The 189300-nt window shown below is 70.4% G+C and carries 178 protein-coding genes, 6 tRNA genes, 3 rRNA genes and 7 pseudogenes; 95 read left to right on the forward strand and 99 right to left on the reverse strand.

All coding sequences use genetic code 11. The features are described 5' to 3' along the window. The first annotated feature begins 153 nt into the window (after positions 1–153). The 7 genes from DP107_RS10680 (at position 154) to DP107_RS10710 (ending at position 3423) form a co-directional block, all read left to right on the forward strand. Positions 154–333 (forward strand): hypothetical protein, encoded by a 180-nt coding sequence (locus tag DP107_RS10680; protein WP_144262157.1) that lies wholly within the window; start codon positions 154–156, stop codon positions 331–333. Between the two features lie 117 nt (positions 334–450). After that, a complete protein-coding gene (locus tag DP107_RS10685) occupies positions 451–645 on the forward strand; it encodes a DUF7554 family protein (RefSeq protein WP_144262158.1) in 195 nt (64 codons plus the stop codon). Positions 646–694: 49 nt separating this feature from the next. Beyond that, positions 695–1201: a 2'-5' RNA ligase family protein gene (locus DP107_RS10690; protein ID WP_144262159.1), complete on the forward strand. Its 507-nt coding sequence runs from the start codon at positions 695–697 to the stop codon at positions 1199–1201. A 198-nt stretch (positions 1202–1399) separates the two neighbouring features. Beyond that, positions 1400–1927 carry a cupin domain-containing protein gene (locus DP107_RS10695; RefSeq protein WP_144262160.1) on the forward strand — a complete coding sequence of 176 codons (528 nt, stop codon included), beginning with the start codon at positions 1400–1402 and terminating at the stop codon, positions 1925–1927. A gap of 121 nt (positions 1928–2048) precedes the next feature. Continuing rightward, complete coding sequence (locus tag DP107_RS10700) at positions 2049–2777, forward strand: AzlC family ABC transporter permease (RefSeq protein ID WP_144262319.1); 729 nt, start codon at positions 2049–2051, stop codon at positions 2775–2777. Then, positions 2774–3115 (forward strand): AzlD domain-containing protein, encoded by a 342-nt coding sequence (locus DP107_RS10705; protein WP_144262161.1) that lies wholly within the window; start codon positions 2774–2776, stop codon positions 3113–3115. Before DP107_RS10700 ends, DP107_RS10705 begins: the two co-directional genes overlap by 4 nt. Positions 3116–3186: 71 nt before the next feature. Next, the gene (locus DP107_RS10710) at positions 3187–3423 is read left to right on the forward strand and encodes a DUF2061 domain-containing protein (RefSeq protein WP_144262162.1); all 237 of its coding nucleotides are present in this window, start codon (positions 3187–3189) and stop codon (positions 3421–3423) included. A gap of 51 nt (positions 3424–3474) precedes the next feature. On the opposite strand, the gene DP107_RS10715 is transcribed toward DP107_RS10710, so the two are convergent. Both DP107_RS10715 and DP107_RS10720 read right to left on the reverse strand, forming a co-directional pair. Next, entirely contained in the window at positions 3475–3663 is a 189-nt protein-coding gene (locus DP107_RS10715; RefSeq protein ID WP_144262163.1) for a HalOD1 output domain-containing protein, read from the reverse strand. A 579-nt stretch (positions 3664–4242) separates the two neighbouring features. Continuing rightward, positions 4243–5925, reverse strand: coding sequence for a helix-turn-helix domain-containing protein (locus DP107_RS10720; RefSeq protein ID WP_144262164.1), 1683 nt, complete (start codon positions 5923–5925; stop codon positions 4243–4245). Positions 5926–5997: 72 nt separating this feature from the next. On the opposite strand from DP107_RS10720, the gene DP107_RS10725 reads away from it, so the two are divergent. Beyond that, entirely contained in the window at positions 5998–6315 is a 318-nt protein-coding gene (locus DP107_RS10725) for a hypothetical protein (protein WP_144262165.1), read from the forward strand. Here DP107_RS10725 and DP107_RS10730 read toward each other — a convergent pair. The 5 genes from DP107_RS10730 to DP107_RS10750 all read right to left on the reverse strand — a co-directional run bounded on the left by DP107_RS10730 (position 6268) and on the right by DP107_RS10750 (position 13345). Further along, the gene (locus tag DP107_RS10730) at positions 6268–6951 is read right to left on the reverse strand and encodes a HalX domain-containing protein (protein WP_144262166.1); all 684 of its coding nucleotides are present in this window, start codon (positions 6949–6951) and stop codon (positions 6268–6270) included. The genes DP107_RS10725 and DP107_RS10730 overlap by 48 nt on opposite strands. Further along, positions 6948–8657: a PAS domain S-box protein gene (locus DP107_RS10735; RefSeq protein ID WP_338072728.1), complete on the reverse strand. Its 1710-nt coding sequence runs from the start codon at positions 8655–8657 to the stop codon at positions 6948–6950. The genes DP107_RS10730 and DP107_RS10735 overlap by 4 nt, the downstream gene beginning before the upstream one ends. After that, on the reverse strand, positions 8654–9655 hold the full coding sequence (locus DP107_RS10740) for a PAS domain-containing protein (protein WP_144262168.1): 1002 nt from the start codon (positions 9653–9655) through the stop codon (positions 8654–8656). Before DP107_RS10740 ends, DP107_RS10735 begins: the two co-directional genes overlap by 4 nt. Positions 9656–9712: 57 nt before the next feature. Beyond that, positions 9713–12073, reverse strand: a complete 2361-nt coding sequence (locus DP107_RS10745) for a PAS domain S-box protein (RefSeq protein ID WP_144262169.1) — start codon at positions 12071–12073, stop codon at positions 9713–9715. 825 nt (positions 12074–12898) lie between these two features. Continuing rightward, the gene (locus tag DP107_RS10750) at positions 12899–13345 is read right to left on the reverse strand and encodes a GNAT family N-acetyltransferase (RefSeq protein ID WP_144262170.1); all 447 of its coding nucleotides are present in this window, start codon (positions 13343–13345) and stop codon (positions 12899–12901) included. A gap of 135 nt (positions 13346–13480) precedes the next feature. On the opposite strand from DP107_RS10750, the gene proS reads away from it, so the two are divergent. Beyond that, positions 13481–14947, forward strand: coding sequence for a proline--tRNA ligase (gene proS, locus DP107_RS10755; RefSeq protein WP_144262171.1), 1467 nt, complete (start codon positions 13481–13483; stop codon positions 14945–14947). A gap of 402 nt (positions 14948–15349) precedes the next feature. Here proS and DP107_RS10760 read toward each other — a convergent pair whose 3' ends face one another. The 4 genes and pseudogenes from DP107_RS10760 to DP107_RS10775 all read right to left on the reverse strand — a co-directional run bounded on the left by DP107_RS10760 (position 15350) and on the right by DP107_RS10775 (position 21954). Further along, complete coding sequence (locus DP107_RS10760; RefSeq protein WP_144262172.1) at positions 15350–17044, reverse strand: aldehyde ferredoxin oxidoreductase C-terminal domain-containing protein; 1695 nt, start codon at positions 17042–17044, stop codon at positions 15350–15352. A 78-nt stretch (positions 17045–17122) separates the two neighbouring features. Beyond that, positions 17123–19111, reverse strand: a complete 1989-nt coding sequence (locus tag DP107_RS10765) for an NAD-binding protein (protein WP_394348539.1) — start codon at positions 19109–19111, stop codon at positions 17123–17125. 61 nt (positions 19112–19172) lie between these two features. Continuing rightward, a pseudogene (locus DP107_RS10770) lies at positions 19173–20074 on the reverse strand (MBL fold metallo-hydrolase). Positions 20075–20172: 98 nt separating this feature from the next. Beyond that, positions 20173–21954 carry a hypothetical protein gene (locus DP107_RS10775; RefSeq protein WP_144262174.1) on the reverse strand — a complete coding sequence of 594 codons (1782 nt, stop codon included), beginning with the start codon at positions 21952–21954 and terminating at the stop codon, positions 20173–20175. Positions 21955–22146: 192 nt separating this feature from the next. Here DP107_RS10775 and DP107_RS10780 point away from each other — a divergent pair, with 192 nt between their 5' ends. Next, positions 22147–23250: a helix-turn-helix transcriptional regulator gene (locus DP107_RS10780; protein ID WP_144262175.1), complete on the forward strand. Its 1104-nt coding sequence runs from the start codon at positions 22147–22149 to the stop codon at positions 23248–23250. A 516-nt stretch (positions 23251–23766) separates the two neighbouring features. Here the strand turns inward: DP107_RS10780 and msrB are convergent. Continuing rightward, positions 23767–24171 (reverse strand): peptide-methionine (R)-S-oxide reductase MsrB, encoded by a 405-nt coding sequence (msrB, locus tag DP107_RS10785; protein ID WP_144262176.1) that lies wholly within the window; start codon positions 24169–24171, stop codon positions 23767–23769. A gap of 229 nt (positions 24172–24400) precedes the next feature. Between msrB and DP107_RS10790 the strand changes: the two genes are divergently transcribed. The 7 genes and pseudogenes from DP107_RS10790 (at position 24401) to DP107_RS10820 (ending at position 29185) form a co-directional block, all read left to right on the forward strand. Beyond that, positions 24401–26071: a CTP synthase gene (locus tag DP107_RS10790; RefSeq protein ID WP_144262177.1), complete on the forward strand. Its 1671-nt coding sequence runs from the start codon at positions 24401–24403 to the stop codon at positions 26069–26071. Then, positions 26071–26988, forward strand: coding sequence for a glutamine-hydrolyzing GMP synthase (gene guaA / locus DP107_RS10795; RefSeq protein WP_144262178.1), 918 nt, complete (start codon positions 26071–26073; stop codon positions 26986–26988). Before DP107_RS10790 ends, guaA begins: the two co-directional genes overlap by 1 nt. Then, entirely contained in the window at positions 26981–27301 is a 321-nt protein-coding gene (locus DP107_RS10800) for a DUF7126 family protein (RefSeq protein ID WP_144262179.1), read from the forward strand. Before guaA ends, DP107_RS10800 begins: the two co-directional genes overlap by 8 nt. 101 nt (positions 27302–27402) lie before the next feature. Then, the gene (locus DP107_RS10805; protein ID WP_144262180.1) at positions 27403–27939 is read left to right on the forward strand and encodes a fasciclin domain-containing protein; all 537 of its coding nucleotides are present in this window, start codon (positions 27403–27405) and stop codon (positions 27937–27939) included. 67 nt (positions 27940–28006) lie between these two features. Continuing rightward, positions 28007–28279: pseudogene (locus DP107_RS10810) on the forward strand (ArsR/SmtB family transcription factor); the annotation flags it as partial. A 132-nt stretch (positions 28280–28411) separates the two neighbouring features. Continuing rightward, positions 28412–28693 carry a hypothetical protein gene (locus tag DP107_RS10815; RefSeq protein WP_144262182.1) on the forward strand — a complete coding sequence of 94 codons (282 nt, stop codon included), beginning with the start codon at positions 28412–28414 and terminating at the stop codon, positions 28691–28693. 75 nt (positions 28694–28768) lie between these two features. Further along, positions 28769–29185 (forward strand): CBS domain-containing protein, encoded by a 417-nt coding sequence (locus tag DP107_RS10820; RefSeq protein ID WP_144262183.1) that lies wholly within the window; start codon positions 28769–28771, stop codon positions 29183–29185. Between the two features lie 162 nt (positions 29186–29347). Here the strand turns inward: DP107_RS10820 and DP107_RS10825 are convergent, their stop codons facing one another. Continuing rightward, a complete protein-coding gene (locus DP107_RS10825) occupies positions 29348–30031 on the reverse strand; it encodes an MBL fold metallo-hydrolase (RefSeq protein ID WP_144262184.1) in 684 nt (227 codons plus the stop codon). Positions 30032–30105: 74 nt separating this feature from the next. Next, positions 30106–30438, reverse strand: a complete 333-nt coding sequence (locus tag DP107_RS10830; RefSeq protein ID WP_144262185.1) for a hypothetical protein — start codon at positions 30436–30438, stop codon at positions 30106–30108. 138 nt (positions 30439–30576) lie between these two features. Between DP107_RS10830 and DP107_RS20040 the strand changes: the two genes are divergently transcribed. Further along, positions 30577–30744 carry a hypothetical protein gene (locus DP107_RS20040; RefSeq protein ID WP_185977270.1) on the forward strand — a complete coding sequence of 56 codons (168 nt, stop codon included), beginning with the start codon at positions 30577–30579 and terminating at the stop codon, positions 30742–30744. Between the two features lie 74 nt (positions 30745–30818). On the opposite strand, the gene DP107_RS10835 is transcribed toward DP107_RS20040, so the two are convergent. Further along, on the reverse strand, positions 30819–31685 hold the full coding sequence (locus DP107_RS10835; RefSeq protein WP_394348540.1) for an aldo/keto reductase: 867 nt from the start codon (positions 31683–31685) through the stop codon (positions 30819–30821). Positions 31686–31791: 106 nt separating this feature from the next. On the opposite strand from DP107_RS10835, the gene DP107_RS10840 reads away from it, so the two are divergent. Together DP107_RS10840 and DP107_RS10845 are read left to right on the forward strand one after the other, a co-directional pair. Then, the gene (locus DP107_RS10840) at positions 31792–32247 is read left to right on the forward strand and encodes a universal stress protein (protein WP_144262186.1); all 456 of its coding nucleotides are present in this window, start codon (positions 31792–31794) and stop codon (positions 32245–32247) included. A 51-nt stretch (positions 32248–32298) separates the two neighbouring features. Further along, positions 32299–32592: a DUF6360 family protein gene (locus tag DP107_RS10845; protein WP_144262187.1), complete on the forward strand. Its 294-nt coding sequence runs from the start codon at positions 32299–32301 to the stop codon at positions 32590–32592. A gap of 9 nt (positions 32593–32601) precedes the next feature. Here the strand turns inward: DP107_RS10845 and DP107_RS10850 are convergent, their stop codons facing one another. Next, positions 32602–33030, reverse strand: coding sequence for a hypothetical protein (locus DP107_RS10850; protein ID WP_144262188.1), 429 nt, complete (start codon positions 33028–33030; stop codon positions 32602–32604). A gap of 254 nt (positions 33031–33284) precedes the next feature. Here DP107_RS10850 and DP107_RS10855 point away from each other — a divergent pair, with 254 nt between their 5' ends. Then, positions 33285–34583: an MBL fold metallo-hydrolase gene (locus DP107_RS10855; protein ID WP_144262189.1), complete on the forward strand. Its 1299-nt coding sequence runs from the start codon at positions 33285–33287 to the stop codon at positions 34581–34583. A gap of 28 nt (positions 34584–34611) precedes the next feature. Here DP107_RS10855 and DP107_RS10860 read toward each other — a convergent pair whose 3' ends face one another. The 5 genes from DP107_RS10860 to DP107_RS10880 form a co-directional block, all read right to left on the reverse strand. Further along, the gene (locus DP107_RS10860; protein ID WP_144262190.1) at positions 34612–35337 is read right to left on the reverse strand and encodes a sporulation protein; all 726 of its coding nucleotides are present in this window, start codon (positions 35335–35337) and stop codon (positions 34612–34614) included. Between the two features lie 531 nt (positions 35338–35868). Beyond that, a complete protein-coding gene (locus DP107_RS10865; RefSeq protein WP_144262191.1) occupies positions 35869–36111 on the reverse strand; it encodes a hypothetical protein in 243 nt (80 codons plus the stop codon). 57 nt (positions 36112–36168) lie between these two features. Beyond that, on the reverse strand, positions 36169–36510 hold the full coding sequence (locus DP107_RS10870; RefSeq protein WP_144262192.1) for a hypothetical protein: 342 nt from the start codon (positions 36508–36510) through the stop codon (positions 36169–36171). A gap of 120 nt (positions 36511–36630) precedes the next feature. Beyond that, the gene (tgtA, locus tag DP107_RS10875; protein ID WP_144262193.1) at positions 36631–38151 is read right to left on the reverse strand and encodes a tRNA guanosine(15) transglycosylase TgtA; all 1521 of its coding nucleotides are present in this window, start codon (positions 38149–38151) and stop codon (positions 36631–36633) included. Positions 38152–38205: 54 nt separating this feature from the next. Beyond that, positions 38206–39291: a DHH family phosphoesterase gene (locus DP107_RS10880; protein WP_144262194.1), complete on the reverse strand. Its 1086-nt coding sequence runs from the start codon at positions 39289–39291 to the stop codon at positions 38206–38208. Between the two features lie 140 nt (positions 39292–39431). Between DP107_RS10880 and DP107_RS10885 the strand changes: the two genes are divergently transcribed. From DP107_RS10885 to DP107_RS10900, 4 genes are all read left to right on the forward strand, one after another. After that, positions 39432–39791 carry a cupin domain-containing protein gene (locus tag DP107_RS10885; RefSeq protein ID WP_144262195.1) on the forward strand — a complete coding sequence of 120 codons (360 nt, stop codon included), beginning with the start codon at positions 39432–39434 and terminating at the stop codon, positions 39789–39791. A 2-nt stretch (positions 39792–39793) separates the two neighbouring features. After that, positions 39794–40738, forward strand: coding sequence for a hypothetical protein (locus DP107_RS10890; protein WP_144262196.1), 945 nt, complete (start codon positions 39794–39796; stop codon positions 40736–40738). Positions 40739–40807: 69 nt separating this feature from the next. Beyond that, on the forward strand, positions 40808–41209 hold the full coding sequence (locus tag DP107_RS10895; RefSeq protein ID WP_144262197.1) for a hypothetical protein: 402 nt from the start codon (positions 40808–40810) through the stop codon (positions 41207–41209). A 201-nt stretch (positions 41210–41410) separates the two neighbouring features. Next, the gene (locus DP107_RS10900) at positions 41411–43429 is read left to right on the forward strand and encodes an alkaline phosphatase PhoX (protein ID WP_144262198.1); all 2019 of its coding nucleotides are present in this window, start codon (positions 41411–41413) and stop codon (positions 43427–43429) included. Positions 43430–44163: 734 nt separating this feature from the next. Here DP107_RS10900 and DP107_RS10905 read toward each other — a convergent pair. Genes DP107_RS10905 through DP107_RS10915 form a run of 3 tightly spaced genes read right to left on the reverse strand, consistent with a single transcriptional unit; the run spans position 44164 to position 45460 of the window. After that, the gene (locus tag DP107_RS10905) at positions 44164–44622 is read right to left on the reverse strand and encodes a DUF5807 family protein (protein WP_238330857.1); all 459 of its coding nucleotides are present in this window, start codon (positions 44620–44622) and stop codon (positions 44164–44166) included. Further along, positions 44619–45053, reverse strand: coding sequence for a DUF7112 family protein (locus tag DP107_RS10910; protein ID WP_144262199.1), 435 nt, complete (start codon positions 45051–45053; stop codon positions 44619–44621). Before DP107_RS10910 ends, DP107_RS10905 begins: the two co-directional genes overlap by 4 nt. An 11-nt stretch (positions 45054–45064) precedes the next feature. Next, the gene (locus tag DP107_RS10915; protein ID WP_144262200.1) at positions 45065–45460 is read right to left on the reverse strand and encodes a 30S ribosomal protein S6e; all 396 of its coding nucleotides are present in this window, start codon (positions 45458–45460) and stop codon (positions 45065–45067) included. A 257-nt stretch (positions 45461–45717) separates the two neighbouring features. On the opposite strand from DP107_RS10915, the gene arcS reads away from it, so the two are divergent. The 3 genes from arcS (at position 45718) to DP107_RS10930 (ending at position 49100) form a co-directional block, all read left to right on the forward strand. Next, the gene (gene arcS, locus DP107_RS10920; protein WP_144262201.1) at positions 45718–47547 is read left to right on the forward strand and encodes an archaeosine synthase subunit alpha; all 1830 of its coding nucleotides are present in this window, start codon (positions 45718–45720) and stop codon (positions 47545–47547) included. Positions 47548–47598: 51 nt separating this feature from the next. Further along, on the forward strand, positions 47599–47997 hold the full coding sequence (locus DP107_RS10925; protein WP_144262202.1) for a hotdog family protein: 399 nt from the start codon (positions 47599–47601) through the stop codon (positions 47995–47997). Positions 47998–48164: 167 nt separating this feature from the next. After that, positions 48165–49100, forward strand: a complete 936-nt coding sequence (locus DP107_RS10930; RefSeq protein ID WP_144262203.1) for a DUF106 domain-containing protein — start codon at positions 48165–48167, stop codon at positions 49098–49100. A gap of 295 nt (positions 49101–49395) precedes the next feature. Here DP107_RS10930 and DP107_RS10935 read toward each other — a convergent pair whose 3' ends face one another. The 3 genes from DP107_RS10935 to DP107_RS10945 all read right to left on the reverse strand — a co-directional run bounded on the left by DP107_RS10935 (position 49396) and on the right by DP107_RS10945 (position 51497). Beyond that, the gene (locus DP107_RS10935; RefSeq protein ID WP_144262204.1) at positions 49396–50127 is read right to left on the reverse strand and encodes a hypothetical protein; all 732 of its coding nucleotides are present in this window, start codon (positions 50125–50127) and stop codon (positions 49396–49398) included. A 97-nt stretch (positions 50128–50224) separates the two neighbouring features. Further along, entirely contained in the window at positions 50225–50761 is a 537-nt protein-coding gene (locus tag DP107_RS10940; RefSeq protein WP_144262205.1) for a cupredoxin domain-containing protein, read from the reverse strand. 151 nt (positions 50762–50912) lie between these two features. Further along, positions 50913–51497: an NUDIX hydrolase gene (locus DP107_RS10945; RefSeq protein WP_144262206.1), complete on the reverse strand. Its 585-nt coding sequence runs from the start codon at positions 51495–51497 to the stop codon at positions 50913–50915. Between the two features lie 115 nt (positions 51498–51612). Here DP107_RS10945 and DP107_RS10950 point away from each other — a divergent pair, with 115 nt between their 5' ends. After that, the gene (locus DP107_RS10950) at positions 51613–52479 is read left to right on the forward strand and encodes a hypothetical protein (protein WP_144262207.1); all 867 of its coding nucleotides are present in this window, start codon (positions 51613–51615) and stop codon (positions 52477–52479) included. A 562-nt stretch (positions 52480–53041) separates the two neighbouring features. Here the strand turns inward: DP107_RS10950 and DP107_RS10955 are convergent. Continuing rightward, positions 53042–53114: transfer RNA gene (locus DP107_RS10955), tRNA-Pro, on the reverse strand. Between the two features lie 66 nt (positions 53115–53180). Further along, positions 53181–53768 (reverse strand): tRNA (pseudouridine(54)-N(1))-methyltransferase TrmY, encoded by a 588-nt coding sequence (gene trmY / locus DP107_RS10960; protein ID WP_144262208.1) that lies wholly within the window; start codon positions 53766–53768, stop codon positions 53181–53183. Positions 53769–53889: 121 nt separating this feature from the next. Here trmY and DP107_RS10965 point away from each other — a divergent pair, with 121 nt between their 5' ends. Both DP107_RS10965 and DP107_RS21430 read left to right on the forward strand, forming a co-directional pair. Beyond that, on the forward strand, positions 53890–55995 hold the full coding sequence (locus tag DP107_RS10965) for an STT3 domain-containing protein (RefSeq protein WP_144262209.1): 2106 nt from the start codon (positions 53890–53892) through the stop codon (positions 55993–55995). A 42-nt stretch (positions 55996–56037) separates the two neighbouring features. After that, positions 56038–56367 (forward strand): annotated as a pseudogene (locus tag DP107_RS21430) (hypothetical protein); the annotation flags it as partial. Here the strand turns inward: DP107_RS21430 and DP107_RS20760 are convergent. Continuing rightward, a pseudogene (locus DP107_RS20760) lies at positions 56321–56815 on the reverse strand (UDP binding domain-containing protein); the annotation flags it as partial. The pseudogenes DP107_RS21430 and DP107_RS20760 overlap by 47 nt on opposite strands. A 3-nt stretch (positions 56816–56818) precedes the next feature. Further along, a pseudogene (locus DP107_RS10970) lies at positions 56819–59032 on the reverse strand (nucleotide sugar dehydrogenase); the annotation flags it as partial. Positions 59033–59186: 154 nt separating this feature from the next. Between DP107_RS10970 and DP107_RS10975 the strand changes: the two are divergent. Then, a complete protein-coding gene (locus DP107_RS10975) occupies positions 59187–60350 on the forward strand; it encodes an acyl-CoA dehydrogenase family protein (protein ID WP_144262211.1) in 1164 nt (387 codons plus the stop codon). Positions 60351–60558: 208 nt separating this feature from the next. Here DP107_RS10975 and DP107_RS10980 read toward each other — a convergent pair whose 3' ends face one another. The 5 genes from DP107_RS10980 to DP107_RS11000 form a co-directional block, all read right to left on the reverse strand. Next, positions 60559–61212 carry an SDR family oxidoreductase gene (locus DP107_RS10980; RefSeq protein ID WP_144262212.1) on the reverse strand — a complete coding sequence of 218 codons (654 nt, stop codon included), beginning with the start codon at positions 61210–61212 and terminating at the stop codon, positions 60559–60561. Between the two features lie 78 nt (positions 61213–61290). Beyond that, positions 61291–61686, reverse strand: a complete 396-nt coding sequence (locus DP107_RS10985) for a DCC1-like thiol-disulfide oxidoreductase family protein (protein ID WP_144262213.1) — start codon at positions 61684–61686, stop codon at positions 61291–61293. A gap of 47 nt (positions 61687–61733) precedes the next feature. Next, positions 61734–62219, reverse strand: coding sequence for a cupin domain-containing protein (locus tag DP107_RS10990; protein WP_144262214.1), 486 nt, complete (start codon positions 62217–62219; stop codon positions 61734–61736). Positions 62220–62250: 31 nt separating this feature from the next. After that, positions 62251–62775 (reverse strand): cupin domain-containing protein, encoded by a 525-nt coding sequence (locus DP107_RS10995; RefSeq protein WP_144262215.1) that lies wholly within the window; start codon positions 62773–62775, stop codon positions 62251–62253. Positions 62776–63239: 464 nt separating this feature from the next. After that, positions 63240–63761, reverse strand: coding sequence for an archaemetzincin family Zn-dependent metalloprotease (locus DP107_RS11000; protein ID WP_144262216.1), 522 nt, complete (start codon positions 63759–63761; stop codon positions 63240–63242). Between the two features lie 193 nt (positions 63762–63954). On the opposite strand from DP107_RS11000, the gene DP107_RS11005 reads away from it, so the two are divergent. From DP107_RS11005 to npdG, 4 genes are all read left to right on the forward strand, one after another. Beyond that, on the forward strand, positions 63955–64398 hold the full coding sequence (locus DP107_RS11005; RefSeq protein WP_144262217.1) for a UPF0146 family protein: 444 nt from the start codon (positions 63955–63957) through the stop codon (positions 64396–64398). Between the two features lie 8 nt (positions 64399–64406). Continuing rightward, complete coding sequence (locus tag DP107_RS11010) at positions 64407–65282, forward strand: TIGR01548 family HAD-type hydrolase (RefSeq protein WP_144262322.1); 876 nt, start codon at positions 64407–64409, stop codon at positions 65280–65282. A gap of 39 nt (positions 65283–65321) precedes the next feature. Beyond that, complete coding sequence (locus DP107_RS11015; RefSeq protein ID WP_144262218.1) at positions 65322–65537, forward strand: hypothetical protein; 216 nt, start codon at positions 65322–65324, stop codon at positions 65535–65537. 112 nt (positions 65538–65649) lie between these two features. Further along, complete coding sequence (gene npdG / locus DP107_RS11020; RefSeq protein WP_144262219.1) at positions 65650–66312, forward strand: NADPH-dependent F420 reductase; 663 nt, start codon at positions 65650–65652, stop codon at positions 66310–66312. A 270-nt stretch (positions 66313–66582) separates the two neighbouring features. Here the strand turns inward: npdG and DP107_RS11025 are convergent, their stop codons facing one another. Then, positions 66583–67059 (reverse strand): bifunctional nuclease family protein, encoded by a 477-nt coding sequence (locus DP107_RS11025; RefSeq protein ID WP_144262220.1) that lies wholly within the window; start codon positions 67057–67059, stop codon positions 66583–66585. A 62-nt stretch (positions 67060–67121) separates the two neighbouring features. Between DP107_RS11025 and DP107_RS11030 the strand changes: the two genes are divergently transcribed. Both DP107_RS11030 and DP107_RS11035 read left to right on the forward strand, forming a co-directional pair. Next, positions 67122–67397, forward strand: coding sequence for a hypothetical protein (locus tag DP107_RS11030; protein WP_185977271.1), 276 nt, complete (start codon positions 67122–67124; stop codon positions 67395–67397). Between the two features lie 210 nt (positions 67398–67607). After that, complete coding sequence (locus tag DP107_RS11035; RefSeq protein WP_238330858.1) at positions 67608–67937, forward strand: hypothetical protein; 330 nt, start codon at positions 67608–67610, stop codon at positions 67935–67937. Positions 67938–67980: 43 nt separating this feature from the next. On the opposite strand, the gene DP107_RS11040 is transcribed toward DP107_RS11035, so the two are convergent. Next, positions 67981–68424, reverse strand: coding sequence for a hypothetical protein (locus DP107_RS11040; RefSeq protein WP_144262221.1), 444 nt, complete (start codon positions 68422–68424; stop codon positions 67981–67983). A 110-nt stretch (positions 68425–68534) separates the two neighbouring features. On the opposite strand from DP107_RS11040, the gene DP107_RS11045 reads away from it, so the two are divergent. The 5 genes from DP107_RS11045 to DP107_RS11065 all read left to right on the forward strand — a co-directional run bounded on the left by DP107_RS11045 (position 68535) and on the right by DP107_RS11065 (position 74072). Next, positions 68535–69326 (forward strand): enoyl-CoA hydratase/isomerase family protein, encoded by a 792-nt coding sequence (locus tag DP107_RS11045; RefSeq protein ID WP_144262222.1) that lies wholly within the window; start codon positions 68535–68537, stop codon positions 69324–69326. Positions 69327–69449: 123 nt separating this feature from the next. Continuing rightward, the gene (locus DP107_RS11050; protein ID WP_144262223.1) at positions 69450–70466 is read left to right on the forward strand and encodes a tetratricopeptide repeat protein; all 1017 of its coding nucleotides are present in this window, start codon (positions 69450–69452) and stop codon (positions 70464–70466) included. After that, positions 70463–70759, forward strand: a complete 297-nt coding sequence (locus DP107_RS11055) for a DUF424 domain-containing protein (RefSeq protein ID WP_144262224.1) — start codon at positions 70463–70465, stop codon at positions 70757–70759. Before DP107_RS11050 ends, DP107_RS11055 begins: the two co-directional genes overlap by 4 nt. A gap of 90 nt (positions 70760–70849) precedes the next feature. After that, positions 70850–72898 carry a sensor histidine kinase gene (locus DP107_RS11060; protein WP_185977272.1) on the forward strand — a complete coding sequence of 683 codons (2049 nt, stop codon included), beginning with the start codon at positions 70850–70852 and terminating at the stop codon, positions 72896–72898. 55 nt (positions 72899–72953) lie between these two features. Then, positions 72954–74072 (forward strand): mandelate racemase/muconate lactonizing enzyme family protein, encoded by a 1119-nt coding sequence (locus tag DP107_RS11065; protein WP_144262226.1) that lies wholly within the window; start codon positions 72954–72956, stop codon positions 74070–74072. An 18-nt stretch (positions 74073–74090) separates the two neighbouring features. Here DP107_RS11065 and DP107_RS11070 read toward each other — a convergent pair whose 3' ends face one another. After that, positions 74091–75224, reverse strand: a complete 1134-nt coding sequence (locus DP107_RS11070) for an acyl-CoA dehydrogenase family protein (RefSeq protein ID WP_144262227.1) — start codon at positions 75222–75224, stop codon at positions 74091–74093. A 59-nt stretch (positions 75225–75283) separates the two neighbouring features. Further along, positions 75284–75463, reverse strand: a complete 180-nt coding sequence (locus tag DP107_RS11075; protein ID WP_144262228.1) for a hypothetical protein — start codon at positions 75461–75463, stop codon at positions 75284–75286. A 197-nt stretch (positions 75464–75660) separates the two neighbouring features. On the opposite strand from DP107_RS11075, the gene DP107_RS11080 reads away from it, so the two are divergent. The 6 genes from DP107_RS11080 (at position 75661) to DP107_RS11105 (ending at position 82096) form a co-directional block, all read left to right on the forward strand. Then, entirely contained in the window at positions 75661–76344 is a 684-nt protein-coding gene (locus DP107_RS11080; RefSeq protein WP_238330859.1) for a homing endonuclease associated repeat-containing protein, read from the forward strand. 151 nt (positions 76345–76495) lie between these two features. Beyond that, positions 76496–76607, forward strand: a tRNA-Ile gene (locus DP107_RS11085). A gap of 109 nt (positions 76608–76716) precedes the next feature. Beyond that, positions 76717–77316, forward strand: a complete 600-nt coding sequence (locus tag DP107_RS11090; RefSeq protein WP_144262230.1) for a class I SAM-dependent methyltransferase — start codon at positions 76717–76719, stop codon at positions 77314–77316. Between the two features lie 231 nt (positions 77317–77547). Further along, positions 77548–78018: an Lrp/AsnC family transcriptional regulator gene (locus tag DP107_RS11095; protein WP_144262231.1), complete on the forward strand. Its 471-nt coding sequence runs from the start codon at positions 77548–77550 to the stop codon at positions 78016–78018. Between the two features lie 189 nt (positions 78019–78207). Beyond that, complete coding sequence (locus DP107_RS11100) at positions 78208–79695, forward strand: proton-conducting transporter transmembrane domain-containing protein (protein ID WP_144262232.1); 1488 nt, start codon at positions 78208–78210, stop codon at positions 79693–79695. After that, positions 79685–82096, forward strand: coding sequence for a DUF2309 domain-containing protein (locus DP107_RS11105; protein ID WP_144262233.1), 2412 nt, complete (start codon positions 79685–79687; stop codon positions 82094–82096). Before DP107_RS11100 ends, DP107_RS11105 begins: the two co-directional genes overlap by 11 nt. A gap of 171 nt (positions 82097–82267) precedes the next feature. On the opposite strand, the gene DP107_RS11110 is transcribed toward DP107_RS11105, so the two are convergent. Together DP107_RS11110 and DP107_RS11115 are read right to left on the reverse strand one after the other, a co-directional pair. Then, positions 82268–82669, reverse strand: a complete 402-nt coding sequence (locus DP107_RS11110) for a DUF5518 domain-containing protein (RefSeq protein ID WP_144262234.1) — start codon at positions 82667–82669, stop codon at positions 82268–82270. Positions 82670–82739: 70 nt separating this feature from the next. Then, complete coding sequence (locus tag DP107_RS11115; protein WP_144262235.1) at positions 82740–83144, reverse strand: CBS domain-containing protein; 405 nt, start codon at positions 83142–83144, stop codon at positions 82740–82742. Positions 83145–83229: 85 nt separating this feature from the next. Between DP107_RS11115 and DP107_RS11120 the strand changes: the two genes are divergently transcribed. Next, positions 83230–83457 (forward strand): hypothetical protein, encoded by a 228-nt coding sequence (locus DP107_RS11120; RefSeq protein WP_144262236.1) that lies wholly within the window; start codon positions 83230–83232, stop codon positions 83455–83457. Continuing rightward, complete coding sequence (locus tag DP107_RS11125; protein WP_144262237.1) at positions 83454–83912, forward strand: reverse transcriptase-like protein; 459 nt, start codon at positions 83454–83456, stop codon at positions 83910–83912. Before DP107_RS11120 ends, DP107_RS11125 begins: the two co-directional genes overlap by 4 nt. A gap of 22 nt (positions 83913–83934) precedes the next feature. Here DP107_RS11125 and DP107_RS11130 read toward each other — a convergent pair whose 3' ends face one another. Beyond that, positions 83935–85830, reverse strand: a complete 1896-nt coding sequence (locus DP107_RS11130; RefSeq protein WP_144262238.1) for an ABC transporter ATP-binding protein — start codon at positions 85828–85830, stop codon at positions 83935–83937. A 97-nt stretch (positions 85831–85927) separates the two neighbouring features. On the opposite strand from DP107_RS11130, the gene DP107_RS11135 reads away from it, so the two are divergent. Continuing rightward, a complete protein-coding gene (locus DP107_RS11135) occupies positions 85928–86173 on the forward strand; it encodes a DUF7861 family protein (protein WP_144262324.1) in 246 nt (81 codons plus the stop codon). A gap of 814 nt (positions 86174–86987) precedes the next feature. Here the strand turns inward: DP107_RS11135 and DP107_RS11140 are convergent. Further along, entirely contained in the window at positions 86988–87281 is a 294-nt protein-coding gene (locus DP107_RS11140) for a DUF7123 family protein (RefSeq protein ID WP_144262239.1), read from the reverse strand. A gap of 1028 nt (positions 87282–88309) precedes the next feature. Then, positions 88310–90064: a MutS-related protein gene (locus tag DP107_RS11145; protein ID WP_144262240.1), complete on the reverse strand. Its 1755-nt coding sequence runs from the start codon at positions 90062–90064 to the stop codon at positions 88310–88312. A gap of 333 nt (positions 90065–90397) precedes the next feature. Here DP107_RS11145 and DP107_RS20050 point away from each other — a divergent pair, with 333 nt between their 5' ends. Beyond that, positions 90398–90568 (forward strand): hypothetical protein, encoded by a 171-nt coding sequence (locus DP107_RS20050; RefSeq protein ID WP_185977273.1) that lies wholly within the window; start codon positions 90398–90400, stop codon positions 90566–90568. 214 nt (positions 90569–90782) lie between these two features. After that, positions 90783–91502 (forward strand): hypothetical protein, encoded by a 720-nt coding sequence (locus DP107_RS11150; RefSeq protein WP_144262241.1) that lies wholly within the window; start codon positions 90783–90785, stop codon positions 91500–91502. A gap of 35 nt (positions 91503–91537) precedes the next feature. On the opposite strand, the gene DP107_RS11155 is transcribed toward DP107_RS11150, so the two are convergent. Next, positions 91538–92728 carry a lactate 2-monooxygenase gene (locus DP107_RS11155; protein WP_144262242.1) on the reverse strand — a complete coding sequence of 397 codons (1191 nt, stop codon included), beginning with the start codon at positions 92726–92728 and terminating at the stop codon, positions 91538–91540. A 181-nt stretch (positions 92729–92909) separates the two neighbouring features. On the opposite strand from DP107_RS11155, the gene DP107_RS11160 reads away from it, so the two are divergent. Next, entirely contained in the window at positions 92910–93602 is a 693-nt protein-coding gene (locus tag DP107_RS11160) for a hypothetical protein (RefSeq protein ID WP_144262243.1), read from the forward strand. A gap of 432 nt (positions 93603–94034) precedes the next feature. On the opposite strand, the gene DP107_RS11165 is transcribed toward DP107_RS11160, so the two are convergent. The 3 genes from DP107_RS11165 to DP107_RS11175 form a co-directional block, all read right to left on the reverse strand. After that, positions 94035–94760: a cob(I)yrinic acid a,c-diamide adenosyltransferase gene (locus DP107_RS11165; RefSeq protein WP_144262244.1), complete on the reverse strand. Its 726-nt coding sequence runs from the start codon at positions 94758–94760 to the stop codon at positions 94035–94037. Beyond that, positions 94753–95232 carry a CopG family ribbon-helix-helix protein gene (locus DP107_RS11170; RefSeq protein ID WP_144262245.1) on the reverse strand — a complete coding sequence of 160 codons (480 nt, stop codon included), beginning with the start codon at positions 95230–95232 and terminating at the stop codon, positions 94753–94755. The genes DP107_RS11165 and DP107_RS11170 overlap by 8 nt, the downstream gene beginning before the upstream one ends. Positions 95233–95294: 62 nt before the next feature. Then, positions 95295–95777 carry a hypothetical protein gene (locus DP107_RS11175; RefSeq protein ID WP_144262246.1) on the reverse strand — a complete coding sequence of 161 codons (483 nt, stop codon included), beginning with the start codon at positions 95775–95777 and terminating at the stop codon, positions 95295–95297. A 99-nt stretch (positions 95778–95876) separates the two neighbouring features. Here DP107_RS11175 and DP107_RS11180 point away from each other — a divergent pair, with 99 nt between their 5' ends. The 6 genes from DP107_RS11180 (at position 95877) to DP107_RS11205 (ending at position 102203) form a co-directional block, all read left to right on the forward strand. Continuing rightward, positions 95877–96569, forward strand: a complete 693-nt coding sequence (locus tag DP107_RS11180; RefSeq protein WP_144262247.1) for a DUF7095 family protein — start codon at positions 95877–95879, stop codon at positions 96567–96569. 69 nt (positions 96570–96638) lie between these two features. Continuing rightward, a complete protein-coding gene (locus DP107_RS11185; protein ID WP_144262248.1) occupies positions 96639–97349 on the forward strand; it encodes a phosphoribosyltransferase in 711 nt (236 codons plus the stop codon). A 93-nt stretch (positions 97350–97442) separates the two neighbouring features. Then, positions 97443–98456: a prenyltransferase gene (locus tag DP107_RS11190; RefSeq protein WP_144262249.1), complete on the forward strand. Its 1014-nt coding sequence runs from the start codon at positions 97443–97445 to the stop codon at positions 98454–98456. 50 nt (positions 98457–98506) lie between these two features. Beyond that, the gene (locus DP107_RS11195; RefSeq protein WP_394348541.1) at positions 98507–99160 is read left to right on the forward strand and encodes a YqaA family protein; all 654 of its coding nucleotides are present in this window, start codon (positions 98507–98509) and stop codon (positions 99158–99160) included. Positions 99161–99236: 76 nt separating this feature from the next. Beyond that, positions 99237–101309: a methionine--tRNA ligase gene (gene metG, locus DP107_RS11200; RefSeq protein WP_144262251.1), complete on the forward strand. Its 2073-nt coding sequence runs from the start codon at positions 99237–99239 to the stop codon at positions 101307–101309. 171 nt (positions 101310–101480) lie between these two features. Then, complete coding sequence (locus DP107_RS11205; RefSeq protein WP_144262252.1) at positions 101481–102203, forward strand: ZIP family metal transporter; 723 nt, start codon at positions 101481–101483, stop codon at positions 102201–102203. 31 nt (positions 102204–102234) lie between these two features. Here the strand turns inward: DP107_RS11205 and DP107_RS11210 are convergent, their stop codons facing one another. Beyond that, on the reverse strand, positions 102235–103005 hold the full coding sequence (locus tag DP107_RS11210) for an enoyl-CoA hydratase/isomerase family protein (protein ID WP_144262253.1): 771 nt from the start codon (positions 103003–103005) through the stop codon (positions 102235–102237). A gap of 59 nt (positions 103006–103064) precedes the next feature. On the opposite strand from DP107_RS11210, the gene DP107_RS11215 reads away from it, so the two are divergent. Further along, positions 103065–103718, forward strand: coding sequence for a DUF7114 family protein (locus tag DP107_RS11215; RefSeq protein WP_144262254.1), 654 nt, complete (start codon positions 103065–103067; stop codon positions 103716–103718). Between the two features lie 66 nt (positions 103719–103784). Beyond that, positions 103785–103856, forward strand: a tRNA-Thr gene (locus tag DP107_RS11220). Positions 103857–103867: 11 nt separating this feature from the next. On the opposite strand, the gene DP107_RS11225 is transcribed toward DP107_RS11220, so the two are convergent. From DP107_RS11225 to DP107_RS11245, 5 genes are all read right to left on the reverse strand, one after another. Continuing rightward, positions 103868–104932, reverse strand: a complete 1065-nt coding sequence (locus tag DP107_RS11225; protein ID WP_144262255.1) for a PAS domain-containing sensor histidine kinase — start codon at positions 104930–104932, stop codon at positions 103868–103870. 368 nt (positions 104933–105300) lie between these two features. Next, positions 105301–105513, reverse strand: coding sequence for a hypothetical protein (locus tag DP107_RS11230; protein WP_144262256.1), 213 nt, complete (start codon positions 105511–105513; stop codon positions 105301–105303). A gap of 198 nt (positions 105514–105711) precedes the next feature. Then, positions 105712–107208, reverse strand: coding sequence for a DUF7504 family protein (locus DP107_RS11235; protein ID WP_144262257.1), 1497 nt, complete (start codon positions 107206–107208; stop codon positions 105712–105714). Positions 107209–107496: 288 nt separating this feature from the next. Further along, complete coding sequence (locus DP107_RS11240) at positions 107497–108270, reverse strand: phytanoyl-CoA dioxygenase family protein (RefSeq protein ID WP_144262258.1); 774 nt, start codon at positions 108268–108270, stop codon at positions 107497–107499. A gap of 54 nt (positions 108271–108324) precedes the next feature. Continuing rightward, positions 108325–108975, reverse strand: a complete 651-nt coding sequence (locus DP107_RS11245; RefSeq protein ID WP_144262259.1) for a helix-turn-helix domain-containing protein — start codon at positions 108973–108975, stop codon at positions 108325–108327. Positions 108976–109140: 165 nt separating this feature from the next. Here DP107_RS11245 and DP107_RS11250 point away from each other — a divergent pair, with 165 nt between their 5' ends. Continuing rightward, positions 109141–110121 carry a ferritin family protein gene (locus DP107_RS11250; protein ID WP_144262260.1) on the forward strand — a complete coding sequence of 327 codons (981 nt, stop codon included), beginning with the start codon at positions 109141–109143 and terminating at the stop codon, positions 110119–110121. 476 nt (positions 110122–110597) lie between these two features. Here DP107_RS11250 and DP107_RS11255 read toward each other — a convergent pair whose 3' ends face one another. From DP107_RS11255 to DP107_RS11265, 3 genes are all read right to left on the reverse strand, one after another. Then, on the reverse strand, positions 110598–111740 hold the full coding sequence (locus DP107_RS11255) for a CBS domain-containing protein (RefSeq protein WP_144262261.1): 1143 nt from the start codon (positions 111738–111740) through the stop codon (positions 110598–110600). Between the two features lie 93 nt (positions 111741–111833). Then, a complete protein-coding gene (locus tag DP107_RS11260) occupies positions 111834–112787 on the reverse strand; it encodes an AAA family ATPase (protein WP_144262262.1) in 954 nt (317 codons plus the stop codon). Positions 112788–113401: 614 nt separating this feature from the next. Further along, positions 113402–113992, reverse strand: a complete 591-nt coding sequence (locus tag DP107_RS11265) for a hypothetical protein (RefSeq protein ID WP_185977274.1) — start codon at positions 113990–113992, stop codon at positions 113402–113404. A gap of 174 nt (positions 113993–114166) precedes the next feature. On the opposite strand from DP107_RS11265, the gene DP107_RS11270 reads away from it, so the two are divergent. Continuing rightward, the gene (locus DP107_RS11270; RefSeq protein WP_144262264.1) at positions 114167–115348 is read left to right on the forward strand and encodes a redox-regulated ATPase YchF; all 1182 of its coding nucleotides are present in this window, start codon (positions 114167–114169) and stop codon (positions 115346–115348) included. Positions 115349–115944: 596 nt separating this feature from the next. Here DP107_RS11270 and DP107_RS11275 read toward each other — a convergent pair. The 3 genes from DP107_RS11275 to DP107_RS11285 form a co-directional block, all read right to left on the reverse strand. Continuing rightward, positions 115945–116925 (reverse strand): ornithine cyclodeaminase family protein, encoded by a 981-nt coding sequence (locus DP107_RS11275; RefSeq protein WP_144262265.1) that lies wholly within the window; start codon positions 116923–116925, stop codon positions 115945–115947. A 3-nt stretch (positions 116926–116928) separates the two neighbouring features. Continuing rightward, on the reverse strand, positions 116929–117381 hold the full coding sequence (locus DP107_RS11280; protein ID WP_144262266.1) for a RidA family protein: 453 nt from the start codon (positions 117379–117381) through the stop codon (positions 116929–116931). A 127-nt stretch (positions 117382–117508) separates the two neighbouring features. Next, on the reverse strand, positions 117509–117880 hold the full coding sequence (locus tag DP107_RS11285; protein WP_144262267.1) for a hypothetical protein: 372 nt from the start codon (positions 117878–117880) through the stop codon (positions 117509–117511). A 79-nt stretch (positions 117881–117959) separates the two neighbouring features. Between DP107_RS11285 and DP107_RS11290 the strand changes: the two genes are divergently transcribed. Continuing rightward, positions 117960–118154, forward strand: a complete 195-nt coding sequence (locus DP107_RS11290) for a hypothetical protein (protein WP_144262268.1) — start codon at positions 117960–117962, stop codon at positions 118152–118154. A 50-nt stretch (positions 118155–118204) separates the two neighbouring features. Further along, positions 118205–118774: a tRNA (cytidine(56)-2'-O)-methyltransferase gene (locus tag DP107_RS11295; protein ID WP_144262269.1), complete on the forward strand. Its 570-nt coding sequence runs from the start codon at positions 118205–118207 to the stop codon at positions 118772–118774. A 137-nt stretch (positions 118775–118911) separates the two neighbouring features. On the opposite strand, the gene DP107_RS11300 is transcribed toward DP107_RS11295, so the two are convergent. From DP107_RS11300 to truD, 11 genes are all read right to left on the reverse strand, one after another. Continuing rightward, on the reverse strand, positions 118912–119484 hold the full coding sequence (locus DP107_RS11300) for a peptidylprolyl isomerase (protein ID WP_144262270.1): 573 nt from the start codon (positions 119482–119484) through the stop codon (positions 118912–118914). A gap of 81 nt (positions 119485–119565) precedes the next feature. Continuing rightward, on the reverse strand, positions 119566–120222 hold the full coding sequence (locus tag DP107_RS11305) for an RAD55 family ATPase (RefSeq protein ID WP_144262271.1): 657 nt from the start codon (positions 120220–120222) through the stop codon (positions 119566–119568). A gap of 74 nt (positions 120223–120296) precedes the next feature. Then, entirely contained in the window at positions 120297–120947 is a 651-nt protein-coding gene (locus DP107_RS11310; RefSeq protein ID WP_144262272.1) for an RAD55 family ATPase, read from the reverse strand. 52 nt (positions 120948–120999) lie between these two features. After that, positions 121000–122073, reverse strand: a complete 1074-nt coding sequence (locus DP107_RS11315; RefSeq protein WP_144262273.1) for an anthranilate phosphoribosyltransferase — start codon at positions 122071–122073, stop codon at positions 121000–121002. 123 nt (positions 122074–122196) lie between these two features. Further along, positions 122197–123435 (reverse strand): SDR family NAD(P)-dependent oxidoreductase, encoded by a 1239-nt coding sequence (locus DP107_RS11320; RefSeq protein WP_144262274.1) that lies wholly within the window; start codon positions 123433–123435, stop codon positions 122197–122199. A 283-nt stretch (positions 123436–123718) separates the two neighbouring features. Then, positions 123719–124306, reverse strand: coding sequence for a 2Fe-2S iron-sulfur cluster-binding protein (locus tag DP107_RS11325; protein WP_144262275.1), 588 nt, complete (start codon positions 124304–124306; stop codon positions 123719–123721). 109 nt (positions 124307–124415) lie between these two features. Beyond that, entirely contained in the window at positions 124416–125327 is a 912-nt protein-coding gene (locus DP107_RS11330) for a decarboxylating 6-phosphogluconate dehydrogenase (protein ID WP_144262276.1), read from the reverse strand. A 47-nt stretch (positions 125328–125374) separates the two neighbouring features. Continuing rightward, complete coding sequence (locus DP107_RS11335) at positions 125375–125644, reverse strand: DUF7854 family protein (RefSeq protein ID WP_144262325.1); 270 nt, start codon at positions 125642–125644, stop codon at positions 125375–125377. Positions 125645–125686: 42 nt separating this feature from the next. Beyond that, positions 125687–129346, reverse strand: a complete 3660-nt coding sequence (locus tag DP107_RS11340) for an LAGLIDADG family homing endonuclease (RefSeq protein ID WP_144262326.1) — start codon at positions 129344–129346, stop codon at positions 125687–125689. Between the two features lie 174 nt (positions 129347–129520). Further along, positions 129521–130252 carry a DUF2103 domain-containing protein gene (locus tag DP107_RS11345; RefSeq protein WP_144262277.1) on the reverse strand — a complete coding sequence of 244 codons (732 nt, stop codon included), beginning with the start codon at positions 130250–130252 and terminating at the stop codon, positions 129521–129523. Between the two features lie 125 nt (positions 130253–130377). Beyond that, the gene (truD, locus tag DP107_RS11350) at positions 130378–131799 is read right to left on the reverse strand and encodes a tRNA pseudouridine(13) synthase TruD (protein WP_144262278.1); all 1422 of its coding nucleotides are present in this window, start codon (positions 131797–131799) and stop codon (positions 130378–130380) included. A gap of 484 nt (positions 131800–132283) precedes the next feature. Here truD and DP107_RS11355 point away from each other — a divergent pair, with 484 nt between their 5' ends. Further along, positions 132284–132739: a hypothetical protein gene (locus DP107_RS11355; protein ID WP_144262279.1), complete on the forward strand. Its 456-nt coding sequence runs from the start codon at positions 132284–132286 to the stop codon at positions 132737–132739. Positions 132740–132757: 18 nt separating this feature from the next. On the opposite strand, the gene DP107_RS11360 is transcribed toward DP107_RS11355, so the two are convergent. Then, positions 132758–133297, reverse strand: coding sequence for a GNAT family N-acetyltransferase (locus DP107_RS11360; RefSeq protein ID WP_144262280.1), 540 nt, complete (start codon positions 133295–133297; stop codon positions 132758–132760). Then, on the reverse strand, positions 133294–133662 hold the full coding sequence (locus DP107_RS11365; RefSeq protein WP_144262281.1) for a universal stress protein: 369 nt from the start codon (positions 133660–133662) through the stop codon (positions 133294–133296). The genes DP107_RS11360 and DP107_RS11365 overlap by 4 nt, the downstream gene beginning before the upstream one ends. Positions 133663–133761: 99 nt before the next feature. Here DP107_RS11365 and DP107_RS11370 point away from each other — a divergent pair, with 99 nt between their 5' ends. Further along, positions 133762–134859, forward strand: a complete 1098-nt coding sequence (locus tag DP107_RS11370) for an aminopeptidase (RefSeq protein WP_144262282.1) — start codon at positions 133762–133764, stop codon at positions 134857–134859. Here DP107_RS11370 and DP107_RS11375 read toward each other — a convergent pair whose 3' ends face one another. Further along, the gene (locus tag DP107_RS11375) at positions 134860–136935 is read right to left on the reverse strand and encodes a heme-binding protein (protein WP_144262283.1); all 2076 of its coding nucleotides are present in this window, start codon (positions 136933–136935) and stop codon (positions 134860–134862) included. 118 nt (positions 136936–137053) lie between these two features. Here DP107_RS11375 and DP107_RS11380 point away from each other — a divergent pair, with 118 nt between their 5' ends. From DP107_RS11380 to DP107_RS11390, 3 genes are all read left to right on the forward strand, one after another. After that, complete coding sequence (locus tag DP107_RS11380; protein WP_144262284.1) at positions 137054–137716, forward strand: HAD family hydrolase; 663 nt, start codon at positions 137054–137056, stop codon at positions 137714–137716. A 131-nt stretch (positions 137717–137847) separates the two neighbouring features. Then, positions 137848–138492, forward strand: coding sequence for a ribonuclease H family protein (locus tag DP107_RS11385; protein ID WP_144262285.1), 645 nt, complete (start codon positions 137848–137850; stop codon positions 138490–138492). 117 nt (positions 138493–138609) lie between these two features. Next, complete coding sequence (locus tag DP107_RS11390) at positions 138610–138894, forward strand: hypothetical protein (protein ID WP_144262286.1); 285 nt, start codon at positions 138610–138612, stop codon at positions 138892–138894. Positions 138895–139019: 125 nt separating this feature from the next. On the opposite strand, the gene DP107_RS11395 is transcribed toward DP107_RS11390, so the two are convergent. From DP107_RS11395 to DP107_RS11410, 4 genes are all read right to left on the reverse strand, one after another. Further along, positions 139020–140537, reverse strand: coding sequence for a sodium:solute symporter family transporter (locus tag DP107_RS11395; protein WP_144262287.1), 1518 nt, complete (start codon positions 140535–140537; stop codon positions 139020–139022). Between the two features lie 96 nt (positions 140538–140633). Continuing rightward, entirely contained in the window at positions 140634–140954 is a 321-nt protein-coding gene (locus DP107_RS11400) for a DUF5783 family protein (RefSeq protein ID WP_144262288.1), read from the reverse strand. Positions 140955–141007: 53 nt separating this feature from the next. Then, the gene (locus DP107_RS11405; RefSeq protein ID WP_144262289.1) at positions 141008–143407 is read right to left on the reverse strand and encodes a PAS domain S-box protein; all 2400 of its coding nucleotides are present in this window, start codon (positions 143405–143407) and stop codon (positions 141008–141010) included. Between the two features lie 107 nt (positions 143408–143514). After that, complete coding sequence (locus DP107_RS11410; RefSeq protein WP_144262290.1) at positions 143515–144123, reverse strand: undecaprenyl diphosphate synthase family protein; 609 nt, start codon at positions 144121–144123, stop codon at positions 143515–143517. 124 nt (positions 144124–144247) lie between these two features. On the opposite strand from DP107_RS11410, the gene DP107_RS11415 reads away from it, so the two are divergent. Further along, positions 144248–145591: a DUF92 domain-containing protein gene (locus tag DP107_RS11415; RefSeq protein WP_144262291.1), complete on the forward strand. Its 1344-nt coding sequence runs from the start codon at positions 144248–144250 to the stop codon at positions 145589–145591. Further along, positions 145588–146109 (forward strand): GNAT family N-acetyltransferase, encoded by a 522-nt coding sequence (locus DP107_RS11420; RefSeq protein ID WP_144262292.1) that lies wholly within the window; start codon positions 145588–145590, stop codon positions 146107–146109. Before DP107_RS11415 ends, DP107_RS11420 begins: the two co-directional genes overlap by 4 nt. Here the strand turns inward: DP107_RS11420 and dnaG are convergent. Continuing rightward, positions 146086–147453 carry a DNA primase DnaG gene (gene dnaG, locus DP107_RS11425; protein ID WP_144262293.1) on the reverse strand — a complete coding sequence of 456 codons (1368 nt, stop codon included), beginning with the start codon at positions 147451–147453 and terminating at the stop codon, positions 146086–146088. The two genes, DP107_RS11420 and dnaG, sit on opposite strands and share 24 nt — an antisense overlap. A 237-nt stretch (positions 147454–147690) precedes the next feature. Between dnaG and DP107_RS11430 the strand changes: the two genes are divergently transcribed. Continuing rightward, positions 147691–147984 carry a tRNA-binding protein gene (locus tag DP107_RS11430; protein WP_144262327.1) on the forward strand — a complete coding sequence of 98 codons (294 nt, stop codon included), beginning with the start codon at positions 147691–147693 and terminating at the stop codon, positions 147982–147984. A 46-nt stretch (positions 147985–148030) separates the two neighbouring features. Here the strand turns inward: DP107_RS11430 and DP107_RS20055 are convergent, their stop codons facing one another. Then, complete coding sequence (locus DP107_RS20055) at positions 148031–148192, reverse strand: hypothetical protein (protein ID WP_185977275.1); 162 nt, start codon at positions 148190–148192, stop codon at positions 148031–148033. A 117-nt stretch (positions 148193–148309) separates the two neighbouring features. Between DP107_RS20055 and DP107_RS11435 the strand changes: the two genes are divergently transcribed. Beyond that, a complete protein-coding gene (locus DP107_RS11435; RefSeq protein ID WP_144262294.1) occupies positions 148310–149215 on the forward strand; it encodes an HFX_2341 family transcriptional regulator in 906 nt (301 codons plus the stop codon). A 4-nt stretch (positions 149216–149219) separates the two neighbouring features. Here the strand turns inward: DP107_RS11435 and DP107_RS11440 are convergent, their stop codons facing one another. Further along, positions 149220–150005: a DUF1405 domain-containing protein gene (locus tag DP107_RS11440; RefSeq protein ID WP_144262295.1), complete on the reverse strand. Its 786-nt coding sequence runs from the start codon at positions 150003–150005 to the stop codon at positions 149220–149222. 146 nt (positions 150006–150151) lie between these two features. Here DP107_RS11440 and DP107_RS11445 point away from each other — a divergent pair, with 146 nt between their 5' ends. Next, positions 150152–150895: a DUF547 domain-containing protein gene (locus DP107_RS11445; RefSeq protein ID WP_144262296.1), complete on the forward strand. Its 744-nt coding sequence runs from the start codon at positions 150152–150154 to the stop codon at positions 150893–150895. A gap of 158 nt (positions 150896–151053) precedes the next feature. After that, positions 151054–152361, forward strand: a complete 1308-nt coding sequence (larC, locus tag DP107_RS11450; RefSeq protein WP_144262297.1) for a nickel pincer cofactor biosynthesis protein LarC — start codon at positions 151054–151056, stop codon at positions 152359–152361. On the opposite strand, the gene DP107_RS11455 is transcribed toward larC, so the two are convergent. From DP107_RS11455 to DP107_RS11465, 3 genes are all read right to left on the reverse strand, one after another. Continuing rightward, a complete protein-coding gene (locus tag DP107_RS11455; RefSeq protein WP_144262298.1) occupies positions 152362–153150 on the reverse strand; it encodes a hypothetical protein in 789 nt (262 codons plus the stop codon). 345 nt (positions 153151–153495) lie between these two features. Beyond that, positions 153496–155268 (reverse strand): nitrite/sulfite reductase, encoded by a 1773-nt coding sequence (locus tag DP107_RS11460; protein ID WP_144262299.1) that lies wholly within the window; start codon positions 155266–155268, stop codon positions 153496–153498. Positions 155269–155448: 180 nt separating this feature from the next. Continuing rightward, positions 155449–155790 carry a hypothetical protein gene (locus DP107_RS11465; RefSeq protein ID WP_144262300.1) on the reverse strand — a complete coding sequence of 114 codons (342 nt, stop codon included), beginning with the start codon at positions 155788–155790 and terminating at the stop codon, positions 155449–155451. Positions 155791–156096: 306 nt separating this feature from the next. On the opposite strand from DP107_RS11465, the gene DP107_RS20060 reads away from it, so the two are divergent. The 3 genes from DP107_RS20060 to DP107_RS11475 all read left to right on the forward strand — a co-directional run bounded on the left by DP107_RS20060 (position 156097) and on the right by DP107_RS11475 (position 157157). Further along, entirely contained in the window at positions 156097–156249 is a 153-nt protein-coding gene (locus tag DP107_RS20060; RefSeq protein ID WP_185977276.1) for a hypothetical protein, read from the forward strand. An 86-nt stretch (positions 156250–156335) separates the two neighbouring features. Beyond that, positions 156336–157004 (forward strand): DUF7119 family protein, encoded by a 669-nt coding sequence (locus DP107_RS11470; protein WP_144262301.1) that lies wholly within the window; start codon positions 156336–156338, stop codon positions 157002–157004. Between the two features lie 40 nt (positions 157005–157044). Then, positions 157045–157157: transfer RNA gene (locus tag DP107_RS11475), tRNA-Lys, on the forward strand. Between the two features lie 316 nt (positions 157158–157473). On the opposite strand, the gene DP107_RS11480 is transcribed toward DP107_RS11475, so the two are convergent. The 3 genes from DP107_RS11480 to DP107_RS11490 form a co-directional block, all read right to left on the reverse strand. After that, a complete protein-coding gene (locus DP107_RS11480) occupies positions 157474–158577 on the reverse strand; it encodes a hypothetical protein (protein ID WP_144262302.1) in 1104 nt (367 codons plus the stop codon). 61 nt (positions 158578–158638) lie between these two features. Further along, entirely contained in the window at positions 158639–159724 is a 1086-nt protein-coding gene (locus tag DP107_RS11485) for a PGF-CTERM sorting domain-containing protein (RefSeq protein ID WP_144262303.1), read from the reverse strand. A 325-nt stretch (positions 159725–160049) separates the two neighbouring features. Further along, positions 160050–161258, reverse strand: coding sequence for a hypothetical protein (locus DP107_RS11490; RefSeq protein ID WP_144262304.1), 1209 nt, complete (start codon positions 161256–161258; stop codon positions 160050–160052). A 416-nt stretch (positions 161259–161674) separates the two neighbouring features. Between DP107_RS11490 and DP107_RS11495 the strand changes: the two genes are divergently transcribed. The 8 genes and pseudogenes from DP107_RS11495 to DP107_RS11530 all read left to right on the forward strand — a co-directional run bounded on the left by DP107_RS11495 (position 161675) and on the right by DP107_RS11530 (position 169213). Next, positions 161675–163135 carry an ABC transporter substrate-binding protein gene (locus tag DP107_RS11495; protein ID WP_144262328.1) on the forward strand — a complete coding sequence of 487 codons (1461 nt, stop codon included), beginning with the start codon at positions 161675–161677 and terminating at the stop codon, positions 163133–163135. 4 nt (positions 163136–163139) lie between these two features. Beyond that, positions 163140–164009 carry a branched-chain amino acid ABC transporter permease gene (locus tag DP107_RS11500; RefSeq protein ID WP_144262305.1) on the forward strand — a complete coding sequence of 290 codons (870 nt, stop codon included), beginning with the start codon at positions 163140–163142 and terminating at the stop codon, positions 164007–164009. A 1-nt stretch (position 164010) separates the two neighbouring features. Then, a complete protein-coding gene (locus tag DP107_RS11505) occupies positions 164011–165258 on the forward strand; it encodes a branched-chain amino acid ABC transporter permease (RefSeq protein ID WP_144262306.1) in 1248 nt (415 codons plus the stop codon). Between the two features lies 1 nt (position 165259). Then, positions 165260–166057: an ABC transporter ATP-binding protein gene (locus DP107_RS11510; protein WP_144262307.1), complete on the forward strand. Its 798-nt coding sequence runs from the start codon at positions 165260–165262 to the stop codon at positions 166055–166057. Beyond that, the gene (locus DP107_RS11515) at positions 166054–166812 is read left to right on the forward strand and encodes an ABC transporter ATP-binding protein (protein ID WP_144262308.1); all 759 of its coding nucleotides are present in this window, start codon (positions 166054–166056) and stop codon (positions 166810–166812) included. Before DP107_RS11510 ends, DP107_RS11515 begins: the two co-directional genes overlap by 4 nt. A gap of 167 nt (positions 166813–166979) precedes the next feature. Beyond that, positions 166980–167249 (forward strand): annotated as a pseudogene (locus DP107_RS21435) (calcium/sodium antiporter); the annotation flags it as partial. Between the two features lie 109 nt (positions 167250–167358). Then, entirely contained in the window at positions 167359–168288 is a 930-nt protein-coding gene (locus DP107_RS20770) for a ParA family protein (RefSeq protein WP_144262309.1), read from the forward strand. A gap of 118 nt (positions 168289–168406) precedes the next feature. Further along, complete coding sequence (locus DP107_RS11530; RefSeq protein WP_144262310.1) at positions 168407–169213, forward strand: hypothetical protein; 807 nt, start codon at positions 168407–168409, stop codon at positions 169211–169213. A gap of 104 nt (positions 169214–169317) precedes the next feature. On the opposite strand, the gene DP107_RS11535 is transcribed toward DP107_RS11530, so the two are convergent. The 7 genes from DP107_RS11535 to DP107_RS11565 form a co-directional block, all read right to left on the reverse strand. Beyond that, positions 169318–169393 (reverse strand) — tRNA-Cys (locus DP107_RS11535). 216 nt (positions 169394–169609) lie between these two features. Next, positions 169610–170803: an acyl-CoA dehydrogenase family protein gene (locus tag DP107_RS11540; protein ID WP_238330862.1), complete on the reverse strand. Its 1194-nt coding sequence runs from the start codon at positions 170801–170803 to the stop codon at positions 169610–169612. 253 nt (positions 170804–171056) lie between these two features. Beyond that, a 5S ribosomal RNA gene (rrf, locus tag DP107_RS11545) occupies positions 171057–171178 on the reverse strand. A gap of 114 nt (positions 171179–171292) precedes the next feature. Beyond that, positions 171293–174207: ribosomal RNA gene (locus DP107_RS11550) — 23S ribosomal RNA — on the reverse strand. 194 nt (positions 174208–174401) lie between these two features. Beyond that, positions 174402–174473, reverse strand: a tRNA-Ala gene (locus DP107_RS11555). Positions 174474–174569: 96 nt separating this feature from the next. Next, positions 174570–176040, reverse strand: a 16S ribosomal RNA gene (locus tag DP107_RS11560). The 16S, 23S and 5S rRNA genes sit together here with 1 tRNA gene alongside, the layout of an rRNA operon. Positions 176041–176722: 682 nt before the next feature. Continuing rightward, on the reverse strand, positions 176723–177034 hold the full coding sequence (locus DP107_RS11565; protein ID WP_144262311.1) for a non-histone chromosomal MC1 family protein: 312 nt from the start codon (positions 177032–177034) through the stop codon (positions 176723–176725). 223 nt (positions 177035–177257) lie between these two features. On the opposite strand from DP107_RS11565, the gene DP107_RS11570 reads away from it, so the two are divergent. Genes DP107_RS11570 through azf form a run of 3 tightly spaced genes read left to right on the forward strand, consistent with a single transcriptional unit; the run spans position 177258 to position 179380 of the window. Beyond that, positions 177258–177455 carry a SymE family type I addiction module toxin gene (locus DP107_RS11570; RefSeq protein ID WP_144262330.1) on the forward strand — a complete coding sequence of 66 codons (198 nt, stop codon included), beginning with the start codon at positions 177258–177260 and terminating at the stop codon, positions 177453–177455. A gap of 45 nt (positions 177456–177500) precedes the next feature. After that, entirely contained in the window at positions 177501–178562 is a 1062-nt protein-coding gene (locus DP107_RS11575) for a quinone-dependent dihydroorotate dehydrogenase (protein ID WP_144262312.1), read from the forward strand. 59 nt (positions 178563–178621) lie between these two features. Then, positions 178622–179380, forward strand: a complete 759-nt coding sequence (azf, locus tag DP107_RS11580) for an NAD-dependent glucose-6-phosphate dehydrogenase Azf (RefSeq protein WP_144262313.1) — start codon at positions 178622–178624, stop codon at positions 179378–179380. 382 nt (positions 179381–179762) lie between these two features. On the opposite strand, the gene DP107_RS11585 is transcribed toward azf, so the two are convergent. The 4 genes and pseudogenes from DP107_RS11585 to DP107_RS21680 all read right to left on the reverse strand — a co-directional run bounded on the left by DP107_RS11585 (position 179763) and on the right by DP107_RS21680 (position 186691). After that, positions 179763–180152 carry a hypothetical protein gene (locus DP107_RS11585; RefSeq protein ID WP_144262314.1) on the reverse strand — a complete coding sequence of 130 codons (390 nt, stop codon included), beginning with the start codon at positions 180150–180152 and terminating at the stop codon, positions 179763–179765. Between the two features lie 124 nt (positions 180153–180276). Beyond that, positions 180277–181013: pseudogene (locus DP107_RS21440) on the reverse strand (enoyl-CoA hydratase/isomerase family protein). 119 nt (positions 181014–181132) lie between these two features. Beyond that, positions 181133–182467: a threonine synthase gene (thrC, locus tag DP107_RS11595; RefSeq protein WP_144262315.1), complete on the reverse strand. Its 1335-nt coding sequence runs from the start codon at positions 182465–182467 to the stop codon at positions 181133–181135. Between the two features lie 57 nt (positions 182468–182524). Further along, positions 182525–186691: an LAGLIDADG family homing endonuclease gene (locus tag DP107_RS21680; RefSeq protein ID WP_449405194.1), complete on the reverse strand. Its 4167-nt coding sequence runs from the start codon at positions 186689–186691 to the stop codon at positions 182525–182527. A 116-nt stretch (positions 186692–186807) separates the two neighbouring features. Here DP107_RS21680 and DP107_RS11610 point away from each other — a divergent pair, with 116 nt between their 5' ends. From DP107_RS11610 to DP107_RS11620, 3 genes are all read left to right on the forward strand, one after another. Continuing rightward, on the forward strand, positions 186808–187005 hold the full coding sequence (locus DP107_RS11610) for a hypothetical protein (RefSeq protein WP_144262316.1): 198 nt from the start codon (positions 186808–186810) through the stop codon (positions 187003–187005). A gap of 228 nt (positions 187006–187233) precedes the next feature. Continuing rightward, on the forward strand, positions 187234–188265 hold the full coding sequence (locus tag DP107_RS11615) for an ABC transporter ATP-binding protein (protein ID WP_144262317.1): 1032 nt from the start codon (positions 187234–187236) through the stop codon (positions 188263–188265). A gap of 85 nt (positions 188266–188350) precedes the next feature. Then, entirely contained in the window at positions 188351–189166 is an 816-nt protein-coding gene (locus tag DP107_RS11620) for an ABC transporter permease (RefSeq protein WP_144262318.1), read from the forward strand. Positions 189167–189300: the final 134 nt, after the last annotated feature.

A 189300-nucleotide genomic window follows, 5' to 3' on the forward strand; every position in this document is an offset into this window, starting at 1 on the left:
CGTGGCTGCAAACCTTCGCCGTCTGGTGGAATCGATGCCAAAGTTAACACGACGGTGTTGGGGAGTCGGCCGTGCTATCGTCGGTGGATGGTTTCGTGCAGCGTACGCGCTTCCTCCCACCCCTGAAGGGGTGGGTTTCCGCGCTGTATCTGTATGAACGGGTCCGTCGGGTCGCGGCTGGCCGCACTGGTCGTGGCGCTCGGCGTCGCACTCGGCCTCCTGTGGCTCGGCGCGTGGCTCCTCGACGTCGTGCTGGGCCCGTTCACCCCGCTCCTGACCGCCATCGTGGTCGCCGCGCTGGTGCTGCTCGTCCTCGGGCGGGACGACGGGTGAGCATCGCCCGGACCCCCGGTGTCGCGGCCGGCACCGGGTCGGGCCGGGAGAACGGCTCTCACACCGGTACGTACGGCCACTACCCTTTTGCGCCGCCGGGCGACAGTTTCGACGGTGATGCTCGATAGAGCCGACCTCGACGTGGAAGGGCTGCTGAAGATCATCCTGGCACTGGTCATCGTCTACATCCTGGTGAACCTCGCGTTCGACCTCATCGAGTTCGCTCTCGCCCCGCTGCTCGGGCCGCTGACCAACCTCATCGGGCTGGTCATCGTCGTCCTCATCGTCCTCTACTTCATGGACTACGTCTGACCGGTCCGCTCTCGATACGCTCTTCTTGCCGCGCTCGCTATGGCGGCCAGTGCCAGCGTACAGCCTGAACGTCCCCGTCCCGGCGGACGTGTCCCGCCTCGCGGCCGGACTGGCCGCCGAATGTCGGACCGCCGAGCCCCGCGAACGGCATACGATGGTCCTGAAGCGGCTCGGCGAGGCCGCGGACTACCGCCGACTGATCGGCGAGGCCCGGGACCTGCTGGCGGGGACCGGGCCCATCCCGGCCCGCGCGGCCGGCGTCGAGACGTTCGAGGCCCCGCCGAGCGGCCGCGCCCCGGTCGCCTACCTCGCCGTCGACTCACCGGGACTGCTGGCGGTCCACGAGCGCTGTTGTGACATCGTCGACCCGTTCGGCGAGGTGCTGGAGGGCGACGAGTACGTCCCCCACGTCACCATCGCCCGCGGCGGCGACGCCGGCCGGCTGGCCGGCCGCGACGCCGGCCCGGTCGACTGGGAGATCGACCGCATCGACGTCTGGGACGCCTACCACGAGACCGTCGTCGAGTCCGTCTCGCTGACGGGATCGTCGGGATAGTCGAGTAATATCCGAGATATCCGCCCGCTCCGAACCGTTCGGCTCGTATCTCGGCTCCGCCGCAGACATCACGGACGTTCGGCGCCTGTCGCCTGTGTCGACGCACCCGCCCGCAGGTCCCGTCGGCCCCCTGCACGCGGGCTGGCCCCGGCCCGCTCACGGACACTCTTAGGTGGCGACCGGACGCAGGCCGGAGCGATGGAGCATACCGATATCGACGACGTGCGCCAGGACCCACATCCGATGGGCGTCAACCGTGACCGGCGGCCGGTCACCGACGCGCTGGGGGCCGAGGACGTGACCGTGGTCCGGTACGAACTCGCCCCGGGCGAGCAGTTCTCGGGCGGCCTCCACACCCACCACGACCAGGAGGAGGTCTTCTACGTCCTGGCGGGGACCGCCACCTTCGACATCGGGCCGGAGCCCGAGCCGGACCACGCCGAGGGACACGCCGACGGGCGGCCGGAGACGGAGACCGTCGCGGTCGGGGCCGGCGAGGCCGTCCGGTTCCCGCCGGGGCAGTTCCAGTGTGGCCGGAACGAGTCCGACGGGCCGGTCGTCGGGCTCGCCATCGCGGCGCCGGGCAGCCGGCACGACTGGGCGGCGCTGGAGTCGTTCGCCCCCTGCGGCGAGTGTGACGAACTGACCAGCCACGGGGTGCAGGAGCCGGACGACGGGATGACCGTCTACTGCAACGAATGCGGCACGGAGCTGGACGTCGCCTGAAGTCGGAAGACACGTACCGGACACCCCCGGAGCCTGTGACGTGACACAGGAGGGCGCCGAGCCGGGGATGGAGACGGCGGGCACGGAGTCCCCCGTCACTGTGGGAAGCGACAGCGACACGATGGGGAGCCGCGAGTCGTTCCTCGCCGGCGTCCGGGCCGTCGCGCCGATCATCGTCGGCATCGTCCCGTTCGGGCTGGTGGCGGGCGCGGCCGCGGTCAACGCCGGGCTGACGCTGCTGGACGCCGTCGGGCTGTCGGTGGTCGTCTTCGCCGGGGCCTCGCAGCTCGCGGCCATCGGCCTGTTCGGCGACGGCGCGCCGCTGGCGCTCGTCGTCGTGACGGTGCTGGTCATCAACCTCCGGCTGGTGATGTACAGCGCCAGCATCGCGCCCGAACTCCTCGACGAGCCGCGCCGCTGGCGGGCGCTGTCGGCGTACCTGCTGACCGACCAGGCGTACGCCCTGTCGGTGACGCGGTTCGAGCGCGAGCCGGGGACGAGCCGGCGCTCGTTCTACCTCGGCGCGGCGGCGCCGCTCTGGGCCGCCTGGCAGGTGTGCACCGTCATCGGCGCGGTCGTCGGGGCGCGGGTACCGCCGTGGCTGCCGCTTGACTTCGCCGTGCCGCTCACCTTCCTCGCGCTGCTGGTGCCCGCGGTCAAGGGCCGGGCGACCGCCGCGGCCGCGGCGGTCGGCGGCGGACTGGCGACGGTCGGGGTCGGGCTCCCGCTGGAGGCCGGGCTGATGGTCGGCGCCGTCGCGGGCGTGCTGGCGGGCCTGCTCACCGAGGCGGTCGTCGGTCCCGACGCGGTCGGGGCCGGCGAGGACGAGCCGGGGGGTGGGCACGCGTGAGCACCCCGCCCGGGTCGCGGGTGTGGCTCGCCATCGTCGTCGCCGGTGTCGGCACCTTCCTGCTGCGGGCCTCCTTCCTGTTCCTGTTCGAGCGGGTCGGCGGCGCCCCCCCGCGGCTGGAGCGCGCGCTGCGGTACGTCCCGGCGGCGGTGCTGGCGGCGCTGGTGGTCCCGGCGCTCGCGGCCCCGGACGGGGTCCCTACCGTCGTCGGGAACGACCGACTCCTCGCCGGGGCGCTCGCCGCGCTCGTCGCCTGGCGGACCGAGAGCGTCCTCGCCACCATCGTCGCCGGGATGGTCGCGCTGGTGGCGCTCGGGGCGGTCGGCGGCGCGCTGTAACCGTTTTCGGTTATCGAAACGAATTTTGCAATGTCTGGTGGTTACTTGTCCCCCGCCGTCGAAGGGCAGTTATGCGCTCTACGCTCAGGGGGCTGGTCACCCGACGGCCCCACCAGGCGCTTTCACGGGCCGTCGTGAAGACGGTCTGCTACCGTGCGGTGATGGTCTGCATCACGGTCCTCGTCGCCTACGTCGTCGTCGGTGACGTCTCCTCGGCACTCAGCATCGGCTTCGTAACGAATCTGGTGAAGACCGCGACCTACTACGGCTACGAGCGGCTCTGGGACCACATCGCATGGGGGGTCTGACCCGGTCGCCACGCCGCGAACCCCGTGCCGCCCGCCGCGCGGCACGGCTCCCTACAACGGGTCCCGCTCGATGACGACGCGGACGGTCCGGCCGTATAGAATCGTCACCGCACAGCCCTGGAACTCGAACTCCACGGAGGAAGGCCAGCCGCCCCTGGCGGCCTCGCTTCGGAACAGGCCGTATAGGTTCTCGACGTCAATGAACTCGAAGAGCGGGGGTCTTCGGACAGCTCCGACCACGCCTCGATAGCCGTCCCCACGGTCGAGGTGACGGCGTCGACCATGCTGACCGGACGGTCGAACTCCCTGACCACCTCGGTGTCCGACGTCCATCCGCGCGTTCGCTGCGGGGCCGACTCCCGTGGTTTGCTCATACGTCGTCTAGCGGCGCCGCCGGGCTATGTACTATGCCTCTGCTGTTCGGCCCGTCCCCAGAGATACCGATGCACATCGGTTGGGAACGCCGACCGGGCCGGCAGCGGCGCGAGCTACGCACGGTCGGCAGGTCCGGCCACGAAGCCGAGGGTCGTCAGGCCAGTCCGGAGAGGAGGAGGAACACGGCGGCCAGCACGAGCGCGACGTACAGCCACAGAGCCGCGTGGTGAGCGGCGGAAACCCGCCTCATCGGCGCCTCCCGGTCCCCCGGGACCCACGCTTCGCCCGGTCGGTAATCGACATGCCACATCTAATGGCGGACACGACAAGGCACGTACTGGTATCTATATCGCAACTGCTTGGCGCCCACCGATAGGCATCGGGTCGGGGGCGGTGGGGCCGTCGAGTCGTGGCGACCGAACGGCGGGTGCCCCGCCCCGACGGCTACGAGAACAGTTCCTCCAGAAGCTTGCGCTCCGCCGTCCGGAGATGCTGGCTGAGCGTCGACTGCGCGATGCCGAGCTCCGCCGCGACGGTGTCCGCGTCGGCGCTGCGGGGCCAGTCGAAGTAGCCCGCGTGGAAGGCCGTCTGTAGCGTCTCCCGCTGTCGGTCGGTCAGGCGGGCGTCGACGGTCGCGGCGACCGTCGGGTCGGACTGCCAGTCGACGGACCGATACCGTTTGGCCACCAGTTCGACGCCGTCGATGGCGTCGGTGACGGCCGCCACGTACTCGCGGACCCCGACCTCGTACGGGAGCTGCACCGTCACGGTCACGGCTTCGGAGTCGGGACGAACCGCGACGTCCTGGAGTGCGGCACCGTGGCTGACGAGCCGCCGGATCGGCGACTCCGACCCCACCGTCACGGTACAGGTGATGCCCGTCGTATCATTGCGAAGGACCGACACGCCGGGCCGCTCACGGACCTGCGCCTCGACCCGGTCGCGGTCGCGGTCGGCATCGACCTCGAGGGTCACGAACACCATGCAGGTCCCGTCGTCGTGGTGCGAGATGTCAGTGACGGACGTCGGAGCGTCGACCTCGGTCGCGAACCGCGAGAGCGCCGACTCCGCGTCGACGAGGAAGGTGAGCTCCGTCGACCCGCCGGAGAGGAGGGCGTCCCGCTGTCGGATCGCCCCGATGGCGTGCCCGATGGTCACGCCGAGTTCCGCCAGCGCGTCGACCTCGTCCTCGACCATCCCCTGTGGGCGGTCGAGATGCACTTCGATCGCGCCGAAGCGCGTGGACTCGTGGACGACCGGGACGGCGACGATGCTGTTCGTGCCCCCTCTCAGCCCCCGGTCGCGCCACCAGGCGCCGGCGTCGGCGGTCACGAGGTCCGCCACGGAGACCGGCGACCGCGACTCGTACGCCTGCCGTGCGGGGGTCGGCGGGGCCGACTCGTCCGGGCCCGTCCCGTCGACCTCCGACCCCGCCGGTGGAACGGTGGAGAGGTAGTCGTCGATGTCACCCGCTGAAGCCCGACGGACGGTCCGGTCGGTCGGGAGGTCGACGTCGGCGACCCAGGCGCCGTTGACCCGGTCGATGCGGAGGAGGCGGCGACAGACCTCCGTCTCGACCTCCGCGTGGCTGTCCGCGCCCACCACCGCCGGGGTGATGGACCGGATGAGCCGGTTGATGCGGTCCAGCCGCGAGAGCCGCTCGTTCTGCTGCTCCAGTTCCCGGTCGCGGTCCCGGAGGTTCCGCGTCCGGGCGATCTGTTCGAGCGCCTGGCGCGTGTTCGCGGCCCACGTCTCCGCGAGGGTCCGTCTCGTATCGGAGAGCGACCCCCGGGTCGTCGCCACGAGGAACACCCCCTGCCGGCCGAGCGGACAGAGCGTCCAGTCGGCGAACGCCTCGTCGAGCCAGCCGCCGGACCCGCGCTCCCGGTCGCTCCCGGCGTCGACGCGTTCCGTCCGGTCGGCGAACGCCGTCCAGACCGGGTCGTCGCCCCCGGAGAGCGTCGGCAGGGTCGGGTCCGCGTCCGAACCGGCCGGGCCGCGGGCCGCCGGGGCGAGGTCGCCGGTGCCCCGGTCCCGCGTGAACACCGCCGCGTACGGGAACTCCAGGTCGTCCGTCGCGGTCGTCACCGCCCGCTCGGCGACGGCGGCGGCCGTCTCCGCGGCCATCAGCTCCCGCGTCGCGCGGTGGAGCGTCCGGAGGTACCGCTCGCGCCTGTACCGGCCGGTGATGTCGTGGTAGTGTTCGACCCGACCGCCCGCGTACAGCCCGGTCTCGATCGGTGCGCCCCGGTACTCCAGCCAGCGCTCCGACCGCTCCCCGTCCGCCGGGACGTGGACCGTGGCCTCGAGTTCGCGCTCGCGGTCCGCCAGTCCGGTCCGGATCAGCGACGCCAGCGACTCGTCCCCGGCCTCGACGTCCCGGAGCTGCTCCCCCGCGACCGCGGCGTACTGGCGGCCCCGGACGTCGCTCCGGTCGACCCCGAGGAGCCGCTCCGTCGCCTCGTTGGCCTACACGACGGACCCGTCGGCGTCGACCACGACCGTCGCCTCCCGTGACCCGTCGAGTACGTCCTCCGTGAGCGACTCGTACCGTCGCTCGCTCGTCCGTTCGGCGGCCGTCCGCTGGAGGCGCTCGACGGCGGCGCGGAAGTCCTCCTCCGGGAGGTCGACCAGCAGCGTCTCGACCTCGGTCTGGACGGTCTCGAGGCGGTCGGTGAGCGAGCGGTACTCCTCGCTGGCCTCCAGCACCGCCGGCGGTTTCACCGCCTCGAGCGCGTCCTGTCGCTCGATGAGCGAGAACAGCTCCTGCAGCTTCTCGTCGTACTCCGCACGGGTCAGTGTCCGGTCGATGGTGTCCCGCAGTGCCGCGTCGTCGACCGGCTTCTCCACGTACGCGTCGAACCCCATCTGGACGATGTCGAGGTCCGGCGTGACCGCCGAGACCATCACGACCTGGGGGTCGAAATCGGAGGCCCGGATGGCCTCGAGGACTTCGCTCCCGGAGAGGCCGGGCATCATCCGGTCCAGCAACACCACGTCGACGCTCCCGTCCAGCCGTTCGAGGGCCCCGCGCCCGTCGTAGGCCGTCTCCACCTCGTACGTCCCGCGGAGCCGGTCGGCGAACAGGTCGGCGAGGTCCCGGTCGTCCTCGACCACCAGTATCCGGGCCCGGGGCGACTGTACGGCGGTCATTCGGTCGGCTCGACGGGGGTGGTCGTCCGGGGTCGCCGGTCGGTCGGCAGTCGGAGACGCACCGTCGTCCCGTCGGCCGTCGACTCGACCGACACCTCGCCGCCCGCCTGCGTGACGATCATCCGGACCATCCACAGGCCGAGGCCCTGTCCGTGGTTCAACGGCGTCTCCTCCCCGTTCTCGAGCACGTCCGCCTCCATCTCGGGCATCCCCGGCCCGTCGTCGCGGACGACGACCTCGGCCCAGCCGTCGGTGGGGCCGGTCAGGGCGACCTCGACGGTGGCGTCCCCCCTGGCCTCGACCGCGTTCCGTACCAGTTCGGCGACTGCCTTGCCGAGCGTCGCGGGGGCCCGTATCCAGTCGTCCGGTACCTCCGTCAGGACCGTCGCGTCGTCATGGGCCTCGCGGACCGGGTCGACGGCGTCCGCGATCAGTGAATCGGTCGCTGTCGTGGTTTCCCGGCTGTTCGCGGGCCGGAGGATGCGGCGCATCTCCCGCATCCTCTCGCTCATCCCCTCCCACTTGTCCAGGATCTCCTCGACGGTTTCGAGGTGTTCGGCCCGTCGCTCGGCGTCCGGCTCCTCGCACATGGCCTGCGTCCAGGCGCGGAGTTTCATGAGGTCGTTGCGGATGTTGTGACGCATCACGCGCTGCAGGACCTGCAGGTGGCGTCGCTGTCGTTGCTGGGCGGTGATGTCGCGTCCCTCGACGATCAGCAGGCTGACGTTCCCGTCCTCGTCGTGGACCGGTTTCGCCGAGAAGTCGATCGTCGCGAGCCCGTCGGCGCCGCGGACCTCGGCCTCGTACCGGACGAACTCCCCGGCAACGGCCCGGGTCACCGCGTCGCGGACCGTCTCCCGTTCGGCATCCGAGTGGTCCCACCACGCGAGGTCGGCGATGTGTTCGCCGGCGACCGACTCGCGGTCGCCGGCGCCGAACTCGAGGGCGGTGTCGTTCACCTCCAGGACCGTCCCGTCGGGGCGCAGCAGGCCAGTGGCCTGGAAGGTCCTGTTGAAGATGCCCTCGAACCGCCGGGCACGCTGCTTCCGCGCCGTCACGTTGCGGAGGTAGACCAGCACCCCGTCGATGGCGTCGTCGTCGAGCATGTTCCGACACCGACCCTCGACGTTGAACCAGCCTCCGTCCGGGGACCTGAGCCGGCACTCGGCCGTGGCACTCTCGGCCCCCTCGACGCATGCGAAGAACGTCTCCATCGCCCGCTCCCGTCCGTCCGGGTGGACGTAGTCGAAGAGGTTCTCGCCGACGAGCGCGTCCGGGTCGTAGTCGAACACCCGCTCCGCCGAGCCGCTGACGTACGTGACCGTCCCGTCCGGGTCGACGATGGTCACGACGTCCTCGGACTCCTCGACGAACCGCTCGGTCCGGCGCCGCTGGCGCCGTTGCTCGGTCATGTCGTGGACGACCTTCGCGTAGCCGCGGGACGCCCCGTCCTCGCTCTCGAGCGAGGCGTACCGCACGTCGGCGTAGAACCGCGACCCGTCGGCCCTGACGCGCCACCCCTCGTGGCTGGCCTCGCCGGCGATTCGGGTCTGCTGCAGCAACCGGTCGGTGAGCCCCGATGCCCGGTCCGACTCCGGGTGGAACGCCGCCACCGACATCCCGACGGCGGTCTCGGCGTCGTACCCGTAGAGCTCCTCCGCGCCGGCGTTCCAGGTCCGGATGTCGCCGTCCTCGTCGACGGTCAGGAAGGCGTACTCGTCGACGCTCTCGGGCGGAACCGCTCGCGCTCCTCGTACAGTTCCCGTTCACGCCGCGCCTCGTCGGTGACGTCCTGTGCCAGCAACAGCCCGGCGGCGTCGGTCGAGTCCCCGTCCCCGGTGTCGGTCGGGACGATGTGGACCCGGATGGTCCGGTCGCCGAGCGTCACGCGCCGGTCCGTCCGCTCGCCGCGCAGTGCCGCTTCGAACCGCGGGACGAGTTCGTGCTCGGCGTCTGCGGCGAGCGTTCCGACCGCTGCCCCGACGACGTCGGATTCCTCGACGCCGAACGCCGACAGCAGTTCGCCCGCCGCCAGTTCGTACCGCAGGTCGTCGTCGAACGTGAGGACGGCCCCGTTCGGGATGTTCCGCGCGAGGGTGCGGTACTGGCGGCGGCTCTCCGAGACGGCCCGCTCCTTCTCCTTGCGGTCGGTGATGTCCGTCACGACCGCGAGCACCTCGACCGGGGTCCCGTCCTCGTCACACCTCGGGGTCGCCCGGGACCGCAGCCACAGCGTCTCGCCCGCCCCGGTTCGCACCCGGTACTCGGCGGTCACCAGCTCCCCGGTCTCCAGCATCTCCTCGGTCGCCCGTCGCGCCCGCTCCCTGTCGGCCGGGTGGATGACCGTCTCGAACAGCTCCTCCGCCGTCCCGACCTCCCGACCGACGAGGTCGCGGAACGTACGGTTCAGTGTCAGCTCGTCCGTCTCGACGTCCCAGTCGATGATTCCGGTGTTCGTCGCCGACAGCGTCAGTTCGAGCCGCTCCTGCTGCCGGCGCAGCTCCTCGTGGGCGTCCCTGCGCTCGATCTCGTAGCCGATCCACCGGCCGAGCAGGCTGATGAACGACCGCTCGAACTCCTCGAGCGCCGACGCCCGCGACGCCTCCGAGGCGAAGCAGATCGTCCCGTACGGTTCGTCGTCGGCGGCCACGGTGCCGCCGACGTACGTCTCGAGGCCGAACCGCTCGTACGCCGAATCGGTCACGAGGTCGCTCTCGGCGGCGTCGGTGAGCGCCAGGACGTCGTCGCGGTCGATGGTCCGCTAGCAGTACGACTCCGAGAGCGGGCTCGAGTCGCCCGGCTGGAGGCGGTCGTGCGAGCCGACGGCGTCGACGATCGTCTGGGTCCCGGCCGCGGACCCGGCGTCCCTCTCGACCCGGGTCAGGAAGCCGTGCGGCAGGTCCAGATAGTCACTCCCCGCCGCCAGCAGCCCGGAGATCTTCTCCTCGAGCCCCGTCCCCGGGTCGGTCGTCACCTCGTAGACCTGCCGGAGGAGCTCGACCCGGGCACGGGCCTCCCGCTCGCGCTCCTTCCGCTCCGAGATATCCACGAACAGCGCGCTCGTCCCGTCGGTCCCGTCCTGGCGAGGGACCGCACGCAGAAGCGTCTGCACCGACTCGCCGTTCGCCCCGACCAGTTCGCGCTCGCTCAACTCGAACTCCCCCTCGAGCGCGCGGTCGTACCCCTGCTCTCGGAGTTCCGCCGCGGAGTCGGCGCTGTAGATGTCGGCGAGCGGCCGTCCCTCGACCGCCCCGCGGTCGTATCCCAGCCGCTCTAGGAGCCGGTCGTTGCAGGACTCGACGACCGCCTCGCCGTCGACCTCGCGGGTCTCGACGAACAGCAGCGGCCCCTCGTTCAGGAACTGTCGCAGCCACCGGGCTCGCTCCTTGCGCTCGGTGACGTCCTGCTGGATGCCGATGTAGTTGACCAGGTCACCGTCGTCGTCGTACACCGGCGTGACGGCGATGCGGGCCCAGTACGGGGTCCCGTCCTGCCGGACGTTGCGCAGTTCGAGCGAGACCGGCTCCTCGGCGTCGATCGCCTCGCGGAGCCGGGCGGTCTGCTGGGGGTCGGCCGCCTCGCCCTGGAGGAAGCGCGGGTTCCGGCCGAGTACGTCCTCGCTCGCGAACCCGGTCATCCGCTCGAACCCGTCGTTGACGTACACCAGCGGGTTGCCCTCCCGCGTCGGGTCGGTGATCTGGATGCCGACGGTGGCCTCGTCCATCGCTCGCTCCTTCAGTTCGAGTTCCCGTTCGCGGGCCTTGCGTTCGGTCTCGTCGCGCACCGTACAGACCAGCCGCCCGTCCTCGACGATGGTCAGGGAGAGTTCGGCGGGGAAGGTCGACCCGTCCGGTCGGCTGCCGGTCACCATCCCGCGCCAGTACCCCTCGGACTCCAGCGCCGGGAACGCCTCCGCCTCCAGCCGCGCTATCTCCGCGTCGTCGTACAGCGCCCGCCAGGTGTTCCCCAGCAACTGTGCCTTGTCCTCGAAGCCGTACATGTCGACGTGGGTCCGGTCGACGTAGACGTACTCGTCGCCCTCTAAGATCGCCACGCCGTCGGCGGCCTCCTCGACGGCCCGCTGGAACGACTCCAGTCGCTGCCGGCGCTCCTTGCGAGCGGTGATGTCGCGCAGGACGCCCGCGGTGCCGCGGAACTCCTCGTCGCCGATCAGCGCGAGCCGGTTCTCCACGACGCTGCGGTCCCCGTCCCTCGTTCGCAGTTCGAACTCGGCGGTCGTCGAGCGCTCGTCCCCGGCGAGGAGGTCCTCGATCTGCTCACGGACCCGGTCGACGTCCGCCGCGTCCATGCCGACCGAGACGTGTTTCCCGAGGACCTCCTCGCTGTAGCCGAACTCCCGCTCCGCCGCCGCGTTGAGGAAGGTGAGGCGTCCCTCGGTGTCGAGCGCGTACACCGGGTCGCCGACGGCCTCGAGGATGGTCTCGTACCGCTCCAGCTGGTCGAACCGGCGGCGGCGTTCGATCTCCGTCCCGACCCACTCCGCGACCAGCGTGACGAACTCCCGCTCCACCGGGCGGAACGGCGCCGTGCGGGGGGTCGCCATCGAGAAGTTCACCGTTCCGTACGTCTCGTCTCCCACGACCACCGGCGCCGCGATGTACGCACCGATGCTCCCGGCTGCCGGGTGGTCCCGGTGCTCGGTGTCCGCGACGTCCGCGAACGCCAGCGGCTCCGTCCGGCTCCCGCCGAGCGTCGCCTCGCACATCGTCCGTTCGAGGCCGTACGTCGCACCGACCTCGTGGGTCCCGGTCGCGTCGACCACGGCCTCGGCCTCGTAGTCGCCGCCGTCGATCCGCGCGAGGATACCGGTATCGAGGTCGAAGTACTCGCAGCCGAGCGACAGCAGTCGCTCGACGGTCTCGTCGAACGCACCCGGGGCGACCGTGAGTTCGTTCAGCCGGCGGAGCGCGGCTGCGTCGTCCGTCGCTCCGGCGGCCGAGTGCGGGGCCGCCCTCTGCCGGTCGGTCCGGCGCAGCGCGGGTTCGATGTTCGCCGCGATCCCCTCGACGACCGTCAGCGCCGCCTCGTCGAAGCCGCCGGACTCGCGCGTCCCCAGACGCAGGAGCCACCGGTCGCCGACGGGGGCCCAGCGCCTCCGCACTGATCGACTCGCAGGGGCCGCCGTCGACCGTCGCCTCGGGAACGGCGTCGGTCGGGGCGCCGCTCGTGCGGTCACGGACCCGCTCGACCACCGACGCCGGGACCCCGTCCGCGGGACCGGTCGGTCGGTAGGCGGTCGGATCCGACGACTCCAGGGTGATGAACGCGTCGGAGCCGGGGTCGTACCTGCAGACCGACACCGCCGGCCGGTCGAACGCCGTTTCAGCCACCTCGACCGCGCGAGCGACGGCCGCCTCGACCGTCCCCGCGTGGGTGAGCCTGGCCGAGAGCGAGAGGAGGGCCCCGGGGGATCGGTCGTGCGAATGCGTACTGGACATTGAATCAGTTACACCGAGTAGGGGCAAGTATGCTTCGTCCGTCTGCACGACCTGATACCACTCCGCCGCTTGCCGGCTCCGACGGCGCCCGGCACGGTCGTCCGACGGCTCGAACCGTTCCCGAGACCGCTCGCCTCCCGTCCGAACGGCGAACCGCGCATCGACGGCAGCGGCGGCCGGAACCACCCTGGGCGCACGGGTCGATACGCACGTTCGGAACGGACAGCCCATCGGTCACCCAGGAGGGTGCCGGGTCACGCACGCCCCCAAATGTCACTGCGGATGATGTACCGACTCTAGTCACGACAGGACGCGCCGCTTTCCGGACGCATGAACCTGTACCCGTTCCGTATCGGAGGGGCACGTTCGGATACCGATATCAATCGGGGCGGCCCGGCGCCGGCGGATTCCCTCGGACCACCGTTCCCGAGCACGGCCCGCGAGGGGGAATGGCGGCCTCGGTCCACGCCGTCGTCCGAGCCGTCGGTTCAGTCGAGCACCGGGTCATCGTCCCGAGGGCGGTAGCGGTGACACATCCCCTCGGCGGGCCCGTCGGGTCGCTCGACCGGTGACGGGTACGGCTCGAACCCGAACCGCTCGTAGAACGCGACCAGTCCCTCGCGACAGGTCAGCGAGAGGAACACGTCGTCCAGGTCCGGGTGGGAGACGACGGCGTCCAGCAGTTCCGTGCCCACCCCCTGCCCGCGGTGTGGCTCGGCGACGACCACGTCGTAGCATTTCGCGTAGTAGACGCCGTCGCCGACGACGCGGGCGGCCGCGACGAGGTCGCCGTCGTCCCGGACGCCCAGCGCGACCATCGTCTGCCGGAGCGCCGCCCGGACATCCGCGGCGGAGCGGTCCGCCCACCAGTCGTACGCCTCGTAGAGGGCCGCGAGCTCGGCGGCGGCGTCGGGCCCGAGTTCGACCGTCTCCATGCGAGGGCGTCCGACCACGGGGAATAAATCGGTATCGTCGGAGCGCGGCAGCATCAGCTACGCACCCGGCTCGGGCATGCCCCTGTTTCGCATGGAACGCACCGTGTTTAAGACGCCGCTCCGACACCTACAGGTATGAGTGATACCGACGACGGCGGTGGCCAGGAACTCGGCATCACCGAGTCCAAGGCCCACAAGCCCGGCGAGTGGTACGCCGAGGTCGTCCAGAAGGCCGAACTCGCGGACTACGCCCCCATGGGCGGGTTCATCGTCACCCGGCCGCGCGGCTACGCCATCTGGGAGCGCATCAAGGACCACCTCGACGGCTGGTTCAAGTCGAGTGGCGTCCAGAACAGCTACTTCCCGATGTTCATCCCCGAGTCCTACCTCGAACGGGAGAAGGACATCGTCGAGGGGTTCGACCCGGAGGTGGCGTGGGTGTCCGAGGCCGGCCACGAGGAGTTAGAGGAGCGGCTGGCCGTCCGCCCGACCAGCGAGTCCATCATCACCCCGTTCATCGCGAGGTGGGTCCGGTCGCATCGGGACCTCCCGATGCGGCTGAACCAGTGGTGCTCGGTCGTCCGGTGGGAGGCCACCGACACGAAGCCGTTCTTCCGGACGAAGGAGTTCCTCTGGCAGGAGGGCCACACCGCCCACGCCGACGAGGACGGCGCCTGGACGGAGACGATGGCCCGGCTGGGTCAGTACGAGCGCCTCTACGAGGAGGTCATGGCCATCCCCGGGCTGACCGGGCGCAAGCCCGAGCACGACAAGTTCCCCGGCGCCCACACCACGACGACCATCGAGGCGCTGATGCCCGACGGGAAGAGCGTCCAGGCCGGCACTTCCCACTACCTCGGCACCTCCTTCGCGGAGGCGTTCGACATCACCTACGCCGACGTCGACGAGGCCGAACGCACCGCCCACACCACCTCCTGGGGGCTCTCCTGGCGCGCGATGGGCGCGCTCATCATGACCCACTCCGACGACCAGGGGCTCGTGCTCCCGCCCGCGCTCGCCCCCGAACAGGTCGTCATCGTCCCCATCTGGCAGGAGGACACCGAGGACGAGGTGCTGGAGTACAGCGCCGACCTCGCCGCCGACCTCGACGACGAGTTCCGCGTCCACCTCGACGACCGCGACGAGCGCAACCCCGGCTTCAAATACAACGAGTGGGAGCTGAAGGGCGTCCCGCTCCGCATCGAGATCGGTCCCAACGAGGTCGCGGACGGCGAGGTCACGATGGTCCACCGCCCCGACGGCGAGAGCGAGGTCGCCGACCGGGACGCAGCCGTCGACGCCGTCGGCGAGGCACTGGACACCGTCTACGCCAAGCTCTACGCCGCCGCCGAGGCGACCCTGGAGGAGAACATCCGCGAGGCCCACGGCCGCGACGAGATCCTCGGCACGCTCGGCCAACACGGCGGCTACGTGAGGACCGGCTGGTGCGGCGACGAGGGCTGCGAGACCGAGATCAAGGACCAGATCGCCGCCGAGATCGTCATGCTGCCGCTCGACCGCGACGAGGCGCCGGTCCACGACACCTGTGGCGTCTGTGGCGAGCCGGCCGCGGACACGGCGTACTTCGCGAAGAACTACTAAGGAGCTCTTCCGCGAGCTTTTTTCCCGCTCGGGTGTCCTCTGCTGGCGGCTTCGCCGCCAGCCTGCGGGCACCACTCGCGGCAAAAAACGGTCAGAGAAAAAGCCGCTGGCTCCCTCCGGTCGCCAGCGGTGAAACGCGCGCCTCCGGCGCGCGTATGCACTGGATAAAGAGTTATTTATTGCCCGAAACAAATAGTTGAATCCGAATTTGAATATATAATATCGCGTATTTTCAGTATATAACTGTACTGCATCCGCGAGAGCGGAGCGAGCGTGGTTCTCCGCTCCGAGCGCCGTCAGGCGCGAGGAGCGGCCTCTTTTCTGAACGTTTTTTACGCCGGGTGGCTCCCGCAGCGGCGCCTACGGCGCCGCGAGGAAGCCCGAGGCGTAAAAAAGCTCGTGTCAGTCGTCGGCCGGCGTCGCGCCGCCGCTGCCGGAGACGTTCACGTCGGGGACGGTGCCGTCCTCGTTCCAGCCGCGCAGGTCGTAGTAGTTGGTGAGCTCGTCCTCGAGTCCCTCCATCTCGTAGGGGAGGTCGTTGTCGTCGGCACGGTCGAAGCCGCGCCTGGAGTTGAAATGCCGCTCCAGTTCGACGACCCGGCTACCCAGCTCCATCAGCTCCGCCCAGGAGGCGTCGAACAGGGCCTCGTAGCGCTCGTGGTCGAAGCTGGAGGCGGCGAACTTGCAGAGCACCCCCGAGTCGTGGACGGCGTTCTTGTTCTCCTGTTCGATGAGGTGCTCGGACTTGCCCGCGACGCCCTCCTTGTCCAGGGCCTCGTTCGGGGCGACCAGCGGGTACTCCAACTGGTACATCTCGGCGTACATGTGGTCGGCGCCGCGGTTGGCGGTGGCGAAGGAGAGGGCCTGCCCGTTCAGCGCGCGGCCGTCGTGGGCGGCGAACTCCATCCCCTTCATGCTCCAGTTCTCGACGCCGAGCTCGTCGTGGACCCGGTCGATACCCTCGGCGAGCCGGTCGCCGATGCCCTCGCGATGGGCGATCCGCTCGACGGTCTCGACCATCAGCTCATCGTTGCCGAACTCGCCCTCGCTCTTGAGGTAGGCCGAGACGACGTCACCGCAGGAGATGGTGTCCAGCCCCAGCTCGTCGCAGGCCCGGTTGGCCTCCATGATGGCGACGAAGTCGTCGTTGTCGGCGTTGGAGCCGAACGACATCATCGTCTCGTACTCCGGCCCCTCCGTGACGATGCCGGACGCCTCGTCCTTGGTGGGGAGCTTGCAGGCGAACGCACAGGACGAGCAGGTCCCCTTCTTGTACTTGTGCTCCATGACGGCGCCCGACCCGATCTGGTCGAGATGCTCGTAGGACCGGTCCTCGAAGTAGCGGGTCGGCAGCGCGTTCACCGCGTTCGCGTAGTCCGAGACGGAGACGGTCCCGGCGTCCTTCATCGGGCTGCCGGAGGTGGAGGCCTCCTTGTGGATCTCGGCGCCCAGCTCCTCGTTCAGCTCGATCTCGGGCGCGGAGTCGCCGTCGAAGGTGAGGAACTTCACGTTCTTGGCCCCGAGGACGGCGCCCAGCCCGCCGCGGCCGAAGGCGCGGGACTCGCTGGTGATGATGTTCGCGAACCGGACGCCGTTCTCGCCGGCGGGGCCGACGATGGCGGTGTGGCCCTCGTCCAGCCCGTGTGCGTCCTCGATATGCTCCAGCGTCTCGCTCGTGGTCGCACCCGCCAGCTCGTCGACGGCCTCGAACTCGACGCCCTCGTCGGTGACGTGGACGCCGACGAGGTCGTCGCTGGCGCCCGCGATCTCGACGGCGGCGTTCCCCGTGGCGGCGAACGGCCGGGACATGTAGCCCCCGGCGTTCGAGGAGAGGAGCCCGTCGGTCAGCGGCGAGAGGCCGGTGCAGGACATCCGGCCGGTGAAGGAGGTGTTCGAGGTCTGGAGCGGGCCGATCGCGAAGACGAGCCGGTTCTCCGGCCCGAGCGGGTCGGCGTCGAACGGGATGCGGTCGTGGGCGAGCTTGGTGCCGACGCCGCGGCCCCCCATGAACGTCTCGTTCACCTCGGCGATCGACTCCGTCTCGGCCGTCCGCTCCCCGACGTCGATACTGAGGAGTGGGCCACGATTGTGAATCATCGTTTCAGGGGTGCGGTCCCGCGGTCATAAAACGTGCGCCGCGGAAGCCGGGTCGGTTCATGCCAACTGTGGGTCGGGCTACTCGTCGGGGTGGCAGAACCGCATCGCCTCGCGCACGGCGTCGCGGTTCCCGATGAGGGTGATGCGGTCGCCCTGCTCCAGAACGAACTCGGCGTCGGGCACCCGGGTGTCGCCGTCCCGGGCGACCAGCGCGATGAGGACGCCGCCCGGGAGCTCCGGACCCACGTCCTGGACGGTCCGGCCGACCATCCGGTCGGCGGTGATCTCGATCTCCTGGACGTCGCCGGTCCGGCCGAGCTCGCCCATCCACTGGGAGAGCGCCGGCCGCTCGATGGCGTTGTCCATCGCCTGGGCCGTGGCGACGGCCGAGGAGATGGTCCGGACCCCGAGGTCCTCGAACGCCTCGACGTTGCCCGGGTTGTTCGCCCGGGCCATCACCGTCTCGATCTCGAACTTGCTTTTCGCGAGCTGTGCTATGAGGAGGTTGGCGTCGTCGTCGCCGGTGGCGGCGACGAGGATGCGGCAGTTGTCGGCGCCGGCGGCCTGGAGGACCTCCGTGTCCGTCCCGTCGCCGATGTGGACCGTGTGGCCCTCGTTGCGCGCCGTCTCGACTACGTCCTCGTCGACCTCCACGAGGACGACGTTCTCCCCTCTGTCTTCGAGGCGGTCGGCCAGGGTTCGGCCCACCTGGCCGCCGCCGACTACGATTACACGCATTGGTATCACCTCGAGGAACTCCGCGATTTTCCGGGCGGGGCCGCCCTCGAGCACGACCGTCGCCAGGATGACCAGGAACACCGTACCGACCAGCAGCGTCGAGCCGCTCGCGAGCGTCGCGGCCTCGGCACACAGCTCCGTCGTCGCGCCGGCGGGCGGGCTGGTACAGACCGTCCCGGCCTCGGCGCCGCCGCCGGCGAGTTCGGCCGCCTCCGCCCGCAGCGTGGCGGCCTCCGATTCGAGTTCGACCGCGAACAGCGTCGCCACGGACGCGGGGATGATCCCCCGCGGGCCGACGAAGCTCATGAAGACCCGCTCCCCGAAGGTGAACCGGTCGCCGACCGTCGAGATGAAGACCAGCGCCGGCCGGATGACCAGCGCCACCGCGACCACCACGAGGATGCCGCCCACCCCGAGCCGGAGCAGGTCCTCGAACCGGAGCAAGGCGGCCAGCGCGATGAAGACGAACGAGAGCACCAGCAGCGTGACGTCGCCCTTGAACTCGGAGATGTCCTCCTCGTAGGGGACGTCCAGATTGCCGAGCACGATGCCGGCGACGGCGACCGCAGCGACGCCGGCCTCGGAGAAGACGAAGTCGGCGGCCGCGAACGCCACCAGCGCCCCTGCAAGCACCAGTAGCCGGGCGTTCTGCGGGGCGTTCCCCGGCGACAGGTCCACGTACTGGAGCGCGTAGTAGAGCACCACGGCCACCACCGTCCCGATGACCATCCCTGTCCCCAGTCGCTCGATGAACAGGCGGAGGAACTCCGCGGGGGTCGACCCGCCGGTGACGATGACCTCGAAGACGACGACCGCGAGGATGGCGGCGGTCACGTCGTTGACGATGCCCTCCGTCTCGAGGGCCGCCTCCACCCGGTCGCGGACGGGGACGACCTCCATGATGGGCGTGATGACGGTCGGGCCCGTCGCCACCAGCAGCGCGCCGATGAGGAAGGCGAACTCCCAGGAGGTGTCGGCGAAGGCGAACCGGACGACGACCGCCGTCCCGACCAGTGCGATGACGGCACCGATGGTGACGAGCCGGGTGGTCGCCGCCGGCGTCTCCCGGAACTTCTGCAGCCGGAGATGGAACGCCCCCTCGAAGACGATGATGGCGACCGCGAGGCCGACGATGGAGGGTAGCGCCCCGCCGAACGTCGACCGGGTCACCAGCCCCAGCCCCTCGGGACCCAGGGCGATGCCCGCGCCGATGAGGAAGATGATGCTGGGTACCTCGAAGCGGTCGGCGAGTACCTGTGCGACCACGCCGATGCCGATGATGGACGCGACGAGGTAGAGCCCAGTGTTCGTGCCGGCTGCCATACGCATTGCTCGACACCCGGAGGTTGGTTAAGTCCCGTGACTTGCGCCCGGGCGACGACGGGGTGGGCTACGCCGTCCCCGCCTCGCGGCGGTCGAGGTAGCCAAGCACCCCCCGGACGTTCACCCTGGTCTCGGCGTGGGCCTTCCGCTCGCTCCACACCGCGTCCATCCCCGTGCGCCCGACGACGGCCTCGTCGTCCGCGGGGTCGATGCGGGCCTCGGCGATAGCCTCCACCCGGTCCGTGAGGGTGTCCGCGTACTCGACGAGCCGGTCGCCGGCCGGCACCGGGCCGAAGTGCCCGTAACAGATGGTCTCCGGGCCCATGCGCTGGAGCAGGCGCACGTCCTCGATACAGCCCTCGAAGTCGAGGTCGGCGGGCGGCGAGGTCGGCTCGATGCGCTCCATCCGGGGGACGTAGATGCCGGCCGCGTCGGCCGCGAACACCGCCTCGGCGGCGTCGTCGTGGAACACCAGCTGGTGGGGCGCGTGCCCGGGCGCCTCGTAGGCGTCCAGCCGGCAGTCGCCCAGGTCCACCTCGCTCCCGTCGACTAGCTGGGTCAGGCGGCTGTCGGGGGCCGGCACCGGCTCGACGTAGTAGTCGATCCGCTCGCCTACCGCCGCCCTCGTGCCCGCCCACAGCCGCTCGGGGTCGACGAGATGGCGGGCCCCCGCTCGTGGACCAGCACCGCCGCGTTCGGGCACGCCGTCGCCAGGCAGCCCGCCCCGCCCGCGTGGTCGAGGTGGACGTGGGTCGGGAGCAGCAGCTCCAGCTCCTCGCGGGCGATACCGATCTCGTCGAGTGCGTCGAGCAGGAGGTCGCGGTCGGTGCCGATGCCCGTGTCGATCATCGCCGGGCGCTCGGTGTCGTCGATGTAGACCGCGCCGTAGTTCGGGGTGTCGTACATCCCCGTGTCGACGTAGTAGCAGTCCGGGACCGTCTCGACGGGGGCGACGTCACCGATGGCCATGCCCGAAGGCGGGCCGGGCTCCGTCTCAGTTCGGTCGCTGGGCGCGTGCCGAGCCGCACACGAGCTCGGGACACGCCGCCGTGGACCCCCCGAGCGCGTCAGTCCTCGGTCTCGGTCGTCCGGTCGTCGTCACTTTCCTCGTCGTCGGTGTCGTCATCGTCCTCCACCCCGTCGTCGTCCGTTTCGGTCTCCTCATCCTCCACCCCGTCGTCGTCCGTCTCGGTCTCCTCATCCTCCGCCTCCTCTCCATCCTCGGTCTCCTCGCCCTCCATCTCGTCGTCATCCGTCTCGGTCTCCTCGTCTTCCGTCCCGTCGTCATCCGCCTCGGTCTCCTCGTCTTCCGTCCCGTCATCGTCCGCCTCCTCACCGACATGGTCGCCATCGCCCTCGTGCTCGCTCTCGACGAGGGTCAGCGTCCCGTTGTCGACCCGGTACTCGAGCTCGGCCTCGAACTCGCCCTTGACGAGCTCCAGCTCCAGCTCCTCGGTGTCGTCGGCGAGGGCGAAGCTCGTGGCCCCGCCGGCGTCGGTCGTCCCGACCGCCTCGTCGTTGGCGTACACCGTCGCGTTCCGGACCGGGCTCCCGTCGTAGTCGACGGTGACGGTCACGGTTCCGTCGTCGAGGCTGGCACTCGTCGCGAGCATGCGGACGGCCTCGGAGCGCTCCTCGCCGCCGAGGTCGAACTCCAGTTCGCCCTCGTCGCCGGCGGTCAGCTCGACCTCGCCGCCGGCGGGGAGGGTCACGTCGAGCGTGCCGTTCGCGTCCGTCGTCCCGACCGGCTCGCCGTTCAGCAGGACCGTCACGTCCGTCGCGGGCTCGCCGTCGGCCAGCGCCCGCACCGTGATGGTCTCGTTGGCACCGACGTCGCCCGAGGTGACCAGCAGCGCCAGTTCGCGCTCCTCGCCGTCATCCTCCTCCTCCTCGTCCTCCGGCTCCGCCTCGTTGGCCTCGTCCTCGTCGTCCGTCCGTTCGATCTCCTCCTCCAGCGAGAAGACCTCGCCGGAGGAGCCGTCGACGGCGACCGTCGCCGCGCCGGTCGAGCCGTTCGCGTCCAGGGTGAAGCTGAACCGGTAGGCGCCGTTGCCGCGGTCGACGGCGGCGCTCTGCAGGGTCCAGCTCCCGTTCGTCTCGGAGAGGGACTCACGGGCGGTCGCCAGCGCGTCGGACTGGTCCACCGTCAGCGAGCGGTCGCGGTCGCGGGGGCGCTCGAACTCGCGGGAGCGCTCCCCGTCCTCGCGCTCGACGCTGACCGAGAGCCCGTTGGCCGTCTCGACCTCGACCTCACCGCGGGTCTCGCCGGTGAACCGCTGGAGCAGGGCGTCCGTCCCCGGGCCGGAGACGTTGTCCAGACTCCGGACGGTCTCGCGGACCGCGCTCCCGTTGTAGCCGACGGCCTCCAGCTCCAGCGCCGAGACGGCGCCGGCGCGCTCCTGTAGCCGGTCGTAGCCGTTCACGACGGAGTTCGCGCGGGCGTTCAGCGTGGCCAGCCGCTGGGCGTACTGGTCACGCGTGAGTTCGCCCTCGCGGTAGGCCTCGGTGGCCTCGCGGTAGTCCTCGCTGATGGCCCGGGCCCGCTCGCGGAGCGCCTCGGCACGCTCGGCGATGGCCTCGGCACGGGCCTCCTCGTCCGCGGACTCGTACTCGATCTCGAACGCGGTCTCGTTCACCTCGGCGTCGACCTCCGACTCGGTGACCGCGAGCACCGTCGACAGCTGTGCGCCCGCGGTGACGTTCACCGTCGAGTTGCCGGACTGCTGTGTCGCCGCGTCCGTCGCGCCGACCGCGCTCTGCCCGCCCGTGACCGCCGCAGCGGCGCCGGCGGGCAGCGCGAGCCCGACGGCCACCAGCAGCGTCACGAGCAGTCGTGTAGCGTCTCTCATACACCCCACCCTTCCGCCGGAGCCCACATCAAGCCGGCAGACGCTCCCGACCCTTCGTGGCCGTTCCGGACGTTTGCAGACGTTTGCAGCGACCGCAAGCGCCCCGATAGCCACAGGAGAACCCGTAATGCCCTCTGGTAATACCGCGGTCGGCCACGCCGCTTTTGTCCCTCACTGGAGTACGGGAAGGCGATGCCGACTGGTCGCGCGCTGGGCTGGTTCATGCTCGTTGCAGTTGTGTCGGCGGCCGGCCCCGGTGCCGTTGTGCCGGCCGCCCCCGGGTCGGCCGGGCAGGCGACCACCGAAACGGTCGGAACGGCCGACGCGGCGGGGGTGGTCGATGCTCGGGCGACCGCCCAGGACCAGCCCGCGGCCGACGGGACCGTCACGCGGGTCCGGGTGTACGCCAACGGGAGCGCGCGCTGGACGGTCCGGACCCGGACGCGACTATCGAACGACTCGGCGGTCGAGGCCTACCGGCGGTTCCAGGACCGGTTCCGGAACGACACCGCGCGCTATCTGGACCCGTTCCGCCAGCGCATCCGCGGAACGGTCGCGAACGCCGAGAACGCGACCGGCCGGTCGATGACCGCGACCGGCTTCGCCGCCTCGACGAGCGTCCGGCAGCTCCCGCGCCGGTTCGGCGTCGTCACCTACTCGTTCACCTGGCGCGGGTTCGCGCGGCCGACGGCCGACGGCGTGGCCGCCGGCGATGTCTTCGTCGGCGGGTTCCTGCTGTCCTCGGGTGATACCCTGACGCTCGTCGCGCCGGCCGGCTACACGGTCGCTCGCGCCGAGCCGGCGCCGGACCGCAGCGACGGCGGCCGCCTCACCTGGCAGGGCCCGCGTTCGTTCGCCGACCGCCGCCCGGAGGCGGCGTTCGTACCGGGGGCGACCGACGGCGGGGCGGCGGGTGACGGGGTGGTGAACGACGCCGGCGGGGCCGACGGGGTCCCGTGGTACTACCCCGTCAGCGGGCTCGCGCTCCTCGCGGGCGCCCTCCTCGCCGCGGGCCTGGCCTACCGCCGTCGGGGCGCGTCCGAGGCGGAAGCGACGACCGGCGGGGACGCCGGCGCGGCCAGTGCCGTCCCGGACGAGCCACTCAGCGACGCCGACCGGGTCCGGAAGCGGCTGGCCGAGGCCGACGGCCGGATGAGACAGCAGCAGGTCGCCGAGGCGTTCGGCTGGTCGGCCTCGAAGACCTCCCGCACGCTGTCGGACATGGAGGACGAGGGCGTCATCGAGCGGGTCCGTATCGGCCGGGAGAACGTGGTCCGACTGACGGACGAGGAGTGAGCGGACGTGGCCATCGGACCTCCCGCGGTGACGATAGCGGGTGCGACGACGGGAGTCCCTTCGGAGCCCTCGCGCGCTTGCCCTTCGGGTCCATCAGGAGCGTGGCCCGTGGAGGCGCACTGTGGCCCTGCCCGTCCTCGGGTCGCGAGAGTTCGCGGGCCACTCAGCACGCGCGCTCGGCCCGTGGACCATCGGCCGGCCGGTGCGGAGAGCGCGCGAGCGCGGAGAGGTGTGTGGACGCCCTGCCCGGTCGGACCCCCCGCGAGCAGACGCTCGACGGGGAACAGGGGCCCTGACGGAATCGAAGGGTGTGCGGGTTCGGTCCCTGATGAGGCAAGCACTACAGCGAACAGCGCGAGTGAGGAGCGCAGCGAGGCCCGGAGTCGAGAGCGCGAGGGCTTCGTAGCCGACCTCATCGGCTCCGGCGGAGCCGATGGAATAATGCGGCCTATTACTGTATCATGTCTGTCATAAGGCACATACCGGGGACTCTCGTCCGATGTTACCCTTATATCCTCACTCGTCCTCGTACTCCAGCGCGACGCCGTTGATGCAGAACCGCTTGCCGGTCGGGTCGGGGCCGTCGTCGAAGACGTGGCCGAGGTGGCCGTCACACTCGGCACAGACGACCTCCGTGCGGACCATCCCGTGGCTGCGGTCCTCGCGGAGTTCGACGGCCCCCTCGTTGGCGTCGTAGAAGGAGGGCCAACCCGTGCCGGAGCCGAACTTGGTATCGCCGTCGAACAGCTCGGCGCCACAGCCCGCACAGTCGAAGCTGCCGTCGCCCTTCACATCCAGCAGGTCGCTGGAGAACTTCGGTTCGGTGCCCTGTTCCCGGAGGACACGGTACTCCTCCTCGGTGAGGACCTCGCGCCACTCCTCGTCGGTTTCGGGCAGGTCCCGGGTATCTGACTCGCTCATACCTCCAGTTGGTGTTGCGGCCTTTTGCCCGTTTCCCCCGCACGCGGTCCGGGCGGGCAGGCACGAGTCGGGGGCGACACGAGCCGACGGGCCGATACCGCGACCGTGTTCGCAGGGAGCGATCCACGAACGCCCAGTTCCGGCCCGGAGGCGACAGGCGTTCCGGGAGGGAGTCACACACCGTCGACCCCTCCGTAACCGTTTTGCCCGGCCCTTGCGGACCGTCGGTATGCCGACAGGGCCCGCGGAGTACGACCCCACCCTGGGGAACAAGTTCGTCTTCGTCACCGGCGGCGTCATGTCCGGGCTCGGCAAGGGAATCACGGCCGCCTCGACCGGTCGCCTCCTCGCCAACGCCGGGTTCGACGTGACCGCCGTCAAGATCGACCCCTATCTCAACGTTGACGCGGGGACCATGAACCCGTACCAGCACGGCGAGGTGTACGTGCTGAAGGACGGTGGCGAGGTCGACCTGGACCTCGGGAACTACGAGCGCTTCCTGGACATCGACATGACCTTCGACCACAACGTCACGACCGGGAAGCTGTACAAGAACGTCATCGAGAAGGAGCGCGCCGGCGACTACCTGGGCAAGACCGTCCAGATCATCCCCCATATCACCGACGACATCAAGCGGCGCATCCGCGAGGCCGCCGCGGGCCACGACGTGTGTATCGTCGAGGTCGGCGGCACCGTCGGCGACATCGAGGGGATGCCCTATCTGGAGGCGCTGCGCCAGTTCGCCCACGAGGAAGCGGAGGAGGACATCCTGTTCACGCACGTCACGCTCGTCCCCTACTCGCAGACGGGCGAGCAGAAGACGAAGCCGACCCAGCACTCCGTGAAGGAGCTCCGCTCCATCGGCCTCCAGCCGGACGTCCTGGTCGGGCGCTGCGAGGACCGCCTGGAGAGCGACGTGAAGGAGAAGATCGCGCTGTTCTGCGACGTGCCGACCGACGCGGTGTTCTCGAACCCGGACGTGGCGGACATCTACCACGTCCCGCTGATGGTCGAGGAGGAGGGGCTGGACCAGTACGTGATGGAACGGCTCGGCCTGGCCGACGAGGCGCTGCCGAAGGCCGAGCGGGCCAACCGCTGGCGCGAGCTGGTCACCCGCGACACCTCGGGCACGGTCGAGATCGCGCTCGCCGGCAAGTACGACCTCGAGGACGCGTACATGAGCGTCCACGAGGCGCTGAAGCACGCCGGGCTGGAACACGGCGTCGACGTCGAGGTGCTCTGGGTCGACACGGAGGACATGGACGAGGCACACCGCGCCCGGCTGGAGCGGGCCGACGGGCTGATCGTCCCCGGCGGGTTCGGCGCCCGCGGGACGGACGGCAAGGTCGAGGCCATCCGCTACGCTCGCGAGCACGACCTCCCCTTCCTCGGGCTCTGTCTGGGCTTCCAGATGGCCGTCATCGACCAGGCGCGCAACGTCTGCGGGCTGGCCGGCGCCAACTCCACGGAGTTCGACGACGACACACCACACCCCGTCATCGACATCCTGCCCGAGCAGTACGAGGTGGAGGACATGGGCGGGACGATGCGGTTGGGCGCCCACGAGACGGATATCGAGCCCGGGACGCTGGCCGCGGCGCTCTACGACGGCGCCGACAGCTGCACGGAGCGGCATCGCCACCGCTACGAGGTCAACCCCGAGTACATCGAGCGGCTGGAGGAGAGCGGCCTGGTCTTCTCGGGCACCGCCGCCAACCGGATGGAGATCCTCGAACTGCCGCGCGAGGAGCACCCGTACTTCGTCGGGACACAGTTCCACCCCGAGTTCCGGTCGCGGCCGGGCCGGGCGTCGCCGCCGTTCGTCGGCCTGCTCGATGCCGCCGTCGCGCGGGGGGGCGCGCCGGACAGTCGCGAGGAGCGCGAGGGGGTGAGCGCCTGATGGTCGACGTCGACCAGTTCATCACGGACGCCGTCGCCGAGCTCGAGGCGGAGGTGGGCGACGACGACGCCATCATCGCGCTCTCGGGTGGCGTCGACTCCTCCACCGCCGCGGCGCTGGCCTACGAGGCCGTCGGCGACCAGCTCACGCCCGTCTACGTCGACACCGGGCTGATGCGGAAGGGCGAGACCGAGGAGATCCGCGAGACGTTCGCCTACATGGACTCGCTGCGCATCGTCGAGGCGGAGGACCGCTTCCTCGGCGCGCTGGAGGGGGTGACCGACCCCGAGGCCAAGCGCCACGCCATCGGCGAGCAGTTCATCCGCGAGTTCGAGACCGTCGCCCGCGAGGAGGGCGCCGACGTGCTCGTCCAGGGCACCATCTACCCGGACCGCATCGAGTCCGAGGGGACGATCAAGTCCCACCACAACGTCGGCGGGCTGCCCGACGCCGTCGACTTCGACCGCATCGTCGAGCCGATGCGGGACCTCTACAAGGACGAGGTCCGGGAGGTGGCCCGCGAACTCGGGCTGGACGCCATCATCTCCGAGCGGATGCCGTTCCCGGGCCCCGGCCTCGCCGTCCGCATCGTCGGCGAGGTGACCGCGGAGAAGGTCGAGGTCGCCCGCGAGGCGACCCACGTCGTCGAGGCGGAACTGGAGGAGTACGACCCCTGGCAGGCGTTCGCGGCCGTCCTCGGCCGCGCCACGGGCGTCAAGGGCGACAACCGCGTCCACGGCCACGTGGTCGCGGTCCGGTCGGTCGAGTCCCGCGACGGGATGACCGCCCGCGCCCAGGAGATCGACTGGGAGACGCTCCAGCGTATCCAGTCACGGGTCACCGGCCAGCTCGAGACCGTCTCGCGCGTCGTCTACGACGTGACGCACAAACCCCCGGCCACCATCGAGTATGAGTGAGGCCGTCATCGCCGGGACGGACCCGGAGGGGCTCGGGGAGGCACTCGTCGAGCAGGGCGTGAGCGTCAGGCGGGCGGCCGGCACGGCGGCCCGCGACGACCTGCAGGACGCCGCCATCGTCGACGCCGACCTGTTCGTCCTCACCGACGTCGGGCTGGCGACGGCCATCCCGCTCGCCCGCGAGCTGAACCCCGACGTGCGGGTCGTGGCCTACACCCCCGATTCGCTGCCGGAGTTCGTCGGCGGCCAGGAGGTCGTCGCGATGGACCCCGCGCTGCTGGGGCCCGAGGCCGTCGCCGAGGAGCTGTCGTAGGCAACATTACCCGCTATCGGTGACATTTGGGACCGTTCTGGCCCCGAACTGGCCGTGTTCTGGAAAATATCATAAATGCGTTTGGACTAGATAACCAGTCGATGTCGGACCGACTCACCAACCGACGGACGGTACTGAAGAGCATCGGCGCGGGAACGGCGGTCCTCGCAGGGGGCGTGGGCGTTGCGAGTGCGGCCCCGGGGGGCGAGGGAGGCCCGCCGAGCGAGGGCGACACCATCGTGGACGTCGCCTTCGAGGCGGAGGGGTTCGACGTGCTCGTGGCCGCCGTGCAGGAGGCCGGCCTCGTCGACACGCTCAGCGGCAACCGACAACTGACCGTGTTCGCGCCGACGGACGACGCCTTCGGAGAGCTGGGCGTCACGGCAGACAACGTTGGGGACGTGGACTTCGAGGCGGTGGTCGGCGCATCCCTGACCGAAATCCTCAGCTACCACGTGGCTCCCGGGCGTCGGGACGCCGAATCGGTAACCACCTCCGACGAGATTCCCACGCTGAACGGCGAACTCATCGACGTGGACGGCACCGATCTGAACGGAGACCAAGCGGACATCGTCGCCACGAACATCGAAGCGTCGAACGGAATCATCCACGCTATCGACGGTGTCCTGCTCCCCTGAGGACCGAACCGCCCAACCCTTGCGTCGGCGGGAAGTTTTACCACGGTGACGGACGTTCACACACCTGATGGAGGCGGTGCTCTGGCAGGTCCTCGCGGGGACGCGTGGCGGCCCCAACAGGGCCAGACTCCTCCGGGCGGTCGACGACCGGCCGCGGAACGCGAACCAGCTCGCGGAGGCGCTGGACCTCGACTACAAGACCATCGAGCACCATCTGGAGGTCCTCGAGGAGAACGACGTGGTGCGGTCGACCGACCAGCAGTACGGCGCCGTCTGGCTCCCGTCCCACCGGGCCCGGGACAACTGGGACACCGTCGAGCGCATCCTCGACCAGCTGGACGAGGTGGAGCCGGTCGAGGGGCTGGGGACGACAGGGGCCGAGACGGGAACGGACGCCGCGACCGACGGGGGCCCGGAGTGATACCATGACCGAGACCGACACGAACGCGACCGGCGACGAGGTGGGCGGCCGATGAGCCTGATGCTCGACGTGGCTCGCGTCGCCGCGGGCGTGAACCTGCTGTTGCTGGTGGCGCTGGGCGCGGTCTGGGGCCGGAACTACCTGCAGATCCGGTCGAAACACACCCTCGGGACGCTCGTCTTCGCCGGCTTCCTGTTCGCGGAGAACCTGCTCGCGCTCTACTACTACCTCACGGCCATCAGCCTTCCCCTGGCGGCGGTCCGGCCGATGATGTACCTGCAGGTGCTGGAGTTCGTCGGGATCGCGTTCCTGACCTACGTCACGCTCGACTGAGCCGGCGGCCGCCGGCAAATATTACAGGTGTTCGCGTGATTTATACTGTCCCGAAGAGTTACCATGCCACAAGCGATGCAGACCGCGACAACCGACCGGCCCGTCCGTGAACTGATGAGCACGCCGCTCGAGACCGTCGACCCCGACACGCCCGCCGACACCGTCGCGGCGATGTTGCGCCAGCGGGAGATCGGGTCGCTGGTCGTGACCGAGGGCGGCGCCGTCACGGGCATCGTGACGGAGTCGGACGTGGTCCGGAGCGTCGGCGCGGGGCACGACCCGACGCGGCTGACCGCGGCACGGCTGATGAGCGAGGACGTGACGACGGTCGCGCCGTCGGACACAGTGCAGACGGCCTGCGACCGGATGGCCGACGCCGGGGTGAAGCGGCTCCCGGTGGTCGACAGCGAGCCCGTCGGCATCGTCACGACGACCGACGTGGCCCACGAACTCGCCCAGAGCCTGGACGACGTGCTCGCGGCGTTCGACTGACGACGACGGCGCCGTCTCGGCGCGGGGCCACATCGGGTCGGCCCGCCGGCGGATGCGTGTTGCCAGTTCCCAGGGCGGCAGCCCGGGCGGCCTGACGACCGCGCCCATCACCTGTCGGGCCGGCGTCAGCGCGCTCGCGGCTCGCGACCGCCTCGACGGCGGCTACCGTGCCTCGATGCGCTGGCCGAGTTCGGCGAGGCGGACGGAGCCCGCCTCGACGAAGGGGACGCCGTGGCCCATCCCCAGCACGTCGACCGCGGGGGCGCGGTCCGCGAGGTCGTGGATCGACTCGCGGACGCTCTCCGTGTCGTATGAGATGAACCACGGGGAGGGCGCCAGCTCGCCCTCGTCCTCGACGACGAGGTCGCCGACGAACGCCGCGTCGAGCGCGTCGCTGACGTAGGCCGTGTGACCCGGCGTGTGGCCGGGGGTGTGGTAGGCGACGAAGCTGCCGGCCTCGTCGCCGTCGGCCATCAGTTCGGGGTCGGTCGCCGGCCGGTCGACGAACGGGTCGGTGAGTCGCTGGATCGCGCCCTTCAGCGTGAGCCCGGGCGGCTGCTCCTTGGCCATGAGGAAAGGGGCGTCCGCGGCGCCCATGTGGACGGTCGCGCCGGTCTCGGCCGCCAGCGACGCCAGCGAGCCGACGTGGTCGATGTCGTAGTGGGTGATCAGGATACGGCCGAGGTCGGCCACCTCGAACCCGGCCTCGCGGATGGCGGTTCGGACGGTCGCGCCGTGCCACGGGGTCCCCGTGTCGACCAGCGTCAGCACGTCGGCGTCGGCGAGGTATGCGTTCACCCCGCCACAGTCGATCTGCCAGACGGCCCCCCGGAGGTGTACGAGCATGCCGGCGGGTAGACGGGGGTTCGGTAAGGGTCTACCCATCACGGGCGGCGGGCCCTGCCGTCCCAGTCGGGCGGTCAGTCGGTCAGGTCGACCCGCAGTCGGCGGAACCCGCGGCGCACGCCGTGGTCGGTGACGCCGTGTCCCGCCGCGGCGAGGGCGTCCCGCAGCGACCGCTGGACGCGGTCCGGCCGGCGGCTGCCGACGCGGCATTTCAGCCCGCCGGAGGGCGAGACCCAGAACTCGCGGACCCCGTGCTCCTCGACGGCGGCGACGGCCGCCCGAACTGCCGCGGGGTCCACCCGGTCGGCACAGGTCGTCGGCACCGGGATGCCGGCGACCGGTGTCGTTTCGACGCCGTCCGGGAGCCCCGTCCGCCCCGGGCGGTCGCCGTCGGGCGAGTCAGTCACGTCGGATGTCGGGCCCGGACGGACATAAGCGTTCGACGCGGGCGGTCGCTCTCGGCCGGACCCGGCGCCGGGACCGGGGTCGGCGATGGGTCGACACGCCCCCGGAAACGGTTTGTCGGGGCCGCCCGAAGGCCCGATATGGGATTCACCAAGCATCTCGTCAACGGCGTCATCTCGACGGCTATCAGCGTCGCGATCACCGCGTACGGGACCGACGGCGACGAGTTGAGCACCGACGACCTGCTGCTGGCGGTCGCCCTCTCCGCGTTCCTCTCGGGCTTCTTCACGAGCTACTTCGCGGAGTGAGCGTCAGTCGAACCGGCCGAGGTTGCCGGTCGAACTGATGACCCAGGTGAACCCACCGGCCTCGTACCGGCCGCCTACCCGGTCACGCGGGCCTTCAGGAACCCTTTCAGCGTCTCGTACTTCGATGGGCGGCGGATCTCCCGCATCTCGGCCTCTGTCAGCTCGAAGTCGAAGACCACCATGTTCGCTTCGAGATGCTCGCGGCTCGTGGCCTTGGGGATGGTCGCGACCCCGTCCTGCTGGACGAGCCAGCGGAGCGCGACCTGCGCGGGCGTCTTCCCGTAGCGGCGGCCGATCCGCTCCAGCACCGCGTCGTCCAGCACGCCGCCGTGACCCAGCGGCGAGTACGCCGTCAGCAGCACGTCGTGGACCCGGCAGTAGGCGAGCAGCTCCCGCTGGTCCCAGAACGGGTGGTACTGCACCTGGTCGGTGAGGACGGGCGCATCGCTCAGTTCGCGGGCCTCGTCCAGCAGGTCGATATCGAAGTTGGAGACCCCGACGTGCCGGACCGTTCCGCGGTCGACGAGCTCGTTCATCGCACGGAGCGTCTCCCCGTGGCCCGGCGCCGACGAGAACGGGGTCGGCGGCGACCCCGGCGGCCGGCCGTTGGGCCAGTGGATCAACAGCAGGTCGAGATAGTCCGTGCCCAGGCGGGCGAGACTCTCCTCGGTCGTCCGGAGGACGTCGTCGTAGGAGCGCTCCGGCCCGAGCTTGGTGGTGAGGAAGACGTCATCCCGGGGGACGTCGCTCGCGGCCAGCGCGTCGCCGACCTGGCGCTCGTTCCGGTACACCTGCGCGGTGTCGATGTGGCGGTAGCCCAGCTCCAGTGCCGTCCCGACGGCCTCGCGGCAGTCGTCGCCGGTGAGTCGCCAGGTGCCCAGCCCCAGCCGCGGGAGCTCGACCCCCTGCACCGTGACGGTCCCGATGTCCGTGTCGGTCATGGCGGCGACTGGGGCCGGGCGCGGGGAATAGCTGCCGGCACGGGGAGGGCGAGGCCGGGAGTCGGGACCCGCCGGGTTTTAGCCGCCGGCGTGTCATCCCTCGCGTATGTTCGACCTGCTGGTGGTCGCGACGGACGGCTCGGAGAGCGGCGACCGCGCCGTCAGGACGGCGCTGGACGTCGCCCGCCGGTTCGATGCGTCCGTCCACGCGGTGTCGGTGGTCGATACCGACCGCGCGGGCGCCGCCCCCGCCGAGGAGGGGGAGGCGGGGTCGGAGCGCGCCGCGGCGGCCGCCCGGACCGTCGCCGAGCAGGCCCCCGGCGGGGTCGACGTGACGACCGAGGTCATCGAGGGGCGCCCCGCCGAGGCCATCGTCGCGTACGCCGAGACGGTCGAGGCCGACGGCGTGGCCCTGGGGACCCGCGGTCGCGGTGGTGCCGGCGGGTTCGTGCTCGGGAGCGTCGCGGAGACGGTCGTCCGGACCTGCGAGCGGCCCGTGCTGACCGTCCGCGGCGAGCGCGCCGGCCCGGACGGGACCGACGGCGCCGACGTCTCGGTCTGACCGGCCGCCCGGTGGCGCCACGCTTACGCCCGCCCGACGCCTGCAGTGGGTATGGTCGACCGACTCATGACGGTGAACGCGTACACCACCTTGGACCTGGTGGACGCGGTCGCCGAGGGCCACGAGTTCGAGGAGGAGGCGTACGCCACGCTGAACGTCACGTCGCCGCGCAAGAACCCTGACCACGTCTCCCTGCAGCTGGAGCTGGACAACACGCAGCTGACGGAGCTGCCGGCGCACGCCGAGACGGTGACACTCACGCCCGAACAGGCCCGGTCCATCGCCGCGGACTTGGAGGAGCACGCCGACACGGTCGAGGCCGCGCAGGCCGACGCCGAGGACTGACCCCGCCGGTCACTCCCGGGAGGGCTCGCGCCACGCCTCGCTCTCGGCGCGGGCGCGCCAGTCGCGCTGCTGGCGCTGCTCCGCGACGTGTCGCTTCCCGTCGGCGAGCGCCTCCCGGATGGCCGCCTCCGCCGCGACGATCTCCGCGAGGAACCCGTCCCGGCAGTCGTCGACGAGTTCGTACGTCCAGCGGTCGCCGACCGCGCCCGCCGGGAGGATGGCGTCCCGGAGGTGGGCGGCGAGTTCGTCGTGGCCGGCCGCCCGCAGCTGCTCGCGGGCGGCGTCGAACCGGTCCATCGCGCGCCCGAACTGGTGGTGTGCGGTCACGAGCGACCCGAAGCCACGATCCGCGTGCTCCAGCCCCAACCCGAGCAGGTGGAGCGCCTCGCGCTCGGCTGCCGTGAGCCCCGTGTCGGATGGCTGTTCGCTTCGTGCCATACGGTACCATTCCGCGTGCAGCGGTATAACGGCTCGCCCCGCTCGGTGGAGACCGGGATACGCCGGCCCTCGACGGCGTAGCGCCGCAACGGGCCGTATTATCCACCTTTTCGACGGGTTTCGGCACGATACCACCGATTGCCGAGAGATACGCGCTCCGGAGCGTCGAACCGCGCCGGACGCGCGGACCGGCCGCGGATGTGTCACGAACCGCGGACCGACGGAGGGAAGCGACCACGGGCCGTGAACGGAGTATGGAACTCCAGTTCCTCGGAGGCGCGGGCGAGGTCGGCCGGAGCGCCGTCCTCGTCGACGGGCGGCTCCTGCTGGACTACGGCATGAAGACGGACACCCCGCCCGCGTTCCCCGTGGGGTCGGTCGACCCGGAGGCCGTCGTCGTCTCGCACGGCCATCTCGACCACGCGGGCGCGGTCCCGGCGCTGCTGTCGGGTCGCGACCGCCCGCCCATCCACTGGACGCCGCCGACCCGGGAGCTGGCGCTGACGCTCGCGCGGGACACGCTCAAACTCCACGGCGGGAGCCACCGCTGCCCGTTCACCGAACCCGACCTGAAGCGGGTCGGCGAGGTGGAGGTCCCGCACGGCTACGGGGAGCCGTTCGAGGCCGCCGGTTACGAGGTCACCTTCTTCGACGCCGGCCACATCCCCGGGAGCGCGCACGTGCTGGTCGACGACGGCGAGACGCGGCTGCTGTACACCGGCGACTTCCACGTCGCGACCGGCGACCCCGCCCGGCGGGGCGGGCGGTCGCGGCGCACGGACGGTGACGGGAACCCGCTGCGCGGCCAGCGGCTGGTCGCCGGGACCACGGCCCGGCCGGACGCCGACGTCGTCGTCTGCGAGTCGACCTACTCCGACGTGGCCCACGAGCCCCGGGGCGCGGTCGAGCGGCGGTTCGCCGAGAGCGTCCGGACGACGCTCCACGAGGGCGGCACCGTCGTCGTCCCGGCCTTCGCCATCGGCCGGACCCAGGAGCTGCTGCTCGTCTGCGAGGCCCACGACATCCCCTGCTACGTCGACGGGATGGGTCAGGAGGTGACCCGGATGCTGCGGGGCTACCCCGACTACGTCCGGGACGCCGACGCGCTCCGGCGGGCCAAGTCCCACGCCCGGTTCGTGGGCGGCCGGGACGGACAGCGCGAGCGCATCGCCGACCAGAACGTCGCCATCGTCACCACCAGCGGGATGCTCTCGGGCGGGCCCGCCATGTCGTACATCCCGGCCATCCGGCGCAACCCGACGAACAAGATCACCATGACGGGCTACCAGGTCGAGGGGACGCCCGGCCGGGACCTGCTGGAGACCGGCAGCGCCGAGATCGACGGCCGCGTGATGCCGGTCGCCGCACGGACCGAGCAGTACGACTTCTCCGCCCACGCCGACCGGGAGGGGCTGCTCGAATTCCTAGGGGAGTACCGGGGGGATCGCGTCCTTATCAACCACGGCGACCGCTGTGCGGCGTTCGCCGAGGAACTCCGGGCCGACGGGTACGAGGCGACCGCGCCCGAACTCGGCGAGACGGTGACCGTCTGAGTGGCCGCCGAGGCGGTTCCGTGTCGACTCAGGTGTGTCGCTCGATGAGTTCCCGAAGGTCGCGCTCGATGCCGCCGGCGTCCGCGGTCGTCACGGTGAACGAGGCCTTGCGCTCGTCCGTGTCGGCCATCTCGGAGAGCAGGCCGCCCCGGCGGTCGACCTCGACCCGGACAGTCAGCCGGTCGGGCCCGGGATCGAAGATGAGTTCGAGTTCGTCGAGGTCACCCCGAAACGGGCCGCCGCTCGGTCGGAACTCGAACTCCTGGACGAAGCGGTTGCTGCCCCATCCCGGCACTTCCTCGTTCTTCGCCGTATGGAGCGAGCAGCCGAGCGACTCCGCGGCGTCGAAAACCGCCTGCATCCGGTCGGTCGGCTGGACATCGAGGTAGTCCTTGTCCTCCGGGTCGACACCGGTCACGTCGAGTTCCGTCTCCAGCCACACGTCCACGCCACCCATCGTCAGCGGCGTCCCCCACGGGATCTCGACGGCCGTATCGATGGTCCGTGACCCGTCCGGTTCGACGGTGAACCCGTCGGTCAGGCGGGCCGTGTCGACGGTCCCCTCCCGGCGACCGTCCTCGGTGTGGTAGTACGTCTCGAACTCCAGGTCGATGTGGCGGACCTCCTGCTCGGCGTTGCCCCCCTCGACCCGGACTTCCGCGTCGACCGTCTCCCCCGGTCGAACCGTCTCGGAGGCGAGCACGGTGTCCACGGTCGCGTTGCCGATGCCGACTGTCGCGAGGACCTTCTTCATGACCACGTGAACCTGTGATCGCCTTCATGAAGTGTTTTACCCTCCCTCAGGATTGGTTATTTATCGCTGTATCTGGTTCAAAAAACCTGAACTTATCGAACCATCTATCTCTTTCGTCGATAATCCGGGCAATAGAATCCGAATGCAGTCAGTCGGTGCTTGGGTCATCCATCGCGAACCGTGCCTACGAACGATTCGACCGCTGCTGGAGACGAACTCCGAGGAGGTTCGGGCTGGAGCCCCATCCCCGCCGAACCCGAGTCCGATGGAAGTCGTCTACCGCACCGCCGTCTCCCTCGATGGAGCCAGCTGACGTGAGGCGTCCGACCCCGTAGCACCCTCAAGCGAGTGTCGGGCCGGTCCTCGGCCGCCCGATCGAGCGAGACGGCGGCTTTTGAACGTTTTTTCGGCAAGCGGATTGTGACCGCAGGCCGCAATCTATTCGCCGGTGGCGTAGCCGCTAGCCGGTTGCCACAGACGGCCGGCCACAGGCCGGGCGATAAGCCGACCCGCCGCCGAAAAGAGCTCGCGCTAGAAGGTGTGCTCGTCGCCCTCTTCGCTCATGTCCGCCGGGTCCTCGGCGGTGTCCCACATCTCGGAGGCGTACTCGTCGGCGAGGCCGACCTCGGCGTCGTCCTCCTCGATGTTGTACGCGTCGAGTCCCATCCCGATGAGTTCCTCGTAGGCCTCGCCCTCGGAGATGAACTCGCTCTCGGCGATTCGCTGGAACCGCGCGTACAGGTCGTCCGGCAGCTGCACTTCGAAAGTTGGCATTATGTCCCTGTACGGTACCCCCCCATTTCAGGCTTCGGCCCGCGACTGATGTCCGGGTCACTCCCCGTCCGGCGAGCCGTCCTCGTCCCCGGTCGTCGCCGCGCCCGCGTCGGTCTCGTACCGGCGGACCTGGAACTCCGCGAACCCGCCGGTCGGGTCCCGCCGGCCGAAGGCCAGCTCCAGTGCCCCCAGCCACCAGTTCCATTTCGACGCGAGTCCGTCGTCCGGGGCGTCCCGGAGGTTCTCGGCGACGACCTCGGGCGTGAGGTCGTGCTCGGCCACCTCCCGGTAGCGGCCGGTCACCGCGAGGTCGGCGGCCATGCGTGCTACCGCGCGTCGCTCGCCGGCGGCCGCGTCGAACGACGCGGCGAGCGCCTCCTCGAAGTCGTCTGGGTCCACGGGCGCCTTTCGCCCGCCCCGGACTTAACGGCTCGTCGCTCGCGGACGGCCGTGTTCGGGGCGGAGGCCGGCTTCATGTCGCTGACCGGGGGTGTGTTGGGTGTCCGGCCGTGCTCCGGCTCACTCGCCCGTCGTCCCGTCCTCCGCTCCGTGGTCGCCGACCGCCTCGTCGGGACCCAGCAGCGTCGTCCGCACGTCCTCGGGGAGCGGCGCGAGCGCGCTCTCGGGCCAGTCCCAGTGGGCGAGCGTGAACGCGACCTCCGGATTGGCCTCGGCGAGCGCGGTCACGCCGCGGGCGGCGGCCCGCTGTGCCGCGTGGTCCGTCCGCTGGGGGACCTCGGCGGTGAGCGGGTAGGTCTCAGAGAGTGCCCGCGGGAACGGGCCAAAGGGCGGCACGACGCGCCAGGTCTCGTCGTAGGAGTCGTTGGTGTCACCCTCCGAGAGCAGCACCTCCTCGCCCTCGACCGGGAGCGCGGCGAGCCGCTCGTGGTGGCGCCGGACCTCCGGCCGGCGGGCGCTCTCGGCCGATAGATGGAAGAAGGCGTCCTTGCCGGCCGCGTCGGTCCGTTCGAGGGCGTCCGCGTGGTCCAGGAGCGCGCGATAGCCGTCCAGCACGGTCGGGTGCGAGCGGGCACGGGCCTCGACCAGCTCGAGGAGGTCGCCCGTCCGGATGGCCTGCCGGACCCGGCGGACCTCGGCGAAGGAGACGTGCAGGTTGTGCTCCGCGAGCTGGCGCTCCCGGGCCGTCTCGTCGAGCGCCTGCAGCCCCTCGGCCCCGTGTTCGGCACAGACCGGACACGGGCAGGGCAGGTGGTCGAGGTCGGCCAGGTGCTCCGTCCCGCGGACCGTGAGATAGCGGTCGTCGCGGGCGTACAGCGCGTACGCGGCCGAGTCGAACAGGTCACAACCCGCCGCGGCCGCGAGCGCGAACGTCATCGGGTGGCCGGCGCCGAACAGGTGGACCGGCGCCGCCGGCCCGAGCCCGCGTTTCGCCGCCAGCGACGCCTCGACGGCCTCGGCGTAGCGGTAGTCGTTCAGCAGCGGGACGACCGCCCCGACCGGGAACACGTCGGCGCCGGTCGCGCGAGCGTCGGCGCCGGCCCGCTCGCGCAGATCCGGGTACGTCGAGCCCTGGACGGGCGCGTTCAACAGCATCTCGCCCAGCTCGAGGTCGGTCGCGAGTTCGATGCGCTCCTGGGTCGTCGCCAGCTCCGCGGCGGCCCGCTCCCGGTCGGCCTCGGGCGGCGTCGGGATGTCGACCGGCGTCCCGATATCCGAGCCGATGTCGTACTGGAACCGCAGGATCTCGCGGGTGTCGATGGCCACCTCGTCGTCGCCGTAGACCGAGAGCTGGAACGAGCCCGAGTCCGTGACGATGGCGCCGTCGAAGTCGTAGAGTTCGTGTAGCCCCTCCTCGAGCGCCCGCTCGCGGTAGTCCTCGCTCTCGTAGAGGATGTAGCCGTTCGTGATGAGCAGCTGCGCGCCCAGGTCCGCCATCCGGGCCGGCGCGACGGTCCGGATATGCGGGTTGACGACGGGCATCAGCGCCGGCGTCTCCACCGTGACGCCGGCCCGGGGCACGTCGAGACTCCCGAGACGGCCCGCCCCGTCCCACCGGCGGACCTCGAAAACGTCGGTCATTAGTCCGTCTGTGGCGGGCGCGGCGGTAAGGGTTGCGTGTCGCCGTGTGCCCGGCTATCGCTCCGTCTCCACGCCCCCGTCGGCCTCGGGGTCCAGCGCCCGGAACGCGTCGAGGATGACCTGCTTCGTGACCGCACCCCGCGTCGTCCAGTGGTGGGCGTAGTCCAGCATGTCGTCGTAGATGTCGGGCTTGCAGCCCGCCGCTTTCGGGTGGCCGCCGCCGTTGACCTGGCCGGCGACCTCGTGGCAGCGCTCGAACTCGTCGGTGCCGCGGATGCTGGCCGAGCCGGAGGGCTTGACGACGACGGAGGCGTCGGCGCCCCGCTCGCGGAACGCCTCGGCGACCTCGTTCTGCGAGCAGCGGCCGTAGGTGACGCCGACGGTCCAGCCGTTGACCTCGACGACCCGGCCGCGCTCGACGGCCTGCTCGATGAGCGCCTCCTTCTCGACGCGGCGCTCGGCGAGGGACGCCTCCACCTCGGCGGGCAGGTCGGCGCCGTGCTCCCGGACCGTCTCGACGTACGCCTCGGGGTCGCTCCAGTAGGCGTAGTCCGCGAGGTCGTCGCTCCGGGGGTCCTCCCGGAGCCAGAGGTCGTGGTCCCGGGTGACGGCGGCGAGTTCGGCGAACCGCTCCGCGTCGACCCCGAGTTCCTCGAGCGCCACGTCCGCCGAACACACCTCGTCGGAGGGGCCGACGACGAGGTCGACACCGGCCTCGCGGACGAGCCCCGCGAGGTCGTCGTTCCACTGGTGGTGGTCGAACCAGCTGACCTCGTGGGTCGCGGCGACGTCGCCCAGCGGCGCGATGTCGGCCTCGCCGTCGGGACAGAGGTCACAGACCACGACCCGGGCCTCGGGGTCGGCGAACTCGGCGACGTGAGCCAGCGCGTCGGCGATCTCGTGCGGGCCGGCCGGCAGCAGGGCGGCCGAGCCGAACGCCTCGCGGCAGAGCGCAACACAGGCCAGCCCGTCCGCGTCCGGGTCCGCGATGACGATGGTGGTGGCGCCGACGATGGCCTCGCGGGCCTCGGCCGTCTCGCGGGCCTCGTCGACGGAGTCGGGGATGAAGAACCCCTCGCCCGGCAGGACCGATTTCCGCGAGAGCGAGAGATCGTCGTCGTCGATGAGCGCGTCGTCCATACCGTCGTGAGGGGGCCGAGCGGTATCAAACGGGCGGTTCCCGCTGGACGGTCCGGCGGGTGGACGGGGCGGGGAGCGCCCGGTCGCGGCGGCCACCGGCACGCCCGACGATTTACGGCCGCCCGGAGCGTGTTCCGGGTATGCACCACGTCGCCGACGAGGACCGGCGGGCCGTCGAGGCCGTCCCGGGGGTCCATCTCACGCAGCTCGCGGCCGGCGAGGAGATGAGTGTCCAGCGGTTCCGCATCGAACCGGGGGCCGAGGTCCCCGAGCACGACCACCACCACGAGCAGACCGGCTACGTCGTCAGCGGGACGCTGACGTTCACCGTCGGCGGGGAGACGTACGCCGTCGGGCCGGGTGACTCGTACGCCATCCCGGGGGCGGAACCCCACAGCGCCGTCAACGACGGCGACGAGCCGGTCGTGGGGGTCGACACGTTCGCGCCGCCGCGGCCGGATCCGGACTGGGCGCCCGACGGCGAGACGAACGCGGACTGACCGTGGCGGCACGGAGCGGCCAGCCGGTCGCGGCTCTCGCGGTCGCCGGCTGCCTGTTGCTCGCCGGCTGCAGCGTCGGGCTCCCGTCGGGGGAGTCCACCGCCACGTCGACACTGACGCCCGTTCCGGTCCCCGAGGAGCAGGGGGCGGGCGCGACCGGCGAGGCCGAGATCGCCCCGCCGCGCCCGGTGGACGGGGACCGCATCATGCCGGGCCTCCGGACGGAGGGGGTGGCCGACCCGGCGGCGCTGGCGGGGCTCCACGGCCGGCACCTGGCCGACCGGCCGTACACCCGGGCCGACAGCCGGACGGTCGTCGACGCGAACGGCACTCTCCGGGCGACCCGGACGGACCTGCTGGTGGCGGCCGGCGGGGTCCCGTTCCTGGCCGAGCGGAGCGCCGTCTCCACGCCCCGCTACGACGTCACGTCGGCGTTCTCGGAGGCGACGGTCTACCACGACGGCGGCCGCGCCTACTACCGGGCCGTGGAGGACGAGGTGAACTACGGGACCGACACCATCCCGCCCGGGGAGGTGGTCCCGGATCGGACCGGCCGGGCGGCGGTACGTGAACTGCTCTCCGCGTTCGAATGGGAGGTCCGCCGTGTCGAGATCAGCGGCCAGCCCCACTACCGGCTGGAGTCGACGGCGTTCGTCGACCCGGAACCGCTCGACGACGCCGTCCTGCTCTCCGACCCGCGGAACGCCACGGCCCGACTTCTCGTGGCGGCCGACGGCCGGGTCGACCGCTACCGGCTGGAGTACGAGACCACCTACGACGACCGGACGGTCGGCGTCACGGAGACGGCGCGCTGGTCGAACGTCGGCGAGACGACCGTGCCGCCCCCGAACTGGATCGGTCGGGCACGCAACGCGACGCGGCAGTCGGTGGACTCGCGCTCCGGTGGTCCCGCTGAATCTCCGGAACCACGGCCCCCTGGGGACTAACAGGGTAGTATTGAGACGACCATACCACAATTACGAGCCCTCAAACCGTTCACGGTGTCACGTGGAATCATGAGCCGAACGAGCGACGCTTCCGCGAGCGACGAGCGTGTCCACGAGCAGTACGTGCTCGACGTCTCCATCATCCGCACCCGGCCGGAGGGGAGCGAGAAACCGCAGTACCGGTTCGAGGCGCCCGACCACGTCCCGGTGACGTTCTCGGACCCGGAAATGGCGACGCTGTACGCCGATGTCTACTTCGCAGTCAACGGGTTCGTCGAGGAGGGGACCGGGACCAGAGGAATCCCCCCGGAGGTGGTCCAGGCCGGCAAGCACGCCATGGCGGCGTATCTGGTGACACAGATGTCCCTGTTCTGGGTGTCCTCGTTCTACGGCACGGAGCCGACCCGGATCGAGCGGTACATCGGGCAGGTGCGCGAGCAGGCTGCTTCGATCCGCGCTCAGGCGGGGTAGTCCCGCACTCCGCGCCTCGTCGTCCGACCCTCCCGCCCCGGGGCGGGAGCGACCGCCCGTACCGACCCGTCCCCCAGCATCGAGCACGGAGCCGATACCGCTCCGGTCCTGTACGAACCTATATACTGCTTCTTACGTGGTTTCCACCCAAATATTACAATTAGAACCGTTTACAAGCGTTCTATGCAGGATATCGTCCGTATGCCTGATTTCACTCGGCGACAGCTGATTTCCAGCACAGCCGCGGCCGTGGCGCTCGGTAGCGCGGGCGTCGGTGGGGCGACCCAGCAGACGGACACGGGCGCGCCGTTCATCGACGGGGAGGCCGACCTGTTCGCAACGACGGCGCTCGGTGCGGAGGTCACCGGTCCGTACGTGTTCGACACCGACGAACTGCTGTTCAGCCTCCAGCATCCCAGCACGGACAACCCCGAGCCGTACTCGAAGGGGGCGATCGGGGTCATCGAGGGGCACCGGTTCGACGCGGACGGAGCGAACGACGACTTCGATGAGCTCTCCATACCGACGACCAAAGCCGAACAGCAGCGACTCCGGGTCGCGAACGGCCGGTACAAGATCCTCGCGAGGGAGAACGACACCATCGACGGTGGCGACGCCAACCTCGGGGTGCCGCGGACGCCCGACGGCGAGCGTGTCGACTCGTTCGACGGCTCCCGCTACTCGGACCTCGGGCACAACCCGGATATGAACCAGTTCGTCCCCACCAACGAGGCGGGGACGGAGGGGTACCTCTTCACGAACTTCGAGCAGAGCCCCGGTGAGGTCAGCCGGATTCCACTCGCCCGCACGGACGACGGGTGGGAGGCCGACCTGGAGAGCGCCATCAACCTCTCCAGCCTCGACGCCTTCCGCGAGATGGGTGGCACCCGCATCGACTGTGGCGGCGACCTCAGCCCCTGGGGAACGCCGATGCCCGCAGAGGAGGAGTACTCCCACCCCCTCACCACCGGGACGGCCAGCGTCAGCGACATGCTCGACGCCGGGACCGGCGTCGGTATGCGCGGTGCCGGCCACTTCTTCAACCGGCCGAACCCGACCGGTATCCAGGGCGCCGTCGAGGAGCTGTACGGCGACAGCTCGTGGTACGTCCAGGGCTACTGGGCGTTGAGCGGGGTCGAACTGCTGGGGTACTACCTCGGGGCCGAGCCGTACGACCAGCGCGGCGGGAACGACACCGGGAGTCCGGGGCTCCTGTTCGGCGGGGGCTTCCCGAACAAGTACCGCTACGGCTACCTGCTCGATATCCGGGAGCCGACGGCGGAGCAACCGGAACCGATGAAGTACTACGTGATGGGCCGCGCCTCGTGGGAGCTGTCCGAGGCGGCCGCCGACCGGCGGACCGTCTACGGTACCTCCGACGGGCAGGACAAGGGCGGCCTCTACAAGTTCGTCGCCGCGGAGCCGATCCCCGACTACGACGACCCGGCCGACATCCGTGGGACACTGTACGCCCCCAAGCGGACGAACCCACCGGAGGGGAAGGAGGACCCCAGAAACGCCGTCGTCGAGCTGGAGTGGCTGCCACTGGGAACCGCCACCAACGGCGAGGTCGAGTCGTGGGTCGCCGAGTACGACGACATCGATCAGTGGGACTACATGGACCACGCCGAGACGGACTGGTGGGAGGACTTCGACAGGGCACTCGCCGAGGCGGACCGCGAAGTCGCGAAGAACGGCAACAAGGACTTCATCTCGGACGAGATGGTCGCCGAGTGGGCCCGGCAGTACGAGCGGAACGGCCCCGAGGGTGTCGACGAGCGCCTCCGCCGCGTGCCGTTCCTGGAGACCCGGGCAGCGACCCGCGAGGTCGACGGGACCGTCGAGTTCCGGAAATCCGAGGGCATCGATACGGACGGGAGCCGCGGCGGCGCCGAACCCGGCGATAACATGTACATCGGGCTCTCGGAGGTCAACGCCGGGATGGCCGACGACACCGGCGACATGAAGCATCAACAGGTCGACGGAGGGATGGTCTACCGGGCGACCGTCGAGGACGACTACAACGTGACCCGGCTCGAACCCGCAGTCGTCGGCCCGAACGCCGACGATCCGGCGTCGGTGGCCGACAAGACGCCGCTCAACGTGGACAACACGTGCGTGCTTCCGGACGGGCGGGTCCTGCTCTGTGAGGACGCCGACCAGCTGGGGCGGTCGTATCCGAACGACGGTCTGTACGTCTACAGCCCGTCACAGCTGTAAGCGGGACGCGGCCCTTCACACCGACGCCGGCTGCACCGCCCGGTCCCCGTTGGCGACCGTTCGATCGGCTCTCGACCCCGGAACCCGACACGTGTCCACCGGTGTCGGGGAGTCGATACGCGCCGAACGCGTCCCGGTGTGGTCCCTTCACACGGGGGACCTGCAAACGGGTCGGGGCTCGGAGCCAGGGGACGAACGGGTTGGCTACGGCCGTGCTCCGAACCGTCGAAATCATCCGACATCCGCCGGTAACGGGATCGGAAGGGACCGGGGTGCGCCCGTCGGTCGTGACCCTGCGCACGGGCGCGCCGGCAGTGTGTCGCCGCCGGACCCGAACCCGGAGCGGACGCCGGCGCCGTCGACACGCGGCACAGCCGTGTCGACATCCGCGGACACGGGGGCCCAGCGCCGGGAAGCCCCGAACCGGTGACGGCGGCCCTCGGTGTTACCCGAGGGCCCCCCGAGAGTACGCATGTCGGAGCCGTACGCCCGGTGTGTCGGCGCCTCGGTGGCGACCGCCGTGTCGTGGCATAGCTTCGGATGCTGTCGGACTGTGACGGAGACAGCGTATGTAACTCCACACGAGCAGTATAGTGTCTTGCTAATTCCCCTATATAGCCGCCCGTACGTCTCCAGGCCGGCCGGTACGGAGGGCGGCGGTGCTCGGAGACCTCGGGATTCGACCCAGTTCGTCGCGATGTCGGATACGGAGGGCAACGGGCGCTTCCGGTCGCTCAGCCGTCGCCGGCCACCCACTTCTCCGAGTAGGTCGTCCCGCAGTCGCAGGCGGCGTACGCGTGGACGACGTCGCCCTCGGCGTACTGGCCGCCGACGTCCGTGTTCCGGGCCTCCGCGAAGGCGAAGACGAAGCGGGCATCGTGTTCGGGGCCGTCGCCGTCGGGGCAGTCGCCGCCGGTCGCGTCCCGATGGACGTGCCCGTCGGTGTCCATCGCCTGCCCGGCGAACGACATGGGGTCCAGCCCGGTGGCCGACTCGAAGGCCTCGCGCCCCTTCGGGCCGGGGAGGACGAGGGCGACGCCCTCCGCGGTCCGCTCGCCGAGGTCGGCCAGCCGGTCGGGGTCGGCGACCCCGTCCTCGCGGAGGTAGATGAGGATGTCGTCGGGCCGGTCGCCGGCGAGGAACGCGCGCCGTGCGGCGCTCATCCCCTCGTCCGCGTCGGGGCCGTCACTCATCTGTCCTCCAGGTCGCGGGCGATGGCCGCGAGCCCGTCGTCCGGCTGGTCGGGCACCTCGTACACCGCGGTCTCGCTCGGGCCGCGCAGCCCGTAGAAGAACCCCGGCTCGACGACGTCGACCAGCACGGAGCGGCCGAAGTCGAGGTCGCGGTCGGCGACCCAGCCCGGGAGGCGGTCAGTGCCGTCGTCGGCTCGGGCCTGGCGGGTGTTGTCGTAGACGGCCCGGAGTTCGAGGCCGTCGTCGAGCCCGCGGTGGACGCGGGCGTGGCGGGTGTGGCCGGCAAGCGCCACACGGACGACCTCGCCGGCGGGGAACGAGTCGTCCTCGTCGTCGGGGAGGTCGACGCGGGGGCGGTCCGTGCGCCCGACCCGCGCGAGTGTCGCGCGGACCGTCCGGACCGAGGCGTTGTCGTGTGCGATGCGTTCCATCCGCGTGACCGTTACTCGTCCTCGTCCGCGTCGCCCAGCAGCTCGTCGACGGAGCTGTCGCCGCGGGAGGCGATCTTGGCGTTGATCTGTCGGGTGTCGTCGCTGATCTCGCGGCCGCGGACCGTGACGCGGCGGCGCTCGCCGTCGACCTCCGGCTCGTAGCCGACGCCGCCCGTGAGCAGGAGCTGCTTCAGCTCCGTCCCGGGAACGTCCTCGCGCATCGGTCGCCCGGCGGTGTCGGAGCCGCCGGTGACCTCGAGCTCGTAGCCGTCGAGGCCGACGGCGCCGCCGTCGACCGTCTCGCCGATATCGCGACCCTGGAACCGGTTCGCGTCCTGTCCGTCGATCTCGAACTGGTAGGTCGTCCCGTCCTCGGGGTCCGCGACGACGACCTGGAAATCTGCCATACCGTCAGCGAGTCGGGGAACCGGCAAAAGGGTATTGAAACGTGCGTCCGCCGTTCCCGGCGGAACGGGGCGCGAGCGGCGCTTGACCGCCGTGCGACCGACCCCCGCGGAACGGCCCCGGTGCCGGCGTCGGGCCCGCCCCGGACGGCCCCTGCACCGTCGACGGGGGGCGCGTGGGCCTCCGGGGCGACCTCACGGGGGACTCCCCCTCGGCGGCGGAACGCAAGGGAGTTGACCGGCGGCCCGCGAGGGTGGGTATGACCGACCACTTCGAGGTCCACGCGCGGGACGGGGCGGCCCGCATCGGCGAGATCCGCCTCGACACCCCGCTCCGGACCCCGGGGCTCGTGGGTGACCGGCTCCACGACGCCGGCAGCGAGTGGGCCGCCGGGCGCGAAACCCCCGACGGCGACCCCGACGCGCTGACGCTACTCCCCCACCGTGCGCTCCCGGCCGGAACGCCGGACTCCGTCCGGGAGACGTTCGGCGGGGCCGGCAACGCCGCGAGCGCCGACGACGCGCCCGCCCCCGACGAACTCGACGTCGCCAGTGCCGTCGTCGTGGCGCCCGACACCGCGACCGACCACGGCGCCGACGCGTACGTCCTCTCGGGCGGGCCCGCGCTGGTCGGCCACGCCGAGCGGTTCGTCGACGCCGTCACGACGGTCCGGCGGGCGATCCCCGACGACAGTGCGCTCTACCTCGCCGGCGCGGCCACCCCCGCCAACGTCGCCGCGCTGGTCTACGCGGGCGTCGACCTCGTGGACGCCGACCGCGCCCACGTCCGGGGGACGCAGGGGTTCTACCTGACGGCCGAGGGTGAGTACTTCCTCGAGGACCTCGAGGAGCTGCCGTGTGCCTGTCCCGCCTGCCGGGGCGGGCGCGAGGCGTTCGACCGCCGGGCCTGTGCCGAGCACAACGTCACCGCCCTGGAGACGGCGCTGCGGACCGTCCGGGCGCGGATTCGCGACGGCCGTCTGCGCGACTACCTCGAGGGCCAGGGTCGCCACGAGTCGTTCCCGACGAGCGTGCTCCGCCGGCTGGACGGGGAGTACGCCTACGTCGAGGAGCGGACGCCGCTGTTCCGCCGGGAGTCGCTGCTGGCCGCGACGGAGGACACCCTCCGTCGGCCGGAGATCCGGCGGTTCGCCGACCGCGTGACCAGCCGGTACGTCCCCCGGTTCGACGACCGGCCGCTGCTGCTGGTGCCGTGCTCGGCGACGAAGCCGTACAGCGAGTCCCAGAGCCACGCCCAGTTCCATCGCGCAATCGACTACCGGGCCCACACCGTCTCGATGACCTCCCCCATCGGCGTCGTCCCGCAGGAGCTGGAGACGACCTACCCCGCCCAGCAGTACGACTCGGTGGTGACCGGGCACTGGTCCGAGACGGAGTACGAGTTCATCGCCGCGGTGCTCGCCCGCTACCTCGAGCGCGCGGACTACCCCCGCGTCGTCTCGCATCTGCCCGCGGACTACCGGCCCATCGTCGACCGGGCGCTGGACCGGCTCGACACGGTCCCCCCGGTCGAACACACCGTCGTCGACCATCCCACGACCGAGGACTCGCTGGCGAGCCTGGCCGGCGCGCTGGAGGGGGAGGACCGCTTCGGCAAGCGCGAGCGCGAGCACCACACCGTCCGCGCACTGGCGGACTACGTGTTCGGCGCCGGCGCCGGCGACGAGCTCTTCTGCGACCTCCGCACGGGGAGTCGCTACCCCAAGCTCCGCGCGCTGGATGCCGGTATCGAGCCCCGTCCCGGCGACGACACCGACGACGACGGCGCGGTCCACCTCGCGACGATGGTCCCCAACTACGGCACCCTCTCGCTGACGCTCGCCGGCGCGCGCCGCTGGGTCGAGAGCGACGTACCCACCAAGCGCGTGGAGATCGACGCGTTCGTGCCGCAGGGCAGCGTCCTCGCCCCGGGCGTGATCGACGCCGACGAGTCCATCCGCGTCGGCGACGAGGTGGTCGTCGATGGGCCGGAGGCGTTCGCCGTCGGCCGCGCGCAGGTCCACGGGCGCGGCATGGTCGACGCGACGCGGGGCATCGTCGTCCAGGTGCGTCACTCCGTGGAGACGTGACCGGCGCAGGCACCCCATCCCTCATGAGACCCCCGCCCGACCGGACGAGTGATGACTGAGCTGACGCCGGCGGACCTCGCGGTCGGGACGACCGTCACCCACGAGCGCACGTTCACACCGGAGGAGGTCCGGACGTTCACGACCATCTCGGGGGACGCGGGCGACCATCACGTCGAGACCGACGACGAGGGGCGCCTACTGGTGCACGGGCTCCTGACGGCGACGCTCCCGACGACGGTGGGGGGCGAGCTGAACGTGCTCGCCTCGCGGATGGAGTTCGAGTTCCGCAAGCCCGTCTACACCGGCCAGCACGTCTCGTGCGAGGTGACGTTCGTCGAGGTCGACCGCGGCGACGAGCGAGTCGCCGTGGTAGCCGAGTTCGAGGCCGCCCGCGTCGACGACGGGACGGTCGTCATGGCCGGGCGTTTCGAGGGTATCATCCGCATCTAGCTCGGGAGACGGCTACAACCCAATTCAGGCCGGCGTGATCGATATATGACGGCAGTTCGGCAGAAACGTCGCACACCACGGACTGCACCGGCCGGGCCGCCGGCGGTAGTGTGAGCCCGAGACGCGGAGTAAAAGCTTGATTACCGGTGGCTCGCTACGGAGTGGTAATGGTACGGACAGCAGAGCGAGTGGAGTCCCTCATCGACGAGGACCCGGACATGCGCGAGGCGCTCCAGACCCTCCTCGACCGGGCCGACGACGGCCGGGTGTCGTGGGGCGACGTGAACGACGACCTCACGAGCGGCCAGTGGGGCCGCCTCATCGAGCGGGGCGTGCTCGAGAAGACCGACGACGGTGGCTGTGTGGTCACCGACCCGGACGACGTGGCCGCCGTCGTCGGCGGCGCGACTGCCGCCAGCCTCACCGACGGGGGGACGGCGACCGCGGCCGGCGGGAGCACGGAGGGCAGCACCGACACCGACGACGGGGACTCCTCGTGGTCGAAGTACGACAAGTTCGCCGCGCTCGGCGCGGTGTCGCTGTTCGCGGGGTACTCCGTCTCCAGCGTCCGCAACGCCATCGCCCAGGTCCTCGACGTGGGGCTGGGCCCGCTGGAGGCCTCGCTCCCGTTCTACGCCGTCATCCTCGTGCTCGCGCTGTTCACAGGGCTCTACTCCACCATCCTGCAGGACAACCTGATGGACACCTCGAAGATGGCCGAGTACCAGGAGCAGCTCCAGGAGATCCAGGAGCGCGAGAAGCGGGCCAAGGAGCGCGACGACGAGGAGGCCCTGGACCGCATCCAGGAGGAGAAGATGGACGCCATGGGCGACAACCTCGGCATGTTCAAGGAGCAGTTCCGCCCGATGGTCTGGATCATGCTGTTCACCATCCCGGTCTTCCTCTGGATGTACTGGATGATCCTCGTCCACCCGGAGCAGCTGGGCAGCATCACGCTCCCGCTCGTCGGCGAGCGCTCCTGGACGGAGGGCCTGCTCGGGCCCATCCAGGCATGGATCGTCTGGTACTTCCTCTGCTCGATGGGGTTCACCCAGGTCATCCGGAAGACGTTCAACATCCAGACCTCGCCGACGTCGAGCTGACGGGACGACGCCCTCCCCTCGGCCCGGAGCCGTCCTGACGGCCGAACCCGCGACGGGACCGACATCGAAGGCCTCGCGATTCCTCACGACAGCGGCCGGAACACTTCCGAAGCCCCGGCGCCCTCGGCTGGGGGGTTCGCTGCGGTCCTCGGTCGCCGCGCTCCCTGCGGTCCCTGCATCGCCCGTCGTCGCCGAGACCGCTCCCCTTCGACTCCGCCATCCGAACGGTGTCGAGTCGGACCGCTGCGGCTGGAGAGCACGGTGGGCACTGGGATGACCCCACGGCGACCGCGGCTCAGAACCAGCCGTCGTCGCCGCGTCGGCGGCGCCGGCGGCGACGGGTCCGCGACCGGCGCTCGTCGACCAGCGCGAAGTACGCGCCGACGACGAGCAGCGCCCCCGCGACCGCGAGGCCGGCGAGCGGGGCATCGGCGACCAGCGTGAAGTAGCCCATCGCCAGGGTTGCGCCGCCCAGTGCCGCGATGACGGCGGCCCCCTCGACGCGTCTGGAGAGTCGACCCCCGCGGCGGGTGTGGTACTCGGCGGCGCCGAGCACGAGCAGGCCGGCGGTGACCCCGGCGGTGCCCGCCGGCCCGGCGAGGTCATCGGTGAGGCGGCCGAGGGCGACGCCAGCGAGCACGGTCGTGACTCCGGCGGCGGCCGCGAGCGCCAGCGTGGCGTCCGGCGACAGCGGGTTGACCGATTCGGCGTGGGTCGCGTGGAAGAGCGCCGCCGGGACCGCCAGCACGAGCGCGACCAGCAGCCCGAGGAGCGGTCGCAGCGTCGCTAACCCGTAGGCGGCCGCGACCCCCCCGGCGAGGACGGCAGCCGCCAGCGTCGGGTCGGGGAGCAGCGTCGTCTCCGGGTCCTCGTCGACGCGGACGGCGTAGCCGACGAAGAGGTGGAGGACGAGCACGCTCACCAGCGCCGTCGAGAGGGGGTCGCCGAAGAGGGCCCCGTACAGCGCGAACGACAGCGACATGACCACGCCGACGAGGACGGCGGCCTCCGGCACGCGGCGGCTCATACCCCGGCTGCGGGCCGGAGCCGCAAACGGGCGTCGGTTCCGGGCGGCGGCCGGGCTCTGTCCACCGGCGGTGCGACCGCCCCCCGAGCGGCGTCGCTCACTCGGTCGCCACGTCGCCGCGCATCGAGCTATGGATGGTGCAGATGTAGTAGCCCAGCTCGCTCGCCAGCTCCTCGGTGACGGTGAAGGCGAGCTCTCCCCCGTCGTCGACCCAGTTCACGTCGCCGTCGCCCTCGTACGAGCCGTCGGTCGACTGCGAGAGCAGCGGCTCGTCGTCGCTCGTCCGGAGCGCGAACGGGTGGCTGCCCCCGCCGTTGTTCGTGACCTCGTATCGGGTCCCCACCTCGAAGGTCATGGTGGGGTTCTCCTCGCCGGTGGGGGCGACCGAGCCGCTGCTGTCCCCGGTCACCTCCCAGGCGCTCACCCCGACGTTGTCGATGGTCAGCGAGACGGCCTCCTCGCCGTCACTGCCGCCGCTCCCGTCGGTCGGCGTGGCCGTCGCGGTCGGGTCGTCCCCGCCGTCGCCGCCATCCTCCCCGTCGCCGCCGTCGCCGCCGTCGTTGCTACCGCACCCGGCCAGCCCGACCGCCAGGGCGGCCCCGGCCGCCTGGAGCACTCGTCGTCGCCGCGTCATGTCGGCACCTCGCTCGTGTACGTGCATGTCATCGATGATACTGCCTCTACGTGTCGTGGGAGAGACAGGTTGTTGGTTCTTATGTTCCCCCCGCTCGCTGCCCCTTCTCCCGCGTCGCCGTCAGCGCCGATATCCAGGGTCGTCCGGCCCCTCACTCCGTGCGCAGCGCGTACTGCAGCACGCCGAGCGCCGAGCGCCCGTCGCGCATCCCGCCGCCCAGTGCCGCGTCCCGGAGCTCGTCGAAGCTCGCCGTCGTCACGCGGATGGACTCGTTGTCGTCGAGGTCCTGCTCGGCGGTCGGCTCGCAGCCGTGCGCGACGAAGTAGTGGTAGGTGGCGTCCAGCAGCCCGTTCGAGGGCTCGTGGGCGATCATGAACTCGACGGCGGCGGCCTCGTAGCCGGTCTCCTCGGCCAGCTCCCGCCGGGCGGCCTCGGCCAGCGGCTCGTCCCCCTCGACGCTGCCCGCGGGGAGGCCGCGGTTGACGCGCTCGACCGCCTGGCGCCACTCCTCGACGAGGACCACCTCCCCGTCGTCGGTGAACGGGAGGACGATGACGGAGGCGCCGTTCTCGACGCTGTGGAACCCCGTCTCGGTCCCGTCGGGCAGCCGGACCTCGTCGAGACGGACGGTGAACCCGGGACAGTCGTAGTCCGTCGTCGAATCGAGCGTCTCCCACGCCAGCGGGTCGGCGCCGTCGGTCCCGGCCGCGGGGTCGACCGGGTCGTCGTCGGTCATACCTGAACGCCCGGCCGGCGGCCTGAAAAGTGCGCCGTACGGCGCGCGGCGGCCGGGGACGGGGGCGGCCCCGGCGGCAGCAAGAACGAAGTGACCGTGGGGCCACCCCGCGGACATGTCCGTCCAGCAGTATCTGGAGCGCCTGTTCACCTGGGAGAGCCTCGAGAACACGGACCGGGGGGTGGAGTTCGAGCTGAAGAACCGCCTCGTCGAGGCCGAACTCCACGGCGTCGCCGGCGGGTCGCTGGACGGCACGGACGTCGACGCCGCGGCCATCACGCTCGAACTGCCGGACGGCACCCTGATGGACGCCACGGACGCCTCCGCCGAGGACCCCATCCCCTTCGACCTCGCCGAGACCGTCCAGGTGGTCCTCGACGCGCCGCGGCTCCGGAGGGGCACCCACACCGTCGGCGTCCGGATGGAGATCGAGGGCTGGGGGACGGTCGGCTTCGAGACGGACGACGACATCACCGACGCGGACCTGCTGGACGTCGACCCCGCGGACTACACCGTCGCCGAGCTGGAGGCCCTGATTCCGGACCTGCGGGACCCCCTCGAACTGGAGCGGCTGCGGGAGCGCGAGCGCGAGGGGAAGGCTCGGAAGACCGCGGTCGAGGCGATCGAGGAGCGCCTCGAAACGGCCCGCGAGGCGGCGCCCGACGAGGACGAGATCGAGTACGGTGCCGGGAACGCCTCCTCCGGCGGGAGCGTCGTCGAGGAGCTGCTGGTCGACATCCTCGAATCACCCCAGCGCGTGACGGTCTACCTGACCGCCCGGCGGCTCCAGCCCGCGACGCCGGAGCAGGTCGCCGGGCGGACGCTGTTCTCAGAGGCGACGGTCGAGGAGACGCTCGGCGACTTCGAGATGGATGGGTTGGCCGAGCGGGACGATGCGGGTGCGTACGAGATGGTGTCGCCCGTGGCGGTGCTCCGGAAGCGGCAGCGTCGGTTGTGGAACGTGCTGAGTCGGGGGTTGTGAGATGACATGGTTCTGAGGTAGTGTAGAGTCGAGTACATGCGGCAATAGAGGGTGGGGTCACATCTCTACTACTCAACCCGGCCGGGGAAGGGTTCCTTGAGCTGAAACAGACTACTACTGGTGGGGTGAATTCGATGCACGATTCCTCTGGAACGAAGAGTTAACTGGAGCTGATAGAACGGCGGAGTGTGCCCGGATTGCCTATATGTAGTTACTGAGTAGCGGAGGCGATGGTTAGATATCGGTGGATATGCAAGGCTCACTTTCCAGTACCAATTAGCACCTCGAAATTGGCGGGAGATCAGACGAGGCGGGTTCAGAAGAGGACTGGACATGGATGCCAGGAGCGTCAAGAGCTGTCGTGTTCGGCTGAACTGAAATTGGACCTAATGCTGGCTTCGTAGTGATTCTCGAATCCAGAACGGAGGGCAAGCCACCTGTTTTTCTCTCCATCGGGAACTATAATCAGTCTTCCTTCTCGCGTTTATTCTATTCCGAATCGAGGAGCGCATGCAACTCGGGTCCACTCTGCTGAACGGCTAACATAATGCAATCTGAAAAGTGGGCCGGCCCGGATTTGAACCGAGGTACCGAGGACCCGATCCTCGAAGGATACCAAGCTACCCCACCGGCCCGCAGTTATAATAAGACACCTGTCGGATAAAACCGTTGCGAACCCCGACGGCCGGTGCGAGCGATGCTCAGTACGACCGGTAGCCGTCGGTGTCGAGCCAGTTGTGCGCGACCGTCACCGTCTGGTCGGCGTGGAGGCGTTCGGGGCCGACGCTGACCCGGCTGTCGGCGCGGTCGGCCAGCAGGGCGGCCTCGGCGTCGGTGAAGTCGCGGTGGTCCGAGAGCACGAACGTCGGGTCCTCGGGTACCGGTTCCTCAGCCAGCGGCGTGCCGGCCTCGTGGCAGTGGAGCAGGGGCCCGTCGAGCCGGGAGAGCGTCGCGGCGAGGCCGAACCGGCCGACGGCGACGCCCGGTGAGGGCTCGGCCTCCTGGTGGCCGATGGCCCCCGATTTCGCGTCGAGCGCGTCCCTGATGCGGGCGGCCGTCGAGCGCTCGTCCGGCCGGAGGTGCCGGACGCTGCGCCCGTCGAACCGGACCGTGAACTCGTCCTGCACGACCAGATGGACCGCGGCGTCCTCGCGGACGGCGTGGGAGGTAAGCAGGCCGCTGGTGACGACCCGGCAGCAGAGGTCCAGCCGCCCGGCGCCAGGGAGGTCATCCAGCGAGTCCGGGCCGTCGGGCGGCAGATCGTGGGCCAGGCAGACGACATCGCGCATACGGGAGCGACGGCGGGCGGCCACTAAGCCGGTTCGGACGGGAGCGGATCGCGGCGCTCGCCGGCGGATCCCCGTGGTCGGTAGCGGTGGGTTTATTCGCGCCGACGGGTCGAGGCCGGCCATGACGGACGCGCGCGAGGTCCGGTCGCTGGTGGCGGACCGCCCGGCCCTCGAACCCGCGCTGGAGTCGCTCCTCGAGACCGACGAGACCCACGACACCTGGACGTTCGACGAGATCGACCTCGATTCGGGCGCGTTCGGGGAACTCGTCTCGGAGGGCGTCGTCGAGAAGGTCGGCGGGGAGTACCGGCTGGCCGACCGCACCGCCGTCGAGCGGGCGCTCGCCGGCGAGGTGGCGGACGGGGACGACGGCGGTGGTGTCTCGCTCCCGCTGCCCGCGTTCGGTATCGACGGCCGTGTCGCCGCGGCACTTAGTGGGGCACTACTGCTGGTCTTCGTCTTCCGCATCCTCACCTTCGATGCGATCCTCCGTGACGGGCGGGTAGTCCTCTCGGGGAACGACCCGTACTTCTACCTCTACTGGACGGAGGAACTGAGCCGGCAGTCGGCGGGCGTCATCGACCGCAGCGCGCTCACGGCGGGGTCGTTCGGCCTCCTGAAGAGCGAGCCGCTGCTCGTGGCCGTGTTGTGGGTCGCGACCGAACTGGTCGGTGGGGTCGAGCGGGCTCCGCTGGTGCTCGCGTGGTACCCCGTCGTGGCGGGTGTCGTGACCGGTGTGTTCACCTACCTGTTCGCGACGGGGCTCACCGACGACGAGCGGGTCGGCATCGCGTCGGTCGTGATGCTCGCGGTGATGCCCGTGCTGGCGTTCCGGTCGGGGCTCGGGTTCGCCGACCACCACGCGTTCGACTACGTCTGGCTGTCGATGACGGCTGCCGGTGCGGTCCGATCGGTTCGGGCGGCCGCGACGCGGGAAGCGGCAACCGGTCCACGGGTGCTCGCCTGGACCGGGCTGACCGGGGTCGCCATCGCCGGCCAGTTGCTCGCCTGGGAGGCCGGGCCACTCCTGCTGGTCCCAGTTGCGTCGTACGTCCCCGTCGCCGCCCTGATCGCCGTCGACAGGGACGAGTCACCGGGCTGGACGCTGACGCCGCTCGGCGTCGGACTCGCCGTCGCGGCGGTCCTCACTGGTGGCGCACATCTCGCGCTCGACTGGCAGACGGGGGTGGTCGCCGCCACGCCCGCTCTCCTCCTCGCCGGTACCGTCGGTGTCGCCGCGGTCGGTGAGGTGGTGCACCGGGTCGACGACCTCCCCGTGAGTCCGGTTCGGGCACTCGCAGCCGCCGAGGCCGCGGGAGTCGTCCTCACGTTTGGACTGCTCACGACGGTACTTGCCGCCTACGGGGACCGGCTGTTCGGCCAGCTCGGACGGATCGGTACCGACGGCTCCGTCGTCGAGGCGAACTCGCTGTTCGGGACCGGGATCTTCGGCTGGCTGTTCCTGTTCGGACTGCTCCTCTTTCTCGGCGTCCCGTACATGGGGTTCGCGCTCCTCCGTGCGACGAGGGGCGAGGACCGCCACGGCTGGCTCCTCGCCGGCATCTACGGCTGGTTCTTCCTCGTCCTGGCGACGTTCCAGATGCGTTTCGCCGGCGAGCTCTCGACCTTCCTCGCGGTGTTCTCCGGGCTCGGATTCGTCCACATCGCCGACCGCGTCGACCTGGCGCGTCCCCCCGTCCCGTTTCGCGAGACGGCACCGGTCCGCGGCGACGGTGGCGATAGCGAGCCGGCGTTCGAACTGCCGACCCCTCGCGGGGCCGTCTCGCTCCTGTTCCTCTTCCTCCTCGTCGCGGGGCTCGGCGTCACGCAGGCACCGGTGAAGGCGAATCAGGCTCCGGTTGCCGGGCACGAGTTCGAGACCGCGATCTGGATCGACCAGTACGCCGCGGAGAACGGCATCGAGACGGACTACGTCTTCACCGAGTGGGGCCGCAACCGGATGTACAACTACTTCGTGAACGGGAACGCTCGGTCGTACGGGTTCGCCAGGGCGAACTATCGGGCATTCCTCCGCGCCACACAGCCGGAGGAGTGGTACGAACGACTACGCGGCCGAGTCGGGTTCGTCGTCCTCGACCGGTACGATTCGGAGGACGCTACCCTCCACAACCGGCTCACGCGGGGGTTCGGCGGTCGGCACGACGGGTTCGACGGGTCGGGCCACTACCGTGCGATACGGGTGACCGACCGCCAACAGGTCCACTAGGTCGTTCCCGGCGCGAAGCTCACCGGTTCGGTTCACAACGGGACGGCATCGGCGGCGAACGCGACCGTCCGGCTCCGGACGGACGTCGCCGTCGAGGGCCGAAGCGACGAGTTCACATACGTCCGTCGGGTCCGGACCGACGCTGACGGCCGGTACCAGCTCCGCGTCGCCTATCCTGGCGAGTACGAGATACGCCAGCCCGACGGCAACGCCACGAGGACGGTGACGGTGTCCGAATCCGCGGTCGAGAACGGCGAACGCGTCGACGTGGGAGCACTCGGTGACGGCGGGAACGCCACCGCGACCGACGGTCCAGACTACGACCTCACCAGGTCAGCCCCTCGTAGGTCAGTCCCTCGCGCCGCGCGATGACGCGCCGGCCGTCCACGACCACGGGGTCGGCCATCGCGTCGAACGCCTCGTCCAGCGCGGCGAACTCGTCCCAGTCCGTGACCACGAGCGCGCCGTGAGCGCCGTCCAGCGCGGCCGCCGCGTCGTCGACGTACTCCACGTCGGGGTACTCGGCGGCCATCGCGTCGGTGGCGAGCGGGTCGTAGGCGACTACCTCGGCACCGCGGGCCTGCAGCCCCTCGATGACCGGCTTCGCCCGTGACCCCCGGATGTCGTCCGTGCCGGACTTGAACGCCAGTCCGAGTACCGCCACCCGCCGTCCGTCGGCCGCGACGTGCTCGTCGAGCAGGTCGAGCAGCCGCTGGGGCTGCTTCTCGTTGACGCCGACGACCGCCTCGAGCAGTTCGGGGTCGTAGCCCGCCTGCCGGGCTGTCGCCATGATAGCGGCGGTGTCTTTGGGGAAGCAGTTGTGGACGACAAGCCCGTCAGTGGTGACGAACGTGTGGTTCCCCTCCACCTCCAGGGAATAGACCTCGGTCGACGCGGGTTCGGTCTCGATATCCCTGACCTTCACCATCGTGTAGCCCTCGGAGCGGCTGTGTCCGGTCGGAGCGATGGTGCGCTCGTACGCCGCGAACCGATCCTCCATCTGCGCACGCTCATCAGGGAGGAACATCCCCAACAACTGCTCCACCTGCCGTTTGCTCGACACCCGCAGGAAATGAGCTGGAGCCGTCGATTTCTCCGACTGTGAGGTCTTGTAACTCGGCACAATGCCGAGGCTGTGGAGGAGGAAGCTCATTCCCTGAATCAGCTCCTCGCTGACCGATCCGTAGTCAAGCACGACCGCATTCGAGTGGCTCGGATACGCGACGTGACCGTCACCACGGAACAGTCCAGTGAGCAGCTCGAACCGGTGCTCCGGAGGCTCGCGGAACGCAGCGTCCGGAACGCTCGCGGAGTACGAACCGGTCCCGCATCCGAGCCACTCGATGAACGCCGCGAACGCCCGGCTCGAGAACCGTATCTCCGTGCTCGTCTCCCGGGTCGAGACCCGGTTCCGGACTCCGAGCCGATCCAGATACCCGCTCACGTCGTCCACGTACTCCCCTTCCTCCTCGGGATGGAAGCTCAGAGTGATCCGTCGACGTGGGCGACTCCCGTGTCCGGAGTCGTCGGTGTTGATGTGGCCCTCACTGAGGTAGTACCCGATGAATCGCCAGAAATCCGCGTCTGCTTCGAGTACCGCTGGCACGTAGGTTGTGCTCCCGGTGCTGGTGTAGATACTGAACTCCCGACGGTCAAGCGCGAGTTCGTCCTCAACGAGCAGGAACGCGTCAAGTGGGAGGTACCCGGAGCGAACGAAGTCCCGCACCTTGTCATAGTCGAACTCCTCGTTGTAGGACGAGAGGACGGCTCGAAGCTCCTGCTCTCTGTCGCTCAGGTCGAACGATGGGTTCAGATACACCTCGGACGGCTCGAACCGGGCGTCGGCTCGCAGCACCTCGATCAAATCGAACGCCCCGACGGAGTCGGACGGAAGGTCGTCCAGTACTGGCAACCTGTCATCGGGTTCGACGTCCCGTGCCAGCGCAACCTCCGGCGACCCGTCCCGCATCACGAGCATCGGATGGTCGTCGGTCACGGTCACCGATTTGGTCATTCGTGTCTCGAACGTGTACAGATCACCGTCGTACGGTCGCCGGGTGACTGCCTCAACGGACCCGAACTCGAACTCTCCGTTCCCGTCCATACTCAGCACGGAGAGGTCGTCGACCCGGTCCGGGTGGCCGTATCGGTCGAACACCTCCCCGAGCGTGAGCAGGTGCGTCTCTCGCCCATCGCGGATCAACACCTGCTGGTCAGCAGTCAGACACGACCCGCCCCACCCGACCCCGCTGCGGAGGAACTTCGCGCCGATACGGTCGTCGCGTCCGATGGCGTCGGCCACGGCGTACGAATCCACCTCGTACTCCTTGCAGATGTTCCCGAGCTCGTTGATGAGCGAGACCTTCGCCGCCAGGAAGGTGTTGTTGGCGTACTTGACCATCGCGGCCTCCCGCCGGCCGGTCTCGACGACGGGCGTCTCCCACTCGGCGACCAGCGGCTCGTACAGTTCGGCGAAGATGTCCAGCGCCCGGTCGTCGCCGTCGGTCCCGAGGACGATCTTGTCCGGGCTCATGAAGTCGTCGACGGCCGAGCCCTGGGACTGGAACTCCGGGTTGACCGCGACCCCGAAGTCGCCACCCTCCTCCGTGCCAGAGGCGTCCTCGATGACCGGAATCAGCTCCTCCTCGGTCATCCCCGGGGTGACCGTCGACTTCACGACGACGAGCGTGTAGTCGTCCGCGTCGGCCAACGCCGCGCCGACGTCCTCGGCAGCGGCCCGCAGCGGCCCAATGTCGATGCTGCCGTCCTCGCGAGCCGGCGTCTGGATGGTCAGGAAGACGACGTCGGCCTCGGGGACGCTCTCGTAGGTGGTGTTCGCCCGGAGGCTGGTGCCGCTGTACGCGGTCAGGAGCGGGTCGAGGCCGGGCTCGTGGATGGGCGATTCCCCGGCGTTCAGCTGTGCGACGATCTCCTCGTCGATGTCGATGGCGGTCACGTCGTGGCCCAGGTCGGCGAGACAGGCCGCGAGCGTCGTGCCGACGTAGCCGCTGCCGACGACGGAGACGTCCAGAGTCATCACCCGTCGGTCGGTCACGACCGGGCTTAGGGGTTCGGGTCCCCGCTGCCGGTACGGTCGGCCCGCACACGGGCGCCACGACGGCGCCCGTATCGCCCGGTGCTCGGCGACCCGCCACCCGCACGTTTTTACTCGTTGTTCCCTATGCTGGAGTATGCTTGATTACGTGGGGCTGGAAGCGGACCTCACCGAGGAGGAGCGGATGGTCCGGGACACGGCCCGGGACTTCGTCGAGGACAAGTTCAAGCCCATCGTGGGCGACCACTGGATCGAGGGCACGTTCCCGACGGAGCTCATCGGCGAGATGGGCGAACTCGGGTTCTACGGGCCGAACCTCGACGGCTACGGCCTGCCGGACCTCTCGGAGACCGCGTACGGCGTCCTGATGCAGGAGCTGGAGGCCGGGGACAGCGGCCTCCGGTCGATGGCCTCCGTCCAGGGCTCGCTCGTGATGTACCCCATCCACACCTACGGGAGCGAGGCCCAGAAGGACACGTGGCTGGAGGCGATGGGCACCGGCGAGAAGATCGGCTGCTTCGGGCTGACCGAGCCCAACCACGGCTCGAACCCCTCGGCGATGGAGACCCACGCCGAGGCCGACGACGAGGGCTACGTCCTCAACGGGACGAAGACCTGGATCACCAACGCACCCATCGCCGACGTGGCGCTGGTCTGGGCGCGCGACCGCTCGGACCCGGACGAACCCGTCCGCGGGTTCCTCGTCGAGACGGACCGCGACGGCGTGCGGACACCGAAGATCGAGGAGAAGCTCTCGCTGCGCGCCTCCATCACGGGCCAGATCGAGCTCTCGAACGTCTACGTTCCCGAGGCGAACGTCCTCCCCGACGTGCAGGGCATGAAGGGGCCGCTCTCCTGTCTCACCCAGGCCCGCTTCGGCATCAGTTGGGGCGCCATCGGCGCGGCGCGTGACTGCTTCGAGACCGCCCGCGAGTACGCCACCGACCGCGAGCAGTTCGGCAAGCCCATCGGGGGCTACCAGCTCCAGCAGGAGAAGCTCGCGGAGATGGCGACCCAGATCACCACCGCACAGCTGCTCTCCTACCGGCTCACCGAACTGAAGGAACGCGGCGAGATGCGGCCCGAGCAGGTCTCGATGGCCAAGCGCAACAACGTCCGGATGGCCCGTGACCAGTCGCGGGTCGCCCGCGAGATGCTCGGCGGCAACGGCATCACCGCCGACTACTCGCCGATGCGGCACATGGCGAACCTCGAGACGGTCTACACCTACGAGGGGACCCACGACATCCACTCGCTCATCCTCGGCCACGACCTGACCGGTATCCCTGCCTTCGAGTAGCGCTTCTCCGACGCTCGGCCTTCCTCGCGCTCGCCACCGGTGAGTGCTGCGGGAGTCCTTCGGGCAAGAGCGTTCTAAATGCCGGCCTCCGCGCCCTCTGGCCGGAGAACCGCGTTCGCTTCGTTCGCGCGGACGCGAACTCCTGTTGCTGGTGGCACGAGCGGGGTGCTGTTGCCGCGTTCACGGGCGAGACGCCGGCTGCGGGTCGTCACTCCCGCCGGTACAGGTCCAGCTCGCGCGTCACCGCGTCCTCCCGCTCGACCAGGTCGAGATACGTCTCGGCGAACGACTCGGCCGGTATCGACCGCGCGTCGGCCGCCGGGCGGACGGCCGAGCCGATGCTGACGTAGGTCACCTGCACCGACTCCAGCGCGCTCGCGAGCGTCCGCGCGAGGCCGCGAGCGCCCGGCGCGACCGCGCCCCACTCGACCTGGTCCGGGCTCGCCCCGTCGGCGAAGGTGGTGCCGCTGAAGACGACCGTGCCCTCTGTCTCGCGGAGGTCGTCCGCGACCGCCTGCACGCACGCAAGCGACCCGGCGACGCGCACGTCGAAGAGATGCCGGAGGCGGTCGACGCTGGCGTCCGGGAATGGGCGCCCGCCGCCGCCGCTGGCGTTCAACACCAGCGCGCCGACCGGGCCGAGCGCCTCGCGCACCGTCTCGACCCCGGCGACGACGGCGTCCTCGTCGGTGATGTCCGTCTCGACGGCCAGCGCGCCGTCGCCGAGGTCGGCGGCCAGGTCGTCGATGAGGTCGCTCGACCGCGCGAACATGCCGACGTCGTAGCCGGCGGCGTGGAACGTCCGGACCGTCGCCTCGCCGATCCGCGGGCCGACGCCCGCGACGAGTACCGTGTGTGCCATCGGGTGACCCGGGCGGCGTCAGCGGCATACCTCTTCCCCGGCCCCGGACGCTCGCGCACGGGCGAGGGAGTCCCCGACTCACCGGGGCTCGCGCCGGGCCGGCGGCTCGTCGGAGACGAAGGTGCCCCACAGACCCCGTCGGTCGGCCGCGGCGCGGTAGGCCCGCTCCCGCAGGGGCCCGTAGTCCGCGGTCTGGTTCAGGAGCAGCCGCAGCGGGCGCGGGAGGACCCCCATCCGGTCGAGGACGGCCTCGATGGCCTCGCCGCAGGACAGCACCCCGTCGTCGGTCAGCAGGTGGGCGCACTCCTCGTGATCCTCGGGGAGGCGCCCGCGCTCGTCGTCGGTGAGCGCGGAGAAGCCGACGATACCGAGGTCCGTGTACCGGGCGGCGACGGCCGCCCACCACGAGCAGAAGCCACAGTCGTCATCGTAGACGAGCCAGGCCGGGTCGCGCTCGCCGTACGTGTCGGTCATGGCCGACGGTACGGGTTGCAGCGAGGAGTGGGTTGTGCCGAACCGCCTCAGTCGAAGCGCCCGGTCTCGGCGCCGCAGTCCTCGCAGGCGGTCGCCAGCGCGTCGCCGTCGTCGGTCGGCTGGACCGCCTGCGCGGTGACGTCATCGCAGTCCGCACAGTCCCGGAGGATGGTCGTCTCCCCCATCGACGCGGGGGCGCCGATGGCGAGCGCCACGACCCGCTCGTCGCCCTCGTTGACCCCGCGCTGCCACTCGCCGGCCGCGAAGCGGACCGCCTCGCCCGGGTCGACCGTCACCCGCTCCGGGTCGCCCGCACGGGGGTCCCCGACCTCGAAGGTGGCCGTCCCCTCGAGGACGTGGAAGACCTCCTCCTGGTCGGCGTGCCGGTGGTGGCCGAAGGCGAACGCCTCGCCCGGCGCGAGTTCGAAGTGGTTGACCGTCACGTCCTCGGCGCCGAGCGCGTTCGACAGTGGCCGCTTCGCGCTCGCCGGACTCATCCACGAGTCCACGTCGTCGACGCGTGCGTGTTCCATGGACGGGCCGTCGATGGTGGCGGACTAAAGCCTACCCGTCGCCCTCGTCCGGGGGGTCGCCGGCCCCGTCACTGTTCACCGTCCAGTAGTCGACGGCGTCGGCCTCGCGGAAGAACGTCGGTGACGACACCCCGTCGCCGCCGGGCGGCCGCCCGACGAACGTGCCGACGGTGTCGGAGTCGGGATAGACGGCCACGTCGGGGTGGGTCATCGTCGAGACGGCGAGGACGCGGAGCGGGTCCTCCCCCGTGTTGACGAGCTGGTGGGCGCCGCGCTCGTCGGCCGGGCAGGCCACGTAGTCGCCCGGGTCGAGGGTGTACGGGCCGTCGCCGGCGTCACCGGTCCGGAGGCGACCCTCGCCGTGCAGGACGTAGAACGCCTCCTCGTTGGCGGTGTGATAGTGGAGCGGCCACCCCTCGGCGCCGGGCGGCAGCTCGTAGAGACTCGTCCCGAGTCGCTCGCCACCCGCCGCTGGCGCGAGCTGCTTGCGCCGGAACTGCGCGTCGCCCGCCTCGGTCTCGCTCCAGACCAGGTCGTCGACGTTGACCGGCTCCATGGCCGGCCGGTGGCGGGGCGACCTCCTGAGGATATCGGTGGTGTGAGCGGCGCTCGCACGGGTGGAAGGTTCCCGGCGGCGAGAACCGAGGCACGAACTCCCCGCTGGCCGATCTCGGCCGTCTCGTGGTTCACGCCGGCGGTGAACTACCCCCGGCCCCACCAGCACGTTCGTCGGTGGCGTCACCGGCGCCGTCGGGGTCGGCACGCACCGGTAGATACATCACGCTGAAATCTCCGGAATAGACAGTATATTCCGGTTGAGAGAGGGTATAACGGATCTGGGGAGACCATTACACGGATATCGTGCATACGCGCGCCGAAGGCGCGCGTTTCACTCGCCCGGAGCGCAGTGAGCCGCCGGAGGCGGCGAACCCGACGCGGAGGGCGAGCGGTTCTTCAACCAGTTTCTGCGAGGAGCGGTTCGCGGGCGGAGCCCGCGAACCCGACGAGTAGAAAGTGGGATCACAGAACCTGCTTCTGACAGCTCCCGCAGAGCGTCTGCTCCTTGATGTCGACCTCGCGGACGGTGGGCGAGAAGTTCATGACACAGCGCTTGTTGTCGCAGTGCTCCAGGCCGAGGGTGTGGCCGATCTCGTGGATGACCTCCTTGCGGACGCGGTCGGCGAAGATCTCGGAGGCGGGCTTGTTCGAGAAGCCGCCGTCAGTGGAGGTCTGCAGCCGGTAGGTCGAGATGACCGAGCCGTTGCCCGAGAGGTACGCCAGGCCGAAGACGTAGTTCCGGCGCCGGTAGTACAGATCGTGCCCGGTGATGGCGATGTTCTTGGTCCCGTTGCCGATGCGGGAGGCGAGTTCGATGAACTCCTCGGCCCGGTACTGCTGGCGACCGGGGTCGTACGCGCCGTCGGGCACCTCCTGCCCGTCGTGCAGGGTGACCTCGCAGTCGTATACGGACCGGAGCCCGGAGGAGGCCTCCCGCTTGACGACTGCAGGGACATCGCCCACCGGCACGATGTCGACATGCATAGCTACCGGTTGGGCAGGGCGCAGTATAAACATCCCGCCCCCGTTCGCCACCTGAGACCGCCCGCCCGGAGCTCCGTCCGACGACCGGGACGGGGAGCCGGCCGCCGCGCCTCGCGGCCCCATCCCCGTGTCGGTGCCGGTAGGGTCGCCGGGGTCGCAACGCTGAAGTCGGAACCACCGCCTATCATCGCCCGTGCAAGGGGGACTCGTCGACCGGCTCGCGCGACACGATCGCCTCGTCGAGGTGGGGGTCGGGAACCGATTCGAAGTAGTACGCGCGCTCGCCGCGCGCGGCCGAACCGTGACCGCGACCGACATCCACGAGCGCCCGACGCCGGACGGCGTGCGGTTCGTCCGGGACGACGTGACCGACCCGGAGCCCGCCGTCTACCGGGACGCCGACGCTGTCTACGCGCTGAACTGCCCGCCGGAGCTACAGCGCCCGGCCCACGACATCGCCCGGCGGGTCGGTGTATCGTTCCTGTTCACCACGCTCGGGGGGGACCCCGCTGTCGTGCCGGCGACGCCGACGACGCTGCCCGACGGGCGGACGCTGTTCGACGCCGCCGACCGATCGGCGCGGTCGGGGCGCGGCGGGGCGGCGGCCGGACCGGCCGGACGGGGTGAGTCGCCATGACCGACGAGATCGCGGCCGACGCGGTCGTCTTCGACGTCGATGGTGTCCTCGTCGACGTGGCCGACTCCTACCGGCGGGCGGTCATCGAGTCCGTCGAGCGGGTCCACGGCGACACGCTGTCCAGCGACGACGTCCAGCGGTTCAAGAACGCCGGCGGGTTCAACAACGACTGGACGGTGACCTACGCCGTCGCGCTGTACGTCCTCGCCGACCGCGAGGGGATGGGTCGTTCGGTCAGGACGTTCACGGACACGGTGGCGGCGTCGGGCGGCGGACTGGAGGCCGCCGAGGCCGTCGCCGCGGACCTGCTGACGCCGAGCGCCCGCGAGCGCGTCTACGACGAGTGGGACCGTGACCGCCTCCGCGAGGTCTTCCAGCAGCTCTACCTCGGCGACGAGCGCTACCGGAAGCTGGAGGGCGGCGACCCGCCGCTCTCGGAGCCACAGCCGGGCTTCATCAACGACGAACCGGTGCTGCTCGACCCCGAGACGCTGGACGCGCTCGACGGGCGCGAACTCGGCGTCGTCACCGGTCGGCCGCGGGCGGAGGCCGCCATCGCGCTGGACCGCGTGGGCCTAGACCTGCCCGACGAGCGGGTGTACGCGATGGAGGACGCCCCGGGCAAGCCCGCGCCGGACGCGCTGGTCGCGGTCGCCGAGGACGCCGAGGCCGAGTCGGTCGTCCTCATCGGCGACACGCTGGACGACATCGAGACCGCCACCAACGCCGCCGAGGCCGACCCGGACCGCGACTACCACGGCGTCGGGGTGCTGACGGGTGGCCTCACGGGCGACGATGGCCGGCGGAGGTACCGCTCGACCGGCGCGGCCGCCGTCGTGGAGAGCGTCAACGACCTCCCGGACCGCCTCGGCGCTACGGACTGACGCCCGTGGCCGTGGTGACGGCCACACCCGTCGCTCCCGATGCGGTCGGTCTCGCGCGCGCTGCTCGCCGCCGTCGCCCTGGTGGCGCTGTTCGGCGCGCCCGTCCTCCGTCCCGCCGCCGGCACCGTCCAGGCGCCGTTCGTCCTCCCCATCGTGGCCGTCGCTGGCGCTGCCGCCTCCGTCCGCGTCTGCCGCGACGGATCCGACGAGCCACAACACGTGACCGGGCGCGGCTCCGGAGGTCGCGACCGGTAGCCGGGGCGTCGCCCGTCCGTGTCGGCGCCGCGGGACGCTCGGTACCGCCCGCCGCGAGGCAAGGCGTTCCGAGAGCGCAACCGCTACCCGGGCGGCCACCGTTAGCCGACTCATGGATATCGCGCTGCTCGGCGGTACCGGCGACATCGGCGAGGGACTCGCGCTCCGACTGGCCCACGGGACGGACCACGCGGTCCGCATCGGCTCCCGCGAGGCCGCGAAGGCCGAGGCCGCGGCCGAGGAGTACCGGGCGGAGCTCGAGGGACGCGGCCTCGACGCGGACCTGACCGGCCACGAGAACCCCGGGGCGGCCGCCGGCGCCGACGCCGTCGTCCTGGCCGTCCCGGCGTACCACCTCGTCGACACCGTCGAAGCCGTCGCCGACGCGGTGTCAGGCGTGCTCGTCACCCCCGCCGTCGGGATGCAGCGCGACGAGGACGGCTTCAGCTACAACCGCCCCGGCGCCGGCAGCGTCACCGCGCTGGCCCGCGGCGCCGCGCCCGACGACGTCCCCGTCGTCGGCGCCTTCCACAACCTCCCCGCCGGCCGCCTCGCCGATCTCGACGCCACCTTCGACTGGGACACCGTCGTCGTCGGCGACGACGCGGACGCCAAGCGGACGGTCATGGACATCGCCGAGGGCATCGACGGCCTGCGCGCGCTCGACGGCGGCGGCCTCGCCAACGCGATGGAGGTCGAGGCCATCACCCCACTGCTCATCAACCTCGCACGGGAGAACGACGACCTACACGACCTGGGCGTCAGGTTCGAATAGCGCCCCGTCCGTTCGGGGGCGGCGGAGCCACGCCCGTGACGGCGAGGGGCGGCAGTGGCGCCTCCCGAACCGCGCCCACTCTGCGTCGGGTCACACCCGGCTGCGAGCGGGAGGGTCCCGCTCTGCGCACGGCTGCACTGGCGGTACGAGCGGTGCGAGAGCCCGGGGACGGGGAGTAGCAGCCAGAACGTGTCATCCGAGCTGTCGTCCGGGTAGTCGCTACCACATCTCGGCTGTTCGACCGATAGGCCGGACACGGGAGCACGTCCCTCAGTCCTCGCCGCGGTCCCGTTCCGGTCCGGGTCCGGGCTCCTCGCGGGTCTCGAACTCCTCGGGCGGGCGACCGGCGCGGTCGAGCACGTCGTCGGCGACGATGACGGAGCAGTCCACGCGGAGGGCGACGGCGATGGCGTCGGAGGGACGGGCGTCGAAGGTCGCGGGGCGACGCTCGCCGTCGACGTACTGTTCGGCGTCGATCTTCGCGAGGAAGGTCCCCTCCGCGAGGCCGTCGACCCGGACGCGGTCGACGGCGCCGCCGAACTCCGCTACCATCTCGACGAACAGGTCGTGGGTGAGCGGGCGTTTGAACGGCTCCCCGCGGAGGGCGTGGTCGATGGACTGTGCCTGGTCCGCGCTGATGAATATCGGAACGACGCGGCCGTCGGCGTCGAGCAGTACGACCGGCGTGTCCGGCCCGTCGTCACTGACGCCGACGCCGAGTCCCCTGACCGTGGCCTCGTGTGCCATCCCGACACACGGTTGCGCCGCGCTCGTGAAAGTTTTTGCCACGGCGCGCGTACCTGCGAGTCGTGAGTTACGTCGTCGCGGTCAAGCGGTCGGCCCGGCAGGCCAGCCCCGGGGCCGGCGAGTGGGTCCGCGACCGGGGCCCGCACCGCGGCTTCGAGTCGAAGGGGGCCGCCCGCGAGTGGGCCATGGACCTCGACACCGAGCGGACCGTCTGGGTACAGGACGCCCACCCCCAGGACGACTCCCCCGCGGACGGCTACCTCGTCGCGCGCCGGGTCTCCCACTGGGTCTCCCGCGACGAGGACCCCCCCGGCGAGCAGGGCACGCTCGCGCGGTGACCACGGGTCGGCCGGGACTGCCGTCCCCCCGTCAGGTGTGGCATCCGGACCCGCTGTTCAGCTTCAAGTAGCCGACGGCCGCGCGGCCCGCATCCGGCGTGGGGCGCGTCCGTTCAGACGGTTCAAATCCGTCGATACCAGCGTCCAGAGGATTCAACGGAGTCGAACCGTCTGAACGGGCTCACCCCCTCAAGTGGGTCCGGCCCACAGGTGGGAGCGGAGGCAACGAAGACGATGGACCTGCGACACGTCACCGCGGCCCTGCTGGCCCTGCTCGTGCTGGGTGCCGGCGCGGCCGCCGCGGCCCCGGGCGCAGCGCCCGACGGTGCACCGGCGGATGACCAGAGCGGCGACGCGGGCCCGCCGGGCGACCTGCCGGGCCAGGTCCCCGACTTCGTGGGTGACATCCACGACCGCATCGGCGGCTTCCTGGACGGGTCGATCGACGCGCTCGGCGATGCCGTCTCGGGCGTCACCCCGGGCGGTGACGACCAGCCCGCCGAGAACGGCGACGACGCTGACGCCAGCGGCGACGCCTGACGGTCCCACGACCCCCGCTGACGCCGACGCCAGGTGCGGCCGATCACTCCGCCCCTGCGGTCCGTTCGCCCGTGGTACGCCCGACACGTCCCCGGAGCCCCGGGAGCCGGTCCAGTCCGAGCGCACCGGTCACCGCCTCGACGGTCTGGCGCGGCGCGTCGACCAGCACGTGCCCGACCGGCTCGTAGCGGGGGTTGTACCGGTCGATGTGGAGTTCCCACCGGTCCGGATACTCGACGACGTGGACGCTGTCGCGGCGCCGGCCGTCCCGGTAGCTGGCGACGGCGTCCTCGCGGCGGGCGGCCAGCCGGGTCCGCGTGAACGCGTCGGGCACCGCGTCGACGACGGACTTCGAGACGGTCAGGTGCCGGAGCCGCGACCCCCGGAGCCAGTCGGCGTACTCCTCAAGCGAGTCGGTGACCGGCACCGAGGGCGGGTCACGCCGGCCGAGCGATGGGACCGGGAGCGGGAACGGTGGTCGCAGCATGACGTGGGGGTATGACGGCCCGACGTATGCCGGATGCGGTCACGGCAGCATCTCGGGTCGTCGGCGGTCCCGCCCCACCCTTTCAAGTCCACGCGCTCGCAGTCCCGGACATGGCTATCTCCGACGACGACCTCGAACTCGTCCGCGTCGAACGGACCGACCACCGTGCCGACGTGGTCATCGACCGGCCGGAGAAACGCAACGCGATGAACTCGCGGGTCATCGCGGAGCTCACCGCGGCGTTCGAGCGCGTCTCCGGCGCCGACGGGGTCCGCGCGGTGACGCTGCTCGGCGCGGGCGACGTGTTCTGCGCGGGGATGGACCTCGAGATGATGCGCGAGCGCGTCGAGGCCGACAGCGACATCGAACACGCGTTCCCCGACCTGCTGTCGGCGGTCGAGTCCTGCGCACAGCCCGTCGTCGCGGGGATCAAGCGTGCCGCGCCCGCCGGCGCGTTCGAGTTGACGCTCCCGTGTGACCTGCGCGTGCTCGGCGCCGAGGCCAACTACGGCGTCCTCGAGGTGAAGCTCGGCACCTTCCCCCACGGCGGCGCGACCCAGCGGCTCCCACGGCTGGTGGGGCTGTCGAAGACAAAGGAGATCGTCCTCACGGGGGAGTTCATCGACCCCGAGGAGGCCCACGACATCGGGCTCGTCCACGAGGTCTGCCCCGACGTGGAGGTCGACGCCCGGGCCCGGGCACTCGCGGACGACCTCTGTGAGAACGCGCCGCTGGGGTTGCGCAACGCCAAGCGGGCGCTCGACGCGGCGCTGGAGACCCCGCTCGACGAGGGGCTGGCCCTGGAGCGGGCGCTCGGGCGGGAGCTGGACGACACCGCCGACTACCGCGAGGGGTTCGACGCCCGGCTGGAGGGGCGCGAGCCCGAGTTCGAGGGGAAGTGAGGGGGACGGGCAGGCATCGACGGCGTTGACAGGGGGAGCGGACGGGCATCGTCGGGTGACCGCCGGAGCGTGGGAACGACCCTGACGCAAGCCTTACCCCCGCGAACCGTCAACTCGAGCGTAATGACCGACGACGACGAGACGGCGACGGCGCCCGAGGAGGCCGTGCCGCCGACGCCGCCGAGCGAGGACGACGATGACGAGGGGGACGCGGAGGGCGGGGCCGACGAGCTGACCGGACAGGGTGGCCACGAGTTCTCCGGCGGCCAGGGGTTCGACGACCCGTACGGCGACTCGTTCGACCTGGAGCCGCCGGAGCTGAAGGTCGACTCCGGCAAGGTCGACCCCGTCGACTCGCGGGTGGTGGCCGACGCGCTCGACGACCGGCAGATCGGCCCCGGCGAGGTCGACGCCGAGGAGCTGCTGGAGGTCGGACTCTCCTACATGCGGATCAACCGCCACGAGCAGGCCGCCGACGCGTTCGAGCGGGTCGCCCGCTTCACCGACGACGAGCGGCTCGAGCAGGAGGCCCGGGTGAACAAGGGGGTCGCCCACGCGGAGCTGGAGGAGTACGACCCCGCCATCGGCGCCTACCGCGAGGCGCTCGACATCGACGCCGACGACGGCCACTCCGCGAGCGCCCGAACGAACCTGGCGTACGCGCTGTACGAGTCCGGCCAGGGCGAGCAGGCCCTGGAACAGGCCGAGCGGGCCGTCGAACTCGACCCCCGGGCGCCACAGGTCTGGTACAACCGCGGCTTCTTGCTGCTGGAGCGGGGGCTCGCCGAGGACGCGGTCAACTCCTTCGACAACGCGCTCCGGCTCGGCTTCCGGAACGCCGAGGTGCTGGAGGAGAAGGCCCGCGCGCTGGACGACCTGGGCCACTACGACCAGGCCGAGGAGGTCGCCTCGGAGGCCGAGGCGCTGCGCGAGCGCGCCGAGCGGGAGCTGGTCGACGAGCACGCGGGCGGCGGGCCCGCGGCCGGTGGTGCCGGCGGCGCGCCGCCCGAGGAGCCGCCGGCCCGCGGCGAGGCACCCAACGGGCCCGAGGGCGGGCTCGCCGACGAGCTGGCCGAGGAGTTCGCCGAGGGCGTCGACGGAACGACAGAGGGGCCCGAGCGGGAGCGACTCGACGAATGACGCTCATCCTGAGCGAGCGCGAGACGCCCGAGGGGACGGTCGTCGCGGTCTGTGACGAGTCGACGCTGGGGAACTCGTACGGCGACGGCCGGGTGTCGCTCACCGTGACCGAGGAGTTCTACGGCGGCGAGGTCGCCGGCACCGAGGCGGTGCTGGCGGCGCTGGCGGGCGCGGAGACGGCCAACCTCGTCGGCGAGGAGGCCGTCCAGACCGCCGTCGACGGGGGGTTCGTCGACCCTGATAACGTACTGGACATAGACGGGACCGTTCACGCACAGTACGCCCGGTTCTGAGACCGTATCGGGTCGTTTCCAGGGGAACTGGCCCGTACAACTAAACCGATTCCAGTCGAACACGGGGCAGTCGCAATGTCGTCTCATGCGGTGACCGACCCGGTGCTCTCCCTCGTCGTCGTGGTGTACGGGCTGGCAGCCGTGCTCCCGGCGATGCTGGGGGGATACGCGCTCTACGCCCACCGGGGGTCGCCGACAGCGCGGGCGTTCGCGGCCACGATGGGTGGGCTGACGCTGTGGGGTGGCGCGTATCTCGTCCGGCTGTTCGCCCCCGAGCCGGCGCTGTTCCCCCTGACAGTGGTCGCGTTCGCCGGCATCGCGACGACGCCGGTCGCCCTGCTCGCCTTCGCGCTCCGGTACACGAACCGCCGGCAGTACGTCACCCCGGCGACGGTGGCGCTGCTGTCGCTCGTGCCGGTCGCGACGGTGCTACTGGTGGCGACCACCCGCTCGCACGGGCTGTTCTACCGGTCGGTGGAGCCGCTGATGGTCGGGGAGCTGCTGACGATCGATAGCGTCACCGGCCCGTGGTTCTGGGTGCACACGGCGTACAGCTACGCACTGCTGGCGGTTGCCTCGGCGCTCCTGGTGGCGTTCGGCGTGACCCGGCGACGCCTCTACCGGACACAGGCCGTCTTCATCGTGCTGGGCGTGCTCGTCGCCTGGGGGACCAACGCCGCGTTCCTGGCCGGCGTCACCCCGGTTTCGGGCCTGGACTTCACGCCGGTCGGGCTGACCGCCGGGTCGGCGTTCCTCGCGGTCGCCGTCCTCCAGGCCCGGCTCATCGACGTGACGCCCGTCGCCCGCGACGCCGTGCTCGACGCGCTGGAGGACGTCGCCATCGCCATCGAGGGCGGGCGGGTCGTGGACGTGAACGCGGCGGGGCGGGCGCTGCTCGACACCCCGGACCCGGTCGGCGAGTCGGCGGATGCCGTGTTCCCGGCGGCGCTGAAGACGGTGCTGACCGACACGCCGGCGCGGGGGACCGGGACTGACGGCGGGACGTCGGTCGACCCGACCGTAGCCGCATGGAGCGGGGACGACGTCCCGGGTGGCGGCGGCGACGGACACACGGACCGGCTCGTCGAGTTGCCCCGGGACGGCGAGCAGCGCTACTACCGCGTCCGGACCCTGCCGCTGGACCGCGCCGCCGACGAGGTCGGGCCCGCCCGGGGGCTGGTCCCCTCGCTGAGCCCGGGTGTGGACGACGACGGTCCGCCGGCGACCGTCCTGCTGCTGCGCGACGTGACGGCACAGCATCGCCATCTCCGGCAGCTCCGCAAGCAGAACGAGCGGCTGGAGGAGTTCGCCGCCGCCGCGGCCCACGACCTCCGCAACCCGCTGAACGTCATCGACGGATACGCCGAGCTGGCCCGCGAAACCGGCGGCGACGAGCACTTCGACCGTATCGACGGCGCCACCGACCGGATGGGTCGGCTCATCGACGACCTGCTGGCGCTGGGCCGGCGCGGCCGGCTGGTCGAGTCGGTCTCCCCCGTCGAGCTGGCGGCGGTCGCCGAGGACGCCTGGGACGGCGTCGCGACCGGGGACGCCACGCTCCGGGTCGAGCCCGGCGACCCGGTGCCGGCCGACCGGGACCGCCTGACCCAGCTCCTGGAGAACCTGTTCTCGAACGCGCTGGAACACGGGGGACCGGGGACCGGGACGTCCACACGGCAGGGCGACGTGACGAGCGCCACGGACGGTCCGCCGGACGCCGCGGACGACCGCCCGATGCCCGACGACGGGCGTCGCGAGCGGATGGCGTCCGGGCCCCACTACGGGGCGGGGGACCCCCCCGGCGACGGCGCGACCGACGGCGGGTCGGCGATGGACGAGCCCGGCGACCCGGTGGCCGACCGCGACGGCATCACGGTCACTGTCGGGCGGACCGATGACGGGTTCTACGTCGCCGACGACGGCCTGGGCATCCCCCACGAGGACCGCGAGCGCGTCTTCGACTACGGGTTCACGACCCACGAGGGGGGGAGCGGCTTCGGCCTCGCCGTCGTCGAGACCATCGCGGACGCGCATGGGTGGGACGTGGCCGTGACCGAGAGCGTGGTGGGTGGCGCCCGGTTCGAGGTGACCGGGGTCGACCGGTTCGGCCGGGGGCGCGACCCCGAGCGGCCGGAGTGAAAGCCCCTGTGTGACAGGCTCAAGCTATTTGCCACCGGGCTCCCCGTCACCGGGCATGCAGATCACCGGTATCGAGCAGACGCACCTCGACGGCGCCGTCGACGGCACGTTCTACCCGACGTGGATCCCCGGCTACCCGCAGAGCACCCACGAACTCGAGCTGTTCGAGGTCCACACGGACGCGGGCATCACCGGCTACGCCGCCAGCCCCTCCTTCGCCGGCGGGCTCCAGTACGGCGACCAGCTCTCGCTGTTCCTGACCGGCGAGGACCCGCACAACGTCGAGGGCATCATGCGGAAGCTGGAGACGGTCAACCTGGTCGGGCCGCGGCCATGGCACCTGGAGATGGCGCTCTGGGACGTCATCGGCAAGGATGCCGGCAAGCCCGTCTACGAGCTGCTGGGCGCCGAGGCCACCGACATCCCCTGCTACGCCTCGACCGGGGAGTACCGGCCCGCCGACGAGCGGGTCGACTACATCCAGGACCGCATCGACGAGGGGTTCGAGGCCGTCAAGCTGCGCGTCACGGAGGTCGAGCACATCGAGCTGGTCCGCGAGATCCGGGACCACTTCCCCGACCTCCCGCTGATGGTCGACGCGAACAAGGGGTGGACCGTCCGCGTGATGGAGGAGGAGACGCGGTGGTCGTTCGCCGACGCCGTTGAGTTCGCCCGCGGGCTGGACGAGGCGGGGGACGTCCGCTGGCTGGAGGAGCCCCTGCCGCGCCACGACTACCGCGCGTACGCCCGGCTCCGGGAGAAGGTGGACGTCCCCATCGCTGGCGGCGAGTTCAACAACGGAACCCACCACTTCCGCGAGTTCGCGAAGCACGAGGCCCTGGACGTGTTCCAGCCCGACGCCGCGCTCGCCACCGGCATCAGGGGCGGTGTCGAGGTGGCGGCGATGGCCGAGGCGTTCGGCGCCCGGTTCGTCCCGCACACCTGGACGAACGCGCTCGGCTTCGCCGCGAACCTGCACACCATGACGGCGGCCGGCTCGGACTGGTGCGAGTACCCGATGGAGCCACCATGGACGCCCGACGTCTGGTCGTTCATGCTCGAGGGCGGGTTCGGGCACGAGGACGGCTCCATCCGCGCGCCCGAGGAGCCGGGACTCGGCGTCGACATCGACGGGGCCGTGCTGGCCGAGGCGAAGGCCGAGGACGAGGGCTGAGTCGCCCCGCCGGCGGGGCTACCGCCCGCGCGGGTGCTGGTCGTAGACCGCCTCCGCGAGGGTGTCCAGATGCCCCTCGTTGGGCCCGCCCGCGATGGTCAGCAGCCGGGCGTCGCGCAGGTGTCGTTCCACGTCGCGCTCGCTGGTGTAGCCGATGCCGCCGTGGAGCTGGAGCGCGTCGTTGGCGTTGTCGACGGCCGCCTCCGTGGCGTAGGTCTTGGCCATCGCGAACTCGCGGGCGACGTCCGCGCCGGCGTCCAGCCGGGCGGCCGCCCGGAGGACGAGCAGCCGCGCGACGTCGGCCCGCTCTGCCATCTCCGCGACCCGCCAGCGGACGCCCTGGTGGTCCGCGATGTGCTGCCCGCCCTGCTCGCGGGTGCGCGTCTGCTCGACCGTCGCGTCGAGCGTCGCGCGGGCGATGCCGACCCCGCGGGCGGGGACGTTGATGCCCGTCCGGAGGCGGCCACGCTCGCCCAGGCCATCGCCGACGGTGCCGACCTGGCGGTCGTCGGCGACGCGGACGCCCGAGAGCGTCGCCCGGGGCGATTTCACCGTGCGCGCGCCGAGCGTGTCCCAGACGGTATCCACCGCGTAGGCGCCGGCGGGGACGAGGAAGGCGGTCACCTCGCCGCGGTCGCCCGTGCGGGCGTAGGTGAGCACCTCGTCGGCGTGCCGGAGGTTGGTGACCCAGCGCTTGTGGCCGTCGAGGACCCACTCGTCGCTCTCCCGTCGGGCGGTCGTCTCGATGCCGGTCTTGTCGCTGCCGGCGTCGTCCTCACTCAGGCCGAGCGCACCGACGGTCTCGAAGGCCGCCATCCCGGGGAGGAACCGCTCGCGCTGGGCGTCGGTGCCGAGCCGCTCGACGGCCTCCGCGACGCCGAGGTGGAGCGCCAGCGCGCTCGCGACGGGCATCAGCGCTGCCGACAGCTCCTCCGTGACGAGCGCCAGTTCGACGAGGCCCTCGCCCTGCCCGCCGTGGCTCTCGGCGACGGTGAGGCCGGCGTAGCCGCGGTCGCCGGCCGCCTCGAGGACGTCGGTCGGGTGCTCGCCCGCCCGGTCGAGTTCCCGAGCGTGGGGGGCGATCCGCTCGCGGGCGAACTCGCGGGCGTCGGCGCGGACGGCTCGCTGGTGCTCGGTGAGGTCGAAGTCCATGCCGGGCGGGGGAGTCGGCGGCTATTCAACGTTCCTCAAGCGGCGATGCGGCGGCGGCCTCAGAGACCGTACTGGCCGGTCAGGCCGCAATCCTTGCAGGAGATCTCGACGGTACCGTCGGCGGCCCGGGGGCCGCGCAGGACCTCGCGGGAGCCACACGCCGGACAGGAGAGCCACGCGTAGATCGACTGGGGCGCGGGGGCCGAATCCGGGGGCGGCGAACAGGTGGTTTCGGACATGATCGAGTTGTCCGCACGTAGGGGCCGGACGGGTGAAGCCCTTCCGGCAGCAGTCGACGGCGGTTTTAACCGTGGGTTCCGTTGTCGGCCGTTGTCGCGGGGGTCGGACAGCAGAACCTCGTCCGTGTGTTCGTCGCCTGCGATTCGCTCGGCGCTCGCGGCCGCCCCTCCTCCGTTGTTGGACGCACGCCGGTCGTATGCTGCGAGTGGAGTTCGTGATTCCGGCCGATCCGAATTTCATATATCACTTCGAAGAAACCAGACCCATCGCAACAGCGACGGGAGAGTTCCACGGAAACCAGCACACCGAGCACGCCTGGGAGGGATACGAGTACGATGATCTGGTCGCCGACGTAGCGGAGTTGGCTGAGGAGTTGGACCGAGCCCCACGGACTGACGATGCAGACAGGGACGAGCGCTTCCCGTCTCTGGCGCGGATATACGAAATCATCGAGGACGACTGTGCGCAGGTACTCCGTGATGCCGGTGTCAGCTCCGATCCGATACAGGTTGGCAGCTACGATGAAGCGGATTACGAAGCGATGTTGGACGACATGCGCTGTGTCTGCGAGACATCGGGCTCGGACTACCGCACGTCACGCGAGTATCTCGAGAACGGCAACTACGCGTCGAGCAGCATCAGGGAACGTTTCGGATCATGGGGTTCGGCCTGTTCGGCGGCCGGGATTCGCCCCGGTTCCAAACACGGTGAACAGTGCCTGGGGCCGAACGGTCAGACACTCGGGAGTCGTCACGAGCAGGCCGTCGCGTACATGCTTGATGACCACGGGATCGAGTACGGAGTTCATCCGTCGGTCCCAGATACGCCGTGGGGTGAGCGACTTCCGACTTCCCAACTACGACCTCCGGATCGAGATTGACGGATGGCCAGCCGGAGAACGACCGAACGCGACATCGTTCATAACGAAGCTCGACCACTCCGAGACGGCGGGGTTCGACTACGTGGTCCTGAACAGTGCGGGGGAAACAGAGGAGAAGCTATTTCAGCCGTTGGGGCTGTAATCCCTCAAAGGGCCCTTAGCTAAGTCAGGTCACAGCCCCCGGCTCATACTCGAATCGAATCTGCAAAGATCGGATTCGATGGGACACCGGGTGATCGTTGGTTCAAATCCGGCAGGGCCCATCAAGCACAGCGAGCGACGGCGAGCGGTGCAAGGCGTTCGCCGGGTCCGGGCTGCCGACCTCCACCCGCCCCGGGCAGGGCTCTTGTGCGTCGCGCCCCTCCGACCTGTATGGACCGGAACGCCGTACGCGAGGCGTGGGACGAGGTGGCCGACACGTACGCCCGCCGACGGGACCCCGACGGCTCGGACGCTGCGCTCATCGACGACCTGCTGGCGGGGCTGGGCGACGACCCGCTAGTGCTGGACGTGGGCTGTGGCGACGGGGCGCGGACGCTGGCGAACCTCCCGGCCGACAGCGTCGGACTGGACCTCTCGCGGGCCTGTCTGGACCTCGCTACCGGGGCCGTACCGGAGGCGCGGCTGCTGCAGGGGGACATGTCGGCGCTGCCCGTCGCCGACGCGTCGGCCGACGCCATCACCGCGTACCACGCCGTCTTCCACGTGCCACGGGCCGAACACCCGGCGGTCTACGGGGAGTTCGCGCGGGTGCTGGCGCCGGGCGGGACGCTCCTGATGACGCTCCCCGGCGGGCGCTACGAGACGGTCCGGCAGGGGTGGATGGGCGGCTCGATGCTGTTCTCGACGCCCGGCCGGGAGCGGACGCTGGAGCAGCTCCGGACGGCCGGCTTCGGCGAGCTCCGGACCGAGACGGTGACCGACCCCCTCGGCAGTAGCAGCGAGTACGTGTTCGCGACCGTCGCCGACTGACCCGGGGCGGGGGACGCCCGGGCGTGGACGGGCACGCGACACACCGCTCCCGGGATCCCAGCAGCCGAGACAGAACACGGAGGGGGTGGCAGTTGACGAGATATTCGGCTAATAACACTTCTAAGATATAGATAGTCGAGTCGAGAGCGAGGTATCCCGACAACCACCGTCGGTTCTCCGGGTGCCGCGGCACGTACAAAGGTGAAGTAGCTCTGCCGCGGAGGTGGGGGTATGAGCAACGAGGCGATCGACGACGTCGACCGCGCCATCCTGCACGCGCTCCAGGAGGACGCCCGGAACACGTCGTCGGGCGACATCGCGGAGCGGGCCGGGGCTTCCGACAGCACCGTCCGCAAGCGGATCCAGCGCCTCGAATCGGACGGCATCATCAAGGGGTACAGCGCGGAGGTGGACTACCAGCAGTCGGGCTACCCGCTCCGGATGCTGCTGTTCTGCACCGCGTCGATCCACGAGCGCGGCGACCTCAGGGGGGAGATACTGGATATCGACGGTGTCGTCTCGGTCCAGGAGCTGGTCACCGGCGAGCAGAACCTCCTCGTGACGGCCGTCGGCGAGACGGATAGCGATATCACGCCCGTCGCGCAGGCGCTCCTCGACATGGGGCTGACGGTGGCCGACGAGGTGCTCGTCCGGAGCCACGAGACGACGCCGTTCGGGGAGTTCAGAGCCGACGACGGGTGATCTCGCCCGTCGACCGCGGTCGATCGTCCTCCCACTCGCGGGAGACCACGTGATACGTTGCCAATGACCGTCATGTTCTATCGTTCGAGTTAATCGAACGTTCTGGTAATTCAGCAAGCTTTAATGCACATTCCGTTCGAGGTATGGGTAGAACGACCGGTACGCGACCATCGGTCGGCAGGCCAAACGATGAGCAGGCAAGAACGGACGACGACCGTTGGACAGCTCCCGACGCCGACGACCGGGGAATCGCGCGTGCCGGCGGCGCTGACACGGCTCGTCTGGCTCCTGTGGGTCGGGAGTCTGGGCGTGCTCGCCGCTCGGCTCTGGACCGGCGAGGGCTGGCGGGTCGCGGGACTCGTCGCCATCGATGGACTCACCGTCGTGATGTGGACGGCGGTCACGTTCTTCAGCGGCATCGTCCACAGCTACTCGCGGCGGTACATGGCCGGGGAGCGAGCCACCGACCGGTTCTTCGGCGGCGTGTTCGCGTTCACGCTGGTCGTGCTGGTCCTGGTCGCGGCCGACCACCTCGTCCTGTTCGCCGTCGCATGGGTCGCGATGGGACTCCTGATGGCCGACCTCGTCGGCCACGTCGACGGCTGGCCGCAGGCGGGGGCCGCGGCCGGTCTCGCACGCCGGTATTTCCTGGCGGGCGGCGGGCTGTTGGCGGTCGCCCTCGCGGCGCTCTGGTGGGCCACCGGCGCGACGACCGTCTCCGGCGTCGCGGCGGCCGTCGGGACCGCCCCGCCGGCCGTCCTCCTGTTCGCCGCCGTCGCCCTGCTGCTGGCCGCGATGGTCCAGTCGGCGCTGGTGCCGTTCCACGGGTGGCTCCTCTCCTCGATGACGGCGCCGACGCCGGCCTCGGCGCTGATGCACGCCGGCTTCGTCAACGCCGGCGGCATCCTCCTGGTCCGGTTCGCGCCGGTCGTCACTGCCGACACCCGCTTGATGCTCGCGGTCCTGCTCGTCGGGGCGGCGAGCGCGCTGTTCGGGAAGCTCCTGAAGTCCGTCCAGACGGACGTCAAGGGACAACTCGGCTGCTCGACCGTCGGGCAGATGGGGTTCATGATCATGCAGGTCGGCCTGGGCTTCTTCGGGGCCGCCATCACCCACCTCGTCCTGCACGGCTGCTACAAGGCGTACCAGTTCCTCGCGTCGGGGAGCCGGGTCGACCACGAGAGCCCGGCGGCGACGAAGACGACCGGGCGGGCCGGGGTCGCCGACGTCGCCGTCGTCGTCCTCACCGCGCTCGCCGGTGGTGCCCTGTTCGCCGTGCTCACCGGCAAGGGCACCGCGCTGGACGGCGGCCTCCTGCTCGCAGGGCTGGCGGTGCTGACGGTGCTGCACGCCGCCCGCGGGGTCGTCGCGCACACCGCCGCCCCCGCCACGGTCCGCTACGGCGCCCTCCCGGCGGTCACCCTCGTCGCCATCGCGGTCTACGCCGCGATGTATCGCTTCGTCGAGGGACTGCTCTCGGGGCTGCCCGCGGTCGGCCAGTCCGTCGAGCTGACGGCGGTCCACGGGCTCGTCGCCGCGGCGTTCCTCGTCGGCTACCTCGCCATCGAATCCGGCGTCTACCGGCGCAGCCACCGGCTCTACGTCGCGCTGTTGAACGCGTCCCAGCCGTCGACCGATACCCTGCTGACGACCACGGAGGACTACGATGACTACTGAATCCGGCATCGAAGACAGTATCGACGCGGTCGGGTCCGTCTGGCCGCTCCACTCGTTCGTGACGGCCAACCCGCTCGCCGGGTTCGAGGACCGGCCGTTCCACGAGGCCGTCGACGACGCCGGGCGGCTGCTCGGCGGCGACGGCTACCCCGGCCCCCCGGTCTTCCGCCGGGCCTGGGAGCAGGGCCGCATCGACCCCGACGTCATCGAGGCCGGGCTGACCGCCCACGGGTACGACGGCGACCCCGAGGCGTCGCTCGACCGCATGGCCGAGACGGCCGACGGTGCGGCTGGAGCGACCACCGCGGCCGACACGGCCACCGACCGCGTCGACGCGGTCCTGACGAAGTGGCTGGCCGCCTTCCTCGACCAGGGCCGGGCGGAGTGGGCCATGCCGAACCGCGAGGACGGCTTCTACGACGCGTTCCGCACCGTGGCCTCGCACGACGGGACGGTCCCGGACGCGGGCGCCATCGCCGACCTCCCGGACGACCCGCTCGACGCGATTCGCGACCGGCTGGTCGACTGCCCCATCGACGACTGGCCGGCCGTCTTCGAGTACCAGCTGGCCGCGCTCCCGGGCTGGACTGGGTTCATCAAGCAGCGCGCCGCCGACGGCGACGCCTGGCAGTCGGCGTACCCCATCACGCTGTCGGGCTATCTGGCGGCCAGGCTGACGCTCGCGGACCTGTTCGACGCGCCGCTGGCACCGCCGGAGGACCCGGACGGGGACGGCGCCGCCGCGGAGATTCCGCTGCCCGAGGTCTGGCTGACCGCGTGGGAGGCGAGCTACCGCGGCGAGCTGGTCGAGGCGGTCACCGACGCGAGCGAGGCCGCCGCCGCGGCGCCCGACGGGGGGCGCCCGGACGCCCAGCTGGTGTTCTGTATCGACACGCGCTCGGAGATCCTCCGCCGCCACCTGGAGGGGACCGGCGACTACGAGACCCACGGCTACGCCGGGTTCTTCGGGATCCCGATGCGCCACGCCGGCTACGGCGCGGACGTCGCCGTCGACGCCTGTCCGCCCATCCTCGACGCGCAACACCGCATCGCGGACCGCCCGGACCCCCTGGCCGACGAGGGGCGCGACGACCACGACCGCTGGCGCGGCGCCCTGGCGGCCGCCCGGACGGGCATCAAGCGTCTCAAGACGAACGTCGCGACCGTGTTCAGTTTCGTCGAGAGCGCCGGCGTCGGCTACGGGGCCGCCCTGGCCGCCCGGACGCTCCATCCGGGCCGCGTCCACGACCTCCGCGACGGGGCCGACGAGCGCGTCCCGGACGAGCACGAGTTCTGCGAGCCGTCGGTCGACTACAACCCGGACTCCGTCCGCGAGCTCCGCGAGGGGCTCACCCTCGACGAGAAGGTCGAGTACGCGGCGACCGCGTTCGAGCTCATGGGCTGGGACGAGTTCGCCCGCCTCGTCGTCTTCACCGGCCACGCGAGCGAGACGGCGAACAACCCGTTCGGTTCGAGCCTCGACTGCGGGGCCTGTGCGGGCAACCCCGGCGGCCCGAACGCGCGCGTCCTTGCGGCGATCTGCAACGACGACGCCGTCCGCGCCGGGCTCTGCGACCGCGGCATCGACGTCCCCGACGACACCGTCTTCCTCGCCGGCGAGCACAACACGACGACCGACGAGGTCGAGCTGTACGCCGGCGACGTGCCCGAGAGCCACGCCGAGGCCCTTGACAGGCTGCGTGCCGACCTCGAGACGGCTCGCGCCGGCGCGGCCGCCGAGCGCGCCGGCGACATGGGCGCGGCCGCCGACGCGGGCGTCCGCGAGACGGAGCGCCGCGCCGCCGACTGGGCCGAGACCCGCCCGGAGTGGGGCCTGGCCGGCAACGCCGGCTTCGTCATCGGCCCCCGCGAGCTGACCGACGGGCTCGACCTCGACGGCCGCACGTTCCTCCACTCCTACGACCCGTCGGCCGACCCGGACGGCGACGCCCTCGAGGCCATCATGACCGGGCCGATGGTCGTCACCCAGTGGATCAACACGCAGTACTACTTCGCGACGGTCGACAACGCGGTCCACGGCAGCGGCTCGAAGGTGACACAGAACCCCGTCGGCAACGTCGGCGTCTACCAGGGCAACGGCGGCGACCTGATGACGGGCCTCCCGGCACAGTCCCTGATCGGCACCGACGGCCAACCCTACCACCAGCCGCTCCGCCTCTCGACGGTCGTCCACGCGCCCGTCGAGCGCGTCACGGACGTCCTCGGGGACAACGAGAACGTGGCCGAACTGCTGGACAACGGCTGGCTCTCGCTGACCGTCGTCGACCCGGCGGAGCACCGCGTGTTCCACTACCAGGGCGACCTCGAGTGGTCGACGGTCACTCCGGAGATGGGGACCGCCGCGGCCACGGCAACGACGCCCCCGGTCGCGGACGACTGAGTCCCGCCACGGGCCGTTCGTGGAGATGAGCGGGCGGCCCCACGAACCGGGATACGTCCTACTGGTGGTGCGTTCCCGTTTTCCGTCGGGCTGTCAGTTGTTCCATCGGTCATCCCGGGAGAACACCGCGGCGGACACGCTACGGCGCCGACGCGGCCCCCGGGCGGCGGCTCAGGCCGCGTCGGCCCGGCCCTCGCGGAACTCCTGCCCGACGTAGACGCCGAGGTAGCCACCGAGCGCGCTGAGGCCGACATTCCACGCCAGCACGAGCAGGAGGACCAGGCCGAAGGCGAGGACGCCGAACCCGGCGCCCACCGCGCCCGGCCCGCCCACACGGCCCATCATCATGCCGCCCATCAGGCCGAAGGCGCCGAAGGCGAAGACGAGCAGGACGAACGGGAGCGTCGCGATGGCCCCTGAGATGGCGCCGACGCGGGCCCCGTCGCCGCGGCCCTGTTCCTGGAGGTAGCCGGCGACGGCTCCACCGAGCAGTGCCGAGAAGCCAGTGAACGACAGGACGATGGTCACGGCGGCACCGGCGAGCGCGTTCAGCAGCGTGTCTCCCTGACCCATACCCGTGGTAGTCACGCCCGGCGGTATGAACCTCGGGGTCGGATGGGTGGGCGTCGCACCCGGGCGGGGCTCAGGCGGGTTCGTCGACGGCCTCGGCCTCGGCGACCCGTTCGGTCAGGTCCGTCGTCGACAGCATCCCGACCACCTCGTCGTCCTTCGTGACGGGGAGGTGGTTGATCTCCTCGGCGACGAGCCGCTCGGCAGCGGCCGCAAGCGTCGCCTCCGGGTCGGTCGTCACCACGTCGGTCGTCATGTAGTCGCCGACGGTCGCGTCGCTGGGGCGGCCGTCCTCGGCCGCCAGCTCGACGATATCGGTCGAGGTGAAGATGCCGATGGGGTGGCAGTCGTCGTCGATGACGACGAGGGACTTGATCTCGGTCTCCAGCATCCCGCCGGCGGCCTCGTCGACGGGGGTCTCTGCGGCCAGTGTCAGCACGGGAGAACTCATCCGGTCGGCGACGGTCGTTCGAACCATACCCCTCCATTGAGCCCGGACGGGTTAGCTGTTGGCCCGGTTGCGGGGACGGCTTTACTATCGCCCGGCAGCTATCCGAGAAGCGATGCTTCCGGGACGAACGCTACCGGGACAGTACCCGGGCGAGGACGTCATCGAATCGACCCACGAGGGCGCCGCGGACGGGGCCGAGGCGGGGAGCCGGTTCGGGCCGCTCGGCGCGGGTGTCGGGGCCGGGTTCGGCGCCGCCCTCGGCTTCGTCGGCGGCGTGCTCCACGACGCGACGGTGACCGGGGACGACCAGAGCGACGTCGCGGGCGAAACAGACGGGTGACGCCGTCCGCCCTGGGCACGTCGCTGGTCCTCTCGTTCGACGGGAGCGTCCGCTACGGCCCGGCGAACGCGACGCCGACGGGCGCCGGTGTCGGCTACGTCGTCAGCGAGGGCGAGCCGCTCGTGGTGGGGTCGTGGGCGCCCGCGGCGTTCGTCTCCAGCACCCACGTCGAGTACCGGGCGCTGGTGGCCGGGGCGCGCGCCGTGGCAGCACTCGCCGAGCACCGCGACGTGGCGAGCCTCCACGTCCGCGGGGACGCCGCCGCCGTCGTGGACGCGGTCGACCCGGCGCGGGCGGGCGAAGCGGGTGACGAGGTGACCCGGCGGCGCGTCGCCGAGGTCCGTGACCTGTTCGCGCCCATCCCCGAGGTCACGTACCGGACGGTGAGCCGGGGGCGCAACGAGCGGGCCCACGAACTCGCACGGCGGCCGCACGAGGCGGGTCGGCCGGAGTGACCGGCGGGCGGGGACCGGCGACTCAGTCGTCGGCGCTTGCGGGGTCGGCGTCCGCCTGTGCGGCCCAGAGGTCGGCGTACTCCCCGCGCTGGCCGAGCAGTTCGCCGTGGGTCCCCCGCTCGACGATCTCGCCGTCGTCCATCACGACGATGCGGTCGGCGCTCTGGATGGTCGAGAGCCGGTGGGCGATGACGAACGCGGTGCGGTCCTCGACCAGCCGGTCGATGCTGGCCTGGATGCGCTCCTCGGTCTCCGTGTCGACGTCGGAGGTGGCCTCGTCGAAGACGATGATGGCCGGGTCGTTCAGCAGCGCGCGGGCGATGGCCAGCCGCTGGCGCTGGCCGCCCGACAGCTTCACGCCGCGTTCGCCGACCAGCGTGTCGTAGCCGTCCGGCAGGTCGGTGACGAACGCGTGGGCCTCGGCCGCCTTCGCGGCCTCGACGACCCGCTGGCGCTCGCCGTCGCCGCCGCGGCGCTCGGCCGCCAGTGCCTCCCGGTCCCCGTACGCGATGTTCTCGGCGACCGTGCCGGAGAACAGGTACGGGTTCTGCTCGACGATGGCCACCGACTCCCGGAGCGCCCCGAGGTCGTACTCCCGGACGTCGACCCCGTCGATGCGGACGGCCCCCCCGTTGACGTCGTGGAAGCGGGGGATGAGCTTCAGTAGCGTCGATTTGCCCGCGCCCGTGGCGCCCGCCAGCCCGACCGTCGCGCCCGCGGGCACGTCGAGCGAGACATCAGTGAGGACGGGCTCGCGGTCGCCGTAGGAGAAGGTCACGTCGTCGAACGTCACGTCGCCGGCGACCGACTCGGGGCGGTGCGGGTCCGGCGGGGAGGTGATGGTCGGCCCCTGACCGAGGATGCCGAAGACGCGCTCGGCGCTGGATTTGGCCTGCTGGTACTTGTTGGCCGAGCGACCGATCCGCCGCATCGGGGAGTAGAGCCGGCGCAGGTAGAGGAAGAAGAGCGTGAAGGTCCCGGCCTCCAGCGCCCCGGGCGTCCCGAGGATGATGTCCAGCCCGCCGACGTACAGCACCAGCACGAAGACGACGCCCGTCAGGAGCCGGAGCCCGGCGAAGAAGGCCCGCCGGATGCGGAGCGCGGCCACCTGCTCGTCGTGGTAGGCCTGGCTCTGCTCGGCCACCCGGTCGCGCTCGAAGGCGTACCGGTTGAACGCCTTCACCACGGCCGCGCCGCCGAGGTTGTTCTCCAGCCGGGTGTTCAGCCGCGCGACCGTCTCCCGGATGGACTTGTAGCGCGGTTCGATCCAGGTGAGGAACCACGCGCTCGCGGCGCCGATGACGGGGACCGGGGCGAGCGCGATGGCCGCCAACTTCGGCGACGTGAGGTAGAGGATGACCCCGATACCGCCGACGGTGGCGACCACCCGGATGACCTGCCGGAACTCCGTGTTGAGGAACGACTCCAGCCGGTTGATGTCGCTGTTGAGGATCGATAGCATCCCGCCGGTCTGGTGGTCGACGAAGAAGTCCATCGAGAGGTGCTGGATGTGGTCGTACGTGTCGTTCCGGAGGTCGCGCTGGATCTTCTGGGCCGCCGACTGGAGGAGGTAGCGCGAGGCGAAGCGGGCGGCCGACCGGAGCAGGTAGGCGACGACCGCGATGAGGACGAGCTGTTCCAGCAGGGCGATGCGGGCGGCCTCGCCGGTGATGGTGCCCGATGGGAGCAGCCCGGCGTCGGTGAGGAGCCCGGATCCGCCCGAGCCGAGGATGACCCGGTCGATGGCCGCCGCGACCACCAGCGCCGGTATCAGCCGCATCACCCGCGTCAGCACCGCCCCGAGCACGCCGACCGACAGCCGCGGCCAGTACGGCCGCGTGTAGCCCAACAGGTTCCGCATCGGGTGGCCGTCCACGTTCTCGCGGACGTCCTCGAAGCCGCCGTGCTCGTCTGCCATCATACGGGATACGGGACGGAGGCGAAAATACCCCGCGATGGCGGCGCCGACCGGCGACGACCGGAACACCCGTGCGTCCGCGCTCCCCACCGTCGGCATGGTCCACGACCGCGTTCACGCCCGCGAGCCCCACGACCCGGAGAACTGGCGCGTCGGCGTCATCCGGGCGGTGACCGAGCGCGACGGCCACGCCGTCTTCGTCGTCGCTCCCGAACAGGACGCCGGCGGCACCGTCGACCTCATGCTGACGTTCGACGTCCGGGACCTCGTGCTGCGCCGGCTGGGCGACGGCGAGCCGGTCGGGCAGCGGGTCTGGTTCCGGAAGCGAGGAGAGGGGGGCTGACCCCGGAGCGCCGGTACGGCCGTCGCACGGTGGACTGCCGGCTCCACACCGACCCAACCGCTACACCACGGGCGGACAGAGCGGTGGTCGTGACCACGCTCTCTGACGCGGTTCGGCGCTTCCGCGGGGGCCGCCACGCCGTGCCCCCGTTCTTCGACGGCGCCACCGACGGCCCGCTGGCGGTCGGCCGCGAGCTCTTCGAGAACTCGCGGATCATCGAGCTGCCGGACGGACGCGACCTGGGCTACGCCGAGGCGGGCGACCCGGACGGCAGCCCGTACGCGCTGGCGTGCGCCGCCGAGACCTCGGAGCGGACGCCCCGGGTCGCGGTCGGCTGCGGCGTCGGCCCGATGGAGGCCGTCCCCGTTCGCGAGCGCGGCACGCGCCCGGCGTCGTCCGGTCGTACCTCCGGGCCGAGGAGGTCGCCGGGCGGTACGTCCCGAGCGGCTGCTGGAGCGCCGGGCGGCGACCGCCGCCACCCACGACGCGGACGACTGGCGCGGGGAGGTCGGACAGCTGCTCGTCGCGACCGCCGTCGCCGCCCGGCAGGGGCACGGCAACGAGCATCTCGTGACCGACCTGCAGCTCTATGCCGGGAACTGGGGGTTCGACCTGGGCGACATCGACGCGCCCGTCGGCCTGTGGTACGGCCGCCAGGACCGGCTCGTCCCTCGGCGCGGGGCGGTACCTCGAACGGGCCATCCCTACGGCGGAGGCACAGTTCCACCCGGACTACGGCCACGTCTCCGTCGTCGAGGAGAACGAGTCCGCCATCGTCGGCTGGCTGCGGCGCCGACGAGGCCGGGGCGTGCGGTCAGTCGTCCGCCGGGGTGGCCGCGGTGCCGGCGTCCGCCGGGTCGTCGTCGACCGTCACCCGCCAGGTCGTCGCGTTCGTGTACGCCCATCGCTCGACGACCAGCCCCTCGCGCTCGCCGAGGTCGGGCATCAGGTTCCCGATCTGTGAAGCGGTCATCCCCACGTCGTCCGCGATGAACTTGCTCTTGCAGTAGAACTCCCCGTCGGCCGCCTCCTGACGAAGATATCGCGCCAGCCGCTCGGCGTCCATCTCCGATTCCGCGTCCGCATCGGCGCTCCTCTGTACGCTCATCGTACCCCATCCATGGAAGGGCTGTTTGAACGACCTTCCGTAAACTCAAACAGTCGTTTGAGTCCCCAGATCATGGGGTGGTTATGTCCGTTAGAGACGCTGTTTCCGGTTCTTTCTGTAACCACGGCGAGAAAACCGTGTAGAAAGCCCCCGCCCGCTGTCCTCACGACGACAACTACAACGAGGAGAGGATCTGTTTGAAAGCCCCCGCCCGCTCGACTCGCGCGGCTCGCTGCGCGCTTCGGCCTCGCTTCGCTCGGCCTGCAGTGCTTACGTCGCCGTACTTCGTCGAGCGGGCGGCCCCTTTCAGTCCCGCCCTGTGGTCTGTTGCCCGGAGCGTTCGCGCGTGGTGGTTCCAGCGGGTCGCAGGGCCCCAAACCTCCCCGCGCTCGCGCCGTGCGTGTTCCGGCACGCTCGCTTCGCTCGCGGTCGTCCGAAAATCGAAGATTTTCATGATCACGAGAGAGCTTCGTTCTCCCGAACGGCCTCCACGGCTGCGGCGTGAGCGCGCTTCCATATGGCGGAACCAGCCGGGCGACCAACCACTCCCCGGCCGTGAGCGCGTGGTGAGCGTAGCGAACCCGCGCGACCCGGGGAAGGGCAGGCACACCGCGACCCTCCACAGACCACCGGGCGGGAATGGAAGGGGCGGCGGGCTCGGGGAAGACGGCCGACGCAAGCACTGGGCTGCAGGCCCGGAACGGCGTGCGAGTGAAGCGAGCACGCCGCATGCCTGGAACAGGAAGCGCGTGGTTCGAGAGAGCTTCGCTCTCTCGTCATACCGAGGGACCGCAGGTCACTCGTCGCTCGCGGAGCTCCGCTCACTCCTGAAAACCTTCGATTCTCGGAGACAGAGCGGGACTCCGTCCCGCTTGCAGTCGGGCGTAGCCCGACGACAGCGAGGCCCTCGACCCGAGCCCGCCGGGGCTTCCAGGAGGTATACTACACCGTTTTCTGCTTAAAGCTCGGCTAAAATAATTTATCCGATGTTTCTGTCGTCCAAATCGAATTCATCTCGATAATCCTCGCTACTCCTCGCTCCACTCCGCATCAGCAAGCGTCCGCTGGACCGCCTGCTGGCCCACCGCCGCGGCGAGCGTCTCGAACCCCTGGCGCTCCACCGGGTCGCTCGCCTCGGCCACCAGCCGCGAGACGATGAACTCCGGTGTCGACCGCCCGAGCGCCCCGAACCGGGGCTGGTAGTCCACCTCCAGGTCCAGATCCGTCGTCAGCCCCTCCGCGAAGATACCGTCGGTGCGGGCGGCGGTCGGGAGCGGTTCGAGGTCCCCGGCGAGGTGGGTGACGAAGACGCCCAGCGCCCCGCGCTCGACGGCGAGCGTGAGCAGGCCGTGGAGCAGGTCCGCGGCGCTCCCGGGTTCCGTGATGGCCTCGAACTCGTCGACGAGCAGCAGGGTCCGGCCCGCCTCGGTGACCGGCGGGACGACCGACCGGAGGGTGGATTCGAGGACGCCGGCGTTGAACGAGGCGTGCCGGCGGTGGAAGACGAGCCGGTCGACGACCGAGACCTGCGCGCGCTCGGCGGGGACGGGCAAGCCCATGTGTGCCAGCAGCGCGACGCCCGCGAGCGTCTCCAGCAGCGTGGTCTTCCCGCCGGAGTTCGCGCCGGTGAGGACGGCCACGCGGTCGTCAGCCGGCGCCCCGATAGCGAGCGTGTGCGGGCCGAGCCCGTAGTCGACTGGTCGGACCGCGGCGTCGGCAGCGGCGAGGTCGAGGTTGCGCGCCCCCTCGACGGCCAGGGTCGTCCCGCCCGTGACCAGTTCGGGCTCCGTGAGGTCGAACGCGACGGCGAACCGGGCCAGCGAGACGGAAAGCGCCACGTCGTCGACGGTATCGACGGCGGCGTCGACGGTCTCGCGGCCCGCGTCGAGGTCGGTCTCCAGGTCCTGGCGGACCTCGCGCTCGCGCTCGTCGGCGCGGGCCCGCAGCGTGTCGACCAGCGCCCGGAGCGACTCCGTGACGAAGGTGTCCGCCGCGGTCGCGTCCGCCGGGAGTGCCTCGCTGACGACCGCGTCGTCCACGTCGGCCTCGCGGACGACGTGGCGGCGGAGCACCCCGCGGAACTCGCCAGCGTCGCGGGCCTCCTCGCGGACGGCCGAGAGCACCGACTCGGCGTCCGCGCGCATGTCCTCCGCGCGGCCGAGGGCGTCGCGCAGCCGGTCGAGTTCGTCGTCGGCGCCGCGGGCGACCCGTCCGCCCTCGCCGTCGCCCCCCCGGCCCAGCGCCCGGAGCGCCCGCGTCGCGTCGGCCAGGGCCGCGCGGTCGAGGTCGGCCAGCGGGGCGAAGACGCCCTCGGAGACGCCGGCATCGAGCAGGGCGAGCGCCGTCTCCGCGGCGTCGACCTCGCCGTCGCCGCGCGCTTCGAAGGCCGCGAGGACTGCCTCGCGGGTGTCGTCGTCCAGCGCCCGCCAGGAGTCGACCGCGGTCATCGTCTCGGTCAGCCGGTCGGCGATGGCCTCACGGTTCGCCAGCGGCGTCAGCACGCGGATCCGGTCGGCAGCACCGTCCGTGACGGCGAACGCCTCGATACGCGCCACGAGGTCGCGGTAGACGGCCCGGGAATCCCGCGTCGCGAGCAGGTCCAGCCCCTCGCCGCCCGCGGCCCGGCGGAGGATGCGGGTCGCGCGGCCACGCGGGAGGCCCGCCTCGGCGAGCGTCCGCGAGTCGACCGACTCGATGGCCTCGATGGCGCGCGTCTCCCCCAGCTCCTCGCGCAGCAGGGCGGCCGTCTTGGGTCCGACACCCCAGTAGTCCTCCAGTCGCATCGGCCGGTGGGAGTCGCGGCGACGTGTTAGGACTGCCGGCATCCACGCGCCGGTCGCCCCCTGCTTCGGGTCGGACAGGCCGCGACGGCCGTCCACCGGCTAACAGCAGCCGGCTCGCGTCGGGAACCGTCGCCCACAGTCCGGGCAGGTCGCCCAGAACGCCGTCGGGTCGTGGTCGAACGTCTCGCCGCAGGACTCACACATGAGCAGGTCGGACATACTACCCGCTACGGCCCCCGCCCACACGAACCCTCCGGCCCGCGCCGGAACCGCTCGACACCGGTGCAATCGGACGGAGGGATTAAACGTGTAGAACCATTCCGTTAATCCGCAATGTGCCACGGATTCACACCCCGCGACTGGTCCAGTGAGACGGCCGACGAGTTCGACGAGGAACCGGAAGAGGAGGCTGACTCGGGGCAGCCGTCCTTCCTCGAGGACGAACCGGCCGATGACGCGGAGATCCTCACCGACGGCGGCGAAGGTGAGGACGACGAGGAGTGAGTCGGCGGTGACCTTCGGTTCTTTTTGACGCAACAGCCACGAGCGACAGCCGTACGCAGTGGCTCGTACTCCTCGAACCCCGCGCACGCTCGTCGTGAGCCGGGGAGATCTCGGTCGGCACTCCGGCACGGGATCGCGGCTAGTGCGTCGGACGCCCGGCACCGGTATCGCCCGCGACCGCAACCCTAAGGCCCGTTCCGCGCCAGAAACGTCTGTGACGGACCTGCCGGACCTCTCGACCGATACCGAGGCGGTGGCCGAGCGACGCGACGAGGTGGCGGCCGCCATCCGGGACCATGCGAGCGACCTCGCCCGCTCGCTCGCCCGCCTGCAGGGCGGGGACTACGGCCGGCGGAGCTTCCGCACGGACGCCGGCGAGTGGACGCTGAAGTACGAGGCCGGCGACGTCGAGTTCCTGCTGTTCGAGCCCCGCTCGGGGGAGCCGGTGTACGTCGTCTCCACCAAACAGCCCCCGGAACCGGACGCGCTGGCGCTGGCCGCGGGGGACTACGCCGCCTTCGTCCGGTCGTTCGACGCGTGGGTGGCCTCGCTCGGCGGCGCGCTTGACGACGCGCCGACGGAGTTCCCGGAGCCGGCCTCGACCGCCGACGTCGTGGCCGAGCGCGAGCGCGTCCTCTCGCGTATCCGGGAGGTCTGCACGGCGATGGTCGGCGAGCTGGACCGCTACGAGGGCGACGACTACGGCACGTTCACCGCGCGGGTGGGCGGCTCGCGCTGGGAGCTGAAGCGCGACGGCGCGCAGGTGTCGTACCTCCGGGTCGGCGGCAGCGACGTCGTCTACCTCCTCTCGCAGTACGGCCCGCCCAGCGTGCCGGACCTGCGGGAGCTGGCCCCCGACGTGGCCGCGTTCGTCGCGGCGTACAACGAGCACGTGGCCGAGCTGACCGACACGGCCGAGCGGTTGGAGCTGTAGGGTCGGAGCGAAGGAGTCGGGTCGGCGGGATGCCGTTACAGTTCCCGCTCGTGCTTCAGCCGGTCGCGGCCGATCTCGTCGACGTTCGAACAGCCCGCCAGCCCCATCGTGAGGTCGAACTCCGCGAGGAAGTTCTCCACGACGTGGCGGACACCCCGCTGGCCCGCCATCGCCAGGCCGTAGGCGTACGGTCGACCGAGCATGACCGTGTCGGCCCCGAGCGCCATGGCTTTGAACGCGTCACTCGCGCGCCGGACACCGGAGTCGAACATGACCGGGACCTCGCCGTCGACCTCGTCGACGACGTCCGGGAGCGCCTCGATGGCCGAGATGGAGCCGTCGACCTGGCGGCCGCCGTGGGTGGAGACGTCCACCGCCGCGGCGCCGTGCTCGATGGCCAGCCGGGCGTCCTCCGGGTGGAGCACGCCCTTGATGACGACGGGTAGGTCCGTGTTCTCGAAGACGAAGGAGAGGTCGTCCCAGGTGAGCGAACTGTCGCCGAAGATGTCGAGGAAGTGGTCGACCGCCGCGTCCGGGTTCTCCTCGGGCGGCTCCGCCAGGGAGTCGCGGAAGGCCGGGTCCGAGAAGTAGTTGGCGACGCCCTCGCCCGCCATGAACGGGTAGTAGCCCCGGTCGATGAGGCGCTCGCGCCAGCCCAGCGTCGGCGCGTCCACCGTGAGGACGATGGCGTCGTAGCCGGCCTCCTCCGCCCGGTGCAGGAACGAGCGGGCCACGTCGCGGTCCGAGGACCAGTAGAACTGGAACCACTTCGGCGTGGTCGGCATCGCCTCGGCGACCTCCTCCATCGGCGTCGAGGAGAGCGAGGAGAGACAGAGCGGGACGTTCAGCTCCTCGGCGGCGGCCGCGGTCCCCAGCTCGGCGTCGTCGTGGAGCAGGGTCTGGACGCCCAGCGGCGTGATCATCACCGGCCAGTCCAGCTCCTCGCCCAGCAGCTCGACCGAGAGGTCGCGCTCGGCCACGCCGCGCAGCATCCGCGGGACGATACGGTAGTTCGAGAAGTCCTTGTTCCGCTCGAACGTCTCGTCGCTCCCGGCCCCGCCGTGAACGTAGGCGCGGCCCTCCTCGCTCATGTTCTCCCAGGCCGCGTCCCGGATGTCCTCGAACGAGGTGGGCAGGTCCGGCGTCTCGTCCTCCAGCATCCCCTTCCGGTACACTTCCTTCAGCTTCGCGTTCCCGATGTTCTCCTGTCGCGGCGCGTCCGACATACGCCACCGTATATCGCCGGCCCGCTTAGATGTGGCCCTTCCGGTAGTCGGCCGAGGGGGGAGGCCGGTGGATATCGCGGCACTGATGACCCGCGACCCGGCCGTATCCGATTTCATTTAATACCCTCTCGGGCTGAATCGAGGGTATAGCTTCAAGTCGACCGCCACCGTCTGACCGGTGATGGCTGACCAGTGTGTCACCTGCGGCGCGGCCGATGTCATCCTGTTCAGCTGCGGCCGCTGCGGGGCGGCGTTCTGTGCCGACCACGAGCCGTCGGACCACTCCTGCTCCGGACTGGCACACCCGGACGAGTCGGTCGACGAGGTCGCGTTCGAGTGGGGCGCGACGCCGGAGGGTGACGACAGGTTCGAGTGGGGACCACGGAAGCCGACCGGGGAGGACGCGTTCGCGGCGAACGGCTTCCGGGCCGCGCACGCCGTCGAGGACGGACCGGCGCCGCGCACGCCGGACCCGGGGACCCCGGCCGTCGCCCGCGTCCCCCGGTCGCACGACGGCGACGCGACGCCCGCGGTCCGGCCGCTCCCGGACCGACCCGATGGGACGGCGCGGTCGGCGGTTCACGCGGCCCCCGACGACCCCGACCCCGAACCGGGCGCTCCGTCGACCACCACGGCGGTCACGGGCGCGACGACCGCCGCGTCCATGTCTGCCGAGTCGTCGCCCGTCCGGGCGATGGACACGAAGCGGGCCCCCGGGCGCGTGGACCGCAGCGAGCCTCGGACGTTCCGCGAGTGGCTCGACCAGCAGACGTATCTCTCGCTGTCGGCCAAGACGGCCGCGCTGGCGACGCTGATCAACGGGGCGCTCTACCTGGGGATGTTCCTCACCGTGTACGGACTGGCGCCGGGGTAGGTGGCGCGTATTCGGATTAGTCGCTGTTTTCGCGACATATCGGGACCGTTGACGTATGGTATTCGTAGTTAGACGATACTACCCCATTCCTGCCGGTAACGGTCACGCCGGCACGGCTGTCGGTCGCTACGGCTGTCGCCGTGGCTCGGTGTTCGCTGAAGCCACCCCGGGCCCGCCACCGCGGCGGGATGGGGCGAACGAAAGGGAGTGTGTGTGCGTGTGTCCGCGTCACCGACCGCGGGGGCCGGGGAGCGGAGCGTGTGACTCCCACATCCTCCATCCCACCCCGGCGCCCTCTCCGTAATAGGCCTTGTGTCATACCGTGTGTCGGCCGTCGGACACGGGTCACACGAGTCCCCGTGGCGGCGGACGGGCGGCGGACGACGACGGGCCGGGGGCGGGCGGACCCCCACCACTGACGCTCACCCGCGCTCAGTACTCCGTCCCCTTGCGCGCCCGGTGGCCGTCGTCGAACGGGTGCCGGTGCTTGCGGACCTCGCTCACGAGGTCGGGGACGTCGTCGAGGAACTCCGGGGGGGAGTGGCCGCCGGTCAGGACCAGCTCCAGGTCGTCCGGTTTCGAGGCGGCCAGCTCCCGGACCGCGGCCGGGTCGACGAGTTCCCGCTCGGCGGCGTACAGCAGTTCGTCCAGCACGAGCATATGCATCCCCGCGTCGGCGTCGGCCGCGGGGTCGAACGGGGTCGAGAGGTCGGCGTCGGCCGCCGCCGCGACCAACTCCTCGGCGCGCTCCAGTCCGGCGGCGGCCTCGGCGGCGTGGTCGCGCTCCTCGCTCCCGTCCGGCATCGCGTGCCAGCCGTAGTGGCCCAGGTTCTCGTAGCTGAACCCCGGCAGCGCGGCGATGGCGTTGTACTCGCCGCGGACGTCCTCGACGGAGTCGGCGCCGCCCTTCATGAACTGGAGGACGTGGACACGGTAGCCGTGGCCGACCGCGCGCATCGCCATGCCGAACGCGGCCGTGCTCTTGCCCTTCCCGTCGCCCCACCAGGCCTGCACGAGGCCGAACTCCTCGGGCGCGGCCGGCTCGATGGCCCGTGCTGCGGGCCGTTCGCCGCCGCCCGGGGTCCCGGCGCGCACGTCGGCCGGGTCCGCCGACGTGTCGGTCCCGGAGCCGTCGTCGGAGGTGTCGTCCTCAGGCATCGTCCTCGCCGTGTGCGTGGCCGTCCTCGGCGGCTGCGGGCGCGGCGGCCTCGCCGAGCACTCCGTCGAAGTCGTCCACCGGGAGGACGGAGTAGTCGACGCTGAGGGTGTCCTGGGTCGCGCGGATCTTCCCGACGAACGCGGAGATGTCCTCCAGCGACCCCTCCACGATGAACAGCTCCATGCAGTAGTGGTCGCCGACGTGGTTGTGGACGTTGGACGTGACGAGGGACTCGTGCTCGTGGCGGAGCTGCATCATCCGCTCCTCGGCGTTCGAGGTCTCGTAGTTGAACACGACGGTGACGACGCCCAGCAGGTCCCGGCCCTCCAGCCGGCGGTTCTCGAACTCGCTGAGCAGGTTCCGGGACCCCTCGCGGACGACCTCACTGCGGCCGGTGTAGCCGTGTTCCTCCGCGAACTCGTCCAGGCGGTCGACGAGCGATTCTGGCATCGAGATGCTCACGACGGTCATGTTAGTAACCCGGGGTCGTCTCGATATTAAGGAATGGGGTACCGGCGGCGGGCGACCCTCGTTCAATCCGCATCGGTCGGCGGGTCCTCCCGGACGTTGCGCTCGGGGTCGCCGCTGACGAGCCGGCCCACGGCGGTCCCGAGCAGCGTCAGGAGGCTCCCGACGCCGGCGCCGAACAGCGCGAGCCGGTCCAGCCCCGCCTGCCCCGCCGCCGGCGACGGGAGGTCGAGCCCGGCGACGGTCGACCCCCACAGCAGGAGGCCGGCGAGCGGCGCGACCGCGACGGCCGCGCCCACGACGACGCCGTCGTTCACGTACCCGTGAAGCAGCGCGAGCAACACCGCCAGCCCGCAGACACCGAGCATGATGGTCGGTGTGGTCTCGCGGAACCGCTCGAAACCGAACACGGCGATACCGCCCCACGCGGCGGCCGCCACGAGGTAGGCGAGCCCGGCGACGAGGGCGCCGTACGCGAGATAGCGCCCGCTCCGACCCCGGCGGTAGCCGACGAGGAGTTCCAGCGCCGTCCGGGCGGGGCCGGCCATCCTCGTCGGCTGGGAGGGCCGGGCGTATAACCCTTGACACGCCGGGGGCGGCGGCACCGGAGCGAGCGAACCTTGTGGCTCGCCCCCGAACCCCGGGGCATGAGCGAGGACACGGACGACGAGGGCGGGGCCGCGGGCTGGAGCCGCGAGGCCGCGGTCGACCGGCTCGTCGAGCTGGTGGACACGGTCGAGCGCGAGCGCATGCCGGTCCCGGTCCGGGAGGTGTGGGTGACCGGCGACCTCGTGCTGGGGGTGGACCCGGTCGAGCGGCTGGAAGTGTACCTGACGAAGGACCTGCTGTTCGGCGACGAACCGGAGCGGGAGGCGGCGTTCCGCGAATCACACGGGATCCGCGGCGTCGGCGAGACCGTCTCGGCCGCGTGGGCCGAGGAACACCCGGAACACCTCCGGGCGAACGCGAACGGCCACGCCGCCCCGGAGCAGTGCCTCGCCGCGCACCTGTTCGGCGACGAGCCGGTCCATCTGGAGGTCTGCAACACCGGCTTCGAGAACAACGTCACCCAGCGCCTGCGGGGCGCCCGGGCGCGGGAGGACTACGGCCAGCTGCTCGACCCGCGTGCGGCCTGCCTGTGGGTGGACTCGGAGGACGGCGGCGTCCGGAGCGACGAGGCGTTCCGGAAGCTCCGCGAGGGCGAGTTCGTCTTCCCCACCCTCTCGAAGGCGCTGGAGATGCTGGAGATGGACCCCGAGGAGGCCGAGACGGCGGCCGGCCAGCTCCACGCCCGCCGGCGGGAGCGTGACGGGCGGACCGTCCGCGGCGACGTGGTGTAGCCGCCGCCATCGACGGGTCCGACCTGCGAGCCACGGGTCTTTCATCCCGGCCCCCGAACCACTCCGGATATGAGCGACCTCCCCGACGAGTTCCCCTGTCGGCTGCTGACCTGGGACTACGTCGACCGCCTCGCGCGGGAGCTGGCCCACGAGGTGCGTGGCTCGTACGACCCGGACGCGGTCGTCGCCGTCGCGCGTGGCGGTCTCGTCCCCGCTCGCATCGTCTGTGACTCCCTCGGCGTGGACGACCTCATCAGTCTGAAGGTCGAACACTACGTCGGCACCGGGGCCGCCGGCGACGGCCCCTCGGTCCGGTACCCGCTCTCGGACGGCGCCGTCGCGGGGAAGGACCTGCTCGTCGTCGACGACATCGCCGACACCGGGCGGACGTTCGGTCACACCGTCGACTACCTCGAGGGCGTCGACGGCGGACCCGCGGGGGTGCGGACCGGGGCGCTCCAGCTGCTCCCCGACAGCGAGGCCGACCTCGACTTCGTCGCCACCCATCCCGACGAGTTCGCCTGGATGGTCTACCCGTGGAACTTCCTCGAGGACATGTGCGACCTCGTGCCGCGGCTGATGACGCTCGCCGACGGCAAACGGTTCTCCGAGGACGAGCTCTACCGCCTGTTCTACGAGTACCACGGCGTCGACCGGGTCCACTTCGAGGTCATCCAGGGCGGCCGGCTCGGCGAGGCGCTGACCGAACTCGAGCGGCGCGGCGTCGTGGAGCCGACCGGCCGCGACCGTCCCGACGCGCCGGAGTGGCAGCTGGCGTAGGGCGAGGGCGACCACGACCACGGGGCGGCCACGCGCCCGCATCGGGCCGCCGCCCACGGACAGGTTGAGGGGCGTCGGGCCGTAGCGGCTGGTATGGATACGCCGGCGGACGGGGACGCCCGCGGTGACCGGTCCGACCTCGACCCCGCGGCGGTCGACACGGCGCCGCGGCGGGTTCGGGACGCCGGCCCGGCGACGGTGGCGTGGGCGCTGTGGACGACGAGCCGCCCGGACCAGCTGCTCCTCATCGTCGCGGTGTACGCGCTGGGTGCGGTCATCGCCATCGCGCGGGGTGCGGCGCCCGACCCGGCGGTCGCGCTCGTGGGGCTGGCCGCACTGCTCCCGACCGCGGCCAGCGTCCACTACGCCAACGAGTACGCCGACTACCGGACGGACGCGCTCACCGAGCGGACGCCCTTCTCCGGCGGGAGCGGCGGGCTGCACGCCGCGGCCCTGCCCCGCCGGCTCGCCCGCGACGCGGCGCTCGTGACGGGCGCGGTCGGGGCGCTCGCGACCGCCTGGTCGTGGCTGGCCGGGCAGCTCCCCGGGCCGGCGGTCGCGCTGTTGGCGGGTATCGCGGTCCTGGGCTGGGGCTACTCGCTCCCGCCACCCGCCCTGGCCTGGCGGGGACTCGGCGAACTCGATAACGCGATACTCGGCGGCCTCCTCCTGCCGAGGTACGGCGCGGCGACGCTCGCCGGCGGGCTCGACCCGGCGGTCCTGCTGGCCGTCCTCCCGTTCGCGGCGCTCGTGTTCCTCAACCTGCTGGCGACCCAGTGGCCCGACCGGCGGGCCGACGCCGCGGTCGGGAAGCGGACCCTGCCGACGCGGTGGTCGCCCGGCCGGCTCCGGGGCGCCTACCTCGTCGGCCTGGCCGTGGCCGGCGGCTCGCTGGTCGCCCTGTGGGGGCGAATCCTCCCGCCGCTCGTGGCGGGGGCGACGCTCGCGGCACTCCCGTTCGCGGCCTGGGGCGCGGCGACCTACACCCGCGACGAGTGGCCGTTCCCGAGCGTCGCGGCGATGGTGGTCGCGGCCGTCGCCCAGCTGGTGGCGTGGGCGGTCGTCGCCGGGCTCCCCGCCCGCGTCGCGACGGGCTGTGCCGCGTGAGCGGGGCCCGACATCAAGACTTACACTGCCGCGCTCGGTAGTGGATGACAGTGCATCCGCTGCCGGCCGTCACCGCCCTCCTCCTCCCGACTCCCGCACTGGCGGCGCCACTCGAGTTTCTCGGGTCGCTGTCCGGGCTGGCGGGACCCCCGCTCCCACGCCCGCTGCCCGTCGCCGACCTCCACGTCGGGCTCTTCCGGACGCTGGAGCGCGCCGTCAGGACCGCGACCGGGCCGCTCGGCCTGGTCATCATCTTCGTCTACAGCTTCCTCATCGCCTTTATCCTGCCGCTGCCGAGCGAAGTCGTGCTCGCGACCCCGCTGAACCTCGGACTGGGGTACTGGCCCGAGATCTCCCTCATCATCCTCGTCAGTGCGGCGGGCAAGGCGGCCGGGAGCCTGCTCGCGTTCGCGCTCGGTCACGGGGCCAAGCAGGCCGGGCCCGTCGTCCGGTGGCTCCGGAGCTCCCGGTTCGACGTCGTGGGGATGACCGAGCGCCGAACGGTCCAGCTCGCGAAGGATTACGGCTACGCCGGTCTCGCGCTGGCGCTCTGCGTGCCGGGTTTCCCCGACACGCTCTCCATCTACGCGTTCTCCGTCCTGGAGGAGGATTACGCCCGGTTCGCGGCCGCGACGTTCCTCGGGAGCGCCGGGCGGCTGGTCCTGGTACTGGCCGTGTTCAGGGGCGCGCTGGCCCTGTTCTGAGGCCCCGGACGGACGGCCGACGGGACCGTTCCACCGAACCGGCGGGTTTTAGCCCGGTCCCGCCCGGATTGGGGATATGAGTCACGAGCCGTTCCCCACCGACGGGACCACCGTCGTCACGTGTGGGCTGCCGTACGCGAACGGCGACCTCCACGTCGGCCATCTCCGGGGGTACGTCGCCGCGGACGCGTACAACCGCGCGCTCGGGAAGCTGGGCCAGGAGACCGCCTACGTCTGCGGGTCCGACATGCACGGGACCCCCATCGCCGTCAACGCCGCGGAGGCGGGTGTCTCCCCCGAGTCGTTCGCCCTGGAGTACCACGAGCAGTACCAGGAGACGTTCCCGGAGTTCGGCGTCGAGTTCGACAACTACGGCCACACCGACGACGCGACGAACACGGAGCTCACCCGCGACATCGTCCGGACGCTGGAGGACGAGGGCTACGTCTACGAGAAGGAGATCATGGTCGCCTTCGACCCGGAGGAGGGCCAGGCACTGCCCGACCGGTTCGTCGAGGGGACCTGCCCCTACTGCGGCGAGCGGGCCCGCGGTGACGAGTGCGACGAGGGCTGTGGCCGCCACCTCGAACCCGGGGAGATCGAGGCGCCCGAGTCGACCGTCACCGGCAACCCCGCGGAGTACCGCGAGCGCACGCACAGGTTCTTCCGCGTCTCCGAACTCCAGGCGTACCTCCAGGGGTTCATCGACCGGCTGGAGGGGACCGAGAACGCGAAGAACCAGCCCCGCGAGTGGATCGAGGGCGAGCTCCGGGACTGGTGTATCACCCGGGACATGGACTGGGGCGTCGACTACCCGGGCGAGGCGGGCGAGGGCGAGGACGGCCTCGTCCTCTACGTCTGGGTGGACGCCCCCATCGAGTACATCGCGAGCACCAGGCAGTACTCCGAGCGCGTCGGCGCCGACACCTACGACTGGGAGGAGGTCTGGACGGACGACGACGGCGAGATCGTCCACGTCATCGGCCGGGACATCATCCAGCACCACACCGTCTTCTGGCCGGCGATGCTCCACGCCGCGGGCTACACCGAGCCCCGCGCCGTGGCTGCGACGGGGTTCATCACTATCAACGGGAAGGGGCTCTCCACCTCCCGGAACCGGGCCATCTGGGCCCGGGAGTACCTCGACGAGGGGTTCCACCCGGACCTGCTGCGCTACTATCTCACGACCAACGGCGGCCTCCAGCAGGACGTCGACTTCTCCTGGGACAAGTTCCAGTCCCGGGTCAACAGCGAACTGGTCGGCGCGCTGGGGAACTTCGCCTACCGCTCGCTGCTGTTCGCCCAGCGCAACTACGGCGGCACGCCCGACACGGACGTCTCCGAGGCGGTGGCCGACCGCATCGACGAGGCGCTGGCGGCGTTCCGCGCGGCGGTCAACGACTACTCCGTCCGCGCGGTCGGCGAGGCCGCCCTCGACCTGGCGCGGTTCGGCAACGAGTACATCCAGCGCGAGGAGCCCTGGAACCTCGTCGACGAGGCCCCCGAGCGCGCCGAGCAGGTTATCCGCGACTGCGTCCAGCTGTCGGTCGCGCTCGCGGTCCTGTTCGAGCCCATCGCGCCGGACACCGCCGAGCGGCTCTACGACCAGGTCGGCGCCGACGGCGACGTCCACGCGGTCACGCTGGACGCCGCCCACGACGCCCCGGCCGCCGAGTTCGGCGAGCCCGACGAACTCGTCACGAAGATCGAGGACGACCGCGTCGAGACGCTGAACGAGAAGCTGGCCGAGCGCATCGCCGAATCCGCGAGCGACGAGGAGAGTGAGCCCACCGACGACACCGAGACCATGGACCTCGAACCCATCACCGACGACCGCGTTAGCTTCGACACGTTCCAGGACCTCGACCTCCGGGTCGGGCGCATCGAGACCGCCGAGCCCATCGAGGGCGCGGACAAGCTCGTCCGGCTGGAGGTGGACATCGGGGTCGAGACCCGGCAGGTCGTGGCCGGTATCCGCCAGCTCCACGAGGTAGACGACCTCCCCGGCACGAGGGTCGTCCTCGTCGCCAACCTGGAGAAGTCCGAGTTGTTCGGCGTCGAGTCGAACGGGATGCTGCTGGCGGCGGGCGAGGAGGCCGACCTGCTGACGACCCACGCCGACTCCCCGCCCGGGACGAAGATCCGGTGAGGGTGGGTCGCTACCGGAGCCGGCTCCACGCCGTTCGGTGGCGCTCAGTCCGGTGCTGGTCCGTGTGAGTTCTCCGGGGGTGAATCGCCGGGGCGGGCAGGCGTGCGCGGCGCCGGTTCGCGTGCGGTCGCGTGTCACAGGGCTTATCCACCGACGGGGAGAACGCACCCTGTGACTGGGACGCTCACGCAGGCGCTCTCGTACACGAGCCTGGCGGTCGTCGCCGCGTTGGTCGGTGGGGTGGTCGCCGTCTACCGGGCGCCTGGAGCACAGATGGAGAGCAACGTGCAGCACTTCGCTGCCGGTGTCGTCTTCGCCGCCGTCGCTGCCGAGTTGCTGCCGGACATCCACGACCGGTCGCCGACGGTCGTCGTGGCAGGATTCGCCGTCGGCGTCGTAGCGATGCTCGGCATCCACCGACTCAGCACGGCCATCGAGAAGCGAGGAGTCGGCGGCGAATACGCGGGGGCTGCCGGGCTCATCATCACGATCGCCATCGATATGCTCATCGACGGCGTGCTCATCGGCGTCAGCTTCATCGAGGAGGCCGCCACGGGGATCATCATCGCCGTGGCGCTCGCCATCGAGGTGCTGTTCCTCGGGGTCGCCGCCGTCGTGGCGCTACCGGACGGGATGGGACGGCTTCGGAAGGTCGCGGTGCCGGCGGCGTTCGGCGCGCTGTTGACGCTCGGTGTGGTGGTCGGCGTGCTCACGCTGGAGGGCGCCGCCGGGACGACGATCGCCGTCGTCCTGGCCTTCGGGGCGGCGGCGCTGCTGTACCTCGTCACCGAGGAGTTGCTGGTGAAGGCGAACTCGGTCCCGCAGACGCCGGTCTCGACGACGCTGTTCTTCGTGGGCTTCCTCTCGATATTCCTCCTCGATATCATCGGCTGAAGGCGGCTCCGTCTGGCCGCGGTCCGCTCGTTCAGTCGCCGTCGCCCTCCTCGGCGTGCGAACCCAGCCGCCCGGCGTGTTCGGCCACCAGCTCGGCGAACGCCCGGACCTCCCGCTCCTCCTGGACCTCGACGGGGCGGTCGTCCCGAATCCGCTCCGTGACCAGCCGCATCGCGGCCGGGTCGTTGCCGGCCAGCTCCTCGCTCACGGCCATGGGGTCCGTGACGACTCGCTGGACGAGCCCCATCCGGTGGGCCTCCTCGGCGTCGACGACGCGGCCGGAGACCGAGATGTCGAGGGCGTCGCCCTGGCCGACGATGCGCGGGAGCCGGGCGGTGCCCCCCCAGGCGCCGAAGAGGCCGAAGGTGACGCCGCTCTCGGCGAACGAGGCCGCGGGGGTCGCCACGCGGAGGTCGCAGGCCAGTGCGAGTTCGACGCCGCCACCCCGGGCCGCCCCGTCGACCCCGGCGACGACGACCGCGTCGCACTCGGCGAGCGCCCGGGTGGTCCGCTGGCCCGTCCGGACGAACGGCGCGACCACGTCCCGGGCCTCGTCGGGCGTCATCGGCGTCTCCCCCTCGGCGGCGTCGACCATCGTGGCGACCCGGCGGACCTCGGCGAGGTCGGCACCGGAGCAGAACGCGTCCCCGGCGCCGCGGAGGTGGACCACGGGCGGCGGGTCCTGTACGGCCGCGCGGATCGCGTCGAGCGCGTCGCCGCTGAGGGCGTTCCGTCGCTCCGGGCGGTCGATCGTCACGACACGGACGTCGCCCTCGTCGGCGACGCGGACGGCATCGCTCATGGGCGGGGGTGGTGGTGGTTTCCAAAGGCCTTTGCCCTCCGTCGGCGTACTCGCGGGCGATGGAGGAAGCCGCCGCGGTCCGTCGGGCCGCGACCGAGGCCGTCGCGGACGTGGTGCCCGACCGGTTCCGGTCGGACATCGAGTCCCTGATGGCCGAGGGGTCGGCGGTTCCAGGGGCGCTCACCCTGCTGGCCGCCACGGCCGCGCCCGACGGCCCGGCCGAGTTCGAGGCCCTCGACGGGCTGGTCGAGCGGGCGGCCGGGGTCCAACTCATCTACGACGGGCTCCGGGTCACCCGCGACCTCGCCCACGGGGACCCCTGGAGCGACGGCGACAGTGACCGCGGCGACATCGCGATCCTCGCGGCCGACGTGCTCGTCGCCCGGGGGTTCTACCTGCTCGCGCGGACGGAGGCGGCCGACCGCGCCGTCGCGGTCGTGCGCGCCTTCGGCCGCGGCCAGACCACCCGCCGCGAGGCCGACGACGTCTCGCTGGACCGTAACCTCGAGCGGGACGTGCTCGACCTCGCGCTGGTCGCCGGCACCACCGCCGGTGGCGGCGTGCCGCCCTCGGACCGTGAGTGGGTGCTCGAATCGCTGCTCCCGGCCGACGGCTTCCCGCCGGCCGGGGAGGCCCTCGACGGCATGACGGCCGACCTGACGCGGCTCACGACCGCCGAGGAGGGACGGGCCGTCGAGGGGAGCGGCGACTGATTCCGCCGGCCGGCGGCGGGCGGAAGCGAAACGCCTAAGAATCGAACTGGGCTACCAGTAGCCGGTGCCTGGGTAGCTTAGCGGTAAAGCGCGTCCTTGGTAAGGACGAGACCCCGGATTCAAATTCCGGCCTAGGCTCTTCTCGCGGGTCACTCGACGCGGAGCCGCAGCATCACCCGGTTCCCGTTCCACTCGCTCGTGCCGAAGGCCAGTTCGCCGCCGAACGACTCCGCCGACAGCGTCGCGAGCCAGAGGCCGAGGCCCGTGGGGTGTTCGACCTGGGACCGGTCCCCGGCGGACTCGATGGCCGTCCGTTCCGTCTCCGGGATGCGAGGCCCGTCGTCGTCGACGTAGAGTTCCACCCAGCCGGGGGCGTCGGCGGCCGTGACCCCGAGCCCCACCCGTGGCGTCTCGGCCGGGTTGTGCCGGACCGCGTTGTCGACGAGGCCGTCGAGCGTCGAGCGGAGCCGTTCGGTCGCGCGGACCGACAGCGAGTCCGGGCAGTCCAGCTCGACCGTCGCCGCGGTTGCTCGCCGGTACTCCTCGGCGAGCGACCGGAGTATCGGGACGACATCGACGGTGGCGTCGTCCGGCACGGTCGACCGCAGCTCGTTCCGGATGCGGGCCGATTCACGGGTCAGCGTCCGGAGCTCCCCCGCGGCCGCCCGGATGTCCTCGGCCGCGTCGCGGGCCGGGCCCGCCTCCTCGTCCAGCGTCGCCAGCAGTCGCTCCGCCTCCCCCAGGATGACGTTCGTCCGGTTCCGGAGGTTGTGTCGGAGCAGACGGTTCAGTACGTCGAACTGGCGTTCGTAGCTGTTGCGCTCGGTCAGGTCCGTGTAGACCGCGAACCCGTCGACCCGGTCGCTCGCGGTATCGGACGGGACGCCACGGTAGCGGAACTCCCGGAGCCCCTCGGCCGTCTCGCGCTTGACCCGGCGGCGGTTCACCTCGCCCGCGGCGGTCCGGGCGTCCAGCTCCCGCGCCTCCTCGGCCAGCCACTCCGGGACGATGTGGTCGTTCAGCGGTTCGCCCCGGATGCTCTCGCGGTCGTATCCGAACACCTCCACGAACGCACGGTTGACGCTACGGACGCGCGGCTCCCCGTCGACGATGGTGAACTCGACGACGGCGTCCTGGACGTGCTCGACGAGGTGTCGCCACCGGTCCGCCTCGACCCCGCCATGGCCGTCGTCGGACGGGGCATCAGATGTCATCGTTCGAGCACCCGACCCGAAGACGTATATCGTTTCCCCAATACGAAACGATGTTAGGGATTTATACTCGATTTAAGGTGGACGAAAAATCATCCTGGGCAGTCAGAATTCCTGTATCTGAAATTCTCGATATCTGTCGTTGTTTGGTGTGAAACCGGACCGGGGCGTCGGCTGTGGCCGGGAGGTGTATGCCGCCGGCGACGGGAGCACGGGCGACTGCCTGGAGCGGCGACCGCGCCGTATCGGGCGCTTGCGCGCTGACGTCGACGGAGTCGGCGCCCTCGTGCGGGTTCTCCCCGACGCGGTCGGCCAGGTCGGCCCGGCTTTCGGCGACTTCGTCGAGCTGCTCGTCGACGTTCTCGCGGAGGTCATCGAGCGCGTCCTGCCCGCCGGGGACGGCCGCCGCGGACGAACTCCGCGGAGTTCTCTTGTACGTCCATCACGGGGTCGACGGAGTCGACAACGGTCCCGTTGATGTCGCGCTGGACCGTCACGCCCGTCCGGACGGCCTCCTGGGTGGTCCGGACCGCACGGCGCTGTGCCTCGAACGCGGTTCCGAACGGCGAGTCGTTCCGGCTCATCGTGGATAGATCTACGCGGCCGGAATGCCGTATTTGCTCTATATCCCCGTTTGTCATCACTGTATGTCATCAAAGGAGTAGCGGACAACACGACCCCGCCGGGGAACACGCGGGCCAGCCGTCGCTCGGGCAGGTGGCTCGGCGGCTCGGGGACCGGACCGGCCAGGCGTGGGTCGGCGAGAACGGGTGGTGGAGGCGTCAGACCTCGGCGGAGGAGGTGTCGACGGGATACCTCTCACGTAGGTAGGCGACCGTCCGGTCGACCAGGTCCGGCCGTCGGGTCCAGAACCCCCGGTACGTGCCGGGGTCGGTCTCCTCGCAGACCAGCGCCACCTTCCGGTCGTCGTTCCCCCCGCCGTCGAAGACGACGAACCACGCCACCACCAACTCGCCGTCCGGCTCGGTGTGGAGGGTGTGGCTCCCGGCGTCCGGCACGTCGCCCGACTGCCCGAACAGGTGCGTGTCGACGAGCGAGGCGGCGATGCGTTCGTAGATGCGGCTGGTGCCGTACTCGTCGTCGATGCGGTCCAGCCGCTGGAACCCGGTGTACAGCGTCCCACGGCCCACGTCCAGCGCCTCCTCCTCGACGAGTCGGCTGATGTCGATGAGGTACTGCTTCCCGCCCCCGTCGACGCGGTAGCAGTCGCTCTCCGCACGGCGGAGCAGCGTCGGCCGCTCCACCGTCTCGAAGTCGGCGGCGTCGTCGGCGCGCTCGATGCGGACCGCCCGGTCCAGGATGCGCACCGGCGCCATATCGACCGGGTCGCTCCCGCGGTGGAGTATCGCCGTGTTCCGCGGGGTCTCCGTCGGCGTCTCGGTCGTCCGGACCTCGACGTTCAGCCGTTCGAAGTACGTCTCCAGCGACTCCAGCAGCGACGCGTCGTCGTCGTAGTTGAGTACCGTCAGGGTCTGTCGTTCCGCGGCGACCTCCTCGATGAGGCCGTGCAGCGAGTCCGGAACGGTCCGGGGCTGGGGCGTGTGCTCGTCGGTCGTCCCGACCGCCTCGGTCGCGCCGTCGGTGGGTGCCGGTCCCTCGGGGGCGGGGGACGCCTCGTCGTCGGGGGCCGGGAGCCACTCCGACGGCGCACCGGAGATACCCCGTAGCCGGTACTCCGGCCGTGGGCTCGCCTCGCGGAACTCCAGCAAGCCGTCCGTGAGCCCCCGGACCGTGCTCGACTCGTCGTCGGGGACCTCGGCCGGCAGGTAGCAGAAGGCGACCCCGTCGACGCTGCTGATGCGCCCGAGGATGACGTGGAGGAACCGGTAGACCCGGTCGAAGTCGCTGTAGACGGTGAGTGGGGAGAGCGAATCGACCACCAGTCGAACCCGGTCGTGACCGCGGTCGGCGAGAGCCTCCATCGCCTCCGTGACGCCGATACCGATACCGGTCAGGTCGGCCGGGGAGGAGCCGTACCAGGTCAGGTCCGCGTCGGTGTCCCCCGGGGCGGCGTCCTTCGTCGCGACGACGGCGAGCGGGGGGTCGGCCGTCCCCGTGGACGACGCGACGGCCTCCCGGACCTGCGCGGCACCCTGTGTCGTCGTCACGAGGATGGCCCCCTCGTTCGCATCGAGTCCCCGGGCCAGGAACCGATGGCCCAGCGCCCGCTCGCCGACGAGCGGCGGGCCAACGCCGAGTATCGTCTTCCCCGGCGCCAGCGAATCGACCGGGAGGATACCTCGCGTGTCGTACTCCATCCGGTAGCGATACGACACGCACCAGCATATATACCCGGCCCGACGACGGTCGGATCATCGGACCTCTCGATGGGGCAAGCCCGGTCCGGACCCCGCTCCGGAGCGATGAGACACACCCTCACAACCGTCCGGGCGTCCGATCGGCGCGCGGTGGCGGGGACGGACGACCCCGCGGTTGGCGGGCGTTCCGGTGCTCTGTCGGCCTGCTGGACGTCATCGACTCGGACCGCGGCGCCCCCGTCGACGACGCGGTGGGCGACGACGGAGGAGGAGCGCCGCGACTCGGGGTCAGACGCTCCCGGGATAGGAGTCCCCGGCCACGTCGACCGAGTCCACCCACGCCGGCCGCTCGTCCTCGGGGACGGTGAACCGCGAGCGCGCGTCCATGTACATGAAGATCATCGCGCGGCGCCAGTGGTCGGTGGTGTTCGCCGCGGTTCGATGGGGGAGCAGCGAGTGCTGGAAGAGGACGTCGCCGGCCTCCATCGGTAACTGCTCCATCTCCCCGAGGTCCTCCGGGATGACGATGTCCGTCTCGTAGTCCTGGGTCTCGTGCTCCAGCAGCCCGTCAGTGTGCCCGCCGGGCAACACCTCCATACAGCCGTTCGCCGGGGTCGCGTCGTCCAGGGCGATCCAGGTCGTGACCTGGTCGTACGGGCGGACGGGGTAGTACGCGGAGTCCTGGTGGAGCCCCTTCTCGCTCCCGACGTGTGGCGGCTTGAACATCGCGGCGCTGCGCAGCAGCTTCACGTCCGGCCCCAGCAGGTCCCGGGCCGGCGTGACGATGCGGTCGTCGGTCGCGAGGTCGTGGACCACCGCGTCGTCGAGCAGGCCGAGGCCCTCGTACTTCCGGACGGCGTCGGACTCGTCGACGCTCCCGTCCGCCGCCTCCGGCTCGACCTGCTGTTTGAACCCCTCGACCGGGCGGTCCCCGTGCGTGTACTCGCGCAGGCGCTCGCGTACCCGGGAGACGGTGTCCTCGTCGAACAGCCCGCGCTTGAGGACGTACCCTTCGCGCTGGTACTGCGCGAACTCCGCGTCGGTAAGCGACTCCAGTGGCATACGAACGATTACCAGCTGGTACCACTTAGGGATGCGCGTTCGGCCGGCGGCGCGTCAGCGGGTGACGAGCGAGGAGAGCACCCGGCCCTCCACCTTCCGGAGGTGCTCGCCGATGGTGCCGGCCGAGAGCCCCACCTTCTCGGCGATGTCCTCGTGCGTGGCGCGGCGGGGGACCTCGTAGTAGCCCTGCTCGACGGCGGCCTCCAGGACCTCGCGCTGGCGGGCGGTCAGAGCCCCGTACAGTTTGTCCGCCTCCGGGTGGTAGTCGCCGATACCCTCCAGCGAGACCCTGACGCCCTCCGGGACCTCGTCGATAGCGCGCTGGATGGTGGCGTCGTCGCCGACGATGGTGACGCGTATCCCACCCCCACGGGTGCACTCCAGCGGCGTCTGCAGCACCACCTCGTTGTCCTGGATGATGCCCATCAGCCTCGCCGATATCTCGTCCGGCTCGATGTGGAGGTAGACCAGCCCCTCCCCCTCGCCGGAGCCGTCGACGGCGATGACCGGATCCTGGTCCCGGAGCCGCTCCACCGCTCGGTCGATCTCCCCACGGAGCGAGTACAGCATGACGATGGTGCCGTCGTTCAGGAGGTTGACCTGATGGACCAGGTCCCGCTCGACCGTCGACGACTCGACGAGGACCGCGTCGGCGGGGTTCAGGCCGCCGTCCCGCGGCGTTATCACGACGGTCGCGTATCGCATACCCGCCTCCTGGGCGGCGAACGACTTTATCCCTTTCACTGCAGGTGTCTGAATATATATCCAGTCACGGGGGGTCGTCCGGGCGCTGCCGACCAGGTAGTTAAGCGGCCCTCACATCGCCGGCGTTACTGCGAGGGGTTGACGGAGCACAGTACAGGCTGGATTATGAGCCGATACGCGGACGCCGGCCGAGACCTCCGACTGGACCCCGATGGGCGCGTCGGCGGCTACTTCAAGCACGCCGTCTACAACCATTGGGACCCCTACGAGGACATCGAACAGGACCTCATCGAGCAGGACCGCGACCGCATGATGAACGCCGGCGAGGAGGCCATCACCGAGGACGGCTTCGACGACCTCCGCCAGACGGTGGCCCTCTTCGGCGCCGGGGAGGAGGCCGTCACCGAGGACCTCGCCCCGTTGACCATCGCGATGGACGACATCAACGATCAGATGTTCGTCGCCAGCCAGGTCTACGAGGAGGCCAAGCACACCGCCTTCTTCGACCGCTACTGGCGCGAGGTCATCAACCCCGTCGCCGAGCACCACGACATCGAGGTGACCGCACCCACCGACGACCGCTACTTCATGCCGGCCTACGAGCAGCTGTTCGACGACACGGAGGCCGCGATGCACCGGCTGCTCGAGGAGGACACCCCCGAGAACCGCGTGAGAGCGTTCTGTCACTACCACCTCGCGGTCGAGTCCGTCCTCGCACAGACCGGCTACTACGGCATCACCTCCTCGTTCTCCGAGCGCGGTGACGACCTGCTGGTCGACGACGCGCCCGACTTCCCGAACCTGGCGGGGCTCGTCAGGGGCGTCGGCTTCATCCGCTCGGACGAGGGGCGCCACGTCGGCTTCGGTATGTACCACGTCCAGGAGCATCTCGCCAACGACAGCGTCGACGAGAGCGTCGTCCAGGACGTGCTCCAGGAGCAGATGCCCAACGTCGCCCGTATCGTCTCCTTCTCCGATTCGGGCTTCCTCGACGCCGCGCCGCTCGTCGAGTACGCCAGCGACAAGCTCACCCGTCGCATCGAGATCATCACCGACTCGGAGGCCGAGATCCCCGATGTCGAGGAGCTCGTCACGCTCGACGACGGTGACACCACCACCCGCTCGCCCGCGGCCAGCGACGACTAACTGGAGCTTTTATCCGAGCTTTTTTCGCCTCGGGTTTCCTCGCTCGCCGGCGCCTTCGGCGCCGGCTCGCTGCGGGAACCGCTCGGCGGAAAAAACGTTCAGAAAAAAGGCCGGCACTCGGGCGCTGCGCGCCCTCGTGCCGGGGAACCGCGCTCGCTTCGCTCGCGCGGACGCATCTAATTTAGACGGAGGAATTGTGGCATTATTCCTGTCCTTTCATCTTAGCGTACGTCTTGATGTTTTATACGTACTATTGTCCGATTGTTGGGCTTCAACCGCGGATGCATACGCGCGCCTCCGGCGCGCGTTTTGGTTCGAGGCGACTTCGTCGCCTCGTCATCCCGAAATCGCCGATTTTCGGAGACACCGCTGGCTCCCTCCGGTCGCCAGCGGCTTTTTTTAACTTTTTTGCGCCGGGTGGTTCCCGCAGCGCGCCCGAAGGGCGCGCGAGGAAACCCGAGGCGGAAAAGAACTCGTTACAGTTCCCCGAGCTTCCGCAGGAGCTGGCCCTCGTACTCCTCGTCGGCGCGGGTCCCCTTCAGTTCGAGGACGTTCCGTTCGAGCGTGTCGAGCGCGACGTGGAAGGCGGACTCGGCGCCGTAGCCCTCGCCGGAGCCGGCGACCTGCCCGAGGTTGGTCCGGAGGCGGATCTGGCACTGGACCAGCGGGGTGCCACGGAGCGTCTCGCGGTGCTCGTGGAACCGGACGTGGGCGTGCTGGACCTGCATCTTGGCGAACTTGTCGGCGGTCGCCTCGACCTCCTGGACGATCGCCTCGCGGGAGATGGTCTCCAGCAGCGCGACGTTCGTGATCTGCACGTCCATGTACTCCTCCTCGGTGTACGAGAGCGCGCGCAGCACGTCCGTCTTGGTGATGATGCCGGCGATGGTGTCGTCGCCGTCGTCCGGGGTGACGACGAGGCCGGCGTAGTTCTGCTCGAGCATCCGCTCGACGGCCTCGCGGACGGTCGCGTCGGCGGCGACCGTCGTCGCCGGACTGCTCATCAGGTCCTCGACCGGGAGGTCGAGCAGGCGGTCGATATCGCCCGCGCGGTCGCCGCGGGTCGCGCGGTCCCGTCGCTGGACGACGAAATTGGCGATGTCGTGGGTCGTCAGGACGCCGGTCAGTTGGCCGTCGTCGGCGACGACCGGGAGCCGGGAGATGCCGTTCTCGCGGAGCACGTTGATGGCGCGGCCGACGCCTTCCTCCTCGCGGACGGTCACGACCTCCGGCGTGGCGATCTGCTCGACGGTCAGCACGTCGAGGTTCGAAAGCACCGCCTCGAGGATGTCGTTCTCCCTGACGACCCCCCACAGCCGGCCGGCCTCGAACACGGGCGCCAGCTTCACGCCGCCCTCGACCAGCATCCGCGCCACGTCGCGGACGTTCTCCGTCCGGTCGACCTGTGGCGCCGTGCGGGTCAGCTTCCCGGCCTTCGTGTCGTCGTCGACGTGCGACTGGAGGAGCTGTTTCTCCGTGATGACGCCGGCGTACTCGCCGTCCTCCATCACTAAGATGCTCTTCGGTCCCCCTCCATCGAACGACGACCGAACCTTGGCTACCCGCTCGTCGCTGTCCACCTGCGTGTACTCACGGGTCGCGATATCTGCGATATCCATCTGTCTCTCAACTGGAGTTGGCAGCCCGCGGTCTTAAGATTGGTTCCCACCCCGACCGGCCGGGAACCGGTCGCCGTCGGTCCGTACACCACGCTACCGCCGGACCGTCGGGACCGGGACCTCGTCCAGCACGGCGTCGACGATGGCGCTCCGGGAGACGTCGTTGACGCGGGCGTCGGCGGTCAACACGAGCCGGTGGGCCATCGTCGGCTCCGCCACGTCCCGGATGTCGTCCGGAGTGGTGTAGTCCCGCCCCTGCACGACGGCACGGGCCCGCGAGAGCTCGAACAGTCGCTGGGTCCCCCGCGGGGAGACGCCCACCTCCACCTGCGGGTGCTGCCGGGTGGCCTGGGCCAGCCGCGTCATGTAGGTCCGCAGGTCCGGGTCGACCGTGACGCGCTCGGGGACTGCCTGCAGGTCGCGGACGGCATCGGGCGTGAGCACCTGCCAGGCGGTCGGCGTCGGCTCGTCGCGCTCGGCCCGCCGGTTCAGCATCTCCACCTCGCGGTCCGGCTCGGGGTAGCCGATGCTCGACTTGAGGTGGAACCGGTCGATCTGGGCCTCCGGCAGCGGGAAAGTGCCCTCCTGCTCGATGGGGTTCATCGTCGCGATGACGAGGAACGGCTCCGGGAGGTCGTGGGTCCGTCCGTCGACGGTGACCTGGCCCTCCTCCATCGCCTCCAGCAGCGCGGCCTGGGTCTTGGGCGGCGCCCGGTTGATCTCGTCCGCCAGGACGACGTTGCCGAACACCGGCCCGGGACTGAACTCGAACTCGCGGTCGCGCTCGTTGAACACGTACGAACCGGTCACGTCCGCTGGGAGGAGGTCCGGCGTGAACTGGACCCGGGAGAACTCCAGGCCGAGCGCCGTCGCCAGCGCCCGCGCGGTCAGCGTCTTCCCCGTCCCCGGCACGTCCTCCAGCAGCACGTGGCCCCCGGCCACGACGCCGGTCATCACCGTCCCGACGAACGCCTCGCGGGTGACCACCACGTCGGAGACGGACTCGACGACCTCGCTCGCGCGTCGGCCCGCGTCCGCGAAGTCCATGCTGGCGGGTCGGCCCCGGTCGGTAAATGCGTGCCGACCGCCGGGGTCCGTTCGGTCAGTGGCGCCGCGACGGCGACCTCACCATCCAGCAGCGCGAGCGCGGTCCAGCTCCGCGACGGACCCGGCCCATACCCCCTGCCGTTCCAGCCAGCGTCGCGGGCCTCGTGCGCGCCGGCCTCGCAGGAGGTGTAGACCTCGTCGAACCGGGCGGTCAGGCCGTGGGTGTCGGGCCTGCCGGTCCCCCACTCCGGGAGGCCGTTGGCGAGCACGCCCGGCCGGCAGCCCGCCGCCGTTAGCCGGTCCAGCAGGGCGGGCACGCCCTCCAGGGCCGGGGGCCCGCGTACTCGGCTCGGGACAGCGTCGCCACCATCTCGTCGACGTCGGGCCCGCCGACCGGGTAGCCCTCCTCACGGGCCCGGTCGGCGACGGTCCGTATCGCCGGACCGGGGCCGGCTCCAGCCCCGCGAACCGCTCGACGGACGCCCCGTCGTAGGCCGCCACCGGCCCGTCCGGAGCCCGCCCGAGATGGGTGTCGAGCACCGCCGCGACGAACGGCCCGTACGGGCGGCTGAACTGCAGCAGCGTCCCGTCGAGGTGGGAGTGGACGGCCGTGGTCACGACCTGACGGGTCGCTCCCGTGGGGGATTCGTTGTGAGGACTCGACGGGGGCCGGCTACGTTCCGCCCACACACGGCGTCACGCCTCGGTCTCCCTCCATCGCCGTCCACGCCGCGTCGAGGTCCCCGAACCAGCCCCCCCTCACGGGGCCCATCGGCATCGCTGTGGACGTTGGCGAACCGTCCGGCGACCGTCCGCCCGCCGTCCGCGGCGTCGGCACGCGGCGAGAGCGTCCAGCGCGCGCCGTACGTGGTGTCGGCCTCGGCGGTGATGTCGTCGTGTTCGAACCGGACCCTCTCCGTCGTCCCCTCGACCTGCTCGACCAGCGTCCAGTCCTCGTCGGGCCACGCCGGGACGACGGCGTCGGGCGGGTCCGAACCACCGTTCCCAGTCCGGGTCCACGAGAGGGTCAGCGCCACCGAACCGGCGCCGCCGTTTCCCTCGGGGCGGCACTCCGTTGCAAGCGACAGTTCCAGATCGGACCGCTCGTGCGTCGCTCCGGCCAGGCCCGTGACGGCCGAGCGGCCGGCCAGCGCGGTACAGCCGGCACCGACAGCCGACAGGACCGCACGACGCGACCGACTCATCATCGAACGCCTCCGTCCGTGGGCGACGGCCGGGCGGCCCGTCCCGAAGTGGAGGGTGTTTGCGTATCCGTCGGCAGACCGACCGGCGGCTTCGTTCCTGTGGCGCGGCCGTCACCGGACCCGCCGTGTGGCCCCGACCGAAAGCACCAACCGCCCCGCCCGGCTGGCTGTGGTATGCTCTCGGTCGCGCTGGCGGGCAAGCCCAACGCGGGCAAGTCCACGTTCTACACCGCCGCCACGCTGGCGGACGTCGACGTCGGCAACTACCCGTTCACCACCATCGACCCGAACCGGGGGGTCTCGCACGTCCGGACACACTGCCCCTGCGTCGACCACGAGGAGCGCTGCGGCGACGAGCACTGCCACGACGGGAAGCGCTACGTCCCCGTCGAACTGCTCGACGTGGCCGGATTGGTCCCCGGCGCGCACGAGGGTCGCGGACTGGGCAACCAGTTCCTCGACGCGCTGACCGGCGCGGACGTCATCCTCAACGTCGTGGACGCGGCCGGCGAGACGAACGCCGAGGGGGAACCGGTCGAGGTCGACGACTACGACCCCGTCGAGGACGTCGAGTTCATCCAGGAGGAGCTGGACCTCTGGCTGGCGGGTATCGTGACGGAGAACTGGGAGTCGATCGAGCGCAAGGCTCGCTCGCCGGATTTCGACCAGGAGGCGGCGCTGACGGAGATGCTCACCGGCGTCGGCGCCACGGAGTACGACGTGATGATGGTCCTCCGCGACATCGACTACCCGGACGATCCCAGCAAGTGGACCGACGCGGACCGGGAGCGCCTCGCGCGGGGGATCCGCGAGCAGACGAAGCCGCTGGTCGTGGTCGCCAACAAGGCCGACATCGCGCCCGACGGGAACGTGGAGCGGCTCCGCGAGGCCGCCGACCACCTCGTCCCCGCCACCGCGGAGGGCGAACTCGCGCTCCGGCGGGCCGTCGGGGCCGGCGTCATCGACTACGACCCCGGTGACGGGGACTTCAGCATCACCGGCGACCTGAGTGACGCCCAGCGGCGGGGGCTCGAACGGGTGCGTGAGGTGATGGCGGAGTTCGGCGGCACCGGCGTCCAGGCGGCGATGAACCACGCCGTCTACGACCTGCTCGACCGCATCACCGTCTACCCCGTCCAGAACGAGACCCACTGGACCGACGGCCAGGGGAACGTCCTCCCCGACGCCGTCCTCCTCCCCTCGGGGTCGGGCCCGAAGGACCTCGCGTACGCGGTCCACTCCGACATCGGCGACGGCTACCTCCACGCCGTCGACGCCCGCGAGAACCGCCGCATCGGCGAGGACCACGAACTGGCGGAGGGCGACGTCATCAAGGTCGTCTCGACGGCGAACTAGAGGACGGACGTTCGGTCGCCGGTCCCGACTGCTTGCTCGGCGTGTTCGATGGCGACGGGACTGCTACCGAAGCCCCCACCCGCTCCGGGCCCCCCGACCGCAGCGCGCGCCAGTGCGACTGACAGGGCAGCACGCACCGAGGAGCGGCCGGGTCGCCCAGCCGGTTCCACCGGCAGGAAGCGCCCGCTCGCCTCCGCCGGTGAGACGCCCGAGCCCCTTGCGGGCGAGGGGTCGAACCACTCACAGCGAGCGGGCGGGGAGGGGTGGGGACCCTGCGGCCCACTGGAACCACCACGCGCGAACGCCCGGCCGGTCAACGAACTCCTGGCGGGATCGAAGGGCGAGCGCTCTCGACCCCTCCCGGCCGATGTAAGCACCGCAGGGAGCAACGCGACCGAGGAGCGCAGCGAGGCCCGGAGGTGAGCGCCCACGGCGCGAACCAGGGGAGTCACAGCCCGCGCAGGCCGAAGGCCGAGCAGGAACGTCTCCCCGTGGGTCGAGGGCGCGAGGGCTTCGGAGCCGTCCGTATTTCCGGCACGACCCCCATATTGTTCATCGAAACCACGCTTTGGAACTCAAACTCCAGTGTTTCCGAATCATCTATCCTCCCGATCGAGTTCCCGAAGATACCGGTCGGCCAGCACCACCTCCGTCCCGGCCAGCCCCACCGAACAGAACACCGTCACCGCCTCGGACCCGCGCTCGACCCCCTCCGTCACAAGGTCCCCGAGTTCCACCAGCCGCTCGTCCCAGTCGTCCACGACGAACCCGTCCACCTCGTCGGACGCCGCGACCTGGTCCAGCGAGTCGGTCGCGAGGACGTCGGCACGGTCGAAGACCGCCGTCGGGAGTTCGTGGCCGTCGGCCCGTGTCGGGCCGAGCGTGTGGACGTGCGTCCCGGCGTCGAGCCAGTCCGTGTCGAGCACGGGCGCCTCGCTGTCGGTCGCACAGTAGACGACATCGGCGCCCCGGACCGCCGGCTCCGGGCCGTCGTGGGCGGTCACGGCGTCGGCCTCGAGGCCGAGTTTCTCCGGCATCCGCTCGGCGAACGTCTCGCGGTGCTCACGGCTCCGCCGTTCGCTCGTAGCGGCTCCGCCGCTGCGGTGCTCGGCCGTCGGCGAGTGGACCCGCACGGTCTCGATATCCCGCACGGCACAGACCGCCCGCGCACCCTGGCGGGCCTGCGGCCCCGTGCCCAGCACCGCCAGCGTGCTGGCGTCCTCTCGGGCGAGCGCCCCCGCAGCCACGCCATTGATGCCCGCGGTCCGGAGGAGCCCCACGCGGTGGCCGATGATGCAACCGTCGAACCGGCCGGCCTCGGCGTTCCAGACGGCGACCAGCCCCTCGTGGCCCGGGCCGCGGCCGAGCGTCTCGTACGCGCGAAAGCCCATCGTCCCGACGCCCATCGCCACGCCGGCGGTGACGACGAGCGAGCCATCGGGGACGTCCAGCGACCAGCGCGGCGGCGCGTACAGCGAGCCGTGGGCCCGCTCGCGCAGCGCCATCCGCATCGTCGTCACCACGTCCGCCATCGGCAGCACGCCGCGGATGGCCTCGTCGGTGAGCACCCGGGCCATCGCTCACCGCCCCCTGTCGGTCCCGTCCGGACCCGGGGAGAGCCGCCGCGTCTCGACCTCGCGGTCCCGGGTCGGCACCATCGCCTCGACCTCCAGTTCGAACGCTGGCCCCTCGACGAGGAGGTCCGCCACGCCGACCATCGTCGTCCCGGGGAGCGCGGGCGCCTCGAAGAACTCCCGCTCGACGGCCTCGATGGCCTCGCGCGTCGCCTCGTCGGCGTGGCCCTCCCGGAGGAAGAAGCGGAGGTAGGTCACGTCCGCCATCTCGCCGCCGACCTCGCGCTCCAGCAGCGTCTCGACGTACGCGAGCAGGTGGCGGGCCTGCTCGGCCGGCGTCCCCTCGGGCCAGGTCATCCCCGAGAGCCGGACGCGGTCGTGGTCCGGGTGGTGCGTGACGACGCCGTTGGCGACCGCCGGGTCCTCGGCGTCACCCCGCAGGACGGTGGTTCTGCGCATGCTCTGGGGTCGGCGGGCGGCGTGGAAAGGGTTGCGTCCGGGGGCGTGGGCGGGTCATGCTGGGGAGAGTCATCCGAATATCGATGAAGTATGCTCGTAACCCGCCACTCACATCGAAAACCCGCGATTACCGCCAGTTATCGTCGTCGAAGACGAGTTCCGACAGCCGCGACGCGAGGTCCCGGGCGGCGTCCGCCGAGGGCTGGTGGACCTCGCCCGACACGGCGCCGACGTCGCCGCCGACCCGCTCGGTCTGCGAGCGGGCGTCGGCACGGCGGTCGATGCGCCGGAACCCGAGCACGCGGTCACGGAGCCGCTGGAGCGCCCGGTCGGTCAGCTCCCGGTCGAGATGCTGGAGGTCGTACCGGACGATCCAGCCCCGGCTGGCGTCCCGGACGACGACGACGGGCTGGTCGCGGCGGGCGCAGCGTTCCCAGACCGCCCGCTGCTCGGCGGGCGTCTCGTAGACGGGGACGTGCCCCGCGGCGAGGTGGTCCATGCCTACGTCTCGGGTCGAAGGCTCTTGCCTCCTCCGGGTGCCCGACAGAACGAAGCGGTCGCGCTGCGCGTCGTGGGTCGTGTCCGACCGGCTCCCAGCGTCCCCCCGCGACCCGCGGTTCGTCGCCACCGTCGCCGGTGTGCTGTCGGTGGCGGCGCTGTACGTCTACGCCGCCACGACCGACGTCCTGACGACGGCCACGGTGTCGTTCGTACTGCTGACGGTGCTGCTCCCGACGACGGCGGCCTACTGGCTGGCACGGCGGCTGTTCTGAGGGCCCGCCGAAGCGACAGGCCTACACCCCCGCGCCGACCACCGCCGGGCATGCAGGGCTCCTCGGAGGTGGCGGTGCTCCGGCTAGGTCACCGGCCCGGCCGGGACGACCGGATGACCACCCACGTCGGGTTGACCGCGCGGGCACTGGGTGCCGACCGCGTCGTGCTCCCCGAGGAGGCCAGTGGTCCCGCCGATACCATCCGCGACATCACCGGCCGGTTCGGCGGTCCGTTCGAGGTCGAGGTCCGCGAGGACTGGCGCCCGGTCATCCGGGACTGGCCGGGCGTCGTCGTCCATCTCACCATGTACGGGCTCCCCGTCCAGGCGGTCGAGGCGGACGTACGGGCCGACCACCGCGACGGCCCCGTGCTCGTCGTCCTCGGTGCCGAGAAGGTCCCCTTCGAGGTGTACGACCGCGCGGACTACAACGTCGGCGTCACCAACCAGCCCCACTCCGAGATCGCGGGGCTGGCCGTCTTCCTCGACCGCCTGTTCGAGGGCCGCGAACTCGACCGCGAGTGGGAGGACGCCGACCGCCGGGTCGTCCCGAAGGGGACGGGCAAGCAGGTCGTACCACTGGACGAGGAGGGGGGCGACGAGGCCGGTGGAACGGAGTAGGGGGATATGGCGCGAGCGGGGCGAGCGCGTTTCACCGCTCCGGGCGCCCACAGGGCGCGAGGAGTGGCATCCCTTCTGAACCTCTCTGCCGCGAGTGGTTCGGCGGCGGAGCCGCCGAACCCGGGCGGGAGGGAGCTCTATTCCTGAACCGTCACGTCCTCGATTGCCGCCTCGACCTGCGGGGCGTCCTGGCGGTCGGTCGGGACGGAGCCGAGTTCCTCGACGACGGCCATGCCCTCGACGACGTGGCCGAAGACGGCGTGCTTGCCGTCCAGATGGGGCTGGGCGTCGAGCGTGATGAAGAACTGCGACCCGTTCGTGTCGGGACCGGAGTTGGCCATCGAGAGGACACCGGGTCCGTCGTGGGTGAGGTCGTCGTGGAACTCGTCGGCGAACTCGTAGCCGGGGCCGCCGCGACCGGTCCCCTCCGGGTCCCCGCCCTGGATCATGAACCCCTCGATGACGCGGTGGAACTCGGCGCCGGCGTAGAGCGAGTCCCCCCGGACCTCGCCGCTGTCGGGGTCCGCCCAGGTGTTCGTATCGCGGGCGGGGTCGGCGTCCGCGGCGGGGTCGTGCCGCGAGAGTCCGAGGAAGTTCTCGACGGTGCGGGGCGCGCGATCGGCGAACAGCTCGGTCGTGATGTCGCCGTGGGTCGTGTGGAGGGTCACCTGCGGGTTGTCCGGGTCCGTGACCTCGTGGTTGCTTGCCATGTCGGGGAGGACGGCCGGGCGGCTGAAAGCGTTGTGGGTCCGTCGCCCCGGCGCCCCACGGGCCGCGCCGTCGGGGGCGGTTCAGCGCAGCTCCCGTGTCTCGTCGACGCGGACGCCGTCGTCGAAGACGATGGCCAGCGGCTCGGTCGGCACGTCGCCGCGGCGGAACTTGGTGACGACCAGTTCCCACGCCACCCGGTCGTCGACGAGCATCCGGAGGTCGAGGGTCACGTCCGCCAGCGCCAGCGTCAGCTCCCGGCTCGCCGGCGTCTCGGGGACGTCCTGTGCGTGCAGGACGCCGATGCCGCCGGCCGACCGGAGCCCCCCCGTCAGCGACTCCAGAAACGCTCGGTACGCCCCGCGGTCGGCGCGTTCGAGCGTGTTCACCGGGTCGACGACGACCGTCTCGCCGGCCGAGAGGCTCGCGAACCGGTCGCCCGGCCCCTGCAGGAGGTCGCCCTCGCGGGCGTCCTGTACCCGGGTCGGCGTCTCCTCCCCGTCGCGGAAGTCGAACCCGTCGAGGCCGCCGGCCGCGGCGGTCATCGCCTCGTCCACGACCCCGCCCGGCCGGAGCGTCGAGTAGTAGCGGGCGGGGTGGGCCTCGGCGAAGGCGTACGGGATGCGTTCGGCGGGGGAGTCCGCTTCCGCGGTCACGGCCACCAGACTCCCCGGCGGGACGCCCCCGTCGAGCGCGCGGTCGAGCCCCCCGATACCGGTCGACAGGCGTTTCTCGCTCACAACAGTCGAACGACCCCTGACCGACAAGTCAGTTCCGCCGGTGGTATCCGGGGGATTGCCGTGCCCCGGCCGACTCAGTCGGCGTCGTCGCCGACCGCGACGGAGGGCGTCCCGCGGAGGTCGACCGGGAGCGGGTCCGTCGGCGGCCGGCCGTGTCGGAACTTCCCCACGTCGAGGTAGCTGCGCGTCGTCCCGGTGTCGACCTCGCGGCGGAGGACGACGGTCGTGTCGGCGCGGGCGAGCGTGAGGTCCCGCCGGAGCGTCCGGGGCGTCGTGCGGGGACAGTGACAGACGGCGACGCTCTCGGTCGTGCGGCAGTGGCGCTTCAGGTCCTCGAGGAACGAGCGGTAGCGCTCCTCGCCGGCCCGCTCCAGGGCGGTCGCGGGGTCGACGACGACGACCGAGCCCGCGTCCAGCCCGGAGAGGTGGTCGGCCGGCGTCCCGAGCAGGTCGTCGCCGTCCGTCGAGCGGACGTCCACCCGCTCGTCCGGGATGCCCGCGGCCGCCATCGCGTCGCGGACCTCCGCCGGCGGCCGGAGGGTCGAGCAGTAGCGCGTCGGGTTGTCGATGCCGAACGCGTACAGCAGGCGTTCGGCGCCGGAGGTGGGCGGGGCGACCAGGGCGACGAGGTCCCCCGCCGGGATGCCGCCGCCGAGCGCGACGTCCAGCCCCTCGACGCCGGTCGGGATGCGGTCCCGGTCGCGCACGGGGTTTCGCTCGCTCATATCGGCGGCTGTGCCGGGCCGGAAGGGAAACCCTTCCGGTGGCCGTGGCCGCTCAGAACGACCGGAGGTCGGCCAGCGCCTCCGCGGCGGCGCCGGAGGCGAGCGCCTCGCGGGCGGCCGCCAGCCCGGCGTCGATGTCCTCGGCGTCGCCGCGGGCGTAGATCCGGAGCGCGGCGTTCAGCGCGACGGCGTCGGCGAACCGGTCCTCGCGCTCGCCGGTCAGGACCGCTTCGGTGACGGCGGCCGAGTCGGCGGCGACGTCCTCGACCCCCAGGTCCTCGCTCTCGAAGTCCATCCCGTACTCGGCGGTCTCGATGTCGAAGTCGTCGACGTCGCCGCCGTCCCACACCGCGACCTTGGTGCTGCCCGGGCGGATGTCGTCGTACCCCTCCAGCCCCTGGAACATCACGACGCGGTCCATGGCGGCCGTCTCGGCGGCCTGGAACGTCTCGATGATGCGAACGGCGTACGGGAGGTGGTAGAACGAGCCCAGGTGGACCGAGGCCCCGGCGGGGTTCGCGAGCGTCTCGATGGTGTTGACGAAGGTGCGGACGCCCATCTCGTCGCGCCGGTCGAACAGCTCCACCACGCCGGGGTTGAACGCGGGCTGGTAGTAGAAGCCGAAGCCGACATCGTCGGTCATGTCGGCCGACTCCGACGGGGAGAGCTCCGTCCGCACGCCGAGTTCGTCGAGGACGTGCTTGTACGCGTCCTGCTTCTGCGTGGGGACGCGGTCGCCGGAGTGAGCCACGACCGGCGTGCCGGCGGCCGCCGCGGTGACGCCGGCGGCGACGCCCAGCAGCGCGGTTCGGCCCTTGCCGTCGTAGTTGGCGCCGCAGTCGACCGGGTCGCAGTCCGGGGCGTGGGACTCGACCGACTCCTCGGCCATGGCGTCGACGTAGGCGCCGAGCTCCTCCGGCGTGTTGCGCTTCCAGCGGTTGGCCAGCCAGAACGCCCCCAGCGTGGTGGGGTCGGGCTCGCCGGCCAGGGTCCGCCGGAACGCCTCGTCCGCCTGTTCGCGGGTCATGTCGTCGGCGGACTTGTGACCCGACCCGACGACCTCGGTCATCAGGCGCTTGAGCGGCCACTCGCCGAACTCCGTGTCGTGTCCGGTCGCTTTCGCCATACGGGATGGTGGGTCGGCAGCGCCAAAAACACCCCAGTTCGAGCCCGCGGACCGGGCACACGTCCACTCCGACAGCGCCCGCACGCACCCCCCCGGCCCAGCGGGGGCGGGTGTCGTCGAGGGTCAGTCCTCGCCGGCGTCGGTCTTGATGCGCTGGGCCCTCGCCGGCCCGACGCCGTCGGCCGCGGTCAGCTCCTCCATCGTCGCTGCCCGCACGGCGGCGACGGTCTCGAAGCCCGCCGCACGCAGGGCCTCGGCCGTCGTCGGGCCCACGCCGTCGAGGTCCGTCAGGTCGCGGTCGGCTGCCGCGGGGCTGTCGTCGGCCCCGTTCCCGCCGGTCGCGTCCGTCACCGCCACCTCGACGGCCGCCTGCCCGTCGTCGCCGTCCGCCGTGTCCGTCGGCTCGGCCTCGGCGGCGTCGGTCACGTCGATGCGGACGCCGTGGGAGGCCCGCCCGTCCCGGTCGGCACCGCGGGTCGCCGGCCCCTCGGGGAGCTCCGGCGGGATGCCGACGAGGTCGGCAGTCAGGTCCCACAGCGCCCGGGCCTGCTCGTCGTTCTTGGCCGCCGCGGCCGCTGCCGCGGGCTCGCGCTGGTCGAAGTACTCGCCGGTGATACCCGCGACCTCGGGGGCGGCGGCCAGGTGCGCCAGCGCCCGGCCCCCGTCCTCGACGCTGTCGACCAGCCCCGGGATGGAGGGTAGCTTCGAGACGAGTTCGACGCCCAGCGACAGCGGGAACGGCACCTCCCGGGCGAAGTTGCTGCCGGGGATGTTGCCCGGGTGGAAGCAGGTCGCGGTCGCGTCGCCCAGCCGGCGCGCGAGCGCTCGCGTGAACAGCACGTTGCAGAGTTTCGACTCACAGTACCGCTCGACCGCCGGTCCCGTCAGCGCGCGCTTGCGCCGGACCATGTCCAGGTCCAGGCTGGCGAACCGGTGGGCCACCGAGGCCGTGTTCACCACGCGTGCGCCCTCGTTCAGGTGGGCGGCCAGTTCGCGGGTGAGGACGTACGGCGCGACGTGGTTGACCCCGAAGATGGTGCCGAACCCCTGCTCCGTGCTCTCCCGGTCGGTGGTGTACAGGCCGGCATTGTTGCAGAGCGCGTCCAGCCCGTCGGTTGTCTCGTCGACGGCGGCCGCGAGGTCACGGACTGCGTCCAGATCAGTGAAGTCAGCCGGATGGAAGGAGGCCTCACCGCCGGCCGCCTCGACCGCCGCCACCGTCTCCTGCCCGCGCTCGGCGTCCCGACCGTGGACCAGCACGCGCGCGCCGCGGGCGCCCAGCCGGACCGCGCCGTCACGTCCGACGCCGCTCGTCGCGCCCGTCACCAGTATCGTCCGTCCGGAGAGGTCCGGGAGTTCCATGTGACATCACGTGGGGCCGTGGGGCTATTGGCGCTTCCCGCGGCAATCCGCGGGGGGTTCTTGCGCCGGGGGCGGCGGGTCCCGGGGCCACGAGCACGACGCCGCGAACGGCTGAGTGCCCGGGGGAGCTGTGGACGTCGGATCGGAACTGTCGGGGAATCGGCGAATCCAGCACACTACGGCTCGAACTATCGTTAGATCGGGCCTACAACTGAGAAATCCGATTAGAAGAGCAGTAACGAGACGGGTGCGGACGGCGGCCGCGGCGGCCCTGGGGGGCCCGCTACGGCGTCTCGCCGGTCTCCAGCGTCAGGTCGTCGGTCGGGTAGGCGACGCAGGTCAGGGTGTAGCCGTCGTCGAGCTCCTCCTGGCCCAGCATCTCGTTGTTGGAGTGGATGATGAAGTCGTCGGCGGACCCGTTCGTGATGTGGCCCGCACAGGAGACGCACTGGCCCTGCCGACAGGCGTAAGGGAGGTCCCAGTCGTTCTCCTCGCCGGCATCCAGCAGCGTCTGGTTCTCGCGGACCGCGACGGTCTCGCCCTCCTTGACGTACTCGACGTCGAAGACGTCGGCCTCGTCGTCCGGGATGACCGACGGGTCGTCCGAGGGGTCGACCTCCTCCTCCTCGCTCAGCTCGCCGGCAGCCTCGCCCTCGGCCCCGGCGCCGACCGCGACGGCACCGCCGCCGCCGCCGATGGAGCGGTTCATCGGCTCCGCGAACTCCGTCTCGGGAACCATCTCGGCCCGCCGCTCGGTGACCTCCTGTGCCATGTCGTCGGGGATGGGCTTCTCCGTCCCCTTGGAGTAGTGGACCGCGACCACGAGGAGGGTCAGCGTCACCCCCAGGGCGACGGCCAGTGGTTCGACCATACGCGCGGTTAGGAAAGGCGATTCAAAGCCGTTGTGATTGGCCGCGCCCTCGTCAGCGGTGGTCAGCGGGCACCACTCCGTCGGCTGGGGTCGACTCGGTCAGGCCCGGCTACTCCTCCCGGCGCGCGACCTCGTGCCGGCCGAAGCCGTAGCGCAGCCGGTTCGCGAGCCGCCGGGAGAACCGCCCCTCGCCGTCGCCGGTCGCCCGGGAGTCGAACCGCTCCGCGAGCGCCGCGTACACCAGCGGCATCGGCACCTCCTGGGCGAGCGCCTCCTGGACCGTCCACGTCCCCGTCGAGCCGCCGGCGACGTGGTCGGCCACGTCGCCCAGGTCGTCGCCCTCCTCACGGAACGCCTCCTCGCACAGCGCCAGCAGCCACGACCGGATGACCGCGCCGTTGTTCCAGGTCCGGGCGACCGACTCCATGTCGAGGTCGTAGCGCCCCTCGTGCAGCAGCTCGAACCCCTCGCCGTACGCCTGCATCAGCGCGTACTCCACGCCGTTGTGGACCATCTTGACGTAGTGGCCGGAGCCGGACCGACCCATCCGGTCGTGACCGTCGGGCCCGGTCGCGACCGCGTCGAACACCGGCGTCAGCTCCTCGTACGCCCACGCCGGGCCGCCGATCATCAGCGAGAAGCCCAGCTCCGCGCCGGCGGGGCCGCCGGAGGTCCCGCAGTCGAGGTAGGCCGCCTCCGTCGCCTCCGCGCGCCGGACGGAGTCCTCGAAGTGGGAGTTCCCCCCGTCGACGACGACGTCCTCGCCGCTCAGATGCGGTTCGAGGTCGTCCAGCGCGGCGTCGACGGCGTCGCCGGCAGGCACCATCAGCCAGACCCGCTTCTCGGCCCCCAGCCGGTCGGCGAGGTCGGTCACCGACTCGGCGGCCGTCGCGCCGGCGTCAACCACGTCGGCGACGGCCGCCTCGTCCAGGTCGAACGCGACCACGTCGTGGCCGGCGGCCAGACATCTGTCGACGACGATCCGCCCCATCCGGCCGAGTCCGATGACGCCGAGTTCCATGCGCGTCGTCCTCGGCCGCCGATACTGAGGGTTGTGGTCCGTCGCGCTCAGTCCAGCCGCTCGGCCGTCAGTTCGCCCCTCAGCTCACCCAGCCGGACCGCACGCTCGCGGGCCGCCGCCGGGTCGCCCGCGACGACCACGACCTCGCGCTCGGCGCCCGTGACGCGGTACGGCGCCGTTCCGTCGGCCTCGAACGCCGTCGCGTACGTCCGGACCGTCCCGCGGACGCGCCGCTCCAGCGTCGACAGGTCGCAGTCGCCGCTCTCGTAGTCCCGCAGCGCGTCCTCGACGTTCCGCAGGGCCGAGATGCGGTCCACGGCCACATCGACTCGCCTCTCGCTCATAATCCCCCCGCTCGCCTACGTCGTCCGGAGGTGGCCCTGCGAGGGTTCGTACACCTCGCCGCGCTGTTTGAACTTCTCGATCTCGTGCTCGGCCCTGTCCCGGTCGGTGTCGTTCTCGACAGCCATCTCCAGCACCTCATCGTACGGGGCGCCCTCCTCGTACTCCTCCTCCAGCTCCTGGATGATGGCCTTCAGCCCCTTCATGCGGTCGCGCTGGCTCTTCGAGTGCCCCGCTTCGATCATGTCCGCGTCGAACTCGTTGGTCTCGGGGTCCATCCCGACGTCCTCCAGGGAGGTCCGGACGATGTCGATGACGCGGTCGGCGTCCTCCCGCTCGACCGTGTCCGAGAGCCGGACGCGGGCGCTCGCCTCCGCCAGCCGCACCAGCGCCTCCAGCTTCCGGGCCGTCACCGGGACGGGCGCGTCCTCGCCCTCGCCGCGCGAGCGCAGGTCGACGTAGAACTCCTCGATGGCGCTCCGGGCCTCGTCGGTCATCGTCGGGTAGCACGAGCGCTTGGCGTGGGCCACGTACTTCCGGAGCAGGTCCGCGTCGAGGACCGGCTCCACGTCCTCCGTGGCCGTCGCCACCTCCTGCTCGGAGACGTTCGCCGTCGGCACGTTCTCCCGGTGGGTGTGGAGCTCGCCAGCGTAGTTCGTCTCGATGATGTGCTGGGCGAGCCGCCGGTCCTCCTCCTCGTCGGGCTTGTCCGTGATGGTGAAGATGAGGTCGAACCGCGAGATGAGCGCCGGCTCCAGATCGATCTGCTCGGAGATGGACTCGTACTCGTCGAACCGACCGTATTTTGGATTTGCTGCCCCCAACAACGAGCATCTGGACTTCAAAGTAGCGTTGATTCCTGCCTTGGAGACGGAGATGGAGTTGTGGAGCACTACACCCTTGCTGACGAACGTATTCGTCGGCTCGACGGTCACGTCGTACACCCAGTCGGTCGCGTGTTCGCCCTCGTTGGGGACCGTCTCCACGCCTGTTACCCTGAAGTAGCGCAGTTCACAGGCCGATTCGAGCTCGTCGGCTCGGTCGGCCGCCTCAGTTAGAGCTGCTTCGACCGCCTCTCTGGCGCGATTCGTCATCTTGGAGCGGCGCTCCGGGTCGTAACCATCGCGCTCGGCGTACGCGATGTTAGATTTCGAGACGCCGTCTATCCGTTCGGCCAGCTGACGAGCGGACCAGCCCACGATCTCGCGTACCTCGCGGAGCCCGTCGGCCCCCGGAAGCGCCCTCCGGACGGAGGCGATTCGGTCGTGGACTTCCTCCAGTTCGTTCCGCACCGTCTCGACCTGCACGCCGAAGCCTTCGTCAACGTTCGCTCGGAACTCCCCCGTGAGCGGAATCCCGACCGACCGCTTGAGCGCCCGCAGTTCCGTAGCCGCTGCCGTCGGGAGCACGTCGTGGTGACGGGGGGTTGCTTCACTCCGCTCCGCGAACGCGACCGCGTCGTCGTGCCGGCCGTCGACGGGCTCTACGACCTGCTCGACGAACCGAGACGTCGAGTCACCCATCACGTACACCTTCCACGAGTCCTCCGCGGTGTCGTGGTGGATGCGCGACGCGACACCGATTTTCGCCAGCGCGTCGGCGTAGTCCTCCGCCAGCCCCTCGGAGGCAGTCGAGAACGACATCGCCTCGCTTTCGACGCCGCCGTCGCCGGCGAACGCGCCGACGAGGAACCGACGGATATGCTCCTCCGCGGCACCGAGGATGCGCGCCGGGATGCGCTTCTCCCGGGCCGTCGTCATGAACTCCGGGAACGTGGATTCGAACCACCGGTAGAGCCGCGTCGATATCCATCGCAGCGTCACCGTCCCGGCGGCGTTGGTCGTCCGGTTCGGCTCGATCCCGAAGGCCTGCTCCGCGAGCCGCTCGGCCCGCGACAGCAGCCGCTTGTCCTGGTTCGAGAACCCAACCTCGTGCGAGGAGCCAGCGTACGAGTGGCCCTCGGCAACGAGCAGCCCGAGTAGCTCGGCGAGGTCGGCCGTCAACTCGTCCGGGAGCTGGAGCTCCTTCTCGCGGGCGTCAATCGACGGTTCGTCGGGCAGCTCAACCGGCTCCGCGGAGTTTGGAAGCTTCCGTGGTGCCGGGACGAAGGCTCCGGGATCAAGTTCGGCCGCCGGCGTCGTCGTTCCGTCCATCCCGACGAACATCGGATGCTCCGGCGTCACCGTCACCTCGCGACCGTTCGAGAACTTGACTCGGACGAACTCGTCAGGGGCTTCGTGTCGACTCACCCGGTCGACGGGGAGCTTCGTCGTCTCGTCCGATTCCAGGTCGACGCTGTGAACCCGGAGGTCGTCGGTCGGCAGCATCTCGCAGTCGACCCCGTCGACGACCGCGTCCGGGTTCGCGGCCATCGCGTCGTCGACCAGTTCACCGATTTCTACCTGTTGTCCGTCGGCGAGCAGGATTTCCGTCTCGGGGTGATACGACTGCTGCTCGAGCGCCTCGTGCATGGCCGAACGGTCGCCGGCGTCCATCTTGTCCAGCTCGTCGATGGCCGCGACGCCCTTGTCCGCGAGCACGAGCGCGCCGGCCTCCAGCGACCACTGGTCACCCTCACCGAAGTCATCTCTCACCGCCGTTGCAGTCAAACCTGCGGCAGAGCTCCCTTTTCCGGAGGTGTAGACGCTTCTTGGCGCGATATCCTTTACATATTGTAAAAGCTGGCTCTTGCCCGTACCCGGGTCCCCGATGAGCAGCATATGCAGGTCCCCCCGGATGCGGGAGTTGTCGGGGAGGTGCTTCGTGACGCCGGAGAACAGCTGGAAGATGATGGCCTGCTTGTGGGTCTCGTAGCCCCAGATGGAGGGGGCCATCGACTGGACCATCTTCTCGTAGATGTCGGGGTCGTTGGAGAGTTCGATGATCTCCTGCTTGTCCGCCTCGGTGATGTTCATCTCCTCGAACTCCTCGTCCTCGACCTCGACCGAGACGCCCTGTATGTACTTCTCGAACATGAGGGACGTCTCCTGCTGGTTGCCCTGCTGCTCCAGCCGGAGGATACCCGTCACCCGGACGTGGTCGCCGGCGGTCACCTCGCCGGTGACGTCGTCCTCGATGTTGACGTCGATCGCCTCCGGCGTCTGGCCGCCGCGCAGCCCCTCCGGGGACTCCTGCACCCGGAGGGTCTGGGCGTCGACGAACTCGGACTGCTCGAAGTTGATGTCGAACGGGCCCTGCCGCTCGCAGCCCTCGCACTCGTGGGGCTCGGTGAAGCCGCTCGTCTGCGGGATGTACGAGAGGGTGCCACAGCGCTGGCACTCGAAGGCGGCCTCCTGCAGCTTCGGGCGGACGCTGGTCGTCTTGTTGACCGTCCCCTGGACCGAGATGAGGGTGCCGTGGTGGCGCTCGCGGATGTCGCGGATGCCCGTCGTCTCCCCGAGGTTGGTCATCCGGACGTGGGCGTTGCCCAGTTTCACGTCCGCCGGCAGGTCGTAGAGCCGGAGCGCCTCCTCCGCGTAGTCCTGCATCTGGCCGGGCTTGGCGACGTAGTCCTCGGCCATGTCCCGGTCGAACCGGTAGAGGTCCTCCCAGTCCAGGTAGAGGGACTTCCGGTCGTTGGGGTAGGCCTGCGCGAGCGTGCCGATGTCGTCGGCACAGTACGTCCGGTAGAACTCCAGGAACCGGTCGATGATCTCCGTGTTATCCGGGCGCTCCATCGCCATCGGTTACGACTGGTTGTGCGTCACCGGGTATGAACTTTCGCTCCGCGCGGCGGAAGTGATCGGCGGGCGGGCGTCGTCGGGTGGTTTATGCTGCGCCGTTCCCCCGGGAGCTGGGCCGTCAGCGACGGCACAGCCGCCACCGGAGCCCGGGGGCGTTCGACGCGGCGGTCAGTCCTGCAGGCCGGCGTCGGCCAGCGACGCATCGAGGTCGTCGCGGACCCGCTCGCCCATCTCGCGGCTCCCGGCGGTGGTGACGACGCGGTTCTCCTGGACGGAGGAGCCGTCCCGGACGAGCAGCCGGACGTTGCCGTTCTCGTCGGCCCGGGTGGCCTTGGCGCGCAGTCCCGAGCGCGACCCCGAGCCGCCCGCCGAGATGGGGCCTGGGATGACCTTCTTGACGTGCGGGTGGGCCGCCACCGTCCGGACGGCGGTCATCCCGTCGCGGCCCCCGACGAGGGTGCTGTGGCTCCCGCCGAGCTTCTCGTCCGGCGGGGTCTCGACCACTTCGAGGGCGGTCTCGCCCGCCCGCTCGCGGACGGCGTCGGCGACCGACTGGCCGTCCCGGGGCTCGACGCGGCGGAGCGGGTAGTGCAGCTGTCGGCGGAGCGCCTCGAGCACGGCGTACTCGCCGGCGGCGTACAGCTCCTCCGGGCGCTTGCGGTGGACCTCGTCGGCGACGAGGCCGGCGAAGTTCCGCAGCTCGACCGGCTGGCGCTCCCCGTCCTGCTCGGGGCGCGTGGTGACCGTCCGCTCGGCGACGATCGACTCCTCGAGCAGCGCCGTCACGGTCGCGCGGTCGCGGGCGCAGTCCAGCACGACCGTGTCGGCGTTCGGCGTGCGGCAGGTGAGACAGAAGTCGCCAGGGCGCTCCAGCGGCGTGGCACACTGGCGACATTCCATGAGTGTCCGTTACCCGTCCGCGCGCATAAGCCGGCCGGTTCCGGTGTCGGTGTGGCCGGCCGGTTCCGGCGTCGGTGTGGCCGGCCGGTTCCGGCGTCGACTCGGCGGCCGTGGGGGACCCCGTCCTACGACAGCGCCAGTGGGTCGCGCTTCAGATACTCCCGGAGCACGACCGTCGCGTACGACCCTTTCGGGAGCGCGAACCGGAACCGCAGCGAGTCCGGAGTCCCGTCGACGCGATCGGCGTCGAGGTCGGTCCGCAGGAGGATCGCCCGCCGGGTCCCGGTCGACCTGAAGTCGCCCGGGAGGTCGAAGTCACCCGGGTCCAGCTCCAGCTCGTCGAGCACCGACCGCTCGATGTCGCCCTGTTCGCCGTCGGCCAGCTCGGTCCCCGTGCCGACCAGCGGCGCGGTGACGAACGCGCGGCCGCGCTCGCAGTGCCGGTTGACGGTGTCGACGCGGTCGGCGTCGACGCGCTGGAGCCGGTCCGTGTCGGGCAGGGCGAGCCCGCCGCTCGCGGGGCCACCGCCCCGCTCGCCCGAGCCGGCTGTCGCCGACCGGTCCGCGAAGCAGACCACGTCGCCGGCCGTCGCCCGGGCGAACGGGAGGCCCCGTTCGAGCCGCTCGGAGAGCATCAGGTTGAACGCGTACGACTGGGCGGCGTTGACCAGCAGCGTCCGCAGGTTGGAGGGGAGCGACTCCAGCGCGGCCCGCCAGTCCGCCGGGCCGGGCTCGCCCACGCCGACCCGGTCGGCCAGCGTGTGGCACATCGCGCGCTCGTAGCGCAGACCCCCTGGCAGTCGCTCGGCCGCGGCCGCCCAGTCGTCCGTCTCGGCGACGAACTCGCGGGCCGCGCGCGTCTCGGCGGGCTCCTCGGCCGAGGTCTGCGTCAGGTACGTCAGCACCGCGTCGGCCCACTCCTCGCGGACCACGGCGAGGCCGGTCCGGTGCGTGACGGGCCGGAAGGAGCCGAAGCGCTGGTGGCCGAAGTAGTTCGGTACGCCGGCGGGGTCGCCCGCCCCGACCGCGCCACGGTCCGTCCCGGGGGCTCCTGCGAACGCCCGCAGGGCCCTGGTGATGGCATCGTGGTTTCCCGGTGTCTCGGCGTGCCGCACGCGAATCTCGAACGCGTTGCCCGCGAGGTCGCCGAACAGCACCGGCCGGCCCGCCCGGCCCAGCACCTCGATGTCGGCACCCCCGAGGTCGGGGAGTTCGACGCCCTCGTACCTCGCGGAGAACAGCTGTGTCGTCACCGCGTGCTTGTCCTTCGTCCCGGCCCAGTTGACCCGCTCGCGGCTCATCCCCAGCTTCGTCGCCACCGCATCGGCGAAATCGTTGGTGTCCCACTCCCGGAGCGTCGCCCGGAACACCAGATGCGGGTACGCCCCCGTGTCGGCGCCGGGCGGGTGCAGCTCCACGTCGAACCGCTCGCGTTCGCGGACGACGAAGTCCTCCGGCTCGATCCGGAGTTCGCCGCCGGTCCCGTCGGCCTCGCTGACGTACCACAGCATCCCCATCTCCCGTTCGCGAGGGTGGGCCTCACGCATCGACCCGAGCCCCCCGGCGGCGTCGCTGGTGCATGATGGCGGTTCGGGGGCGGGCGCACTCGGGCTTTCGGGTTGCCGGAGGGAGCTCCGTTACGGACGTATACACCTCGTTCACTCCCTTTCCGCCGTATTGTGACGATAGCTGCAGCTTTCGTCTACTCTCGGACATCCTATCAGGAAACGGCCGGGGCACATACCGGACGCGGCGCGCGAACCGGTCCCGGCGGGCGGGGGCAACCCGGCAAGCATGACCGGTGACCGAGCCGTTCCCGTGACCTCGAACCGGGCGGCACCAACGGGAGCGTCGGTGGACTCCCGTCGGCTCCGTCCTGTCGTTCGTGGTCGGTCCGCTCCCCGTACCGCTGCCGGTCGTCGTCCGGGCGTATCCCTCCGCACGGTCGGTCGGTTCCCCGGTGTCGCGGTTACTCAAACAGTCGTTTGGCATTCCGCCGCTTCTTCGGTTGTACGGGACGGCAGCTCAGTCATGAGCGGAGGTACTCGACGGGAGCCGACGACGAGACGGCGTACGCTGCTGGGCGGCCTCGCGCTGGTCGGCCTCGGCACGCTGGCTGGCTGTACCGGTCCGCCCGGAGGCGACGGCCCGGACGGGACGGAGGACATGCCGGCACGGCTCCGGCTGAAGCAGGTCCAGCCACCGGACTGCGAGAACGCGGACCCCATCCGGTTCGCCGACCTCTCGACCGCGGAGCAGGACCTCGTCGAGACGGCGCTGGAGCGCGAGGAGTACGCCGTTCCGACCGAGGAGACGTCGCCGGCGTTCGACTCGCTCCGCGAGAGCGTCGAGGCCCGGAGCGACACCTGCGGCGAACTGGTGGTCTACCTCCGGCGTGGCGAGGCGTACTACCGGGTCGCGCTGGTGAACGGTGACAACGTCATCGCGAGCACCCGCCCGACGCCCGACCGGTCGACGGGGTCGTGAGTGTCGAGGCGGTCGGCGTCAGCTCTCCGAGAGGGTGGCCGCCATCTCCAGTTCGAAACCGCCGTCGCCGGTCCGCTCGAAGCCGACCTTCTCGTAGAGCATGATCGCGGGGTCGTTCCAGTGCTCGACAGTGAGCCAGACGTGGTCGATGCCGTGCTCGCGGCCGTGGCCGAGTAGGCCCTTGATGAGTTCCGTCCCGATGCCGGCCCCCTGGTATTCGCCGTCGACGAAGATGGCCAGTTCGTAGGCGCCGTGTCGGTCGGGGACGAGCGTGGCGTGGCCGGCGGGCCAGTCCCCGTGCCAGGCGACGACGTTGAAACAGTCGTCGCCGGTGATGGTGTCCAGCCAGTCACGGACGTGCTCCTCGCCGACGGGCGGGATGCCCTGGGCGCGGTCCTCCGTGTCGTAGCCGTCGTACATCCCGACCAGCACCTCGAAGTCGTCGACGGGGCCGGCGCCGAACTCGCGGACGACGACCTCGCGGTCCGACCGGTCGGTGAACGAACGGGGCGGGGGTTCGTACGGGCCGGCCATCGTGTCGGGGTACTCCCTGGTCATCGGATGAGCGTGACCGAGACGCTGGCGTTCAGGATGACGAACTCCGCGATGGAGCCGAGCCGGACCTTGCCGAGCGGACTGGTCTCGCCGCCGCCGAGCACGATGCGGTCGAAGGCCTCCTGCTCGGACAGCTGGACCAGCCGGCTGCCGGGGTCGCCCTCCAGCCGGCGGACCTCGGCGTCGAACCCGGTCGCCGCCAGGCGCTCGCGCACTTCCGACTCCACGTCGTCGACGTCCACGGGGCTCTCGGGGTTGTCGACGACGGCGACGGTCAGGTCGTCGCCGGCCCCACGGGCGCGCTCGATGGCGCGGTCGAGCGCCCGGAGGGAGTCCTCGCTCCCGCCGACACCCAGCAGTACCTTCATATCTCGACGGAGGCCGGGCCGGGGCAAAAGTCTCCCGGCGCCCGCGGGCGCGGGCCGCGAACCCGGCGCGCTTTTGCCCCGAGCGGCCGACCTGCCGGCATGGACGAGCGGGTACACGAGCACGCGCGGACGCTGGTCGAGTGGAGCGCACGGGTCGAGCCGGGCGACGACGTCGTGGTCGAGGTCGGCGAAGGCGCCCACGACCTGGGCGTCGCCGTCGCGGCCGCCCTCGGCGAGCGCGATGCGAACATGGTGACGCTGTACGGCTCCCCGGAGATGGAGCGGGCCCACCGGCTCGCCCACGACGGCGGGTTCGACGCCGACCCCGAGTACGAACTGGCGCTGTACGAGCGCGCCGACGCCGCGCTGTTCCTGCGGGGGAGCCGGAACGCGACCGCGACCGCGGACGTCCCCAGCGAGCGGTCGCAGGCGTACAGCCGGGCCCGGCAGGGGATCCGCGAGGCCCGGTTCGGAACCGACTGGGTCAGCACCGTCCACCCCACCCGGGCGATGGCCCAGGCGGCCGGGATGAGCGCCGAGGCGTACCGCGACTTCGTCTACGACGCGGTCCTCCGGGACTGGGAGGCGCTCGCCGATGAGATGGCTCGGTTGAAGACGGTCCTCGACGACGGGGAGACGGTGCGGCTGCGGAAGGCCGGCGGCCCCGTCGAGACGGACCTGACGATGTCCATCGCGGGCCGGACGGCTGTCAACTCCGCTGCCTCCGTGGCCTACGACTCACACAACCTCCCCTCCGGCGAGGTGTTCACCGCGCCGTACGACACCGCGGGCGTCGTCCGCTTCGACGTGCCCCTGACGCTGGAGGGCACGCGCGTCCGGAACGTGACCCTCACCTTCGAGGGTGGCGAGGTGGTCGACTGGGCCGCCGAGCAGGGAGAGGCGGCCCTGGAGACGGTGCTCACGACCGACGAGGGCGCCCGGCGGCTGGGCGAGCTCGGCGTCGGCATGAACCGCAGCATTGACCGCTTCACCGACAGCATCCTCTTCGACGAGAAGATGGGTGACACCGTCCACCTGGCGGTCGGGCGGGCGTACGACGCCTGCCTGCCCGAGGGAGAGGTGGGCAACGAGTCGGCCGTCCACGTCGACCTCATCACGGACGTGAGCGAGGACTCCTCGCTGACGGTCGACGGCGAGGCGGTCCAGCGGAACGGCCGGTTCCGCTGGGAGGAGTAGTCAGGCCAGGAAGACGTGTCGCGGGCGGTCCGCGAGCACCTCGCGGCCCCACTGGACGGTGTCGCGGAACGCGTCCGAGCGGAAGAAGTCCATCGCGTCCTCCCGGGCGCGCCACTGGCTCGCGATGAACATGTCGTTCTCGTCCTCGCGGTTGACCATCAGGTCCGTGTCGAAGTGGCCCGCCATGTCGGCGAGCATCCCGCCGACGTCGCCGAAGGTGTCGACGAACTCCTCGCGGTAGTCCGGCTTCACCGTGTAGAACATCCCCATCGTCCCGAAGCCGGACTCCTCGCCGGCCCGCTCGACGATGTCGGGGAGGTCGGTGAGGAAGCCACTGGCCGTGTCCGCGGCGTCCGCCGTGTCCCAGATGCTGACGACGGCGGTCCGGTCGCCGGTCCCGTCACCCGCGTCGCTCGCCTCCCCGGGGGCGCCCCGGGCGTCGTACAGCGCGGTCTTGACGTGCGTGTCGTAGTGCTCGAACCGCTCGCGCATTCCGTACACCTCGTCGGCCAGCGCCTCCGCGTCGGCCTCGGAGTAGAGCACGACCGCGTAGACGTCCTCCCCGTGGGGCTGGCCGGCGTAGACGTCGAGGTCCCGGAGCTCCTCGCGGAACGAGTCCGCCGCGTCGCCGGACGTCTCGACCGTCCCGTCCTCGTCGGCCCCGTCCTCGCTGTCGTCCTCGCGTCCGGCCGCGTCGCCCTCGGGCTGTTCACCGCCGGGGAGCGGCCCGCCGACGCCGCGCTCGACCTGCGGCAGGTCGCCGAGGAACCCGCTGGCGGTGTCGGCGGCGCGCTGGTTGGCCCAGAGGCTGATGACCACCGACCGGCCCTGGTCCGCCCGGACCGTCGTGAGGACGTGCGTGTCGTAGTGGTCGAAGTTGCTCCGCAGGCCGTCGACCTCCTCCATCATCGCCTCCGCGTCGGCCGCGGAGTGGAAGACGAGCCCGTAACCCGCCCCGTCGTGGTCCTCGGCGGGTAGCCCGAGACTCCGGAGCTCCTGCTCGATGGCCGACTCCGCCACCTCCTCGTGTGGCGACTCGTCCGCCACCGGCGGGCGGCCGCCGGTCGACCCGCCGTCGTCGGCATCGCCACCGTCGTCGCCCGCGTCGTCACCGCCGGCTGTCGCCCCGTCGTTCTCGGCGGCGCCCGTCCCCCCCGACGACCCGGACGCGGCCGCCCGCTCGCCACCGTCGGCGTGTCCGGCCGCTGCTGGCGTGGCGTGGTCTGCGGCTCCGGCCTCCTGCTCGGGGGCCGGAGCGGCCGCCACCCCCTCACTGGGGACGGTCTCACCGGCGAACAGCGCCGGGAGGTCCGTCGGCGGGAACCGCTGACCGAAGTAGAACGTGCCGAACTCCGCGTACCGCGACGAGGAGGGGTCGAACCGCATCTCGTACAGCAGCGTCTTGATCTGTGCGGGGTCGTCGCTGAACAGCGTGACCCCCCACTCGTGGTCGTCGAGGCCGACGCTGCCGGAGATGATCTGGGTCACCTTCCCGGCGTACTCCCGGCCGATGTCGCCGTGGGCGCTCATCAGCTCGGCGCGCTCGTCGAACGGGAGGTCGTACCAGTTGTGGTCCGGGCCACGGCGCTTGTCCATCGGGTAGAAGCAGACGTGGGCCATCTCCGGGATCTCGGGGTAGATGCGCTGCTGCATGTAGCGGCGCATCCCCTCGTCCTCGACGTCCGCCAGGCCCGCGTCGAGGTCGTCGTGCATGTAGCCCGAGACCTCCGTGACGGAGAGGTAGGAGCTCGCCTGGTCCGTGTAGTCCGCGAGCGCGGTCCGCTCGAAGGCCCGCTCGGCGCGGTCCAGCGCAGCCATCGACGGCCGCAGGTGCAGCATCATGAAGTCGGCCTTGTGCCCGACGACACTGAACACGGCCGTCGCCCCCTCATCGCCCGCGACATCCGCGAGCGCGGCGTGGGATTCCAGGTAGCTCACCCCCTCGTCGAGGGCGACCCGGCGTTCGCGGTCCGGCGCCGCCCGCCACGAATCCCAGTCGACGCTCCGCAGGTCGTGCAGCACGTACCAGCCCTCCTCGGTTGGTGGGGCCCGGCGGCGTTGGGCGTCTTCGCTCATAGGAGCAGGTACGGCCCGGGCGAACAGGGGTCTTGCGGTTTGGGGCGCACGGTGACCGACCGTTGGAATCGGCCGCGAGACGGGAATCCTCAAGCCCTCGTGTCGCCAATCAGGGGGTGTGCTGGAGGCGGTCGGGTTCGACCTCGACGGGACGCTGCTGGTTGTCGACCGGGACCGCGAGACGCTGCTCCACGCTGCCTGCGACCGGGTGGGTGCACCGCGGCTCTCCCGCGCGGCGTATCTCCGGACCCACCGAGCCCGGCAGGACGGGGCCGACCGCGAGGCCGTCTTCGCGGCGCTGCTGGCCGACCGTGGGGTCGATGGCGTCGATGCCGCGGCGCTGGCCGACGCGTACGACGCGCTCATCACGGAGGCGACCGCCCCGCTGGCGGGCGCGGACCGCCTCGTGACCGGACTGCGCGGGCGCTACGGGGTCGGTCTCCTGACGGACGGCCCCGTCGTGACCCAGCGGCGGAAGGTCGCCCGCGCCGGCTGGACGGACCTGTTCGACGCCGTGGTCGTGACGGGGGCGCTGCCGGCACCCAAACCCGACGACCGGGCGTTCACGGCGCTGTGCGACGCGCTGGGGACGACCCCGGAGGCGACGGCGTACGTCGGCGACGCCCCGGAGGCCGACATCGCGGGCGCGGCCGCCGCCGGGTTCCACGCGGTGCAGGTGCTGTACGAGGGGGGCCCCGAGCCGCACCCGGACGCGACGGCGACGGTGGAGCGGTCGCGGCTGGTCGAGCGGCTGCCGGCGCTGCTCGACGGGCTGGAGTGAGCGGCCGAGAACGGCCGAACGGGGTCGAGAACCGACGAACGGCCGTCCGTTCGACGGCTGTCTGACGAACTCCCGTGGAACACCTGCGAACGGACCGTGGATTTAAGACTCCGGGTCCCCAGTAGTGAACCATGGCCGCGTACAGTCGGCCGGCCCTGCGGAACCTGTTCGACGACTCCCCCACCCCACATATCGCTCATCCGCCGCGAACCCATCACCGCGACTACTACCTCGCAGCCGATGGCTCGTTCCGGCAGTCGGGCGACGGGGGGCTGGGCGTCCTCATCGAGACCCGGGAGGGTGGCACCGTCGCGCGGCTGGCGGTCCCCGACCAGGTCCCCGACAACAACGTCGCCGAGTACCGGGCGCTGCACCTCGGGCTGGACGTGCTCGCCGAGCACGTCCACCCGGAGGCGCGCGTCGGCGTACTCGTCGACCACGACGACCTCGCGGCCAACGTCAACCGCGCGACGCTGGCCACGCGGGGGGACCCGCCCCACCCGTATCGGGTGCCCCGGGCGGCCCGCCACCACTGGCGAGGGATCCGGGCCCGGGTCGCCCGGTTCGCCGAACTCCGGGCCGCGCGCATCGACTCCGGCGAGAACCCGGCCCATCCGCTCGCCAACACGCCCGAGCAGTACCGCGGCACGCAGGTCCGCCCGGCGCCCGAGGCCCTCCCCGGTGAACCCGCGGACCTGCGCGACGAGCCGGGCACCCGCGACCGCGGGCAGGAGGTCCCGCCGCCGTCCCGGGCCGACCGACACGCCTCCGATTAGAGTCACGGGACCGCGGCGACGGCCGCCGACGCGGTCCACCCCTAGCTCCGGTCGATAGCCGGGTCCGGCGTCGAAACCGTTAGGACCACGCCGGCTCAATCGCGGGATGGAACCGCTATGAGCGAACCTCGCGAGGCGCCGGACGACGGACCGTATCCACGGACCTGGATGGACAGCCTCGACGAGGTGCTGGACGAGGCCGTCACCCGCGACGAGGGCGTGGAGCTGACCGCCGAGGAGCTCCGGGTCCACATCCCGTCGCGCTTCGGCGAGGACGCCTCCCGCGCCGAGTGGGGGTTCGACGGCAGCGTCCACATCGACGTGGAGGGCGAGCGCGGCCCGCTGGCCGAGTGGGTCCGCCTCTGGGGCGCCCAGCTCCCGCGGGAGGCCGACGACGAGTAGTCACGTCCCGGTCGGCCCCCTCCGAACGCTCGTTTCCGTCGGAAAACGCGTATTACCCTGTTACTGTCGACAGAAGTCGACTACTGCACCCGTCCACCGAGCCGGAGCGGGAGCGAGGGGCGACGTCAGTCGTCGTCCGCCGGCGTCGCGTCGTCCCCGGCCGCCCCGGAGCCGTCGAGGGTACGGATCTCCCGTGAGAGCCGGTCCAGGTCGTAGTCGGCGGGGGCGACGCGCGTCGCGAGCGCCGCCAGCCCGAGCGAGACGACGGCCGCGCCGAGGAAGGCGGAGAGGAACGAGGGCGCCGGGAGCGCGCTCGCGCCGGGGAGCCCGCCGAGGGTCCCGCGAGCGGTGGGGAAGAGGCATAGCCCGACCAGCAGGCCGGCGACGCTGGACCCGAGCATCGCGCCGCCGGACAGTCGCGGCGTGTAGAGCCCCGCCAGCAGCGGGCCGAAGGTGGCAGCGGCCAGCAGGTCCGCGGTGAGGAACACCGCGAGGACTCTGTACTGCTGTGCGCCGACGAACGTGGCGGCCACGGCGACGACCGCGGTGAAGCCGCGGGCGGCGGCGGTGAGCCGGTCCCCGGAGGGGTCCTCCAGCACGCGGGGCAGGTCCGAGGTGACGAGGCTGGCGATCGCGTTGAACAGCGTGTCCGCCGAGCTCGTGACCAGAAGCACCGCCACCAGCGTGACCGCGAGGACGACCGGGTCGGGGAACGACTGCTGGAGCAGGACGAAGAAGGCGATGGAGGCCTCGCCCTCGCCGAGCGCGCCGATGCCGGCGGCCACGACGCCGAACAGCCCGGCGAACAGGACCAGCGGAACCACCAGGACGGCGCCCAGGCCGAACCCGCGCCGGAGCGAGCGCTCGTCGGCGGCGGCGTAGATCCGCTGCCACCACGCCTGGTTCACCAGCTCCGCGCCGACGACGGCGACGACGACGTAGACGCCGAACTCCAGCCCCGGCAGGAACCCCGGGTTCAGCAGGTCCGGGTTCGTGGCGGCCGTCTCCCGTACCAGCCGGGCGGGCCCGCCGAGCGCGACGACCGCGCCGACGAAGCCGACGGCCACGAGCGGGAGCAGGACGACCGTCTGGACGGTATCGGTGACGATGCTCGCGCGGAGGCCGCCGTAGGCGGTGTACAACAGGACGAACCCGCCGACCAGCGCGGCCGTCTGCCACGCCGGGACGCCTGCGATGAGCGAGAGCGCGCCCGCGATGCCGGTGAACTCCGCGGCGAGGAAGACGAACATGTAGGCGACGCTCACCGCCAGCACGTAGGCGTACGCGACGGGCCCGTACCGGACGTAGGCGTACTCGGTCAGCGAGTGCCCCGCCGGGATGAGCTCGCGGATGCGGGGGCCCAGCTTGACGTAGGCCAGCAGCGCGAGCGCGCTCCCGGCGGCATACCCCGCGACGGCGGCGATACCGCCGAACGCCGCCCCCGCCTCCGCCGGGGAGAACAGGATCCACGCGCCCATACTGGAGGCCAGCACCGTGGCGCCCATCCCGTAGCCACCGACGCTGTCGCGGGCGCTGATGAATGATTCGGCGTCCGTCGCCCCGCGGCCGTACCGCACGCCGATAGCCGCGAAGACGGTCAGCGTGACGACGGTCGCCCCCAGCGCGACCTCGCTGCTCACCATCCACGCTCACCTCGGACCGTCCGCGATGCCGACATCTGCATGCACGCCCGTCCGTCTCCGCCCGGCTAAAATCTGGTGGTATAACCGGCTTATACCTCAGTCGCCGTCGAACCCGAACTCCGCGCGGAGCTGGCGTTCGATGCCCGCGACGAACCGCTCCAGCAGGGTCTCGAACCGCTCCTCGTCGACGGCGAGCCCCGCCCGCTCGTACGGGTCCGGCGGGAGTTCGACCCGGAACTCGCCGTCGCCCTGGTAGTGTGGCTCGCTCTCACTCAGCACCCGCCGGTCGATGGCACGCAGCAGCTCGGAGTCACGCACCCCGTGGAGCTCCTGATAGGCCGCCGAGTAGGCCCGCTCCAGCTCCTCGAAGTAGTGGACGTACTTCTCCTCGAACCGCTCCGGGTCGAACTCGGTCATGCACGGCCGGAGGTCGGGCCCACCGGTAACGGTTCCGGCGGACCGGCGGCGGGTCAGTCCGCGAGGAGCCCGGCGCCGGTGACCTCGAACCGTGCGCCGCCGCCGGCACTCTCGGTGACGTCGACCGTCCAGCCGTGTGCCTCGGCGATGTTCGAGACGATGTTCAGCCCGAACCCGGTCCCCTCGTCCTCGGTGGAGAACCCGGCCTCGAACACGCGGTCAGCGGCGTCGTCGGGAACGCCGGCCCCGTCGTCGGCGACGTAGAAGCCATCCGCCAGGTCGCCGACCGTCACCGTCAGCGCCGCGGAACCGGTCGTGGGGTCGTCGGCCATCCGGTCGGCGACGACCCCGTCCTGGCGGGCGGTGGGGCTCGTCGAGCCGTGCTCGGCGGCGCCCTGCCGGGCCTCCGGGTCGAGGCCCGTGGAACCGTGTTCCACGGCGTCGCCGGCCGCTGGCTGATCGCCCGTCGGGCCGTGCTCGACGGCGTTCCGGATGAGGTTCTCCAGGAACTCCGTCAGTCGGCTCCGGTCGGCCAGCACGACGGCGTCGGTCTCGACCGCCAGCGTCGCGCCGGTCGTCTCGACGTGGCGCCAGGCCGTCTCCACGGCGTCCACGAGCGGGACCGGCTCGGGGGCCGTGGCCGCCGTCCCCTGCCGGGCCAGCGCCAGGAGGTCCTCGACCAGCTCGTCCATCCGGTCGAGTGCGTCGTTCGCCGCGTCGAGCTCCGCGCTGTCGAACGCCTGGCGGGCACGGTCGAGCCGTCCCTGGGCCACGTTCAGCGGGTTCCGCAGGTCGTGGCTGACGACGCTGGTGAACTCCTCAAGCCGGTCGTTCTGTCGCTCGAGTTCGCGCTCGCGCTCGACCCGGTCGGTGACGTCGCGAACGACGCCGGCGGCGCCGCGGTACTCGCCGTCCTCGAGGGGGAGGAGCGCGAGGTTGTCCTCGCATGAGACCCGCTCGCCGTCGGCGGTCTCGACGGTGATGTCGTAGGTCTGCTGGTGCCGGGCGTCGCCCGAGAGGAGCTCCCGGATGCAGTCGAGCGCGCGCTCGACGGACGCCTCGGTGAGCAGGAAGGGGGCCTCCTCGCCGAGTATCTCCTCGCGGTCGTGGCCGGTCAGCTCGACGAACGCGTCGTTGACGTAGGTGTACCGCCCCTCCTCGTCGGTGGTGTAGACGGGGTCGCCGAGCGCCCCCACGATGGTCTCGTAGCGCTCCAGCTCCCCCTCGTGTGCCAGCTGGTCGAGCGCACGGGTCGCGTGGGCGACGAGGAGCTCGGCCAGGTCCCGGTCGGTGTCGTCGAAGGCCGCGAGCGCCCCGTTGGTGGCCTGGAAGACGCCGTGGTCGCCAAGCGGGATACTGAGCCCGGACCGGAACGCGCCCTGGGGATTCGCCTCACGGTGGGCCTCGAGGTCGTCGACCAGCTGTGTCTCCCCCGTCCGGTAGGTGAGTCCGGCGAGCGCCTCGTCGAACGACATCGGCCGGATGTCCTCGGGGGAGAGGTCCCCAGAGGTCGCCATCGGGGCCAGCACCCCGTCCGTCGCGAGGTTGATGATACAGAGGTCGAACGCGAGGATGTTGCTGGCGGCCTCGACGGTCCGCTGGCAGATGGCCTCCCGGGAGTCGAGTTCGGGGAGCTCCGCGGCGACGGTGTGCAGCTCCTCCAGCGCCTGCTCGCGGCGACGGCGCTCGGTCACGTCGCGGGCGAACCCGGCCAAGCGGACCACCTCGCCGTCCTCGAGGATAGGTGTGCCCCGCACCCACACCCACCGGCCGTACGACTCGTCGGGGTTGACCCGGAACTCGAGGTCGATGGTCTCGCCGGCTGAGACGCGCTCCATCGCCGCCAGCGCGCGGTCCCGGTCCGCCGGGTGCGTGGCCTCGATGAACGCGGTCGGGTCCGCCCGCAGCCGCTCGACCGACTGCCCCCAGATGGCCGCGTACGAGTCGCTGATGAACAGCAGTTCGCTCCAGTCCGCGGTGTACGACCAGAAGACGTCGTCGCTGTTCGCGGCGAGTTCCGAGAGCAGCGTCTCGGTCCGGTCGGCCGCCCGCTCGGCCCGGCGCTGGTCGACGAGGTTCCGGATACGGTTGGCGAGGATGGCGTACTGCTCGGTCCCGCGCCCCTTCTGCAGGTAGTCCGAGACGCCCGCGGAGATGGCCTCGCTCGCGAGCTCCTCGCTCCCCTTGCCGGTGAACAGGATGAACGGGAGGTCGCCGTGGTCCGCGCGGACCGCCTCGAGGAACTCCAGCCCGTTCCGCTCCGGCATGTCGTGGTCGGAGACGATACAGTCGAACCGGTCGGCCCCGAGCCGGTCCAGCGCCGCCTCGGCGCACGTGGCCGTCTCCACGGCGAAGTCGTCGTCCTCGCGCTCGAGGAACGTCGCGGCCATGTCGACGAAATCCGGGTCGTCGTCCACGTGAAGGACACGGACCGAGCCGGGGACGCGCTCCATACGGCGCCTACTCCACGGATAGATATAAACCTATGAGTGACCGGGGCGGAGTTCGGCCCGGCAACCGAACGTCCGTCGCTCGGCTGGCGCTCGTCGCGGGGCTCGGACTACCGGCCGAACCGTCGCTGACGCTCCTGGAAATCCCGGACCGCCCGGAGGTAGTCCCGGTAGCGGAAGTCCCGCCAGTTCAGATCCGTGAAGTAGAGCTCGGAGTAGACCGACTGCCAGATCATGAAGTCCGACAGCCGCTCGGCACCCGTCTTCAGCACGACGTCCGGCGGCTCCGGGAAGACGAGACGCTCCTCAATGTCGGCCTCGGTCACGTCCTCCGGGTCGAGGTCGCCGGCCCGGACCTCCTCGGTGACTCCGCGGACGGCGGCGGCGAACTCGTCGCGGCCGCCCAACCCCATCGAGACGCGGATGGGCGCGTCGGCCCGCTCCTCGTCGCCGGGCCCCCGGACGGCGACCTCGCGGGGCGCCTCCACGTCGTCGAACGCCCGTCGCAGCGTGGGGACGGCCTCCTCGTCGAGCACGCTGACGTAGACCGTGACCCGCTCGGCGCCGAGGTCGACCGCCCAGCCGAAGAACTCCGTCAGCGTGTCGTAGGCGCCGGGCTCCAGCAGGTCGCGCTCCGTGATGACCAGCGCCACGTGGTCGGGGCGGTCGGCATCGCTGGTCCGGACGCGCGCCTCCAGATAGCGGTCGTAGATGCCCACGGGCGGCGTTGGCCGGGCCGGGGTCTAAACTGTACGGTCCGTCGTCCCGGGCTGGCGCCGGACACGAGGGGCCGGACAACCCCCCTTCGGGAGCGTTAAGTACGCGTCGGGGGAACCACGGGTCGTGACGGGGAACGTGCGACGAGCCGCGGCGTACGCGCTCGTCGGGTCGCTGGCACTGGTGGTACCGCTGCTCGCGGGTCGGGGACTGGGCCCCACGACCACTGCCGGTGTCGCGGCGCTCCCCTTCCTCCTCATCGGCCTCGGCGCGCTGTACGTCGTCGACGAGGGACCGCTGTTCGACCTACTGGCGCGGCCGGGCGATTACGAGGCGGGCCGGCTGTTCGGCCTCGCGGCCTTCGCCTTTGCCTGTGCCGGCCTCGCACTGCTGGTGACCCTGGAGCAGTTCGGTCTCCCGCCGGCCGCGTTCGTCGCCAGCGTCGCGGTCCTCGTCGTCGGCAACGTGGTCGCGGAGGCGGTCCGGTTCCGGGCGACCGAACCCGTCGTCGTTACGGCCGTGTTCGCCGTCGGCGGTCTGCTGGCGGGCATCGGCGGGTTCCTCGCGGTCGGCACCATCCTCGACGGGCGGGCGGCGCTCCCGGTGGCGGCGTTCCTGGCCGCGACGGGCGCGCTCGGTGCCGCACTCCTCCGGACGGCGCTGTTCAAGCGCGACGACCCGCTCGTGCTCGTCTCCGTGGCGCTCCTGCTGTGGGGCTTCATCGAACTCGGCGTCGCCCCCTCGGGCGTCCGGGTCGGGGTCGGTATCGGCGTCTCGGTGTTGCTCGGCTACGTCGCGTTCGCGCTCGGAACCGCCTCGCTGACGGGGATGCTCACCGGCGTCCTGCTGGCGCTCCTGGCCATCGTGCTCGGCGGCTACGGCTGGTTCGCGCTGCTCATCACCTTCTTCGGGCTGGGAGGGCTCGCCTCGAAGTTCCGCTACGAGGAGAAGCGCGAGCGCGGTATCGCCGAGGAGAACGAGGGCGCCCGCGGCGGCGGCAACGTGCTCGCCAACGCCGCGGTCGCGCTGGTCGCGGTCGTCCTGTTCGCCGCCTCGGCGCGCGTCGGCGTGCCGCCCGGCCTCTTTCGCTACGCCTTCGCCGGCAGCGTCGCCGCGGCCATGGCCGACACCTTCTCCAGCGAGATCGGCGGCCTGTTCGACGACCCCCGGCTCATCACCACGCTCCAGCGTGTCGAACCGGGCACGGACGGTGCCATCACCTGGCAGGGGCAGGTCGCGGGCGTGCTCGGCGCCGCCGTCATCGCGGGCATCGCCGCGGTCTTCTTCGACCTCACGCCGGTCCCGACGGCGGTCATCGTCGTCGGCGGGTTCGCCGGCACCATCGCCGATAGCCTGCTGGGCGCCACGCTCGAGGGGTCGCTGCTCGGGAACGAGAGCGTCAACCTGCTCGCGACGCTCGCCGGCGCGGTCACGAGCGCCGGCCTCGTGCTCGGTCTCGGACTGGTATGACCGGCGCCCCGACCGACCCCGACGGCACGCGCGACACGGGTGGGGCCCTACCGGTCGTCCGGCGGGCCACCGACGACGACCTGTCGCGGCTCCGAGCCATCCAGGCAGCTGCGTTCCCCGACCCGAACCAGACGCTGCTGCGAACCGGCGTCCGGGCCGGGCTGGCGCTCGTCGCGACCGACCGGGCCGCGGCTGGCGGGACCGACGGCCCGTCGGGCCTCCGGCCGGAACCCGTCGGCTACACGCTGTTCACGGCCGACGGCGAGACGGTGTACGTCGCGGAGCTCGCGGTCGCGCCGGGGCATCGGCGGCGGGGCCACGGCCGGCGACTGCTGGCCGCGGTGGCCGCCCGCAACCCGGACCACGCGGCGCTGCGGCTCACGACACGGGCCGACAACGAGCGCGCACGGGCGTTCTACGAGTCGGTCGGCTTCCGCGAGGCGCAGCAGCTCCCGGACCACTACGACGACACCGGGGAGGCGGCGGACGGCGTGTTACTGGTCCGGGACCTCGAGTAGGTCCGCGGCGGTCCGGATGCGGACGCCGGTCGGTCGCTTGACGAGGTCGCCGAGCGAGGTCGCGACGACCTGTTCGACGCCGCGCTGGGCGCAGACGTCGAGCAGGCGCTGGGTCAACTCCCCGTCGAGGACGAGCGCCGTCGGGACCGGGTCGGCGTCCTCGACGCTCGCGAACGCCTCGTCGGCCATCGCCGTCGTGAGGACGCACATCTCCCCGTCGAGCAGTCGGGCCTCGCCGGAGTCGACGGTCGCGCGGACGTGCCCCCGGAGCGTCTCGGGCGCCGTCTCGCCCTCGGTGGCGTCCTCGTCGGCGGTGTCCTCGTCGGGCGGGTCAGCCGCCGGCTCGGCATCGGGGTCGACATCCGGCTCGGGCTCCGCCGCGGCATCGGCCGGCTCGGCGGGGGGCGCCCCGTCGATGGCGGCGGGGTCGGCGGCGACCGAGGGTCCGTCGTCGACCTCCGGCGACGGCGTCGCCGGCGTGTCGGGCGCCGGCCGCGAGGAGCCGTCGGTCGCGGCGACCTCGTGGGCGCCGGCCTCCCGGTCCGCGATGGTCTCGTAGGGGACCTTGTCCCGGAGCGCGGCCATCACCTCGTGGCGCGAGAGGTCCTCGACGGACTGGCCCTCCGGGGCGAAGGCGACGTGGTCAACGTCCCCGACCTGTACGAGCTCCTTCAGGATGAGATCGCCGCCGCGGTCCCCGTCGAGGAACGCCGTGACGGTCCTGCCTCGGGTCAGCTCGGCGGCCGCGTCGGGGACGTTGGTCCCCTCGACGGCGACGGCGTTCTTGATCCCGTAACCGAGCAGCTGGGCCACGTCCGACCGCCCCTCGACCACGATGACCGCGTCGCTGTCACCGACGTTCGGGCCGGCGGGGAGCCCCTCGTACTCGACCATGTCCTCGACGCGGATGGAGCGCCGGACCTCCTCGACGAGCTCGGCGGAGGACATCATCGAGCCCTGGAACGCCTCCGCGAGCAGCTCCTTGGCCCGGTCGACCACCTCGCGGCGCTTGGCCGCGCGGACGTCCTCGATGCCGGTGACCTCGAGGTCAGCCCGGCAGGGGCCGACCCGGTCGATCGTCTCCAAGCCCGCCGCCAGGATAGCGGTCTCGACCTTGTCGAGGCTGGTGGCGATAGTGAGGTGACCGAACGACTGGCCGCCCTCGGAGTCGATCCCGACGTCGATGCGGCCGACCTTGCTCGACTCCTGGAGGTCCCGGAGGTCGAGGTCGTCGCCGAGCAGGCCCTCGGTCTGTCCGAAGACCGCCCCGACGACGTCGTTCCGTTCGACCACTCCGTCGGCGCTGATGCGTGCGTTGATGAGGTATTTGGCTGTATCCGGCATATGCGAACCGCCCCGGGTGGGGGCTGACTGAACCGCGTGATGGTGTGACGCCCATGAGATGACCCATGTGCAACTGTATATCAGGCGCTAGCGGTTGTAAAAGGATTGGCACGATGCTCGAGTCCTGAGCGCGCCGGACGACGACCCGAACACCCTTTATCCAGCCGGGCGGCCACCTCGCATACGGGTATCGAGGAATCCGACATCGACCCCGGAGCCTTCCTGGAGGACGTCGAAATGCGGGTCGGCACCGTCCGCTCGGTCGAGCCGTTCCCGGAGGCGCGCAAGGACGTCTACAGGCTGGAGGTCGACTTCGGCGAGGCGACCCGCCAGTCGGCGGCCGGGTTGACGGACAACTACACCGAGGCGGAGTTGGAGGGCCGGCAGGTCGTCGCCGTCGTCAACCTCGGCACGGTGAACATCGCGGGCTTCGAGTCGCAGTGTCTGGTGGTCGGGGTCGACGACGCCGAGGGGGACGTGGTCCACCTCCAGCCCGAGCGGGAGGTCCCGGACGGGACGCGGGTGTACTGAGTCGCGGACGGCGGCCAGCCCGCGACGCGCGCCGCTCCGTCCCGGGCTACCGCGGCGTGTGGACGTCGGTGCTCCCGCACTCGGGACACCGGGTCACCGTCCCCAGGGGCGGATGGTCCACCGCGTCCCACTCGTCGTCCCCGACGGGGGCCTCGAACCCGCATTCGATGCACTGTGCGCGCTGGGTGGGGGGTTGTTCGGCGGACATCGCCACTGGATACGTCCGCTCCGACAATACTGCTACCGGGACCTATCCCGTGGCTGATTGGTATCGGTCGCGAGCGGGAGGCCGGCCGTTTTTATCCGAACCCGTCCACCCTCCGGTATGCAGACGCACATCGTCCCGGTCGGCTTCGACTACGACCGGCTCATCGCGCCGCTGGTGCGTGACCAGCTGGACGTGGACCGCGTCGTCCTGCTGGAGGGGGCGGTGGGGAGCGAGGCGAACGTGGAGTACTCCCGGAACCTCGCTGGCAAGCTCGAACAGGACTTCCGGAGCCTGCTCGGGGCGATCACGGAACGGTTCGTCATCGAGGACGTCTACGACTACGATACGGCGTTCGAGACGGCGTACGAACTCATCGAGACGGAGCTCGACCGGGGCGACGCGGAGGTGTGGGTCAACGTGAGCGCGATGCCCCGGACCGTCTCCTTTGCCTTCGCCACCGCGGCCCACTCGATCATGGTCGAGCGCGAGGGCGACCGTGACCGCATCCACACCTACTACACGGTCCCGGAGAAGTATCTGGAGACGGAGCTCGCCGAGGAGCTGCGCAGTCAGATCGACCTGCTGGAGGACCTGCGCGAGGACGGCGTGGACGACGACCGGGTCGCCGAGCGGCTGGCGAGCGCCCGCGACCTCCTCGGGGAGTTCGACGAGCGCGGGACGACCATCGGCGCCAAGCGCATCGGCGACAGCCACATCGTGGAGCTCCCCGTGGCCTCCTTCTCCAACGTGAAGCCGTTCGAGGAGCTCATCCTGTTCACCCTCGGCGAGCACGGGGAGTTCGAGTCCGTCTCCGAACTCGCACAGACCCTGGCCCGCGAGCTCGGCGAGGAGTACACCGATGCGTTCCGGTCGAAGGTCATCTACAACGTCGACCGGTTGGGGCCGGGCGGGAAGGGGTACGTCGAACAGGAGGCACACGGGAAGTCCTACCGGACGCAGCTCTCGCGCATCGGGGAGCTGTGGGTCCGGAGCCACGCCGACGACTCCGACCGGTCCGAGTGATAGCTCACGACGCGCCGCGTCGCAGCTTCGCGACCCGGGTCGAGAGCGCGAGGAACACGCACGTCACCGTCAGCACGACCGCGACCGCGGCGGCGACGTCGTGGGCGGGGACGGAGTGGTCGAACCCCCCCGCGGCGCTCAGGAACGGTTCGGCGTTCAACAGCGTATGCGTCGGGTCGCCGACCGGCGGGAGCAGGTAGTCGACCACGTCGTTCAGCGTGTACCAGGCGGCGGCCACGGCCACTGCGCCGGCCGAGAAGGTCGCGTACCGGTGGACCAGGAACGCCTCAACCACCATCGCCAGGTGGCTCGTCACGAGGAAGGCGTAGAGGCCGTACTCGGCGAGGAAGCCGGCCGTCCCGAGCGCGGCCAGCGAGCCCGTCGGGTACTCGACCGGGAACACCGTCAGCACGACGGGCGTCCAGGCGCCGAGCTTGATGCAGCCGAAGAAGGCCAGCGCGTGGAGCCACGGCACCCGGTCGGCGTAGCCGAGCTTCCACGCGGTCAGGGAGAGCGCGATGAACAGCGTCGCCATCGGCGAGTCCGGCACGAACGGCCACATCACCGGGTCGGTGATGGCGAACTGGAAGCCGTAGAACCAGAAGCCGAAGGCCGTCCCCGCGAGGTTGGCGAGGACGACGAGCGGGACCAGCCGCAGCCCGAGGTCCTCCAGCCAGTCCGGCAGGGGGGCGACGAACCACGGGAGGTCCGTCCGGGCCGGCAGGTCGTCGGCCGGGAACCACCGGTCGTAGGCCCGCCGGGCGCGGTCGGTCGCCGAGGCGCGACTCATGCCCACGGCTGGCAGCGCCGGCGACACAAGCCTGCCGGTCCGGGCGACACCGGCGGGAGTGGCGGGGAACCGCCGGCCGCGCCGGTCGTGCGGGGCCGGCGCCAGGGGGACCGAACGCCTTTGTTCGAGGGCCCGAACCCGGACCCATGCACACTGCCGACACCGGGAGCGACGGAACCGCGCTCGACTCGCCCGACCCCGACCCGGTCGCGCTCTCACACGAGTTCCTCCGGACGGTCAAGACCGGCGGCTCCACCCACCGGGTCGCCTCCCGGCTCCGGGATCTCGACCGGGAGGCGCTGGCCGGCGGCCTCGACGGCGACGACGCGCGGCTGGCCTTCTGGATCAACGTCTACAACGCCGCGGTCGAGTCGCTGCTCGATGCCGCCCCCGAGACGTTCGGGGACCGGTCCGCGCTGTTCGGCGCCGATGTCGTCACCGTGGCCGGGCGCGACCTCTCGCCGAACGACGTCGAGCACGCCCTCCTCCGGGGTGCCCGGCCGGTGTGGGGCCTGGGCTTCGTCCGTAACCCGTTCCCGTCGGCGTTCTCCGCCCGGTTCGGCGTCGACGACCTTGACCCGCGGATCCACTTCGCGCTCAACTGCGGCGCGGCCGCCTGCCCGCCCATCGCCGCCTACACGCGCGACGGCATCGACCGGGAGCTCGACACCGCGACACGCTCCTATCTGGAGCAGGAGACGGAGTACGACCCCGACGCCGGCGTCGTGCGCGCCCCGCGGCTGCTGCTCTGGTATCTCGGCGACTTCGGCGGCCCGAGCGGGGCCACGCGGTTCCTCCGGGAGTACGGGGCGCTGCCGGAGGACGCCGCCCCGAAGCTGCGGTTCCGGGACTACGACTGGTCGCTGGAGACCGGGAACTTCGCGGAATAGGGCGTCATTATCGCCGAAGCGGCCGCATTTCGCAGTTGTTCCGCCCTCCGTACACTCACCCGGGCGATGTTCCGGGAGACCCGCCCGGGGATTCACTGGGCGGACGAGAGCGGCGGTCGTTCCACACCCTTTTCGCGCCGCGGGGCCCCACTCCGACCATGCAGACGCTCGCGTTCGACGGTGGGATGGGCGCCTCCGGCGACATGATCCTGGCCGCGCTGCTTGCCGCCGGTGCCGACCGCGCCGCGCTCGCGCCCGTCGAGGACGCGCTCCCCGTGCGGTACGCGGTCGACGGGACGACGAAGAACGGCATCCACGCGACGACCGTCGACGTGCTGCTGACCGACGATGACGCGGGGGACGACGTGGCGGCGGAGCACGAGCACGGCCACGACGAGGGACCCGAGCACAGCCACGGTCACGACCACGAACACGGCCACGAACACACCCGCGCGGAAGGACACGGGCACACCCGTACCTACCCCGAGGTGGTCGACCTCGTGGACGGGCTGGACCTGCCGGGCGGCGTCGCGGCGGACGCACGGGAGGCGTTCCGGCTGCTCGGGGGGGCCGAGGCCGCCGTTCACGGGACGGCCCTCAAGGAGACGGCGTTCCACGAGGTGGGGGCCGACGACGCCATCGCGGACGTGGTCGGGGCCTGCCTCCTGCTGGAGGACCTCGGCGTGGACCGGGTCGTGACGACACCGCTCGCGACCGGCGGCGGGACCGTCGAGATGAGCCACGGCAGCTACCCCGTCCCGACGCCGGCGGTCGTCAACCTCGCCGCCGAGGCCGACTGGGAGCTCCGGGGCGGTCCCGTCGATGCCGAGCTGCTCACGCCGACCGGCGCGGCCGTCCTCGCGGCCGTCGCCGAGGGCGTCGACTCCTTCCCCCCGCTCCGGGTCGAGCGGTCCGGCTACGGTGCCGGGGGCTACACCTTCGACTCCCGTCCGAACGTGCTGCGCGCGACCGTCGGCGAGCAGCGGGGCGGCCTCGTCCGCGACCCGGTCCGGGTGCTCGAGACGACCCTCGACGACGCCACGCCGGAGCTGCTCGGCGGGCTCCAGACGCGGCTGGCGGAGGCCGGCGCGCGCGACGTGACGGTGTTGCCGGCGACGATGAAGAAGTCCCGGCCGGGGCATCTGGTGCAGGTCATCGTCCGCCCCGCCGACGTCCAGCGGGTGGCCCGGGCGCTGGCCGAGGAGACGGGGACGCTCGGCGTCCGGGAGACGAGCGCCGACCACCGGTGGGTCGCCGAGCGACGGTTCGAGACCGTCGAGCTCGACTTCGACGGCGGGACCCACGAGGTGACGGTGAAGATCGCCAGCGACGACGCCGGGGCGGTGTACGATGTGAGCCCGGAGTACGACGACTGCGAGGCGGTCGCCGGGCGGGTCGGCCGGCCGACGCGGGCGGTGATGCGCCGCGCGGAGACGGCGGCCCGCGAGCGACTCGGCGGCGAGTAGTCAGTCCCCGTCCCCGTCCGCGTCGTCCGTTCCGCCCGAAGCGGTCCCCTCGCGGTGTTCGGCCAGCGCCGCCTCCACGTCCAGCTCCCCCAGGGCGACGCGCCGTGCGAGGTCGTCGGGCAGCTCGCGGTTCTCCGGGGAGACCTCCCGCGAACGCGTCTTGACAACCCGTATCTCCCCCGCGGTGGGCTCCACGTCCCGGGAGTCGACCGGCTCGCCCTCGATGTGGGCGATGTTGACCGCGGCGAGGACGTCGCCCATCCCGCGGGCCCCCTGGCCCAGATACGGCGTCGTCCCGGTCTCGTCGACGAGCTCGACGCGAACGTCGTCGGGGAGCGCGTCGATGATGCGCGACCCCTGGAGCCGGGCGCCGTCGCCGACACGGACGACGGGGTCCGGGCCGCCCGCCTCGGCGAGCTCCTCGGCCACCACGTCCGCGGCGTCGTCGACCGGTACCGCGAACGCCGCGACGACGGTCCCGCTGGAGAGGACCGCGACGCCCGGCCGCTCGCCCGGGTCCACGCCGACGACCGTCCGCTCGCCGCCACCCCGGAGCAGCCGCAGCGCGTGGTCGACCGCCGCGCGCGGGTCGTCAGGGTCCGCCCGGACGAACTCCACGGGGTCCTCGACCGAGACCTCCTCGTCCGGGCCGACGATGAGCGCCTCCGTCCCCTCGGGCAGCTGCTCGTCGGCGGCCGCGTCGAGGGTCGTGAAGGAGACGCCGCGTTCGCGGAGTTCCGTGACGACGCCGTGGTACACCTCGAAATCGTCCGTTCTGACGACTATCATTCGGATCGTTCCGTTATATCCGTCTGTATCCGGTGGAGTTTGCGACTGTCGGCTCGTGGATGCGTTGGTCGTCTCTGGAGGGGTTCGCGTTTAATTCCGGCGGGGGAGTTCCACTGTCTCGACCGCCACTGCGGGGCCTCGTCTGATGCGGGCACCGGGATACAGCAGTAGGATCGCATCCGCGAGCGAGGCGGCGCGGTCGGGTTCGAGACGGCGGAGTCGTCTCGTCCTCCCGGAGATCTCCGGAGACACCGGCCGGGGCGCGCGGAGGCCGGCGTCTTATTCGTCTGTCGGGTGGCTCCCCGCAGCGCGAGCGCGAGGAGGCCCGAGGCGTCAGGAGAGCCCTCAGTCGTCGGCGGGCAGCGAGTTGCCGGTGCCGTTGGTGGGCGCGGGACTCGCGTCCATCCCGTCCTCCTCGGCGTACGGGTACCAGGTCATCTTCGTGTTGTGCATGTAGGGGTCCTCGTAGGAGGTCTCCTCGGGTTCGCCCATCTCCTGGAGCTCCTCCTCGGAGTGGGCCGCGATGAACTGGCGGAACGACTGGCCCGCCTCGCGCCGGTCCTCGTACTCGCCGAGCAGGTTCTGGATGTAGCCGGGCACCTCGTCGGCGGCCACGCGCATCTCGACCCAGTCGGCGAAGTGCGGGTCCTCGCCGAGCCCGCCGCCGAGGCCGATGTCGAACGCCTCGACCGGCTCGCCGTCCTTCCGGGTCTTCATGCCGCGGAGCGAGATGTCCGCGATCTGGGGCTGGGCACAGGACGCCGTGCAGCCCGACAGGTGGACGTGGAAGTCCTCCACGCCCGACGGGACAGCGACGTTGTCGCGCATCCAGCGCGCGTACCGGACCATGCGGTTCTTCGTCTCGGTGATGGAGAGCGAGCAGAACTCCGTCCCCGTGCAGGCCAGCGAACCGCGCATGAACGGGTGCGGCTCCGGGGAGTAGTCACGCAGCAACGGCTCGTCCAGGAACGCCTCGAGCTCGGCGTCGGGGACGTCCGTGACGATGATGTTCTGGCGCTGGGTCAGTCGGACCTCGCCGGAACCGTACTCCTCGGCCAGGTCGGCGAGTTCGAGGATGTCGGCGGCGCCCATCCGGCCGGTCAGGACCGAGAGACCGACGTAGTTCTTCCCGTCGGGCTGGTCGTGAACGCCGACGTGGTCGCCGTGCTCGCCCTCGCCGGCGTTGTAGGTGTAGTCCTCGCGGAGGTCCTCGCCGGCGGTAGGCAGCTCGTAGTCGACGTACTCGTCCTGGAGGACCTGTCGGAACTTCTCCGGGCCCCACTCGTCCATGAGGAACTTGATGCGGGCGTTGAAGCGGTCCTCGCGGTCGCCGTAGTCGCGGAACAGCGCGGAGATGCCGGCCGACACCTTCGGGGCGTCCTCGGCCGTGCAGAAGACGTCGATGGAGCGGGCGAAGCGGGGTTCCTTCCGGGAGAGACCGCCGCCGACGCGGACGTTGAACCCGGTGACCTCCTCGCCGTCGACCTCCTTCACCGCGGGCTCGAAGGCGAGGTCGTTGATGTCGCCCTGGCCACAGCCCTCGTCACAGCCCGTGACGCTGACCTTCCACTTCCGTGGCATGTTCGAGTACGCCGCGTTGCCCTTGAACTCCTCGTGGAGCGTCTGGGCGACCGGCCAGGCGTCGACGTGCTCGTGCTCGTCCTTCCCGGCGACCGGACAGCCGACGATGTTCCGCCAGGAGTCACCGCAGGCCTGGATGGTCGAGAGGCCGTTTGCCTCCAGCTTCTCGAAGATGGCCGGGATGTCCTCCAGCTTGATCCAGTGGAGCTGGATGCTCTGCCGGGTCGTCCAGTCGGCGTAGGCGCCCCCGAACTCCGGGTTGTCGACCGGGCCACGGGCGTACTCGTCGGCGATCTCGCCGACGACCCGCAGCTGCCCCGGCTCCAACACCCCGTTCGGGGTGCCGATGCGCATCATGAAGTAGCTCTCCTGGCCCTTCCGCTGGTGGTACAGCCCCCACCACTTGAAGCGCTCGAACCACGCGTCGTGCTCCTCGTCGGGAATGGCGTCCCAGCCCTTCTCCGCGAACTCGAAGAGATGGTCCCGGATCTCGTTTCCGTAGACCTCGTCCTTCCACCCTTCGACCTTGCTCGGCATACAGAGACACAGTAGGGCACCACGTATAGGCACCCCTATCTCCTCAAGCGTCCCCGGTGCTGCCGGGTAGCGGGGTATTTTGCCTCTAGTTTGGGGCAGGGTTCGCCGGGTTCACCGGGCCATCCCGGGATGCGCTCCCGTAACCGGATGAGGAACCGAACCACCCAGGGTTCGGGGCCCTCACCCGTCCCGCGGGTAGGCGAGTCGGGTCCGCTTGCGCGGGACGTGAACGCTCTCCGTGTCGACGCTCCGGAAGGTCCCGGTATCGGGGTCAACCCGGCCGACGGCGAGCCAGTCGGTGATGCCGCTGGCCCCACAGGCGATGCACTGGCCGGCGATACGGGCGGTCACCTCCGGCGGGTCCACGGCCACCTCGACGAACCCCTCGGCGAGGAAGTCGGCCATCTCGCAGTCGCAGAAGTCGCTCCGCGCGAGCCACCACAGATCGCTCACGTTCACCTCGCGGGAGTCGTTGACGCTGATCCACGCACCGTCATCGAGCTGGTGGATGCTGGTGACCACAGTCGAGGGAGCGGGCCGGCACAGGTAACCGTGTCGTCCGGCGAGACGCTCGCCGGCGGTCCAGAAGCACAGTGACGCGGTGGCGTCCGTGTAACCGCATGACCGCGGTCGTATCGCGGCCGGCGGGCTCGTCACCGATAGCGGTAACAAGTTCCGTAACTGGAGAGTGGGGGACAGGCTTGTCCGGGCGCACGGGTTTATGAACCCGGCCAGTATAGACGGAATCGATGATCGACTGGCACCAGAACGACGAGGGTCCGGCGACGGCAGCCGTCGCGCCGGACGTCTCCGAGGTGGGGGCGAGCGATGAGTGAGGAGGCGGCTCCCGAGGAGGAAGAGGAGATCGACACCAGTCATCTGGACGACATGGAGGACGGGTGTGGCTGCGCCGAGGTCTGGGAGCACCTCTCCGAGGGCCGCGACGGCGACGCCGACGCCGACGCCGCCGCGGACGACTGACGGCGGGACCGGGCGGGACCGCCGTCGTCGGGGCCGGGCAGGCGCGGGCGAGAGGTTTTTCCTACCGTTGGTCCTATAACGGTTCGATGAGCGGACAGGACCACGACGAGACGGTACCGCCGGCGGACCGCGAGTCACCGGTGGGCCGGCCCGTTATCCGGGGGAAGCCGGAGGTCGCCGGCGAGGAGGCGGTCGGCTTCGACCCGGGGGACCCGGAGAGCCTGGAACTCGCCTCGGACGTGGTCCGCCGGTTCTCGCAGAACACCGCCGGCGCCGACGACAACGTGTTCATGCTCCGCGGCGCCGCCGCCTGTGCCGCGCTCGTCCGTGGTGAGGGCTCCTACAAGGCGGCCGCCGAGCGCGCCGGCGGCGAGGCCACGGTCGCCTTCATCCGGAAGTGGGCCCGCGTCCACGACCTGCCCCGCTCGGTGCGGCGCTACGTCGCACTCGGGCGGATCGCCCCCACCGCCGCCAAGCATATGGCCCGGGTCTCGGGTGAGGCCCGCTTCCTGCTGGCCTGGGCCACCCTCGACCACGGCCTCACCGTCCGCGAGGTCCGGGCGACGGCCTCGCGGGTGAACGAGGGGATGAGCGTCGAGGAGGCGCTCGCCGAGGTCGGCATCGAACTGGGGATGCTGACCGTGTCGCTGGAGCCGGAGATCTACCGAGAGCTCCGGCGTCGCGCCGCGCTGAACGACGTCGAACCCTCGGACGTGGTTGCGGCCGCCCTCGAGGACTACTTCGAGCGTATCTGACCGAAACCGTTACACCCGGTTCGATACAATCAGAAGATGAGGGCCGATAGCTCAGTCCGGCAGAGCGTCTGGCTTTTAACGTGGCGTCCCCGCTCGACCCGGGAACACGCGGAAGAGACCAGACGGTCGGGGGTTCAAATCCCTCTCGGCCCGTGCATCGAACCGGCAGAGAAGGATCTGAACCCTGGCAGTCGCAGCGCGTCGCACGCCCGGACCGTCTGCCCCCGGTTCAAATCCCTCTCGGCCCGTACAAGCCGTCACAGAGTGGCGACCGGACGGAGCCACCGGCGGGACCCCGCCACGCACTCGCCCGGTACAACCTATCACACGGAATACAGTTGTCGCGGTCTGCTTGGCAGAAGGAGGGCGTCCCACGATAGCGTCCATATAACCGGGAGACCGCCGACAGGACACGGAACTGTCTCCGACGAGGGACGGGTCACGGCGCGATGTCGCCGGGCGGCGGCGTTCACCCCCGGGTCGGCAGGTAGGCCAGGCCGATGACGAAGACGCCCGCGAGGCCCGAGAGGATGGAGATCCCCCAGAGCCCGTTCATCCGCTCCTTGTAGTAGTCCTGCCGTTCGACCTGAGCCTGGTACGCATCCGTGTCGGTCGAGAGGACCACGCTGTCCTCGTCCGGGAAGTGGGCGACGTGCACTTGGCCACCCAGCGTGGCGTTGGCCCCCTCCGTCAGTTCGGTCCGGGTCGTCCTGGGACCGGTCCACTCCAGCAGGACGCGGTCACTGGAGACATTGGCGACGGTCGTCTCGTTGGCCGGCACCGAGAGGTCCGCCGCCGCGCGGAAGGTGAGCGTGTCGCCCTCGGCGAACGTCCGCTCGTCCGGCGTCGGGAGGTACTCGTCGAGCGGCTGGGTGCTCCCGTTGCGGTAGCGGACGAACTCCGTGCCGTCCTCGGAGGTGAACGTCGAGTTCTCCACGTCGGCGTCCCCCCGGAGCCGCTGGCTGACGTTGAACGACTGGACCACACGGAACTCGTCGGGGTCGGAGGCGTTCCCGACGACGACCTCGTAGTTCTCCCCCCAGACGACGGTAGCTGAACCCGGACCGATCTCGGTCACGGTAGTGGTGTTACCCCGGTAGTCGAGCCGGTCGCCGACCCCGAGGGACGCGGTCTCGTTGCCGGCGTCGTCCAGCAGCGCGAAGCTGCCGTCCGAGATGCTCACCGTCCGCTGGCTCCCGTTGAACGCGACGGTATCACCGTCCTGGATGGTGGCGGAGGAGGCCGCGGCCTGGCCGGCCCAGGACGCGTTGGTCGGCGAGAGCGCCGAGCCGTTGGCCAACTCCGCGCTGTAGACGAACGAGTCGTTCGTCCGTGAGAGCTGACCGACCAGAGTCGTCCCCCCACCGCCGCCGTGGCCGCCGCCCTCCTCCTCCCTCGCCTCGATGCTGGCGACGGTGTACGTCTGTCCGTTGACGGTGACCGTGTCACCCTCGGAGAGCTCCTCGCCAGCGAGCTCGATGTCGGGCTCCTCGGCCACGGCGATGACCGAGTAGGCGCTCGCGGCCATGACGAGGAAGAAGGCGAAGTAGATCGCCGCGACTCGTCGTTGCATACCGGGTCGGTCACCGTGGCCGCAAATAGGCGTTGTCTTTTACGAGCGGACGGGTCGTCGTTCAGTCCCGCCGGTGTGCGAGGAGCCCGACCGCCAACAGCCCGGCGAGGGCTGCAACGGCGCCGAAGCCCGGCCCCGCGCCGACCGTCGGCGTCACCGGTCCGTCGGCGGCGCCGGCAGGTGCGGCCGTCGCGGTCGCCGTTGACTCGTCGGCCGGGCTCGACGGCTCGTCCCCGGCGTCAGCCCCGTCCCCGTCCGACCCGCCCCCATCGCCCGGAGTGGTCGTGGCGGTCGACTCGGCCGTCGCCGTCGCCTCAGCCGCCGCCGTCGCGGTCCGCTCCGCGGTGGCGGTCGATTCGGCCGTCGCCGTCGCCGTGGCGGTCGGTTCGGCCGTCGCCGCGGCGGTCGCCGTTTCGGTCCGCTCCGGCGTCGCGATCGCCGTCGCCGTCGACTCCGTCGAGTCGTCACCCTGCTCGGACGGCGGCGGGCCGAGCTGCTCGCGAGCCTCCGCCTCGGAGGAGCACTCGCAGATGTAGAAGTAGTGCGAGTCGAGCGTCACGTCGAACTGGGTGCCGTCGTAGCCCGTCCCGTTGAGGAACCCGTTGATCTGGTACCAGCCGGGCTCCTCGGGCATCGTGTAGCACTCGTTCTGGACGGCGACGACCTCGTCGACGTCGTTGATGGCGATGGAATCGCCAGCCAGGTCGTCCTCGTCGAAGAACTCGATGATGATCTCGTGGTCGTTGAACTCCGAGTTCTTCCGGGCGGCCAGCAGCGACTCGTCCGTCTCCGTCCCGGGGTCATCGTTCTCGCGGTCGACGCCGAACGCGGCGGTGTTCTCCGTCGAACACGACGAGAACGTGATGTCCGGGTTGCCGATGATGAGGTACTCCGCCACCTCGTACCCCCTCGGCGAGGGCGTGCCGTCGAACGTGCCCTCCAGCCCAGCCAGGTGCTGGATGCTCGCGTTCGCCCGGTTCTGGTCACCCGGGTAGTGGTCGACCTCGTTCGGGAGGAATACCTCGTAGTCCCCGCTCGTCTCGTGGTTGACCTCCCCGGTCGCGCTCGCGGCGCCACCGACCACGACCGCGGATATCACGACCACGGCGATCGCCAGCGCACCACTGACGCGCGTTCGGCCCGTCATCCGGCTCTACCGCTCCGAACTGGTGGAACCACGGAACGCGTCCTGCGCGTCCGGATGCCGGCATCGATACCGTCACCGTGTCCCGCCGAGGAGGTCCCACCAGCCACGCCCTCGGTCACCACCACCACCGCGCAGAGGACGGCCACCGTGCGCTGTCCTGTCATGTGACCACATCCTGCCACTACGCGACCCTAACACCGTCGCAGGTGATATATGGGGTTTTATCACCTGACAACCTGCTGAACGGTCGGTTCATTCCTCGCCCGGGAGACGTGGTAACAAGCGATTCGGGGACCGGAGCGCGGCCGGGCGCGGACGTGCTGGTTCAGCGCCGGAGGAGCGCGAGCAGCCCCGCTAGTAGCCCCCCGGCCAGCGCCGCCACCGCGCCGAAGCCCGGCCCCGCGCCGACCGTCGGCGTCGCCGGCCCGGCACCCTGCTGTTGGGCCTGCTGTCGCTGGTCCTGCTGGCTGGTCCGGCCGCCGTCGTTACTCCCACCCGCCGTCGCGGTGGCGGTCTCCTGGGACGCACTGTCACCGTCGCTGCCCCCGTCGTCGCTGTCGCCGCTATCGCTGCTATCGCTGCCACCGCCGTCGCCGCTATCGCTATCGTCGCCGCCACCGTCATCGGGCTCCGCCGTTGGCGTCTCGGTCGGCGTCTCGGTGGCCGTCTCGGTCGGCGTCCTCGTAGCAGTCCGCTCCGCTCCGTCCGAATCGTCGGGCATCGGAGTGGCCGTCGCGGTCGACTCCGCAGTGTCATCGTCACCCTGCTCGGACGGCGGCGGGCCGAGCTGCTCGCGGGCCTCCGCCTCCGAGCCGCAGACACAGATGTAGAAGTAGTGCGAGATGGTCTCGATCCGGGCCTCGTTTCCGCTCCAGGCGGTACCGTTGGTGAAGCCCTCTATCTGGTACCAGCCCGGCTCCTCGGGCATCCCGTAACACGGCCCGCCGCCGGATTTGTACCCCTGGTGCGAGACGATCTCGTCGTCCGGGTACAGCTCCGCGTTACTGTCGCCGTCCTCGCGACCGGCCTCGCGGCCGCCGCGGTCCGGCGGGTTCGGCGCGCCGAGCTCGTTGCCCTCGTAGAAGTCCACCTCGATGGAGTGGTCGTTGAAGTTGCTCTGCTCGAGGTAGCGCAGCAGATCGATATCGACCTCCGTCCCGGCGTCGTCGTTGTCCCGGTCGATGCCGAACGCCGCCGTGTTCGAGCTGGTACACTCCGAGAAGTCGATGTCCTGGTTCTCTATCCTCAGGTACTTCATCTGCTCCAGCCCGTCCGGCGCGCCCTGTTCGTTGTAGGACTTCTGGGTTCCGGCTGCGAACTGGTTGATACTCGCGTTGTACGGCCCGCCGGGGTTCTCGTCCCGTGGGTAATGGTCCGTGTCGAACGGGAGGTCGACCGTGTAGTTCCCGTTCTCCGCGCCGTGTGGCGACGTGGAGTCGGCGGTCGGCGAGGCCCCGACGCCGCCGGTCAGGAGTCCGACGAGCGTGAGCACCGCGACGGCACCGACGAGCGCAGCCGTTCGCTGTCGTATCATGTGACCACTACACATGGACATCCCTGCTAACCGCTCTGCTGGGAGTACGCTGTTGTTTATCAGCACGGCCACACAGGGACGGTCCGTTTTTTGTTACCGTCCGGACCCGAATCCGGGCGGACCGAACGTACTGTCAGTATACCTGAACGAGCGCCGTCGGGGCCGACGAGCGGACGGTGAGCACGGCGGCGGGCAGGGCGTGCGGGATGAGTTCGTGTCCGCAGACACCGGACAGCGTGTTGGTATCATCCATGAGGGGAGCGAGGGCGGACTGAGCGCTCAGGAGTGGTCACAGGCCGCCCGAGACCGGGGCGAACGGCCCCGGACTCCCTGATACCGGCTCATACCCTACTGTTAAACGGCCGGAGTAGCCCAGCAGAACGGCTTACCCGAGACAGTGGACAGTAACAGGCAGCATGGCAGACAGATCGGAGACGAGAGGCGGCGGCGGGCGCGACCGTCGCTCGTTCCTGAAGTACGCGGGGGCCGGTGGAGCCGCCGCGATCGCAGCGGGTTGCAAGACACGCGACCGCCCCGGAGGCAGCGGATTCACCACCACCCCCGGTGGCAGCGGCGACGAGGAGACGAGCGAGGGGACCCCGGTGCCCCAGCCCCTCGAGGGCAACACCATCCGCATCGGGAGTCTCGCCCCGCAGCCGGACAGCTTCCCCATCGGGAAGTCCATCTGGGACTCGATGCAGATGGCGGTCGAGGACATCAACCAGAACGGCATCCCCGGCATCGGGGGCCGTGGCATCCTCGGCGCGAAGCTCGAGCCGCTCTCCGGGAACACGGAGGCCTCCCCGGGGACGGCCCGGGAGGAGTTCAATCGGCTCGTCCAGAAGGAGGGCTGCAAGGCGACGTTCGGGACCTTCCTCACCCAGTGCACCCTCCAGATCTTCAACCCGATGAAGGCGACCCAGACCGTCCACATCACGACGGCGGCCACCGGGCCGAAGCCGGGACGGATCGTCCACGAACGGTACGACGAGTTCAAATGGCATTTCCGCGCCGGCCCCATCAACTCCTACGACCTCGCGGCGGCCGAACTGGAGTTTCTCAACATCTACGCCGACCAGCTCGGCTGGAGCGACGCCGCGGTACTCATCGAGAACATCGCGCCGTTCGACCCGTTCGCCGAGACCCTGAAGCCGGAGGTCGGGAACCTGTTCGACAGCGTGCCCGTCTTCAAGCGCTCCTCCTCGGGGACGATCAACTGGACCCCGCTCTGGGACGAGGTGGAGTCGGCCGACGTCGACATCAACCTCATCGGGCAGGCCCTGACCGGCACCGCCGCGGTGAAACAGTGGGCGAACCAGAGCCGTGACTTCGAGATGGGCGGCATCCACGTCCCCTCCCAGGTGTACGAGTTCTGGGAGGAGGTCTCGGGAGCCTGCCAGTACGTCTTCACGATGAACGCCGTCACCCCCCAGACGGAGAACACGGAGCGCACGCAGCCGTTCATGAAGCGCTATCGGGACCGGTTCGACACCTTCCCCGTCTACTCGGGCCCCATCACCTACGACGCCGTGCGCGCCTACGCGAAGGCGATGGGTCGCTACGTGCTCGACAACGACATGGAGGAGGTCCCGACGAACGAGGCGATGGTCGAGGCCCTGGAGACGTACACGTTCGAGGACGGCATCGTCCTGCCGTCCATCCAGTTCACGCCGCCGGAGGCCGACTTCGCCCACGAGCCACAGTGGACCTTGATGAAGGATACGGGGGTCCCGGTCTGGCAGCAGTGGCAGGTCGACGAGGAGGTCACCGACGACTACGGCGTGATGCACTCGTTCGCGCCCGAACAGAACAAGACGTCCGACTACACCTACCCGGACTGGATCGACTACCCCAGCGACCACCCGGCAAACCAGTAAGAAGATGACCAGCGCAGCCAACGTCATCGTCACGGCGATATCGATCAGCTCCCTGTACGCGATCATCGCGATCGGGTTCACCCTCATCTTCGGGGTCGGCGGGGTGCTGAACTTCTCGCATGGCGCGCTCATCACCATCGGGGCCGAGGCCTCGTACCTGCTCTCGAACCCGACGAACCTCGGTCTCCACCCGGCGCTCGGCCTCGTCGGGGGGATGGTCACAGCGGCGGTCGTCGGCGCCATCCTCTATCTCGGCGTCGTCCAGTTCGTCGAGGACGAACCGGTGACGCTGCTCATCCTCACCTTCATCATCGGCTTCTTCATCCAGCACGCCTGCCGCGTGTTCATCACCGGCACGAGCGACTTCTCGGTCGACCAGGTCACGCCCGGCGAGACGACGATCGCCGGCGTCACCCTGTTCGACATCGACATCTTCATCTTCGTCCTGGCGGCGGTCCTCATCGCCGCGACGGGCGTCTTCGTCTCCCGGACCAAGACCGGCAAGGCCATCCTGGCGGTGTCGATGTCAGAAAAGGGTGCGGCCGTGGTCGGCATCGACGCCCGGAAGATCAACCTCATCACCTGGCTGCTGGCCTCCGCGTTCGCCGGCATCGCCGGCGTCCTGCTGACGATGAAGCAGACCGGCGCCTGGTCGATGGGGACCCAGCCGCTCATCCTGGCGTTCTCCATCGTCATCCTGGGTGGGCTCGGCTCCATCAAGGGCTCCGTCGTCGGGGCCTACATCATCGGCTTCACCGAGACCATCACCACCTCGTACATCAGCTCCTCGCTACAGGGGTTCACCGCGCTCGTGCTGCTAATCGTGCTCCTGCTCGTCAAGCCCGAAGGTCTGTTCGGGCGGGAGGCGGCCTGATATGGCGACCGAAAGCGACGAATCCGTACTCGGCGGGTCGACCTCGGCCGAGCGCCGCCGGGCGGTGCTCGAGAAGCTCAACCCCCTGGAGATGCCCATACGATTCCAGCTGGGGCTCCTGGGTATCGTCGGGTTCGTCCTGCTGCCGACACAGCTCTACCCCGACCAGATGGGACGGCCGACGAACCTGCTGTTCCTGATGATGTTCGCGATGTCCTGGGACGTCGTCTCGGGGTACACCGGACAGCTCTCGTTCGGGCACGCGTTCTTCTTCGCGGTCGGGGGCTACACCAGCGCCATCCTCGACCTCCAGCACGGTATCACGCCCGTCATCGGCATCCCGGTCGGGATGCTCCTGGCCGGCGTCGGAGGGCTGCTTATCGGCATCCCGGCGCTCCGGCTCCGGGGCCCGTACCTCTCGCTGGTGACGCTCATCATCCCCATCATCCTCGCGAAGCTGTTCACGCTGTTCAACAACAGCCTCCCCGTCCTCGCGCCGGAGGGGCTCGGCGGCCGGAACGGTCCCGGCCTGCCGACGCAGCTGTTCGGCATCGACGGTAGCGGGGCCGTCCTCGAACTCGCGGAGGGGTACAGCGGCATCCAGCAGACCGCGCTGGCGAACTACTACCTCGCGCTGGGGTTGATGCTGCTCATCCTGGTCGTGCTGCTGGCGGTCACCCGCTCCTCGGCGGGTGACGTGTTCACCGCCATCCGCGAGGACGAGGACGCCGTCGCGGCCGCGGGGCTGGACGCCTCCCGGTTCAAGCTGTTCGCGTTCGTTCTCTCGGCGGTCGTCGGCGGGCTGGCCGGCGCCGTCTGGGTGCATACGGTCCAGACCCCGTCGCCGCTGGGCATCCTCGGCCAGGACGATATCCAGACCAGTATCGACGTCATCATCATGTCCATCCTCGGCGGCACCGGCACCATCGTCGGGCCGATCATCGGGGCGGTGGTGTTCGCGCTGAGCGCCGTCGTCGTCGGTGGCCTGAGCGACGTCATCATCCCGGTGGCGGACGTGGCGGTGGCGGACCTGCGACCGCTGCCGCTGCTGGCGGCCGCGATGGCGACGCTGGTGTTCGCGCCCGGCGGCGTCCTTCGGGCCAACATCCGGCTCGGCCGGAGGATACTGGCCAGCGCACGCGGCGACGAGTACGAGGGCGAGCCCATCGGCGGCGGGGACTCCGCGCTCGGGCAGATCATCGAGAAGTACCGCGCGGAGCTACGCGAGATCATCGACGAGCGTCGATAACATGAGTACCGACAACGAGAGCGGCGAGCGGCTCACGCCCGGACAGCAGGGGTTCGGCCCCAGCGATGGCGTGCTCGTCGCCAACGACCTACGCAAGGAGTTCGGCGGACTGACCGCGATGGACGACCTGTCGTTCGCCGTCCAGGAGCAGGAGATCCTCGGCTTCATCGGCCCGAACGGCGCCGGCAAGTCGACGACGTTCAACTGCGTCACCGGCTTCTACGGGCCGACGGGCGGTAACGTCTGGTTCAAGGGCGAGGACGTCACCGGCTTGGAGTCACACGAGATGGTGCAGAAGGGGATGGCCCGGACGTTCCAGGACTTCGCCCCGCTGTCGGACCGCACCGTGGTCCGGAACGTGGCGCTGTCGCTGGCCCCGGACGAGCTGCTCACGCTCGCGGGCGTGAGCGGCGAGACCGAGCGGCTGGCCGAGGAGATCTGCCGCCGCGTCGGGCTGGGTGACCAGCTCGAGGAGACCCCCGGTGAACTTCCCCACGCCGGCATGCTGAAGCTGGAGATCGCGAAGGCCATCGCCACCAACCCAGACCTGATGCTGGTCGACGAGCCGTTCGCCGGCCTCTCCAGCGGGGAGGTCCAAGAGCTGACCGAGGTCCTGCTCAGCCTCCGGGACAACGGGATGACCCTCATCGTGGTCGACCACAACATGCGGGGCCTGCTCAACCTCATCGACCGGGCGTTCGTCATCCAGTTCGGCGCGAAGATCGCCGAAGGACCGCCGGACGAGATCACGGACGACCCGAAGGTTCAAGAAGCCTACCTCGGAGGTGATGAGATATGAGCAGCCAGACGCGGAGCGGGTCCGCCGACGCCGCCACCGCGAGCGGCAGCATCGTCCTCGAGGCGACGGACGTCCAGGTGTCGTACGGGAAGGTCACCGCCCTCCGGGGCGTGGACCTCGAGTTGGGCGAGGGCGAGCTCGTCTCACTGATCGGCCCGAACGGCGCCGGCAAGACGACGTTCTGTGACACGGTCAACGGGTTCCTCCCCTTCGGCGGCAGCGTCCAGTACCGTGGCATGGAGGTCGGCTCCACCTCCCGCGACGAGCTCGTCGACCGCGGGATGATCTACTGTACCGAGGAGCGGGACCTCTTCGGCTTCATGGACGTGGAGGACAACCTCCGGCTCGGCGCCTACGCCATCGACGACGAGGACTACGTCGACCAGCAGCTGGAGTTCGTCTACGACCTCTTCCCCCGGCTGGAGGAGCGGACCGAGCAGAACGCGCGCTCGATGTCCGGCGGCGAGCAGCAGATGCTCGCCATCGGCCGCGCCCTGATGGGTGACCCGGACCTGCTCGTCCTCGACGAGCCGACTATCGGCCTCGCACCGGTCATCCTCGAGGACATCAGCCAGGCCATCGACCCCATCCAGGAGCAGGGCGTCTCCATCCTCCTGACCGAGCAGAACGTCACGTTCGCGCTCGACCACGCCGACCGGATGTACCTCCTCGAGAACGGTGAGGTCGTCAAGACCGGCACGCCCGAGCAGCTGCGCGGCGACGACTACATCCGCGAGACCTACCTCGGGGGGTAGCGGTCGCGCCGCTGCCGGACCCGTTTCTGCCATCCCCGGCATCCTCTCCGATAGCGACCCGCATTTCCCAACCGAGCGTCGTTTTTCGCGGGTACGACTGCTATTACCGAGTTCTCTCCCCACGAGGGACGAACGTGGGCCCCGCTCCCGCCGTCGACCTCGTGGCGGTGCTCGCGGGGGTCGTCGCCCTGTGGCTCGGCGCCTCCCGGTTCGTCGCGGGGGCGAGTGACCTGGCGGCCCGCGTCGGGACCCCACCGCTCGTGGTCGGGCTCACCATCGTCGCACTGGGGACGTCCCTCCCCGGGTTCGCGGTCACCGTCGGGTCCGCCTTCGCCGGGCGGACGGACGTCTCCGTCGCCAGCGTCGTCGGGTCGAACGTGAGCAACCTGGGCATCGTCCTCGGAGGCAGCGCCGCGGTCCGGGCGCTCCCGACACCCGGGGGAATCATCCGACGGGACGGACCGGGCCGGTCCTTGTTGGAGCGACGCTGCTCGTGGCCGTCCTCGGCACCGACCTCCGGCTCACTGCGACGGAGGGGTCGCACTCGTGACGCTGCTGCTCGCGTCCCCCGGCTTCCCGGGGCACCGTGGGTTGGGCGCCCCGGACCTCGGCGTCGACGGCCCGGTGCCGGAGCGACGCCTTGCCGCCGACGCAGTCCGCGTGGTCGTGGGACCCGTCGCCGTCGTGGTTGGAACGGAACTCGTCGCCAGCGCCGCCGCTATCCGTCAGGGGCGCCTCGACGTGTCGGCCGGCAACGTCTTCGGCTCCTGCCTCGTCGACCTCGACCCACAGCCCGCGAGCCTCGCGGCCGCCGCCGGCCGCCCCGCGGCCAAGACGGCCGACGGCCCCACCGTCACGGACGTGCTGCCGGGGGACGCCGCCGGGGGCAAGGACCTGCGTGGCCTCGTCATCGGCGACGAACCGTTCGATCCCGTCTCCGGCCACGAGTCGTTGGCGCCGCTGGAGAGCACCGCCCGCGCGGAGGGCATCTCCACCGTGGAGTTCCTGCTCCGGTCCACGCTCGCGCCCGCGGCCGTGGACTACGACCACGTCATCGTTGACCCGCTGGCGACGCTCACCCTGCTGGTCGACAACGCGCTCATCGCCACGGGCAACGTGCTCGGCCCGATAGAGATGACGCGCAAGGGCGAGCGGTCCATCGGCGGCGTCCTCGACACGGTCCAGGCGCCCGGGTCACAGCTCCAGCGCGCCCAGCCCGACTTCAGCCTGCGCGTCATCGGCATCCTCCCGAACCGGGTCGAGGGGTCGAGCCTCAACCAGTCCGTCCGTGAGACGCTGACGGCCGAGGTCGACGGCGTCTCGCTACTCCCCGTCACCCTCCCGGACTACAACGTCCTCGAACGCTCATGGGACGCCGGCCCGGACATCTCCCGCCACGCCGAGCAGCACGGCCTCCGCGCGTATCAGGAGTCGCTGCTCGACGGGCTACAGCTCGAGCGGCGGCACCGGGAGTAGGAGGTGATGCCCCGACGGTACACGCTCGAACCGACGAGTGACGTACCCTCGCCCCGACCCCCCGTGCCCCCAGACCCCGCCCGTAGCGTTTAGTAGAACCCGATGCCATGCGGCAATCATGGGGGGAGTTAGCAAGCTCGTGAGGGCCGTCGTGGCCATCGCCGTACCGTTCGTGCTCCTGTTCGCCGCCAACGCTGTCGCGGGACGGGACGGAATGCTCGTGGTACTTCTATTCGGTCTCGTGGTCGGTATCGTCGTCTTCACCGCGGCGGCGGTCGGCCGCCTCCTGGCCTGGTTCCGGCTCCGGGACACCGAAACCGTGGCGCCGACCGGGGTCGACGCCGGGCCGGTGGAGGTCGAGGGGACGGCCGAACCGCTGGACGGGACGCTGAACGCTCCACGGACCGACGGCGACGCGGCGAGCCTCGCGTACGAGCATGTGATCAAGGAGAAGGAGTACCGCTCCGGCGAGGACGGTGACCAGCAGGTCTGGGACACGAGGAAGAACGAGACCGAGACCGCCCCGTTCGTCGTGACCGACGGCGGGGACGGCGTCGTGGTCGACCCCGAGGACGCGGAGCTGCTCCTCTCGGAGAGCTACGAGGACCGGACCAGCCAGCGCCGTGAGTACGTCAGGCGGCTGGCCGCCGGCGAGGAGGTGTACGTCGCTGGCGAGGCCGTCTCGGCGACCGCGGTCGACGGTCGGACCGACGGTCGGGCGTACGTCGTCAGACGGCCGACGACGTGGGTCCCGCCGGTGCTCCAGCGACTGTACGACCGCCCGTTCGTCGTCTCGGACGCCGACGAGGACGAGGCCGAACGGCGGCTCCTCTGCAGCTCGGTGAAGTGGATGGGCGTCACGCTGTTCGTCGACCTCTTCTTCGTGGCGGCCGCCGTCGGCATCGCGAGCGTCCTCATCAACTGACGGGACTACATCCGGTGCCCGGGTAGCACTCGTCCGGCGGCGCCGCGCTACGACCGAATGTCGAGGTCAGTACGGCGCCCGTCAAGCAGAGCGCTCGCGAGGAGAGCCATGGGCCGGATTTGAACCGGCGATATGCGGCTCTGCAGGCCGCCGCGTTCGGCCGGACTCTGCCACCATGGCGCGTCTCACCATAGCCTGACGGGCGGCAAAAGCGTAGCGGTCCCGTGGGAGAGGGTTCAGGCGGTGGTCTGACGGACGGGAGTCGGAACCGGTCGGATCAGTGCGTCAGAGCCGCTGCCATCCCTGCGACGCGCTCGTGATCGCCGTCGTTCGTCGCCCCAGTCATCACGACGCGCGAGCAACGCGAACAGGGGAGCGGCTCGAACCCGACGGGGCTCAGTACGATCGCGGCAGCCCGAGCGTGTGCTCGGCGACGTGGTTGCGCATCATCTCGGTGGAGCCGGGCGCGACCTTCCCCAGTCGCGAGCCCTTCCACATCTCGATGACGGCGTAGTCACGCGAGAAGCCGTTGCCGCCATGGGTCTGGACCGCCACGTCCGTCGCATCGTGGCCGACCTCCGTGGCGCGGAGCTTCGCCATGTTCGACACCTCGGCGGTCTTCTTCGGGTCGGGCTCGTTGTCGACCATCCACGCGGCCTTGCGGAGCAGGAGCTCGGAGGCCTCGAGCTTCGTCCAGGAGTCGGCGATGGGATGCTGGACGGCCTGGTGGGCGCCGATGGGTTGGTCGAAGACCTCCCGCTCCTTCGCGTAGTCGATGGCGCGGTTCAGGGCGCACTTGCCCGTGCCGATGGCGCCGGCCGCGCCGAGCAGCCGCTCGGGATTGACAGTGTCGAACAGCTGGTACAGTCCCATCCCCGGGGTGCCGACGACGTCGTCCTCGTGGACGCGGACCCCGTCGAAGGAGAGCTCGTACTGCTTCTCCGGCGTGGGGATGCCGACGTCCAGCTCCCGGGCCTCCAGGTTCGTGTCGTCCGGGTCGACCAGGAACAGGGTGACCCCCTGCATCTTGGCGGCGTCGTCCTTCGGTGCCGTGCGCGCGACGGTGAGCATCTGGTCGGCGTAGTCCACCCCGGAGATCCACTGCTTGGTCCCTTCGATGACGTACTCGTCGCCGTCCTCCTCGGCGAAGGTGGTCATGTTGGGCGCGTTGTGTCCGGCGTCCGGCTCCGTGAGCGCCATCGCCCAGTTGGCCTCGCCGTCACAGATCTTCGGGAGCCACTCCTCCTTCTGCTCCTCGCTCCCGTTCTCGGCGAGCGTGATGCCGCCGAAGCAGACGTTGACGACGAACAGCATCTCCGCGCCCATGCAACCGTTGGTGCAGAGTTCCTCGACGATGGCCGAGAGCTCCCAGAACCCCATCCCCTCGCCACCGTACTCCTGGGGGATGGCCGCTCCGAGGAACCCGGCGTCGGCACAATCCTGCCAGAACTCCGTCGGCTCCATGCCATCGGCGACGTCGAACCAGTAGTCGTCGTCGTAGCCGTCGGCGACGTCGCGGGCGGTCTGGCGGATCATATCCAGTTCTGCCGTCTCCTCGAACGCCGGGGGTGTGGACTGTGTGGTTGTCACACTCGTACACAGGTCCGGATATTTGATAAAGTTTCGCAACTCACAACAGCGGTAGTGTTTCCCCAGGAACGCCGGGCGGACCAGCGTCGCCACTCACGAGTCATAACGGACGCGGGTAGCGACCACCGCGACCGCTCGGCCCGAGCTACGGTGTCGCCACTCGCCGTGTGGGAGACGTGACGAGGGCGAGGGTCGCCACTCGTCGGGTGATGAGCGGGCGAACGGCACGAGCGCCACTCGCCGTGAGATGAATGGTAGGCGGCGAACCGGTGTTCCCAGAGGCTCGCGCACTCCAGTACTGGCCGGAACGCTGGCGGGCTTAACTACCGTGTTCGGGATGGGTACGGGTGTGTCCCCGCCGCTGTGGCCGCCTTAACGCCGACCGACGGAGTCGAACCGTCGTACCGCCAGTGTCGGTGGTTCTGATGAATCGTCTGTACGTGTGATTTCCAAATTGCGCCTGGACCCGTTCACGGAGTCCGAAGGTATGATTGGTGGCTTTGGACGGTTAGTTCTCGCGGGCTGAACACCTCGTTACCTCGGTGCGTACACCCCGAGTCTATCGAACTCGTCTTGTACGAGCGTCCTCAGCGGTGCTTCTTTTCCAGGTGGGTTTCGAGCTTAGATGCGTTCAGCTCTTACCCCGTGTGGCGTAGCTGCCCGGCACATGCCCTCTCGGACAACCGGTACACCAGTGGCCACCGATCGTAGTTCCTCTCGTACTATACGATCGTTCCCGTCAAGCACCGTACACCCCCAGTAGATAGCAGCCGACCTGTCTCACGACGGTCTAAACCCAGCTCACGACCTCCTTTAATAGGCGAACAACCTCACCCTTGCCCGCTTCTGCACGGGCAGGATGGAGGGAACCGACATCGAGGTAGCAAGCCACCGGGTCGATATGTGCTCTTGCCGGTGACGACTCTGTTATCCCTAGGGTAGCTTTTCTGTCGTCAATGGCCCGCATCGGGCAGGCTCATTGGTTCGCTAGACCACACTTTCGTGTCAGCGTCACTCGTTAGGAATGACACTGTCAATCCACCTTTTGCTCTTGCACTCTTCTTCGGGTTCCCGACCCGAATGAGGTGGACTTAGGGCGCGCTCGATATCATTTCGAGCGCGTACCGCCCCAGTCAAACTGCCCAGCTACCGGTGTTCTCCTCCCGGAGTGAGAGTCACAGTCACTGACGGGTAGTATTTCAGTGGTGTCTGGGTGGCCCGCTGGCGCGGGTACCTCTGTAACGACTCCTACCTATTCTGCACATCAGCGACCATGTCTCAGCGGCAGCTTGCAGTAAAGCTCCATAGGGTCTTCGCTTCCCCCTGGGGGTCTCCAGACTCCGCACTGGAACGTACAGTTCACCGGGCCCAACGTTGGGACAGCGACGCTCTCGTTGATCCATTCATGCAAGCCGCTACTGAAGCGGCAAGGTACTACGCTACCTTAAGAGGGTCATAGTTACCCCCGCCGTTGACGGGTCCTTCGTCCCATTGTACTGGGTGTTCAGATACCCGCACTGGGCAGGATTCAGTGACCGTACGAGTCCTTGCGGATTTGCGGTCACCTATGTTGTTACTAGACAGTCGGAGCGTCCGAGTCACTGCGACCTGCTCATCTCCTGAGCAGGCATCCCTTATCGCGAACTTACGGGACCAGATTGCCGAATTCCCTAACGTCGGTTGTTCCCGACAGGCCTTGCCTTTCGCTGGCACGAGTACCTGTGTCGGATCTCGGTACGGATTCCGTACTCACCTTTTCACGGGCCCTAGGTTGAACCGGCTTGCGCTATCCTGCCGTTCGTCCGCTTCGTGCCGTTACGGCTTCCACGGATTTTGACAGTTCGACCACGCGAAAGCGTGGTCCGGTCGACCCCAAGGCGTCAGTTTTCGTTGTACGGAAGCGCTGGAATATTAACCAGCTTCCCATTTTGTCCCGCTCGAATTACGACGGGACTTAGGACCGGCTAACCCTCGGCTGTGGAACATTGCCGAGGAACCCTTACTCGTTCGGCCGTCGGGATTCTAACCCGACTATCGCTGCTACTATGACCAAGATTTTCCTCACCGGTCGGTCCACGCGAGCTCTCGCCCGTGCTTCCACCCAACCGGAGTGCCGACCTACGCGAGCACGCTCTGACACGTGCGGCTAGGTCTCGGTGATGGACTTGAGCCCCGATCATTTTGGGCGCCCCAAACCTCGGCCGGTAAGCTGTTACGCTTTTCTTAGAGGGTAGCTGCTTCTAAGCTCACCTCCCGGCTGTCTAGGGCTTGGGACCACCTTCGATCGCACTTAGTCCATACTTGGGGACCTTAACCCAGCTCTGGGTTGTCTCCCTCACGCTACGCAAGCTTACCCCGCGCAGCGGACTCCCTTCGTCCACGGCGTCCGTGAGTTCGGAGTTCGACAGGAGGTCCGACTCCTCTCGGAGTCGGGGCCCCCAATCGGTCGCTCTACCCCACGGACTACCTCAGAAGAGGTAATGCTTCGACATTTTTCGGTCGGAACCAGCTGTTTCCGGGTTCGATGGGCCTTTCACCCCTACACGTAGGTCACGAGAGGGTATTGTAGGACACCAACTCTAACGGGCCTCCACGTAGCTTTCGCCACGCTTCGCCCTGCCCACGCGTAGATCACCCGGTTTCGGGTCGTGCCCGTTTGACTCCCCGCACTTGAATACGGCGGCCCTCGCAATGCTGCGGCCATGTCGGTTTCCCTACGCCTCCCCGGATACTCCGGTTAGACTCGTCAAACAAGCACACTCCTTGGTTCGTTTTTCAAAACGTACGATCGGACAGCGGCTCCCGAAGGCTCCTACTGTACCCTCGCGGGTAGGTCGTTTCCCTGCGGGCCTTTCGTGCCCGATCGCTCTATCGCTACCTGATTTCAGGCCCTATTGCACCTCCCTTCTCGGGGTGCTTTTCAGCGTTCGCTCACGCTACTTTTTCGCTATCGGTCTCAGAACGTATTTAGTCTTGGCAGACGATGTCTGCCAGCTTCACGAGGAATTTCCAATCCCCGCTACTCTGGAGCTGACGCACCGAGTACTGCACGACGATACGGGGTTGTCACCCTGTTTCACGCTCCGTTCCAGGAGACTTCTCGTCGAGCTTCCTCGGATGAGAGCCAGTCCGAACACCACATTGGCCGAAGCCTTCGGTTTGGACTGTGTCGGGTTCACTCGCGGTTAGTAACGACATCTCGGTTGATTTCTCTTCCTGCACCTACTGAGATGTTTCAATTCGGTGCGTTCCCCATTGCGCGAAGCAATTGCGGTGGGGATTCCCATTCGGACATCCCTAGTTCTTCGCCTCCGTGCGGCTCCCTAGGGCTTATCGCAGCTTGGCACGTCCTTCGTCGGCGTCTGAGCCGAGCCATCCACCAGGCAGCACAGTAGCCACGATGACTATAACTCGGACCCTGTGAACGGGTCCAGTGTGCGCCTGGAAATCACACGTACACACGATCTCATCTGCAGGGTCGCGGGTGGGCGACCTGCATCAACCCTTCCCACCCACGCTTGCACGGGGTGGTGCATCGGTCTGTTACGGAAAAGCGCAGGACACCACTTGAGGGCGTCGCTTTGCTCTCCCGCGAACATGGACCCACTGGGATTCGAACCCAGGGCATCCTCCTTGCAAAGGAGGCACTCTACCGCTGAGCTATGGGCCCTTCGTCAGCCTTGACAGTTCTTAGGTGCTCGGTCGATCCTCGTCGACCGTCCGAAGCGAAAGGTGGGCCCACCACGATGGGTGGGTCCCGGTCATTAGGAGGTGATCCAGCCGCAGATTCCCCTACGGCTACCTTGTTACGACTTAAGCCCCCTTGCGGAGCCCAGATTCGATCTGGCAATCCAGACCTCATCCGGACCCCACTCGGGTGCTTTGACGGGCGGTGTGTGCAAGGAGCAGGGACGTATTCACCGCGCGCTGCTGACACGCGATTACTACCGAATCCAGCTTCATGAGGGCGAGTTCCAGCCCTCAATCCGAACTACGATCGGGTTTAGGAGATTAGCTCCACCTCTCGGTGTCGCGTCCCACTGTCCCGACCATTGTAGCCCGCGTGTTGCCCAGCCCATTCGGGGCATACTGACCTACCGTTGCCCGTTCCTTCCTCCGCTTTAGCAGCGGCAGTCCCCCTAGTGTACCCAGCTACATCGCTGTACTGCTGGCAACTAGAGGTGCGGGTCTCGCTCGTTGCCTGACTTAACAGGACGCCTCACGGTACGAGCTGACGGCGGCCATGCACCTCCTCTCAGCAGCTCGGGTAAGGTCATCAACCTGACCGTCATGACTGCTGTCGGGGCTGGTGAGATGTCCGGCGTTGAGTCCAATTAAACCGCAGGCTCCTCCGGTTGTAGTGCTCCCCCGCCAATTCCTTTAAGTTTCATCCTTGCGGACGTACTTCCCAGGCGGCTCGCTTCACGGCTTCCCTACGGCACAGCGCAGGCTCGTAGCCTGCGCCACACCTAGCGAGCATCGTTTACGGCTAGGACTACCCGGGTATCTAATCCGGTTCGAGACCCTAGCTTTCGTCCCTCACTGTCGGATCCGTCTTCCGAAGGCGCTTTCGCCACCGGTGGTCCGTCCAGGATTACAGGATTTCACTCCTACCCCGGACGTACCCCTTCGGTCTTCCGGTCCCAAGCCGGAGAGTTTCCGCCGGACGCCCACTCGTTGAGCGAGTGGATTTCCCGACGGACTTCCCCGGCCAGCTACGGACGCTTTAGGCCCAATAATATCGGCCATCACTCGGGCTGCCGGTGTTACCGCGGCGGCTGGCACCGGTCTTGCCCAGCCCTTATTCCTCTACCACCTTACGGTACAGAAAAGCGAGGGCTCTATGCCCTCGCACTCGGTGTCCCCCTATCGCACTGGCGTGCAGTGTAAAGGTTTCGCGCCTGCTGCGCCCCGTAGGGCCCGGACTCTTGTCTCAGAGTCCGTCTCCGGGTTCTTGCTCTCACAACCCGTACCGATTATCGGCACGGTGGGCCGTTACCCCACCGTCTACCTAATCGGCCGCAGCCGCATCCTCCGGCGCCGGAGCGTTTCCCGCTTCCAGCACTCCAGCTCGGAAGCGGTATGACGGGTTAGCCTCAGTTTCCCGAGGTTATCCGTCTCCAGAGGGTAGCTTGGCCACGTGTTACTGAGCAGTTCGCCGCGGGTCTGAACCCGCACGACTCGCATGGCTAAATCGGACACCGATAGCAATGGCCTCCGGCAGGATCAACCGGAATGTGCCTCGCACGAGGCGAGGCGGGTTAAGGCGGGATGCTATCGGACGTTCGGTGACGATCGACCGAGTGTCACCGAACTGTCAAGGCTGACATCAGATTCCATCTTGACGGCGGACCGCAGGGGTGGAATCCTCATTTCTTTCGGACCTGGATATTGCCCGGCGTGGGTCATAAACCCATCGGACTCCATCCGGCCCGGGGCACCGGTTGAGGGCGCCCCGTCACATCACCAACGAGCCCCCGTATCCATATAAGGGCATCGATGGTGTCCCGTCGCCCTGTGTCGATTCGGGCGTCGGGTGCGTACTTCAACAGAAACGCCCGGCGCCGTATAAGGGCGTCGGAACGTCCCAGTTGACCACGGGGACAGTCCCGGAGCGGTTCCGGGCTGAGTGCCCCGCGGCGTTCGCATTTCTTCACGAGGCCGGTGTTACACTTAACCCCGTCGGAGTGACCCCGGCGTGTGCAGGCGTTCCACGGCCCACGGCGTCATGGGACGCTGACACGCGGCCCGGGCGTCCGCTCGGTCGGGAGATATCACTTGGCCTATAGGTAGGCGATGTCGCGCGGCTGGAGGCCGGGCGGTCATCCCGCGCTGGCACGCCGTCCCGCCGGATGAGGGCCGCGCATCTCCGACTGTGGGCACTGGCGGGTTAGCCCTTCCGAGAGAAGACGGCGGGGGTCAGATCGATTCGAGGTGTTCGATGCCCTTCTTGGAGACGTTCGCCTCCGTGATCGAGGCCGGCATCCAGTCGGGCTTATCGTCGGGGGCCTCCTCCGTCCAGGCCCAGCCGTCGTAGATATGCACCTTCGTGGTGCCCTTCTCTCGGAGCCGGAGCTCGTGATGCTCGGCCTGCTGTTCGCTCTTGGCCGGGTCCAGCCGTCGGGCCGCTTTCAGCGCGGCCTGCCGGGGGGTCCGCCCGGAGAAGACGCTGGTCTCGTTGCCGATGTCGTCCCGTAGCGCGAAGTTGCGCGTGTCTTCGTCGTCGACCATTACTGTTGCCTCCATGCGGCGTGTGAACATCACCAGATATAAATATACCCCCCGAATCCGCATCTCGACGGGCGATTCCGCCCCGTTCACGCCGGGACGCGAGGTCGGGGCGTCCTCCGCGACGACTGATGCACTCATCTCGGGCCGGTACGCACGATGTCCAGCGGATCGGTGCACGGTACACTTATGTATGCCGTGCGGTGAATACACCGGTACGCACTCGATGGTCCGCAAGAAGAAGCTCTCTCCGAGCGGTGCCAAGGACGAGAACGGGGAGTATCACAACGTCCACGTCAACCTTCACGAGGACGAACTCGCGGTCGCCGGCCTCGATATCGGCGACGAGGTGTTCATCCGCGTACGCGACGGGAAGATCATCATCCAGAAGGCCAACCCGGAGGAGGTCGAGCACGAGTTCTGAGACGGACCGCCGCGCTTATTCTCGCGGGTCACCGGTCATCGAACGATGGGACCTTCGCTCTACGACATCGCCAAGCCGCTCCTCTTCTCGCTCCCCCCGGAGACCGCACACGAGACGACGGTCCGGGGGCTCGAAGCCGCACAGGGCACGCCCGTCGAGTCCCTGCTCCGCGACCGCCTGACGGTCACGGACGACCGGCTCGCCGTCGAGGCGTTCGGTCAGTCGTTCCCCTCGCCGGTCGGCATCGCCGCCGGGTTCGACAAGAACGCCAACGTCGCGCCGATGCTCGCCGCGCTCGGATTCGGTCACGTCGAGGTCGGCGGCGTGACCGCCGAGCAGCAGGCGGGTAACCCACGACCCCGGATGTTCCGCCTCCCCGGGGACGGCGCCCTCATCAACCGGCTGGGATTCAACAACGACGGCGCCGACGCTATCGGCCCGCGGGTGGCCGACCACGCCGATTCGCTGTCCGTCCCGCTGGGAGTCAATGTCGGGAAATCCAAGTCGGCACCGCTGGAGGACGCGGCGGACGACTACCTGTACACGTACGAGCGGGTCGCGGACGCGGACTTCTTCGTGGTCAACGTCTCCAGCCCGAACACGCCGGGACTGCGCTCGCTGCAGGACCGCGACAGCCTGACCGACATCCTCGGGACGCTCCGGGACGCCGGCGCCGACCCGCTGCTGGTGAAGCTCTCGCCGGACCTCGGCGAGGGGGCCATCGAGGACGCCATCGCCGTGGTCGACGACCTCGACCTCGATGGCATCGTCGCGACCAACACCACCACGCGGCGGCCCGCCTCGCTCAGCTCCTCGAGCGCGGCCGAGGAGGGCGGCCTCTCCGGGGCCCCGCTAGAGGAGCACGCGACCGAAACGATCCGGTTCGTCGCCCGGCGAACGGACGTACCCGTCGTCGGCGTGGGCGGTGTCGACTCCGCCGAAGGGGCATACGCGAAGATCCGCGCGGGCGCACGGGTGGTCCAGCTCTACACCGGCCTCGTCTACGAGGGCCCGACGCTGGCACGTGATATCAACCAGGGGCTGCTGAACCTGCTGGAGCGGGACGGCTTCGACTCCGTGGCCGACGCCGTCGGCGCGGACCTGTAGCCCCCCTTACGACCGCCAACCACACGTTACTTACTCCGGCCAGACCACCAGTCGACCGAATGGACGACACCGTGCTGCTGACCGGCGCCGGGGGGTACGTCGGTGGTGCGATACTGGACGGGCTCGACGACGACTACGACTGGCGCCTCCTCTACCACAACCCCCCTCCCAAGGAGCCGGACCACCCGTACATGGTTGGCGAGATCACCGAACCGCCCGACGCCCGCGAGGCCTGCGAGGGCGTCGGCGCCGTCATCCACCTCGCCGGCGACCCCCGCCCGGACGCCCCCTGGGACTCGGTCCTGGAGAACAACATCCACGGGACGAAGGTGATGTTCGACGCCGCCGTCGAGGCCGGCGTCGAACGGTTCGTCTACGCCTCCTCCAACCACGCGGTCGGGCATTTCGAGACCGAGCGCACGCCCGACCTCTACCAGCCCGAGGACGAGTTCCGCCTCGACGGGACGGAGCTCCCCCGCCCGGGCAACTTCTACGGCGTCTCGAAGGCCGCCGGCGAGACGCTGGGCCGGTACTACCACGACGAGCACGACCTCTCGGTCTGCTGTATCCGCATCGGCAACCTCACGGAGGGCCACCCCCCCATCGACTACGACCGCGGCCAGGCGATGTGGCTCTCCTACCCGGATTGCGCGCACCTGCACGCGTGCGCGCTTGAGGCCGACTACGATTACGAGGTCGTCTACGGCATCTCCGACAACGACCGGAAGTACTACTCCATAGAGCGGGCCAAGGAGGTGCTGGGCTACGACCCACAGGACAACTCCGCGGAGTGGGAGGGCGAGGAGAAGGTGGTGTAGAACTACGTTTGTTCTCGTTTTCTAACTTCTACTGGATACTTCCCGGACCTATTCCCCGCTCCCGGCTCCAAACCGCCAGATTATGTTCATACAGCCCGGATTCTGGAATAGACCGAAGCTCGCTACGATGACGGCGGGACGGGCTACGAAGCCCTCGCGCGCTCGGGTGGCCGTGACTCGCTGCGCTCCTCGCCCTTCGATTCCGCCAGGGAGACCGTTCCGGGTCAGGCGATGGGTGTAGTGGTTCCAGCGAGGCAGGGTGTCCCCACACCTCCGCGCGGGCGCCAAGTGGGCTCCGCTCGGCGCTGACGCGCCGGCTCCGCCGGCAGAGGCGTGCGCTTCCTGTCGGTGGAACCGCGGAGCGGTGAGGGCGTCGGAAGCTTCAGAACACACTCCTGATTCGGTCCCACAGCGAGCGCGACTCGATGGACTCGACCCGCTCCTCCAGCGAGCCGACGCGGTCGCGCTGGTGGCGCAGCTCCCGGTCGAGGAACTCGGCCCACTCCTCGGCGTTGGCCAGTTCCTGGCGCGCCGCCTCGAGGTCGGCCTCGCGCTCCGCGAGGGCCTGCTCCCGGTGGTCGAGCCGGTGCCGGAGGCGGGCGACCTCCTCGTTGCGCTCGGCGAGGACGGCCTCCTTGCGCTGGAGTTCGGACTCCAGTTCGGCGACGCGCTGCCGGAGCGCGGCCCGCTCGTCGGTCGGTTCGGTCCCGTCGAGTCCGGTGGTCCGGACGAACTGCGTGCCCGACTCGGGTTCGGTGTCGGTCGAGGCCATACCGACCCGCGAACGGTCCTGCTACAAGTACCCACGGGCCGGCGTCAGACGCCCGTCGTCGCTCCGCACGCCACCGTTTCGGGTGGAGCGGCGCGTGACCCCCACATGCCCGACGCCGGGCGGGTTAGCGCCCCTCGAACTCCGGCTCGCACTCGGTGAGGAACGCCTCGATGCCCCCCGCGAGGTCCTCGGAGCCGCGCAGGTGGCCGAAGGCGTGGGCCTCGGCCTCCAGTCCCTCGTCGAACGGCTCGGCGTCGTGCATCGCGCGTTTGGTGTACTTGCGAGCCAGCGGCGGGTCGCCGGCGATCTCCCGGGCGAACGACTCGGCCCGCTCCTCGAAGGCGTCGTCGGGGTACACCTCGTGGACGAAGCCGAACTCGCGCATCCGCTCGGCGGGCTGTGGCTCCGCGGCGAAGACGACGTACTTGACAGCGGACTGGCCGACGAGGCGCTGGAGGCGGGTGGTGCCCCCCAGCCCGGCAGCAGGCCGATGCGGTGCTCGGGCAGGCCGATCTCCGCGCTCTCCGCGGCCACCCGCAGGTCCGCACACATGGTGAGCTCCATGCCGCCGCCGAAGCAGGACCCGTGGATGGCCGCCACGACCGGGCAGTCAAGATCGCGGAAGCCGCCGAACACCCGCTGGCCCCCTCGGGAGAGTTCGGCCTGTGCTCGGTGCCCCTCGCCGTCGACGTGGGCGTCGGAGTTCGCCTCCAGGTCCGCGCCGTAGGAGAACTGCTCGCCCGCGCCACGCAGCAACACCGGCCGCGGCGTGTCGTCGGCGAGCCGGTCGACGACGGCCGCGAGGTCGTCCAGCATCCCCGGGCTGATGATGTTGTTCGACTCGGGGCGGGCCGGGGTCACGGTCGCCAGCCCGTCGTCGCGCGTCAGCTCGATGGCCTCGAAGCCGTCCGGGTCGGACGTGGGCGGGGGAGGACGGGCGTTCCTTGTTCGTTCCCCCCCGCCCGGCGACCGGGACCGGCCTACCGGAAGCGGCCGACCAGTCTGGCGACGACGCCGCGCACGCCGCCGGGCGTGACACGCTTGCCCGCGAGGTGCGCGAGGATGTCGTCCGTGTCGTTGGGGACGGCCTCCGGCTCGGCACCGGCCTCCGCGGCGGCGTCCGGGTCCTTCAGTAGGTGACCGGTCGTCAGGCAGACCACGTCCTCGCCGGGACCGACCTCGCCGCGGTCGCGGAGCTTCCGGAGGCCCGCGACCGACGCGGCCGAGGCCGGCTCGACGCCGACACCCTCACGCGCGAGGGCTCGCTGTGCGCTCGTGATCTCCTCGTCGGGGACCGAGACGGCGGTACCGCCGGTCTCGCGGATGCCCGGGAGCGCCTTCGGCGCGTTGACCGGGTTGCCGATGCGGATGGCCGTCGCGATGGTCTCGACGTCCTCCCACCGGCGGGTGTCCTCGCGGCCGTCCTCGATGGCCTCGACCATCGGCGCGGCGCCCTCGGCCTGGACACCGGTCAGCTTCGGCACGTCCCCCGGCGCGAGGTCGCCGCTCAACACCATCTCGCGGAAGCATTTGTACAGCGCGGCGGTGTTGCCGGCGTTGCCGACCGGGAGGCAGATCCGGTCCGGGAACCGGCCGTGGTCGTCGCGGAACTCCTCGAGGATCTCGAGCCCGATGGTCTTCTGCCCCTCCAGCCGGAAGGGGTTGAGCGAGTTCAGCAGGTAGGCCTCCCCGCGGTCGGCGAGGTCCTGCACGCGGTCGAGGCAGTCGTCGAAGTTCCCCTCGACCTCCAAGATGCGCGCGTCGTGGAGCGCGGCCTGGGCGATCTTGCCGGCGGCGACCTTCCCGGCCGGCAGGAGCACGAGCGTCTGCAGGTCCGCGCGGCCGCCGTACGCGGCGAGCGCGGCCGAGGTGTTCCCCGTCGAGGCACAGGCGAGGCGGTCGACGTCCAGCTCCCGTGCGACCCGGACGCCGACGGTCATCCCGCGGTCCTTGAAGCTGCCCGTCGGGTTCATCCCCTCGTGCTTGACCCGGAGGTTCCGCACGCCGACGTCGTCCTCGAGCCGGGGGACGCGGTGGAGCGGCGTCCCGCCCTCCGGGAGCGTCACCCCCTCCGCGAACGGGAGCGCGGCGGCGTACCGCCACACCGACGTCGGACCCTCGAACGCGTCGAAGCCGGGATAGGAGTCGTAGCGCGCCTCCAGCAGCCCGCCACAGTCCGGACAGGTGTAGATGATGTCGTCGAACGGCGCGTGCGCCTCGCCACACGCGATGCACGCGAGCCAGACGCCGCGGTCGGCGACGTCCGGCGCGTCGGGGGCGAGGGCGGGGCCGTCCGGGAGCGACAGGTCGGTCATACGCCACCTTGCGCGTCACGCGTGCAAAAATCGACCGGTACCGGCGGAGCCGCCGGCTCAGTCCTCGTCCAGCGCGAGCGACGCGAGCAGCGCCTCCAGCTGGATCTGCTCGTTTGCCCCCGCCGTGATGCGGTAGTCGGCCTCCCCGACCCGGTCCATCAGCTTGACCGCCGCCTCGTCGTCGATGTCGAACTCCCAGACCGAGCGGTGGAGCTGGTCGATGATGTCCCCGCCCGCGATGCCGGACTCGGTGAGCAGGTCGTCGAGTCGGGAGCGCGCGGCCGTGAAGTCGCCGTCCAGCGCCCGCTCGACGAGTACCCTGATCTCCTCCGGGCGCGCGGTCGAGGTGATGGCGTAGACGGCCTCCTCGTCGACCGTCTCGCCCATCACGGCGGCGGCCTGCAGCCCGTTGATGCCCTTTCGCATGTCGCCGGCGGCGGCGTAGACCAGCGCGTCGACCCCGCTCTCGGTCAGTTCGATATCCTCGTTCTCGGCGATCTGCCGGACCTGTGCCTCCACGGCGTCGTCCCCCAGCGGCGAGAACCGGAACACCGCACACCGGGACTGGATCGGGTCGATGATCTGCGAGGAGTAGTTACAGGAGAGGACGAACCGGGTGTTGTTGGAGAACTGCTCCATCGTCCGGCGCAGGGCGCCTTGCGCGTCGGAGGTGTTGTGGGTGAGGATCCCGTTTCCGAGCGCGAAGTTCGGCGTCCCCTCCATCGTAATGTTGTACGCCGGGCCGTGGTGGTCGAACTCTATTCGGTCGATCCTAGCCGTCTCAACTCGCGCGCGTCCCCCGTCAGTGATATCCTTCCGGCAGGGGTTCTGTCGCCACCCTTCGACCATATCGGGCACTCTATCATGACAGACGAAGTTGTGGCACCGCGGACAGACCAACATCAGGTTCTCCTCGGCGTTGTTGTCGCGGTCCCCGTCGATATGGTGGACATAGATTCCGTCTCGGCCTTCGGTACGACGCTCCTCACCGCAGATTTCGCACTCCGCGTACGCTCTGTTTCGAACGATTCGGCGAGCGTACGGTTCGTACTCCTCTATCTCAATCTCGACGCCGCGGTGGTGCTCCATAACACCGGCGCCGATGGCCCGACGGTGCTCCTCGCTCAGCTCGCGCCCACTCATCGCCTCCGAGAGCTTCTCCCGGAGTTCGGCGGCCAGTTCCGGGTCCTCCCACGGGTTCGGACCGTGATACTCACCGCCGTAGTTTCCGTTCGCGGCACCCGGGTTAGCCTGCGCTGCGACTCTGGGGTCGTCCTCTTTCGTGAGCCCACGGTTCCATGCGGCCTCGCCATGTCGTGGATTGTCCTCTCCAGTCATTTCCTCGCTGTGGCCCTCGTTTTTGCACGACTGCGAACAGAAGCGGTCGTTTGCGGTCCACTCACCGCAGGCCCCGCACTCCGAGAGGCCGACCACGTCGCGGAAGTCGGCGATCCGGTCGCCCCCCGAGAGGTCCTGCAGTTCTCGCTCGACCAGCCGCTCGTCTTCGTCGACTACGAAGAACGGATGACGCGGGCTGGCAACTATCTCCCGACCATCACTCAACTGGATCCGATAGAAGTCAGCGGTCCCCGTTTCGAGGAGCCGTCCCCGGTCAGGTTCCACCTCGTTCGTCTCGAAGCTCACTGACGGAATCGGCTCTCCATCCTGTCTCACCTCCTCTATCGGCTTGACCTCGGGGTTGCTCGGCGGCCCCGTAGTCACCGGCGTTCCAGGCGGGAGACAGAGCGCGTCCGCTTCGTCGAGGAATATCACACGGTAGTCGTAGCCGCCGAAGGAGGCCCGCGCGAAGCTCTTGATGCGGTCCCGGACCACGTCGATGCCCCGCTGGTCGCTGGCGTTCAACTCCAGGAAGTTCTCCCGCCAGTCCTCACCGTAGATCTCCTTGGCGATGGCGACCGCGGAGGTGGTGTTGTGCATCACCGACGGGACTGCGCCGGCGACGTAGTTCCGTGTCCCTGGAACCGTGAGGTCGTACACGCGGCGGGATTCGGTAATCCGGCGAGTGGCCTCGACCTCGTCCAGGTAAATATCAGAGCGTGCCAGCGTGTCGAGCGCTCGGAGGTCCGTCAGCACCGCCTCGGAACACATTTTTGTTGCGATTTCTCGGACCCGGTCGGCAACCGAACGGAACCGGCCGAGCGAGGCGAGATCGCGGTCGTCGTTCCCCAGCAGGTTGATGATATCCGTGTTCCGGATCTCGAGGCCGTCGGCCACCCGTGCGTGCGAGACACCGAGGCGGTCGATGCTATCGGAGAGTGCTTCCTGAACCGCCTCCACTCGCGGCTCCTCCGCGAGCACGCCCATCTCGGTCAGGAGGCGCGTCGTCCGGTCGGCGGTCGGGGTTCGACGACCGTCGGAGCACTCGAGGAGACGGTCCGTTCGGACGCCGATGGCCTCGGAGACGGGGCGGCGTGCTTCCATCGGCTCCAGTGCCGCGCGGTCGCCCGCCCACGTCGCCGGAACCCGATCGATGGCGCGCAGGCCGGGTTCCAGCCGATCCAGCGTCGCGAGGACCTCCTGTGCATCCTCGACCCGCCGCGTCGCAGCATCCAGTACGCGCTCGGCGTTCCGAAGGCATCGGTGTCGAGCGCGCGTCTCCGCCTCCGCTGCTCCGGCGGTCAGTTCGGATCTGGTGAGCGCGAGCCGGTCGCAGAGGTCGTCGATCGCCGTCTGGACCGGCATCGTGTCCTGATTCGGGTTCGCGTCGCGAGCCGCGTTCCGGGAGAGGCGATCGGCCTTCCGGTCGATACCGAACCCGACGGCGTCCTCGAATGCGGTGAGTGCCGGCGCGCCGGAGACGTACAGCGTGTGGTACTCGCGCTCGGTTCCAGTTCCGTTCGTGGCCGCCTTCTGGTCCGTGTCGCGTCTGCTCGGGACGCCGAACCCGGCGAGCAGATATGACAGCAGCGTGAGCAGGTCTCCGTTCTTCTGGGAGAGTTCGATGATACCGTGTTCCGTGACGTGGGCCTCGGCATCGAACACCGCCCGAAGGAACGCCGCGCGGCTCTCCGGGGCCCCACGTAGCAGCGCTGATCCGATACCGTCTCCGCCCGCCATCCCGTCGAAGACATCGAAACAGGCCCGTAGATAGGCAGTGAGGGTCCGGTTTCCGAGCCGCCGGGACGGGACGCCCTTCTGTGTGCCCGCATCGGGGGCGAGTCCGAAGCAGTCCCGGGCTGCCGCGTCGAACGAATCGAGCAGGTCCTCGTTCTCGTTGTAGAACTTGATCCGGCCACCGTCGATCTGCGCTTCGCTCACAGCCAAGCCGACGAACCGTGCCAGAGCGGGTGTCAGTTCCGTCGGCGGATCGATCGGACCCGAGCGGCGGTTGTTCGTACTGACGTGCTGGATCGCCGTGACGTGTGGCACGATCTCCCTGTTCGGAACAGTCAGCGACCGGAGAGACCCGAGAGACGCGACCGTGCTCGGAGCATCGAGGTCGCGGTCCGCTACGTCCCGGCGGTAGGCGAGGGCGGTCTTCCGTGTCGTATCCGCGGCCTCGGCGATCGCGTCCGGGTCCTCACCCTTTCGGAGTCCCCGAACGACCCGCTTCTTTTTCCCGACGAAGTTCTCCTCCACCGGGATCTCGTGTTCCCGCGCGAACGACTCGGTGAGATGGACGAGCGTCCGGTTGCCATCCATTCGCTCGAACCAGTCCAGTCGAGGGGGTTCGTCCGGGAGCGGTGCGTTCAAAGGGCGAACAACGCGGTCCCCTGTTTCGAGGTCGGCTGCAGGCACCCACTCGAACCCGTCGCTTCCAAGGACGAGGTACTGATGCTCGGGTGTCGTACTCAGTTCGTTCCCGTCCCGCGTGGAGACCCGGACGAGCTCCTCGGCTTCCTTACCGAAAACGTGTGACGGAGCCGTGTACCGGAACTCGCCGTCGTCGAAGGTGAGCACTTCCAGATCGCTGTCCGGTTGAGCGAAACCGTCGTGCTCGCCGATGACATCCTCGATTCGTCGGAGACCACCGTTCGTCAGCACGGGGGTTTCGCCGGTCACGCATTTGCCAACACCTGCAGGCCCCGCGAAGAGAAGGTGCGGCAAATCTTGCTTGTTGATGTAGGACTTGAGTCGCTCGACGATGGCGTCCTGGCCGACGATGTCGTCCAGCGACTGGGGGCGGTACTTCTCGATCCAGACCTCCCGCCCGCGCTCGGAGGCCGCCGGCGCGTCGGCGGCGGGTTCACCGGGGTCGCTCATACCTGGTGGAGGCCGCCCCCGGAGTTAAATCGTCCGAGGGCCGGCCGGCACGCGACCGGCGTCGGTCGTGCGTCTGACGGGGGTTCTTCTGACCTCGTGCTGAACCGGGCGCCGCGATGGCATCACGCTCCCACGAGGCCGCTGGGGACGGATGGGAGCACGACGGCGGCGCACCGAACGCATACCGCGACCCGGCGACGGAGCGGCCGCCCGAGCGCGAGCGACGGCTCCGGGCGCGGGTCGCCGAACTGGAGACGGAGCTGGAACGCAGCGAACACCGCATCCAGCGGACCATCAGTACGAGGCCCTCTTAGAGCGGGAGCGGCGCGCTCGACCGACTGCGGGCGTGGCTCGGCCGGGAGTAGCCGGCCGCGGGTCGCCCTGTCCGGTACTCGAGTCGGTCGCCGCTTCCCGAGGAGCCGGCGCGGAGCCGATGGCTCGCCGCCACTGGCCGGTCATGTCGGGGTGGTGCACGATGGCACGGAACACGTTCAGACGCGGGTTCCGGGCCGCTTAACCGGGCTCGTGGCCTCCCTTCGGTAATGACACTGGCCATCCGGACCGAGGACCTCGTGAAGGACTACGGTGACGTCCGGGCGCTGGACGGCCTCTCGCTCGAGGTGGAGGAGGGGGAGTTCTTCGGGCTGCTCGGGCCGAACGGCGCCGGCAAGACGACGTTCATCAACACGCTGGTCGGACTGGCTCGGGCCACGGACGGCACGGCCGAGGTGTTCGGCCACGACGTCGCGGCCGACTACCGCGCGGCCCGCAACCGCATCGGCCTCGCCCCGCAGGAGTTCAACGTCGACCGCTTCTTCCCCATCCGCGAGGTGCTCGAGCACAAGGCCGGCTACCACGGCGTCGCGCCGGCCGCGGCGAGCGAGCGGGCCGACGAGGCGCTGCGGACGGTCGGCATCTACGACAAGCGCGACACCCGGTTCGACTGGCTCTCCGGCGGCATGAAGCGGCGCTTCCTCCTCGCGCGGGCCCTCGTGACGGACCCGGACCTGCTCATCCTCGACGAGCCGACCGCGGGCGTCGACGTGGAGCTTCGCCACGACCTCTGGGAGCTCATCGAGGAGCTCAACGCCGGCGGGATGACGGTCCTCCTCACCACCCACTACATCGAGGAGGCCGAGCGGCTCTGCGACCGCGTCGCCATCATGGACGAGGGGCGCCGTGTCGAGGTCGCCACCCCGGACGACCTGCGGGCCCGGGGGACCGACACCGTCCGGCTGACGCTGGCCCAGCGACCCGCCGCCGTGCCGAGCGCCGTCCGGGCCATCGACGGCGTGCAGGACGCGACCGTGGACGGCGACGCCCTCGTCGTGACGGCCGCGGGCGGCGGCCGCGTCGCGCCCGCTCTCATGCGGACGCTGGAGTCCGCGGGCCACCGGGTCGTCGACCTCGACATCCGGCGGGCCTCGCTGGAGGAGGTGTTCGTCGACATGACGCGACTGGACGACGAGGACGGGAGCGGGACCGACGACGCGGTCGACGCCGAAACCGACGACGGCACGGAACCCGACCCCGAGGTCGCTGCCGTTCCCGACGGGGGGACCGACGGTGACTGACGGGGAGCGTGGTCCCCGAACGGACAGCGGCGATCGTCCCGCCGGGGCCTCGTCGGAACCGCGTTCCGACGGCGGTACGCCCGGCGTGAGTACCGGGACGGCACCGAGCGGGCGTGGCGGCCGCTTCGTCGGCTTCCGGTCGCTGCTGAAACGCGAGATCCTCCGGTTCGTCCGACGGCCGCGCAACACCTTCCTCCCGCCGGCCATCACCAACGTCCTCTACTTCGCCGTCTTCGGGGTCGTGCTCGGCGGCCGCATCGACCGGATCGCGGGCTTCGACTACATCCTCTTCATCCTCCCCGGGCTCGTCGTGCTGGGGGCCATCTCCAACGCCTTCGAGAACAGCGCCTTCTCCATCTTCCACGGCCGCTGGAACGACTACATCCACGAGGTGCTTACCTCGCCGCTCTCCTACCGCGAGCAGGTCGCCGCCTACACCATCGCCTCGACGCTCCGGGGCGTGTTCGTCGGCTTCATCATCGTCGGCGTCGGCCTCGTCTTCCTCCCCTTTGCCATCGACCGGGCGTTCGTCCCCATCGAGCGGCCGGGCTACCTCGTCGCGTTCATGCTGGTCGTGACGACGCTGTTCGCCTCCTTCGGCGTGATGGGTGGCCTCTGGGCCCGTGACTTCGACTACCTCACCGTCCTCAACCAGTTCATCCTCCGGCCGCTGGTCTTCTTCGGGGGCGTCTTCTACTCGCTGGACGTACTGCCGCCGCTCTACCGCACCCTCTCGCTGCTGAACCCGATGATCTACATGGTCAACGGCGTCCGCTACGGCTTCCTCGGCTACGCCGACGTCGACCCGAACACCTCGCTCGTCGTGCTGACGGCACTGACATTAGCCGTCATCGCGGCGAACGTCGTGCTGTTCCGGCGGGGCTACGGGCTCATCGAATAGAGCTTTTTTCCGCTGCGGGTTGCCTTGTCGGCCGGCCTGCGGCCGGCCGTCTGCGGCAACCGCTTGCGCAAAAGACGTTAAAAAGGGCCGCTCTCCGCTCGCTTCGCTCGCTCCGAGCGGTGAAACGCGCGCCT

Source organism: Haloglomus irregulare, from assembly GCF_007421925.1.
GTDB lineage: Archaea > Halobacteriota > Halobacteria > Halobacteriales > Haloarculaceae > Haloglomus > Haloglomus irregulare.

Coding starts and splice junctions, on each gene's coding strand:
- DP107_RS10680 (WP_144262157.1), top strand. CDS start 154: ATGAACGGGTCCGTCGGGTCGCGGCTGGCCGCACTGGTCGTGGCGCTC.
- DP107_RS10685 (WP_144262158.1), top strand. CDS start 451: ATGCTCGATAGAGCCGACCTCGACGTGGAAGGGCTGCTGAAGATCATC.
- DP107_RS10695 (WP_144262160.1), top strand. CDS start 1,400: ATGGAGCATACCGATATCGACGACGTGCGCCAGGACCCACATCCGATG.
- DP107_RS10700 (WP_144262319.1), top strand. CDS start 2,049: ATGGGGAGCCGCGAGTCGTTCCTCGCCGGCGTCCGGGCCGTCGCGCCG.
- DP107_RS10710 (WP_144262162.1), top strand. CDS start 3,187: ATGCGCTCTACGCTCAGGGGGCTGGTCACCCGACGGCCCCACCAGGCG.
- DP107_RS10720 (WP_144262164.1), bottom strand. CDS start 5,925: ATGGCCGCGGAGACGGCCGCCGCCGTCGCCGAGCGGGCGGTGACGACC.
- DP107_RS10730 (WP_144262166.1), bottom strand. CDS start 6,951: ATGACCGCCGTACAGTCGCCCCGGGCCCGGATACTGGTGGTCGAGGAC.
- DP107_RS10750 (WP_144262170.1), bottom strand. CDS start 13,345: ATGGAGACGGTCGAACTCGGGCCCGACGCCGCCGCCGAGCTCGCGGCC.
- proS (WP_144262171.1), top strand. CDS start 13,481: ATGAGTGATACCGACGACGGCGGTGGCCAGGAACTCGGCATCACCGAG.
- DP107_RS10760 (WP_144262172.1), bottom strand. CDS start 17,044: ATGATTCACAATCGTGGCCCACTCCTCAGTATCGACGTCGGGGAGCGG.
- DP107_RS10765 (WP_394348539.1), bottom strand. CDS start 19,111: ATGCGTATGGCAGCCGGCACGAACACTGGGCTCTACCTCGTCGCGTCC.
- DP107_RS10775 (WP_144262174.1), bottom strand. CDS start 21,954: ATGAGAGACGCTACACGACTGCTCGTGACGCTGCTGGTGGCCGTCGGG.
- DP107_RS10780 (WP_144262175.1), top strand. CDS start 22,147: ATGCCGACTGGTCGCGCGCTGGGCTGGTTCATGCTCGTTGCAGTTGTG.
- msrB (WP_144262176.1), bottom strand. CDS start 24,171: ATGAGCGAGTCAGATACCCGGGACCTGCCCGAAACCGACGAGGAGTGG.
- DP107_RS10790 (WP_144262177.1), top strand. CDS start 24,401: ATGCCGACAGGGCCCGCGGAGTACGACCCCACCCTGGGGAACAAGTTC.
- guaA (WP_144262178.1), top strand. CDS start 26,071: ATGGTCGACGTCGACCAGTTCATCACGGACGCCGTCGCCGAGCTCGAG.
- DP107_RS10800 (WP_144262179.1), top strand. CDS start 26,981: ATGAGTGAGGCCGTCATCGCCGGGACGGACCCGGAGGGGCTCGGGGAG.
- DP107_RS10805 (WP_144262180.1), top strand. CDS start 27,403: ATGTCGGACCGACTCACCAACCGACGGACGGTACTGAAGAGCATCGGC.
- DP107_RS10815 (WP_144262182.1), top strand. CDS start 28,412: ATGAGCCTGATGCTCGACGTGGCTCGCGTCGCCGCGGGCGTGAACCTG.
- DP107_RS10820 (WP_144262183.1), top strand. CDS start 28,769: ATGCAGACCGCGACAACCGACCGGCCCGTCCGTGAACTGATGAGCACG.
- DP107_RS10825 (WP_144262184.1), bottom strand. CDS start 30,031: ATGCTCGTACACCTCCGGGGGGCCGTCTGGCAGATCGACTGTGGCGGG.
- DP107_RS20040 (WP_185977270.1), top strand. CDS start 30,577: ATGGGATTCACCAAGCATCTCGTCAACGGCGTCATCTCGACGGCTATC.
- DP107_RS10835 (WP_394348540.1), bottom strand. CDS start 31,685: ATGACCGACACGGACATCGGGACCGTCACGGTGCAGGGGGTCGAGCTC.
- DP107_RS10840 (WP_144262186.1), top strand. CDS start 31,792: ATGTTCGACCTGCTGGTGGTCGCGACGGACGGCTCGGAGAGCGGCGAC.
- DP107_RS10845 (WP_144262187.1), top strand. CDS start 32,299: ATGGTCGACCGACTCATGACGGTGAACGCGTACACCACCTTGGACCTG.
- DP107_RS10850 (WP_144262188.1), bottom strand. CDS start 33,030: ATGGCACGAAGCGAACAGCCATCCGACACGGGGCTCACGGCAGCCGAG.
- DP107_RS10855 (WP_144262189.1), top strand. CDS start 33,285: ATGGAACTCCAGTTCCTCGGAGGCGCGGGCGAGGTCGGCCGGAGCGCC.
- DP107_RS10860 (WP_144262190.1), bottom strand. CDS start 35,337: ATGAAGAAGGTCCTCGCGACAGTCGGCATCGGCAACGCGACCGTGGAC.
- DP107_RS10865 (WP_144262191.1), bottom strand. CDS start 36,111: ATGCCAACTTTCGAAGTGCAGCTGCCGGACGACCTGTACGCGCGGTTC.
- tgtA (WP_144262193.1), bottom strand. CDS start 38,151: ATGACCGACGTTTTCGAGGTCCGCCGGTGGGACGGGGCGGGCCGTCTC.
- DP107_RS10880 (WP_144262194.1), bottom strand. CDS start 39,291: ATGGACGACGCGCTCATCGACGACGACGATCTCTCGCTCTCGCGGAAA.
- DP107_RS10885 (WP_144262195.1), top strand. CDS start 39,432: ATGCACCACGTCGCCGACGAGGACCGGCGGGCCGTCGAGGCCGTCCCG.
- DP107_RS10895 (WP_144262197.1), top strand. CDS start 40,808: ATGAGCCGAACGAGCGACGCTTCCGCGAGCGACGAGCGTGTCCACGAG.
- DP107_RS10900 (WP_144262198.1), top strand. CDS start 41,411: ATGCCTGATTTCACTCGGCGACAGCTGATTTCCAGCACAGCCGCGGCC.
- DP107_RS10905 (WP_238330857.1), bottom strand. CDS start 44,622: ATGAGTGACGGCCCCGACGCGGACGAGGGGATGAGCGCCGCACGGCGC.
- DP107_RS10910 (WP_144262199.1), bottom strand. CDS start 45,053: ATGGAACGCATCGCACACGACAACGCCTCGGTCCGGACGGTCCGCGCG.
- DP107_RS10915 (WP_144262200.1), bottom strand. CDS start 45,460: ATGGCAGATTTCCAGGTCGTCGTCGCGGACCCCGAGGACGGGACGACC.
- arcS (WP_144262201.1), top strand. CDS start 45,718: ATGACCGACCACTTCGAGGTCCACGCGCGGGACGGGGCGGCCCGCATC.
- DP107_RS10925 (WP_144262202.1), top strand. CDS start 47,599: ATGACTGAGCTGACGCCGGCGGACCTCGCGGTCGGGACGACCGTCACC.
- DP107_RS10930 (WP_144262203.1), top strand. CDS start 48,165: ATGGTACGGACAGCAGAGCGAGTGGAGTCCCTCATCGACGAGGACCCG.
- DP107_RS10935 (WP_144262204.1), bottom strand. CDS start 50,127: ATGAGCCGCCGCGTGCCGGAGGCCGCCGTCCTCGTCGGCGTGGTCATG.
- DP107_RS10940 (WP_144262205.1), bottom strand. CDS start 50,761: ATGACGCGGCGACGACGAGTGCTCCAGGCGGCCGGGGCCGCCCTGGCG.
- DP107_RS10945 (WP_144262206.1), bottom strand. CDS start 51,497: ATGACCGACGACGACCCGGTCGACCCCGCGGCCGGGACCGACGGCGCC.
- DP107_RS10950 (WP_144262207.1), top strand. CDS start 51,613: ATGTCCGTCCAGCAGTATCTGGAGCGCCTGTTCACCTGGGAGAGCCTC.
- trmY (WP_144262208.1), bottom strand. CDS start 53,768: ATGCGCGATGTCGTCTGCCTGGCCCACGATCTGCCGCCCGACGGCCCG.
- DP107_RS10965 (WP_144262209.1), top strand. CDS start 53,890: ATGACGGACGCGCGCGAGGTCCGGTCGCTGGTGGCGGACCGCCCGGCC.
- DP107_RS10975 (WP_144262211.1), top strand. CDS start 59,187: ATGCTTGATTACGTGGGGCTGGAAGCGGACCTCACCGAGGAGGAGCGG.
- DP107_RS10980 (WP_144262212.1), bottom strand. CDS start 61,212: ATGGCACACACGGTACTCGTCGCGGGCGTCGGCCCGCGGATCGGCGAG.
- DP107_RS10985 (WP_144262213.1), bottom strand. CDS start 61,686: ATGACCGACACGTACGGCGAGCGCGACCCGGCCTGGCTCGTCTACGAT.
- DP107_RS10990 (WP_144262214.1), bottom strand. CDS start 62,219: ATGGAACACGCACGCGTCGACGACGTGGACTCGTGGATGAGTCCGGCG.
- DP107_RS10995 (WP_144262215.1), bottom strand. CDS start 62,775: ATGGAGCCGGTCAACGTCGACGACCTGGTCTGGAGCGAGACCGAGGCG.
- DP107_RS11000 (WP_144262216.1), bottom strand. CDS start 63,761: ATGCATGTCGACATCGTGCCGGTGGGCGATGTCCCTGCAGTCGTCAAG.
- DP107_RS11015 (WP_144262218.1), top strand. CDS start 65,322: ATGCGGTCGGTCTCGCGCGCGCTGCTCGCCGCCGTCGCCCTGGTGGCG.
- npdG (WP_144262219.1), top strand. CDS start 65,650: ATGGATATCGCGCTGCTCGGCGGTACCGGCGACATCGGCGAGGGACTC.
- DP107_RS11025 (WP_144262220.1), bottom strand. CDS start 67,059: ATGGCACACGAGGCCACGGTCAGGGGACTCGGCGTCGGCGTCAGTGAC.
- DP107_RS11040 (WP_144262221.1), bottom strand. CDS start 68,424: ATGCTGCGACCACCGTTCCCGCTCCCGGTCCCATCGCTCGGCCGGCGT.
- DP107_RS11045 (WP_144262222.1), top strand. CDS start 68,535: ATGGCTATCTCCGACGACGACCTCGAACTCGTCCGCGTCGAACGGACC.
- DP107_RS11050 (WP_144262223.1), top strand. CDS start 69,450: ATGACCGACGACGACGAGACGGCGACGGCGCCCGAGGAGGCCGTGCCG.
- DP107_RS11055 (WP_144262224.1), top strand. CDS start 70,463: ATGACGCTCATCCTGAGCGAGCGCGAGACGCCCGAGGGGACGGTCGTC.
- DP107_RS11065 (WP_144262226.1), top strand. CDS start 72,954: ATGCAGATCACCGGTATCGAGCAGACGCACCTCGACGGCGCCGTCGAC.
- DP107_RS11070 (WP_144262227.1), bottom strand. CDS start 75,224: ATGGACTTCGACCTCACCGAGCACCAGCGAGCCGTCCGCGCCGACGCC.
- DP107_RS11075 (WP_144262228.1), bottom strand. CDS start 75,463: ATGTCCGAAACCACCTGTTCGCCGCCCCCGGATTCGGCCCCCGCGCCC.
- DP107_RS11080 (WP_238330859.1), top strand. CDS start 75,661: ATGCTGCGAGTGGAGTTCGTGATTCCGGCCGATCCGAATTTCATATAT.
- DP107_RS11090 (WP_144262230.1), top strand. CDS start 76,717: ATGGACCGGAACGCCGTACGCGAGGCGTGGGACGAGGTGGCCGACACG.
- DP107_RS11095 (WP_144262231.1), top strand. CDS start 77,548: ATGAGCAACGAGGCGATCGACGACGTCGACCGCGCCATCCTGCACGCG.
- DP107_RS11100 (WP_144262232.1), top strand. CDS start 78,208: ATGAGCAGGCAAGAACGGACGACGACCGTTGGACAGCTCCCGACGCCG.
- DP107_RS11105 (WP_144262233.1), top strand. CDS start 79,685: ATGACTACTGAATCCGGCATCGAAGACAGTATCGACGCGGTCGGGTCC.
- DP107_RS11110 (WP_144262234.1), bottom strand. CDS start 82,669: ATGGGTCAGGGAGACACGCTGCTGAACGCGCTCGCCGGTGCCGCCGTG.
- DP107_RS11115 (WP_144262235.1), bottom strand. CDS start 83,144: ATGGTTCGAACGACCGTCGCCGACCGGATGAGTTCTCCCGTGCTGACA.
- DP107_RS11120 (WP_144262236.1), top strand. CDS start 83,230: ATGCTTCCGGGACGAACGCTACCGGGACAGTACCCGGGCGAGGACGTC.
- DP107_RS11130 (WP_144262238.1), bottom strand. CDS start 85,830: ATGGCAGACGAGCACGGCGGCTTCGAGGACGTCCGCGAGAACGTGGAC.
- DP107_RS11135 (WP_144262324.1), top strand. CDS start 85,928: ATGGTCCACGACCGCGTTCACGCCCGCGAGCCCCACGACCCGGAGAAC.
- DP107_RS11140 (WP_144262239.1), bottom strand. CDS start 87,281: ATGAGCGTACAGAGGAGCGCCGATGCGGACGCGGAATCGGAGATGGAC.
- DP107_RS11145 (WP_144262240.1), bottom strand. CDS start 90,064: ATGCGACTGGAGGACTACTGGGGTGTCGGACCCAAGACGGCCGCCCTG.
- DP107_RS20050 (WP_185977273.1), top strand. CDS start 90,398: ATGTGCCACGGATTCACACCCCGCGACTGGTCCAGTGAGACGGCCGAC.
- DP107_RS11155 (WP_144262242.1), bottom strand. CDS start 92,728: ATGTCGGACGCGCCGCGACAGGAGAACATCGGGAACGCGAAGCTGAAG.
- DP107_RS11160 (WP_144262243.1), top strand. CDS start 92,910: ATGGCTGACCAGTGTGTCACCTGCGGCGCGGCCGATGTCATCCTGTTC.
- DP107_RS11165 (WP_144262244.1), bottom strand. CDS start 94,760: ATGCCTGAGGACGACACCTCCGACGACGGCTCCGGGACCGACACGTCG.
- DP107_RS11170 (WP_144262245.1), bottom strand. CDS start 95,232: ATGACCGTCGTGAGCATCTCGATGCCAGAATCGCTCGTCGACCGCCTG.
- DP107_RS11175 (WP_144262246.1), bottom strand. CDS start 95,777: ATGGCCGGCCCCGCCCGGACGGCGCTGGAACTCCTCGTCGGCTACCGC.
- DP107_RS11180 (WP_144262247.1), top strand. CDS start 95,877: ATGAGCGAGGACACGGACGACGAGGGCGGGGCCGCGGGCTGGAGCCGC.
- DP107_RS11185 (WP_144262248.1), top strand. CDS start 96,639: ATGAGCGACCTCCCCGACGAGTTCCCCTGTCGGCTGCTGACCTGGGAC.
- DP107_RS11190 (WP_144262249.1), top strand. CDS start 97,443: ATGGATACGCCGGCGGACGGGGACGCCCGCGGTGACCGGTCCGACCTC.
- metG (WP_144262251.1), top strand. CDS start 99,237: ATGAGTCACGAGCCGTTCCCCACCGACGGGACCACCGTCGTCACGTGT.
- DP107_RS11210 (WP_144262253.1), bottom strand. CDS start 103,005: ATGAGCGATGCCGTCCGCGTCGCCGACGAGGGCGACGTCCGTGTCGTG.
- DP107_RS11215 (WP_144262254.1), top strand. CDS start 103,065: ATGGAGGAAGCCGCCGCGGTCCGTCGGGCCGCGACCGAGGCCGTCGCG.
- DP107_RS11225 (WP_144262255.1), bottom strand. CDS start 104,932: ATGACATCTGATGCCCCGTCCGACGACGGCCATGGCGGGGTCGAGGCG.
- DP107_RS11230 (WP_144262256.1), bottom strand. CDS start 105,513: ATGAGCCGGAACGACTCGCCGTTCGGAACCGCGTTCGAGGCACAGCGC.
- DP107_RS11235 (WP_144262257.1), bottom strand. CDS start 107,208: ATGGAGTACGACACGCGAGGTATCCTCCCGGTCGATTCGCTGGCGCCG.
- DP107_RS11240 (WP_144262258.1), bottom strand. CDS start 108,270: ATGCCACTGGAGTCGCTTACCGACGCGGAGTTCGCGCAGTACCAGCGC.
- DP107_RS11245 (WP_144262259.1), bottom strand. CDS start 108,975: ATGCGATACGCGACCGTCGTGATAACGCCGCGGGACGGCGGCCTGAAC.
- DP107_RS11250 (WP_144262260.1), top strand. CDS start 109,141: ATGAGCCGATACGCGGACGCCGGCCGAGACCTCCGACTGGACCCCGAT.
- DP107_RS11255 (WP_144262261.1), bottom strand. CDS start 111,740: ATGGATATCGCAGATATCGCGACCCGTGAGTACACGCAGGTGGACAGC.
- DP107_RS11260 (WP_144262262.1), bottom strand. CDS start 112,787: ATGGACTTCGCGGACGCGGGCCGACGCGCGAGCGAGGTCGTCGAGTCC.
- DP107_RS11265 (WP_185977274.1), bottom strand. CDS start 113,992: ATGAGTCGGTCGCGTCGTGCGGTCCTGTCGGCTGTCGGTGCCGGCTGT.
- DP107_RS11270 (WP_144262264.1), top strand. CDS start 114,167: ATGCTCTCGGTCGCGCTGGCGGGCAAGCCCAACGCGGGCAAGTCCACG.
- DP107_RS11275 (WP_144262265.1), bottom strand. CDS start 116,925: ATGGCCCGGGTGCTCACCGACGAGGCCATCCGCGGCGTGCTGCCGATG.
- DP107_RS11280 (WP_144262266.1), bottom strand. CDS start 117,381: ATGCGCAGAACCACCGTCCTGCGGGGTGACGCCGAGGACCCGGCGGTC.
- DP107_RS11285 (WP_144262267.1), bottom strand. CDS start 117,880: ATGGACCACCTCGCCGCGGGGCACGTCCCCGTCTACGAGACGCCCGCC.
- DP107_RS11295 (WP_144262269.1), top strand. CDS start 118,205: ATGCAGGGCTCCTCGGAGGTGGCGGTGCTCCGGCTAGGTCACCGGCCC.
- DP107_RS11300 (WP_144262270.1), bottom strand. CDS start 119,484: ATGGCAAGCAACCACGAGGTCACGGACCCGGACAACCCGCAGGTGACC.
- DP107_RS11310 (WP_144262272.1), bottom strand. CDS start 120,947: ATGAGCGAGCGAAACCCCGTGCGCGACCGGGACCGCATCCCGACCGGC.
- DP107_RS11315 (WP_144262273.1), bottom strand. CDS start 122,073: ATGGCGAAAGCGACCGGACACGACACGGAGTTCGGCGAGTGGCCGCTC.
- DP107_RS11320 (WP_144262274.1), bottom strand. CDS start 123,435: ATGGAACTCCCGGACCTCTCCGGACGGACGATACTGGTGACGGGCGCG.
- DP107_RS11325 (WP_144262275.1), bottom strand. CDS start 124,306: ATGGTCGAACCACTGGCCGTCGCCCTGGGGGTGACGCTGACCCTCCTC.
- DP107_RS11330 (WP_144262276.1), bottom strand. CDS start 125,327: ATGGAACTCGGCGTCATCGGACTCGGCCGGATGGGGCGGATCGTCGTC.
- DP107_RS11340 (WP_144262326.1), bottom strand. CDS start 129,346: ATGGAGCGCCCGGATAACACGGAGATCATCGACCGGTTCCTGGAGTTC.
- DP107_RS11345 (WP_144262277.1), bottom strand. CDS start 130,252: ATGGAATGTCGCCAGTGTGCCACGCCGCTGGAGCGCCCTGGCGACTTC.
- truD (WP_144262278.1), bottom strand. CDS start 131,799: ATGCGTGAGGCCCACCCTCGCGAACGGGAGATGGGGATGCTGTGGTAC.
- DP107_RS11355 (WP_144262279.1), top strand. CDS start 132,284: ATGAGCGGAGGTACTCGACGGGAGCCGACGACGAGACGGCGTACGCTG.
- DP107_RS11360 (WP_144262280.1), bottom strand. CDS start 133,297: ATGACCAGGGAGTACCCCGACACGATGGCCGGCCCGTACGAACCCCCG.
- DP107_RS11365 (WP_144262281.1), bottom strand. CDS start 133,662: ATGAAGGTACTGCTGGGTGTCGGCGGGAGCGAGGACTCCCTCCGGGCG.
- DP107_RS11370 (WP_144262282.1), top strand. CDS start 133,762: ATGGACGAGCGGGTACACGAGCACGCGCGGACGCTGGTCGAGTGGAGC.
- DP107_RS11375 (WP_144262283.1), bottom strand. CDS start 136,935: ATGAGCGAAGACGCCCAACGCCGCCGGGCCCCACCAACCGAGGAGGGC.
- DP107_RS11385 (WP_144262285.1), top strand. CDS start 137,848: ATGGCCGCGTACAGTCGGCCGGCCCTGCGGAACCTGTTCGACGACTCC.
- DP107_RS11390 (WP_144262286.1), top strand. CDS start 138,610: ATGAGCGAACCTCGCGAGGCGCCGGACGACGGACCGTATCCACGGACC.
- DP107_RS11395 (WP_144262287.1), bottom strand. CDS start 140,537: ATGGTGAGCAGCGAGGTCGCGCTGGGGGCGACCGTCGTCACGCTGACC.
- DP107_RS11400 (WP_144262288.1), bottom strand. CDS start 140,954: ATGACCGAGTTCGACCCGGAGCGGTTCGAGGAGAAGTACGTCCACTAC.
- DP107_RS11405 (WP_144262289.1), bottom strand. CDS start 143,407: ATGGAGCGCGTCCCCGGCTCGGTCCGTGTCCTTCACGTGGACGACGAC.
- DP107_RS11420 (WP_144262292.1), top strand. CDS start 145,588: ATGACCGGCGCCCCGACCGACCCCGACGGCACGCGCGACACGGGTGGG.
- dnaG (WP_144262293.1), bottom strand. CDS start 147,453: ATGCCGGATACAGCCAAATACCTCATCAACGCACGCATCAGCGCCGAC.
- DP107_RS11430 (WP_144262327.1), top strand. CDS start 147,691: ATGCGGGTCGGCACCGTCCGCTCGGTCGAGCCGTTCCCGGAGGCGCGC.
- DP107_RS20055 (WP_185977275.1), bottom strand. CDS start 148,192: ATGTCCGCCGAACAACCCCCCACCCAGCGCGCACAGTGCATCGAATGC.
- DP107_RS11435 (WP_144262294.1), top strand. CDS start 148,310: ATGCAGACGCACATCGTCCCGGTCGGCTTCGACTACGACCGGCTCATC.
- DP107_RS11440 (WP_144262295.1), bottom strand. CDS start 150,005: ATGAGTCGCGCCTCGGCGACCGACCGCGCCCGGCGGGCCTACGACCGG.
- DP107_RS11445 (WP_144262296.1), top strand. CDS start 150,152: ATGCACACTGCCGACACCGGGAGCGACGGAACCGCGCTCGACTCGCCC.
- larC (WP_144262297.1), top strand. CDS start 151,054: ATGCAGACGCTCGCGTTCGACGGTGGGATGGGCGCCTCCGGCGACATG.
- DP107_RS11455 (WP_144262298.1), bottom strand. CDS start 153,150: ATGATAGTCGTCAGAACGGACGATTTCGAGGTGTACCACGGCGTCGTC.
- DP107_RS11460 (WP_144262299.1), bottom strand. CDS start 155,268: ATGCCGAGCAAGGTCGAAGGGTGGAAGGACGAGGTCTACGGAAACGAG.
- DP107_RS20060 (WP_185977276.1), top strand. CDS start 156,097: ATGAGTGAGGAGGCGGCTCCCGAGGAGGAAGAGGAGATCGACACCAGT.
- DP107_RS11470 (WP_144262301.1), top strand. CDS start 156,336: ATGAGCGGACAGGACCACGACGAGACGGTACCGCCGGCGGACCGCGAG.
- DP107_RS11480 (WP_144262302.1), bottom strand. CDS start 158,577: ATGCAACGACGAGTCGCGGCGATCTACTTCGCCTTCTTCCTCGTCATG.
- DP107_RS11485 (WP_144262303.1), bottom strand. CDS start 159,724: ATGACGGGCCGAACGCGCGTCAGTGGTGCGCTGGCGATCGCCGTGGTC.
- DP107_RS11490 (WP_144262304.1), bottom strand. CDS start 161,258: ATGATACGACAGCGAACGGCTGCGCTCGTCGGTGCCGTCGCGGTGCTC.
- DP107_RS11495 (WP_144262328.1), top strand. CDS start 161,675: ATGGCAGACAGATCGGAGACGAGAGGCGGCGGCGGGCGCGACCGTCGC.
- DP107_RS11500 (WP_144262305.1), top strand. CDS start 163,140: ATGACCAGCGCAGCCAACGTCATCGTCACGGCGATATCGATCAGCTCC.
- DP107_RS11505 (WP_144262306.1), top strand. CDS start 164,011: ATGGCGACCGAAAGCGACGAATCCGTACTCGGCGGGTCGACCTCGGCC.
- DP107_RS11510 (WP_144262307.1), top strand. CDS start 165,260: ATGAGTACCGACAACGAGAGCGGCGAGCGGCTCACGCCCGGACAGCAG.
- DP107_RS11515 (WP_144262308.1), top strand. CDS start 166,054: ATGAGCAGCCAGACGCGGAGCGGGTCCGCCGACGCCGCCACCGCGAGC.
- DP107_RS11530 (WP_144262310.1), top strand. CDS start 168,407: ATGGGGGGAGTTAGCAAGCTCGTGAGGGCCGTCGTGGCCATCGCCGTA.
- DP107_RS11565 (WP_144262311.1), bottom strand. CDS start 177,034: ATGGTCGACGACGAAGACACGCGCAACTTCGCGCTACGGGACGACATC.
- DP107_RS11570 (WP_144262330.1), top strand. CDS start 177,258: ATGGTCCGCAAGAAGAAGCTCTCTCCGAGCGGTGCCAAGGACGAGAAC.
- DP107_RS11575 (WP_144262312.1), top strand. CDS start 177,501: ATGGGACCTTCGCTCTACGACATCGCCAAGCCGCTCCTCTTCTCGCTC.
- azf (WP_144262313.1), top strand. CDS start 178,622: ATGGACGACACCGTGCTGCTGACCGGCGCCGGGGGGTACGTCGGTGGT.
- DP107_RS11585 (WP_144262314.1), bottom strand. CDS start 180,152: ATGGCCTCGACCGACACCGAACCCGAGTCGGGCACGCAGTTCGTCCGG.
- thrC (WP_144262315.1), bottom strand. CDS start 182,467: ATGACCGACCTGTCGCTCCCGGACGGCCCCGCCCTCGCCCCCGACGCG.
- DP107_RS21680 (WP_449405194.1), bottom strand. CDS start 186,691: ATGAGCGACCCCGGTGAACCCGCCGCCGACGCGCCGGCGGCCTCCGAG.
- DP107_RS11610 (WP_144262316.1), top strand. CDS start 186,808: ATGGCATCACGCTCCCACGAGGCCGCTGGGGACGGATGGGAGCACGAC.
- DP107_RS11615 (WP_144262317.1), top strand. CDS start 187,234: ATGACACTGGCCATCCGGACCGAGGACCTCGTGAAGGACTACGGTGAC.